General features: G+C 71.8%; 211 protein-coding genes and 1 riboswitch (2 of these 212 only partly in view). Of the genes, 126 read left to right on the top strand and 85 right to left on the bottom strand.

All coding sequences use genetic code 11. The features are described from left to right. Both IR212_RS16490 and IR212_RS16485 read left to right on the top strand, forming a co-directional pair. Nucleotides 1-40: the 3' end of a DnaJ C-terminal domain-containing protein gene (locus IR212_RS16490; RefSeq protein WP_194396932.1), read on the top strand. 956 nt of this gene lie to the left of the window's left edge; the window shows 40 of its 996 coding nt (coding positions 957-996); its start codon lies off the left edge, out of view; the stop codon is at nt 38-40. 100 nt (nt 41-140) lie between these two features. Next, nucleotides 141-617, top strand: coding sequence for a heat shock protein transcriptional repressor HspR (locus IR212_RS16485; RefSeq protein WP_194396931.1), 477 nt, complete (start codon nt 141-143; stop codon nt 615-617). 110 nt (nt 618-727) lie between these two features. On the opposite strand, the gene IR212_RS16480 is transcribed toward IR212_RS16485, so the two are convergent. Then, nucleotides 728-2,125 (bottom strand): DUF2252 domain-containing protein, encoded by a 1,398-nt coding sequence (locus IR212_RS16480; RefSeq protein ID WP_194396930.1) that lies wholly within the window; start codon nt 2,123-2,125, stop codon nt 728-730. Nucleotides 2,126-2,239: 114 nt separating this feature from the next. Between IR212_RS16480 and IR212_RS16475 the strand changes: the two genes are divergently transcribed. Then, on the top strand, nt 2,240-3,337 hold the full coding sequence (locus IR212_RS16475; protein WP_194396929.1) for an AI-2E family transporter: 1,098 nt from the start codon (nt 2,240-2,242) through the stop codon (nt 3,335-3,337). 41 nt (nt 3,338-3,378) lie between these two features. After that, complete coding sequence (locus IR212_RS16470) at nt 3,379-4,476, top strand: DUF998 domain-containing protein (protein WP_194396928.1); 1,098 nt, start codon at nt 3,379-3,381, stop codon at nt 4,474-4,476. On the opposite strand, the gene IR212_RS16465 is transcribed toward IR212_RS16470, so the two are convergent. After that, a complete protein-coding gene (locus tag IR212_RS16465) occupies nt 4,465-5,736 on the bottom strand; it encodes an ion channel protein (protein WP_228479388.1) in 1,272 nt (423 codons plus the stop codon). The genes IR212_RS16470 and IR212_RS16465 overlap by 12 nt on opposite strands. Nucleotides 5,737-6,042: 306 nt before the next feature. On the opposite strand from IR212_RS16465, the gene IR212_RS16460 reads away from it, so the two are divergent. After that, nucleotides 6,043-6,915: a potassium channel family protein gene (locus tag IR212_RS16460; protein WP_194396926.1), complete on the top strand. Its 873-nt coding sequence runs from the start codon at nt 6,043-6,045 to the stop codon at nt 6,913-6,915. Nucleotides 6,916-7,109: 194 nt separating this feature from the next. Here IR212_RS16460 and IR212_RS16455 read toward each other — a convergent pair whose 3' ends face one another. The 3 genes from IR212_RS16455 to IR212_RS16445 are packed head-to-tail and all read right to left on the bottom strand — an operon-like array spanning nt 7,110 to nt 8,307. Continuing rightward, the gene (locus IR212_RS16455) at nt 7,110-7,448 is read right to left on the bottom strand and encodes an SHOCT domain-containing protein (RefSeq protein ID WP_194398741.1); all 339 of its coding nucleotides are present in this window, start codon (nt 7,446-7,448) and stop codon (nt 7,110-7,112) included. A 28-nt stretch (nt 7,449-7,476) separates the two neighbouring features. Then, nucleotides 7,477-7,893, bottom strand: coding sequence for a DUF6325 family protein (locus IR212_RS16450; protein ID WP_194396925.1), 417 nt, complete (start codon nt 7,891-7,893; stop codon nt 7,477-7,479). Nucleotides 7,894-7,917: 24 nt separating this feature from the next. After that, nucleotides 7,918-8,307: an SHOCT domain-containing protein gene (locus IR212_RS16445; protein WP_194396924.1), complete on the bottom strand. Its 390-nt coding sequence runs from the start codon at nt 8,305-8,307 to the stop codon at nt 7,918-7,920. A gap of 155 nt (nt 8,308-8,462) precedes the next feature. Here IR212_RS16445 and IR212_RS16440 point away from each other — a divergent pair, with 155 nt between their 5' ends. After that, complete coding sequence (locus IR212_RS16440; protein WP_194396923.1) at nt 8,463-9,590, top strand: AI-2E family transporter; 1,128 nt, start codon at nt 8,463-8,465, stop codon at nt 9,588-9,590. A gap of 32 nt (nt 9,591-9,622) precedes the next feature. Here IR212_RS16440 and cls read toward each other — a convergent pair whose 3' ends face one another. Next, nucleotides 9,623-11,098: a cardiolipin synthase gene (gene cls / locus IR212_RS16435; RefSeq protein WP_194396922.1), complete on the bottom strand. Its 1,476-nt coding sequence runs from the start codon at nt 11,096-11,098 to the stop codon at nt 9,623-9,625. A 187-nt stretch (nt 11,099-11,285) separates the two neighbouring features. On the opposite strand from cls, the gene IR212_RS16430 reads away from it, so the two are divergent. Further along, nucleotides 11,286-12,749 carry a DUF1254 domain-containing protein gene (locus tag IR212_RS16430; RefSeq protein WP_228479387.1) on the top strand — a complete coding sequence of 488 codons (1,464 nt, stop codon included), beginning with the start codon at nt 11,286-11,288 and terminating at the stop codon, nt 12,747-12,749. Nucleotides 12,750-12,779: 30 nt separating this feature from the next. Here the strand turns inward: IR212_RS16430 and IR212_RS16425 are convergent, their stop codons facing one another. Next, complete coding sequence (locus IR212_RS16425) at nt 12,780-13,616, bottom strand: LLM class F420-dependent oxidoreductase (RefSeq protein WP_194396921.1); 837 nt, start codon at nt 13,614-13,616, stop codon at nt 12,780-12,782. Between the two features lie 31 nt (nt 13,617-13,647). Beyond that, the gene (locus IR212_RS16420) at nt 13,648-14,304 is read right to left on the bottom strand and encodes a hypothetical protein (RefSeq protein ID WP_194396920.1); all 657 of its coding nucleotides are present in this window, start codon (nt 14,302-14,304) and stop codon (nt 13,648-13,650) included. Nucleotides 14,305-14,429: 125 nt separating this feature from the next. Between IR212_RS16420 and IR212_RS16415 the strand changes: the two genes are divergently transcribed. From IR212_RS16415 to IR212_RS16405, 3 genes are all read left to right on the top strand, one after another. Further along, the gene (locus IR212_RS16415) at nt 14,430-15,641 is read left to right on the top strand and encodes a glycosyltransferase (protein WP_194396919.1); all 1,212 of its coding nucleotides are present in this window, start codon (nt 14,430-14,432) and stop codon (nt 15,639-15,641) included. Between the two features lie 5 nt (nt 15,642-15,646). Continuing rightward, nucleotides 15,647-16,924 (top strand): glycosyltransferase family 4 protein, encoded by a 1,278-nt coding sequence (locus tag IR212_RS16410; protein WP_194396918.1) that lies wholly within the window; start codon nt 15,647-15,649, stop codon nt 16,922-16,924. A gap of 317 nt (nt 16,925-17,241) precedes the next feature. Further along, nucleotides 17,242-18,282, top strand: coding sequence for a GlxA family transcriptional regulator (locus IR212_RS16405; protein ID WP_194396917.1), 1,041 nt, complete (start codon nt 17,242-17,244; stop codon nt 18,280-18,282). A gap of 31 nt (nt 18,283-18,313) precedes the next feature. Here IR212_RS16405 and IR212_RS16400 read toward each other — a convergent pair whose 3' ends face one another. Further along, nucleotides 18,314-18,727, bottom strand: coding sequence for a DUF7144 family membrane protein (locus IR212_RS16400; protein ID WP_194396916.1), 414 nt, complete (start codon nt 18,725-18,727; stop codon nt 18,314-18,316). A 197-nt stretch (nt 18,728-18,924) separates the two neighbouring features. On the opposite strand from IR212_RS16400, the gene IR212_RS16395 reads away from it, so the two are divergent. From IR212_RS16395 to IR212_RS16385, 3 genes are all read left to right on the top strand, one after another. After that, the gene (locus IR212_RS16395; RefSeq protein ID WP_194396915.1) at nt 18,925-20,592 is read left to right on the top strand and encodes a SulP family inorganic anion transporter; all 1,668 of its coding nucleotides are present in this window, start codon (nt 18,925-18,927) and stop codon (nt 20,590-20,592) included. Nucleotides 20,593-20,685: 93 nt separating this feature from the next. Further along, entirely contained in the window at nt 20,686-22,902 is a 2,217-nt protein-coding gene (locus IR212_RS16390; RefSeq protein WP_194396914.1) for an ATP-dependent Clp protease ATP-binding subunit, read from the top strand. A gap of 340 nt (nt 22,903-23,242) precedes the next feature. Then, nucleotides 23,243-24,085 carry a UbiA family prenyltransferase gene (locus tag IR212_RS16385; protein WP_194396913.1) on the top strand — a complete coding sequence of 281 codons (843 nt, stop codon included), beginning with the start codon at nt 23,243-23,245 and terminating at the stop codon, nt 24,083-24,085. An 87-nt stretch (nt 24,086-24,172) separates the two neighbouring features. Here IR212_RS16385 and IR212_RS16380 read toward each other — a convergent pair whose 3' ends face one another. The 4 genes from IR212_RS16380 to IR212_RS16365 form a co-directional block, all read right to left on the bottom strand. Continuing rightward, nucleotides 24,173-25,312: an FAD-dependent oxidoreductase gene (locus IR212_RS16380; RefSeq protein ID WP_194396912.1), complete on the bottom strand. Its 1,140-nt coding sequence runs from the start codon at nt 25,310-25,312 to the stop codon at nt 24,173-24,175. Next, nucleotides 25,305-26,009 carry a methyltransferase domain-containing protein gene (locus IR212_RS16375; protein ID WP_194396911.1) on the bottom strand — a complete coding sequence of 235 codons (705 nt, stop codon included), beginning with the start codon at nt 26,007-26,009 and terminating at the stop codon, nt 25,305-25,307. The genes IR212_RS16380 and IR212_RS16375 overlap by 8 nt, the downstream gene beginning before the upstream one ends. 70 nt (nt 26,010-26,079) lie before the next feature. Beyond that, on the bottom strand, nt 26,080-27,240 hold the full coding sequence (locus tag IR212_RS16370; RefSeq protein WP_194396910.1) for a type III polyketide synthase: 1,161 nt from the start codon (nt 27,238-27,240) through the stop codon (nt 26,080-26,082). A gap of 123 nt (nt 27,241-27,363) precedes the next feature. Beyond that, entirely contained in the window at nt 27,364-28,830 is a 1,467-nt protein-coding gene (locus IR212_RS16365; RefSeq protein WP_194396909.1) for an MFS transporter, read from the bottom strand. Between the two features lie 57 nt (nt 28,831-28,887). Between IR212_RS16365 and IR212_RS16360 the strand changes: the two genes are divergently transcribed. The 3 genes from IR212_RS16360 (at nt 28,888) to IR212_RS16350 (ending at nt 30,558) form a co-directional block, all read left to right on the top strand. Further along, nucleotides 28,888-29,424, top strand: coding sequence for a helix-turn-helix domain-containing protein (locus IR212_RS16360; protein WP_194396908.1), 537 nt, complete (start codon nt 28,888-28,890; stop codon nt 29,422-29,424). Between the two features lie 93 nt (nt 29,425-29,517). Beyond that, nucleotides 29,518-29,985, top strand: coding sequence for a ribonuclease E activity regulator RraA (rraA, locus tag IR212_RS16355; RefSeq protein WP_194396907.1), 468 nt, complete (start codon nt 29,518-29,520; stop codon nt 29,983-29,985). An 81-nt stretch (nt 29,986-30,066) separates the two neighbouring features. Then, entirely contained in the window at nt 30,067-30,558 is a 492-nt protein-coding gene (locus IR212_RS16350) for a nucleoside deaminase (RefSeq protein ID WP_194396906.1), read from the top strand. A 432-nt stretch (nt 30,559-30,990) separates the two neighbouring features. Here IR212_RS16350 and xdhC read toward each other — a convergent pair whose 3' ends face one another. From xdhC to IR212_RS16335, 3 genes are read right to left on the bottom strand one after another with little or no spacing between them, the layout of a single operon-like run. Beyond that, the gene (xdhC, locus tag IR212_RS16345; protein WP_194396905.1) at nt 30,991-31,824 is read right to left on the bottom strand and encodes a xanthine dehydrogenase accessory protein XdhC; all 834 of its coding nucleotides are present in this window, start codon (nt 31,822-31,824) and stop codon (nt 30,991-30,993) included. Nucleotides 31,825-31,833: 9 nt separating this feature from the next. After that, nucleotides 31,834-34,356 (bottom strand): xanthine dehydrogenase molybdopterin binding subunit, encoded by a 2,523-nt coding sequence (gene xdhB / locus IR212_RS16340; RefSeq protein ID WP_194396904.1) that lies wholly within the window; start codon nt 34,354-34,356, stop codon nt 31,834-31,836. After that, nucleotides 34,353-35,780, bottom strand: coding sequence for a xanthine dehydrogenase small subunit (locus tag IR212_RS16335; RefSeq protein WP_194396903.1), 1,428 nt, complete (start codon nt 35,778-35,780; stop codon nt 34,353-34,355). The genes xdhB and IR212_RS16335 overlap by 4 nt, the downstream gene beginning before the upstream one ends. 133 nt (nt 35,781-35,913) lie before the next feature. Here IR212_RS16335 and IR212_RS16330 point away from each other — a divergent pair, with 133 nt between their 5' ends. Continuing rightward, nucleotides 35,914-36,330 (top strand): VOC family protein, encoded by a 417-nt coding sequence (locus IR212_RS16330; RefSeq protein ID WP_194396902.1) that lies wholly within the window; start codon nt 35,914-35,916, stop codon nt 36,328-36,330. A gap of 45 nt (nt 36,331-36,375) precedes the next feature. On the opposite strand, the gene IR212_RS16325 is transcribed toward IR212_RS16330, so the two are convergent. Next, nucleotides 36,376-37,743: a glucose-6-phosphate dehydrogenase gene (locus IR212_RS16325; RefSeq protein WP_194396901.1), complete on the bottom strand. Its 1,368-nt coding sequence runs from the start codon at nt 37,741-37,743 to the stop codon at nt 36,376-36,378. A 213-nt stretch (nt 37,744-37,956) separates the two neighbouring features. Between IR212_RS16325 and IR212_RS16320 the strand changes: the two genes are divergently transcribed. Next, entirely contained in the window at nt 37,957-38,823 is an 867-nt protein-coding gene (locus IR212_RS16320) for a hypothetical protein (protein ID WP_194396900.1), read from the top strand. An 11-nt stretch (nt 38,824-38,834) separates the two neighbouring features. On the opposite strand, the gene IR212_RS16315 is transcribed toward IR212_RS16320, so the two are convergent. The 3 genes from IR212_RS16315 to IR212_RS16305 all read right to left on the bottom strand — a co-directional run bounded on the left by IR212_RS16315 (nt 38,835) and on the right by IR212_RS16305 (nt 41,613). Then, nucleotides 38,835-39,545: a lysophospholipid acyltransferase family protein gene (locus IR212_RS16315; protein WP_228479386.1), complete on the bottom strand. Its 711-nt coding sequence runs from the start codon at nt 39,543-39,545 to the stop codon at nt 38,835-38,837. Between the two features lie 77 nt (nt 39,546-39,622). Next, complete coding sequence (locus IR212_RS16310) at nt 39,623-40,732, bottom strand: ABC transporter permease (protein WP_194396899.1); 1,110 nt, start codon at nt 40,730-40,732, stop codon at nt 39,623-39,625. Further along, on the bottom strand, nt 40,729-41,613 hold the full coding sequence (locus IR212_RS16305; RefSeq protein WP_194396898.1) for an ABC transporter ATP-binding protein: 885 nt from the start codon (nt 41,611-41,613) through the stop codon (nt 40,729-40,731). Before IR212_RS16305 ends, IR212_RS16310 begins: the two co-directional genes overlap by 4 nt. A gap of 265 nt (nt 41,614-41,878) precedes the next feature. On the opposite strand from IR212_RS16305, the gene IR212_RS16300 reads away from it, so the two are divergent. Continuing rightward, entirely contained in the window at nt 41,879-42,448 is a 570-nt protein-coding gene (locus tag IR212_RS16300; RefSeq protein WP_194396897.1) for an NADPH-dependent FMN reductase, read from the top strand. 427 nt (nt 42,449-42,875) lie between these two features. Here the strand turns inward: IR212_RS16300 and IR212_RS16295 are convergent, their stop codons facing one another. Both IR212_RS16295 and IR212_RS16290 read right to left on the bottom strand, forming a co-directional pair. Further along, nucleotides 42,876-43,658, bottom strand: coding sequence for a response regulator (locus tag IR212_RS16295; protein ID WP_194396896.1), 783 nt, complete (start codon nt 43,656-43,658; stop codon nt 42,876-42,878). Beyond that, nucleotides 43,655-44,932, bottom strand: coding sequence for a sensor histidine kinase (locus tag IR212_RS16290; protein WP_194396895.1), 1,278 nt, complete (start codon nt 44,930-44,932; stop codon nt 43,655-43,657). The genes IR212_RS16295 and IR212_RS16290 overlap by 4 nt, the downstream gene beginning before the upstream one ends. A gap of 194 nt (nt 44,933-45,126) precedes the next feature. Here IR212_RS16290 and IR212_RS16285 point away from each other — a divergent pair, with 194 nt between their 5' ends. Further along, a complete protein-coding gene (locus IR212_RS16285) occupies nt 45,127-45,744 on the top strand; it encodes a dihydrofolate reductase family protein (RefSeq protein WP_194396894.1) in 618 nt (205 codons plus the stop codon). Between the two features lie 21 nt (nt 45,745-45,765). Here the strand turns inward: IR212_RS16285 and IR212_RS16280 are convergent, their stop codons facing one another. Next, a complete protein-coding gene (locus IR212_RS16280; RefSeq protein ID WP_194396893.1) occupies nt 45,766-46,605 on the bottom strand; it encodes an exodeoxyribonuclease III in 840 nt (279 codons plus the stop codon). Nucleotides 46,606-46,738: 133 nt separating this feature from the next. Between IR212_RS16280 and IR212_RS16275 the strand changes: the two genes are divergently transcribed. From IR212_RS16275 to pyrE, 3 genes are all read left to right on the top strand, one after another. Beyond that, nucleotides 46,739-49,039: a hypothetical protein gene (locus IR212_RS16275; RefSeq protein ID WP_194396892.1), complete on the top strand. Its 2,301-nt coding sequence runs from the start codon at nt 46,739-46,741 to the stop codon at nt 49,037-49,039. A gap of 173 nt (nt 49,040-49,212) precedes the next feature. Beyond that, on the top strand, nt 49,213-49,941 hold the full coding sequence (locus tag IR212_RS16270; RefSeq protein ID WP_194396891.1) for a hypothetical protein: 729 nt from the start codon (nt 49,213-49,215) through the stop codon (nt 49,939-49,941). A 40-nt stretch (nt 49,942-49,981) separates the two neighbouring features. Beyond that, entirely contained in the window at nt 49,982-50,560 is a 579-nt protein-coding gene (gene pyrE / locus IR212_RS16265; protein ID WP_194396890.1) for an orotate phosphoribosyltransferase, read from the top strand. Nucleotides 50,561-50,764: 204 nt separating this feature from the next. Here pyrE and IR212_RS16260 read toward each other — a convergent pair whose 3' ends face one another. Both IR212_RS16260 and IR212_RS16255 read right to left on the bottom strand, forming a co-directional pair. Next, entirely contained in the window at nt 50,765-51,337 is a 573-nt protein-coding gene (locus tag IR212_RS16260; protein WP_194396889.1) for a YdeI/OmpD-associated family protein, read from the bottom strand. Between the two features lie 176 nt (nt 51,338-51,513). Continuing rightward, nucleotides 51,514-52,323, bottom strand: coding sequence for an HAD-IIA family hydrolase (locus IR212_RS16255; protein WP_194396888.1), 810 nt, complete (start codon nt 52,321-52,323; stop codon nt 51,514-51,516). Between the two features lie 39 nt (nt 52,324-52,362). Between IR212_RS16255 and IR212_RS16250 the strand changes: the two genes are divergently transcribed. Continuing rightward, the gene (locus IR212_RS16250; protein ID WP_228479385.1) at nt 52,363-53,322 is read left to right on the top strand and encodes an SDR family NAD(P)-dependent oxidoreductase; all 960 of its coding nucleotides are present in this window, start codon (nt 52,363-52,365) and stop codon (nt 53,320-53,322) included. Nucleotides 53,323-53,612: 290 nt separating this feature from the next. Here IR212_RS16250 and IR212_RS16245 read toward each other — a convergent pair whose 3' ends face one another. The 6 genes from IR212_RS16245 to IR212_RS16220 all read right to left on the bottom strand — a co-directional run bounded on the left by IR212_RS16245 (nt 53,613) and on the right by IR212_RS16220 (nt 59,583). Next, nucleotides 53,613-54,248, bottom strand: coding sequence for a metal-dependent transcriptional regulator (locus IR212_RS16245; RefSeq protein ID WP_194396886.1), 636 nt, complete (start codon nt 54,246-54,248; stop codon nt 53,613-53,615). A 22-nt stretch (nt 54,249-54,270) separates the two neighbouring features. After that, nucleotides 54,271-55,605, bottom strand: a complete 1,335-nt coding sequence (locus IR212_RS16240; RefSeq protein ID WP_475591207.1) for an Nramp family divalent metal transporter — start codon at nt 55,603-55,605, stop codon at nt 54,271-54,273. 72 nt (nt 55,606-55,677) lie between these two features. Beyond that, nucleotides 55,678-56,091: an ATP-binding protein gene (locus tag IR212_RS16235; protein WP_194396885.1), complete on the bottom strand. Its 414-nt coding sequence runs from the start codon at nt 56,089-56,091 to the stop codon at nt 55,678-55,680. Further along, nucleotides 56,081-56,413, bottom strand: coding sequence for an STAS domain-containing protein (locus IR212_RS16230; protein ID WP_194396884.1), 333 nt, complete (start codon nt 56,411-56,413; stop codon nt 56,081-56,083). Before IR212_RS16230 ends, IR212_RS16235 begins: the two co-directional genes overlap by 11 nt. Nucleotides 56,414-56,437: 24 nt before the next feature. After that, the gene (locus IR212_RS16225; RefSeq protein ID WP_194396883.1) at nt 56,438-58,438 is read right to left on the bottom strand and encodes a glycosyltransferase family 2 protein; all 2,001 of its coding nucleotides are present in this window, start codon (nt 58,436-58,438) and stop codon (nt 56,438-56,440) included. Continuing rightward, nucleotides 58,435-59,583: a PP2C family protein-serine/threonine phosphatase gene (locus IR212_RS16220; RefSeq protein WP_228479384.1), complete on the bottom strand. Its 1,149-nt coding sequence runs from the start codon at nt 59,581-59,583 to the stop codon at nt 58,435-58,437. Before IR212_RS16220 ends, IR212_RS16225 begins: the two co-directional genes overlap by 4 nt. Before the next feature lie 129 nt (nt 59,584-59,712). Here IR212_RS16220 and IR212_RS16215 point away from each other — a divergent pair, with 129 nt between their 5' ends. Next, a complete protein-coding gene (locus IR212_RS16215) occupies nt 59,713-60,390 on the top strand; it encodes a TrmH family RNA methyltransferase (RefSeq protein ID WP_194396881.1) in 678 nt (225 codons plus the stop codon). A 40-nt stretch (nt 60,391-60,430) separates the two neighbouring features. Here IR212_RS16215 and IR212_RS16210 read toward each other — a convergent pair whose 3' ends face one another. Continuing rightward, complete coding sequence (locus IR212_RS16210) at nt 60,431-61,756, bottom strand: MATE family efflux transporter (RefSeq protein ID WP_194396880.1); 1,326 nt, start codon at nt 61,754-61,756, stop codon at nt 60,431-60,433. A 104-nt stretch (nt 61,757-61,860) separates the two neighbouring features. On the opposite strand from IR212_RS16210, the gene IR212_RS16205 reads away from it, so the two are divergent. From IR212_RS16205 to IR212_RS16195, 3 genes are all read left to right on the top strand, one after another. Next, nucleotides 61,861-63,843: a M13 family metallopeptidase gene (locus IR212_RS16205; protein WP_194396879.1), complete on the top strand. Its 1,983-nt coding sequence runs from the start codon at nt 61,861-61,863 to the stop codon at nt 63,841-63,843. A gap of 57 nt (nt 63,844-63,900) precedes the next feature. Then, the gene (locus tag IR212_RS16200; protein WP_228479383.1) at nt 63,901-64,818 is read left to right on the top strand and encodes a serine hydrolase; all 918 of its coding nucleotides are present in this window, start codon (nt 63,901-63,903) and stop codon (nt 64,816-64,818) included. Between the two features lie 178 nt (nt 64,819-64,996). Continuing rightward, entirely contained in the window at nt 64,997-66,109 is a 1,113-nt protein-coding gene (locus IR212_RS16195; RefSeq protein WP_194396878.1) for a 5-methyltetrahydropteroyltriglutamate--homocysteine S-methyltransferase, read from the top strand. Nucleotides 66,110-66,256: 147 nt separating this feature from the next. On the opposite strand, the gene IR212_RS16190 is transcribed toward IR212_RS16195, so the two are convergent. The 4 genes from IR212_RS16190 to IR212_RS16175 all read right to left on the bottom strand — a co-directional run bounded on the left by IR212_RS16190 (nt 66,257) and on the right by IR212_RS16175 (nt 69,884). Further along, nucleotides 66,257-67,222, bottom strand: coding sequence for a VOC family protein (locus tag IR212_RS16190; RefSeq protein ID WP_194396877.1), 966 nt, complete (start codon nt 67,220-67,222; stop codon nt 66,257-66,259). A 70-nt stretch (nt 67,223-67,292) separates the two neighbouring features. Continuing rightward, nucleotides 67,293-68,378 carry a 4-oxalomesaconate tautomerase gene (locus tag IR212_RS16185; RefSeq protein ID WP_194396876.1) on the bottom strand — a complete coding sequence of 362 codons (1,086 nt, stop codon included), beginning with the start codon at nt 68,376-68,378 and terminating at the stop codon, nt 67,293-67,295. Next, nucleotides 68,375-69,112 (bottom strand): 4-carboxy-4-hydroxy-2-oxoadipate aldolase/oxaloacetate decarboxylase, encoded by a 738-nt coding sequence (locus IR212_RS16180; RefSeq protein ID WP_194396875.1) that lies wholly within the window; start codon nt 69,110-69,112, stop codon nt 68,375-68,377. Before IR212_RS16180 ends, IR212_RS16185 begins: the two co-directional genes overlap by 4 nt. Nucleotides 69,113-69,128: 16 nt before the next feature. Beyond that, nucleotides 69,129-69,884 carry a PIG-L deacetylase family protein gene (locus tag IR212_RS16175; RefSeq protein ID WP_194396874.1) on the bottom strand — a complete coding sequence of 252 codons (756 nt, stop codon included), beginning with the start codon at nt 69,882-69,884 and terminating at the stop codon, nt 69,129-69,131. 149 nt (nt 69,885-70,033) lie between these two features. Here IR212_RS16175 and ligM (IR212_RS16170) point away from each other — a divergent pair, with 149 nt between their 5' ends. After that, a complete protein-coding gene (gene ligM / locus IR212_RS16170; RefSeq protein ID WP_194396873.1) occupies nt 70,034-71,440 on the top strand; it encodes a vanillate/3-O-methylgallate O-demethylase in 1,407 nt (468 codons plus the stop codon). Between the two features lie 224 nt (nt 71,441-71,664). Here ligM (IR212_RS16170) and IR212_RS16165 read toward each other — a convergent pair whose 3' ends face one another. The 3 genes from IR212_RS16165 to IR212_RS16155 all read right to left on the bottom strand — a co-directional run bounded on the left by IR212_RS16165 (nt 71,665) and on the right by IR212_RS16155 (nt 74,806). After that, nucleotides 71,665-72,441 carry an NAD(P)-dependent oxidoreductase gene (locus tag IR212_RS16165; protein ID WP_194396872.1) on the bottom strand — a complete coding sequence of 259 codons (777 nt, stop codon included), beginning with the start codon at nt 72,439-72,441 and terminating at the stop codon, nt 71,665-71,667. Nucleotides 72,442-72,450: 9 nt separating this feature from the next. Continuing rightward, the gene (locus IR212_RS16160; protein ID WP_194396871.1) at nt 72,451-73,347 is read right to left on the bottom strand and encodes an IclR family transcriptional regulator; all 897 of its coding nucleotides are present in this window, start codon (nt 73,345-73,347) and stop codon (nt 72,451-72,453) included. 91 nt (nt 73,348-73,438) lie between these two features. After that, nucleotides 73,439-74,806 carry an aminomethyl transferase family protein gene (locus tag IR212_RS16155; protein WP_194396870.1) on the bottom strand — a complete coding sequence of 456 codons (1,368 nt, stop codon included), beginning with the start codon at nt 74,804-74,806 and terminating at the stop codon, nt 73,439-73,441. Nucleotides 74,807-75,063: 257 nt separating this feature from the next. On the opposite strand from IR212_RS16155, the gene IR212_RS16150 reads away from it, so the two are divergent. Genes IR212_RS16150 through IR212_RS16130 form a run of 5 tightly spaced genes read left to right on the top strand, consistent with a single transcriptional unit; the run spans nt 75,064 to nt 79,846 of the window. Further along, the gene (locus IR212_RS16150; RefSeq protein WP_194396869.1) at nt 75,064-75,843 is read left to right on the top strand and encodes an ABC transporter ATP-binding protein; all 780 of its coding nucleotides are present in this window, start codon (nt 75,064-75,066) and stop codon (nt 75,841-75,843) included. Continuing rightward, a complete protein-coding gene (locus tag IR212_RS16145) occupies nt 75,830-76,540 on the top strand; it encodes an ABC transporter ATP-binding protein (RefSeq protein ID WP_194396868.1) in 711 nt (236 codons plus the stop codon). The genes IR212_RS16150 and IR212_RS16145 overlap by 14 nt, the downstream gene beginning before the upstream one ends. 1 nt (nt 76,541) lies before the next feature. Beyond that, entirely contained in the window at nt 76,542-77,423 is an 882-nt protein-coding gene (locus tag IR212_RS16140) for a branched-chain amino acid ABC transporter permease (RefSeq protein ID WP_194396867.1), read from the top strand. Beyond that, entirely contained in the window at nt 77,423-78,553 is a 1,131-nt protein-coding gene (locus tag IR212_RS16135; RefSeq protein WP_194396866.1) for a branched-chain amino acid ABC transporter permease, read from the top strand. The genes IR212_RS16140 and IR212_RS16135 overlap by 1 nt, the downstream gene beginning before the upstream one ends. A 21-nt stretch (nt 78,554-78,574) precedes the next feature. Next, nucleotides 78,575-79,846: an ABC transporter substrate-binding protein gene (locus tag IR212_RS16130; protein WP_228479382.1), complete on the top strand. Its 1,272-nt coding sequence runs from the start codon at nt 78,575-78,577 to the stop codon at nt 79,844-79,846. A gap of 82 nt (nt 79,847-79,928) precedes the next feature. Here IR212_RS16130 and IR212_RS16125 read toward each other — a convergent pair whose 3' ends face one another. After that, nucleotides 79,929-80,597 carry a GntR family transcriptional regulator gene (locus tag IR212_RS16125; RefSeq protein WP_228479381.1) on the bottom strand — a complete coding sequence of 223 codons (669 nt, stop codon included), beginning with the start codon at nt 80,595-80,597 and terminating at the stop codon, nt 79,929-79,931. A 221-nt stretch (nt 80,598-80,818) separates the two neighbouring features. Here IR212_RS16125 and IR212_RS16120 point away from each other — a divergent pair, with 221 nt between their 5' ends. Further along, nucleotides 80,819-82,315 (top strand): aldehyde dehydrogenase family protein, encoded by a 1,497-nt coding sequence (locus IR212_RS16120; protein WP_194396865.1) that lies wholly within the window; start codon nt 80,819-80,821, stop codon nt 82,313-82,315. Nucleotides 82,316-82,666: 351 nt separating this feature from the next. Beyond that, a complete protein-coding gene (locus IR212_RS16115; protein ID WP_194396864.1) occupies nt 82,667-82,978 on the top strand; it encodes a hypothetical protein in 312 nt (103 codons plus the stop codon). Nucleotides 82,979-83,092: 114 nt separating this feature from the next. Here the strand turns inward: IR212_RS16115 and IR212_RS16110 are convergent, their stop codons facing one another. From IR212_RS16110 to IR212_RS16095, 4 genes are all read right to left on the bottom strand, one after another. Further along, nucleotides 83,093-83,674 carry a PadR family transcriptional regulator gene (locus IR212_RS16110; protein WP_194396863.1) on the bottom strand — a complete coding sequence of 194 codons (582 nt, stop codon included), beginning with the start codon at nt 83,672-83,674 and terminating at the stop codon, nt 83,093-83,095. Between the two features lie 113 nt (nt 83,675-83,787). Beyond that, complete coding sequence (gene ligM / locus IR212_RS16105) at nt 83,788-85,197, bottom strand: vanillate/3-O-methylgallate O-demethylase (RefSeq protein WP_194396862.1); 1,410 nt, start codon at nt 85,195-85,197, stop codon at nt 83,788-83,790. Between the two features lie 82 nt (nt 85,198-85,279). Beyond that, nucleotides 85,280-86,155, bottom strand: a complete 876-nt coding sequence (gene purU, locus IR212_RS16100; RefSeq protein WP_194396861.1) for a formyltetrahydrofolate deformylase — start codon at nt 86,153-86,155, stop codon at nt 85,280-85,282. After that, nucleotides 86,152-87,036, bottom strand: coding sequence for a methylenetetrahydrofolate reductase (locus IR212_RS16095; protein ID WP_194396860.1), 885 nt, complete (start codon nt 87,034-87,036; stop codon nt 86,152-86,154). The genes purU (IR212_RS16100) and IR212_RS16095 overlap by 4 nt, the downstream gene beginning before the upstream one ends. A 267-nt stretch (nt 87,037-87,303) precedes the next feature. Between IR212_RS16095 and IR212_RS16090 the strand changes: the two genes are divergently transcribed. From IR212_RS16090 to IR212_RS16070, 5 genes are all read left to right on the top strand, one after another. Beyond that, nucleotides 87,304-88,293 (top strand): ABC transporter substrate-binding protein, encoded by a 990-nt coding sequence (locus IR212_RS16090; protein ID WP_194396859.1) that lies wholly within the window; start codon nt 87,304-87,306, stop codon nt 88,291-88,293. A 136-nt stretch (nt 88,294-88,429) separates the two neighbouring features. Continuing rightward, on the top strand, nt 88,430-89,269 hold the full coding sequence (locus IR212_RS16085) for an ABC transporter permease (RefSeq protein WP_194396858.1): 840 nt from the start codon (nt 88,430-88,432) through the stop codon (nt 89,267-89,269). Beyond that, nucleotides 89,266-90,090, top strand: coding sequence for an ABC transporter permease (locus tag IR212_RS16080; protein WP_194396857.1), 825 nt, complete (start codon nt 89,266-89,268; stop codon nt 90,088-90,090). The genes IR212_RS16085 and IR212_RS16080 overlap by 4 nt, the downstream gene beginning before the upstream one ends. Beyond that, entirely contained in the window at nt 90,083-90,886 is an 804-nt protein-coding gene (locus IR212_RS16075; protein WP_194396856.1) for an ABC transporter ATP-binding protein, read from the top strand. Before IR212_RS16080 ends, IR212_RS16075 begins: the two co-directional genes overlap by 8 nt. Then, on the top strand, nt 90,883-91,707 hold the full coding sequence (locus IR212_RS16070; protein WP_194396855.1) for a PaaX family transcriptional regulator: 825 nt from the start codon (nt 90,883-90,885) through the stop codon (nt 91,705-91,707). Before IR212_RS16075 ends, IR212_RS16070 begins: the two co-directional genes overlap by 4 nt. A gap of 42 nt (nt 91,708-91,749) precedes the next feature. On the opposite strand, the gene IR212_RS16065 is transcribed toward IR212_RS16070, so the two are convergent. Genes IR212_RS16065 through IR212_RS16040 form a run of 6 tightly spaced genes read right to left on the bottom strand, consistent with a single transcriptional unit; the run spans nt 91,750 to nt 97,282 of the window. After that, nucleotides 91,750-92,214, bottom strand: a complete 465-nt coding sequence (locus tag IR212_RS16065) for a DUF3237 family protein (RefSeq protein ID WP_194396854.1) — start codon at nt 92,212-92,214, stop codon at nt 91,750-91,752. A 1-nt stretch (nt 92,215) separates the two neighbouring features. Continuing rightward, entirely contained in the window at nt 92,216-93,736 is a 1,521-nt protein-coding gene (locus IR212_RS16060) for an acyl-CoA synthetase (protein ID WP_194396853.1), read from the bottom strand. Between the two features lie 42 nt (nt 93,737-93,778). Beyond that, nucleotides 93,779-94,231 carry a MaoC family dehydratase gene (locus IR212_RS16055; RefSeq protein WP_194396852.1) on the bottom strand — a complete coding sequence of 151 codons (453 nt, stop codon included), beginning with the start codon at nt 94,229-94,231 and terminating at the stop codon, nt 93,779-93,781. 21 nt (nt 94,232-94,252) lie between these two features. Continuing rightward, on the bottom strand, nt 94,253-95,443 hold the full coding sequence (locus IR212_RS16050; protein ID WP_194396851.1) for an acyl-CoA dehydrogenase family protein: 1,191 nt from the start codon (nt 95,441-95,443) through the stop codon (nt 94,253-94,255). A 1-nt stretch (nt 95,444) separates the two neighbouring features. Continuing rightward, nucleotides 95,445-96,332: an amidohydrolase family protein gene (locus IR212_RS16045; protein WP_194396850.1), complete on the bottom strand. Its 888-nt coding sequence runs from the start codon at nt 96,330-96,332 to the stop codon at nt 95,445-95,447. Next, nucleotides 96,329-97,282 carry an SDR family NAD(P)-dependent oxidoreductase gene (locus IR212_RS16040; RefSeq protein ID WP_194396849.1) on the bottom strand — a complete coding sequence of 318 codons (954 nt, stop codon included), beginning with the start codon at nt 97,280-97,282 and terminating at the stop codon, nt 96,329-96,331. Before IR212_RS16040 ends, IR212_RS16045 begins: the two co-directional genes overlap by 4 nt. A 133-nt stretch (nt 97,283-97,415) precedes the next feature. Between IR212_RS16040 and IR212_RS16035 the strand changes: the two genes are divergently transcribed. Further along, nucleotides 97,416-97,880 carry a MarR family winged helix-turn-helix transcriptional regulator gene (locus IR212_RS16035; RefSeq protein WP_194396848.1) on the top strand — a complete coding sequence of 155 codons (465 nt, stop codon included), beginning with the start codon at nt 97,416-97,418 and terminating at the stop codon, nt 97,878-97,880. Nucleotides 97,881-98,510: 630 nt separating this feature from the next. Here IR212_RS16035 and IR212_RS16030 read toward each other — a convergent pair. From IR212_RS16030 to IR212_RS16020, 3 genes are all read right to left on the bottom strand, one after another. Next, nucleotides 98,511-99,737 carry an MFS transporter gene (locus tag IR212_RS16030; protein WP_228479380.1) on the bottom strand — a complete coding sequence of 409 codons (1,227 nt, stop codon included), beginning with the start codon at nt 99,735-99,737 and terminating at the stop codon, nt 98,511-98,513. A 457-nt stretch (nt 99,738-100,194) separates the two neighbouring features. After that, entirely contained in the window at nt 100,195-101,379 is a 1,185-nt protein-coding gene (locus IR212_RS16025) for a 4-hydroxybenzoate 3-monooxygenase (RefSeq protein ID WP_194396847.1), read from the bottom strand. Between the two features lie 300 nt (nt 101,380-101,679). Next, entirely contained in the window at nt 101,680-102,432 is a 753-nt protein-coding gene (locus IR212_RS16020; protein WP_194396846.1) for an IclR family transcriptional regulator, read from the bottom strand. A 256-nt stretch (nt 102,433-102,688) separates the two neighbouring features. On the opposite strand from IR212_RS16020, the gene IR212_RS16015 reads away from it, so the two are divergent. From IR212_RS16015 to IR212_RS15960, 12 genes are all read left to right on the top strand, one after another. After that, nucleotides 102,689-103,447 (top strand): IclR family transcriptional regulator, encoded by a 759-nt coding sequence (locus IR212_RS16015; protein WP_194396845.1) that lies wholly within the window; start codon nt 102,689-102,691, stop codon nt 103,445-103,447. A 241-nt stretch (nt 103,448-103,688) separates the two neighbouring features. Further along, nucleotides 103,689-104,558: a protocatechuate 3,4-dioxygenase subunit beta gene (gene pcaH / locus IR212_RS16010; RefSeq protein ID WP_194396844.1), complete on the top strand. Its 870-nt coding sequence runs from the start codon at nt 103,689-103,691 to the stop codon at nt 104,556-104,558. Continuing rightward, on the top strand, nt 104,558-105,136 hold the full coding sequence (pcaG, locus tag IR212_RS16005; protein ID WP_194396843.1) for a protocatechuate 3,4-dioxygenase subunit alpha: 579 nt from the start codon (nt 104,558-104,560) through the stop codon (nt 105,134-105,136). The genes pcaH and pcaG overlap by 1 nt, the downstream gene beginning before the upstream one ends. Then, nucleotides 105,126-106,535, top strand: coding sequence for a lyase family protein (locus tag IR212_RS16000; protein ID WP_228479379.1), 1,410 nt, complete (start codon nt 105,126-105,128; stop codon nt 106,533-106,535). Before pcaG ends, IR212_RS16000 begins: the two co-directional genes overlap by 11 nt. Then, nucleotides 106,532-107,311, top strand: a complete 780-nt coding sequence (locus IR212_RS15995) for an alpha/beta fold hydrolase (RefSeq protein WP_194396842.1) — start codon at nt 106,532-106,534, stop codon at nt 107,309-107,311. Before IR212_RS16000 ends, IR212_RS15995 begins: the two co-directional genes overlap by 4 nt. Then, entirely contained in the window at nt 107,308-107,709 is a 402-nt protein-coding gene (gene pcaC / locus IR212_RS15990) for a 4-carboxymuconolactone decarboxylase (protein ID WP_194396841.1), read from the top strand. Before IR212_RS15995 ends, pcaC begins: the two co-directional genes overlap by 4 nt. Nucleotides 107,710-107,747: 38 nt before the next feature. Then, entirely contained in the window at nt 107,748-108,194 is a 447-nt protein-coding gene (locus IR212_RS15985) for a MarR family winged helix-turn-helix transcriptional regulator (protein ID WP_194396840.1), read from the top strand. An 85-nt stretch (nt 108,195-108,279) separates the two neighbouring features. Beyond that, nucleotides 108,280-109,653, top strand: coding sequence for an alpha/beta hydrolase family protein (locus IR212_RS15980; protein ID WP_194396839.1), 1,374 nt, complete (start codon nt 108,280-108,282; stop codon nt 109,651-109,653). 390 nt (nt 109,654-110,043) lie between these two features. After that, nucleotides 110,044-110,805 carry a 3-oxoacid CoA-transferase subunit A gene (locus tag IR212_RS15975; RefSeq protein ID WP_194396838.1) on the top strand — a complete coding sequence of 254 codons (762 nt, stop codon included), beginning with the start codon at nt 110,044-110,046 and terminating at the stop codon, nt 110,803-110,805. Continuing rightward, on the top strand, nt 110,802-111,482 hold the full coding sequence (locus tag IR212_RS15970; protein ID WP_194396837.1) for a 3-oxoacid CoA-transferase subunit B: 681 nt from the start codon (nt 110,802-110,804) through the stop codon (nt 111,480-111,482). Before IR212_RS15975 ends, IR212_RS15970 begins: the two co-directional genes overlap by 4 nt. Before the next feature lies 1 nt (nt 111,483). Further along, nucleotides 111,484-112,656 carry a thiolase family protein gene (locus IR212_RS15965; RefSeq protein WP_194396836.1) on the top strand — a complete coding sequence of 391 codons (1,173 nt, stop codon included), beginning with the start codon at nt 111,484-111,486 and terminating at the stop codon, nt 112,654-112,656. A 91-nt stretch (nt 112,657-112,747) separates the two neighbouring features. Beyond that, nucleotides 112,748-113,581, top strand: coding sequence for an IclR family transcriptional regulator domain-containing protein (locus tag IR212_RS15960; protein WP_194396835.1), 834 nt, complete (start codon nt 112,748-112,750; stop codon nt 113,579-113,581). 210 nt (nt 113,582-113,791) lie between these two features. Here the strand turns inward: IR212_RS15960 and purU (IR212_RS15955) are convergent, their stop codons facing one another. Further along, entirely contained in the window at nt 113,792-114,670 is an 879-nt protein-coding gene (gene purU, locus IR212_RS15955; RefSeq protein ID WP_194396834.1) for a formyltetrahydrofolate deformylase, read from the bottom strand. Nucleotides 114,671-114,906: 236 nt separating this feature from the next. Here purU (IR212_RS15955) and IR212_RS15950 point away from each other — a divergent pair, with 236 nt between their 5' ends. Then, a complete protein-coding gene (locus IR212_RS15950; protein ID WP_194396833.1) occupies nt 114,907-115,950 on the top strand; it encodes an acyl-CoA thioesterase in 1,044 nt (347 codons plus the stop codon). On the opposite strand, the gene IR212_RS15945 is transcribed toward IR212_RS15950, so the two are convergent. Further along, nucleotides 115,934-116,908, bottom strand: coding sequence for a LysR family transcriptional regulator (locus IR212_RS15945; protein WP_194396832.1), 975 nt, complete (start codon nt 116,906-116,908; stop codon nt 115,934-115,936). The genes IR212_RS15950 and IR212_RS15945 overlap by 17 nt on opposite strands. A 214-nt stretch (nt 116,909-117,122) precedes the next feature. Between IR212_RS15945 and IR212_RS15940 the strand changes: the two genes are divergently transcribed. The 4 genes from IR212_RS15940 to IR212_RS15925 are packed head-to-tail and all read left to right on the top strand — an operon-like array spanning nt 117,123 to nt 122,323. Then, on the top strand, nt 117,123-118,424 hold the full coding sequence (locus IR212_RS15940; RefSeq protein WP_194396831.1) for a C-glycoside deglycosidase beta subunit domain-containing protein: 1,302 nt from the start codon (nt 117,123-117,125) through the stop codon (nt 118,422-118,424). Between the two features lie 20 nt (nt 118,425-118,444). Continuing rightward, on the top strand, nt 118,445-119,926 hold the full coding sequence (locus IR212_RS15935; protein WP_194396830.1) for a C-glycoside deglycosidase beta subunit domain-containing protein: 1,482 nt from the start codon (nt 118,445-118,447) through the stop codon (nt 119,924-119,926). Further along, nucleotides 119,919-120,830 carry an alpha/beta hydrolase gene (locus tag IR212_RS15930; protein ID WP_194396829.1) on the top strand — a complete coding sequence of 304 codons (912 nt, stop codon included), beginning with the start codon at nt 119,919-119,921 and terminating at the stop codon, nt 120,828-120,830. Before IR212_RS15935 ends, IR212_RS15930 begins: the two co-directional genes overlap by 8 nt. A 20-nt stretch (nt 120,831-120,850) precedes the next feature. Beyond that, nucleotides 120,851-122,323 carry a family 43 glycosylhydrolase gene (locus IR212_RS15925; RefSeq protein ID WP_194396828.1) on the top strand — a complete coding sequence of 491 codons (1,473 nt, stop codon included), beginning with the start codon at nt 120,851-120,853 and terminating at the stop codon, nt 122,321-122,323. A 170-nt stretch (nt 122,324-122,493) separates the two neighbouring features. Here IR212_RS15925 and IR212_RS15920 read toward each other — a convergent pair whose 3' ends face one another. Next, complete coding sequence (locus tag IR212_RS15920; protein ID WP_194396827.1) at nt 122,494-123,795, bottom strand: ABC transporter substrate-binding protein; 1,302 nt, start codon at nt 123,793-123,795, stop codon at nt 122,494-122,496. 149 nt (nt 123,796-123,944) lie between these two features. Continuing rightward, nucleotides 123,945-127,166: a glycosyl hydrolase gene (locus IR212_RS15915; protein ID WP_194396826.1), complete on the bottom strand. Its 3,222-nt coding sequence runs from the start codon at nt 127,164-127,166 to the stop codon at nt 123,945-123,947. A gap of 152 nt (nt 127,167-127,318) precedes the next feature. On the opposite strand from IR212_RS15915, the gene IR212_RS15910 reads away from it, so the two are divergent. From IR212_RS15910 to IR212_RS15850, 13 genes are all read left to right on the top strand, one after another. After that, entirely contained in the window at nt 127,319-128,281 is a 963-nt protein-coding gene (locus IR212_RS15910; RefSeq protein ID WP_194396825.1) for a carbohydrate ABC transporter permease, read from the top strand. A 1-nt stretch (nt 128,282) separates the two neighbouring features. Continuing rightward, nucleotides 128,283-129,119 (top strand): carbohydrate ABC transporter permease, encoded by an 837-nt coding sequence (locus tag IR212_RS15905; protein ID WP_194396824.1) that lies wholly within the window; start codon nt 128,283-128,285, stop codon nt 129,117-129,119. A 93-nt stretch (nt 129,120-129,212) separates the two neighbouring features. Beyond that, nucleotides 129,213-130,007, top strand: a complete 795-nt coding sequence (locus IR212_RS15900) for a TIM barrel protein (RefSeq protein WP_194396823.1) — start codon at nt 129,213-129,215, stop codon at nt 130,005-130,007. Then, nucleotides 130,004-131,518: a GMC oxidoreductase gene (locus IR212_RS15895; RefSeq protein WP_194396822.1), complete on the top strand. Its 1,515-nt coding sequence runs from the start codon at nt 130,004-130,006 to the stop codon at nt 131,516-131,518. The genes IR212_RS15900 and IR212_RS15895 overlap by 4 nt, the downstream gene beginning before the upstream one ends. Before the next feature lie 49 nt (nt 131,519-131,567). Then, nucleotides 131,568-131,972, top strand: coding sequence for a C-glycoside deglycosidase beta subunit domain-containing protein (locus tag IR212_RS15890; protein ID WP_194396821.1), 405 nt, complete (start codon nt 131,568-131,570; stop codon nt 131,970-131,972). Further along, entirely contained in the window at nt 131,969-133,105 is a 1,137-nt protein-coding gene (locus tag IR212_RS15885; RefSeq protein ID WP_194396820.1) for a sugar phosphate isomerase/epimerase family protein, read from the top strand. The genes IR212_RS15890 and IR212_RS15885 overlap by 4 nt, the downstream gene beginning before the upstream one ends. Further along, on the top strand, nt 133,102-134,172 hold the full coding sequence (locus IR212_RS15880) for a sugar phosphate isomerase/epimerase family protein (protein ID WP_194396819.1): 1,071 nt from the start codon (nt 133,102-133,104) through the stop codon (nt 134,170-134,172). The genes IR212_RS15885 and IR212_RS15880 overlap by 4 nt, the downstream gene beginning before the upstream one ends. Next, entirely contained in the window at nt 134,165-134,953 is a 789-nt protein-coding gene (locus tag IR212_RS15875) for a nuclear transport factor 2 family protein (protein WP_194396818.1), read from the top strand. The genes IR212_RS15880 and IR212_RS15875 overlap by 8 nt, the downstream gene beginning before the upstream one ends. Before the next feature lie 9 nt (nt 134,954-134,962). Next, on the top strand, nt 134,963-135,379 hold the full coding sequence (locus IR212_RS15870) for a C-glycoside deglycosidase beta subunit domain-containing protein (RefSeq protein ID WP_194396817.1): 417 nt from the start codon (nt 134,963-134,965) through the stop codon (nt 135,377-135,379). A 50-nt stretch (nt 135,380-135,429) separates the two neighbouring features. Next, nucleotides 135,430-136,602 carry a Gfo/Idh/MocA family protein gene (locus IR212_RS15865; RefSeq protein ID WP_194398732.1) on the top strand — a complete coding sequence of 391 codons (1,173 nt, stop codon included), beginning with the start codon at nt 135,430-135,432 and terminating at the stop codon, nt 136,600-136,602. Between the two features lie 61 nt (nt 136,603-136,663). After that, the gene (locus tag IR212_RS15860; protein ID WP_194396816.1) at nt 136,664-137,671 is read left to right on the top strand and encodes a sugar phosphate isomerase/epimerase family protein; all 1,008 of its coding nucleotides are present in this window, start codon (nt 136,664-136,666) and stop codon (nt 137,669-137,671) included. A 69-nt stretch (nt 137,672-137,740) separates the two neighbouring features. Then, entirely contained in the window at nt 137,741-138,613 is an 873-nt protein-coding gene (locus IR212_RS15855) for a ThuA domain-containing protein (RefSeq protein ID WP_194396815.1), read from the top strand. Nucleotides 138,614-138,616: 3 nt separating this feature from the next. Continuing rightward, on the top strand, nt 138,617-139,609 hold the full coding sequence (locus IR212_RS15850; protein ID WP_194396814.1) for a Gfo/Idh/MocA family protein: 993 nt from the start codon (nt 138,617-138,619) through the stop codon (nt 139,607-139,609). A gap of 123 nt (nt 139,610-139,732) precedes the next feature. On the opposite strand, the gene IR212_RS15845 is transcribed toward IR212_RS15850, so the two are convergent. From IR212_RS15845 to IR212_RS15835, 3 genes are all read right to left on the bottom strand, one after another. Further along, nucleotides 139,733-140,872 carry an ROK family transcriptional regulator gene (locus tag IR212_RS15845; RefSeq protein ID WP_194398731.1) on the bottom strand — a complete coding sequence of 380 codons (1,140 nt, stop codon included), beginning with the start codon at nt 140,870-140,872 and terminating at the stop codon, nt 139,733-139,735. A gap of 125 nt (nt 140,873-140,997) precedes the next feature. After that, nucleotides 140,998-142,059, bottom strand: coding sequence for an ABC transporter permease (locus IR212_RS15840; protein ID WP_194396813.1), 1,062 nt, complete (start codon nt 142,057-142,059; stop codon nt 140,998-141,000). Beyond that, nucleotides 142,056-143,531 carry a sugar ABC transporter ATP-binding protein gene (locus tag IR212_RS15835; RefSeq protein WP_194398730.1) on the bottom strand — a complete coding sequence of 492 codons (1,476 nt, stop codon included), beginning with the start codon at nt 143,529-143,531 and terminating at the stop codon, nt 142,056-142,058. Before IR212_RS15835 ends, IR212_RS15840 begins: the two co-directional genes overlap by 4 nt. Before the next feature lie 301 nt (nt 143,532-143,832). Between IR212_RS15835 and IR212_RS15830 the strand changes: the two genes are divergently transcribed. Both IR212_RS15830 and IR212_RS15825 read left to right on the top strand, forming a co-directional pair. Further along, nucleotides 143,833-144,873 (top strand): substrate-binding domain-containing protein, encoded by a 1,041-nt coding sequence (locus tag IR212_RS15830; RefSeq protein WP_194396812.1) that lies wholly within the window; start codon nt 143,833-143,835, stop codon nt 144,871-144,873. A gap of 111 nt (nt 144,874-144,984) precedes the next feature. Continuing rightward, entirely contained in the window at nt 144,985-146,130 is a 1,146-nt protein-coding gene (locus tag IR212_RS15825; protein ID WP_194398729.1) for a Gfo/Idh/MocA family protein, read from the top strand. A 95-nt stretch (nt 146,131-146,225) separates the two neighbouring features. On the opposite strand, the gene IR212_RS15820 is transcribed toward IR212_RS15825, so the two are convergent. Together IR212_RS15820 and IR212_RS15815 are read right to left on the bottom strand one after the other, a co-directional pair. Beyond that, the gene (locus IR212_RS15820; protein WP_228479377.1) at nt 146,226-147,674 is read right to left on the bottom strand and encodes a DUF6379 domain-containing protein; all 1,449 of its coding nucleotides are present in this window, start codon (nt 147,672-147,674) and stop codon (nt 146,226-146,228) included. A gap of 82 nt (nt 147,675-147,756) precedes the next feature. After that, a complete protein-coding gene (locus tag IR212_RS15815; protein WP_194396811.1) occupies nt 147,757-149,034 on the bottom strand; it encodes an ROK family protein in 1,278 nt (425 codons plus the stop codon). Between the two features lie 105 nt (nt 149,035-149,139). Between IR212_RS15815 and IR212_RS15810 the strand changes: the two genes are divergently transcribed. The 10 genes from IR212_RS15810 (at nt 149,140) to IR212_RS15765 (ending at nt 160,537) form a co-directional block, all read left to right on the top strand. Continuing rightward, on the top strand, nt 149,140-150,171 hold the full coding sequence (locus tag IR212_RS15810) for a Gfo/Idh/MocA family protein (protein WP_194396810.1): 1,032 nt from the start codon (nt 149,140-149,142) through the stop codon (nt 150,169-150,171). Further along, a complete protein-coding gene (locus IR212_RS15805; protein ID WP_194396809.1) occupies nt 150,168-150,944 on the top strand; it encodes a hypothetical protein in 777 nt (258 codons plus the stop codon). Before IR212_RS15810 ends, IR212_RS15805 begins: the two co-directional genes overlap by 4 nt. Before the next feature lie 106 nt (nt 150,945-151,050). Continuing rightward, nucleotides 151,051-152,070, top strand: coding sequence for a VOC family protein (locus IR212_RS15800; protein ID WP_194398727.1), 1,020 nt, complete (start codon nt 151,051-151,053; stop codon nt 152,068-152,070). Nucleotides 152,071-152,147: 77 nt separating this feature from the next. Continuing rightward, a complete protein-coding gene (locus tag IR212_RS15795) occupies nt 152,148-153,131 on the top strand; it encodes a fumarylacetoacetate hydrolase family protein (protein WP_194396808.1) in 984 nt (327 codons plus the stop codon). Then, the gene (locus IR212_RS15790; protein WP_194396807.1) at nt 153,128-154,126 is read left to right on the top strand and encodes a cyclase family protein; all 999 of its coding nucleotides are present in this window, start codon (nt 153,128-153,130) and stop codon (nt 154,124-154,126) included. The genes IR212_RS15795 and IR212_RS15790 overlap by 4 nt, the downstream gene beginning before the upstream one ends. A 40-nt stretch (nt 154,127-154,166) precedes the next feature. Then, on the top strand, nt 154,167-155,303 hold the full coding sequence (locus tag IR212_RS15785; RefSeq protein ID WP_194396806.1) for an FAD-dependent monooxygenase: 1,137 nt from the start codon (nt 154,167-154,169) through the stop codon (nt 155,301-155,303). Beyond that, on the top strand, nt 155,300-156,304 hold the full coding sequence (locus IR212_RS15780; protein ID WP_194396805.1) for an amidohydrolase family protein: 1,005 nt from the start codon (nt 155,300-155,302) through the stop codon (nt 156,302-156,304). Before IR212_RS15785 ends, IR212_RS15780 begins: the two co-directional genes overlap by 4 nt. Continuing rightward, nucleotides 156,301-157,269, top strand: a complete 969-nt coding sequence (locus IR212_RS15775; RefSeq protein ID WP_194396804.1) for a fumarylacetoacetate hydrolase family protein — start codon at nt 156,301-156,303, stop codon at nt 157,267-157,269. Before IR212_RS15780 ends, IR212_RS15775 begins: the two co-directional genes overlap by 4 nt. A 167-nt stretch (nt 157,270-157,436) precedes the next feature. Continuing rightward, on the top strand, nt 157,437-158,924 hold the full coding sequence (locus IR212_RS15770; RefSeq protein WP_228479376.1) for an MFS transporter: 1,488 nt from the start codon (nt 157,437-157,439) through the stop codon (nt 158,922-158,924). Between the two features lie 17 nt (nt 158,925-158,941). Continuing rightward, nucleotides 158,942-160,537, top strand: coding sequence for a GMC oxidoreductase (locus IR212_RS15765; RefSeq protein ID WP_194396802.1), 1,596 nt, complete (start codon nt 158,942-158,944; stop codon nt 160,535-160,537). Between the two features lie 120 nt (nt 160,538-160,657). Here IR212_RS15765 and IR212_RS15760 read toward each other — a convergent pair whose 3' ends face one another. Then, nucleotides 160,658-161,422 (bottom strand): SDR family NAD(P)-dependent oxidoreductase, encoded by a 765-nt coding sequence (locus tag IR212_RS15760; RefSeq protein ID WP_194396801.1) that lies wholly within the window; start codon nt 161,420-161,422, stop codon nt 160,658-160,660. 136 nt (nt 161,423-161,558) lie between these two features. Next, nucleotides 161,559-162,800, bottom strand: coding sequence for a family 1 glycosylhydrolase (locus IR212_RS15755; RefSeq protein ID WP_194396800.1), 1,242 nt, complete (start codon nt 162,798-162,800; stop codon nt 161,559-161,561). Nucleotides 162,801-163,038: 238 nt separating this feature from the next. On the opposite strand from IR212_RS15755, the gene IR212_RS15750 reads away from it, so the two are divergent. The 4 genes from IR212_RS15750 to IR212_RS15735 are packed head-to-tail and all read left to right on the top strand — an operon-like array spanning nt 163,039 to nt 168,457. After that, nucleotides 163,039-164,613, top strand: a complete 1,575-nt coding sequence (locus tag IR212_RS15750; RefSeq protein ID WP_194396799.1) for an ABC transporter substrate-binding protein — start codon at nt 163,039-163,041, stop codon at nt 164,611-164,613. Between the two features lie 54 nt (nt 164,614-164,667). Next, complete coding sequence (locus IR212_RS15745; RefSeq protein WP_194396798.1) at nt 164,668-165,612, top strand: ABC transporter permease; 945 nt, start codon at nt 164,668-164,670, stop codon at nt 165,610-165,612. Then, a complete protein-coding gene (locus IR212_RS15740) occupies nt 165,609-167,600 on the top strand; it encodes a dipeptide/oligopeptide/nickel ABC transporter permease/ATP-binding protein (protein ID WP_194396797.1) in 1,992 nt (663 codons plus the stop codon). The genes IR212_RS15745 and IR212_RS15740 overlap by 4 nt, the downstream gene beginning before the upstream one ends. Next, nucleotides 167,597-168,457, top strand: coding sequence for an ATP-binding cassette domain-containing protein (locus tag IR212_RS15735; RefSeq protein ID WP_194396796.1), 861 nt, complete (start codon nt 167,597-167,599; stop codon nt 168,455-168,457). Before IR212_RS15740 ends, IR212_RS15735 begins: the two co-directional genes overlap by 4 nt. 6 nt (nt 168,458-168,463) lie before the next feature. Here IR212_RS15735 and IR212_RS15730 read toward each other — a convergent pair whose 3' ends face one another. Beyond that, a complete protein-coding gene (locus IR212_RS15730; RefSeq protein WP_194396795.1) occupies nt 168,464-169,375 on the bottom strand; it encodes a LysR family transcriptional regulator in 912 nt (303 codons plus the stop codon). Nucleotides 169,376-169,530: 155 nt separating this feature from the next. Here IR212_RS15730 and IR212_RS15725 point away from each other — a divergent pair, with 155 nt between their 5' ends. From IR212_RS15725 to IR212_RS15715, 3 genes are read left to right on the top strand one after another with little or no spacing between them, the layout of a single operon-like run. Then, nucleotides 169,531-170,076: a quercetin 2,3-dioxygenase gene (locus tag IR212_RS15725; RefSeq protein WP_194396794.1), complete on the top strand. Its 546-nt coding sequence runs from the start codon at nt 169,531-169,533 to the stop codon at nt 170,074-170,076. A gap of 5 nt (nt 170,077-170,081) precedes the next feature. Continuing rightward, nucleotides 170,082-170,873: an alpha/beta hydrolase gene (locus IR212_RS15720; RefSeq protein WP_194396793.1), complete on the top strand. Its 792-nt coding sequence runs from the start codon at nt 170,082-170,084 to the stop codon at nt 170,871-170,873. Continuing rightward, a complete protein-coding gene (locus IR212_RS15715; protein WP_194396792.1) occupies nt 170,870-171,778 on the top strand; it encodes an alpha/beta hydrolase fold domain-containing protein in 909 nt (302 codons plus the stop codon). The genes IR212_RS15720 and IR212_RS15715 overlap by 4 nt, the downstream gene beginning before the upstream one ends. A 73-nt stretch (nt 171,779-171,851) precedes the next feature. On the opposite strand, the gene IR212_RS15710 is transcribed toward IR212_RS15715, so the two are convergent. Continuing rightward, nucleotides 171,852-172,688 (bottom strand): IclR family transcriptional regulator, encoded by an 837-nt coding sequence (locus IR212_RS15710; protein WP_194396791.1) that lies wholly within the window; start codon nt 172,686-172,688, stop codon nt 171,852-171,854. A 39-nt stretch (nt 172,689-172,727) separates the two neighbouring features. Continuing rightward, the gene (locus IR212_RS15705; RefSeq protein ID WP_228479375.1) at nt 172,728-173,309 is read right to left on the bottom strand and encodes a carboxymuconolactone decarboxylase family protein; all 582 of its coding nucleotides are present in this window, start codon (nt 173,307-173,309) and stop codon (nt 172,728-172,730) included. 66 nt (nt 173,310-173,375) lie between these two features. Here IR212_RS15705 and IR212_RS15700 point away from each other — a divergent pair, with 66 nt between their 5' ends. From IR212_RS15700 to IR212_RS15675, 6 genes are all read left to right on the top strand, one after another. Beyond that, entirely contained in the window at nt 173,376-174,164 is a 789-nt protein-coding gene (locus tag IR212_RS15700) for an SDR family NAD(P)-dependent oxidoreductase (RefSeq protein WP_194396790.1), read from the top strand. Between the two features lie 24 nt (nt 174,165-174,188). Next, nucleotides 174,189-174,980, top strand: a complete 792-nt coding sequence (locus IR212_RS15695; protein ID WP_194396789.1) for an SDR family NAD(P)-dependent oxidoreductase — start codon at nt 174,189-174,191, stop codon at nt 174,978-174,980. A 34-nt stretch (nt 174,981-175,014) separates the two neighbouring features. Further along, nucleotides 175,015-175,890 (top strand): fumarylacetoacetate hydrolase family protein, encoded by an 876-nt coding sequence (locus tag IR212_RS15690; RefSeq protein WP_194396788.1) that lies wholly within the window; start codon nt 175,015-175,017, stop codon nt 175,888-175,890. Further along, entirely contained in the window at nt 175,887-176,738 is an 852-nt protein-coding gene (locus tag IR212_RS15685; RefSeq protein WP_194396787.1) for a fumarylacetoacetate hydrolase family protein, read from the top strand. Before IR212_RS15690 ends, IR212_RS15685 begins: the two co-directional genes overlap by 4 nt. 11 nt (nt 176,739-176,749) lie before the next feature. After that, nucleotides 176,750-179,485, top strand: coding sequence for an alpha-L-rhamnosidase (locus IR212_RS15680; protein ID WP_194396786.1), 2,736 nt, complete (start codon nt 176,750-176,752; stop codon nt 179,483-179,485). Between the two features lie 146 nt (nt 179,486-179,631). Further along, nucleotides 179,632-181,059, top strand: a complete 1,428-nt coding sequence (locus IR212_RS15675; RefSeq protein WP_194396785.1) for an HNH endonuclease signature motif containing protein — start codon at nt 179,632-179,634, stop codon at nt 181,057-181,059. A 44-nt stretch (nt 181,060-181,103) separates the two neighbouring features. On the opposite strand, the gene IR212_RS15670 is transcribed toward IR212_RS15675, so the two are convergent. Together IR212_RS15670 and IR212_RS15665 are read right to left on the bottom strand one after the other, a co-directional pair. After that, nucleotides 181,104-182,714: a peptide MFS transporter gene (locus IR212_RS15670; protein ID WP_194396784.1), complete on the bottom strand. Its 1,611-nt coding sequence runs from the start codon at nt 182,712-182,714 to the stop codon at nt 181,104-181,106. Between the two features lie 233 nt (nt 182,715-182,947). Further along, nucleotides 182,948-184,348 (bottom strand): MFS transporter, encoded by a 1,401-nt coding sequence (locus IR212_RS15665; protein ID WP_194396783.1) that lies wholly within the window; start codon nt 184,346-184,348, stop codon nt 182,948-182,950. Nucleotides 184,349-184,445: 97 nt separating this feature from the next. Between IR212_RS15665 and IR212_RS15660 the strand changes: the two genes are divergently transcribed. Beyond that, nucleotides 184,446-185,159 carry a GNAT family N-acetyltransferase gene (locus tag IR212_RS15660; protein ID WP_194396782.1) on the top strand — a complete coding sequence of 238 codons (714 nt, stop codon included), beginning with the start codon at nt 184,446-184,448 and terminating at the stop codon, nt 185,157-185,159. Nucleotides 185,160-185,163: 4 nt separating this feature from the next. Here IR212_RS15660 and IR212_RS15655 read toward each other — a convergent pair whose 3' ends face one another. Next, entirely contained in the window at nt 185,164-185,361 is a 198-nt protein-coding gene (locus IR212_RS15655; protein ID WP_228479374.1) for a hypothetical protein, read from the bottom strand. A gap of 2 nt (nt 185,362-185,363) precedes the next feature. Next, the gene (locus IR212_RS15650; protein ID WP_194396780.1) at nt 185,364-186,170 is read right to left on the bottom strand and encodes an SDR family oxidoreductase; all 807 of its coding nucleotides are present in this window, start codon (nt 186,168-186,170) and stop codon (nt 185,364-185,366) included. Between the two features lie 183 nt (nt 186,171-186,353). On the opposite strand from IR212_RS15650, the gene IR212_RS15645 reads away from it, so the two are divergent. The 10 genes from IR212_RS15645 to IR212_RS15600 all read left to right on the top strand — a co-directional run bounded on the left by IR212_RS15645 (nt 186,354) and on the right by IR212_RS15600 (nt 196,638). Further along, nucleotides 186,354-187,280, top strand: a complete 927-nt coding sequence (locus IR212_RS15645; protein ID WP_194396779.1) for a cyclase family protein — start codon at nt 186,354-186,356, stop codon at nt 187,278-187,280. A gap of 86 nt (nt 187,281-187,366) precedes the next feature. Then, a complete protein-coding gene (locus tag IR212_RS15640; RefSeq protein WP_194396778.1) occupies nt 187,367-187,543 on the top strand; it encodes a hypothetical protein in 177 nt (58 codons plus the stop codon). Nucleotides 187,544-187,606: 63 nt separating this feature from the next. Then, complete coding sequence (gene menC, locus IR212_RS15635; protein WP_194396777.1) at nt 187,607-188,740, top strand: o-succinylbenzoate synthase; 1,134 nt, start codon at nt 187,607-187,609, stop codon at nt 188,738-188,740. Between the two features lie 4 nt (nt 188,741-188,744). Next, nucleotides 188,745-189,623, top strand: a complete 879-nt coding sequence (locus tag IR212_RS15630) for a hypothetical protein (protein WP_194396776.1) — start codon at nt 188,745-188,747, stop codon at nt 189,621-189,623. 59 nt (nt 189,624-189,682) lie between these two features. Further along, nucleotides 189,683-191,029: an alpha-hydroxy-acid oxidizing protein gene (locus IR212_RS15625; protein ID WP_194396775.1), complete on the top strand. Its 1,347-nt coding sequence runs from the start codon at nt 189,683-189,685 to the stop codon at nt 191,027-191,029. 113 nt (nt 191,030-191,142) lie between these two features. Beyond that, complete coding sequence (locus tag IR212_RS15620; RefSeq protein WP_228479373.1) at nt 191,143-191,520, top strand: DUF4870 domain-containing protein; 378 nt, start codon at nt 191,143-191,145, stop codon at nt 191,518-191,520. A gap of 25 nt (nt 191,521-191,545) precedes the next feature. Then, nucleotides 191,546-193,381, top strand: coding sequence for a glycoside hydrolase family 15 protein (locus IR212_RS15615; protein WP_194396774.1), 1,836 nt, complete (start codon nt 191,546-191,548; stop codon nt 193,379-193,381). 107 nt (nt 193,382-193,488) lie between these two features. Continuing rightward, on the top strand, nt 193,489-194,874 hold the full coding sequence (locus IR212_RS15610; RefSeq protein WP_194396772.1) for a glycine--tRNA ligase: 1,386 nt from the start codon (nt 193,489-193,491) through the stop codon (nt 194,872-194,874). A 172-nt stretch (nt 194,875-195,046) separates the two neighbouring features. Continuing rightward, entirely contained in the window at nt 195,047-196,141 is a 1,095-nt protein-coding gene (locus IR212_RS15605) for a DUF222 domain-containing protein (RefSeq protein WP_194396771.1), read from the top strand. An 11-nt stretch (nt 196,142-196,152) separates the two neighbouring features. Beyond that, complete coding sequence (locus IR212_RS15600) at nt 196,153-196,638, top strand: HNH endonuclease signature motif containing protein (protein WP_194396770.1); 486 nt, start codon at nt 196,153-196,155, stop codon at nt 196,636-196,638. Nucleotides 196,639-196,662: 24 nt separating this feature from the next. Here IR212_RS15600 and IR212_RS15595 read toward each other — a convergent pair whose 3' ends face one another. Next, the gene (locus tag IR212_RS15595) at nt 196,663-197,085 is read right to left on the bottom strand and encodes a DUF1801 domain-containing protein (protein ID WP_194396769.1); all 423 of its coding nucleotides are present in this window, start codon (nt 197,083-197,085) and stop codon (nt 196,663-196,665) included. Next, nucleotides 197,085-197,654: an HhH-GPD-type base excision DNA repair protein gene (locus IR212_RS15590; RefSeq protein ID WP_194396767.1), complete on the bottom strand. Its 570-nt coding sequence runs from the start codon at nt 197,652-197,654 to the stop codon at nt 197,085-197,087. Before IR212_RS15590 ends, IR212_RS15595 begins: the two co-directional genes overlap by 1 nt. 62 nt (nt 197,655-197,716) lie before the next feature. On the opposite strand from IR212_RS15590, the gene IR212_RS15585 reads away from it, so the two are divergent. From IR212_RS15585 to IR212_RS15555, 7 genes are all read left to right on the top strand, one after another. Further along, entirely contained in the window at nt 197,717-199,291 is a 1,575-nt protein-coding gene (locus IR212_RS15585) for a protoporphyrinogen/coproporphyrinogen oxidase (protein ID WP_228479372.1), read from the top strand. Nucleotides 199,292-199,389: 98 nt separating this feature from the next. Then, nucleotides 199,390-199,779, top strand: a complete 390-nt coding sequence (locus IR212_RS15580) for a hypothetical protein (RefSeq protein ID WP_194396763.1) — start codon at nt 199,390-199,392, stop codon at nt 199,777-199,779. 4 nt (nt 199,780-199,783) lie between these two features. Then, on the top strand, nt 199,784-200,185 hold the full coding sequence (locus IR212_RS15575; RefSeq protein WP_194396761.1) for a phage holin family protein: 402 nt from the start codon (nt 199,784-199,786) through the stop codon (nt 200,183-200,185). Then, nucleotides 200,175-200,453, top strand: a complete 279-nt coding sequence (locus tag IR212_RS15570; protein WP_194396760.1) for a hypothetical protein — start codon at nt 200,175-200,177, stop codon at nt 200,451-200,453. The genes IR212_RS15575 and IR212_RS15570 overlap by 11 nt, the downstream gene beginning before the upstream one ends. Before the next feature lie 198 nt (nt 200,454-200,651). After that, nucleotides 200,652-201,494, top strand: coding sequence for a uroporphyrinogen-III synthase (locus IR212_RS15565; protein WP_194396758.1), 843 nt, complete (start codon nt 200,652-200,654; stop codon nt 201,492-201,494). A 6-nt stretch (nt 201,495-201,500) separates the two neighbouring features. Then, nucleotides 201,501-202,484 (top strand): 2-phospho-L-lactate transferase, encoded by a 984-nt coding sequence (cofD, locus tag IR212_RS15560; RefSeq protein ID WP_194396756.1) that lies wholly within the window; start codon nt 201,501-201,503, stop codon nt 202,482-202,484. 1 nt (nt 202,485) lies between these two features. Next, complete coding sequence (locus IR212_RS15555) at nt 202,486-203,229, top strand: sulfite exporter TauE/SafE family protein (protein ID WP_228479371.1); 744 nt, start codon at nt 202,486-202,488, stop codon at nt 203,227-203,229. Nucleotides 203,230-203,253: 24 nt separating this feature from the next. Here IR212_RS15555 and cofC read toward each other — a convergent pair whose 3' ends face one another. Genes cofC through cofG form a run of 4 tightly spaced genes read right to left on the bottom strand, consistent with a single transcriptional unit; the run spans nt 203,254 to nt 208,832 of the window. After that, entirely contained in the window at nt 203,254-203,982 is a 729-nt protein-coding gene (cofC, locus tag IR212_RS15550) for a 2-phospho-L-lactate guanylyltransferase (protein WP_194396753.1), read from the bottom strand. Further along, nucleotides 203,979-204,992 carry a glucose-6-phosphate dehydrogenase (coenzyme-F420) gene (fgd, locus tag IR212_RS15545; protein ID WP_194396752.1) on the bottom strand — a complete coding sequence of 338 codons (1,014 nt, stop codon included), beginning with the start codon at nt 204,990-204,992 and terminating at the stop codon, nt 203,979-203,981. Before fgd ends, cofC begins: the two co-directional genes overlap by 4 nt. Nucleotides 204,993-205,002: 10 nt before the next feature. Continuing rightward, a complete protein-coding gene (locus tag IR212_RS15540; protein WP_194396751.1) occupies nt 205,003-206,481 on the bottom strand; it encodes a flavin-containing monooxygenase in 1,479 nt (492 codons plus the stop codon). After that, on the bottom strand, nt 206,478-208,832 hold the full coding sequence (gene cofG / locus IR212_RS15535; RefSeq protein WP_194398724.1) for a 7,8-didemethyl-8-hydroxy-5-deazariboflavin synthase CofG: 2,355 nt from the start codon (nt 208,830-208,832) through the stop codon (nt 206,478-206,480). The genes IR212_RS15540 and cofG overlap by 4 nt, the downstream gene beginning before the upstream one ends. A 173-nt stretch (nt 208,833-209,005) precedes the next feature. Here cofG and IR212_RS15530 point away from each other — a divergent pair, with 173 nt between their 5' ends. Next, the gene (locus tag IR212_RS15530) at nt 209,006-209,470 is read left to right on the top strand and encodes a hypothetical protein (protein WP_194396750.1); all 465 of its coding nucleotides are present in this window, start codon (nt 209,006-209,008) and stop codon (nt 209,468-209,470) included. 12 nt (nt 209,471-209,482) lie between these two features. Here IR212_RS15530 and IR212_RS15525 read toward each other — a convergent pair whose 3' ends face one another. Beyond that, nucleotides 209,483-210,304 (bottom strand): ABC-2 transporter permease, encoded by an 822-nt coding sequence (locus IR212_RS15525; RefSeq protein ID WP_194396749.1) that lies wholly within the window; start codon nt 210,302-210,304, stop codon nt 209,483-209,485. Beyond that, nucleotides 210,301-211,842 (bottom strand): ABC transporter ATP-binding protein, encoded by a 1,542-nt coding sequence (locus IR212_RS15520; protein ID WP_194396748.1) that lies wholly within the window; start codon nt 211,840-211,842, stop codon nt 210,301-210,303. The genes IR212_RS15525 and IR212_RS15520 overlap by 4 nt, the downstream gene beginning before the upstream one ends. Nucleotides 211,843-211,991: 149 nt before the next feature. Here IR212_RS15520 and IR212_RS15515 point away from each other — a divergent pair, with 149 nt between their 5' ends. Genes IR212_RS15515 through IR212_RS15500 form a run of 4 tightly spaced genes read left to right on the top strand, consistent with a single transcriptional unit; the run spans nt 211,992 to nt 215,462 of the window. Then, nucleotides 211,992-213,065, top strand: coding sequence for an enoyl-CoA hydratase/isomerase family protein (locus IR212_RS15515; RefSeq protein WP_194396747.1), 1,074 nt, complete (start codon nt 211,992-211,994; stop codon nt 213,063-213,065). 17 nt (nt 213,066-213,082) lie between these two features. Next, nucleotides 213,083-213,925 carry an LssY C-terminal domain-containing protein gene (locus IR212_RS15510; RefSeq protein ID WP_194396746.1) on the top strand — a complete coding sequence of 281 codons (843 nt, stop codon included), beginning with the start codon at nt 213,083-213,085 and terminating at the stop codon, nt 213,923-213,925. Then, nucleotides 213,922-214,491, top strand: a complete 570-nt coding sequence (locus tag IR212_RS15505; RefSeq protein ID WP_194396744.1) for a hypothetical protein — start codon at nt 213,922-213,924, stop codon at nt 214,489-214,491. Before IR212_RS15510 ends, IR212_RS15505 begins: the two co-directional genes overlap by 4 nt. A gap of 44 nt (nt 214,492-214,535) precedes the next feature. Beyond that, complete coding sequence (locus tag IR212_RS15500; RefSeq protein ID WP_194396743.1) at nt 214,536-215,462, top strand: J domain-containing protein; 927 nt, start codon at nt 214,536-214,538, stop codon at nt 215,460-215,462. Nucleotides 215,463-215,464: 2 nt separating this feature from the next. On the opposite strand, the gene IR212_RS15495 is transcribed toward IR212_RS15500, so the two are convergent. From IR212_RS15495 to IR212_RS15485, 3 genes are all read right to left on the bottom strand, one after another. Beyond that, nucleotides 215,465-216,226, bottom strand: a complete 762-nt coding sequence (locus tag IR212_RS15495; RefSeq protein ID WP_194398723.1) for an SDR family NAD(P)-dependent oxidoreductase — start codon at nt 216,224-216,226, stop codon at nt 215,465-215,467. Then, nucleotides 216,223-217,083, bottom strand: a complete 861-nt coding sequence (locus IR212_RS15490) for a fumarylacetoacetate hydrolase family protein (protein ID WP_194396742.1) — start codon at nt 217,081-217,083, stop codon at nt 216,223-216,225. The genes IR212_RS15495 and IR212_RS15490 overlap by 4 nt, the downstream gene beginning before the upstream one ends. A 61-nt stretch (nt 217,084-217,144) precedes the next feature. Continuing rightward, a complete protein-coding gene (locus IR212_RS15485; protein ID WP_228479369.1) occupies nt 217,145-218,911 on the bottom strand; it encodes a D-alanyl-D-alanine carboxypeptidase family protein in 1,767 nt (588 codons plus the stop codon). 36 nt (nt 218,912-218,947) lie between these two features. After that, nucleotides 218,948-219,059: riboswitch (TPP riboswitch) on the top strand. Between IR212_RS15485 and IR212_RS15480 the strand changes: the two genes are divergently transcribed. The 3 genes from IR212_RS15480 to IR212_RS15470 all read left to right on the top strand — a co-directional run bounded on the left by IR212_RS15480 (nt 219,050) and on the right by IR212_RS15470 (nt 221,975). Further along, nucleotides 219,050-219,694 carry an ECF transporter S component gene (locus tag IR212_RS15480; RefSeq protein WP_228479368.1) on the top strand — a complete coding sequence of 215 codons (645 nt, stop codon included), beginning with the start codon at nt 219,050-219,052 and terminating at the stop codon, nt 219,692-219,694. (Overlaps the previous riboswitch by 10 nt.) Nucleotides 219,695-219,696: 2 nt before the next feature. Then, a complete protein-coding gene (locus IR212_RS15475) occupies nt 219,697-221,172 on the top strand; it encodes an ABC transporter ATP-binding protein (RefSeq protein WP_337907608.1) in 1,476 nt (491 codons plus the stop codon). Further along, nucleotides 221,169-221,975, top strand: a complete 807-nt coding sequence (locus IR212_RS15470) for an energy-coupling factor transporter transmembrane component T family protein (RefSeq protein WP_194396741.1) — start codon at nt 221,169-221,171, stop codon at nt 221,973-221,975. Before IR212_RS15475 ends, IR212_RS15470 begins: the two co-directional genes overlap by 4 nt. Nucleotides 221,976-221,988: 13 nt before the next feature. Here the strand turns inward: IR212_RS15470 and IR212_RS15465 are convergent, their stop codons facing one another. Genes IR212_RS15465 through IR212_RS15455 form a run of 3 tightly spaced genes read right to left on the bottom strand, consistent with a single transcriptional unit; the run spans nt 221,989 to nt 223,572 of the window. Then, complete coding sequence (locus tag IR212_RS15465) at nt 221,989-222,495, bottom strand: SRPBCC domain-containing protein (protein WP_194396740.1); 507 nt, start codon at nt 222,493-222,495, stop codon at nt 221,989-221,991. Further along, nucleotides 222,492-223,217, bottom strand: a complete 726-nt coding sequence (locus IR212_RS15460; protein WP_194396739.1) for an aminoglycoside 3'-phosphotransferase — start codon at nt 223,215-223,217, stop codon at nt 222,492-222,494. The genes IR212_RS15465 and IR212_RS15460 overlap by 4 nt, the downstream gene beginning before the upstream one ends. A 4-nt stretch (nt 223,218-223,221) precedes the next feature. Next, nucleotides 223,222-223,572, bottom strand: coding sequence for a DUF488 domain-containing protein (locus IR212_RS15455; protein ID WP_194396738.1), 351 nt, complete (start codon nt 223,570-223,572; stop codon nt 223,222-223,224). A 56-nt stretch (nt 223,573-223,628) separates the two neighbouring features. On the opposite strand from IR212_RS15455, the gene IR212_RS15450 reads away from it, so the two are divergent. The 3 genes from IR212_RS15450 to IR212_RS15440 form a co-directional block, all read left to right on the top strand. Beyond that, nucleotides 223,629-224,144 carry a hypothetical protein gene (locus IR212_RS15450; RefSeq protein ID WP_194396737.1) on the top strand — a complete coding sequence of 172 codons (516 nt, stop codon included), beginning with the start codon at nt 223,629-223,631 and terminating at the stop codon, nt 224,142-224,144. A 119-nt stretch (nt 224,145-224,263) separates the two neighbouring features. Then, complete coding sequence (locus IR212_RS15445; RefSeq protein ID WP_194396736.1) at nt 224,264-225,025, top strand: SDR family NAD(P)-dependent oxidoreductase; 762 nt, start codon at nt 224,264-224,266, stop codon at nt 225,023-225,025. A gap of 9 nt (nt 225,026-225,034) precedes the next feature. Further along, nucleotides 225,035-225,789, top strand: partial view of an enoyl-CoA hydratase/isomerase family protein gene (locus tag IR212_RS15440; RefSeq protein WP_194396735.1) — the 5' portion only. Its footprint extends 22 nt past the window's final position; the window shows 755 of its 777 coding nt (coding positions 1-755); its start codon is at nt 225,035-225,037; its stop codon lies off the right edge, out of view.

Below are 225,789 nucleotides of genomic sequence, written 5' to 3'. Positions count from 1 at the left end.
GAACCCGCGCGCCGACCTGATGACCAAGGCGCGGGGCTGACATGCTTGCCGGGAACGGGGGATCCGTCGGGCACCGGACGCGGCGCGCCCCGTCCTGCTGCCGCAGCATCTCCTGAGCTCGTGGGACGGAGGTGACGAGAATGGGTGAGAACGAGATCGACGCGGATGCCCCGATCTTCGCGATCGCCGTCGCCGCCGAGCTTTCGGGCATGCACCCGCAGACCCTCCGGCAGTACGACCGGCTGGGCCTCGTGGTGCCCGCCCGCACGCAGGGCGGCTCGCGCCGGTACTCGCTGCGTCACGTCGAGCAGCTGCGCGAGGTCGCCCGCATGTCGTCGGACGGCATCGGCCTGCCGGCGATCATGCGCATCCTGGAGCTCGAGAACCGCGTGCAGGAGCTGCACGGCCGGGTGCGCGACCTCGAGGACCGCATGCGCGCCGAGCTCGAGAAGCGTCCGGGCGCGCGCGTCTTCGCAGCCGGGTCGACGGGGGCGGTGGTGACCCTGCGGCACGGCACCCGCGTCCGCCGGGCGACCGAGGTCGTCGTGTGGCGCCCGCGCACGCCGATCGCTCCGGTCCCCGACGACCGGCGGGAGGGCGAGGCACCAGCGTCCTGAGCGACGTCCGGCGCGGACGCCGGTTCGCAGCAGGCGTTTGCGGCCCATGATGGGGCACATGGCGACTCTCGATGACGTGCGTGCGAGGCTAGCGCTCAGCCGGACGGGGCTTATGCCGTCGCGCCGACGTTGCGGTGCCGGCGGAAGAGTTCCCAGTCCGCGTACGACAGCGCGGCGTACTGGTACGACCACTCGAGGATCGCCTCCCCGACGACGCGGCCGCGGCCGACGTAGCCGGCGACCGTCGAGGCGTCCGGGGACTGGCCGTGCGCGCGGGCGAGAGTCGCCGCGCAGGCGAGCGAGTACCAGCGGAACGACGCGTCGTCGAGCGTGTCCGTGTCGAACCCGCCCTTCTTGTCGTGGAACTGGCGGACGTAGAAGTCGCGGCGAGCCCCGTCGGGCGTGCGGCGCACGTGGCCGAGGAACGGGTCGGACACCGCCTGCAGGATGCGCTGCATCGCGACGACGCGCCCGCCGTCGCCGTGCTCCTCGATGTAGCGTGCGACCGCCGGCGGCTGTTCGATGCCGCCGTGCTGGATGAGCACGCTGCTGCCCGCCTCCTTGCCCTGCAGCAGCAGGACCCCGCCGTCGCCGTCCTGCATCGAGATGAGGAAGCAGCGCGTTCCGACGCTGCCGACGCCGACGACGCGCATCGCCATGTCGGACAGCGCATACTTCTGCAGCAGGGCGCGGATGTCGACGCTGACCGAGTCGCGGAACTCGTCGAACACGCGCAGCACCCGCTCCTGGTACTCGGCGTCGACGTGGGTCATCGTCGGGGGAGACTCGACGAACACGATCCGCCCGTCCTGGTCGGTCGTGGTGAGCTTGCGTGCCGCCCGCTTGCCGGTGCGCTTCTCGGCGTCCTTCACGGCTCCCGCGATGACTTCGCGCGTCTCGGGGTCGGCCGCCTCCTCGGCGGCGAGCGCGTCGAACCGGTCGTAGTACCGCTTCAGCGGGCTGCGCTTGGCGCCGGCGCGCAGCGACCGCGCATACGTGCGCACCGCGCCGAGGGCGGCCTCGCGGATCACGGCGTCGTCGCGCGACGTCGACTGGCCGGCGATGACGATGCTCGTGACCAGGCGCTTGACGTCCCACTCCCACGGCGCCCACGCCGCCTCGTCGAAGTCGTTGAGGTCGAACACGAGGGTGCGCTGCGGCGAGGCGTAGAGGCCGAAGTTGGCGACGTGCGCGTCGCCGCACGACCCCACCAGCAGGTCGGTGCTGGGCGACCGGCCGAGGTCGGCCGCCATGAGCGCGGCCGTGCCGCGGTAGAACGCGAAGGCGCTTGCGGCCATCCGCTGCGTCCGGATGGGGACGAGCTCGGGCACCCGCGTCTCGTCCTGCGCGTCGAGGATGCCCATCGGGTCGCGCTCCCCGGCGGGAAGGACGGCCAGGGACTCGCGGGGAGTGCGCTCGCGCGCCGCGCGCCCGTCCGCGAGGTGCTCTGCAAGCGATCGCGGCGCCGCCCAGCTCTGGGCGATCGGGCTGGTCTCGGTCAGGCTCATGCGGTCAGTGTGGCACCGGCCGCGCCCCGGCCGACAGGTGTCATTCGCGTGAAACGAGCGCGGCGGTGAGCGCGCCGCTCTGTCGCGGTGCCGAGACCTCGGTACCCTGACGCCGTGACCCGCGCCGCGCCCGCCGCCCCGCCGTCCCCCGTGCTGGCACCCGGAACGCGGGTGCTGCTCGCCCTCGCAGCGGCGGTCATCGTGCTCGCGGGGGTGTACTTCGCGCGGGAGCTGGTCGGACCGCTTGCCCTCGGCATCGTGCTCGTGGTCATCTGCGAGCCCGTCCGCCGTCCCCTGGACCGCCGCGGCTGGCCGCGGTGGGCGGGCACCACCGCCGTCATCGTCGTCGCGTACCTGGTGCTGGCGCTCATGGGCCTGCTGCTGTGGGTCGCCGGCGTCCAGTTCGCACAGCTGGTCAGCGACTACCTCGATCAGCTGCGCGGCAGCCTCGACAGCTTCGTCGCCTGGCTCCAGTCGGTGGGGCTGGACCAGGAGGCGACGGATGCCACGGCCGCCGTCCTCGATCCCCAGGCGATCGTCCGGCTCGTCTCGAGCCTCGGGGGCACCGTGATCGCCGTGCTCACGGCGCTCTTCTTCGTCGTCTCCTACATCATCTTCATGGCGGCCGACGCCGCGCGGTACCGCGACGCGGAGCGGGTGTTCGGCGCTGAGCGCCGACCGGTGCTCGGACGCATCCGGCGCCTCAACCGCGGCATCCGTCGCTACTACGTGGTCAATGCGACGTTCGGCGCCATCGTCGCGATCATCGACGGCCTGGCCCTGTGGGCGCTGGGCGTTCCGGCGCCGATCGTCTGGGCGGTGCTCGCGTTCGTGACGAACTTCGTGCCCAACATCGGATTCGTCCTCGGACTCATCCCGCCGGCGGTGCTGGCCTTCGTCGTGGGCGGGTGGCCGCTGCTCCTGGCGGTGATCGCGATCTACTGCGTGGTCAACGTCGTGCTGCAGGTGCTCGTGCAGCCGAAGTTCGTCAGCGACGCCGTGGATCTGAGCCTGACGCTGAGCTTCTTCTCGGTGATCTTCTGGACCTTCGTCATCGGCCCCCTCGGGGCGATCCTGTCGATCCCGCTGACGCTCTTCGTGCGCGCGCTCGTCCTCGAAGGGGATGCCGGCTCGCTCTGGCTGCGCTGGCTCTCGGGCGACCGCACCGCCACTCCCGCTGCCGCGGCGCGGAACGCCGGCCCTGGCTCCTGAACTCCCATGCCACCTCGCCGACCCCTCACCCGGAGGCAGCCATGACCCGCACCTCGCTCGACTCGCGCGCCCCCGAGCCGCCCGCCACGCGGCGCGACCGCACCGCCGCGCGGCTCGTCGACGCCACCAGTGAGCGCTCGCTGGAATCGCTCGGCCTGGGGCTGGGCGCCGTCGCATTCGTCGTGGTCGGACTCGCCGCCCTCGTGGCCTTCGGCTTCCAGCCCGCGCCGATCGCAGGACCCGGGTCGGCGGGCCAGTTCGCCGCGATCGCCTCGGGCATCACCGCCCTCGCCGCGGTCATCGCCGGGCGCTTCGCGGTCCGCGACCCGGGCAGCCGCCGCCGCATGAGCGCGCTGGATTATGTGGACGTCGGCGCCCTCGCCTTCGCACACGGCGTGATCGCGCTCCTCGGCTGGACGCTGCTCGCCGTGATCCTCGAGCAGGCGTTCATCGGCGCGGAGGTGTTCCCCCTCGCGGTCGTGCTGCTGAGCGGCGCGGCGGCGGCGACGAGCGGCTATGTGGCCTTCTACTCGTCGACCCACATGGATCTGCAGCTGCTGGCAGCCGTGCTCGCCGTGTTCCTCGTGTTCGGCGTGCTGGCCAGCATGCTCACGGCCAGTGACCCGGACTGGTGGAAGGACAACCTCAGCGCCCTCGGGATGTCGTCGAACGTCTCGGCGTTCGCCTTCAACATCACGATCATCGTCGCCGGCTTCCTGGTCACCACGCTCGCCCGCTACTCCACAAGAGGCATCCCGTCGGCCAACCCGAAGGGCGTGTCGAGGGTGCGGGTGTGCCTGAGCGTGGTGGGCGTCTTCCTCGGCCTGGTGGGCGTGTTCCCCGTCGATGAGTTCTTCGCGCTGCACACCGCGGTCGCGTCGGGCATGGTCGTCGCGTACGGCGTGCTCGTCATCGGCCTGCCGGCCTGGATCACCGGCATCCCGCGCGCCTTCGTGGCCCTCGGCTGGCTCTTCCTCGCGGTCACCCTCGTGCTGGCGGTGCTGTTCTTCACCGGCTACTACACGCTCACGGCGGTCGAGCTGGTCGCAGGGATCCTCGTGTTCACGTGGATCGTGCTGTTCATCCGCAACGCGGCCGCGCTCGAGCAGGACGCCCGGCCGGCGGTTTCAGCGCGCTGAGCGCGGGCGGTCCCACGGCAGGGCCGCCGGCGGCCGCTCCTTCGCCAGGTCGTCCGTGGTGATGAGCATGGGCCGCGCCCAGGTCACGGCGAGCCACGCCGGCAGCACGACGATGCAGAGCACCGGGAGCACGGTGACGTCGCCGACCATCGCCACCGCCACGAACAGCGCCACCCAGCCGTCCCGGGCGATCGCGATCACCACGCCGAGCACGCCGCACGCCACGGCGAGCGAGGGCGCGAGCCCCGGCAGCAGCGCGCTGCCGAGCAGGCCCGCCGTTACGCCGAGGAAGACGGCGGGGAAGATGCGCCCGCCGCGGAAGCCGGCCGATGCCGCGACCACCAGCGCCGCCAGCTTCACCAGCAGGATGATCACGAGCTGCGCCGGCGGGTAGTCGCCGGGATCGGCGAGCAGCTCCGCGCTCTGGTCGAGGCCCTTGAACAGCGTGATCGGTCCGCCCACGACGCCGAGCAGCCCGAGGACCACCCCGCCCGCGGAGATGTAGAGCAGTGGATGCCGCAGCGCGTGGAAGGCGCGGTGCACCAGCGGGAAGAGGAAGACGGCGATGAGCGCGAACGCCGCGGCCGCGCACGCGATGACCGAGCCCAGCAGCAGGTCGAAGGCCTGCGGCGAGCCGTACGGGGCGAACGGCTCCTCGCTGCCGAAGCCCCCGCCGAGGAGGAAGGTCGTCACCGACCCGGCTCCCGCCGCGACGAGGGGGAGGAACAGCTTGTCCCACAGCGATCCGCCCATCTTGAACTCGCCGACCAGCCCGGTGAAGACGAGTGCCGCTGCCACCGGCGTCCCGAACAGGGCGCCGATCGTCGCCGAGATCGCCAGCGCCCCGATGAGCGGAGCCGGGACGGCACGTGAGATGCGCGCGACGAGGGCGATGGCGAGCGAGACGTTGATCGCGATGATCGGGTTCTCGGGCCCGAGGCTCACGCCTCCCGCCAGGCTGAGGATGAGGACCACCGCGAGGCCCGGCAGCACCGAGAGCGGCAGCGCTGTCGCGGCGAGTTCCGTGGTGGCGGAGTCCGGACCCGCGTGTCCGGGTGCGAGCCACACCACGACGCCGACGGCGATCCCCGTTGCGGTGAGCACGCCGAAGATCCACCAGGGCGCATCGGGGGTGATGCCCAGTGACGCCGGGAGGCTCGTCCACAGCACGCCTTGGAGCTGGTCGGCGATCGCCTCGAGGAGGCGGAGGGTGAGCGCCGAGAGCACGCCGATGAGGATCGCGGGGATCGACAGGAGCACGAGCCGGCGGACGGTGAGGCGCGGCCCGGGAGGCGACGCGGGCTCAGGGGAGACAGTCGATTCGGGCGAGGCTGCCGGTTCGGGAGAGGCTGTGGGTTTCGGGGTGGCTGCCGGATCCGGCGAAGCGGCCGGTTCCGGAGAGGCTGCCGGGTCCGGCGAAGCGGGGGGTTCCGGGGCGGCGGTGGGGCCGGACATGGCCACACGATAGCGGCCGACAGCGCCGCGTCGCGACCGGCGCGGCGGCCGATCGGCGCACGAGGGCGCGCCGGGCGCGGGGCTGCGTCGCACATGCGCCATGATTCGGCTGTGGACGAGCACTCCTGGCACAAGCGCACCGAACCGGCGCTCGTGGTCGCCAGCTTCGCCTACCTCGTCGCGTACTCGTGGCGCGTGATCGCCGACCTGCAAGGTCCGGCGCGTCTCGTGGCGACCGTCGTCGTCCTGGTGACCTGGGCGATGTTCATCCTCGACTACCTCGTGCGGCTCGCGCTCGCCGACGATCGGCGTCGGTGGTTCCGCACCCACCTGCCGGCTCTCGCATTCGCCCTCATCCCGGTGCTCCGGCTGGTGCTGCTGCTGCGCGTGCTCACGCGGATCCCCGGCATGCACACGAGTGCCGGCGGCGCGCTGCGCCTGCGCATCCTCGTCTACGGGGCCGGGGCATCCGTCATCCTCGTCTACATCGCCACACTCGCGGTGCTCGAAGCCGAGCGCTATGCCCCCGACGCCGACATCACCTCGTTCGGCATCGCCCTGTGGTGGGCCTGCGTCACCGTGACGACCACGGGCTACGGCGACTACACGCCGGTGACCGCCGCCGGCCGCTGGGTCGGCGTCGGTCTCATGCTGGGCGGCGTGGCCCTCGCCGGCGTCATCACGGCGACGCTGGCGTCGTGGGTGCTCGAGCGAGCCGCACGCGATCGCGACGACCAGGAACCGGCGACTCGCGCCCAGGTGCGTGCACTCATGGCACGGATCGAGGAGCTGGCCGCGCAGTCGGGCGGGTCCGCTGCCCCGACCGCCGGGGGAGCGCCCGGCGAGCCGCCGCGCCACGCGGGTGGGAGGCATCCGGAATCCCCGGCTCCCGCCGAGGGGTGGGGGCCTGCGGGCGGGGCGGGAGGCGGCCGTCACCACCCCGACGGGATCGGCGACGGCGGCGACGACCGACCGGGCGGCTGAAGCACGCGCCTCCGCGGTGGCCGCGCTCCGTCGGGCGTGGCTGCGCCCCGTCTGGCGTGGCTGCGCCTCGTCTGGCGTGGCTGCGCCCCGTCGGGCGTGGCCGCGCCCCGTCGTCCCTGGCCCGCGCCGAGGGTCGCTGAACGCCAAGAGGGCCGCCTCCCCGGGGAAGCGGCCCTCTGGCTTGCGTGAAAAGGTCAGCTCAGCAGCTTCGCCTTCGCGGCGGCGAACTCCTCGTCCGACAGGATTCCCTGCGCGTGGAGCTGGGCGAGCTGTCCGAGCTTGGCCATCATGTCGTCGCCCGCGGGCGCCGCTGCCGGGGCCTGGGCGGCCTGCGCGGCCTGGGCGTTGGCGACGGCCTGAGCCGCTGCCTGATCCATCGCCGCCTGCTGCTGCTGCGCGGCATAGGCCTCCTGCTGCGACTGCTCGTAGTACTTCTCCTGCTGGCGATGCTGGACGCGGCCGGAGACGGCGGTGGCGGTGCCCGCGACGACCGCAGTGCGGGCGGCCATTCCGATCAGGCCGGGGCGGCCCATTCTTCCCAGTGGCATGGTTTTCTCCTTGTCAGTCCGCGTGCTCGGAGAGGAACGCGTTCACGATGGGGGCGGGGATGCCCTCGCGCGCGATGACGGCTCCGCCGGCGTCGTACAGTGCGGCCGCGAACGACTTGGCCCACAGCAGCTCGACGACGAGGATCGCCGCCGACCGGCCGGGCTCGAGGCTGTCGGCGAGGTAGAGGATGTCGTCCTGTCCGGCGAGTCCCGCGAGGTCCAGCGCGGGCGCGCCGTCGTCGACCGTGTCGGAGAGCTCGAACACTTCGAGCTCACCCTCGGGTGACCGCCGCGCGAAGACGAGGTCGAGGAGGTTGACGGTGCCCGAGGCGACGAGGTCGTCGATCGCCTGCAGCACGGCCGGACCGGGCCGGTCGCCGTCGAACGCGATCGCGTAGAACTCGATGGGCCCGTAGTCGAATGTCGTCATCGGTGTGCTCCGTTTCCGCGCGGGCTACGCCGCCAGCGCCTTCGCCTTGAGGGCGTCGAACTCCGCCTGAGTGATCGCGCCCGAATCCAGAAGTGTCTTGGCCTTGGCGATGTCGTCGGCTGCGCTCCCGCCGGACCCCGCGGTCTGGCGGATGTAGGCGTCCTGAGCGGCGCGAAGCTCCTGCGCCTGGGCGATGGACCGCTTCTGCATCCCGTTCCCGCGGGCGATCAGGTAGATCAGCGCGGTGAGGAAGGGCACGAAGATGAGGAAGATGATCCAGACCGCCTTGAGCCAGCCGTTCAGTGACTCGTCGCGGAAGATGTCGGCGATGATCGAGAACACGACCATCAGATACGCGACGAAGACGAAGATCCAGAAGAACCAGAGGATCAGGTCCCAGATATTGCCACCCATGCAAGACAACCAATCGTCGGGACGGGCGATGCCCGTCGCTGTCGAATCGAGCACCCCTGGAAGGGTGCTCTCGCGCCGACAGTACTCCCGATTCCGCACGAATCACATGACGCGATATAGACGATTTGCGGGCGGCTTGGGGGCATCATGTCCCCATGACCGATGAACCAGTCCTCGCCGACTCGGGTCCTGCCATGATGCCGGTCGAGGATCGCCCGCGACGCTTCGCGGGCATCGTCGCCGCACTGGACCATCCGCTGGCGACAGGGTTCCTTGTGACGATCGGCGTGCTGGGTGCGCTGGTGCTCGGGTCTGCGATCGGGTCGATCTCGACGATCCTGGTGTACATCATCCTGGCGATGTTCCTGGCCGTCGGCCTGGATCCGCTGGTGCGCATGCTGGAGCGCCACCGCGTCAAGCGGAGCCTCGGCATCGCGATCGTCTTCTGCGGCTTCGCGCTCGTGATGATCGCGGTGTTCGTGTTCGTGCTGCCCCCCGTCATCGCCCAGGTGGTGCAGCTCGTGCAGGCGATCCCCGAGCTCGTGGAAGACATCCCCGACTCCGACTGGTTCGCAGCCCTCACCCCCGACGCGCAGGCCGCGGTGCTGGCGGCTCTCGAGCAGATCGCGGACTGGATCTCGGCTCCGTCGACGCTGGCCACCCTCGGGGGAGGTGTGCTCGCCGTCGGCGTCGGCTTCGTCGCGGCGATCTCGGCGAGCTTCGTCGTGATCGCCCTGACGCTGTACTTCCTCGCGTCGCTCACTGCCGCCAAGCGCGCCTTCTACGCCCTGGCGCCGGCGCGCAACCGTCCCCGGCTCGAGGACCTGACAGAGCGCATCACGAGCTCCGTGGGCAGCGCGCTCATCGGGTCGGTCATCCTGTCGTCGCTCAACGCGGCCGCCGTGTTCGTGCTGCACCTGGTGATCGGGCTGCCGTTCCCGGCGCTCATGGCGGCGATCGCCTTCGTGATCACGCTCATCCCGCTGTTCGGCTCGGTGATCTTCTGGATCTTCGCCTCGATCATCGCCCTGTTCACCAGTCCGACGCAGGCGCTCATCTTCTTCATCGCGTACCTCGTCTACATCCAGCTCGAGTCGTACGTCATCAGCCCGCGGGTCATGAACAAGGCGATCGAGATCCCCGCCGCGCTCGTCCTCATCGGTGCGCTCGCCGGCGGCGCGCTGGCGGGCATCGTCGGCGTGCTGGTCGCCCTCCCGGTGATGGCGTCGATCCTGCTGATCATCCGCGAGGTCGTCGTGCCCCGCCAGGACCTCAAGATCTGAGTCCACGGAGAGCGGATGCCGCGGCCCCCGCGCTAGTTCAGGGCGGACGTCAGCCGCATGAGGCCATCGAGGAACGTGGCGCGGGCGGGCTCGCGCCGCCACTCCTCGAGGGTCAGCTCGCGGCCGGCGTCGCGGTAGGCCTGCTCGACCTCGCGCATCCCGGCGACGAACGACGCGCCGCGCACCATGAGCGACACCTCGCTGTTGAGGCTGAACGAGCGGATGTCCATGTTGCTCGACCCGATCACGGCGATGTCGTCGTCGATCGAGAAGTGCTTCGAGTGCAGGATGTACGGCGCGGGGTACAGGAAGATGCGCACGCCCGCCTCGAGCAGCACCTGGTAGTACGAGCGCTGGGCGTGCCACACCATGAACTGGTCGCCCACCTCCGACACGAACAGCTGCACCTCCAGGCCCCGCTGGCAGGCCGTCGTGATGGCGTAGACCATGGCCTCGTCAGGCACGAAGTAGGGACTGGTCAGGATGACCTTCTCGGTCGCCCCGTAGATGAGCGAGAGGAACAGCCGCAGGTTGTTCTCTGTCTCGTAGCCGGGGCCGCTCGGCACCACCTGGCATACCAGGGCGTCCGCCGACGCGGACGCCTCCAGTTCGGCGGCCGGCACGTGAGCCGTCGCCGACAGGTCCTCGCCGGTCTCGATGAGCCAGTCCGACAGGAAGACGGTGTTGACGGATGCCACGATCGGGCCGGTCAGCCGCGTCATGAGCTCCTGCCACTTGAGGCCGCGCTTGATGTTCTTGGGGGACTCGTAATCGCGTGCGATGAGGTTCTGCGAGCCCATGAACCCGACGCGGCCGTCCACGACGACGATCTTGCGGTGGTTGCGCAGGTCGGGGCGCTGGTACTTGCCCTTGAACGGCTCGACCGGGAGCATCCACGCCCACGTCACGCCGATGCGGTCGAGCTCGGCGAGCATCTTCTTGCTGTCGGAGACCTTCTTGGTCGCGACGTAGTCGGCCAGCAGGCGCACCGTCACGCCGCGGGCGACGGCCCGCTCCATCGCGGAGAAGAAGCCGCGGGTCGCGTCATCCCACCCGACGATGAAGAACTCGATGTGCACGAAGTCCGTCGCGGTGTCGATCTCGGCAGCCATCGCGTCGAGCGACTCCTGGTAGTGGGGCAGGAGCGTGGCCTCGTTGCCGGGCGAGGCGGGCAGGGCGGTGAGCGCCTGGTTCTGCTCCACCACGCGCTGGAACCACCGCGGCCAGGAGGCATCCGTCGCCTCGAGGTCACCGGCGGCGACCCGGCTGCGGATGATGCCGTCGATGCGCGCCTGCTCGGCCCGGCGGCGCTCCGGCAGGCGGAAGTTGCCGATGACGAGGTACAGCACGACCCCGACGCCGGGGAGCACCACGATGAGCAGGATCCACGCCATCGCCGCCGTCGGCTTTCGCCCGCGCGGGATGACGATGAGGGCGGTGACGACGATCGCGGCATGCACCAGGGCGGCGAGCGACCACGACAGGTTGGCGAGGAAGGTCGAGTCCACGCGCTCAGTGTGGCATCCGCGTCACCGGCCCCGCGTCGTTCACGCCGCGTGATTCTTCGCGAGTGCGCGGCGCGGAGAGGGACCACGGTTTCACCCCGTCCGGGTGACGACGCCCCGGCGCGGGCCCGGTTCGATGGAGGGGAGCGGATGCCCCCGCGAGGCGACGCCGCAAGCGCGAGGAGAGCCGATGAGCCGTCAACACATCCCGTCGGGCTACAACACCCCGATCCCCACCGAGATCACCACCCCCGACGCGGTGAGCACCCGGGTCGGAGAGCTGCGGTTCGCCGACGGCGTCCCCACGCGGGAGACCGCCGAGCGCCTGTTCGACCACCTCGACTTCCTGCGCGCCGTCGAGGTCTTCCTCGGCTGCGTGCCCGCCGCCTCCCTCGAGGCCATCCGCCGCGCGACCGTCGAGGTGGGCGCCGACGCCTGCCACAAGGGGGTGATCACCGACAGGCTGCTGGACTCCAATCCGCTCCTGCTCACCGGCAACACCGACACGGTGTACGCGATCGCCATGCTCGACATCGAGCGCGACGGACCCACGGTGATCGAGGTGCCCGCCGGCTCCGGCCCCGGGACGGTCGATGACGCCTGGTTCCGCTTCGTGGTCGACCTCGGAGCGCCGGGACCCGACCGCGGTGCCGGCGGCACCTACCTGATCGTCCCGCCCGGTTACGACGGCGAGCGGCCCGACGGATGGTTCGTCGCCGAGACGCCGAGCGCGACCAACCTCGTGATCCTGCGGGGGTTCCTCGTCGACGGGAAGCCGGATGCCGCGGTGGCGCTGTTCGAGCGGGGGGTGCGCGTGTACCCGCTCTCACGCCGGGACGACCCGCCGGCGATGGAGTGGTTCTCGTTGTCGGGCGCAGAGGTCAACACCGTCCACGCGAACGACGCGACCTTCTACGACGAGGTCGCGCACGTGATCGCCAAGGAGCCGATCGACGTGATCGACCCCGAGACGAGGGGCCTGCTCGCCGCCATCGGAATCACGAAGGACGCGCCCTTCGCTCCCGACGAGCGGATGCGCGGGATCCTCGCCGACGCTGCCGCGGTCGCCAACGGCACGGCTCGCGCGCTGGCGTTCCGGGCACGCGAGAGGTCGTTCTACCTCTACGAGGACCGGCGCTGGGTGAACCCGTTCCCCGGCGGCGACCACCGGTTCCTCCGCGACGGCGGGAGGGGCGGTCGGTTCCTGGACGGACGGACCACGTTCTTCTACATGGCCACCGTGAACACGCCGGCGATGGCACTGAAGATGGTGGGCCGCGGCTCGCAGTACGCCCTGGCCACGGTCGACGCGCAGGGCGAGCCGCTGGACGGCGGCAAGACCTACCGGCTGCGGCTTCCCGCCGGCGTCCCGGCGGCCGATTTCTGGTCGGTCGTGGTCTACGACCCGCAGACGCGATCCGAGCTGCAGACCGAGCAGCCTTTCCCGAGCCGGAACAACAGGCGTGACCCGCTCGACCACAACGATGACGGGTCCGTCGACATCGTGTTCGGTCCTGACGCACCTGACGGCTCGGCCGCCAACTGGGTGCAGACGGTCGCGGGCAAGGGCTGGTTCGTCCTGCTGCGGCTCTACGGTCCGCTCGAGGCGTGGTTCGACGGCACGTGGAAGCCCGGCGACATCGAAGCGGTGTGAATCAGCCCGCCGGGCCGCCCCCGAACGGCGTCAGAAGCCGTTGACGAGGTCGCGCCACTCCAGCAGCGGGACGAGCGGCGACAGGTCGTACTCGGGGCCGTCGATGGCGGCGATGATGAGCCGGAACCCGAGCTCGTACAGCCGGGCCGGGGCATCCGTCTCCAGCAGCGGACCGAATCCGCGGACGGTGTAGCCGGTCGACAGCTCGATGTCGGCGGGGTCGCGCTGCTCGCGCGCGCACCAGTCGTGCAGCACCGAGATCTTGCGCGGGAGGTCGTCGAGCTTGGTGAAGGTGTGCCAGATGTCGGCGTGCCGGGCGACCAGGCGCAGGGTCTTGCGCTCGCCCTGGCCGCCGATGAGCACCGGGATCCGGCGGGTCGGCGGCGGATCCAGGCGGTCCCACCGGGAGCGGATGCGGGGGAGGTCCTCGGCGAGCGCGTCCAGGCGCGAGCCCACGGTGCCGAACTCGTAGCCGTACTCGTCGTAGTCGTGCTGCGCCCACCCCGAGCCCGTGCCGAAGATGAGCCGGCCGGTCCCGGTCGCCCGTGCGCTGATGTGGTCGACGGTGCGCGCCATGTCGGCCTGCAGGTCGGGGTTGCGGTACGAGCTGCAGTTCACCAGCGGACCGAACTCGACGCGCTCGGTCTGCTCGGCCATGGCGGCCAGGACCGTCCACGCCTCGAAGTGCTCGGCGTCCAGCGGCGCGGTGAGGGGGAAGAAGTGGTCCCAGTTGAAGATCGCGTCCACGCCCATCTCCTCCGCGCGCAGCACCGCGTCGCGGTAAGCCAGGTACGACCCGTGCTGCGGTGCCAGCTGCACGCCGATGCGGAGCGGACGGTGGGATGACGGATGCCTCGGCTCGGTCACGGGCGCTTCCTCGGTGTCGACGGCGGGCGGGTCAGCTGCGGGGCTCGATGCGCAGCACGTCGGGCGACTCGCCGACGGCAAGGTCCTCGACCACGCGGACCGAGCGGGCGAGGTCGTCGACGCTGCCGATCACGGTGCCGAAGCGCGCCCTGTCGGAGCACACGGCGGTGACGGTGACGAAGTGGCTGCCGGTGTCCCACGTGTAGGTGGCGAACGGGGGTGTGCGCGGATCGGCGGGCAGCGACATCTCCAGCTTCTCGCCGACGCCGAGGTACGGGTTGCGGAACGATTCGGTGTCGTCGTACTCCATCGGCATCATCGCCCGCGCGGCGCGGAGGTCGTTGGTCGCCTGCTGGATCTGCGCCATCACGACCACCAGCTCGGCGTCGGCCTTCCACACCCAGACCAGCACCCGGCCGGCTGCCTTCCGCATGAGGAACGGGGCTGCCTGACTCATCGCCCACGCCGCCATGCCGCTGCCCGGCCGGGTGCCGCTGCCCGGCCGGGTGCCGGTGCCCGCGTCGCCACCCGGGGGAAGGGCGGCACCGGATGCGCCGGCGAAGGCGGTCTGCGCCTGGGTCAGCAGCATGCGGATGGCGGCTTTGCGGTGGCGGCGGCCGCGGAAGCCGAGGGATTCGGTCACGGCCACCCAGAGGCTGGGGTCGGCGTCGGCCTGCAGTCGGGGCATGCCCCCAGCGTACGGCGGCCGTCTGGCGCGTTCCTGGGGAGTCGGCGAGACCCCTCGGGTACAGTGGAGCCCGCGCGTGTCCCGACCCCCCGCGCGCCCCCGCCGCACAGACAGGCCCCCATCACGTGACCGATCCTGCGACGCCCGACGCCTCCGATCCCGCAAGTCCGAGCCCCCTCACGATCCTCATCGGCGCCGACACGTTCCTGCCGCATGTCAACGGCGCCGCGCGGTTCGCCGAGCGTCTGGCGGCAGGCCTGGTCGGGCGCGGCCACGACGTGCACGTGATGGCGCCGAGCAAGACGCACCGCGAGCACGGCACCTTCACCGAGGTGATCGAGGGCCAGCCGATGACGATGCACCGGCTGCCGTCGTGGCGCTGGTACCCGCACGACTGGCTGACGTTCGTCATGCCGTTCCGCGCGAAGCACTACGCCCGGCGGGTGCTCGACACGGTCAAGCCCGACGTCGTGCACATCCAGTCGCACATCGTCATCGGGCGCGGCCTGGCGCGCGAAGCGGCCAAGCGCGGCATCCCGATCGTCGCGACCAACCACGTGATGGCCGAGAACATCCTCGACTTCACGACCCTGCCCGATGTGCTCAACAAGCGGTTCGTCAAGATCGCGTGGGCTGACGCCAAGCGCACGTTCGACCTGACGCGTGCGGTCACCACGCCGACCCGCAAGGCCGCGGACTTCCTCGAGTCGACCATCGACATCACCGGCGTCATCCCGGTCAGCTGCGGCATCGACGCGTCGAACTACACCGCCGACCTCACCCCGCGCGATGCGCACCGCATCGTCTTCGTCGGGCGCCTCACCACCGAGAAGCAGATCGACGTGATCCTGCGCGCGATCGCCGCCCTCGACCCCGCCCTCGACGTGCGGTTCGACATCGTGGGAAGCGGCGACCAGCGACGCAACCTCGAACAGGTCACCGACGAGCTGGGGCTGTCGGAACGCGTGCACTTCCACGGGCACACCAGTGACGAGGAGCTGCGGTCGCTCCTCACGAACGCGAGCCTGTTCGCCATCGCCTCGATCGCCGAGCTGCAGTCCATCGCCACCATGGAGGCGATGGCCTCGGGGCTGCCGATCGTCGCCGCCGACGCCGTCGCGCTTCCGCACCTCGTCCACGACGGCGAGAACGGCTACCTGTTCCGTCCCGGCGACGTGGAGGATCTCGCGGCCAAGCTCACCACCGTGCTCACGCAGTCGCCCGAAGAGCGCCTGCGCATGCAGCAGGCCTCGCTCGAGGGAGTGAAGGTGCACGACATGCGCCGCACGCTCGACACGTTCGAGGCGCTGTACCGCGGCGAGCCGCTTCCGGAGTAGCCGCCGTGCACGTCCTGATGTTCGGCGACCAGCACGTCGAGTCGCTCGGCGGGGCGCAGGTGTCGATGCGGCTGCAGCGCCGCTTCCTCGAGAAGGCGGGGCACACGGTGACGCTCGTCGCGCCGGGCATGCACGGGCGGCGGGCACGGGCGGAGGCATCCGATCCGTCGTATCTCGATCTGCCCTCGATCCCCCTCACGCTCGACCGCGAGTACGCGATGGCGTGGCCGGGCCGGCGCACCGATCGATGGCTGGATGCCGCCCTTCGGCGCCTCTCGGACGAGACCGGGCGTCCGCCGGTGGACGTCGTCCACGTGCAGGCGGACTTCTGGGGCGCGTTCATCGGGCACCGCTTCGCCCAGCGCCATGGCCTGCCGGTGGTGCACACGATGCACAACCGCGTGGACGTGGGGGTCGAGGCGACCGCGCCGCTGCCGAAGACCGTGCTGCGGGTGCTCAACGCGTGGCAGCGGCGCGCCCTGGGCGTCGTCGGCGAGAGGCCCGCCGGGCGGGACGGCTGGGCGTACCTCCGCCGGTTCGCGTCGCGCTCGGATGCCGTCACCGCCCCGTCGTCGCACTTCGCCCGCCGCCTCGACGCGCACGGCGCGGTGCCGCGCAGTCGCCGTGGGAGTGCGCCGGGCCGCGCGGGGGAGAGCCCGGCGGCGGTCGACGTGATCTGGAACGGCATCGACGACGACATCCTCGACGAGGTGCTGGCCGAGCAGCCCGCCGGGCGTCCGTCCGGCCGGCCGCGGTTCGTGTGGCTCGGCCGCATGAGCCCCGAGAAGCGGCTGCTGCCGTTTCTCGAGGCGCTCGCCGCATCGGGCGTCGACGCCGACGTCGAGATCATCGGCGGCGGCGGGCAGCTGCGTGCGGCACGGCGGCTCGTCGACAGGCTGCGGCCCCGCGCCACGGTGACCTTCGCCGGTCGCATGCCCTACCCGCAGACGCTGCGGCGCATCGCCGCCGCGGACGCGGTGGTGCAGACCTCGATCGGCTTCGAGACGCAGGGCATGACGATCTTCGAGGCGGCGTCGCTGGGGACGCCGGCGATCGTCAGCGACCCCGACCTCGGCGCCGAGCTCGAGACCGGCTATTGGCCCGTCGGCGACGGGAGGACGCCGGATGCCTCGACCGCGGCGCTGGCGGAGGCGCTGCGGGCCGCGGCATCCGACATCTCCGCCGGCACCGCGCGCGTGCCGGACCCGACCATGCGCGAGCGCTTCCGTCAGTCGTCGCGGACGGCGGCGATGATCGCCGTCTACGAGCGCGTCACCTCCTGACGTCCGCGCCCGGCGGTTGCCGCCCGCACAGTCGAGGACTCCTCAGGCGAGGAGTCCTCGAGTTCGGAATGGGGGCCGCGGGCCGGACTCAGGGAAGACGGGCGCGGTCGGTGGGAATCCGACGGTAGCCGTCGGAGCGGAGGGCGGCGATCGTGGAAGCGACGGCCACCGCGGACAGTGCTGTGAGAAGAATCACCATGAACATGGCAGAAACGCTACGCTTGCGTTGTGACTGCCACGAGTGGCAGGATGGACACACACCGCAGGAAAACTGCCACGCTGGCAGGAGCCTCAGATAAGCACCGAGAGGACCCGAGATGAAGACGGTCGCCTGCATCGTGACGGACGGATTCGCCCCGTTCGAGTTCGGCGTGGCGTGCGAGGCGTTCGGCCTCGACCGCACGGAGGACGGCATCCCGAACTTCGACTTCCGCGTCGTCACGCCCGAGCCCGGTGCGGTGGAGTCCAAGATGGGCTTCTCGATCAACGTCGCGGCCGACCTGTCGTTCGCGTACGAGGCCGACCTGGTCGTGGTCTCGCCCATCCCGCACCAGTACTGGGGCCGCGTCGACCCGCGCGTGCTCGATGTCATCCGTCACGCCGTCGCGCGCGGCGCGTGGGTGCTGAGCGTCTGCAGCGGCTCGTTCGTGCTGGCGGCCTCGGGCGTGCTCGACGGCCGCCGCGCGACCACCCACTGGATGTTCGCGCAGAAGATGAAGGAGATGTACCCCGCCATCGACGTCGACCCCGACGTGCTCTACGTGCAGGACGGCCGCATCATCACGAGCGCCGGCACCGCGGCGGGCCTCGACGCGTGCCTGCACCTGCTGCGTCAGGAGCTCGGCGCGGAGCTCACCAACAAGATCGCCCGCCGCATGGTGGTGCCGCCGCAGCGTGACGGCGGGCAGGCGCAGTTCATCGCGAACCCGCTGCCGGCGACGACGTCGCTCTCGCTCGCGCCCGTCACCGACTGGATGCTCGACAACCTCCGCCTGGACCTCACCGTCGACCAGCTCGCCGCCAAGGCCCACATGTCGCCGCGCACGTTCGCCCGACGGTTCAAGGCCGACTTCGGCGCCACGCCGGCCGCGTGGCTCGCGCGACAGCGGATCATCCACGCCCAGCGTCTTCTCGAGAAGACCGACCTGGGGCTCGACCGCATCGCCTACGAGTCCGGCTTCGGTTCGGCCGCCGTGCTGCGGCAGAACTTCGCGCGCGTGCTCGGCATCACACCGACCGCCTACCGCGCCCGGTTCGCCTGCAGCCTCGACGAGGTCTGCGACGACGCCGCGATGACGGATGCCCCGGCCTCCGCCGAAGCGGTGGCCGAGGCATCCGTTCTCGAGCCGGTCGCCTGACGCAGACGACGTCAGGCGGCCCGGAGGCGGGTCAGCGCGCGTACTCCTTGAGCTCGCGGCCGTGGACGGTCAGGGCGTAGATCACCAGGATGTCCAGCGCCAGCACCGCCAGCGACAGCCACGGCTGCGCGGCGATGAGGGTCAGCTGCCCGATCGCGTTGAGCGCGACGAGGATGATGGCGACCACGCGCGCCCACGTCGCTCCGGTCAGCAGCGCGATACCGGTGAGGATCAGCAGCAGGCCGATGATCAGGTGCCACCATCCCCACGACTGGATGTCGAGGGAGAACAGCGCCGACTCGCCGAGGAAGAAGGCGGTGTCGGGCCCGATCAGCGCCTGAAGGCCGTGGAAGGCGTCGATGGTGCCGGCGATGATGAGGACCACGGCGGCGAAGACGCCCCAGCCCACCCAGCCCGTGACGGTGGTGTCGTTCTTGTTGCTCATGTGCGGGTCCTTTCGTGGCGGCGAGGTGCCGGACTGACGCCGTCCGAGCGGCGGCCCGACGTCGATCGACAAGCTACCGAGGCTGAGAGAAGCCTGGGAAGGACTTTCGTCACGCAGGTCGCGTGAATTTCGCGCGGCGACGGGCGAATGCGCACGAGTCCCGACCGCGGTCGAGAGGCCTTCGCTACCTTGGGCGCATGCCGCTCGACCCGCGCACGTGGTTCACGCGCGCGACCCTTCGCAAAGACGCCGTCGCGGGGGTCATCCTCGGTGTCGAAGCGGTGCCGGATGGGCTGGCGGCGGGCCTGCTGGCGGGGGTGAACCCCCTCGCCGGTCTCTACGGCTATCTCTTCGGCATGGTGGGCGCGGCCGCGCTCACCAGCAGCGCCTTCATGGCGGTGCAGGCCACCAGCGCGATGGCGCTGGTGGTGTCGGACGCCGAACTCGACCGCCTGCCCGACCCGAGCCGTGGCCTCTTCACGCTGGCCATCCTCACCGGAATCATCATGGCCGTCGCGGGACTGCTCCGCGGCGGACGCCTGATCAGCTTCGTCCCGACCGCGGTGATGACCGGCTTCGTCACCGCGATCGGCGTCAACATCGTGCTCGGGCAGCTGTCCAACTTCACCGGATACCAGGCGGAGGGCGCCAACCGGCTGCTCAAGACGCTGGACGTGCTCGTCCACGTCGGGCAGTGGAGCATCCCCTCGCTCGTCGTCGGCGCGATCTCGGTGCTCGTGATCGTGGTCCTGCTCCCCACGCGGGTGGGAAGCCTGGGGCTCGTCATCGCGGTCGTCGTGGGATCGGTCTGCGCGGTGCTGCTGAACCTCTGGGTGAGGGGCGACGTGGTGCTGCTGCGCGACATCGTCGACGTGCCGCGAGGCCTGCCGGCGCCGGTGCTGCCCAGCCTCGGCGATGTGCCGGCGCTCGTGATCCCCGCCCTGTCGCTGGCGTTCATCGGCCTCGTGCAGGGCGCGGCGGTGTCTGCCGGCATCCCCACGCCCGACGGCCGGCGTGCCGACGCCAACCGCGACTTCCTGGGGCAGGGGCTGGGCAACGTGGTGTCGGGGGTGTTCCAGGGCATGCCGGTGGGCGGGTCGATGTCGGGCTCGTCGCTCATCGTGCAGGCGGGCGCCCGCTCGCGGGCGGCGCTCTTCATCGCGGGCGTCGTCATGGCGCTGGTCATCTTCCTCGCGTCCGACCTCGTCGCCTACGTCGCGATGCCCGCCCTCGCGGGGCTGCTGATCGTCGTCGGCTGGCGCGCGGTCAAGCCCAGCCGGGTCTACTCGGTGATGAAGTCCGGGCCGCTGCCCACCGCCGTGATGGCCGTGACCTTCGGGCTCACCCTGATCATCCCGCTGCAGTTCGCGGTGCTGGTCGGGGTGGGACTCGGGGTGATCCTGTACGTCGCCGAGCAGTCCAACAGCGTGCGCGTGCGCGCGGTGAGCCTGTCTCCCGACGGCCGCATGCGCGAGAGCGACCCGCCGGCCGTCGTGCCGGCGGGCGAGGTGCTCGTGCTGCAGCCCTATGGCAGCCTCTTCTTCGCCAGCGCCCCGGTGTTCGAGCGGCAGCTGCCCGATGTCAGCCGCGAGTCGGCCGGGTCGGTGGTGATCGTGCGCCTGCGGGGGACCGATGAGATCGGGCTGTCGCACGTCGAGGTGCTGCGCCGCTTCGCCGCGCAGCTGCGGGACGCGGGCTCGTCGCTCAAGATCGTGGCGGTCGAGGGCCGGGTGATCTCGCAGCTGGACGCCGGCGGTCTCACGGCCGAGATCGGCGCGCGCAATGTGTACCGCGGCACGGAATGGGTCGGCGAGACGGTGCGTGCCGCCTACCGGGACGCCCGCGACGAGCTGCGAGGGCGCTAAGCGCGGCCGCTGCGGCTTGTGGCGGCATCCGTCGCCTGGTAAAGTTGAGTCTGCGCGGCTCAACTTTGCCGCACCGCAGATTTCAGGAGACAGATGAACGCCACGCAGCAGCCCGGACAGGAGGACGCGCAGAGCGCCCTCGAGCAGTTCGGAATCAACCTCACCGACCGCGCCCGCCAGGGCAAGCTCGACCCGGTCATCGGGCGCGACAGCGAGATCCGCCGCGTCAGCCAGGTGCTGACCCGACGCACCAAGAACAACCCCGTCCTCATCGGCGAGCCCGGCGTCGGCAAGACGGCCGTCGTCGAGGGCCTCGCCCAGCGCATCGTCGCGGGCGACGTCGCCGAGTCGCTCAAGAACAAGGAGCTCGTCACCCTCGACATCTCGGCGCTCGTCGCCGGCGCGATGTACCGCGGCCAGTTCGAGGAGCGGCTCAAGAGCGTGCTCAAGGAGATCACCGAGTCCGACGGCCGCATCATCACGTTCATCGACGAGCTGCACGTGCTGATGGGCGCCGGCGGCGGCGAGGGGTCGGTGGCGGCATCCAACATGCTCAAGCCGATGCTCGCGCGCGGCGAGCTGCGCCTCATCGGCGCCACCACTCTCAACGAGTACCGCGAGTTCATCGAGAAGGATGCCGCGCTCGAGCGCCGCTTCCAGCAGGTCTACGTCGGCGAGCCCTCGGTCGAGGACACCGTCGCGATCCTGCGCGGACTCAAGGGCCGGTACGAGGCCCACCACGGTGTGACCATCAGCGACGGGGCACTCGTGGCGGCGGCATCCCTCTCGCATCGCTACATCCCGTCCCGTCAGCTGCCCGACAAGGCCATCGACCTGATCGACGAGGCGATGAGCCGGCTGAAGATGGAGATCGACTCGAGCCCGCTCGAGATCGACCAGCTGCGCCGTCAGCTCGACCGCATGCGGCTCGAGGAGCTGGCGCTGAAGAAGGAGAAGGATGCCGCGTCGAAGGAGCGGCTGGCCAAGCTCCGCGAGCAGATGGGCGCGGCCGAGACCGAGCTGTCGGAGCTCGAGAAGCGGTGGGAGCGCGAGCGCGCCGGCCTCAACCGGGTCGGCGAGCTGAAGAAGCAGCTCGACCAGGCGATCATCGACCGTGACCGGGCGCTGCGCGAGGCGGACTACACGCGTGCGTCCAAGCTCGAGTACGAGACCATCAAGCGCCTCGAGGTCGAGATCGCGCAGGCGGAGCAGGCCGAGGCCGCGTCGTCGGGTGACCGGATGGTCAACGAGCAGGTCACCGACGAAGACATCGCGGCCGTGATCGCCGCGTGGACCGGCATCCCCGTCGGTCGTCTGCTGCAGGGAGAGAGCGAGAAGCTGCTGCACCTCGAGGCCGAGCTCGGCAAGCGTCTCATCGGCCAGAAGTCGGCGGTCAAGGCGGTCGCCGACGCGGTGCGGCGCAGCCGCGCGGGAATCAGCGACCCGGGGCGTCCCACGGGCTCGTTCCTGTTCCTCGGGCCGACCGGCGTCGGCAAGACCGAGCTCGCCAAGGCGCTGGCCGACTTCCTCTTCGACGACGAGCACGCCATGGTGCGCATCGACATGTCGGAGTACGGCGAGAAGCACTCCGTCTCGCGCCTGGTCGGCGCCCCTCCCGGCTACATCGGCTACGAGCAGGGCGGCCAGCTCACCGAGGCGGTGCGCCGGCGGCCGTACTCGGTGGTGCTGCTCGACGAGGTCGAGAAGGCGCATCCCGAGGTGTTCGACGTGCTCCTGCAGGTGATGGACGACGGGCGCCTCACCGACGGCCAGGGCCGCACGGTCGACTTCGCGAACGTCATCCTCATCCTCACGTCCAACCTCGGCTCCCCGATCCTCATCGACCCGACCCTGTCGGCCGAGCAGAAGCGGGAGTCGGTGATGGCGATCGTGCGGCAGGCGTTCAAGCCGGAGTTCCTCAACAGGCTGGACGACATCGTGATGTTCTCCGCGCTGAGCGAAGACGACCTCGCGCAGATCGTCGAGCTCACCGTGGACGCCCTGCAGCGGCGGCTCAAGGACCGGCGCCTGACCCTCGCCGTGACGCCGGACGCTCGCGCCTGGCTGGCCGAGCGCGGCTACGACCCGGTGTTCGGTGCGCGGCCGCTGCGCCGGCTCATCCAGTCCGAGATCCAGGATCGCCTGGCGATGGCGCTCCTGTCGGGGGGCGTGCGCGACGGCGACGTCGTCCGCGTGGATGTCGCCGCCGACGGCTCGCAGCTCGTGCTGACGAGCGACGGTCCGGCCGTGCCCGCGTCGCCGATGGCCGACGACGAGGACGTGATCGAAGCCGAGCTGCTGGACGACTGAGGCCGCTCGGGCGGCCCTGCGGATGCCGCCGGAGCTCGTGTCGCTCGGCGGTGTGGCGCTCGGTGTCGCGGGTCAGGGTCGCCGGGTCCGTTGCTCGGGCGTGCGTTGCTCGGTGTCGGGGCCGGGTGCATGGTCGGCTTGCTCGGCCGTGCGGCGTTCGGTGGGGCGGCAGGGGCCGGGTGCATGCTCGGCCACGCGACACGCCGGGGGAAGGGGCGGTCTCTCGGCGTGCCGCCGCGATCGGCCATGCACCGCGAACCGGATGCGCACCCCGCCAGTCGCCATGCACCGCGCACCGGATGCGCGGCAGGACCGATGCCGCGGCGTGAGAGCATCGAGGATGCGCACCGTCCGCGCCCTGTGGGGCTCGTCGCACCCCGGGCCGACCCTCGTCGTGACGGCCCTGGCCCTCGCACTGGGCGTCGCGACCGGCCTCGAGCCCTGGCGGCTGGTGCTGCTCACGCTCGCGGTGTTCGCCGGTCAGCTGTCGGTGGGCATCTCCAACGACGCGCTCGATGTTGCCCGCGACCGGCGGGTCGGCCGCACCGACAAGCCGATCGCGCGCGGCGACGTCGGACTCGGCGTGGCGTGGGGCGCGGCGTGGGGGCTGCTCGCAGCGGCCCTCGTGCTGTCGGCGCCACTCGGATGGCGGATGCTGGCGGCCCACGCGGTCACGCTCGGCTCGGCGTGGGCGTACAACGCGGGTCTCAAGTCCACGGCGTGGTCGATCGTGCCGTTCCTGGTGAGCTTCGGGCTCTTCCCCTCGCTGGCCACCCTCGCCGCACCCGAACCCGCCTTCGCCGCCGGCTGGGCGTGGATCGCGGGTGCGGCACTGGGGGCGGCGGTGCATCTCACCAACGTGCTGCCCGACCTCGACGACGACGCGCGCACGGGCGTCCGCGGCCTGCCGCACCGCCTCGGTCCGCGCGCGTCGGCGATCCTGGCGGCGCTCGCCGTGCTCGGTGGCGCCGTGGCCGTGCTGCTCGGTGCGGTCGGCGCAGACCTCTCCGCGGTGCAGCCGGTGTCCTGGGCGTTCTTCGGAGCGGTCGCGCTGCTGGCCGTGGCGACGGCGTGGCTCGCGTCGACGAAGCCGCCCAGCCGTCTGCTTTTCCGGCTGGTGATGCTGGCCGCGCTGCTGCTGGCCGCGCAGCTCGTCGCTTCGGGCGGTGCCCTCGCGGCGTGACCCCCATCCCCGCCGACCCGCAGGGCTCGATGTCGCTCGTGCGGGCCGACCATTACTGCAGGCGGCCCTGGCGCACGCCCGGCGGCGTCACGCGTCGGCGTCGAAGCCCATCGCGTAGGCGCGGGCGAACAGGGCGGCGGCGGGCGGCGCGAGCATCGCCCGCACGCCGGCGCGGCGCAGGGGGTCGGCGGCGCGGAGCGGCCGGCCCAAAGCGGTGTTCATGGCTGCGAGGGTCGCCGCTCGTCGAGCCGACCGCAGCCGCCGGGCCTGCCAGCGCGCGAGCTCGGCGTCGGGTGCGCTGCCGGTGGTGATCCACTGCGCGAGGAGCGGCGCGAGGGTCGCGGCGTCGAGCAGCCCGAGGTTCATGCCCTGCCCGCCGATGGGACTGACCTCATGCGCGGCATCGCCGATGGCGAAGACGCGGCCGTTGCGCAGCTGCGGCGCGAGCACGCGGCGGACGCCGAAGGAGGTCGCCTCCTCCACGCCGCCGGCCGCGTCGCCCTCGCCGCGGCGGGTCAGCGCGTCTCGGAGTCGGACGACCCGGGCCGCGGGGTCGTCTGCGGCGCCGGGGTCGTCCCAGGCCACGAACCGTCGGTAGCCGCCCGGGAGCGGGAAGGACTCGAGCACGCCGTGGCGATCCAGGTGGACCACGGCGACCTCGGGGTCGGCGTTGCCGGAGGCGGGGGCATCCGTCATCAGATAGCGGTCGGCGTACTCGCGGCGCGGGACGGCGTGCGGCCGGTAGACGAGGTCGCGCCCGCCGGCGCCGGCCGCGACGACGACGATGCGCGACTCGAGCTCGACGGGGCGTCCGCCGACGCCGGCTCTCACCACGACGGTGTCGCCCCGCGGAAGCACGGCCCGCACGTGGGCACCGCGCAGCGGCTCGGGCGCGTCGGCGGCGAGCACGGCCTCCGTGGCCGACTGGGGCAGCGTCGCCACGAACGGGAACCTCGTGGAGAGCCGGTCGAACCGGACGCTGCCCAGCACCCGGCCGTCGGTGCGGGCCTCGCCTCGGCGCACGCGGACGGCATGGCCGAGGAGGCGGTCGGTCACTCCAGACGGCTCGAGCGCGGCCAGCACGGGCGCGTGGACCCCGATCGCGCGGGTTCCGCCGCCGGCAGCCGGGCGGCGCTCGAGCACCCGCACGTCGACGCCGCGTCGCTGCAGCTCGCCGGCGAGCAGCATGCCCACCGGCCCGGCGCCGACGATGGTGACGTCAGCCATCGCCTCGCGCCACCGCGACGAGTCGGAAGGGGACGGGCATCCGCACCGTCCACGCGCCCGGCTCGGTCTCGTCGAGGAGCGTCGCCAGCTCACCCGGCGTGTAGCTGCGACGGATGGAGCGCAGCCCGTCGGTGCGCAGGAAGGTGCCCGCCTGGAACGGCGTGATGCCCACGGCGTACAGGCCGTACGCGATGCGGGAGCGGGCGATGTCGCTATGCAGCACGACGCCGCGCGACAGCGCGCGCGACTCGGCGGCGAACGCGGGAAGGCCGGGCCCGAGGTGGTGGAGGACGTGGTTCGACACCACGGCGTCGAACGTGTCGCCCTCCGCGACGAGGGTGGCGGCATCCGCGCACCGGAAGGTCGCACCGGGGATCGGCTCGCGCGCCTCCGCGACCTCGTGCGCTCGCTCGTCCGGGTCGATGCCGACCCACGACACGTCGAGCCCGTCGCGCCGCGCGGCCGCCGCGAGCCGGGCCACCAGATCGCCTCCGCCCGAGCCGATGTCGAGCACGCGAGCGGGGCGCTCGAGCGCGGTGAGGTGCGGTCGCAGCAGGCTCCGGTAGACCGTGCCCCAGCCCGAGACGAGGCGGTTCACGGTCTCGAAGCGGCGCAGCGTCGCGCGCAGCCGCTCCGGGTCGCACGCGGGGTCGTCCATGAGCTCGGCGAGCCGCTCGTCGCGGACCGCCAGGCTCACGCCGCCACCCCCGCGCTCGTCGCCCGGCGCGAGCGCGCCGGCACCCCTGCTCCCATCGCCCAGGAAGAGGTCACGCCGTGGCCGCCATCGCGAGCTCGTCGCGGTGGGCCGCCAGGTCGGCCGGCCGGCGGCGCGTGAGGAGCGCGGACTCCACCGTAAGTCCCGGACCGAACGCGAGTCCCGCGATGGAGGCGCCGTCGGCGAGCGAATCGTCGCGCAGCAGCGCGGCCAGGATGAACAGGATCGTGGCGCTCGACATGTTGCCGAACTCGCGCAGCACCGACCGTGACGCGGCGAGGGCGTCGGGCGGAAGCTCCAGCCCCGCCTCGACCCGGTCGAGCACGCTGCGCCCGCCCGGATGCACCGCCCACACCGCGGGCGGCTCGCCGTCGCCGACGAACCGCACCACCGCGCCGCGGATCTCGCGCCCGATGATGCGGGGCACCTCGGCCGACAGCACCATCTCGAAGCCGTTGTCGCCGATGGTCCACACCATGTCGGTCTCGCCCTCGTCCGTCAGGGCGGTGCCGAAGCGGTCCAGCTCCAGCCCGCCGGGGCGCCCCATGGCGTCGTCGGCCGTGATGACCACGGCGGCGGCGCCGTCGGCGAAGACGGATGCCGCGACGATCTGCTGCGGGTCGGCCGACGCGCGCACGTGCAGCGAGCACAGCTCCACGCACACGACGAGCACGACGGCGTCGGGGCGCGTGGTCGCGAGCGCGGTCGCCACCCGCAGCGCCGGAAGCGCCGCGGCGCACCCGATGAACCCGAGGTGGCAGCGTTCCACGGTGGTGGGCAGGGCGAGGTCCCGGACCAGCCGGTAGTCCGGCCCGGGTGCGAAGAATCCGGTGCACGAGACGGTGACGACGTGGGTGACGGCGGATGCCTCGATCCCGCCGTCCGCGAGCGCGGCGCGCGCGGCCGAGGCCGTGAGACCGGGCGCGAGGCGCGTGTAGAGGTCGTTGCGGGTGCCCGTCGTGGGCGAGAGCAGCAGCCCGTCGGTCCCGAGGAAGGTGCGGGCCGCCGCGCCCTCCGTCACGTCGGGAAGCCCTGCGAGCTCGTCGACCACGGTGTGGCGTCGCTCGATGGCCGACGCGTCGAACACGGCCTGGATCCGGCGCCTCGTGAGCCGGTCCACGTCGGCCTGCGCGGCGAACAGCGCGCGGACGTCGTCCTGGAAGATGCGGGTCGGAGGAACCGCTGTGCCGATCGAGACGATGCGGGCCGTCATGGAGCAACCTAAGCATGCCGGGACGCCGCGTCGCACCGGATTGCCAGATCCCGACACGTGGGATAACGGATGGCGCGACCCGCCCCTGCACGCCGGGCCGCGGCATCCGGACCCCTCCGCCGGTCAGCGCCCCGGCTCGTCAGCGCCCGAGTCTGCGTGCTCGGCGTGGGCGTCGGGCAGTTCGCGCAGGCGCCAGAAAGGGCCGATGACGACGAAGAGGCAGGCGAACAGCTGCCCCGCGGCGGCGAGCCACAGCGTCGGCACGGTGCCGATCCAGGTGCCGAGGGCGCCGGCGAGCAGCGCCGCGATCGGCATGACGCCCCACACCACGAATCGGACCGACGCGTTCATGCGTCCGAGCAGGCGCGGCGGCGTGATGCGCTGCCGGAAGGTCACCTGGGTGATGTTGTACAGCAGGATCGTGAAGCTCATGATGAACCCCTGCACCACCAGGAAGGGGAAGGCGAGGGCGGGCAGAAGGGACGCGATCGGCAGGAAGAAGGGGGCCACGCAGAAGGCGATCGCGCTGAGCGGGATCGCGCGCGCCTCACCCAGGCGGCCGACGATGCGGGGCGTCGCGACGGCGCCGACGAGGCCTCCGATCGCTCCCACCGAGAACACCAGGCCCATCATCTCGGGCGTGAACCCCAGCTCGCGCAGCAGGAAGATCGGCAGCAGGGTCGCCGTGATCGTGCCGAAGAAGTTGCCGCCGGCGGTCGTGCCGACGATCCGCCGCAGCAGCGGGTTGCCGAACACCCACCGGAGCCCCTCGCCGATCTCGTGCACGAGAGGCTTGCGGTCTTCGGGCGGCCGCAGCTGCTCGCGGTCGCGGGTGAGCAGCAGCGCGACGAACGAGAACAGATAGGTGCCGACGGTGGCGAGGATCGCGAGGGGCGCGGTGAGCACGCCGATGAGCCAGCCGCCGATGCCGGGACCGGCGATATTGGCCAGCTCATAGGTCGCCTGGAGCTTGCCGTTGGCCTCCGCGATCTGGTGGGACCTCACCAGCGACGGGATGATGCTCTGGTACGAGACGTCGAAGAAGACCGTGGCCACGCCCATGATGAGCGCGACGAGGATCATGTGCCAGATCTCCAGCACGCCGAGGAGCGCGAGGACCGGCAGCGACGCGAGCGCGACGGCGCGCACCAGGTCGGCCCAGATCATCACGTGCCGCTTGCGCAGGCGATCGATCCACGCCCCGGCGGGAAGCCCGACCACCAGGAAGGCCGCAGCCTGGGCCGCGTTCAGGACGCCGACCTCCCACTCGGTGGCGTTGAGGGCGAGGACGGCGAGGACCGGGATCGCGAGTTCGGTGATCTGCGCGCCGAACTGGCTGAGCGCCTGACCGCTCCACAGCGTCATGAAGTTGCGGTCGCGCCAGAGTGAGCGCCGGCGGGCGGGTGCGGAGGACGGGGACGGTGCGGCTGCGGGTGCGGCAGTCGCGGCCCGCGCGGCGCCCTCCTGGTCGGCCTGCACCGCACCCTCGACGCTGCCCCGGGAGGCGGGGATCGTCGCCTCGGCACGGGCCTCGGCGAGCACGCCGTCGTCGATGTCGCCGGCGAGCGTCGGCTCGTCTGATTGAGACATGTCGATCAGTGTGCGTCACCGATTGAGTACTGTCAATCACTTCGGTACGCTGGCGGCATGGCCGGCACGGGCGAGGAGCGGATCGAGCTGCGCCGCGGCGATCCCGAGGCCGAGGCACGTATGCGCGCGCTGAGCTCGCCCCTGCGACTGCGCGTCCTGCGCCTGTGCGCGTTCGAGTCCCGCACCAACAAGGAGCTCGCCGAGCTGCTCGGGGTGAACCCCGGCACGATGCTGCATCACGTGCGCACCCTCGTGCAGACCGGCTACCTCGCCGCCCAGCCGGAGCGCAGCGGCGCACAGGGAGCCCGAGAGGTGCCGTATCGGGCGACCGGGCTGTCGTGGCGCACGTCGATGCCCGGCGGCTCGCACGTGCTCGTCGAGACCTTCCTGCAGCAGATCCAGGGCATCGATCCCGACGCGCTCGACGCGACGTGGCTGGGGCTCAAGCTCAACGCCGAGCACCGGGAGGAGTTCCAGCACCGCCTGTACGAGCTCGTCAACGAGTTCAAGGAGCGCGCCCCCGACCCCGACGGCGACCCCTACTCCTTCTTCAGCGCCCTGCATCCCGACGTCAACCCGCCGGCACCGAGGTGAGCCGAGCGCCTTCTTGCGACGTGCGGAAGGCTGCGGAAACTTCTGACGATGACGGATGCCGCGGCCCGCGGCATCCGTCATAGCCTGTCTCGCATGACCATCGCGACGGCGGACCTCTTCGACGAGCGCGGGGACGAGCTGGATTCGCTCTCGCTGCCGCTGCTGGACCTCGGCGGGCGGACGGCATTCGACGGGCCGGTCCGCACGGTGCGGTGCCACCGCGACAACGCCCTGGTGAAGGCGCTGCTCGCGACGCCCGGCGACGGAGCCGTGCTCGTGATCGACGGCGCAGGCTCCCTCGAGTCGGCGCTCGTCGGTGACCTCATCGCCGCGTCGGCCGTCGAGAACGGGTGGTCGGGCGTCATCGTCCACGGCGCCGTCCGCGACCGCGTCGCGCTCGCGAGGCTGGACCTCGGCGTCAAGGCGCTCGGCTCGAATCCGCGCAAGAGCGCCAAGGCCGGTGTCGGCGAGGTCGACGTGCCGGTCACGATCGCGGGCGTCGAGTTCGCCCCCGGCAGGCACGTGTGGGCCGATCCCGACGGCGTGCTGGTGGAGCGCTGACCGCAGCGCCTGTCATCGGCGGCCGGCCTTCCCGGCGCGGTGGGGTGCGCCCCGCGCCGCGCGCTCTTAGGGTGAAGCGTGATGTCCGCCATCGACGGGGAGCCCGCCCGTTACCTCGCCCGGGCCATCGAGATCGCGACCGAGAACGTCCGCAACGCGGGCGGGCCGTTCGGGGCCGTCGTCGTGTCGTCCGACGGCCGGGTGTTCGAGGGCGTGAACCGCGTCACGGCCGACCTCGACCCGTCCGCGCACGCCGAGGTCACCGCCATCCGGCGCGCCTGCCAGGGGCTCGGCACGTTCGACCTCAGCGGCACGACGCTCTACGCCAGCTGCGAGCCGTGCCCGATGTGCCTCGGAGCGGCGCTGTGGGCCCGGGTCGACCGCGTGTACTTCGCCGCCGATCGCGACGACGCGGCCGCCGCCGGTTTCGACGACGCCCGGTTCTACCAGTACTTCGACGGTGACCCCGGCCACCGCGAGGCGATGCCGGTGGCGCCCGTCGCGCTTCCGCATGAGCTCCGGGTGGCGCCGTTCACCGAGTGGCACCGGACCGAGTCCCGCACCGAGTACTGAGCGCCCGGCCGCGCCCGCCCGGGCGTCCATGGCACACGCCCCCCCGCACGCGGCCTCGAGTCGCCAGAACACGCCGGGCGGGCGCGCCGGGGTCGGCGTGTCTTGGCGAGTCGCGGTTCCCCCGTGCCCCCGGGGCCCCGGGCCGTGCCGGGCCGGGGGCTGGCCGCGCCACGCCGCGCGCTTCGCACGGCCTCGAGTCGCCAGAACACGCCGGGCGGGCGCCCCGGGATCGGCGTGTCTTGGCGAGTCGCGGTTCCCCCGTGCCCCCGGGGCCCCGGGCCCGGGCCGTGCCGGGCCCGGCCGCACGCGTTCTGCTCACGGCCTCGAGTCGCCAGAACACGCCGGGCGGGCGCGCCGGGATCGGCGTGTCTTGGCGAGTCGCGCGCCACGAGCGGCACGGGGGAGCGGGTCCGGCAGGGAGGAAGCAGGGGGTCAGCGGGGGGCGGCGGCCGCGGTCTCCTCGATCACCTGAAGCAGCCGCGCGGCCACGCTCACGGCGATCACCGCGGGCTGCTTGCCCGCCACCTCGGGCAGGCCGATGGGCGTCACGACCCGGGCCAGCGCCGCGTCGTTGTGTCCGGCATCCGTCAACCGCGTGCGGAAGCGCGCCCACTTCGACCGCGAGCCGATGAGGCCGATCGACCCGAGCCCCTCGACCCGAAGCGCCTGATCGACGATGGCCAGGTCTTCGGCGTGGTCGTGCGTCATGACGAGCACGTGTGTACCGGCGGGCACCTCGCGCAGCACCGACTCGGGCACCGGGGCGTGATGGACGAAGACGTGCGCGACGGCGTCGGCCAGCGGGCCCGGCTCGCCCTCGACCCCGAGCCGAGCGGGCTCGAGCATGGCGTGGCGCGAGTCCACGAGGTGCAGGTCCATGTGCTGGCGGGCGAGGATCCGCGCGAGCTCGAGGCCGACGTGCCCCAGGCCGAACACGGCGATCGACGGGACGACCCGCACCGGCTCCAGCATCATCGTGACTTCGCCTCCGCAGCACTGCACCCCGTAGTCGGCCACCGCCTTGTCGCTCAGGGTGAGCGTCAAGAGGTCCGGCTCGGCCGCGCCCGCCGCCAGCAGTTCCCGCGCCCGCGCCACCGCGGTCGCTTCGAGGTTGCCGCCGCCGACCGTGCCGAACACATCGCCGGGCGACACGACCATCTTTGCCCCGCCGTTGCGCGGCGCGTGCCCGCGCACCATCGCCAGCGTCACGATGACGGCCGGGGTGCGCGCGGCGCGCAGCGCCTGCACCGCGTCGAGCCAGTCCACCGGCCGGCCTCAGCGGCCCGCCGTGAGCAGGCCGCTCTCGTCGCGTCCGGCGTCGTCGGCGGGCCCCGCCGCGCCGGCCCGTCTCGCATCATGTCCGTCTACGGATGCGTCGACCGCGCCGTCTCCGTTGACGGATGCCTCGCCCGCGCGGACTCCCGCCGAATCGCCGCCGCGCGCTCGCTCATCGCCGCCCCGCGCCCGCTCCTCGCCGCCGCGCACCGCCTCGATCGCCCAGAACACCGCTTCGGGCGTCGCCGGCGACGCCAGCTCGACGCTGAGCCCCTCCGGGCCGAAGGCGCCGACGGCCTGCCGGAGCGCCTCACGGGCGCTGAAGGCGAGGAGGAGCGGCGGCTCGCCCACGGCCTTGGAGCCGTAGACGGCTCCGTCCTCGCGGGCGTCTTCGAAGAGCCGCACGTAAAACTCCTCCGGCATCTCCGAGAAGCTCGGCAGCTTGTAGGTGCTCGCGGACGGCGTCAGCAGGCGGCCGCGCGTGGGGCCGTCGCCGGTGTCCCAGCGCAGCTCCTCGAGCGTGAGCCACCCGACGCCCTGCACGAAGCCGCCCTCGACCTGCCCGATGTCGATCCGCGGCGACAGCGAGTCGCCGGCGTCGTGGACGATGTCCACGCGCCGGAGGCGGTAGGCGCCGGTGTAGCCGTCGACCTCGACCTCGGTCGCCGCGCAGCCGTAGGCGAAGTACTTGAAGGGCGACCCCTGCTGGCGGTCGGCGTCCCAGTGCAGGCCCTCGGTGCGGTAGTACCCCGCGGCGAACAGCTGCACCCGCTGCAGGTAGGCGGCGGCGACCACGTCGGCGAACGGGAGGTGCGGCCCCAGGCCCCCGAGTGCGAACACCTCGCCGCCCGAGAAGCGCACGTCGCGGGCGTCGATGCCGAGCATCCGCCCGGCGACCGTCGCCAGCCGCCCGCGGATCTCCTCGCACGCCAGCTTGATCGCGCCGCCGTTGAGGTCGGCGCTCGACGACGCCGCCGTCGCGGAGGTGTTCGGCACCTTGTCGGTGCGGGTGGGTGCGAGCCGCACCCGCTCGAGCTCCACCCCGAGTGCGGTCGCAGCGACCTGCAGCATCTTGGTGTGCAGGCCCTGTCCCATCTCGGTGCCGCCGTGGTTGATCAGCACCGAGCCGTCGCGGTAGACGATCACCAGCGCCCCGGCCTGGTTGAACGACGTGAAGGTGAACGAGATGCCGAACTTCACGGGGGTCATCGCGAGCCCCCGCTTGCGGTCGGGGTGGGCGGCGTTGAAGCGGTCGATCTCGCGTCGCCGCGCATCGAGGTCGCTCTCGTCGCGCAGCTGATTCCAGATCGCCGAGATGCGCCCGGCATCCTTCACCGGCTGACCGTAGTGCGTCGACTGCCCGGGCCGGTAGAAGTTCCGCTCGCGAAGCTCGAGCGGGTCCAGCCCCAGTATCGGGGCAGCACGACCGAGGATGTCTTCGATGAGGAACGACCCCTGCGGCCCGCCGAAGCCGCGGAACGCGGTGTTGGACGGCTTGTTCGTCTTCGCGACGCGCCCGTGCACGCGCACGTTCGGGATCCAGTAGGCGTTGTCGACGTGACACAGCGCCCGGCCCAGCACCGGCTCCGACAGATCCAGGCTCCAGCCGCCGTCCGACGTCAGAGTCGCCTCGAGCGCGAGCAGGTGCCCGTCCGCGTCGAACCCGACGCGCCACGCCATGTGGAACGGGTGGCGCTTGCCGGTCATCGTGATGTCCTGCGCGCGGGTGAGCCGCAGCCGCACGGGGCGCCCGGTCAGTTTCGCCCCGAGCGCCGCGATCGCGGCGAATCCGTGGGGCTGCATCTCCTTGCCGCCGAAGCCTCCGCCCATGCGCAGGCATTGCACGGTCACCTCGCTCGACGCCACGCCGAGCACGTGCGCCACGATCTCCTGCGTCTCCGACGGGTGCTGCGTCGAGGACTCGACGAAGTATCGCCCGTCCGGCTCGCGCACCGCGAAGGCCGCGTGGGTCTCGAGCGAGAAGTGCTCCTGCCCGCCGCATTCGCTCACGCCCTCGAGCACGAGGGCGGACGAGGACAGGGCGGATGCCGCGTCCCCGCGCTCGATCGTGAGCGCCTTGCCCTGGAACGAGCCGGCCTCGATCGCCTCGTGCACGGTGATGAGCGAGGGGAGCGGTTCGTACGAGACGATGACGGATGCCGCGCCCAGCCGCGCCGCCTCGGGGGTCTCGCCGAGCACCCACGCCAGGGCGTGCCCGTGGAACATCGCCTCGCTGGGGAAGAGGGGCTCGTCCTGCTTGACGCCGGCGTCGTTCACGCCGGGCACGTCGGCGGCGGTGAGGACGCGCACGACTCCGGGCACGGCGGCGGCCGGCGTGACGTCGAGCGTGACCCGCGCGTGCGCCGACGTGGAGGGCACCGGCCACGCCGTGAGTACGCCATGAGTGCGCGCGGCCACGTCGTCGGTGTACACGGCCGCGCCGGTGACGTGCAGCGCCGCGCTCTCGTGGACCGCCGGCCGGCCGACGACCGGGTGCTCGGGGCGGTCGGCGAGCCCGCTCATGCCGGCACCTCGGCCGGGTCCGGGATGGCGCCCGCGTACAGTGCGAGAAGCGCCGTGCCGAGCATGCGCGCACGGTAGTCCGCCCCCGCGCGGTGGTCGCTCATCGGGGTGCCCTCGCCCTCGAGCACGGCCGCGGCCGCGCGCACCGTGTCGTGGTCCCACGGCCTGGAGGCGAGCGCCTGCTCGGTCGCGTACGCCCGAAGCGGCGTGGCGGCGACGCCGCCCAGGCCGATGCGCGCGCGGGTGACGATGCCGCCGTCGAGGTCGAGCGCGAACGCGACGGCGACCGACGAGATGTCGTCGAACCGCCGCTTCGTCACCTTGTGGAAGGCCGTGATCGAGTGGTCCCGCAACGGGAGGCGCACCTCGCGGATCAGCTCGTCGGGGCGCCGGACGGTGGTGCGGTAGCCCGTGAAGTACTCCGCGAGGTCGACGACGCGCTCGCCGCCGTCGGCGGACTGCAGCACGAGCTCCGCGCCGAGCGCGAGCAGCGCGGGAGCGGTGTCGCCGATGGGCGAGGCGGTGCCGAGGTTGCCGCCGATCGTCGCGCGGTTGCGGATCAGCCGCGACGCGAACTGGGGGAGCAGCTGCCCGAGCAGGGGCACGCGCGCGCCGAGGTCGCGCTCGAGCTCGCTGAGCGGCACCGCGGCGCCGATCCGCACGATGTCGTCGTCCACCACGAGGCGGCGGAGCTCGGGCAGGCGGTCGATCACCACGATGAGCGGGGCCCGCGCCCCGCGCAGGTTCGCCTCCACGCCCCAGTCGGTGGAGCCGGCAACCGCGACGGCGGACGGCTCGTCGCGCAGCAGTGTCAGCGCCTCGTCCAGCGACGACGGGCGCACGAACTCGGCGCCGGGCGCACCGGCGCGCGTCGGCACGGGGGCCGGCGCCGGCGCGCTCAACCGCTCGCGGAGCGGGTCGGCGGGCTGGGGCATCCCCAGCGCGTACGCGGCGTCGCGGAGGGGACGGTAGCCGGTGCACCGGCACAGGTTGCCCCCGATCGCGTGCAGGTCGAAGCCGTTGGGTCCCTGCTCGGCGGTGGCCTGCTGCGGCACGCGGTCGGTGCGGTAGAACTCGGCGGCCATGCTGCACGCGAAACCCGGCGTGCAGTAGCCGCACTGCGATCCCCCCGCCGCGGCGAGCTGCTGCTGCACCGGGTGCAGGTGGTCGGGCGAGCCGAGGCCCTCGGCGGTCACGACCTCCTGGCCGTCCAGGGCGAGGGCGGGAAGGAGGCAGGCGTTCACCGGCGTCCAGCTGGTGCCGCCGTCGCCGGCGGGCGTCGCCAGCAGCACCGCGCACGCGCCGCATTCCCCCTCGGCACAGCCCTCCTTGGCGCCGGTGAGGCCGAGGCTGCGGAGCCAGTCCAGGGCTGAGGCGTGCGGCGGCGTGCCGGCGAGCGGACGGACCTGCCCGTTGACTGTCACTGCGCTGTCACTGTTGGTACGGATGTCCGGAGTCTACGCCGCGCGCGCGACCGCCGAGGCGGCACGACCACCTCTGGACACGCCCGCGTGGCGGGAGGATCGTGGGCCTGGGGAATCACACTGGGAGGTTGGCATGTTCACACCCGATCGGCCGTTCTCGAGCTTCGCCGTCCCCGACGTCGGCGTGGCCGCGGCCTTCTATCGCGACACGCTGGGGCTCGACGTCACCGTCTACGAGGAGATGGGCGGCGGTTTCACGATCGCGCTCCCGGGCGGCGGCCACGTGTTCGTCTACCCGAAGGAGGATCATGAGCCGGCGGTGTTCACGATCCTGAACTTCTCCGTCGATGACGTCGACGCCGCGGTGGACGACCTCAACGCGCGGGGCGTCGTGACGAAGATCTACACCGACCCCGACTACGGCACCGACGAGAAGGGCATCTCGCGGGGCTTCGAGGGCGGTCCCGACATCGCGTGGTTCCGCGACCCCGCGGGCAATGTCATCGCGGTGGGCGAGATGGCGCCGCAGATGATGGGCGCCACGGGCTGACGGCTGCGGAGAGCGGATGCCTCGGGCCGAGGCATCCGTCGTCCGTCACGGCAGCGCGGGCCACCCGCCGGGGCCGAGCGATCCCGCCGGGTACTCCTGGAGCGGCACCTCGTCGGCGCGCCACGCGGCCAGCACCGGGTCGACGATACGCCAGGACTCCTCGGCGGCGTCGCCGCGCACGGCCAGCGTCGCGTCGGCGTCGAGGATGCCCGAGAGCACCTCGCCGTACGCCTTGAGGGCTCCCTCGCCGAGGTCGGCGCCGATCGTCTCGCGCTCGAGCTCGAACGGATCGTCGCCGCCGTTGACGTTGAGCTCGAGGTCCATGTGGTCCGGGCCGAGCGAGAAGCGCAGCACCGAGCCGGGTGCGGGACCGGTGAGCCCTTCGGGCACGTGGTTCACGCGGCGGAACGTCACCACGACCTCGCCCTTCTTCTCGGGCAGTGCCTTGCCCGAGCGCAGCGTGAACGGGACGCCCCTCCACCGTTCATTGCGCACCTCGCAGACGAGCTCGGCGAGCGTCTCGGTCTGACGCGCGGGCTCGACCCCCGGCTCGTCGACGTACGCGGGCAGGCGCCGGTCGCCGACCGTCCCGGCGGTGTAGCGCGCCCGCCGGGACGCCGTCGCGGGGTCGTCGCCCCAGACGTGGGTCGCGCGCAGCACCGCGGAGGTGGCGTCGCGGAAGTCCCGCTCGTGGAGGGTGGCGGGCGGCTCCATGGCGAGGATCGCCATCACCTGCAGCAGGTGGCTCTGGATCATGTCGGCCAGCGCGCCGGCCTTATCGTAGTACCCCGCCCGGCCCTCGAGCCCAAGGGTCTCGTCGTAGCGGATGACGACCGACTCGATGTCCTGCGCCGACCACACCGGCGCGAACACGCGGTTCGCGAACCGCACGCCGAGCAGATTCAAGGTCGTCGACCGGCCGAGGAAGTGGTCGATGCGGAACACCTGCGCCTCGGGCACGAGGCGTTCGAGCGTGGTGTTGAGCTCGCGCGCGGTCGCCTCGTCGACGCCGAAGGGCTTCTCGAGCGCGAGGACGGTCCCGGCCGGGATGTCGACCTCGGCGAAGGCTTCGCACGCCGCCTTGGCGACTGCGGGCGGCACGGCGAAGTAGAGGGCCAGCCGGCCGTCGTGGTCCGCCAGCAGCCGGGCGAGGTCGGCGGGGGCGGTGATGTCGGCGCGGACGTACTCGGTCGCCGACACCGAGTCGAAGGCCGCCTCGAAGCCGGCCGACGCGAACGCGGCGCGCACGACCTCTCGCCAGCGCGCGTCGTCCCAGTCGTCCATCCCCGCGCCGCGCAGCCGGATGCGCCGGTACGGCTCGATCGTGAGCAGCTGGCCGAGCGCGGGCAGCAGCAGTCTCGAGGTGAGGTCGCCCGAGGCGCCCAGGATCAGCAGCGTCGTCTCTCCGGCCATGGGCTTCACCGTAGCGACGCATCCCGGCACGGGGGAGGGTCTGGCGACCGGGCCGCGGGTGTGCAACCGGGGGCGTCGGCGGCGATCGCTCCGCGGCGATGGAGGGACGGATGCCTCCGGCCGCGGCATCCGGCTCCTCAACCGTCGGCATCCGGGATCGTCACGCATCGGCATCCGGATCCTCTGCAGTCGCCGTGGGTGTACGTTGCAGCTGTGGACGGAGTGCCCTCCGCGCCGGGCCTCGGCCCTCCCGATGCTCGCGCAGGATCCTCGCGGCTGACGGATGCCGGACGCGAGCTCAGGGACCTGCGTGCGCGGGCTTTCGGTCCGGACGCCGACATCGACGCCGATCCGGCTGCGCTCGCCCGGCTGGTCGAGCTCGAGGACGCGCGCCGCGTGGTCGGGACGAACGGAAGCGCCGTCTCCGGCGCGGCGCGCGAGGGGTCCCCCGGGGAGTCCGGGGCGGTGACCGCCGCGGGGCCGGGCGGGGAGTCCGCGGCTGCGATCGCCGTCGCCGGGGAACCGGAGACGCCGCCGGCGGAGGCGGCGGAGACGCCGATCGGGCCGCGGCCGACGGCCGCGAGCACAGGAGCCGTGCGGGGCGTCCGGCAGCGGATGGCCGGGGTCCGGCGGCGCACGTGGTGGTGGGTCGGGGCGGCCGGTGCCGCGGTCGTCGTCGTGCTGGTGTCGGCGATGGCGTGGCTGCGCCCGCCGGGCCCGGACGCGACGCTGCAGGCGACGGGCTTCGATGTCGACAGCGGGATCATCGAGCTGTTCGAAGCCCAGGGCCGCAGCGCCGAGCTCTCGACGTACCGGCAGTTCGAGCCGTATCAGGGCGTCGGGGTGTGGTCGGTGGAGGGCCCGGAGACGAACGTCTGCCTGCTCGTCTGGGATCGCGCCAGCGGCCGCTTCGGCATCAAGTGCAGCCCGGCCGGCAGGGAGGCGACCCTTTCGCTGGGCGTCGGGCCGGAGCACGAGGACGGCTTCGGCGAGTGGCTCGCAGAGCCCAGCATCATCAGCTTCCGCCTCCGCGACGACGTCGTGGACGTCTTTGTCCGGCCCGCACCACCCTCCGACTGAGACGGCGGGCGTCAGTCGCGCGAGGTCGCGTTCACGGTGCCGGAGCGCTCCTGTCCGCTCAGGCCCGCGATGGCTGCCATCATGCGCTCGGTGATCTCGCGGCGAGCCTTGCCGTCCGGCACGCCCTTCAGGTCGGTGAGGTCGAGCGGTTCACCGAAGCGCACTTCGAGCCGCCGCCTGCCGGGCAGCAGGTGGCTCAGCGGTTTCGCGGTGCCGGTTCCGATCAGCCCGACCGGCACGACCGCGGCGCCCGTGTCGCGCGCCATCCACGCCGCGCCGCCGTGACCGGTGTGCAGCTTCCCGTCGCGGGAGCGGGTCCCCTCGGGGAAGACCGCGAACACGCTTCCGGCGCGCAGGATGCCGCTTCCCGCGTCGAGGGCCGCACGGGCGTCGCGGCCGGTCGCGCGGAGCACGGGGACACCCCCGATGGACGTGAAGAACCAGCGCTTGAACCGTCCGAGCACGCCGGGACCCGTGAAGTACGACGACTTGACGAGGAACTGCACGGGGCGCGCCGCCGCCGTCGGGATGATCACGGTGTCGAGCGCGGCGAGGTGGTTGCTCGCCAGCAGCACCGGCCCGCGCTGAGGCACGTTCCCCCGGCCCACGATGCGAGGCCGGTACAGCAGCCAGAACAGCGGCCGCAGCACGGCCCGTCCGACGAAGTAGATCGCGCCCGGTCGTGGCGCGGGGACGGGGCTCGGCGAGGCAGGCGCTGTCACCTCGCCACCCTACCCGTCGCGGATGCCGCGACCGGCGGTCGCGGCATCCGCTCGACTCCTTCCGGAGCCCGGGCAGATCAGCCGGCCAGCGCTTCCGACAGTTTGACGCGCGCGCCCATGCGCAGCAGCGAGTTCTCGTAGATGCGGGCGCCGACGAGGATCGCCGCGACGCACGTCGCCATCAGGATCGCGAGCGAGACGAGCGGCTCCCACCACTGCGCCTGTCCGAGGAAGATGCGCATCGGCATGCCGACGGGCGCCGAGAACGGCACGTACGACATGATCCCCAGCACGAGCGGGTTGTCGTTGAAGAAGATCACCAGGAAGTACGGCGCCATGACCAGCATCGTCAGCGGCGTCGTCGTCGAGCCGATGTCCTCCATGCGCGACACCATCGAGGCGGCCGCCGCGAACAGCGACGCCAGCAGGACGAAGCCGAACAGGAAGAACACCGCGAACCAGGCGATGGGTCCGCCGAGACCCTGCAGCAGCGCCGTCTGATCGGTGACGGTGAGTCCCACGATCGCGATCGCGGCCAGGATCAGGATCTGCCCCATGGCCAGGATCGTGTTGCCGATGACCTTGCCCGCGAGCAGCGCCCGCACCGAGATCGCCGAGATGAGGAGCTCGACGACGCGCGTCTGCTTCTCCTCCACGACGCTCTGCGCGATCGTGCCGCCGAACATCGATGCGGCGAAGAGGAACACGATCCCGAAGCCGATCGCGGCGACGTAGCCGAGCGCCGCGTCGACCTCGGCGGGCGCGAGGAGCTCGACCGGCGGCAGCTGCGAGAGCTGCAGCAGCAGCTGCGTGGGCGCGTCGGACTCCGCCACCACCGCGAAGCCGAGCGGAGAGGACGAGTCCGCCACGACCGCGGCGTCCACCTCTCCGCTCATGACGAGCGCCTCAGCCTCGGCGCGGTCGCTCACGTCGGTGACGTCGAGTCCTTCCACGCCCGCCACGTACTGCGACGCGTCGCTGGTGACCGCGACCGGCGTGCCGGTGCTGTTCGAGGCCTGGAAGCCGGCCCAGATGACCAGCGCGAGCGCGCCGAGGAACAGGATCGCCGTCGAGATGACGAACGCCTTGCTGCGCAGCTTCGAGCCGATCTCACGCTCGGCGACGAGCCAGATCGCCTGCCCGTCGCTCAGGGTTCCGCTGCTGCCGCGGGTGCCGGTGGTGCTCACTGGATGACCTCCTTGAAGATCTGGGCGAGGGACGGATGCTGCGGCGCGAAGCTCGCGACATCCCCGTGGGCGACGGCCCGGCGCAGCACCCGCTGTGCCGTCTCGTCGCTGTCCGCGTCGAAGACGGCGTAGCCGCCGTCGAAGTCGAGCACCTCGACGCCAGGCTCGGCGCGGAGCCACCCGGCGTCGCCGGCCGAGACCAGCTCGAAGCGGCGGGTCGAGTGCTGCGCGCGCAGCGTGTTGCGGGCTCCGGCGGCGCGGATGGTGCCGCCGGCGATGATGACGAGGTCGTCGCACAGGCGCTCGACCACGTCGAGCTGGTGGGACGAGAACAGCACGGCTGCCCCCGCCCGCGCGCGCTCCTGCAGCACGCCCGCGACGACATCGACGGCGAGCGGGTCGAGCCCGGAGAACGGCTCGTCGAGGATCAGCACCTGCGGGTCGTGCACGAGCGCTGCGGCGATCTGCGCGCGCTGCTGGTTGCCCAGTGACAGCGTCTCGACATTGTCGTTCAGGCGCTCGCCGAGCCCCAGCTGCTCGAGGAGCGCGGTCGCGCGGGTCGAGGCATCCGTCTTCGAGAAGCCGTGCAGGCGCGCGAGGTACACGATGTGCTCGAGCACCTTCATCTTGGGATAGAGCCCGCGCTCTTCGGGCATGTAGCCGAACAAGCGGCGATCGGATGCCGTCACCACGGCGCCGTCGAGCGTGACAGTGCCGGCGTCGCCGGCGAGCACGCCGAGCACGATCCGCATCGTCGTCGTCTTGCCGGCGCCGTTGCCGCCGACGAAGCCGGTCAGCCGCCCGGGACGCACGTCGAACGACACGTCGTCGAGCACGCGGCGCCCCCCGTAGCTCTTCTCGATCCCGCGCAGCTGCAGCATCCTGGTCCCCTTTCGTCGCTTGTCTCCACGGTAGGGCGAGCCGCCGCGGACGTCCTCCCCCGCGAGGGGGATCTCCGGGCGTCCGTCGCGGGGCGGAGCGTCGTGCGGGTCGGGTGACGGGCGTGTTTCAGGCGCTGTCGGTGGGGCGTCACACAGCGTCACAATTCATTCGTGGGAATAGATCTCAGGTTGGCGTGCTTGCATCGGGGTGGAACGTCCACGGTGGTCCCCGCCGGGGACCTTTGTCTTCTCAAGGAGTGAATCCATGTCCGATCGGACCATCGGCTACATCGTCGGCAGCATCTCGTCCACCTCGCTCAACCGCCGTCTCGCGAAGGCCCTCGAGCGCCTCGCCCCCGAGGGCACGACGCTCGTCGAGATCCCGATCAAGGACCTCCCCTTCTACTCGCCCGACTACGACGCCGACTTCCCGCAGGTCGCGCGCGACTTCAAGCAGGCGATCGACGACGTCGACGGCGTCATCATCGTGACCCCCGAGTACAGCCGCTCCATCCCGGGCGTCCTCAAGAACGCCCTCGACTGGGCTGCGCGCCCGTGGGGTCAGGGCTCGTTCAACGGCAAGCCCACCGCCGTCATCGGCACGTCGCAGGGCGGCATCGCGACCGCCGCCGCGCAGCAGCACCTCAAGGCGATCCTCAGCCACTACAACGCCCCGACACTTGGCCAGCCCGAGGGATACGTCCAGACGACGCCGGGCCTCTTCGCCGACAACGGCGAGGTGACCAGCGACCAGACCGCCGACTTCCTCGTCGGCTACCTCGAGGCCTTCGGCGCGCTGGTCGACCGCTACGTCGCCGTCCCCGTCGCCGCGTAACCCTCGTCGCGGGTCTTCTCGTCACGGATGCTTCGACCCGGTGCCCCGCGCCGGCGCCGGGTCGAGGCATCCGTCGTCCGGCCCTTCGCGTTCTTCTCTGGGCGTGCCCCTTCCCGCGAGTCGCCAAGACACGCCGGGCGCGGGGTTTCGGTCCGGCGTGTTCTGGCGAGTCGGGGTCCTTCCGGTCCCGCGGCAGCTCCGCGTGCCCGGCCCTTCCCGTGAGTCGCCAAGACACGCCGGGTGCGGGGTTTCGGTCCGGCGTGTCTTGGCGAGTCGGGGTCCTTCCGGTCCCGCGGCAGCTCTAGGTGCCCGGCCCTTCCCGTGAGTCGCCAAGACACGCCGGGCGCGGGGTTTCGGTCCGGCGTGTTCTGGCGAGTCGGGGGGCGGGGCTCGTGGGGGCGGGCTGGCGGGGCTGGCGCGGGCGGGATCAGACCAGGCCGTGACGGTGCGCGTACACGACCGCGGCGACCCGGTCCCGGGCGCCGAGCTTCTGCAGCACGTTCGACACGTGCGTCTTGACGGTCGCCTCGCCGATGAACAGGCGCTGGGCGATCTCGGCGTTGCTCATCGCCTGGGCCACGAGCCGCAGCACCTCGGCCTCGCGCTCGGTGAGGTCGGGAACCGGAGCGGCACCGGCACCGCCACTGGCAGCGGCACCGGCACCGGGCGCGGCGTCAGCGAGGGCGGATCGGCGAAACTCCACGGATGCGCCGCTCGCACCGGGGGACCCGGGCCCGGCGGGGCTCGCCGCGACGAGATCCGTGGAGTTCTGCGGCGGGGCCGCGGCGAACCGGGCGATCACCCGCCGCGTGACCTCGGGCGCGAGCAGCGCATCGCCGGCCGCGGCGACCCGCACGGCCGAGACGAGCTCCTCGGGTCCGGCGTTCTTCAGCAGGAACCCGCTCGCGCCGGCGGCGAGCGCCTCGAACAGGTAGTCGTCGCGGTCGAACGTCGTCACCACGACGACGGCGGCGTCGGAGTCGGTGTCGGCGACGATGCGACGGGTCGCTTCGAGCCCGTCCATGTCGGGCATCTGCACGTCCATGCAGATCACGTCAGGACGCAGATCGGATGCCGCGGCCACCGCCTCCCGGCCGTTCGACGCCTCGCCGACGACGGCGAGGTCGCCGGCCGACTCGAGGATCATGCGGAAACCCGCACGCATCACCGCGTGGTCGTCGACCAGCAGCACGCGGATCGGCGCGCTCACGTGTCGACCCCCACGCGCGCGGGAACGGGCACACGCAGGCGCACCAGGAACCCGCCGCGCGCCCTCGGCGCGGCCTCGAGCTCGCCGCCCGATGCGATCGCCCGCTCGCGCATGCCGACGAGGCCGAGCCCCGGCCGCAACGCCGACGCGACCGCGCGCCCGGTGTTGGCGACCTCGAGTTCCACCGCCTCGTCGGTGTAGCGCAGGCGCACGTCGGCGGCGGCGTCCGGCCCGCCGTGGCGGCGGGCGTTGGTGAGGGCCTCTTGCGCCACGCGGTAGACGTTGACCTGCACGAGCTCGGGCAGCTCGACCGGCTCGCCGATGACCGTCAGCGTCGTGGGCAGGCCGTTGCGGTCCGCATGCGCGACGAGCTCGGCGATCCCCGACAGGTGGACGGTCGAGCCGCCGTCGGCGTCGCCGCCCGACGTGCGCAGCGTCTCGAGCAGCTGTCGCAGCTCGACGAGGGAGGAGCGGGCGGATGCCTCGACCTGCGCGAGCGCGCCGCGCGCGGCATCCGGATCCCGGTCCAGTACGGCGCGCGCCGCACCGGCCTGCACGCCCATCGCCGACACGTGATGCGCGACCACGTCGTGGAGCTCGCGGGCGATCCGCACGCGGTCGAGCGCGACCGCCTGAGCCGCCGTGACCTCGCGCTCGCGCTCCAGCTCACGGGTGCGCTCCTCGAGCGCGGCGCGCGACATCGCCGCCGCGTAGGCGTGATCGCCCATGTAGTACGCGCCGCCGAAGTAGGCGGCGTTCACCAGGAACTGGATGAGCATGTAGGCCGCGAACGGCGAGAACAGCCCGGCCCGCGACAACGTCTCGTCGCTGGGATCGATCGCGGCCTGGAAGGTCGTGATCAGCAGCCACACGAACATGCCGACGATCACCCCGACCCGCACCCACATCGCGCGGCGGCGGTCGTCGACCCATGCGCCGACGGTGTACAGCGCGATGAACATCGAGATGTTGCTGACGTACAGGTCGGGAATGCGGAACGTCACCCCGACGAAGAACACCACGGCGATCGCGACGACCGCGATCTCGGGAAAGCGGCGCCGCACCGACAGCGGAGCGGTGAGCCCGAGGCTGTAGAGCAGCGCCCACTGCAGGCCCTCGGCGGCGTCGCCGCCGTAGACGCCGGCGACCGAACCGAGTGCACTGCTGAGGATCGCCGCGACGAACAGCCCGGCCGCCAGCCAGACGTCGTTGCGCAGCTCGTGCGCCGTCGGCCGCGGCCGGCGCATGGCCGGTGCGGGTGGAAGGTCGGACATCCCTCCACGGTAGGGGGACGCCGGGGGAGGGGCATCCCCCGTCAGACGGAGAACGGATACCGCGACCCGGCGCGATCGGCAAGGGCGGGTCGCCGTCGGGCGGCAGATGCGAGACTGCTCGCACGGTCGGCACGGACGCCGGCCATCGACCCGACCGCGCTCGCCGCGTCAGGGGCCCGCGGAAGGGACACATCATGGCCGGTCGCATCCACATCGACCTGTTCACCACGCTCGACGGCGTCGCCCAGGCGCCGGGCGGTCCCGACGAGGACCGGACGGGCGACTTCCCGTACGGCGGCTGGCAGGCGCCGTTCCGCGACGACGTCATCGGCGCCACGATCTGGGAGGGGATCTCGGAGCTCGACGCACTGCTGCTCGGGCGCCGGACCTACGACATCTTCGCCGGCTACTGGCCGCACCAGTCGGGCGGCATCGCCGACGTCTTCAACCGCGTGCCCAAGTACGTCGCCTCGCGGGGCCTTCCGAACCTCGGATGGGATGGCTCCACGCAGCTCGGCATGGACCTCGCGCGCGAGGTCGAGGCGCTGCGCGCGCGGCACGACAGCATCCACGTCATCGGGAGCGTGAACTTCGCGCAGACGCTGCTCAAGGAGCAGCTCTTCGACGTGCTGACGCTGTGGGTCTACCCGGTGGTGCTGGGGCGTGGGAAGCGGGTGTTCCCCGAGGGCGCCGCGCCCGGCAACTTCACCCTCCTCGAGCCTGCCGTCACCGGGCCGAGCGGCGCCGTGCTGCTGCGGTACGGTCCGGCGGGCGGCGACGTGCAGACGGGCGACATGTCCCCGGAGGGGTGAGTACGCCGGAACCTCCCCGCGTCAGAAGATCATCGGGCGATCGTCGTCGTCGGGACCCTCGAGGTCGAGGTCGACGACCACCGGCACATGGTCGCTGGGCAGCTCGCCCTTGCGCTCGTTGCGGTGGATGGTCGCGCCGGTGACGGCGTCGGCGATCGCGTCCGAGCCGAGGATGAAGTCGATGCGCATGCCCTCGTTGCGGGGGAACTTCAGCCGCTTGTAGTCCCAGTACGTGTAGCCGGTCGGAATGAGCGGTCGCACGACATCGTGGGCGCCGGCCGCTTCGAGGGCGGCGAACGCCTCGCGCTCGGGCGGCGAGACGTGCGTCGAGAAGCCGGGCACCACTGCGGGGTCGCCGTTGTCGGCATCCGTCGGCGCGATGTTGAAGTCGCCGACGAGGGCGAGCGGAAGGTCGGGGTTAGCGGCGAGCGCGTCGGCGGTGTACTGCGCGAGGGCCGACAGCCAGTCGAGCTTGTAGTAGTAGTGCGGGTCGCCGAGCGAGCGCCCATTGGGAACGTAGAGGCTCCACACCTCGACCCCGCCGACGGTCGCGCCCATCGCGCGCGCCTCCTGCGGGGCATCCGGCCCGTTGTGTCCCTTCTCGAACCCGGGCATGCCGGGAAACGCGGTGCGCACATCGGTGAGCGGCTCGCGGCTCGCGATCGCCACGCCGTTCCACTGCGAGAAGCCGTGCGCCTCGACGTGGAAGCCGGCGTCTTCGAACCTGTCGAACGGGAACTGGTCGGCCTTGCACTTGATCTCCTGCATCGCCAGCACATCGATGTGCTCGCGCACGGCGAAGTCGACGATGCGGTCGACACGGGCGCGGATCGAGTTGACGTTCCAGGTGGCCAAACGCATGGCCTCAAGCCTAAGGCGGGCGGCCGACAGGCGAAGGACAGGTCGGATGCCGCGTCCGCGCGTATCAGCGGTCCGTGCCGGACTCTCCTTCCTGCCAGCGGCCGCGTCCGCGGTCGGGAAAGCGAGACCCACCATGGAACAAGACTGCGGCTGCGGCCACGCGGCCCACACGCGCGAGTCCGCGCCCCTGGAGTTCGACGCCGACGGCGAGCTCGTCGTCGGTCCCGTCATCCGTCCGGAGGTGCTCACCCGTCCGTGCCCCATCGGCACGCTCGACGGGTCGTGGCTGCTCGAGCTCGAGCGGCGCACCGTCTTCGGCCCCGAGGTGCGCGGCGCGATGCGCATCGAGGTCGGCGCATCGTCGCTGCGCGTGTCGGGCGACATGTACTCCCGGCGCGTCTTCCCGCCCGTCGTCATCCCCGAGTTCGAGCTGAAGCGCCCGTTCCCCCTTCCCGAGCCGGGGCCCTTCCCCGAGCCCGGGCCGTTCCCGGGCCCACAGCCGTTCGGCGGTGATGCCGACGGAGATGCCGAACCGGATGCGGCGGACGACCCGCCGGTCCTCTCTGAGTTCCCCGCGTTCAGCCTGCGGTGGTACCCGTCCTTCCCGGCGTCGCAGTACACCTGGTACTTCCGGTCCCAGGGCGCCACGTACGCCGGCAGCACGCTCACCGTGCAGATCGTGCGGCACCTGTGGAACCGCACCACTCAGGAGTTCGTCTCCACCGACACGGGCACCCTCACGCTGCGATGCCGACGACCGCTCGTGGTGTCCGCGTCCACCGCCCTCCTGGGGTCGGCGCAGCGCATGAGCGGAACGCTGTCGATCGGCGGCACGGTGACCAATGTCACGGCGACGAAGACCTCGCCGCTGTACCGCGGCTGCCGCATCGAGGTCGACGCGATGGTGAACCGTGCGTTCCCGGCATCCGCCACCATCGGCTCGGGTGCCGCGGCGACGGTCCGCTCGGTGTACGCGACGGCAGGGTGGGACGTGACGGTCGTGACCGACGAGATCGACGTGCCCGAAGACACCGCGTTGACCAACGCCGAGCTCGCGACGCTGATGACCGGGCACCGGCAGGCGGTGGCAGGCGACGGCTGGCGGCTGTGGCTGTTCGTCGGGTCGGCGCAGGGCGGCCTCTTCGGGATCATGTTCGACGACGACACCGTGCCGCGCGAGGGCGCCGCCGGCTTCGCGGACGTGCGGCTCGGCAACGACTCGTTCATCGCGGCGGCTGCGCGCGGGCGTCCGCTGGACGAGGTGCCGGCGGCGTTCCTGCGCACCCTGGTGCACGAGGCGGGCCACGCGTTCAACCTGTGGCACCCGAAGCACGACGTTCACAACCCGGGCATCGGCACCGAGATCATGAACCAGACCGGCGACGTCATGGGCTTCGCCACCGCGGCGAACCCGTATCCCGGCAACGCCTCGTTCGTGTTCTCCGACCACGACCGCACGTCGCTGATCCACTCTCCGGATCCGCAGGTGCGCCCGGGCTGGAAGAACTTCGGCTGGGGTCACGGCGACCTGTCGGCAGGACTGCCGGCTCCGGTGGATGCCGCGGGCCTCGGGGGCGATCAGGGCGACGACGGTCTCGAGCTCACGATCGCCATGCCGGCGCAGGCCTTCGTCGGCGAGTACGTGACGGCCGAGGTCGTGCTGACGAACGTGTCGGACCAGCCGCGCACCGTCACGACGCTGGTCAACCTGTCGGAGGGCGACCTCGTCTTCCTCCACACGCCGCCCGACCATTCGCTGCAGCATCTCGTCGACGTCGCCATCGGGTGCGGTCCGCGGCCGATGACGGTGCTGCAGCCGGGCCAGTCGATCCGCAACCACGTTCAGGTGTTCTTCACCAACCAGGGCGTGACCTTCACCGAGCCGGGGCGCCACACGGTCGCAGCGCAGCTCGAGGTGGATCCCGTGACGACGGTGCGTTCGGCGCCCGTGACGGTCGACGTGCGCGGCCCTGCCTCGGAGGCCGAGGTCGACATCAGCGCCAAGACGCTGACGCCGGGCGTCGGCCGGGCGATCGCGCTGGGGGATTTCGCGACGGATGCCTCGGCCCGGGCGGTGCTGACGGACCTTGCCGAGCAGCACAGCGACACCGACACCGGAGCCGCCGGAGCCCTCGTGCTCGCCAACGCGCTGGCGCGGTCGTTCTCGGACTTCCGGACCCGCGACGTCCGGGAGGCGGCGCCGGATGACGCGGCCCACTTCCTCGAGCTCGCGATGCAGGGCCGTCCAGCCGAACGCGTCGCCGCGCTCGCGGTGACGGTGGCGAGCCCGACCGAGCGGGACGCGCCGGTCGTCGCCGACACCATCGCCGCGCTGAAGTCGCGGGCGAAGGGCGGCGCGCGGTCGGCGGCGGGGAAGGACGTCGCCGCCGCCGAGCGGATCGCCGCGGACTTCACGTCGCCCGAGGGTCGCTGACCCGGCGCCGGTTGCGCGGTGCATGGTCGGTCGTCCGACACGCCGGGGCGGGGCATCCGTGTCCGGCGTGTCGGCGTCGCCGGCCAGGCTTCCGGCCGCCCCGGTCCGATGGCGGCTTCTCAATCCCGACGGGGGATGACACGGGTGGAGGCGAGCGGGAGGATGCAGGGGTGATGTCGGAGATGCAGGGCACCGGCGGGCTGGAGCTGCGGCTGCGGGCGGTGGAGGCATCCGTTCCGCTCGACCGCATCGCGTTCGCCGAGGTCGAGCTCATCGCGGCGGGCGGGCCGTCGGGCCCGGTGAGCGCCCGGCTGAACATCGTCGAGGGCGACCTCGAGATCCTCGTGACGCCGGCCGGCGGGGCGCCGCTGCCCGCGAGATGGCCCTGGCCGGTGGACTCCGCGCCGCGGTCGGTCGAGCTGGCGCAGGGCGAGCGGCTCCTGGCTGCGGTGCCGCTCCTCGCCTCGGGGAGTGCGCCGCTGTTCCCGGTGCCCGGGCGCTACGACCTCGTCGCCCGCTTCGCGGTTCGACCCGGCGTGCTGCTGGAGTCCGGCCGCGTCTCACTGGTGCGAACGGCGCCGGCCGATGCGGCGCTCGGCGCGACGCTCCGCGACCGCGACGTGCTGCAGAGCGTGCTCGGGGCCGGGGTCATCGGCGGCGCGGCGCCGCACCTCGAGCGTCTCGCCGCTTCGGCCGACGCCGCCACCGCGGCCGCCGCGGACCTCGCGCTCGGGCGCACCGCTGCGCTCGCGGAGGCGTCGGACGACCCGGCGGTCGCGCGCGCGGTCGCAGCCCTCCTGCCGCCCGGTGCGACGGGTCCGGACGAGCGCCGCGACGCCGTCGCTCCGCGTGCGTCGGCGCGCGACGCCGCCGCCCTCAGCGGGCGCCCGCTCGCCGGGTGACGCGTGAGGGCCGGGGCGCGGCATCCGTAGACTCGACGGCATGACCGTCGCCTCCACGCCCGAGCTCGAACTCGACCGCCGGCAGCTGATCGCGCTGATCAAGGCGGAGGCGGTGTTCCACGGCGACTTCACCCTCTCGAGCGGCAAGAAGGCGACGTATTACGTCGACATGCGCAAGCTCACGCTCGACCACCGCGCGGCTCCGGCGATCGGGCGCATCATGCTCGACCTCATCCGCGACCTCGACGGGATCGTCGCGGTCGGCGGCCTGACGCTCGGCGCCGACCCCATCGCGAATGCCGTCATGCACGAGTCCGCGCGCACTGAGGCTCCGCTCGACGCCTTCGTCGTGCGCAAGGAGCCGAAGGACCACGGCCGCGGACGCCAGGTGGAGGGGGCGGATGTCGCCGGCAAGCGCGTCGTCGTCGTCGAGGACACCTCCACCACGGGTCAGTCGGCGCTCAAGGCGGTCGAGGCGCTGCGGCGCGAGGGGGCCGAGCCGGTCGCCGTCGCCGTCATCGTAGACCGCAAGACCGGTGCGCAGGCGGCCGTCGAGGCCGAGGGCCTGCAGTGGCTCGCCGCGATCGACCTCGACGACCTGGGGCTCGACCCGCAGTAGGCGCTCCGCGCCGACCCGCGGGAGACGCGCGGCGCCGGTTCCCTCGCGCGGGCGCCGGGTGGGTGGGCCCGGCGACGAGCGGATGCCGCGCTCAGTCGTCGCCCCGACCGCGACGGCGCCGCCACTGCCAGAGGATCACGGTCAGCGTGCCGAGCAGGATGACGGCGCTCGTCAGCAGCAGCAGCGTCTGCTCGGTGTCGGAGATCACGGGCGTTTCCCTTCGGCGGCGTCGGCGACGAGCTTGGCGATGCGGGCGGCGCGTGTCTCGGGGCGCCGCGCGGTGTCGACGGTCGTGATCCCCAGCTTGCGGGTCGAGGGCGGGAAGGCGTCCCACGCCGCGCGGGCCGCGGGCACGGCGTCGAGAGCCGTGGCCAGGTCGTCGGGCTCGCGGAGCGCCTCGGCGTTGTCGAGCACCGTCCACGACCCGTTCTGCTTGGCGAGCTCGATGGCACGGATGCCGGCTTCGGCGAGCAGTCCGCTCGCCTCCAGTTCGGCGACCCGGGCCTTGTTGGTGGCCGCCCAGCCGCTCGACGGCCGTCGCGGCGCGAACCACAGGCCGCCGCGCTGCTCATCGAAGGAGCGGACGGGGCCGTCGATCCAGCCGAAGCAGAGCGCCTGACGGATCGCGTCCTCGTAGCCCACGAACTCGAGCCCCGACCCGGGGCGTGCCCGCACCAGCCACGCCCCCGTCGAGGTGCGATGGTTCTCGGTCAGCCAAGTGCGCCAGGCCGAGGCATCCGTCGCCTCCACCCTCTCGCCGTCGTCGAGCGCTCCCATGCCGCCGACCTTACCGGCGGCCGCCGACGTCACGCCCGGTCGTGCGCTCGCCCCCGCCCGCCTCCGCCGTCGCCGAGTGCACGCGGTGGCCGCGAGTGCACGCCGTGCCGGCGGGAAGACGCCGTGCACTCGCGGCGAACCCGTGCACTCGGTCCACCCTCAGACCGTCGGCGGGCTCAGAGCAGCTCGGGGTCCTCGGACTCGACGGGCTCGGCGTCGAGGAGGTCGGCGACGGATCCGAGCACCTCGTCGGGGCGGAAGGGGTAGCGCTGGATCTCGGCGGCGTCGCTGATGCCGGTGAGCACGAGCACCGTGTGCAGGCCCGCCTCGATGCCGGCGACGACGTCGGTGTCCATGCGGTCGCCGATCATGCCGGTGTTCTCGGAGTGCGCGCCCAGGCGGTTCATCGCCGAGCGGAACATCATCGGGTTGGGCTTGCCGACGACGTAGGGCTCCATGCCGGTCGCCTTGGTGATGAGGGCCGAGATCGCCCCGGTCGCCGGGAGCACGCCCTCGGTCGACGGTCCGGTCGGATCGGGGTTGGTCGCGATGAAGCGCGCGCCCCCGCCGATGAACCGGATCGCCTTCGTGATCGCCTCGAAGGAGTAGTTGCGCGTCTCGCCGACGACGACGTAGTCGGGGTCGGTCTCGGTCATGATGAAGCCGGCCTCGTGGAGGGCGGTCGTCAGCCCCGCCTCGCCGATCACGAACGCCGTGCCGCCCGGCATCTGCGACTTCAGGAAGTCGGCCGTCGCGAGCGCGGATGTCCAGATGGACTCCTCGGGCACGAGCAGGCCCGACGCCCGCAGGCGGGCCGCCAGGTCGCGCGGTGTGAAGATCGAGTTGTTGGTGAGCACCAGGAACGGCACGCCCTGATCGCGCCACTGCTGGAGCAGTTCGGATGCCCCGGGGATCGGCGTGTTCTCATGCACGAGCACGCCGTCCATATCGGTGAGCCAGCATTCGATGTCGGACCGGGTGCGCATGCGTCCAGACTAGGTGCGCTCAGGCGTAGGGTCGAAGCCGTGACGTGGGACCCCCGAAGCCTCCCCGACCTCGCCGGTCGGGTGTACCTCGTGACCGGTTCCAACACGGGCCTCGGCTATTTCGCGTCCGAGCAGCTCGTGCGCGCGGGGGCGCGGGTGATCATGTCGGCGCGGCATCCGAATCGCCTGTCGGGTGCGCGTGCCGCGATCCGCAGGAGGGTTCCGGATGCCGCCACCGACGGCACCGACCCGCTCATCCTCGACACCTCCAACCTCGGATCGGTGCGCTCGGCCGCTGCCAGCATCCGCGGTCGCGGCGGGCTGGACGGCGTGCTGCTGAACGCCGGCATCGTCCACCCGCCGAAGCTGCGGCAGACCACGATCGACGGACACGAGGTCGTGTTCGCGACCAATGCGCTCGGCCATTTCGCGCTCGCGGGGGAGCTGCTGACCGCTCTCGCCGACGCCGCGGGGCGCATGGTGTGGGTGGGCAGCATGTCGACCTCGCTCACCCCGTACGACCCGGTCGACCCGCAGCTCGCGGAAGGGTACTCGGCGTGGCGCGCGTACGTGCAGTCGAAGGTCGCCACCGCGGCGCTGGGCTTCGAGGCCGACCGGCGGCTGCGCGCGGCCGGCGCGGATGTGCGCAGCATCGTGGCGCATCCGGGGTACTCGATCGGCGGGCGCACGCCGGGCATCGTGGGGGTCAACGAGCCGTCGCGGGCGAAGCGGTTCCGCGACAACCTCCAGGCGGGCATCGCGCAGTCGAAGGAACGGGGGGCGTGGTCGCTCGTGCGCGCCTTGACCGACCCCGGGGTGGAGGGCGGCGAATACTGGGGGCCGCGGTCAGGGTCGAGGGGCGAGCCCCGCCGGCAGACGGCCGCGAAGATCACGCGCGACCCCGGGGTGGGCGCACGGCTGTGGGACGTCGCCGAGCGCGCGACCGGTGTGCGCTGGCCGTTCGAGGCCGCCGCGCGGATCGGCGCCGATCGCCGCTGAGCGTCGCTGCGTGGGAGCGCCGACCGCGGCGTTCGGGTGTCACGACTTGCGGTGTCACGCCGGGGGTGACGGCGTGTCGTGCCAGGTGAGTGCTCGGGCGCGGCGTTCGGGTGTCACGACAATGGGGAGCGCGCCTTCGGGTCCCGAGCTCGGGGCCCGGTCTCGCCGCAGCAAGGCCTCTGCCCCCTTGACTCGCCAAGACACGCCGCCTGGCGGCTGCGCGGACGGCGTGTCTTGGCGACTCGCGGTCCCGGGGGGGTAAGGAAGGGGAGGAAGGGACGGGAGAGGGGTCAGGCCGTGAGCCACACGGCGTCGGCGGCGCCAGGGGGAAGCTCGACATCGGCGTCGCCGATGCGGAGGGTCGCGGCATCCGTCACCATCACCGTCGCCCCGACCGCCACGCCCGCCGACTCCACGGAGCGCAGCAGCTCCGCATCGCGGTCGCTCACCCGCAGCACGCGGCCGACGTGGCCGGAGGGCGCCGCGGCGAGCAGCACGAAGGGCTCGCGGTGCACGTCGCCGGCGGCATCCGGGATGGCATCGCCGTGCGGATCGAACCGCGGACGGCCCAGCCGCGCGTCGATGCCCTCGAGCAGCCGGTCGCTGATGGCGTGCTCGAGCACCTCGGCCTCGTCGTGCACCTCGTCCCAGGCGTACCCGAACTCCTGAACGAGCCACGTCTCGATCAGCCGGTGCCGCCGGATGATCGCCGCCGCCCGCCGCCGCCCGTCGGCCGAGAGGGCGATCGGACCGTACGGCCGATGCGTCACGAGCCCCTGGGCAGCGAGCTTCTGCACCATCTCGGTGACGCTCGAGGGCGCGAGCCCGAGCTCGGCGGCCAGCTGCGACGGGGTGATGCGATCGTCCTGCCACTCGGTGTGGTGGTAGATCGTCTTCAGGTAATCGTCGACGGCGGGAGAAGGCACCTGAAAAGGGTAGCGGGGCGCCTCACGCGCCCGTCAGCACGAGCCACAGCAGCAGGCCGTTGAGCGTGATGAGGAAGACGGATGCCGCGACCCCGGCGATCGTCGTCCACACGCGGTTGCGGTACCCGCCGAGCACCTCCCGCTTGGCGGTGAGCGCGACCAGCGGCACGAGCGCGAACGGGATGCCGAACGACAGCACGACCTGGCTCAGCACGAGCGCGACCGTGGGGTCGAAGCCGATCGCGAGGATGATGAGCGCGGGCACGAGCGTCACGAGCCGGCGCGCCAGCAGCGGCACGCGGATGTGCAGCAGGCCGTGCATGATCTCGGCGCCGGCATAGGCGCCCACGGAGGTGCTGGCCAGGCCGCTCGCGAGCAGCCCGACCGCGAACAGGGTCGCCACCAGCGGGCCGAGCCCGGCGTACAGCGCGGCGTAGGCGCCCTCGAGCGAGTCGGTCCCGGGGACCCCGGCGAGGTTCGCCGCGGCCAGCAGCAGGATGCAGAGGTTCACCGTGCCGGCGATGAGCATCGCGATGGTGACGTCCCACTTCGTCGCGCGCAGCAGACGCCGCGTCGAGATGCCGCGGAGCTCCGCCAGCGTCGCGTCGGGGGCGGCGCGGTCGCTCAGCGACCACGTCGCGGCGGGGCGGGGGGCGAAGCGGTCGCGGGCGAGTGCGCTGTGCGCATAGATCGCGTGCGGCATGATCGTCGCACCGAGGATCGACGCGGCCAGGAGCACCGAGTCGGTGCCCTCGAAGCGCGGCACGAGGCCGCCGGCGATCCCGGCCGGATCGGGCGGGGCGACCAGCACGCCGAACGAGAAGCCGATGGCAATCACCACGAGCAGGCCGATCACCACGAACTCGAAGGGGCGCGGTCCCTTGCGCGACTGGATCAGCAGGAGCCCGATCGAGACGGCTCCGGTGATCGCGCCGCCCCAGACCAGCGGGATGCCGAACAGCAGATAGAGCGCCACCGCGCCGCCGATCACCTCGGCGATGTCGGTCGCCATCGCGACGAGCTCGGCCTGAAGCCAGTACGCCCGCCGGCCCCACGGATTGCGGATGCGTCGGCCGAGCGTCTCGGGAAGGCTCTGCCCTGTCACGATCCCGAGCTTGGCGGAGAGGTACTGGATGAGCCACGCCATCACGTTGCCCACGACGACGACCCACACCAGCAGGTAGCCGTAGCGGGCTCCGGCGGTCATGTTGCTCGCCACGTTGCCGGGGTCGAGGTAGGCCACCCCGGCGACCAGCGCCGGCCCGATGAGCCACGCGAGGCGGGGGAGCGTCAGCGCGCGGCGGCGCGCCCGCGCGGGGTCGTCGCGCCTCGCGGTGGGTTCGGCGGTTTTCGGCACACCGAAACCGTACCGGAATTTCGGCACGCCGAAAAGCGGGCGACGGCTGCCTCGAGCGCAGAGCCCGCGGAGTCAGTCGTCGCGGCGCAGGCGACGCAGCCGCCAGACGTTTCCGCGCTCGGTCTCGTGAATGAGCTCGTCGCACGCCGCGAGGGCGATCGCGAGGCCCCGCCCGGACTCGGCGTCGGCGTCGGGCATCGAGACGGCGCTGAGATCCAGGAGCGCGGGGTCGGCGGTGTCGGTGAAGACGGCCGACAGCGCCTCGTCGTCGGCGTCCAGCTCCACGGTCACCCGGATGGGCTCCCGCGCCTGCGCGTGCTCGGCGACGTTGGCCGCGACCTCGCTCACGGCCAGACGGAACAGCATGGAGTCCTCGTCGCCCACCCCCGGCGTGCGGCGGAAGAGCTCGTCGAGCGACTCGTGCACGCGGTCGACGAGCGCGTCGTCGACGGTGCCCTCCCAGCGGAGGTCGGGCTCAGTCGCCATCGAACGCCGACTCCGGGGTGGGGTGGTCGCGCAGCACGCGGTCGAGGTTGGTGAGCTTGAGCACCCGCTTGACCGGCTCGGTGGCCGCCGCGATGCGCAGGTCGCCGCCGGCCAGTCGCGCGGACTTGAGCCCGCCGATGAGGGCGCCGAGCCCCGACGAGTCCACGAACTCGGTGCCGGAGAGGTCGACGACGATGCGCGTGCTGCCGGCGCCGACGAGCTGGTCCACCGCCTGCTTCAGCCGCGGCACCGACGTCGCGGTGAGCCGGCCCTCGGGGCGGACGAGCGCGTAGTCCGTTCCGGGTGTCACTGTCAGATTCACGAAGCCTCCTCGGGCGTCAGGGCATCAGGTCGTCAAGGGGTCGGAGGTCTCGCCCGCGTCGGGCGCCGGGCGGTCGACGGCGTCCGGACCGGCGGTGCGCGCCGGCCCGCGGTACAGGGCCGCCTGGACGATGACGCTGAGCACGGCCAGGTCGTAGATCACCCACACGGTGTTGACGAGGGTGCCCGTGCCGTCCGAGGTGCCCACGGCCAGCCTCGCCAGGCCGATCACGAGGGCCAGGATCAGGACCGCGATGGCGGTCAGCTGCGGCCAGATCTCGCGCCACGGCGGGCCCGACTCGTCGCGGCCGTCCTTCTTCGTCACCGCGAACCCGAGGGGACGCTTCAGCACGACGTTCGAGAACGCCGACGTGCACGCTTTGATCCAGACCGGGAAGAGCGCGAGCGCGTACTGCTGGCCCCGCCAGGTCTTGATGCCCTTCGCCACGACGAGGAACAGGATCTGGTTGACGATGAAGTACGGCAGGAACCGCGCGAAGAAATCCACGCTCCAGGCCGTCACCGGCATCACTCCGAACACGAGGTAGATCACCGGGGCCGCGAGGTAGACGATCGCGGTGAAGCCGGAGAGGTAGCTCCACATCGTGGCGAAGTACATCAGGCGCTGCCCGGCCGAGAGCCCCTTCTTCACCAGCGGGTTGTCGCGGAGCATCACCTGGAGCGTGCCCTGCGCCCAGCGGAGCCGCTGGGTCAGCATCGTGCGCAGGTCCTCGGGCGCGAGACCGCGCGCGAGGATCTCGTGGTGGTAGACGCTGCGCCATCCGAGCGAGTGCAGCTGCATCGCCGTGGCCATGTCCTCGGTGACCGAGATCGTCGCCATCGGCTGGACGGGCTGCGCCTCGTCGGGCCGGTCCACCCGCAGCGCCTCCAGGAGCGCGGACACCGACTCGATCGCGCCCAGCGGGGAGAGCTCGCGGGTGACGAGGGCGTCCAGTCCGGCGTCGTCGATCACGACGGCGTCGAGCTCGGCGTCGCGCTGCACCGGCAGTTCGCCGATCGCCGCGAGATCGGCACGCACGCGGGCCAGGTCGCCGCGCACCAGCTCGCGCGAGGCGGTGTCCACCGCGGACTGCACCCGATAGGTCACCTCGCCGATCGGCTGGCCTTCGTCCAAGCGCACCCGCGCCTGCGCCACCTCGCTGCTGAGCAGCCGCAGCTGGAGCCGCACCGCGGGGTCGGCGGCGCGGTCGCGTGCGGCCTTCGTCAGCAGCGCCTCCGCGGCGCGGAGGGTGCGCGCCGTGGACTGCTCGAGGCTGCGCACGTAGCCGACGATGCCGAGCTGCATCAGCGCGTCGCGCCGCAGCACGGCATTGGAGCCGCAGAAGAACGCGGCGTTCCAGCCGTCCTTTCCCTGCTGGATCGGCCCGTAGAACAGCGGCGCCTGACTGCCCAGCGGGTCGGCGTCGTCGACGTTCACGAACCACTGCGGGGTCTGCACCAGGGCGACCTCGGGGTCGTCGGCGAAGTACCCGAGCGTGCGATGCAGGATCAGGGGGTCGGGCACCTGGTCGGCGTCGAGGATCAGCAGGAACTCGCCCTCGGTGCGGAACAGCGCATTGTTGAGGTTGCCCGCCTTGGCGTGCCGCGGCTTGCCGTCCCAGTCGGAGGAGCGTGTGATGTAGCCCACCCCCGCCTCGCGGGCGGCGGCCTCCATGTCGGGGCGCGCGCCGTCGTCGAGGATCCACGTCTCGTGCGGGTACGCGATGCGCTGCGCCGCCCGCGCGGTGGCGATCACCATCTCTATCGGCTCGTTGTAGGTGGTGATGAGCACGTCGACGGTCCCCTGCGGCGGCGACACCGGCGCCGGCCGCTCGCGCGCCCGCCACATCGTGGCGGAGAAGAGGAAGGTGTCGATGAGGCTGTACGTCTCCGCGATGACGAGGGGCACCGCGATCCACCACGCCGACCAGTTCACCGAGTCCAGCCAGCGCCACACGATGTAGTTGACGCCGAGCAGCACCGACAGGAGCGCGAGGATGCGGATCCACACGAAGCGCGCGGTCACGGCTCCCGCCTCACGACCAGCACGGTCACGTCGTCGGGTGCACCCTGCTGCATCGCGAGGCGCCGCGCCTCGTCGACGGCGCCCTGCGGGCCGAGGTGGCGCAGCGCGTCGTGCACCTGGCCGAACGGATCGCCCTCGTCGAGGATGTCGAGCAGCCCGTCGCTGCACACCATGAACACGTCGCCTGGTCCCAGGAGCGCGCCCGAAGGGGACCTGGACTCGTCGAAGCCCATCCCCAGGGGAAGTCCCGTCGACTGAAGCGGCTCCCATTCGCCGTGCGCGCGCAGGATGAAGGCGAGGCTGTGTCCGGCGTCGATGAACGAGATCCCGCCGGATTCGAGGTCGATGTCGGCGGCCACCGCCGTGACGAAGATGTTCGCGCCACCGAGGTCGGCCTCGAGCATGCGGTCCACCTCCGACACGGTGTCGGCGAGCGAGCGCGAGGGCGCGGTGCGCAGCGACGCCCTCACCGCCGAGGCGACGATCGCGGGACCGGTGCCCTTGCCCATGACGTCGGCGAGGGTCACCCGCAGGCGCCCGTCCACGACCTGCCAGTCGTAGACGTCGCCGAGGAGGTGGCCCGCCGGTGTGGCAGACGCGGCGAGCGTGTACCCCGGCACCTCCGGCGTGCGCGCGGGGAGCATGGCGCGCTGCACCACTGAGGCGTAGTCCAGCTCGTCGGCGTCGGTCAGCTCGGATTGCACCCACTGCGCGAGCTCCTGCAGCAGCGCCCGGCCGCGGTCGTCGAGTGTGCGCGGTTCGGTGTCGATGATGCACAGCGTGCCGACCTGCTCGCCGCCCGGCGCCTTCAGCGGATGGCCGGCGTAGAAGCGCAGATGCGGATCGCCGACCACGAACGGGCTCGCGGCGAACGCGGCGTCGGCGGCGGCATCCTCCACCACCAGCGTCCCCTCCTGGCGGATGGTCACGTCGCAGAACGAGCCCTCCCGCGGCGCCTCGCGCCCGCCGAGGCCGATCTGCGCCTTGCGGAACTGCCGGTCGCGGTCCATCAGGGTGACACTCACCATGGGCACGCCGAACATCTCCCGCGCGAGCCGGGCGACGCGGTCCACCCGTTCATCCGGTGGCGTGTCCAGGACCCCGAGCGCCTCGATGGCGCGCTGACGCTGATCGTCGTCGAACAACTGACCCCCCGGTCGTCCCGATGATGAGTCCAACATAAGCGGCGCGCGCCCCGGCGGTCGAGTCGATCGACGGAATGCGAACACGCGACGTCGCCGATCGGCCCACCGGCAGCGGGATACCCTTTCCCGGTGGGCACGTCTGATCCGACCGCTTCCGGGTCCGCGCGGGAGGTCGCGGCGGCCGTCGAACCGGCGGAGCCGACACTCCCGGTCGGCGTCGGACCGTGGCCGGGCGGACGCGACCGGTGGCCTGACGATCCCCGCTTCGACCCGGAGCTGCTCGCGCACGGCGACGCCCGCAACGTGGTCGACGCGTACCGGTACTGGACGATGGACGCCATCGTCGCCGACCTGGACACGCGCCGCCACGCCTTCCACGTCGCGATCGAGAACTGGCAGCACGACATGAACATCGGCTCCATCGTGCGCAGCGCCAACGCTTTCCTCGCCGCCGAGGTGCACATCATCGGCAAGCGCCGCTGGAACCGCCGCGGCGCGATGGTCACCGACCGCTACCAGCACGTGCGGCACCACGAGACGGTGGCGGACTTCGCCGGGTGGGCGGATGCCGCCTCCCTGCCCGTCATCGCGATCGACAACGTCGAGGGCTCCCGGCCGCTGCCGCAGGCCGACCTGCCCGAGGCCTGCGTGCTGCTCTTCGGCCAGGAGGGACCGGGGCTGTCGCCGGACGCGCTGGCCGCGGCATCCGGCGTCGTCGAGATCCAGCAGTACGGCTCGACCCGGTCGATCAACGCCAGCGCCGCCGCCGCCGTGGTGATGTACGAGTGGTGCCGCCGCTGGGCGTGAGCGCCGGTCGCCCGGCCGCGGCGCCGGACCGCCGGGCCCGTCAGACGCCCACGGTCATCCAGGCGGCCCCTCGGACGCGCCAGCCGAGCGTGATCAGCCGCGCGAGCATGTAGACGCCGAAGAACGCGACCGCGAGCCACGCCAGCCCCGCGGCGCCGGCCGGCTGCAGCGCGGCGACGAGCAGCAGGGCGGGGAGGAACGGCACGAGGTTCAGCACGCCCACGATCGCGAGGTACCTCGCATCGCCGGCGCCGATGAGCACGCCGTCGAGCACGAACACCACGCCGCACACGGGCTGGGCGACGGCCAGCACGAGGAGAGCCGGCTGCACGAGCGCGGCGATCCCGGGATCGCCGGTGAACAGCAGGCCGATGACGCCCGACAGCGCGGCGATCACGGCTCCGACGACGATGCCGAACCACGCCCCCCACGCGACCGTCCGCCCGAGCACGCGGCGGACGAGCCGCGTGTCCTCGGCGCCGAGGCCCTTGCCGATGAGCGCCTGCGCGGCGATCGCGAGCGCGTCCAGCGCGAACGCCGCGGTGGAGAAGATCGTGAAGGCGACCTGCCAGCCGGCGAGCTCGCCGGTGCCGAGTCCTGTCGCGACGGCGACGGTCGCCAGCAGCGCGATCCGCAGCGAGACCGTGCGCAGGAACAGCCAGTCGCCCGAGCGCGCCGAGCCGCGCACGCCCTCGCGCTGCGGACGGACGGATGCCTGGTGCCGCCGTGCCAGCCGTGCCACGACGAGTGCGTACGCGGCGACCATGCCCCACTGCGCGGCGACCGTGCCGAGGGCGGAGCCGGCGATCCCCCACCCGAACCCGTAGATGAACGCCCAGTTCAGCAGCGCGTTCGCGGCGAAGCCCAGACCGGCGATCCACAGCGGTGTCACCGTGTCCTGCATGCCGCGGAGCAGACCCGTCGCGGCGAACACCACCAGCATCGCGGGCAGCCCCCACATCGAGATGCCGAGGTAGATCTCGGCCTGCTCCGAGACGGCGGCCGACGCGCCGAACAGGCCGACGAGGATCGGGGTGCTGAGGGAGCCTGCCAGCGCGAGGACCGCCCCCAGGCCCAGCGCGAGCCACATGCCGTCTATGCCGACGGAGACCGCGCGGGCGGGGTCGCCGGCGCCGAACCGACGGGCGACGGCGGGCGTGGTGGAGTAGGCGAGGAAGACCATCAGCCCGACGATCGTCTGCAGCACCGCCGAGGCGATGCCGAGGCCCGCCAGCGGCTCCACGCCCAGGTGACCGACGAGCGCCGAGTCGACGATGAGGAACAGCGGCTCGGCCACGAGCGCTCCCAGCGCCGGGACGGCGAGCCGCAGGATGTCGCGGTTCAGCGTGTCGGGAGCGGTCGTCACCCTCCGAGCCTACGAGCGGTCGCCGACGCCGGGGCGCGGGATCCGCCCCCTTCGTCCACAGGTTCCGCAGAGCCGTCGGGCCGGGGACGACTAACCTGGGACGCATGACCGACGCCCCCCGTTCCGGTCTCGCGCTCGAGGAGCTCAGCGCTGAGATCCGCCCCCAGGACGATCTGTTCCGCCACGTCAACGGCGCGTGGCTGGAGCGCACCGAGATCCCCGACGACAAGGCGCGGTGGGGGTCGTTCCACCTCATCGCGGAGCAGGCCGAGAAGGACGTCCACGCCATCATCGAGGAGTCGCAGCGGGCCGAGCCCGGCACCGAGGCCCGCAAGATCGGCGACCTGTACACGAGCTTCATGGACACCGCGCGCATCGAGGAGCTCGCCGGTGCACCGCTGGTCGACGTGCTCGCGCGGGTGGACGCGATCGACTCGATCCCCGCGTTCCTGCGCACGGTCGGAGAATTCGAGCGGGAGGGGATCGCCGCGCTGATCCACCTCTACATCGAGCCCGACCCGGGCAACCCCCAGCGCTACGTGCCCTTCTTCATCCAAGGCGGGCTGTCGCTGCCCGACGAGAGCTACTACCGCCTCGACAACTTCCAGGAGACGCGCATCGCGTTCCGCACGCACGTGCAGCGCATCCTCGAGCTCGCGGGGGTCGCCGAGGCCGAGGCATCCGCCGACCTCATCGTCGCGCTCGAGACCGAGCTCGCCTCGCACCACTGGGACAACGTCGCCAGCCGCGACGCGGTGAAGACCTACAACCTGAAGACGTGGGACGAGGTGCAGGAACTCGTCGGCGTCGACCTGTCGCCCTGGCGCGACGGCATGGCGCCCGATCACGCCGACGCGTTCGCCGAGATCAACGTCTATCAGCCGAGCTTCCTCGAGGGTCTCGGCGTCATGCTGAGCGATCAGCATCTCGAGGGCTGGAAGGCGTGGCTGCGCTTCGCGGTCGTGCACTCGGCGGCGCCGTTCCTCTCGGACGAGTTCGTCGCCGAGAACTTCTCGTTCTACGGCACGCAGCTGACCGGCGTGCCGGTGAACCGCGAGCGGTGGAAGCGCGGCGTGAGCCTCACGGAGGCGGCGATGGGTGAGGCGATCGGCCGCGTCTATGTCGAGCGGCACTTCCCGCCGGCGGCGAAGGAGGCGATGGACGAGCTCGTCGCGAATCTCGTCGAGGCCTACCGCCAGTCGATCTCCGAGCTCGAGTGGATGAGCCCCGAGACCCGCGAGCGGGCGCTGGCGAAGCTCGACACCTTCACCCCGAAGATCGGGTACCCGGTCCGGTGGAAGGACTACTCGACCCTCGAGATCGACCCGGAGGACCTCGTCGGCAACGTCCGCCGCGCGCACGTGTGGGAGCACGACCGGCAGCTCGCCAAGGTGGGCCAGCCGATCGACCGCGACGAGTGGTTCATGACCCCGCAGACCGTGAACGCCTACTACAACCCACTGATGAACGAGATCGTGTTCCCGGCGGCCATCCTGCAGCACCCGTTCTTCGACGCCGAGCGCGACGCCGCCGCCAACTACGGCGGCATCGGCGCGGTCATCGGCCACGAGATCGGTCACGGCTTCGACGACCAGGGCAGCCGCTTCGACGGCGACGGGTCGCTGCGGGACTGGTGGACCGACGAGGACCGCGCGGCCTTCGAGGAGCGCACCAAGAGCCTCATCGCGCAGTACGACGCGCTCGTGCCGCAGGGGCTCGCGGACGAGAACCACGTCAACGGCGCCCTCACCATCGGCGAGAACATCGGCGACCTCGGCGGCCTGGGCATCGCCATCAAGGCGTACGCGCTGTCGCTCGGCACCGACGACGAGGGCCGACCGGCCGAGGCGCCCGAGATCGACGGGTTCACCGGCATCCAGCGCCTGCTGCTGAGCTGGGCGCAGATCTGGCAGCAGAAGGGGCGGGATGCCGAGACCATCCGCCTGCTCACGATCGACCCGCACGCGCCCAACGAGTTCCGGTGCAACCAGATCGTCCGCAACATCGACGCGTTCTACGATGCATTCGGTGTGACCGCGTCCGATGCCCTGTGGCTCGACGAGGACCAGCGCGTCACCATCTGGTGACGCGCTGGCCGTTCGCGGCCCGCACGCCCCGCAACAGGATCTAGGGGAGGGAAACCCGTGGGCACCGAGCCCAGAAAGGATGCCGAGTCGCTTCGGGGGGCGCGACGGAGCACCGGCCGGAGGCTGCCGAAGAGGGCGGCCGCCGGCAGACGTTCGTTCACGTCGACGCTGAAGGCGCTCGACGATCTCGCCGCCTCCGGCGCGAAGATCTCGGTGCGCATCACCGACCTCGACCGCGGCACCTCGGTGCTGTCGGGCGACGACTTCGTCACGCTGCCGGTCGCCGGACTCGGCGTGGTGCCGCTGCTGATCGAGGTGGCCGCCGCCTTCGAATCCGGCACGCTGGATCCGCTCGAGATCATCGACCGCTCGCACATGGAGCCGGTGACCGTCGGCGGCGTGTGGCAGCATCTGAAGGCGCCGGCGCTGCCGCTGTCGGACGTCGCCGTGCTGACCGCCTCGACCGGCGACGCCCTCGCCGCCAACGCGCTGCTGCGCCGCGTCGGCCTGCCCGCGGTGCGCACCCGCATCGAGGAGCTGGGGCTCGCGCGCTCGGCGCTGCTGGACCGCTTCCGCGACGAGCGCGGCCCCGACGATGCGCCGCACTTCGCCCTCGGCTCCGCGCGGGAGCTCGCCGAGGTGTTCGCGGCGCTGGTGAACTCGAAGGTCGTCTCGCCCAGCGTGAGCGCCCAGGTCGCGGAGTGGCTGAGTCTCAACCACGACCTGTCGCTCGTGGCATCCGCCACCGGCCTCGACCCGTTCTCGCACGAGAACGACGAGCACGGGCTGCTGTTCATCAACAAGACGGGCAGGGATTCCGGCGTCCGCGTCGAGGCGGGGGTGCTCGCGGGCCCGCGTGCCGGGGTGTCGTATGCGCTCATCGTGTGCTTCGACGACCTCTCGATCTCGCACCGGCTGCGCGCGCATGAGGCGTTCCGCGTGCTCGGCACCGACCTCATGGAGTACGTCTTCTGACCCGTCGCTGCTGCGCGCCGGCGGGTCTCTCTCCGGTGAGACGACAGTCTGAGGACGAGACCGTGGGGAACACCCGGGCCCTCGTCCGCCGACTGTCGTCTCACGGCGCGGGGTGGGGGGATGACGCCGGGTGACGGACGGATGCCTCCGGCCCGAGGCATCCGGTAGCCTCGCGAGGGTGTCCACACCGCCGTACCGCGCCGACATCGTCGGCAGCTTCCTCCGTCCCACCGAGCTCGCCGAGGCACGCCGCCGGTTCGCCGCCGGCCAGATCGACGCCGACGCCCTGCGCGTCGCCGAGGACACCGCGATCGCCGAGCTCGCCGTGCGCGAGGCCGACGCCGGCCTGAAGCTCGCGACCGACGGCGAGTTCCGCCGCTCGTGGTGGCACTTCGACTTCTTCGGCCTGCTCGACGGCGTCGAGATCGTCGAGCTCGACCACGGCATCCAGTTCCAGGGCGTGCAGACCAAGCCGCGCGGCATCGAGATCTCGGGGAAGATCGGCTTCAGCGACACCCACCCGTTCCTCGACCACTTCCGCTCGCTGAAGAGCCTGCTCGAGCGCACGACCGGCGCGACGCCGAAGTTCAGCATCCCGGCCCCGACGGTCCTCGACTTCCGCCTGGAGCCCGGTCACCTCGAGGGGTCGGGGTACGCCGGCCGCGACGACATCGTCGACGACCTGGTGCAGGCGTATCGCGACGCCGTGGCGGCGTTCTACGCCGCCGGCGCCCGCTACCTGCAGTTCGACGACACCGCGTGGGCGTATCTGTGCTCGGACGTCGAGCTCGAGAAGGCGCGGGATCGCGGCATCCGCACCGACGGCATCGCCGAGCGCTACTCGGGAATCCTCAACCGCATCCTCGAGGGGAAGCCCGACGACCTGACGATCACCACGCACGTGTGCCGCGGCAACTTCCGCTCGACGTGGATCTCGTCCGGCGGCTACGAGCCGGTCGCCGAGCAGCTGCTGGGCAACACCGCGTACGACGGCTACTTCCTCGAGTACGACAGCGAGCGCGCCGGCGGCTTCGAGCCGCTGCGGTTCCTGCCGGAGGGCGACAAGACGGTCGTGCTGGGCCTGATCACGTCCAAGACCGGCGAGCTGGAGGACGTGGATGCCGTCAAGAAGCGCATCGACGAGGCATCCGCGTTCGCTCCCCTCGGGCAGCTGGCGCTGAGCCCGCAGTGCGGCTTCGCCTCGACCGAGGAGGGCAACGTCCTCACCGAGGACGAGCAGTGGGCGAAGGTGCGCGAGGTCGTCGACATCGCCGCCGACGTCTGGCGCTGACCCCCCCGGGCCGCGTCCGCTGAGGGGCGGCATCCGGACCCTGACGCGCCCCGTGCATGGCCGGTCACGCCGACACGCCGGTGACGGATGCCTCACCCCGGCGTGTCGCGCGATCGGCCATGCACCGTGCAGGCGGCGGAAGGCGGCTCAGTGGGGGTCGGATGCCTCCACCACGGGCGTGCCGTGGGTGTGGAAGGTCTCGATCGTCTTCATGCCCCAGGCCTGCCCCTTCTTGCGCTCGGTCTCGGTCCACTCCACGACCGGCTGGTCGGGGTCCAGCAGCAGCCGGGCGCCGGCCTGGGCGAACTCGATGCGGTTGCCGCCGGGCTCCCAGACGTACAGGAAGAACGTCTGGTTGATGGCGTGCTTGTGCGGGCCCGACTCGATGTGGATGCCGTTCTCGAGGAAGATGTCGGCGGCCTTGAGGATGTCCTCGCGGGTGTCGGGGGCGAACGCGATGTGGTGCAGGCGGTTGCCGTGCTTCGTCCAGTCGTCGGAGTACACCACGTCATAGGACTTCAGCGAGAAGTGGAACCACCACGCCGCGAACCTCCCGTTGTCGAGCCGGATCCGCTCGGACTCCCGCATGCCGAGCGCGTCGCGCAGGAACTCCCCGTTGGCCTCGACGTCCTTCGCGAGGTAGTTGATGTGGTCGAGGCGGCGGGCGTTCACGCCCCGCCCCGGGAAGCGGGAGGCCTGGTTCTTCAGCGCCGGCTTGTCGTCGGTGGCGACGTACCGCTCGGCCTCGTAGAAGATGCCCATCGCGTGCCCGTCGGGGTCGGTGAACTCGTACGTCGGCCCGCAGCCGAGGTCGCCGTCCACCCAGCCGCGGCCGAGCCCGGTCGCCTCGATGGCGGCGACGCGGCGCTCCAGCGCCTGCGGCGAGGACGCCCGGAACGACGTGCGACCCACGCCCGCGGCATCCGACGCCCGGAGCTTGATCGTGTACAGCTGGTACTCGTCCCACGTCCGCAGGTACACCGCGTCGCCGTCCTCGGCGACCACGCGCATCGCCAGGAGCTCCTCGAAGAACCAGCGGCTCTCGGCGGGCGTGGGGGTCAGCAACTCGACGTGGGCGAGGTGGGCGACGTCGAACGAGGTCTCGGCGGTCATGGGGCGTCCTCTCTGACGGGCATCGGTCGGGTCTCGGCCGGGCGGTCGGCGGCGAGCGTGAAGTCGAGGGTCATCGGCGGGGTCTCGGGAACACGAGGCCGTCGAAGAGCTTGCGGGCGGTGCGCGTGGACGACGACGTCGCCCGCCACACGCCGTCGGCGTGTGTGACGCGCACGTGCGAGACGGTGGTGCCGCTCGGGTGCTCGATCACGGTCTCGTCGCCGCCGAGCGGCCCGGCGAGGTCGGAGCCGACGGCGCCCGGGATCCGCAGCGCCGCGGCGACGGATGCCGCCATCAGAACGCCGATCGAGGTGTGGACGCGCGTCGGGATGAAGGCCCGGGTCGAGACGGCCCCGCCGTCGCGCGCCGGCGAGAGCAGGATCATCTTGGGCACCGTCTGTGCCGCCACGTCGCCCAGCCCCATGAGCGGGCCCGCGGCGAGCCGGAGGCGCTCGACGCGGGCCGCGACCCCGGCGTCGGCCTCGAGCGCGTCGGGGGTCTCGGTGCCGTCGAGGCCGAACTCGTCCGCACGCAGGAGCGCGACGGGCATGCCGTTGTCGATGAGGGTCACGGTGTGGCCGTCGATCTCGTCGACGGCGCGACCGGTCGGAAGCAGCGGCTTGTCGGGACCGGCGCCGACCTCGAGTTCGACGCCCGCCGCGGTGCCGGGCACGCCGTCGATCGTCGTGTCGCCGTCGTACTGCGGCCGGCCGTCGGCCGTCGGGAAGACGGCGGTCGCGGCATCCCCCGTATTGAGCAGCCGGATCCGCACGCTCGTGCGCTCCCCGGTCGCCGGCACGAGACCCCGCTCGACCGCGAACGGGCCGATGCCCGCGAGGAGGTTGCCGCAGGTCTGGGCGTCGGCGACGGTCGCCGTCTCGACGCCGACCTGCAGGAACAGGTAGTCCACGTCTATGTCGTCGGCCGTCGAGGGCGAGACGATCGCGACCTTGCTCGTGAGCGGATGCGCGCCGCCGAGGCCGTCGATCTGGCGCGGGTCGGGCGAGCCCATGATGCGCAGCAGCAGGTCGTCGCGGGCAGCCGGATCGGCGGGGAGGTCCGACGCCAGGAAGTACGCGCCCTTCGACGTGCCCCCGCGCATGAGCATGCACCGGATGCCGTCGCGCACGGCCGCCGCCGCATCCGGCGTCGTCATCGCTCCGTACCTCGTCCCGCGTCGAGTCCCGCGTTCCGCGCCTCGTGCTGCGCCTGCGTCAGGTACTCCACGCCGAGGTCGGCCAGGAGCGGACGCAGGCCCTTGCGGTCGAGGCTGAGCTCCGCGCCCGACGCGTACGCCGCGCGGTCGGCCTCCTCCTTGGCGACGCGGGCGTCGGCGGCCGCCAGCACCTCGGCCGCGCGTTCGCGCGGGACCACCACGACGCCGTCGTCGTCGGCGACCACGACGTCGCCCGGCCGCACGGTCGCGCCGGCCACCACGACCGGGACATTGACCGAGCCCGGTGTCGCTTTCACGGTGCCCTGCGCGTGCACGGCGCTCGACCACACCGGGAACCCCATCGCGCGGAGGTCCGCGACATCGCGCACGCCGGTGGCGGTGACGAGTCCGCGCACTCCGCGGGCCTGCAGCGCAGTGGCGAACAGGTCGCCGAACGCGCCGTCGCTCGACGGCGAGGTGGTCGCCACGACGAGCAGATCGCCCTCGCGGCACTGCTCGATCGCCGCGTGGATCATGAGGTTGTCGCCCGGCCAGCTCAGCACCGTGACGGCGGTGCCGGCGACGCGCACGCCGTCCTGGATGGGGCGGATGCCGGGACCGACCAGGCCGGTGCGGCCCATGGCCTCGTGCACGGTGGCGACACCGTGGACGCCGAGCGCGCCGGTGGTCGCGGCATCCGCTCTGGCGATGTCGGTGACGACGACGGGGTTCATCGGGAGGCGCCCTTCCTCACGACAGGACAGCGGTCACCTGCGGGAAGTGCCGCATGTAGGCCTCGCCCATCGTCTCGTGGTGAAGGCCGAGGTTGGGGCCGGCGTTGCGCTTGAGCTGCACGCCGCGCCGCACCGCGAGGTCGGTGTAGTACGACCACATGTGCTTCTGCGCGGGCAGGCACTCCATCGCGGCGCGCTTGCGGTCGAACGCCTCGGTGATGTCGAGGAGCACGTCCGGGGTGAAGTCGCACTGCTCGGGCTGGTGCGGCTCGAAGAAGAACACCGGCGGGGCGCCGATGATGTCGTCCTTCGTGGGGTAGCTGCCGTCGGAGTTCGCGACGCCGATCGCCTGGGCCAGCACGCGGGCCTCGAGCGCCATGCGCGCCGCCGCCGGGTGGTCGCCGTTGTAGGGGTCTCGCAGGGTGTGCGTCAGCACGACGGTCGGCTGCACGCGCCGGTACAGGTCGACCAGGCGCGCGACCGCCTCGCGCGACTCGACGAGCGGGTAGTCGCCGAGGTCGAGGAACTCGATCTCGGCGCCCAGAGCGGATGCCGCGGCCTCGGCCTCGGCGCGACGAACGGCCTTGATCTCATCGAGGGTCTTGCCCTCGAGCCACTGGCTGGCCGACTCGCCGCGCTCGCCGTAGGACAGGCACGCGACGACGGCGCGCTCGCCGCGGAGCGCTGCGGCGGCGATCGCGCCCCCGGCCCGCCAGACGAAGTCGCCGGCGTGCGCGCTGACGACGAGGAGCGTGTCGGCCGTCTCTGTCATGGGGCCAGCGAACCATACCCATGGCGAAATGGTCAACAAATTGTCTACAATCGTGGCGACCATGTACCTCTGATCGTAGGTATAGCGGATACGCAGCATCGCGCTCAGGTCACCGGCAGCATCAACTGGACGAGGAAGTCGAGGAACGCATGGCGAGCAATCTGCAGGAGCTCATGGACGAGCGGGGGAGCGTCGTGGAGATGCTGCGCAACTCGCAGCTCGGCACGTACATCTACCCGGTGGTCCCCGCCGAGTTCACCAACTGGCGTCGCGAGCAGAAGGCGTGGCGCGAGACCGCCGTGCTCTACGACCAGACGCACCACATGGTGAACTTCTTCATGACGGGCCCCGACGCGCTGAAGCTCCTCTCCCACACGGGCATCAACTCCTTCGCGAACTTCCCGGTGAACACCGCCAAGCAGTTCGTGCCGACATCATCGAGCGGGGGAGTCATCGGCGACGGCATCCTGTTCCACCTGTCCGAGGACGAGTACGTCTACGTCGGGCGGGCTCCCGGCGCGAACTGGTTGCAGTTCCACGCCGAGACCGGCGGCTACGACGTCGAGACCCGCTACGACGACCGCTCGCCCTCGCGCCCCTACGGGGCCGCCGTGACCCGCGAGTTCTACCGGTTCCAGATCCAGGGACCGAACGCCTGGCGGATCATCGAGAAGCTCGCAGGCCACGAGGTCGAGCAGGTGCGGTTCTTCCACATGGGCGAGCTCGAGATCGCGGGACAGCACGTGCGCACACTGCGCCACGGCATGGCCGGCGCCCCGGGTCTGGAGATCTGGGGTCCGTACGAGCAGCACGGCCGCATCCGCGATGCGGTGCTCGAGGCCGGTCGCGAGTTCGGGATCGAGCCGTGCGGCTCGCGCGCCTACTCGTCCAACACGCTCGAGTCGGGGTGGATCCCGTCGCCGCTGCCGGCCGTGTACACCGGCGGCGACATCGAGCGGCGCTACCGGGAGTGGCTTCCCGCGAACAGCTACGAGGCGATCAACGCGCTCGCGGGATCGTTCGTGTCGGACGACATCGAGGACTACTACCTCAACCCCTGGGACCTCGGCTACGGCTCGTTCGTGAAGTTCGACCACGACTTCATCGGCCGCGAGGCGCTCGAGCAGGTGGACCCCGAGACGCAGCGCAAGAAGGTGACGCTCGCCTGGAACGACGAGGACCTCGCGAAGATCCTCACGAGCGTGATCGACCGCGAGGGGCCCGGCTATCAGTTCTTCGACCTGCCGAACGCCAACTACGGCTCGTCGAACTACGACGCCGTGATCGACGCGGACGGCAGCACGGTGGGCCTCTCGCTCTTCACCGGCGTCACGGCCAACGAGAAGCGCGGCCTGTCGCTGGCCACCGTCGACCGCGATGTGCCGATCGGCGCCGAGGTGCGCGTGGTGTGGGGCGAGCCCGACGGCGGCTCGGGCAAGACCACGGTCGAGCCCCACGAGCAGATCGAGGTGCGGGCCGTGGTGAGCCCGGTGCCGTACGCCGTGACAGCCCGCCAGGAGTACCACGGCGGCTGGCGCACCGCGGGCGTCGCCTGAGCTTCGGCGCCTCCAGATCTTCGGCGCCTCCAGATCTTCGGCGCCTCCCGCGCGTCGGCGCCTCCCGCGAGAATGTGGCAGTTGTGGCCGCTACCTCCCGGCGGTAGCGGCCACAAAGGCCACATCCGCGGCGGCGAGGCGAGGCGACCGTGCATGGATGCGGCAGTTGTGGCCGCTACATCGGACGTGTAGCGGCCACAAGCGCCACATCCGCGGCGGCAGGCTCAGCGATCGTGCTCGGCGACGAGGCGCTCGAACCACGCGAGCGTGGCGCGGATCATGTCGGCGGGCTGCCCCGACGACTCCAGCGCCGCGAGGGCTGCCCGCACCTCCTGCTCGCGACGCACGGCATGGGTCGCGCTGCCCTCGACGAGCCGGTCGACCAGCGCGGCGCCGTCGGGTCCGAGCTCCGCCGCGATCTGGGCGCGCAGCCATTCCTCGGCGCCCACCGCGCGCGCTGCGCCGAGGCCCTCCAGCACGAGCGCCGCGAGGCCCTTCATGAACACGCTGCGCAGCAGCCGCAGGCGCGCGGCATCCCCCGCGGGTCCCTCGACCACCTCGACGGGCACCTCGAACGGCTCCACCCGCGCGGCGAACGCGCGCGCGCCCGGACCACTCGCCAGCAGCGGCGTGTGATGCCCCGCGCGGACGACGGGCGCGAGGACCGCGACATCCGCCATCGTCACCCCCCGGTCGGCGGCGAGCCGCGCGATGTCCTGCTTGACCTGCGGGGCGGCGGTGTTGAGATCCGCGTACACCGCGCCGGGGGCCACGTGCGGCAGGGCGTCACGGGCGACGGATGCCGCGGCCTGGCCGGTCACGAGGCTCAGGGCGACGTCGGCTCCGGCGAGAGCCCCGGCGAGCGTGGCGAACTGCGGCACCGCCGGGTCGCCCAGGTCGTGCGCCGGATCGAACCCGCGCACCCGAGCCCCTGCCGCGGCGAGGCCGCGCGCGTACCGCCGGCCCGCCTCGCCGAGCCCCAGGACTGCGATCGTGGTCATGGCCGAACCCTAGAGCACGGCCGCGCGCGCGCCGCCGTGGGGCGCGGTCGCGTCGTGGAGGTCGGCGTCGAGGCTCTCGAGGTACTCCAGGGATCTCCGGGAGCCGCTCACCAGCGGGCGGATGCCGTGCGTGCGCTCGTCGACGTCGGGCCGGTACGCCACGGCGAGGTCGTGCGCGATGCCGGCGGCGGCGCGGCGCAGCAGCTCGACATAGGGATGCGGCGAGACGCCGTCGTTCGGCACCACCACTCCGATGGCGGCGTAGACCGTGCCGCCCGGTCCGGTGATGGGCACCGCGATGCCGCGGGACTCGGGGTGGATGTGCCCCTCGGTGACCGCGTACCCGTCCTCGCGCACCCGGCGCAGCTGCGCCCGGAGGTCGGTCCCGGTGCGGATGGTGCGGTCGGTGTATGCGCGCATCCCCGCCTGGACGACGTCCTCGGCGAGCGACTCGTCGGCGTGGGCGAGCAGCACCAGACCGCTCGACGACGCGTGGAGCGGGATACGGCCGCCGATGAGCGTCGCGTTGACCACGGCGTCGCGCGTGGACATGCGGTCGATGAACAGCACGTCCCGCCCGCTCAGCACGCCCAGCTGCGTGTGCTGTCGCACGCGCTCGTGGACGGCGCCCAGCCACGGCCGGGCGATCTCCCGCAGTCCGACCGCGCCCGGCGTGCGGCTGGCGAACTCCCACAGCCGCACGCCCAGGCGGTACGTCCGGTCCGGCAGGCGCTCGAGCAGACCTTCGCGCTCCAGCTCGCCGATGAGACGGTGGGCGGAGGAGCGGGGGATGCCGGCGGCATCCGCGATCTCGCTGAGCGTGAGGAACGGATGCCACGCATCGAAGCTCTCCAGCACCCGCAGGTGCCGGTGCAGCACCGACTCCCCGGCCGACCCTCGTGCCACGGCATCCTCCTCGACGACGCCATGCTAACCCCGCTCGTCGCCCGGAGTTTCGTTCAGCGGAACGCGCCGGCGCCCCCGGACGCGGACGGGCTCAGGCGTTCTGCCGATACACCGTCCGGGCGTAGTCGTGATACGGCGCCGGCGCCACCGTGGCACGGATGCGCACCTGACGGTGGTCGGCGTCGACGGAGTCCTTGCGCGAGATCGGATCCTCGCCCCACACCACCTCGACCTCGGCGCCGTCGCCGATGCCGACGTCCAGCGTCGCCAGCGACATGTAGAGCTGGTCGTACGCCACGTAGCCGGCATCCGTCGAGATCCCTACGCGGTCACCGTCCTTCAGGATCTCGTCCATCTGGTAGAGCCCGTAGCGCGCCTTCGGGAAGTCGAGGTACTTAGCGGGCGTGCCGGGCTCGAGCTGCGAGCGCACCACCGCGGCGACGTCCTCGGCGTTCCAGATCAGCGTGACCTTGCGCCGGCGCTGGTTCTCGGCGTGCTTCTGAAGCGCCTCCCGGCCGTGGAAGTCGTGGTCGAACCGCACCGAGCGGCCGAGGCCGATGTCGAAGGGCGTCATGTAGTAGTCGTGCACATCGGTGGAGTACAGCGATCCGCCCACCGAGCCGATGCGCGCGGCCGGCAGCCACTCGCGGTACTCGGCGAAGTCGTCGTCGAACACGGCGGGGAAGGGGGTCGGCACCCAGCCCGACTCGAGCGGCGACGACGAGTACGCCTTCGCACCGACGCGGCGGATGCCGTGCTCGGCGCCCGCCGCCATGAGCGCGTTCAGCACGACCTCGTTGTCCTCCCAGGGCCCGTAGAACTCGAACCCCGGCTGCCCGGCCATGCCGTGACGCAGGGCCTTGACCGGCCGCCCCGCGATCTCGACGTCGCCGATGTGGAAGAACTTGATCTCGGGCGCCGGCCCGCCGAACACCTTCTCCATCACCGCATCCGCTTTCGGCCCCTGCAGCTCGTAACGGTAGAAGGTGGGCGGCCCCTGCCGCATGTGCGAGTTCGCCTCGAGCCGGTAGCGGACGTCCTTGCCCGCCGACTGCGCCTTCTCGACGTTGAAGCGCACCCAGTCGATGAGGATGTGGTGCCCGATGAGCACGATTCCCTCGGGGCCTTCGGCGTTGTAGAACAGGATGCCGTCGCCGATGAGGTAGCCGTCCTGGTTCACCGAGATGAGCTGCTTGGCCACCCCCGGACGGAAGGTCGCGAACGTGTTCGGCGACAGGGAGCTGAGCAGTCCGATCAGGTCGTCGCCGTCCAGGAAGAGCTGCGTCATGTGGTGCGACTGGTCCATGAGCGCCACCGTCGTGTTCCAGGCCCGCTGCTCGTCGCGCCAGTTGGTGAACTCCGGCGCCACCGGGAAGGTGAAGGCGGGCCAGTTCTGGTTGCGCAGCAGCTCGACGGGGCTCCCCGCGCGTTCGATCGCCTGCGCGAGCGTTTCGGTCATCGTCGACCCTCTCTCTGGTTGCGGTCAGCTGGGGTCAGCGTAGGAGCGCGGTCGGGCCGGGCCCGGGACTGATTCCGTTGAACGGAAACGGATGCCTCCCACCGCCGCCGACCGCGCCACGATCGGTGCGAGAGGTCACGGTTGCAAATCTTCACACCAAAATCGTTGACAATCTTTCCGTGAATCCGTAGTTTTCCGCACAGGGGAAGGACTCGAGTCCCCTATCGACCAGACGCGACGACGCGAAAGGCGGGGCCATGGGCGCTCGGCTCGCAGTGCGAGACGTCAGCCTTCATTTCGGCGGCGTCAGCGTGCTCGAGGATGTCACCTTCACGGTCGAGCCCGGACAGATCTTCGGGCTGGTCGGTCCGAACGGCGCAGGCAAGACGTCGCTGTTCAACTGCGTCAGCGGTCACTACCGGCCGAGCTCCGGGTCCATCACGATCGACGGCGCGGAGGTGCTGGGGTCGTCTCCGGCCACCCTCGCGCGGCAGGGGCTTGCGAGGACGTTCCAGCATCCGGCGCTCCAGCTGCGCGAGACCGTCTTGGAGAACGTGCTGCTGGGAGCCCACACGCGTCTGCCCGGGGGACCGGTGGAGTGGTCGCTGCGCATCGCGCGCACCGCTCGCGCGGAGCGGGAGCTGCGGCAGGAAGCCCTCGCGCTGCTCGAGCGCAACGGGCTCGGCTGGGCGGCCGGGATGCGCGCCGACGAGCTCTCGCACGGCCTGCACAAGGGCATCGAGCTGTGCCGGGCGCTGCTGATGAAGCCCGGGCTGCTGCTTCTGGACGAGCCCGCCGCAGGTCTGCCCCACTCGGAGGTCGAGCAGCTCATCGAGACGGTGCGCCGCGTGCGCGACGACGACATCACCGTGGTGATCGTCGAGCACAACATGGGGCTGATCTCGGCGCTCACCGACCGGGTGGTCGTGCTCGACCACGGCCGCAAGCTGATGGAGGGGTCGGCCGCGCAGGCGCAGTCCGACCCGCGCGTCATCGAGGCCTACCTGGGGAAGGATGCCGCCGATGACGCTGCTTGAGCTGGCGGACGTGCGCGCGTTCTACGGGCGCGTGCAGGTGCTCGAGGGCGTGTCGCTGACGGTGCCGGACGGCGGGGCGGTCGGCATCCTGGGGGCCAACGGCGCCGGGAAGACGACCACGCTGCGCGCGATCTGCGGGACGGTGCGCTCCGCCGGCACGATCCGCTTCGACGGGAAGGAGCTGCGCGGTCTCCGCCCCGACCAGGTCGCCGCGCGCGGGATCGCGCACGTCCCCGAGGGCCGAGGCACGCTGTCCGACCTCACCGTCCGCGAGAACCTCAAGGTCGGCGCCTATCGCCGCCGCGACGCCAAAGCCGTCCGCGCCGACATGGACTACTGCCTCGACCTGTTCCCGCAGCTGCAGAACCGCATCCGCTCGAACGGCTCCGCCCTGTCCGGCGGCGAGCAGCAGATGCTCGCCATCGCGCGCGCCATCATGTCGAAGCCCCGGCTGCTTCTGCTGGACGAGGCATCCCTCGGGCTCGCCCCCAGCACCGCGAAGTCCGTGTACCAGGCGATCGGGCGGCTGCGCAGCGAGTCCGGCATCGCGATGCTCGTCGTCGAGCAGAACGCGAACCTGGCCTTCACCCTCGTCGACAGCGCGACCGTGCTCGAGACGGGGCGCAACGTCCTCACCGGTTCCTCGGCGGAGCTGCGGGGCATGGACGAGATCCGCCGCGCGTACCTGGGAGGCTGACGTGGGCACCTTCATCCAGCTCGTCATCGACGGCCTCTCGACCGGGTCGATCTACGCCGCGCTGGCGCTCGCGATCGTGCTGGTGAACCAGGCGACCGGCCTCATCAACTTCGCGCAGGGCGGCATGGCGGTGCTGTCGGCGTATATCGCGTGGGTGCTCAACGGGTTCGGCATCCCTCTCCTGCTCGCGATCCTGGCCGCCGTCGTGATCTCGTTCTTCCTGGGCGCCGTCATCGAGCGCTTCCTCATCCGGCGCTTCGAGGGGGGCGACCCCGACACCGCGGTCGTCGCCACGATCGGCCTCCTGACGCTCATCACCGGACTGTGCGCCTGGATCTGGACGTACAACAACCGGCTGTTCCCGTCGCTGTTCCCGCTCGAGACCGTGCAGATCGCCGGTGCCGTCATCAGCGTGCGCTCGCTCGGCACGATCGTGGTGATCGTCGCGATCATGCTGCTGCTGCAGGCGCTGTTCCTCGGCACCAAGCTCGGCCTCGCCCTTCGCGCGGTGGCGATCAACCCCGCCTCGGCGGCGTTCTCCGGGGTGAACGTCGGCCGCAACCTCATGGTGGGCTGGGGACTGGCGGCCGTGCTCGGCGCCGTCGCCGGCGTCCTCGTGGCTCCGCAGCTGACCCTCACCCCCGGCATGATGGACTCCGCGCTGGTCTACGCCCTCGCCGCCTGCATCCTGGGCGGACTGTCGAGCCCGATCGGCGTCGTCGTGGCCGCGTGGCTCATCGGCGTGCTGGAGAACCTCGCCGCGGTGTACGTGCCCTTCATCGGGCACGACCTCAAGATCGCGGTGCCGTTCATCCTCATCTTCGTCGTGCTGATCGTGAGGCCCCAGGGCCTCTTCGGGCGGAAAGCGGTGGTGCGCGTCTGATGGCTGCCAACACGGACCTCTCGACCCGAACCCGGGTGCTCGGCCGCCCCTGGGTGCCGTGGGCCGCGGCCGGCCTCGTCATCGTGCTCATGATCGTGTTGCCGCTGATCCTCCCCGAGTTCGCCAATCAGACCATCGCCCGCATCGGCGTCTTCGCCGTCGCCGTGCTCGGGCTGAACGTGGTGATGGGGTACACCGGGCAGGTGTCGCTCGGGCAGATCTTCTTCGTCGGCGTCGGTGCCTACGTGACGGCGTTCGGCGTGAACGCCGACTGGAACATCGTGCTCATCTTCGTCCTGGCCTGCCTCGTCCCCGCGGTCATCGGGCTGCTCATCGCGCTCGCCGCGGCCCGGCTCGGGGGCCTCGCCATCGCCATGGTGACCATCGCGCTGCCCATCGTGGGGGTGCCGCTGGCCAAGCGGCTGTCGGACTTCACCGGCGGCTCGCAGGGCACCTCGGCGCGCTTCTCCAGCGCGCCCGAGTGGACGGGCCTCTACGACGACCAGTGGCAGCTGTACATCGTCTTCCTCATCGGCGGCATCACGTTCCTGCTCACCCGCAACCTCGTGCGCGGCAAGTACGGGCGGGCCTTCGCGATCGTCAAGAACAATGAGGCTGTCGCCGGCTCCATGGGGATCTCCCCGTACCGCTACAAGGTGCTCGCCTTCACGATCGCCTCGCTCATCGGCGGCGTGAGCGGGTTCCTGTACATGGTCGTGATCCAGTACACCTCGCCCGAGACGCTGAACTTCGGTCACTCGATCGAGCTGCTCGCGGCCATGGTCATCGGCGGCGCCGGCAGCATCATCGGCTCGCTGCTCGGCGGCGTCTGGTACGTCATCGTGCCGTACGTCACCGGCATCATCGATCCGAACATCACCGCTCTGCTGCAGGGCGCGATCCTCCTGATCGTGCTGTTCATCCTGCCCGGCGGGCTGGTGTCGCTGCCGCGACTGTGGCGTCGCCGGGGACGCGACGCCGGCCGTGGCGGCGGAGTGCTCGGCGATGACGGGCAGCCCGATGCCGCGGCATCCGTCACCGGCACTCCCACGGTGGGCGACGCGCTCGGCGCGCCGTCGGCCGGCGGTCCCTCGAAGCCCTCACCACCACCCCCTACGACGCAGTCGTAATCACACAGAGAGGCAGGATCCATGAGCACCAATCGCAGAAGGATGCGCGTCGCCTCGGTCGTCGCGGGGATCGGCATCGTCGCCGTCCTCGCCGCCGGCTGCGCGCGCGGCGGCGGCTCGCCCGACAGCACGGACGAGGGCGGCGGCGCCGCCGCGAGCCCCGGCATCACCGACGAATCGATCACGCTGGGCATCACCACCCCGCTGTCGGGCCCGACAGCCGGACCGGGCACGTGCACCGTCGCCGGCATCACGGCGTATTTCGGCGCGAGGAACGCCGAGGGCGGTGTGGAGTTCGGCGACGGCAACACCCGCACCGTCGAGATCGAGGCGCTGGACGATGAGTACGACCCGCAGAAGGCCAAGGCCAACTACGACCAGCTCAAGAGCAGCGTGTTCGCGATGACGGCGGGCCTCGGCACGCCGACGAACCGCGCGTGGCTGGATGCGGCGATCGCCGACGAGGTGCCGCAGGTGCTGATCATGACCGGCGACCCGATCTTCAGCAACCAGGAGGAGAGCCCGTGGCAGCTCGGGTTCGTCCCGATCTACCAGAACGAGGGCGAGGCGTTCGGCGAGCTGCTGGCCGGCTCGGCCGAAGAGCACAAGGTCGCGATCCTGTCGCAGAACGACGACTACGGCGAGGGGTACGTCGAGGGCTTCAAGACCGCCATCGAGGGTGCCGACAACATCGAGATCGTGAAGGAGCTCACGTACGAGGCCACCGACACCTCGGTCGACGCGCAGCTGACCGAGCTGGCCGGATCGGGCGCCGACGTCTTCTTCAACGCGATGTCGATCACCCCGCTGGTGATCTCGTCGCTGCAGAAGGCGCAGGAGCTCGGATGGCTCCCGTCGTGGTTCCTGCCGTCGAACACCTCGAGCCCGACGGCGATCCTCGAGCCCGGCGGCGCCGCGGCGTTCCCCGGCGTCTACACGGTGGCCTTCGCCCAGTCGGCGGCCGCCCCGACGTTCGCCGAGAGCGAGGAGGGTGCGGCCTTCCTCGAGCAGCTGAACGAGTACGCCGACTATCCGGACGTCCCGGCGTTCCCGCACTGCGTCTGGTCCTACCAGATCGGCGCGACGCTCGAGGAGGTGTTCGGCAACATGACCGAGCCGACCCGCGAGAACTTCATGGCGGCGCTGCGGGACGTGTCGGGCTTCACGGCACCGCTGATGCTCGAAGGCTCCACGGTCGACACCACCGAGGACGGCCAGCCCGCCGTCTCCACCGTGCAGGTGCAGAAGTACAACGGCAGGGGCTACGCCCCGGCCGAGAGCTGGGACGAGTGACCTGAGGGCACGAGAGAGGGCGGCCGGAGGCATCCGGTCGCCCTCTCGTCGCGCTCGAGCACCGCGGCTGCGTCCGGGCGGATCACTCCATGCCGTGCAGCACCTCGACGATGCCCGACAGGTGGGCGCGGGTGGCGGCCTCGGCGCCGTCGGGATCCTTCGCGAGGATCGCGTCGATGATGGCGATGTGCTCGGGGGCGGAGGTCGCCGCGCGGCCGGGGTGGAAAGCCAGGCGGAACTGGTGGCGTGCGGACTGCGCCCGCAGCCGCTCGAGCAGCTGGGTGGCGGTGCCGTGGCGGCTGAGGTCGCGGATGCGGCGGTCGAGCTCCTGGTTCAGCCGGGAGTACGACATGAGGTCCCCCGCGGCGATCGCGCGCTCGATCTCGGCGCGCAGGTCGCGCAGCGCGGCGGCGTCCGCCGGCGTGAGGTTCTCGGCGGCCTTGCGCGCGCACAGCGTCTCGAGCCCGATGCGCACCTCGACGATCTCGATCGCCTCGTCCACCGAGATGGCGCGCACACGCGCGCCGCGGTTGGGGAGGCGCTCGACGAGGCCCTCGCCGGCGAGGTTCAGCAGCGCCGTGCGCACCGACGCCCGCGAGGCGCCGTAGCGCTCGCTGAGGTCGGCTTCGATGAGCCGCTGATGGGGCGCGAACTGCGCGTCGAGGATCGCGTCGCGGATCTGCTGCGTGAGGTCGGGGCGGTCGGTCGTCTCGGTCTCGCCGAGCACCGCGGCATCCGTCATCTGCGTCATCCCCTCTCGATGCCGTTGTGCGTGCACTGACACTATCTCGCGACTTCGGCGGCCTTGCGAAGCATTTCATACGAAATCTGCGCGAAAATCGTCGACAATCTTGATCCGCCGGTCGCCGAGGGGCAGGCTGGAAGCGACGTCGAACCGCGCAGACCCGGCGCGGCCCAGCGCGGCGCGGGCAGGACCCGCGGCGGAGAACCAGCACAGAGAGGTGGGCGTTCATGAGCGAGACGGCGACCGGCACGACGGTCCGGACCGGCCTGTACATCGGGGGTGAGGAGCGCTTCACCGAGGACGTGCTCACGATCCCCGACCCCGCCAGACCGGGGGCGGTCGTAGGCGAGGCGGCTGCGGCATCCGCCTCGGATGTGACGGATGCCGTCGCCGCGGCGAAGCGGGCGTACCCGGCGTGGGCCGCGCTCACGCCGCAGGAGCGCGCCGCCAAGATGGCCGAGGCCATCGCCGGCATCGCGGACGACCGCGACACCGACGCGGCGATCCTGTCGCAGGAGAACGGCAAGATCCGCCTGGAGGGGTGGATCGACGCACTCGTGTTCGAGCTCCGCTGGAACCTCGCGCTGATGCTCGCCGACGAGGTGGACGCCTCCAAGACGCTGCCGCCGGTGCCGGGCGCGATCCCGGTGTCCACCGACGTGTCGTATCAGCCGCTCGGCGTGGTGACGGTGATCGTGCCGTTCAACTGGCCCATCGCGATCCTGGGCGCATCGCTGCCGCACGCGCTGCTGGCGGGCAACACCGCGATCGTCAAGCCGCCGCCCTCGGCGCCGCTGGCGACGACGCGCGTCGTGCAGCGGGTGGCCGCGAAGCTGCCCCCCGGCGTGCTCAACGTCGTGACCGGCCGCGACCAGGACATGGCGGGGCTCATCCAGAACCCCGACGTCGCCAAGGTCTGCTTCACCGGCAGCGTGAACGGCGGCAAGCGGATCATGGAGATGGCGTCCAAGACGCTGACCCGCGTGACGCTGGAGCTCGGCGGCAACGACGCGGCGGTGTTCCTCGAGGACGCGATCCTCGACGACGCGCACCTCGACCGGCTGTTCGCGGCGATCTACGACACGACCGGCCAGATCTGCATGAACGCGAAGCGGGTGTTCGTGCACCGCTCGCGCATGGACGAGCTCGTCGCCGGGCTCACCGCGCGGCTCGAGCAGGTCAAGCTCGGGCGCGGCCTCGACGAGGGCACGACGATGGGTCCGCTGCACCAGCCCGCGCAGAAGGCGTTCGTCGATGAGATCATCCAGGAGGCGAAGGATGCCGGCGCCGACGTCCGCGAGTTCGGCGAGCTTCCCGGCGGCGAGCTCGAGGGCGGCAACTTCGTGCGGCCGGCAATCGTCGTCGACCCCGACCCGCAGCTGCGCGTCGTGACGCAGGAGCAGTTCGGGCCCGTCATCCCGGTGATCCCGTTCGATGACGAGGCGGAGGCCGTGCGCCTTGCCAACGATACGTGGGGCGGCCTGTGCGGCTCGGTGTGGACCGGGTCGCCCGAGGCGGCGCAGCGCGTCGGGTCCCAGCTGGTGTGCGGCTACGTGTGGGTCAACGACCACGGGGCGACGCGCCTGGACCTGCGGGCGCCGTTCGGCGGCATGAAGCAGTCCGGCTTCGGTCGCGAGCAGGGCATCGAAGGTGTGCGCGCGTTCCAGGACACCCGCTCGATCGCGACCATCGACCCGGAGGCGCTGGCGTCGATGGCCCACTGACGGGGGCGTCCGGGGCGTTCGGTTGGCGCGGATGGCCGCTTCCCCTCGTGGGAGGCGACCATTCGCGTCGTCCGAAGGCGCGCCCCTCGGGTTGAGGTGGCACGAGTGGTCGAATCGCCTTGGACGAGGCATCCGTTCGCGTCACTTGAAGGACGTGCCTGCGCGTTGAGGTGGCGCGAGTGGCCGCATCGCCTTGGACGAGGCGACCATTTCCTCCGGAGACCTCGGAGCGCACATCAGGCGCCTGCAGACCGCGTTGGTCAGGCCTGCGGGTGACGCCGGTACGTCCTGAGCGAGCGGATGCCGCGCGCTGACCCGGGCAGCGTGCTCGCGGCGGTCTACATTCGAACGATGAGGGTGCCCGTGGGAGCTGTCGTCATCGCGATCATCTCCGGGGTGCTGCTGCTCGGCGGCGCGATCGTCCTGTTCGCGTCGAGTGCGGCGGAAGCGGCATCCTTCGGCTGGTTCGCCTATCAGCCGCTCGCGGGTGCCGTCTTCTTCCCGGGTTCGCTCATCGTGATGACACCGCTGATGACGACGGCCGCCGCTGTCGGCATCATCGGCCTCGTGGGGTTGGGCGCGACCGCAGGGTACGTGCTGGGCCGGCGACGTGCGCCCCGGGCCGCCCGAGACGGATCCTCCAAGTCGCCGCCCGCCCCTTGAGGTGGCGCGAATGGCGGCCTCCGCACGCGGGATGCGGCGATTCGCGTCAGCTGAGGCGGGGCACACCCGCGGCGAGACCTCGCGCACGCCAAGACCCGGACGGCTGGGACGGGGTCAGCGCTCGAGGCGCTCCACCAAGGCCAGCCCGCGGCGGGCCCACGCGATCTCGCCCTGCGCGCGCTCCACGAGGCCCTCGTACGCGAAGCGCTTGTAGGCGATGGTGCGCTCGCGGTCGGCATCCGCCGTCACGGCCAGGCGTCGTACGAGCATCGGGTTCGCGACCGCGTCGATGCGCTCCAGCTCGCCCTCCCACTGGGCCAGCTCGCCCTCCCACTGTGCGATGTGCCGCTCGAGGAACGCGCGCGCCGCGTCGGGCGGCGCCGCCTCCAGGTACGCGGCGCGGAGATGGGCAGGGTCGCGCACCCGCTGGTAGTCCAGGGGTGCGGCCATCCAGTCCAGGAACGCCCGGTTTCCGGCATCCGTCACGTGATAGATGCGACGCGTGCCGCGCTCGCCGCGGGCCTGCTCCTCGCCCTCGATGAGGCCGGCTTCCTCCATCTTGCGCAGCTCGGGGTAGATCTGCGAGTCGGGCGCATGCCACACGTGACCCACCGACTGGTGGAACTGCTTCTGCAGGTCGTAGCCCGACAGCGGCCCCACCCGCAGGATGGCCAGCAGCGCGTAGCGCAGACTCATGCGACTCCTCTCCTTCCCGAGACTATCGATGAGCGGATGCCTCGCCCCGCCGTCACCGGAATGCTGCGAGGGGGCCCGCCCGGCGCGGGCGGACCCCCTCGGGTCGGATGCGGTCAGGCGGATTCCTGATATCCGGTGCGCCAGCCGCCGTGGTACGTCTGGCGGGCCACCGTCGAATACGGCACCGGCGAGACCACCGCGCGCACCTCCAGCTGCCGGTGCGGCTCGACCGACGCCTTCTTGGTGCCGCCGTCGGGCTCGCCCCAGACGACCGTGACCTCGGCGCCCTCGGGCACGTCGGGGTTGACCGTCGCGAGCGACAGCGCGCGCTTCTCGTTCGCGCTGTAGCCGGTGAACATCGAGAATCCGACCACCTCGCCGCCGGCATCCGTCACCGCGTCGTAGTTGGCCGACCCGTAGTTGGCCAGCGGGAGGTCGAAGAACTTGTAGCTCTCCTGCTCGGTGTCGAAGAGCGACGCGAAGATCTTCGTGACGTCCTCGGCGTTCCACGCGAGGGTGACCTTGCGGCGCTGCGTGGCCGGGTCGATCTTCTCCAGCGCATCGCGGCCGATGAAGTCGTGGTCGAACTTCACGAACGAGCCGTAGCCGAGCTCCCACGGCGTCAGGTAGTAGTCCTCGATGTTCTGCGACACGAAGGAGCCGGCGAGCGTGCCGGTCGCCTCGTAGCTGTCGACGCCGAGCCACTCGCGGTAGCCGCGCTCCTCCTCGCCGGAGTAGATCGCCGGCAGCGGCGACGGGATCCAGCCGGACTCGAGCGTGTTCGACGGGTAGGCGCGCGAGCCGACGGGTACGAGCCCGAACTCCTGGCCGGCCTCGACGATGATGTCGCGCACGCGGTGGTGGTCCTCGTACGGTCCCCAGATCTCCAGACCCGGCGCGCCGGCCATGCCGTGGCGCAGGGTGCGGACGTTCGCGCCGCCCACCTGCATCTCGGACATCGCGAAGAACTTCAGCTGCTCGAGGGGCCCGCCGTTGAGCTTCTCGATGACCTGCCAGGCCGCAGGGCCCTGGATCTGGAACCGGTAGTAGCGCCGGCTCACCGCGTCGCCGTAGGGGCGCGAGGGCGAGCGGCGGTCGACGGTGACGTCGAGGTTCGCGTAGCCGCCCGTCTCACCGTGGTACAGCAGCCAGTTCGAGGCGGGCGCGCGGCCCACGTAGACGTACTCGTCCTCGGCCTCGTGGAACAGGATGCCATCGCCGATGACGTGCCCCGACGCGGTCGTCGGCACGTACTGCTTGGCGCGGTTCACGGGGAAGGTCGCGACGGAGTTGATCGCCGTGTCGGAGATCAGCCTGATCGCGTCCGAGCCCTTGAGGAACACGTTGTCCATGTGGTGCGACTGGTCGTAGAGCACGGCGGTGTCCCGCCACGCCTTCTGCTCCTTGATCCAGTTCTGGAAGTCCGCGGGGACCACCGGGTAGATGTACGAGCCGATCTGCGAGTTGCGCAGCATCTCGACGGGGTTCTGCCCGTCGATGAGCTCCTGCAGATTCTTCGCCATGATGAACCTCTCTGTTCTGGGGATGTGGGTTTCGGTGACGGATGCCGCGGCCGCGCGCTTCGGCGGGCGCGGCGACCCGGGGCTAGGTGAAGACGATCGTGTGGTTGCCGTGCCGGATCACGCGGTCCTCGGCGTGCCACTGGACGGCGCGGGAGAGCACCGCGCGCTCGACGTAGGCCCCGCGTGCCTGCAGATCCGCGGCGGTCATCGCGTGCGTGACGCGGGCGACGTCCTGCTCGATGATCGGGCCCTCGTCCAGGTCCTCGGTGACGTAGTGGCTGGTCGCGCCGATCAGCTTCACGCCGCGCTCCTTCGCCTTGCGGTACGGAGCTGCCCCGATGAAGGCGGGAAGGAACGAGTGGTGGATGTTGATGACCGGCACGCCGACCGCGTCGAGGAACGAGTCGGAGAGGATCTGCATGTAGCGGGCCAGCACGACGAAGTCGACGTTGCCCTTCAGCAGCTCGACGATCTTGGCCTCGGCGGCCGACTTGTCGGGACCCTGCGACGGCACGTGGAAGAAGGGGATGCCGAACGAGCGGACGTCCTCCGCGGTGTTGGTGTGGTTCGAGATCACCATCGGGATCGTCACCGGCAGCTCGCCGCGGCGATGCCGCCACAAGAGCTCGAGGAGGCAGTGGTCGCTCGTCGAGACCAGGATCGCCATGCGCTTGGGGATGGACTGGTCGGTCACGCGCCATTCCATCCCGAGCGCGCCGAGCGTGTTGTCGAGGTCGGCCTCGAGCTCGGGCAGCGCCGCCTGCAGGTCGGGTCGGTGGAAGACCACCCGCTGGAAGAACTCGCCGCCCTCGGGGTTGTCGGAGTACTGGTCGAGGGTCACGATGTTGCCGCGGTTGCGCGCGATGAGCGCCGTGACGGCCGCGACGAGACCGGGCTTGTCGGGTCCGTGGACGGTCAGGCAGGCGTGGTCGCGGTGCGTCTCGAGGTGCGCCGTCATCGGCGAGCCCCCGAGGACTGCGCGGCGACGAACTCCCGCGCCCACTGCGACGTCGCCAGGAGTCCGCCGAAGGTGTAGAAGTGCAGCTTCACGTCGCCGGTCTTCGGGTCGGACGAGAGCAGCTCCGCCATGTCGGAGACGAAGCGGTCGGGTCCTGCCGTTCCCATGAGGTTCGTCAGCGAGAATCCGTACTTCTTCACGATCATCGCGTTCGCGCCGATCCCGAAGCGCCGGGCGAAGCCGAGGAGGCGCTTGATGCCGGCGGGGCCGGGCGTGCCGATCCGGATCTGCGCCTCGATGCCGCGCTCGCGCACCTCGCTGATCCACGCCGTGACGGGCTCGGTGTCGAAGGCGAACTGCGTGAGGACGACGGCATCCAGCCCCTGCTGAGCCAGCGCGAGCGCCTTCTCGTCGAGGTGGCGCCACAGCACGTCGCTGGAGATGTCGGGGTGACCCTCGGGATACCCCGCGATCGACACCTCCGTGGCGCCGTACTTCTGCAGCAGGCCCGAGCGGATGAGTGTGAGGGAGTCCGGGTAGGGACCGGCGGGCTCGGCCGGGTCGCCGCCCACCGCGAAGACGTGCTCGGTGGCGCCGACCTCCTGCAGGCGGCCGAGGAACTCCTCGAGCTGGTCCTGCGACTCCAGGCGCCGGGCCGAGATGTGGGGGACCGGCACGAAGCCCATGTCCTTGACCGCCTTCGCGGCCGCGACCCGCATCTCGAGGTCCTCGTTGCCGAGGAAGGTCACGTTGATCTTCGTGCCCTGCGGGATGGTCTCGCGGGCCTCCTGGAGCCCGGGGATGTCCTTGCCGGTCATCTCGAGCGAGAAGCCCTCGACCAGGGCGGCCGCCTGGGGGGAAGCGGGGGTCGCGTGCGTCATGCGTGAGGTCCTTTCCTCTGCGGGGCGTCGCTGCCCCGGTGTCACCAGAATACCTATGGTCATAGGTATTGGCAATAGGGACGTTGTCTTGCGCGGCCCGGTGGGTGATAGTTCAACAAAACGGTGACGGGCGTCACGAAACCATTGACAATGGCTCGCCGGTGGCGGACGATGAAGTCAGTCCGGCACGCCGCGGTGGGGACTCCGACTCCGGTCGGGCAGGCCGCGGCGACCGGTGAACCCGCACCGTTCACGAGAGGCCCGTCAATGAAGAAGAGTCTTGCCACCATCGGCGTGCTCGCCGCCGCCGCGATCGCGCTGGCCGGCTGCACCGATTCCGCCGCCGAGCCGGAGTCCACCGCCACCTCCACCGGCGATGCGGGCTCGGGCGAGCTGACGACCGTCCGCGTCGCCGCCCTTCCCATCGCCGAGACCGGCGCCCTCTGGGCCGCCATGGAAGAGGGCATCTTCGAGGAGCACGGTCTCGAGATCGAGGTCGTCCCGTCGCAGGGCGGCGCCAACGCGATCCCGGCCCTGCTGAGCGGCGACATCCAGTTCGCCATCGGCCAGCCGTTCGGCCCCATCCGCGCAGACCTCCAGGACCTCGGCGTCGTGATCGTCGGCAACTACGCCAACAGCAACGCCGAGGGCGACGACGTCAACGCCGTCGTGGCGCTCGGCGACGCCGGCATCACGCGGCCCGCGGACCTCGCGGGCAAGAAGGTGTCTGTCAACACGATCGGCGCGGCCGGCGACCTCACCATCCGCAAGGCCGTGCAGGACGACGGCGGCGACCCCTCGACGATCGAGTTCGTCGAGGTCGCCTTCCCCGATGTGCCGGCGCAGCTCGAGGCCGGCACGATGGACGCGGCGTGGGCGCCCGACCCGTTCCGCGGCATCATCGTCGGCGGGGGCGGCGTCTCGGTGGTCCAGCCCTACCAGGCGACGATCCCCGGCCTGACCGTGCTCACCAACATCACGACGCAGGCCATGCTGGATGAGGACCCCGAGCTCGTCACGGCGTACTCCGAGGCGATGGCCGAGGCCCTCGACTGGGCGGCCGAGAACGAGGAGGCCGTCCGCGCGGCGATCGCCACGAACCTCGAGATCCCCGAGGAGGCCGCCGCGGGCATCGTCCTTCCGACCTTCACGTGGGACCTCGCCGACGCCGGCATCGAGGACCTCGGCGCGCTCGCGGTCGAGTTCGCCTACATCGACGCCGAGCCCGACTACGACCGTCTGCTGCAGCAGCAGTAGTTGCACGACGAGAGGGTGACGGATGCCGCGGCGCGCGGCATCCGTTCCCCCTCCGCGTGCCCTCCCGACGTCTTCCGGCGTCATCCTTCCCGGCGTCGTCACCCCGACGTCGCCCTCCCAACGATCGGAGCCGCCGATGGCCGTCGCCGACGCCCCCATGATCGTCGCCACGCCGCCCCGCAGGCGCAGCCCGCGGCGCATGCGCACCGTCCGAAAGGTCGTGCTCGGGTTCGCCGGTGTCGTCGGGTTCCTCGTGACCTGGCAGCTGCTGCCCACGCTGGGCCTGGTCGATCCGCGGTACTTCCCCAGCGCCACGACCACCCTCGCCGCCCTCGGGCAGGAGCTGCGCGACCTCGAGTTCTGGCGCAACGTCGGGCGGACGATGACCGCCTGGGGCATCGGGCTGGTCATCGCGACCGTGCTCGCGACCGTGCTGGGCACGATCATCGGCCTCGTGCCGTTCCTGCGCCGGGCGACCCATACGACGGTGGAGTTCCTCCGTCCGATCCCGTCGGTCGCGCTCATCCCGCTCGCGATCCTGATGTTCGGGCTTCGGATCGAGGCGGCGCTCGTGATCATCGTGTACGCCAGCTTCTGGCAGGTCTTCATCCAGGTGCTGTACGGCGTGGCCGACGTGGACACCGTCGCCCGCGACACGGCGCGCAGCTTCGGACTGTCTCGCGGCTCGCGCGTCGTGAACCTCGTCTTCCCCACCGCCCTTCCGTACCTCATGACGGGTCTGCGCCTGGCCGCCGCCGTCGCGCTGATCCTCGCGATCACGGCCGAGATGTTCATCGGCAACCCCGGACTCGGCCGTGAGATCGTGTTCGCGCAGTCCGCCGGCAACTGGCCGACCGTGTACGCCCTGGTGATCGTCACCGGCATCCTGGGCCTCCTCATCAACCTGGTGTTCCGGGCGATCGAGCGCCGCTCGCTCGCGTGGCATCAGTCGGTGCGAGGGGAGGAAGTGCTGTGACCCTCTACACGAGCACGGTCGTGACCCCCCGCAAGCGGCCGCGGGTGTGGGCCAAGATCGGCGAGAACACCCTCTACGCGATCGGGCTGCCGATCCTGCTCCTGGTCATCTGGGGCATCTGGGCCAGCTTCACCACGGCGCGCTTCTTCCCGCCGCCGCTCGAGATCCTCGAGGCGTTCGTCGACACCTGGATCGGGCCGGCGTTCATCACCGACGTGCTGCCCAGCCTCGGCCGGCTCGCGATCGGCATCACGATCTCCATCGTCGTCGGCATCGTCGCCGGCACGCTGATCGGATTGAACCGGTGGCTGCGCGAACTGCTCGAGCCGATGCTCGAGTTCTTCCGCGCCGTCCCCCCGCCCGTGCTGCTTCCCATCGTCGTGGTGCTGATGGGGCCCACCGACGCGATGAAGATCGTGGTGATCGTCGTCGGCTCGGTGTGGCCGATCCTGCTCAACACCATCGAGGGCGTGCGGGCCACGGACTCGGTCATGACCGAGACGGCCCGCTCGTTCGCCGTCACCCAGACCGAGCGCCTGCGCTATCTGGTGCTCCCCGCAGCGAGCCCGCGCATCATGGCCGGCGTGCGGCAGTCGCTGTCGATCGCGCTGATCCTCATGGTGATCTCGGAGCTGGCCTACTCGTCGTCGGGCCTCGGCTACCAGATCGTGTTCTTCCAGCGGAACTATCTCATCGCCGAGATGTGGAGCGGCATCCTGCTTCTCGGTCTCATCGGTATCCTGCTCGCGGCCATCTTCGGTCTCGTCGAGCGGCGCGTGCTGCGCTGGTACCACGGAATCAAGGAGGTGGAGCGTGCGTGAGACGCTTCTGAACGTCGAGCACCTGCGCAAGGTGTACGAATCGACGACGGGCGACGTCGAGGCGATCGGCGACATCAGCTTCCGGATGGATGCCGGCGAGCTGGTGTGCATCGTCGGCCCGAGCGGGTGCGGCAAGACGACGCTGCTGAAGTGCATCGCCGGCCTGCTGAAGCCCACCGAGGGCGTGGTCGAGCTCGACGGCAAGCGCGTGACGTCGCCGCCGCCGAACATGGCGCTCGTCTTCCAGGAGTACGGCCGCAGCCTGTACCCGTGGCTCACGGTGCGGGGGAACGTCGAGCTTCCGCTCAAGCACAAGAAGCTGTCGCGCGCAGACCGCGACCGTCTCATCGACGATGCCCTCACCGCGGTGGGCCTGGACCACGCCTCGAAGAGCTACCCGTGGCAGCTGTCGGGCGGCATGCAGCAGCGCGTCGCGATCGCCCGCGCCGTCGCGTACCAGCCCGAGGTGCTCATCATGGACGAGCCGTTCGCCGCCGTCGACGCACAGACCCGGGCCGATCTGGAGGACCTGGTGCGCAAGCTCCACCGCGAGCGCGGGATGTCGATCCTCTTCGTGACGCACGACATCGACGAGTCGGTGTACCTCGGCGAGCGGGTCGTCGTGCTGTCGAAGTCGCCGACCTGGGTGCAGGAGGACCTCGCGATCGACCTCGCGCCCGAGCGCGACCAGATCACGACGCGCGCGCTGCCGCGCTTCACCGAGCTGCGCACGCACGTGTACGAGCAGATCCAGCGCGCGAAGCGCGGCGAGGCCGTGCGCCCGGAGCCCGCGTGAGCGTTCTCCCCCTCGAAGGCTCGGTCCTCACGCGCAAGCCGCGGCAGCTGCTGCTGGCGTTCTTCGGCGAGTTCGTGTGCGACCGCTACTTCGCTCCGCTGCGGGCGAGCGTGCTGATCGGCGCGCTCGAGAGCGCGGGCGTGGCGGCCTCCGCCGTGCGCACGAACCTCGACCGCATGGTGGCCAGCGGCCTCCTCGAGCGCCGGCGCCTGGGCCGCGAGATCGGGTTCGAGCTGACCGCGCACGGCAGCGAGGTGCTGCGCGAGGCATCCGGCCGCGTGAACGGCCCGGCGCCCTTCGAGCCGCAGGGCGAGGGCTGGACGCTGGTGACCTTCAGCGTGCCGGAGCACCTGCGTGACCTGCGGCACCGCCTGCGGGCGGCCCTGACCTGGTCGGGGTTCGCGGTGCTGCGCGACGGGCTGTGGATCGCGCCGGGCGCGCGGGATCTCGCCGCCGCGCTGGATGCCATCATCCCCGACCTGCCGCCGGGCTCCATCACGGCGTTCTCGGCGTCGGAGCTCGACGGGTTCCCGATGGCCGATGCGGTGCGCGTCGCGTGGGACATCGAGCGCATCCGCGACGCGCATCTGGAGTTCATCGCGCACTGGGAACGGGAGGATGCGGCATCCGACCTCCCGCCCGTCACCGCGCGCACGCTGCTCGTGGCCGACTGGCTCGCGCTGCTGCGCGCGGATCCCCGGCTGCCGCGTCAGTACATGGACGACGACTGGCCCGCCGACCGCTCCGCCGAGCTGTTCACGCGCCGGCACCGCGAGTTCGCCTTCCCCGCCGTGCGGGACTTCGCCGGTCTCGTCGACTGACCAGAGCGCTCCCCGCCGGCCCGTCGCTGTCGGGGGCTGGCCTCAGGTCACGCGGTAGGCGACGTAGCGCACGCGGCTCGCCTCGCGGATGTAGGACGCGAGGTAGACCGCCCGCTCGAACTCCGGCCGCGTGGCGCTCTCCAGCGTCAGGGCGGCGCGGAAGTAGTACGCCGCCGGGTCGACGTCGTCCCCGCGCAGCAGCGCCTCCAGCACGGCGGGGTCGCCGCTGCGCACGCCCTGCGCGCGGATGTACAGCAGCGACCCGTCGTCGCCGCGCGCGCTGTAGCGGCCGTCGATCTCGATCGAGCCGTCGGCGCGGACGGTCTGCCAATCGGCGCCGCCCGGCAGGATCGTTCCGCGGAAGTCGCCGGCGATGGTCCCGCCCACCACGGGGATGATGCGGCGATGCCCGGCGCGGGTCGTCCCGTGGTCCTCGAGCGGACCGAGGTCGGCCACGACCTCGAACGACCGCTCGAGCCCGGGGACGGGCGGCTCGTGCGCCGTCATGTCAGCTGCCGCCGAATCTCGCGCGCAGGTCGGCCTTGCGGACCTTTCCGGATGCCGTGCGCGGCAGGTCGTCGACCACCACGACGTTCTTCGGCAGCTTGTAGCGGGCGAGCAGCCCGTCGAGGTGGCGGCGCACCGTCTCGGTGTCGACCTCGGCGCCCTCGCGGAGCGTGACGACCGCCCACGGCACCTCGCCCCAGCGCTCGTCGGGGACGCCGACCACCGCGACGCCCGAGATGCCCTCGATGTCGGCGATGAGGTTCTCGACCTCGGCGGGGTAGATGTTCTCGCCGCCCGAGATGATCATGTCCTTGAGGCGATCGGAGATGTAGAGGTAGCCCTCCGGGTCGAGGTAGCCGAGGTCGCCGGAGCGGTACCAGCCGTCGTCGGTGAACACGGCGGCCGTCTCGGCGGGCAGCCCGTGGTAGCCGAGGAACACGTTGGGTCCCGCGACCTCGATCTCGCCGACGGTTCCCCGCGGAACGACGTCGCCGCGCTCGTCGGTGATCCGCACGTCGGTGAAGAAGTGCGGGAGCCCGACGCTGCCCTGCTTCTCGCGCGTCTTGGTGGGCGACAGCGAGGTGGCGCCCGGGGAGGTCTCGGTCATGCCGTAGCCCTGCGAGAACGACAGGCCGCGCTCCTCGTACGCGTTGAGGATGCGCGTCGGCACCGCCGATCCGCCGCACGTCAGCTTCTGCAGTGAGGAGAGGTCCGTGGACGCCCACGCGGAATGGTCGGCCATCATCTGATACGTCGTCGGCACGCCGCTGAGCATGGTGATGCCGTGCCGCTCGATGAGCGACAGCGCGCGTCCCGGCTCGAAGCCCTTCTCGAGCACGAGCGTGGCCCCCTTGAGGATCACCGGGAGCGCCCCCATGCCGAGCGAGGCGACGTGGAACAGCGGCGAGATCATGAGCGACCTGTCGGTCGACACGACGTCGTAGTCGACGATGCAGTTCACCGCGACCCACGTGAGGTTGCCGTGGCTGAGCACGGCGCCCTTCGGGCGGCCGGTGGTGCCCGACGTGTAGACGATGGCCGCCGGGTCTGCGAGCTCCACGTCGGCGACGGTGTGACCGCCGGGCGCCTCGGCGAGCAGGCGGTTCAGCCCGGGATGCTCGGGCACTCCCGCGCCGGTGACGATCACGTGGGCGATCCGCCCCGCCTCGACGCCCGGCATCGCGCGGTCGAGGAACTCGGCGTCGAGCACGACGGCGCGCGCGCCCGAGTCGACGAGCACGTGCGTCACCTCGGGGGCGGCGAGCCGCGTGTTCACCGGTACGAAGACGGCGCCGAGCTGGGCTGCGCCGAACATCACCTCCAGGAACTGCGGGCTGTTCTCGCCGATGTAGGCGACGGCGTCACCCTTGCGGATGCCGCGATGCCACAGCACGGCGGCGACGTGGTCGGCGGCATCCGCCAGGTCGCGGTACGTCAGCACGTCGTCGCCGAAGACGACGGCCTGCTTGGCGGGGTCCTTGAGCCGCCGCTTGGCGAGCCAGAACCCGATCCCCTTGTGCATCGTTTGCGGTCCTCTCCTTCGAGGAGGCGGTCGTCGCCGCGGTCAGGCGTAGAAGCGGTACAGGCCGCGGGCCACGACGGCGGGCTTCTCGGCGCCCTCGATCTCGATGGTCTGGTCGACGGCGAACTGGTAGCCGCCGCGCACCTCGGTGACCTCGTCGATCACGGCGTTCATGCGCACGCGCGCGCCGACCTTGACCGGCGAGACGAAGCGCACCTTGTCCAGCCCGTAGTTCACGCGCGTCGTGACCCCGGTCGCGTCGAACAGCTCCGACCAGAACTTCACGGTGAGCGAGAGCGACAGGAAGCCGTGCGCGATCGGGCCGCCGAACGGACCCTCGGCCGCGCGCTCGGGGTCGACGTGGATCCACTGGTGGTCATCGGTGGCGTCGGCGAAGAGGTTCACGCGGTCCTGCGTGACCTCGAGCCACTCGGTCCAGCCGAGGTCGGTGCCGGCGAGGCCGGGGATGTCGTCGTAGGCGACGGTGGTGGTCATGGGTCCTCCTTGATGGGTGGTTCAGGTGAAGGCCGACGCGCCGGTGAGCGCGCGGCCGACGATGAGGGCGTTGATCTCGTGCGTGCCCTCGTACGAGTACACGGCCTCGGCGTCGGCGAAGAACCGGGCGACGTCGTGTTCGAGCAGGATGCCGTTGCCGCCGAGCACCTCGCGGCCGAGGGCTACGGTCTCGCGGGCCAGGCGCGCGGTCTGCAGCTTCGCCAGCGCCGAGTTCTCGTCGGCGAACTCGCCCCGGTCCTGGTGCGCCGAGAGCTGCGTCACCATCGCCAGGGAGGCGACGGTGTTGCCGAGCATGCGGGCGAGCTTCTCCTGCACGAGCTGGAAGCCGCCGATGGGCCGCTCGAACTGGTGCCGCTCGCGCACGTAGCGCACGGCCGCGTCCAGCGCTCCGGCCTGCAGCCCCGCGGCGATCCACGCCACGTCGGAGCGCATGGCGCGCAGGATGCCGGCGACGTCGCGCCAGCCGTTCACGTTCGCAAGGCGCGTCGCCTCGCCGACGCGCACGCCGTCGAGCGTGATGAGCGCGTTCTGCATGGGCCGCAGCGCGACCTTGCCGGCGATCGCCTCGAGCCGCACCCCGGCGGCACCGGTCGGCACGAGGAATGCCTTCACCGCGTGATCGTCGACGTCGCGCGCGAACACCACCAGGACGTCGGATGCCGCGGCCCCGCCGATCCACTTCTTGCGGCCGTCGATCACCCACTCGCCGCCGTCGCGCCGTGCCGTCGTCGCCAGCCCGCCGGCGATGTCGGACCCGTGCTCGGGCTCGGTGAGCGCGAACACTCCCTTGAGGTCGAAGCTGCGCACCCGCGGGTCGAGCTCCGCCGCTTGTGCGGGCGATCCGCCGAGCGCGACAGCCGTGCGGAACAGCCCCGATTGCGCGTTGTACAGCGTCGCCACCGAGACGTCGGTGCGTGCCAGCACGTAGTTGCGGAACCCTGCGAACATGCTCGAACCCGCCTCGGCGGCATCCACCGCCTCCGGCTGCATCAGGTCGAGCGGGATCAGTGCCTCGAGCACGCCGTCCGGCATGGTCGCCGTCTCCCACGCCTCGGCGAGGAGGGGACGGATGCTGCCGTCCAGCGTCTCCTGCAGCCGCCCCAGTGCGGCGCGCGCGGCCGGGCTCAGGTGCGCGGCCGCGATGGCGTACGGGTCGAACCCGAACGTCGCATCGGCCTCGAGGGAGGGCATGTCAGCCGCCGAGTCCGAACAGGCGCGCGGCGTTGTCCTTCAGGATGCCGGGCAGGACCTCCGGCTTGAAGGAGCCCACCGTCTCGGCATCCCTCATCCAGCGGTCGGGCGTGAGCAGCGGGAAGTCCGAGCCGAACAGGATGCGCTTCTTGAGGTACGAGTTGGCGGCGCGCACGAGTGACTCGGGGAAGTACTTTGGGCTCCACCCCGACAGGTCGATCCACGTGTTGTGCTTGTGCGTCGCGACCGAGAGCGCCTCGTCCTGCCACGGCACCGAAGGGTGGGCCATGATGATCTGCAGCGCGGGGAAGCGCGCGGCGACCGGGTCGAGCAGGATCGGGTTGGACAGGCCGAGCAGGAGGCCGCGTCCGCCGGGGAGCCCGGCGCCGATTCCGGTCTGGCCGGTGTGGAACAGCGCGACGACGCCTTCTTCCTGCAGCAGTTCGTAGAGCGGGAAGTGGGCCTCGTCCGACGGGTCGAAGCCCTGCACGGTCGGGTGGAACTTGAAGCCGCGCACGCCGTGCTCGTCGAGGAGGCGTCGCGCGCGGTCGAGCGCGTCGGTCCGGCGCGGATCGACCGAGCCGAACGGGATGAGCACGTCGTTGTTGCGGGCGGCGCCCTCGGCGATGTCTTCGCTGGAGAGCGGAGCGTGTCCGAGCTGCGTCTCGGCGTCGACGGTGAAGACGACGGCCGCCATGCGGCGCTCGCGGTAGTACGCGGCGATGGAGTCGAGGTCGGGGTTCGGGCCGTCGGTTGAGAAGTACCGCGCGGCGGCGGCGGCGAGGTCGTCCGGCAGCGACGCGTGCCCGTGCCCATCGACCTCGATGTGCACATGCACGTCGATGGCCGTGATCGCGTCGAGGTCGATCGCCGGCTCGTAGCGGGTCATGACCGCTGGAGGTCTTCGGGAAGCGGCGGGAACTTCTCACCGACCGTCTGCAGGTCGCCGATCGCGTCGCCGAAGCCCGAGGCCAGGTCGTCGTACGACCAGCCGCCGTCGTGGTACGCGGTCGCGACAGCCTCGGGGTGCGACCACAGCTGCAGCCTGTCGCCGCCGATGCCGATGGCCTGACCGGTGACGCCGGCTGCGGCATCCGACGCCAGGAACGCGATGAGCCCCGCGACGTCCTCCGACGTGCCGAATCCGAGGTCGTGGCGGAAGAATGCGGGCATCGGCTCGCCCGCGGCCTCGGCCTCGACCGCGGCGGCGAAGTAGGGGACGGTCGCGGTCATCGCGGTCGCAGCCACCGGGATGACGGCGTTGGCAGTGATGCCCGCGCGCTTGAGCTCGAGGGCCCAGGTGCGCACCATGCCGACGATGCCGGCCTTCGCGGCGGCGTAGTTTGTCTGGCCGAAGTTGCCGCGCTGGCCGGTCGGCGACCCGATGGCGATGATGCGGCCGGCGACCTCGTTCTCGCGCATCCAGGTGGCGGCCTCGCGCACGCACGTGAAGGTGCCGCGCAGGTGCACGTTGATGACGGTGTCGAAGTCGTCGTCGCTCATCTTCCACAGCACGGTGTCGCGCAGCACGCCGGCGTTGGTGACGAGGATGTCGAGCCGGCCGAAGGTGTCGACGGCGGTCCGCACCAGCTGCTTCGCAGTCTCGGTGGGGCCGACGGGGGCGACCACTGCGGCGGCGCGTCCGCCCTCGGCCTCGATGCTGGCGACCGCCTCGGCCGCGGTGGCCTCGTCGACGTCGTTGACGACGACCGCCGCGCCGCGCCGGGCGAGCTCCTGCGCGTAGGCGAGGCCGAGGCCCCGGCCCGAGCCGGTGACGATCGCGACCTTGCCGTCGAGGGGGCGGGCGGTGTCGCCGCTCGTGGTGCCGTCGAGTGCCATGCGTGAGACTCCTTCGTGTCGCAGTCCGCTCGCGGCGCGGGGCGCCGGACGGGGGTCCGGCACCCATTGAACCGGCAACCGTTGAAAAAGTCAATCATTCCGTTCGTCCACGAACTGGGCTACGCTCATGCCCATGCCGAAATCCGCCGACGCCGTCGCCCCGCCGGGCCTGCGCGCCTCGGCGCTCGCAGACGACGTGAGCTTCCTGCTCGCCCGCGCGAACGCGATCGCGCTCGCCGCCGGCAACGCGGCGCTCGCGGCGCACGGACTGAAGGCGCGGTCGTATTCGGTGCTCGTTCTGGCCTCGGGCGATGCCCGGCCGTCGCAGCGGGACCTCGCCGAGTTCCTCCGCCTCGACCCCAGTCAGGTGGTCAGCCTCGTCGACGAGCTGCAGTCGCGGCACCTCGTCGAGCGGCAGCCCGACCCGTCGGACCGGCGTGCGAACGTGGTCGTCGCGACCGACGCCGGGCGCGAGCTCGTCGCCGCCGCGCGCGAGGCGGCGCGCCTGGCCGAGGAGCGCGTGCACGCGGAGCTCTCGGCGGACGAGCGCGAGGTTCTCACCGACCTCCTGCGCCGCCTGGCCTTCCCCGAGGACTGAGGCTGCTCGCCGCCGTCGGCGTGCGCGGGGTGGCGCCCGCGGCGTTCGCCTGTCACGACACGCCGTGTTGGCGCCGGGGATGGCGCCTTTCATGCCATGCGAGCGCTCGGGCGAGGGGTTGACGTGTCGCGACACGCCGTGTGCGCGCCGGGGAGGGGCCTTTCGTGCCATGCGAGCGCTCGGGCGAGGGGTTGACGTGTCGCGACGCGCGGTGTGCGCCGGGGATGTGGCCTTTCGTGCCATGTGAGCGCTCGGGCGAGGGGTTGACGTGTCGCGACGCGCGGTGTGCGCCGGGGATGTGGCCGTTCGTGCCATGCGAGCGCTGGGGCGCGCCGTTCGCCTGTCGCGACACGCCGTGTGCGCGCGGGGATGGGGCCTTTCGTGCCATGCGAGCGCTGGGGCGAGGGGTTGACGTGTCGCGACGCGCGGTGTGCGCCGGGGATGTGGCCTTTCGTGCCATGCGAGCGCTCGGGCGAGGGGTTGACGTGTCGCGACGCGCGGTGTGCGCGCAGGGGATTAGGCCTTTCGTGCCACCCGAGCGCGGGGGCGCGCCGTTCGCCTGTCGCGACACGCGGGTGGCGTGACGGCGGGGACGGATGCTGCGCCGGGGCGTGGCATCCGTGATCCGCGTCAGCGACGCTCGAGCACGAACCGGTCGCGACCGGCGAACACCCCGACAACGGTGAGCCCCACCAGGACCACAAGGACCAGTGCCAGGGACGCGACCCAGTCGCCGGTGAGACTGTGGAGGCCGCCGAAGGCGACGGGGCCGAGGGCGGCGATGACGTATCCGACCGATTGGGACATGCCCGACAGGGCGGCGGAGGTGTCGTGGTCGCGGGCACGCTGGGCCATCAACGTGAGCGACATCGCGAGCGTGGCGCCTCCGGTGAGCCCGATCAGCGAGCCCCACACCAGCACGGCGCCGGGTGCCACCATGAGTCCCGCGACACCGATGATCGCGAGCGAGGGGATCAGCGCCGGCGCCCACCGCTCGAGGCCGCCCCGCAGGATGAGCGGCAGCAGCAGGCAGCCCGCCAGCGAGAACAGCTGGTAGACCATGACGTCGATGCCCGCGACGACCTCGGACCGGCCCGTCGACATCGACAGCGGCGCGAGCCAGGTGACGAACATGTAGAACATGGATGCCTGCAGCCCCATGTAGACGGCGACGAGCCAGGCGATGGGGTCCGACCAGATGCCGGTGCGCCCGCGCGGCGACTTCGTGTGATCGTGAATGCTTCGCGATCCGCGGTGCGCCCACCACCACGCTGCGACGGCGAACGGCAGCAGCGCCGCCCCGGTCACGAGGAGCGCGAACCGCCACCCCGCCGCGACGCCGCCGATCTCGAGGTGCGAGATCGGCACGACGACACCGGACGACACCGCGCCCATGCCGGCGAGCAGCGCGGTGTACGTAGCGGTCACAGCCGGCACGTGCCCGGGGAACTCCCGCTTGACGACCGCCGGCATGAGGACGTTGATGATCGCGATGCCGATTCCGATCACCGCCGTGCCGATCCACAGGCTCACGACGGGTCCGGGGATCGACCGCATCAGTGTGCCCGCCAGCAGCACGAGCAGCGACCACAGCAGCACGCGGGGCTGGCCGAACCGGCGGCTCAGCTCGTGCGCGAGCGGGGAGAACAGTGCCCACGCGACGAGCGGCACCGCCGCGAGGACGCCGAGCGCGGTGAGCGACATCCCGGTGTCGGCGCCGATCTGGTCCAGCAGCGGCCCGAGCCCGGTGATGGCCGGACGCATGTTCGCCGCGACCAGGCACACGGCCGCGACGAGCATCGCGAGCGAGGCGGCCCGCGACGGCGGGCGCGCGGCGGTGCGCGGCGGTGTGGCCATAGGGCTGGGACTATAGCCGACGCGGGGGGCGAGGCATCCGTTCACTCCCGTTCAGCGGCAGTGGGCCGGCGCTGTCGCCGGTCGAGGTCGGGCGGGGCCGCCGCGGCGGGCGAGGCATCCGTTCACTCCCGTTCAGCGGCGTGGTGTCGGTGCAGTGCTGGCCGCGAGCATGGTCGGCGACGGCGACACGCCGGTGACGGATGCCGCGACCCGGCGTGCCGGGCGATCGGCCATGCACGGGGCTCAGCGCGGCCGGCGATCGGCAATACAGGGAGCCTCACGCAGGCTGCCACGACGGTCGGCCATGCACCGGACAGACCTCGCCCGGCGGAAGGGCCAGACCGCCCGCGGCCTCAGATCGCCCGCGGCGGCGGCCGCCGCCGCCAGACAGCACCGCCCCGGCAGCCGCCCCGCCGTCGCCGACCGCACGGCCGAGCCGAGCGGAGCCGAAGGAGGGTCAGGCCAGGCCCTCCAGCGGCCAGCCGGTGTACGCCTCGGCGAGGAAGCGCCGACCGGCCTCGGACTCGACGACGGACTGCAGCTCGCCGAGCTGGCGCAGGCGGTCGAAGTCCGACGCCTCGGGGGCGACGTGGAGCATGTTGGTCATCCACCACGAGAAGTGCTGGGCCTTCCAGATGCGGTGCAGGGCCTTCTGCGGGAATGCCTGGATGAGCCGGTCGTCGTTCTCGAGCAGCAGCGCGCGCAGGGCACGCTCGAGCACGACGACGTCCGCGACGGCGAGGTTCATGCCCTTCGCGCCCGTCGGCGGCACCGTGTGGGCGGCGTCGCCGATGAGGGCGACCCGGCCGCGCAGCAGCTCGTGCGCCACGAAGCTGCGGAAGCGCAGCACATCGCGCTGGAAGATCGGACCCTCCTGGAGGGTCGTGCCGGGCACACGCTTCTGCAGCTCCTCCCACAGCTGCTCCTCGCTGAGGGCGTTGGGGTCGGCATCCGGGTCGCACTGGAAGTACATGCGCTGCACGGTCGCGCTGCGCTGGCTGATGAGCGCGAAGCCGTCGGGGGAGTTGCTGTAGATCAGCTCCTCGGCGCTCGGCGGCGCCTCGCAGAGGATGCCGAACCACGCGAACGGGTACTCGCGGAAGTACCCGCCCGTCGACGAGCCGGTCACCGCCTCGCGCACGACGCTGCGCGACCCGTCGGAGCCGACGACGAAGTCCGCCTCGATCTCGAGCGGTGCGCCGTCGGCGTCGGTCGCGATGAGGCGAGGGCGATCGGATGCCGCATCCTCGACGCGCACCGCCGTCACCCCGAAGCGGAGGTCCTGGCCCTTGTCGAGGCGCGCGGCGATCAGGTCCTTGAGGACCTCGTGCTGCGGGTAGAGCCAGACGCCGCGGCCGACGAGGTCGGCGAAGTCGATGCGGTGCCCGGCGCCCGAGAAGCGCAGCTCGATGCCGTCGTGACGGTTGCCGACGGATCGGACGCGGCTCGACGCGCCGGAGGCGTCGAGGATCTCGACCGTCCCCTGCTCGAGGATGCCGGCGCGGATGGTGGTCTCGATCTCCTCCCGCGAGCGCTGGTCGATGACGATCGACTCGATGCCGGCGATGCCGAGCAGGTGCGACAGGAGGAGCCCGGCGGGTCCGGCGCCGACGATCGCGACGCGGGTGCTGATGGTGGTCATGACGTCTCCTTCGACGACGTGGGGGTGTGGACGGATGCCTCGACCCAGTGTGAACCCGAACCGGGCTGGGCGGCGGGAGACTCCCGTTGATCGGGAAGCCAAGAGGTCGCGGCCTCTGGACGAGATCAGCCCGGCGTCAGCGGACCCTGGGCGAATCTCGTAGGGCGGCGGGCGGGCGGGACGGATGCCTGGCCGAGCCGGGTGGCCGCCCGGATAGGTCAGCGCGCTCGGCGGGGAGGTCGGCCAGATGGCGACCGCGGCGCGCAGCAGCTCACCCAGGGATCGGCGGCCCACCCACGTTCAGCGGCGGTCGGCGCGAAGGTCGGCCTCGATGCCGGCGGCCGCGGCGCGGAGCGCCGCGATCGCGGGATCCGGCGGGGTCTCGCGTGGGAGGACGACAGACAGCGCCGCCACGACCTCGCCCGCGTCGCGGATCGGCACCGCGACGCCGGTCGACACGGCCTCGATCGATCCGGGTGCCACCACCACGCCGGTGCGGCGCACCTCGGTGAGGAGGCGGCGCAGGCGCGCGGCATCCGTCACCGTCTCGGGGGCAAGGGCGCGCAGCGGGCCGGCGAGCACTCGCTCGCGCAGGGCGGCCGGCGCGTGTGCGAGCAGCACCAAGCCGGACGACGAGGCGTGGAGGGGGAGGCGTCCGGCGATGCGGGTGATGTTGGCGCCGGCGTCGGGGTGCGAGAGGCGCTCGAGGAAGAGGGCTTCGTCCTGCTCGAGCACGGCGAGCTGGGTGTGCTCGCGGATCTCTGCCTGCACGTGCTCCATATGGGGCAGAGCGGCCTGGCGGAGGCGGAGCGCCGTGGAGCCGCGGAGGGCCAGTTCCCACAGCCGCATGCCGAGGTGCACGCGGCGGTCCTCGTCGCGCTCGAGGAGGCCTGCCGCGACGAGCTCGTCGACGATGCGGTGCGCCGTGGAGGAGGGCAGCCCGGCGCGCCGCCCGATCTCGGCGGCCGACTGCATGGAACGCTCGGCCGTGAAGGTCTCGAGCACGCGCACGATGCGGTCGGTCATCGAGTCGCCGGAGGGCGAGTTCGCCATGCGCCCACTGTTCCACACCGGCCGGCGGCAGAACTCCACGGATCCGGGCGGCGCGGGGCCGACACGCCGGGCCGCCGCCGCCGGGTGGGGCGGATGAGCGGAGTTGTGCAGCGGCCAGGGGCGGGAGGCGCCGACCGGAGGGCAGCGGCACCGGCAGAGGCGGGAGCCCCGACCAGCAGGCAGCGCCAGCCCCAGACCCACGCAGGCAAGGCCCGGCCTCACAGCCGGGCGGGTAACGTCGCTCGAGGGAGGACGCATGGGCGACGGCGAAGGGGTGCTCGAGCGCACGCTGCGGGTGCTCGGCTGCTTCTCGGACGACGAGCCGGCGCTCACGGCGGTGGAGCTGGGCGCGCGCACCGGCCTCGCCTCATCGACCCTCCACCGGCTGCTGGCGGCGCTCGTCGCCCAGGGGCTCCTCGCCCGCGGCCCCGGCCACACGTACGCCGTCGGGTCGCGGCTGTGGGAGCTCGGCGAGCTCTCACCGCTGTCGCTGCGGCTGCGCGAGACGGCGCTGCCGCACATGGTGCGGCTGTACGAGGCGACGGGCGAGAACGTGCACCTCGCCGTGCTCGACGGCGCCACCCCCGAGACGACCAGCGCGCTGTACGTCGGGCGACTCACCGGCCGCCAGTCCATCCCGACCCTCAGCCGCATGGGCGGGCGGGGTCCCCTGCACGTCACCGGTGTCGGCAAGGCGCTGCTGTCCACTCGCGACGAGGCGTGGCTGGAGCGGTACTTCCGGGCGCCGCTCGAGCGCGAGACGGTGCACTCCATCACCACCGAGGCCGGGCTCCGCGCCGACATCGCCCGCGCGAGAGCCCTCGGATACGCGACGACCCGCGAGGAGATGACCCTCGGCAACGTCTCGGTCGCCGCCGCGCTGCCGCGCGTGGAGGGGCTTCCTCCGATCGCGCTCGGCCTCGTCGTGCACCTCGAGCGCGCCGACGAGCGTCGCCTCGGGCCCCTGGTCGTGCAGTCGGCGAAGGAGCTCCACCACGACCTCCGCGCGACCTGAGGTGCGCCCCGGCCCCGCCGAGGGCACGGCTTGACGTCGAACGCACGGGGTGCCGCGGCATCCGGGGCGTGCGCTCGACAGGAGGCCGTGCGCTCGCCGGCGCGGTCGACCCCAGGCCGGACCACGAGAAGCGGATGCCTCGACCCGCGGCATCCGCAATCCCACTGGATGGGAATCCACCACCGGCGCAGAGGTTCCGGGTGCGACCCTGGGACGACCCGAGTCGTCGAAGGAGACCTTGATGAGTGCGACGCAGCCCGATCCCCGGGGCGAGGAGGCGTTCTCGTCGTCGGTGGTGCTCGAGCAGACGGCGGCAGCGCCCGAGTCGCTGCTGGCCTCGCCCGACCAGCTGACGCAGAACGAGATCACGCAGGAGATCGTCGACTACCACGCCGCCGCCGCGCGGCGCGAGGCGGCGGGCGAGAAGCTGAACATCAGCCTCCACGACTTCCCGCCGTACCGGTCGAGCCTGCTGCGGCATCCGACCAAGAACCCGAAGCTCGTCGACCCCGAGACCATCGAGCTGTGGTCGCCCGCCTTCGGGCAGCGCGACGTCGCCGCGATCGAATCCGACCTGACGCTGCAGCACATCGGCGAGCCGCAGGGCGAGCGCATGACCGTCGAGGGGCGCCTCCTGGACTCGTGGGGCAGGCCCGTCGCGAACCAGCTCGTCGAGATCTGGCAGGCCAACGCCGCCGGCCGCTACATCCACCAGCGCGATCAGCACCCCGCGCCACTCGACCCGAACTTCACCGGGGCGGGCCGCACCGTCACCGACGACGACGGCTACTACAAGTTCACGACGATCAAGCCCGGCGCCTATCCGTGGAAGAACCACGTCAACGCGTGGCGCCCGGCCCACATCCACTTCTCGATCTTCGGCTCGGGCTTCACGCAGCGCCTGGTGACGCAGATGTACTTCCCGGGCGACCCGCTGTTCCCGCTCGACCCGATCTACAACACGATCTGGCGTCAGAAGGACCGCGATCGCCTGATCGGCCAGTACGACCACGACCTGTCGGTGCCCGAGTTCTCGATGGGCTACCGCTTCGACATCGTTGTCGACGGCCCGGATGCGACCTGGTTTGAGCCCGAAGAAGGAGAGCACTGATGGCCGCCCGCACCAAGCGCGACCTGGGACCAGCGACCCACGAGCCCACCGGCGGCCAGACCGTCGGCCCGTTCTTCGCGTTCGGCCTGGACTACCCCAAGAAGCACGAGGTCGTCTTCCCGCACAGCCCCGGGGCGATCGTGCTCGGCGGCACGGTGTTCGACGGAGCCGGAAACCCGATCCCCGACGCGGTCGTCGAGATCTGGAGCGCCGACGAGAACGGCCGGATTCCGCGGGCGCACGGAGCCTTCCGTCGCGACGACCACTCCTTCACCGGCTTCGGCCGGGCAGCGACCACGGACGTCGGCAGGTACGAGTTCTGGACGCGCAACCCCGGTTCCGTCGACGGCGGCGCGCCGTTCTACTCGGTGATCGTCTTCGCGCGCGGCCTTCCCGACAAGCTCGTCACGCGGATCTACCTGCCCGAGCACGACGACCTCCTCGCCGCCGATCCGCTGCTGTCCTCGCTCGACGAGGACGAGCGCGCTACGCTCGTCGCGACGCGCCTGCCGGACGGCAACCTGCACCACGACATCCACCTGCAGGGCGAGAAGGAGACCGTGTTCCTTGCCTTCTGACCGTGACCGGCCCCCGCTCGACACGACATTCGTCGAGGGGGGCCTGCTCTCGCCGGTGACCGTCGGTCACGACGGGACGGTGACGGATGCCGCGTTCCTTGACGCGCTCGTGACGGCCGAGGTGGCGCTCGCCCGCGCGTGGGCCGAGGCGGGCGTGGCCCCGGCCGAGGCCGTGGACGAGATCGAGACCGAGTTCGGCTGGCAGGGCGGGCTCCGCGGATGCCGCGACCACGGCGTCGACGGCGCGGCGCTGGCCGCGGCCGCGGTCGCCGGCGGCAACCCGGTGATCCCGCTCGTCGGCGCGCTGCGGGAACGCGTCGGCGCGGACGCGCGGGCGTGGGTCCACCGCGGCGCGACCAGCCAGGACATCCTCGACACAGCGCTGATGCTCGTCGCCCGGACAGCCACCAGCAGGATCATCGCCTCCCTCGCGCACGCCGAGGTCTCGCTGCGATCGCTGGCCCGCTCGCGCCGCGACGAGGTGGCCGCGGCGCGCACGCTCACCCAGCACGCCGTGCCGACCACGGTCGGGCTGCGCGCGGCCGGCTGGCTGCGAGGCGTCGCCCGAGCGAAGGAGCGCCTCGAAGAGGCCCAGCACGGCCTGCCCGCGCAGCTCGGCGGGGCGGCCGGCACGCTCGCCTCGTTCGTCGAGATCGGCGGAGCGGATGCCGCCGCCGCCCTGCCGTCCGCCTATGCCCGCGAGCTCGGGCTCGCCGCTCCCGAGGCGCCCTGGCACACCGCGCGGTGGCCCGTGACAGAGCTCGGCGACGCCCTCGTTCAGGCGATCGACGCGGTGGGGAAGATCGCCGGCGACGTCGCGACCCTCAGCCGCAGCGAGATCGGCGAGCTCGCCGAGGGCGCGGGCGGCGGATCGTCGGCGATGCCGCAGAAGCGCAACCCCGCGGCATCCGTCCTCATCCGCTCCGCCGCGCTGCGCGCGCCGCAGCTCGGCGCGACCCTGCACGTGGCGTCGGCGCTCGCCGTCGACGAGCGCCCGGACGGTGCCTGGCACGCGGAATGGCCGACCCTCCGCGAGCTGCTCGGCCTCGCCCTCGGGGCGACCGCGCACGCGGCGACCCTCGCGGCCGGCCTGCACGTCGACACCGACGCCGTGGCCCGCAACCTGGCCGCGGGCGGCGGGCTCATCCTCGCGGAGCGGCTCTCGCTCGTGCTCGGACCCGAGCTCGGCCCGCGCGAGGTCTCGCGGCTCGTCGTCGACGCCGCCGCCGGCGGCGACCTCGCCGCGGCGCTCGCGGCGCTCCCCGGAGTCGGCGCGCTCGCCGCCGACCGCGGCCGGAGCATCGAGGCCTTCGTCGCCGACCTGCTCGACCCCGCCCGGTACACCGGCCTCGCCGCCCGCCTCGTCGACGAGGCCGTCACCCCCCAGGAGGCACAGTGACCGTCCCCGCCATCGCGCTCGCCTCGCCCGTCGGTCCCGACGACGCCCCGACGCTGGTCCTCGGCCCCTCGCTGGGCACCTCGGCGCTGCTGTGGGACCGCGTGCTCCCGGCTCTGGCCGAGCGCTACCGCGTCATCGCGTGGGACCTGCCCGGTCACGGGGCCGCACCGCCCGCCGCGGCGCCGTTCACGATCGCCGACCTCGCCGACGCCGTGGCCGATGCGGTCGAGGGCGAGTTCCGCTACGCCGGGGTGTCGCTCGGCGGATGCGTCGGGCTCGAGCTGCTGCTCCGTCACCCCGACCGGGTGCGCGCGGCCGCGATCGTCTGCTCGGGCGCCGCGATCGGCGAGGCCTCCGCCTGGCACGAGCGCGCCGCGCAGGTCCGCGCGCAGAGCACGTCGAGCCTCATCATCGGCTCGGCGCAGCGCTGGTTCGCGCCCGGCTCCGTCGAGCGCGATCCCGACATCACCGGGCGCCTGCTCCACGCGCTCCAGGACGCCGACGACGAGAGCTACGCGCTGTGCTGCGAGGCGCTCGCCGGCTTCGACGTGCGTGACCGGCTCGGTGAGATCGCCACGCCGGTGCTGGCGGTGTGGGGCGATCACGACGGCGTCACGCCCGAGGCATCCGCTCGCGAGATCGCCGACGGCGTGCAGCGCGGCCGGGCGACCGGGATCGCGGATGCCTCGCACCTGCCGCCCGCGGACGCCCCGGCCGCGACGGCCGACGCCCTGCTCGGGTTCTTCGACGCCGTCTCCGCGGAGCAGGGCGCATGAGCCGCCCCGACGGTGCGGGGCTCAGCGACGAGCAGCGCTACGACCAGGGGATGGTCGTGCGCCGCGAGGTGCTCTCGGACGCGCACGTCGACCGGGCGATCGCCGGCACCGACCCGCTGACGGCGGACTTCCAGGACTTCATCACGCGCGTCGCGTGGGGCGACATCTGGTCGCGCCCCGGGCTGGACCGCCGGTCGCGATCGGTCGCGGTGCTGACGGCCCTCATCGCCCTGGGCCACGAGGAGGAGCTTGCGATGCACCTGCGCGCCGCGCGACGCAATGGGCTGACCGTCGACGAGATCAAGGAAGTGATCCTGCAGGCCGGTCTCTACTGCGGCGTCCCGGCCGCGAACACCGCCTTCCGCATCGCGAAGGGCGTGTTCGCCGACGAGTCCTGACGGCCGTATGCTCATCGCATGACGGGCTGGGGGACGCCATGACGGCCGCGCACGCACCCCGGCTCCTCTACCAGGTGAAGCAGGTGGAGCTCGCCGTCCGCGGCCGGCTCGACGACGTCGTGCGGCCGCGCGGGATCACGGTCACGCAGTACACGGCGCTGACGGTGCTGGAGCAGCATCCGGGAATGAGCTCAGCGCAGCTGGCGCGACACGCGTTCGTGTCGGCGCAGGCGATGGAGGGCGTCGTGCGGGCGCTCCTGGACGCCGGCCTCATCGAGCGCGTGCGCGACCCGGAGAACCGCCGGCGCATGGCGATCTCTCTCACTCCCGAAGGCATCGCGCTGCTCGAGGCCTGCCGCGACGACGTCGACCGCATCGAGGCCGAGGCCTTCGCGGGACTGTCGGGGGTCGAGCGTACGGCTCTCGGTCGCTGGCTGCAGGAGGCCCGCAGAGCGCTGGAGCATCCCGCACCGCCTGTTGACTGACAATCAGGAAACTTGATAATGGTCCTACCCCGTCATCGACGACGGGGACGCTGTCGACGCCGACACACGGAAGGACCACCCCCATATGTCCCACGTCCGCACACGCACACTCTCGCTCGCGGCGGTCGCCGCGACCGCCGCTCTCTCGGTCGGTCTCCTCGCGCCGCCCGCCTTCGCCGACACCGGCGGGGACTACTCCGGCTCGCTGTCGAACGGCACCACCTGGCTGGCGTCCGTCCCGGCCGACTGGAACGGCACCGTCCTGCTGTACAGCCACGGCTACCGCCCCTCGTTCGTCCCCGGCAACCCGGCCGCCGTCGCCCCAGACGACGCCACCAAGGCGCTGCTGCTCGAGCGCGGCTACGCGCTGGTCGGGTCCTCGTACGCGTCCAGCGGCTGGGCGGTGCCGACCGCCGTCGACGACCAGCTGCAGTCGCTCGACGCGATGCTCGATGAGACCGGGCTCGACCCGGAGTACGTCCTCGCGTACGGCACCTCGATGGGCGGACTCGTCACCGGTCGCCTCGCCGAACTCGCCGGCGACGTGATCGACGGCGCGATGCCGACGTGCGGACTCATGGAGGGTGCGGTCGACCTGAACAACTACCAGCTCGACGGCGCACACGCGATCGACCAGCTGCTCGCCGTCAACCAGGACATCGACATCGAGGGCTACGACACGCTGGGCGAGGCCTTCGCCGCGTCGGCCGCGCTGACCGCCGCCGTGCAGGCCGGCCAGCAGACGCCCGAGGGTCGCGCGCGCGTCGCACTGGCGGCGGCGCTCTTCCACCTCTCCGACGGCGCTCCGGCAGCCGAGGCGCCGACCGATCCGGCGGTGCTCCAGCAGTCGCTGTTCAGCCAGCTCGTCAGCACGATCGGGTTCGTCACGCCCGGCCGCTTCGACATCGAGTCGACCGCGGGCGGGAACGCCACCTGGAATGCGGGTGTGGACTACCAGAAGCTGTTCGCGCAGTCCGCCGATCGCCGGCTCGTGCAGGAGCTCTACCGGCAGGCCGGCCTCGACCTCAAGGCCGATCTTGCGACGCTGACCGCGACCGCCGATGTCGTGGCCGACCCCGGGTCGGTCGAGACGCTGCGCGCGTCGTCCGGTCTGATGGGCGACCTGCAGGTGCCGGTGATCTCGCTGCATACCCTGGACGACGTGCTGGCACCCGTCCAGGTCGAGCAGGAGTACGCCGAGGACGTCCGCACGGCCGGCGACCGCAACCTGCTGCGGCAGTTCCAGGTCGACCGCGTGGGGCACTGCAGCTTCACGCCGGCCGAGATCGCCGCCGGGATCGAGGCGCTGCAGGACCGCGTGGAGTCGGGCAACTGGGGCCTGGCCGGCCAGTCCGCACAGCGCATGAACCAGCTCGCGGCGTCGGTCGACGACAGCGGGTCGGCCTTCGTGTCGACGCAGCCCGGCGAGTTCCTCGGCGACCGGGAGGGTCGACGCTGAGGCGCCCTCGAAGACGCTGAGGGGCGGCATCCGCGATTGGATGTCGCCCCTCGGCGCGTGGGGTTCGGTGTCCCGGTGCGCTTCGGGTGCCACGACACGCGGTATGGGGTTCGGGGATGCCGCGTGTCGTGCCACGTGAGCGCGGCGGGGGTGCTCGCCCGGCGCTTCGGGTGTCACGACACGCGGTGAGGCGCGGGGGGATGCCGCGTCTCGTGCCAGCTGAGCGGGACGCCCCGACCCCCGGGACACCCGTGAGCGGATGCCGCTCGCGAGCGTCGCCTCGGATGCCACCGTGTCCGCGGCCGCTGGTGGCCTCACTGCCTGCCCCGCGCTACACTGGTCGGAAAGCGTACAGGCGTTCGCACAGCGAACATACCGACCGGAGGCCGCATGATCGACAAGACCGTGGGCTCCGTCGAGGAGGCCGTCTCCGGCATCCGTGACGGAGCCACCATCATGATCGGCGGCTTCGGCCGGGCCGGTCAGCCTGTCGAGCTGATCGACGCGCTGATCGACCAGGGCGCCGGCGACCTCACGATCATCAACAACAACGCCGGCAACGGCGATGTGGGTCTCGCGGCGCTCCTCGCCAAGAAGCGGGTGCGCAAGATCCTGTGCTCCTTCCCCCGGCAGCACGACTCGTGGGTGTTCGACGGGCTCTATCGCTCCGGCGAGATCGAGCTCGAGCTCGTGCCGCAGGGCAACCTCGCCGAGCGCATCCGTGCGGCGGGCGCCGGCATCGGCGCGTTCTTCTCGCCGACAGGCGTCGGAACGCAGCTCGCCGAGGGCAAGGAGACCCGAGAGATCGACGGCCGCCTGTACGCGCTGGAGTACCCCATCAAGGCCGACTATGCGCTGATCAGTGCGTACCGCGCCGACCGCTGGGGCAACCTCGTCTATCGCGAGACGGCCCGCAACTTCGGGCCCATCATGGCGGCAGCGGCGACGACGACGATCGTGCAGGTCGACGAGATCGTCCCGCTCGGCTCCCTCGACCCGGAGGGCGTCATCACGCCCGGCATCTTCGTCGACCGCGTGGTCGCCGTGGGGGAGCGCCGGTGGCTGCGCGAGGGTGCGTTCGTCGGCGGGGTCGACATCGAGGGCCGGCCGCTCGATGGCGCGACCGCATCCACAACGGAGGTTGACCAGTGACCGACACGACCGCCACGCGCATCACCCGTGAGCAGCTCGCCGCGCGCATCGCGCAGGACATCCCCGAGGGCTCGTACGTCAACCTCGGCATCGGGGCTCCGACCCTCGTCGCCGACTACCTGCCCGCCGACCAGGAGATCATCCTCCACACCGAGAACGGCATGCTCGGCATGGGACCGTCGCCGCAGCGCGGCCAGATCGACCCCGACCTCATCAACGCCGGCAAGCAGCCGGTCACGGCGCTCGCCGGGGCTGCGTACTTCCATCACGCCGACTCGTTCGGGATGATGCGCGGCGGTCACCTCGACGTCTGCGTGCTGGGCGCGTTCCAGGTGTCGCAGACGGGCGACCTCGCGAACTGGTCGACCGGCGCGCCGGGCGCCATCCCGGCCGTCGGCGGCGCGATGGACCTCGCGATCGGCGCGAAGAACGTCTACGTGATGACCGACCTGCTCACCAAGACCGGCGAGTCGAAGCTCGTCGAGGCGTGCACGTATCCCCTCACCGGCGTCGGCTGCGTCACGCGGGTCTACACCGATCACGCCGTCTTCGACGTCACGCCCGAGGGCTTCGCCGTGCGCGAGGCGTTCGGCGACAACACCGTCGAGCTCCTCGCCGAGCTCACCGGCCTGGAATTGACGGATGCCGCACGCCGCGGCATCCGGGAAGGTGAATGACATGGCGACCTACGTCTATGACGCCGTCCGCACGCCCTTCGGCCGCGCCGGCGGGGCCCTCTCGGGGGTCAGGCCCGACGACCTCGCCGCGGTCGTGATGAAGGCGACCATCGAGCGGACGGGACTCGACCCCGCCCGCATCGACGACGTGATCTTCGGCGACGCGAACCAGGCGGGGGAGGACAACCGCAACGTCGCGCGCATGGGCGCGCTGCTGGCCGGCTTCCCGACGACCGTCACCGGAGTCACCGTCAACCGCCTGTGCGCGTCATCGGTCGAGGCGGTCATCCAGGGCTCGCGCGCGATCGAGGCCGGCGACGCCGACATCGTGCTGGCCGGCGGTGTCGAGTCGATGAGCCGCGCGCCGTTCGTCGTCGAGAAGTCGGCCCGGCCGTGGCCGAGCGTCGGCAACCAGACGCTGTGGAACACCTCGATCGGCTGGCGCATGACCAACCCGAGGCTGCCGACGCACTGGACCATCTCGAACGGGGAGTCCGCGGAGAAGATCGCGCGTGAGCAGGGCATCTCGCGCGAGGCGCAGGACGCCTTCGCCGTGCGCTCGCACCGCCTGGCCGCCGAGGCGTGGGCGGCGGGCGTCTACGACGGCGAGGTCGTGCAGGTGCCGGGCGCGGAGCTCGCGCGCGACGAGGGCATCCGCGACGACACCTCCGTCGAGAAGCTCGCCGGCCTCAAGGCCCTGTTCGCCGCGGACGGCGAGGGCAGCGTCACCGCGGGCAACTCGTCGCCGATCAACGACGGGGCCTCCGCGGTGCTGCTGGGCCGCGAGGGCGCGCTCGACGGCGAGCCGCTCGCCCGCATCACCGCCCGCGCCGCGCACGGCGTCGATCCCGACCAGTTCCCGCTGGCGCCGATCGAGGCGGCGAACAAGGCGCTCGCCCGCGCCGGCCGCACCTGGGCCGATGTCGACGTCGTCGAGCTGAACGAGGCGTTCGCGTCGCAGTCGCTGGCCGACATCCGTGGGTGGGAGGGCCTCGATCCCGAACGCGTCAACATCCACGGCGGCGCGCTGGCCATCGGCCACCCCCTGGGGGCCTCGGGCGGGCGCATCATCGGCCACGCGGCGCACGAGCTGGCCCGCCGCGGCGGGGGCGTCGCCGTCGCCGCGATCTGCATCGGCGTGGGGCAGGGCCTCGCCGTCGTGCTGGAGCGCTGACCCGCATGCGAGACCGCACGGACGCACCCCCGGCCCGCCGGTGGGCGTGCGCTCGTGCGGTCCGGTCGACCTTGCGTGAGAGGCTGGGGACGTGACGGATGCCTCGGCCGATGCCCTCGTCGCGGGTGCGGGAGTCGACGCCGCCGATCGCAGCAACGACACCGTCCAGTCGCTGGCGAGGGGACTCGCCGTCATCCGCGCGTTCGATGCCGAGCACCCCGAGCTGACGCTCAGCGAGGTGGCGCGCCGCGCCGGCATCACCCGCGCCGCGGCAGGCCGGTTCCTGCGCACCCTCGAGCACCTCGGATACGTCCGCGGATCCGCAGCGTCCGGCGCCGTCGGCCGCGGGTTCGCCCTGACGCCGCGGGTGCTCGAGCTGGGGTTCAGCTACCTGTCGGCCCTCTCGATCCCCGAGGTGGTCCAGCCGCACCTCGAGCGGCTGTCGCGGGAGGTCGACGAAAGCGTCTCGGCCGCCGTCCTCGACGGCGCCGACATCGTCTACATCGCGCGCGTGCCGACGCGCCGCATCATGAGTGTGCGCATCACGATCGGCACCCGGTTCCCCGCGTTCGCGACGTCGATGGGCCGCGTGCTGCTGGCGGGGATGACGGATGCCGCGCGCGACGCTGTGCTCGAGGCATCCGCTCTCCCCTCCTTCACCGAGCGCACGCTCACCCGTGCCGACGCCCTGCGTGCGGAGCTCGATCGCGTGCGGGCGCAAGGGTGGGCGCTCGTGGACGGCGAGCTCGAGCCCGGCCTGCGCTCGGTCGCCGTGCCGCTGCACGACCGCCGGGGAGACGTCGTCGCCGCGGTGAACGTGTCGACGAGCGCCACCCGCGACACCGTCGAGCACGTGGTGGCGGAGTACCTGCCTCCGCTGCGGCGCACTGCGGCGGCGATCGACGCGGAGCTGCGCCTGGTCTGAGCAAGCCGCGCCCCGCAGGGTCGGTCTCTTCGCGTGCTCGTTCGGGTGGCGCAACACGCGGCATGTGTGTCGGGCATGCGGCGGGTCGTGCCAGCCGAAGGCCGGGCGCGCTGGTTCGGGTGGCGCAACACGCGGCGTGCGTGCGAGGGATGCGGCGTGTCGTGTCACCTGAAGGCCGGGGCACGGATGCCTCGACCCGGCCGCACCGCGTCAGAACACGATCGTGTGGTTGCCGTGGCGGATGACGCGGTCCTGCGCGTGCCACAGCACCGCGCGTGAGAGCACCTGGCGCTCGACGTCGGCGCCCCGCCGCGTCAGCTCGGCCGCGGAGTCGGCGTGCGTCACGCGCACGGTGTCCTGCTCGATGATCGGACCCTCGTCGAGGTCGTCGGTGACGTAGTGCGAGGTTGCGCCGATGAGCTTGACGCCGCGCTCCTTCGCCTTCTTGTACGGCTCGGCGCCGATGAACGCCGGCAGGAACGAGTGGTGGATGTTGATCACCGGCACGCCGACCTGGGCGAGGAAGTCGCCCGACAGGATCTGCATGTAGCGGGCGAGCACGACGAAGTCGACGTTGCCCTTCAGCAGCTCGACGATCTTCGCCTCGGAGGCGGACTTGTCGGGGCCGGGCACCGAGGGCACGTGGAAGAAGGGCACGCCGAACGAGCGCACGTCCTCGGCGGACGTGGTGTGGTTCGAGATCACCATGGGGATCGTCACGGGCAGGTCGCCACGGCGGTGGCGCCACAGCAGGTCGAGCAGGCAGTGGTCCTGCTTCGAGGCGAGGATCGCCATGCGCTTGGGGACGGACTGGTCGGTGAGCGACCACTCCAGGTCGAACCCTGTGAGCGTCTCGGCGATCTCCCCCTCGATCACGGCCCGGTCGGCGGCGAAGCCCGGGCGGTGGAAGACGACCCGCTGGAAGTACGCCCCTCCGGTGGGGTCGTCCGAATACTGATCGAAAGCGACGATGTTGCCGCCGATGCGCGTGATCATCGCCGACACCGCCGCGACGATCCCCGGCTGGTCGCTGCCGTGCACGATGAGGCAGGCGTGATCGGGGTTCAGGTGCGGCGTGGGCGAGGTCATCCTTCGATTCTGCCGTGCCCGGTCGGCTACGCTTCCCAGCACCGGAGGTGAGCATGGCCGGAGGGGCGCTACCAGATCGGCGGCGCTGAGCCGCTGCATCCGCTCTTCCGTCCGCCGACCGCACGGCCTCCTGGCGAGTGCACGGCCTGCAGCCGTCGCCACACCGTGCACTCGCCGCAAGCCAGTGCGCTCGACGCAGATCGGCGGTGCCAGGACGCCGCCGATACTCTGACGGAATGAGCGCCGTACCGCACCCCCGCGCAGCGGGTCGCGACGACCGCATCATCCTCCGCTTCATGGCGATCCCCGCCGACACCGCGGCCGGCGGACGCTCGGTGGCCGCGGGCAGCGTCATGGAGTGGATCGACAAGGCCGGCTACGCCTGCGCGGTCGGCTGGGCCGGGGCATACTGCGTGACCGCGTATGTGGGCAACGTCCGCCATCGACGGCCGATCGCACCGGGCAGCCTCATCGAGGTGCAGGCGCGGATCGTCTACACGGGGCGCACCAGCATGCATGTGGTGGTCACGGTCTCGTCCGCCGAGGTGAGCGAGCGGTCCTACACGCCGGCGACGACCTGCATGCTCATCTTCGTCGCGAAGGGCGCAGACGGGCGGCCGGCGGAGGTGCCGTCGTGGGAGCCGGTCAGCCGATCCGACCACAAGTTGGCCGAGGCCGCGCGGGAGCGCATCGAGTCACGCGGCGAGATCAAGCGCCTCATGCTGGCGGAGGAGTACACGGATGCCTCCGCCGCCCCGCGCACCACGCTCCGGTTCCTCGCGCCGCCGGGGGTGGTGAACTTCGGCGGCAAGGCGCACGGCGGCACCGTGATGCGCTGGATCGACGAGGCGGGGTACGCGTGCGCCGCGGCGTGGGCGAAGGACGGGCTCGAAACGGATCGCGCGTCGCCACCCGAGTCGGCGGGTGACGGTGCCAGCGCCGCCGTCGGCGTCTATTCCGGCGGCATCCACTTCCTTGCCCCGGTCGTGATCGGGCACCTCGTCGAGGTCGACGCCCGCATCGTCTACACGAGCCGGCACAGCATGCACGTGAGCACGCGGGTCTGGACGGCGGATCCCCGCACACCGGCCGACCGCACCCTGACCACCCAGTGCCTCAGCGTCTTCGTCGTCCCCGGCCCCGACGGCGTGGCGCAGCCGGTGCCGCAGTGGACCCCGCGGACTCCCGAGGATGAGCGGCTGCAGGAGCACGTGCGCGACATCATGGCGCTGCGCGAACGGATCGTGCCGATCGCCGCGTCTCTCACGCTCGAGCCGTGACCTCCGCGCTGGCGACCGCTTCCGACGGCGACCGACGTGCCGACACGTTGGCCGCGGCCTGCTCGAAGATGCCGCGCATCCACGCGTGCTCGGGATCACGGCCGTGGACGGGATGCCACCACAGCGCGTTGACCACGGGTGTGGCGTCGAAGGGCGCCGGCAGCGTGCGGACGCCGGCGACCGACTCGGCGACGTGTGCGAGGCCGGCCTGGATGAGGCCGAGACGGTCCGTGCCGGCGATGAAGTGGGGCAGGGCGAGGAAGCTCTCCACGACCGCCTCGACGCGCGGCTCGATGCCGAGCTGCTGCAGCTGCCGCGCCGCCGAGGTGAACGCCGTGCGCGACTGGTAGGTGAACACCCAGGGCAGCGCGCCGAGCACGTCCATGCTGAGCTCGTCGCCGACCAGGTCGTTGCTCGCCGACGCGACGACCACCCAGTCGTCGCGCCAGAGGTCGGCGTAGGGGAGGTCGGTGAGGTGGCCGTGCGGGATCACCATGCCGTCGGCGGCCCGCAGGCGGTTGAGGGCGTCGTCGACGATCGACGGGTTGTGCAGCATGAACCGGAAGCGGACCCCCGGCGCGGACTCGGCGGCCAGGCGCGACACCTCGCTGCCGATGGTGGCGAACCCGTAGTCGGATCCGTAGACGGAGAACTCGCGCGTGGAGTCGCGCGGGCTCCAGGTCGCCTGGCTCTCGAAGACGCGGCGAGCGGCCTCGAGCGCGGTCGTGGTGTGCTCCGTCAGCCGGAGCGCGAGCGGGGTGAGCTCGTAGGTGTTGCCGCGCCGCGCGAGGATCGGGTCGTTGAAGTGCGTGCGGAGGCGTGCGAGCGAGGCGCTCAGCGCGGGTTGGCTGAGGTGCAGCCGCTCGGCGGCGCGGGTGACGCTGCGCTCGGTCAGGAGGGCGTCCAGGGCGACGAGCAGGTTGAGATCCAGCCGGGAGAGGAGCGGTTGGTCCGACACGTCGATGTGCTCCTCCGGGTTCGGGATGCCTCCCCCCAGTGTATCCGCGCTGTCTATGTGGTCGGTAGGTGGCATCGCCCGCGGCGATGGGCTGACGGTGTCTCGGTTATGCCCGCATCCAACCCACTTATGTCGCTTTCACGCCTAACACTGGTATGCTCGAACTGCTCCCGGCCTGCCATCCGCGCGGTCACGACCCAGAGAGTGAGCATCGATGCTTCTCGAACGAGACCTCATCCAGTCCGTCGGCTTCCGCAACGTCCGCGACGGGGGTGAGGTGACCGGCTTCCAGTTCCGCCTGCGCATGCCGTCGTACCGCGGGATGGCGGCATCCCTCATCGACGGCGTCTCGGTGCGCGTCGGCGACCTCGTCGACGTTCCCGCCGATGTGCCGCGGTGGACGTTCGGCGACCGGACGTACTCGCTGCAGGAACTGTGGGACTCCGACGGCGTGCGCTGGCCGCTGGAGGAGGCGGCGATCGTCACGGTGCCCCACCCGGGCGGGCTGCCGGAGGGGACGCACGAGGTCTCGATCCAGCTGCGCCTGCGCATGTCGTACATCCCCAAGGAGCATCAGCCCTCGACGTACGACGTCTCGCGCCACATCACCCTCACGTCGGCGGAGGACGGCGGCCCTTTCCAGTACGGCGTGAGCCTCTACAGCTTCATGACCGACTACGGCACGGTGATGGACCTCGAGACCGCCTTCGCCGCGGTCTCCGACGTCGGCGCGACGGGGATCGAGATCCTCGGCGAGGGGCACATCGAGCGGTACCCCGAACCCACCACCGCCTGGATCGACCGCTGGTTCGCCCTGCTCGAGACCTACTCGCTGGAGCCGACGAACTACGGGTCGTGGATCGACACGCGGCTGCACTCCAGCGGCGCGAACGCGCGCGACCTCACGGCGACGGAGGGCGCCGCGATGCTGCAGCGCGACCTCCGGCTCGCGAAGCAGCTGGGCTTCCGCTTCGTGCGGCCGAAGATCGGCGTCGTCTCGAGCGACCTGATCCCACACCCGATCTGGACCGAGTCGGTCGAGCGGTCGCTCGACCTCGCCGCCGAGCTCGACGTCGTCATCTGCCCCGAGATCCACTCGCCGACGCCCATCAGGCACGAGGTGGTCGACGACTACATCGGGCTCATCGAGCGCACCGGCACGAAGCACTTCGGGCTGCTGCTGGACACCGGCATCTTCCAGGACCGTCCGATTCCGCTGAAGCCCGGTGAGCTGCCCGGCCGTCGCCCCGCCTTCATGGACGGGATCGCGGTGGACCCCGCCGACATCGCCGACATCGCGAAGTACGTCGTCTTCATCCAGGCGAAGTTCCACGAGATCGACGAGAACCTCGAGGATCAGCAGATCCCCTGGGAGCCGGTGCTGCGTGCCCTCAAGGACGCCGGCTACACCGGCTACCTCTCCAGCGAGTACGAGGGGGAGCGCACCCCGTGGCGCTCCATCGAGCAGGTGCGCCGCCAGCACTCGCTCATCCGCTCGATCGCCTCCCGTCTCTGACGCACCCACCGGAGAAGACCATGCCCAACGGACTCATCGCCGAAGACAGCCTCCGCCCGCACCCCGAGGGGCTCGCGCTCAAGCTCACGATCCCCTGGTACCGCAGCTTGTGGCTCTCGTCCGTCTCAACCCTGCGCGTCACGGTCGACGGCACCGAGATCCCTGCAGGCGACCTCGCCTTCGAGCTCGCCGGGCGCCGGTACGCGGTCGCCGAGCTGCCGCAGCAGAGCGAGACGCTGTGGTTCCTGCAGCAGCATCCGCTCCTCGTCGTCCGCCTCGACCAGCCCGCCGCCCTCGGCGAGGCGCACGCCATCGAGATCTTCGGCGAGCTGCGCCTGCCGTACATGCAGATCGCGCCGGGCGAGGACGGCGGGCCCGGCCTCTACGTGCCCAACATCGTCCGGCAGTCGCTCACGCTGACCGTGACGGAGACGGATGCCGCACCTCTCGCGACCACGTCGGATGTGGCGCCCCCGCCCCCTGCCGCCGCGGACGACCCCTTCCAGCTCGGCCTCACCCTGTACTCGGCGAGCGCGGAGTTCCGCGCCGGCTGGTACGACTTCGACGGGCTGCTGGACCGTGTGGCCGAGCTCGGCATCGGACCGGGGATCGAGATCGTGGCCTCCCAGGTGCTGCCGACGTACCCCGTGGTCTCGGACGAGTTCGTCGTGCAGTGGCGCGCCGCGTTCGACCGCCACGGCTTCGATGCGAGCTCGTTCGGCGCGAACCTCGACATGGGTCGCCGCCGTGACCGCGACATGACGCCCGACGAGGAGTTTGCGTTCAGTGAGCGGCTGTTCCAGGGCGCGAAGAAGCTGGGCTTCCCGCTCGTGCGCATCCAGAGCGCCAAACCCGAGCTGCTGCGACGCCTGCTGCCGGTCGCCGAGACCCTCGAGCTCAAGCTCGCGTATGAGATCCACGCCCCGATGGGCCCGAACTCACCCGAGATCATGAAGGTGCGCGACGTCTACGCCGACCTCGACTCACCGCTGCTCGGCTTCGTCGCCGACTTCTCCTCGACCATGCACGCGATGTCGCCCACGCTGCTGCGCGCCGTCCGCCGCGCCGGTCTCGACGATGAGGCGGTCGAGCGGCTGCAGCAGATCTGGGCGACGGACGCCTCGATGCGCGAACGGCAGCAGGAGTTCATCGGCTACCTCCAGGGCCGGGACTTCGATCCCGGGCGTCTCGGCGCGTTCGCGCACCTCGCGTTCAACATGCACGGGCACGTCGACCCTCGCGAGTGGGCCGACATCATGCCGCAGATCCTGCACGTGCACGCGAAGTTCTACGACATCGACGAGGACGGCCAGGAGCCGGCGATCGACTACCCCGAGCTCGTTCGCGTCTTCGTCGAGGGCGGCTACCGAGGCTACTGGTCGAGCGAGTGGGAGGGGCACGCGTTCGCCGAGCTGGGCGAGGTCGACCCGCTGCTCCTCGTGCGCAGGCAGCACGACCTCATCCGGCGCTCGATGCGCGCGGTGGCCGGCGCCCGTGTCTGACACCGAGGTCGACTTCCGCACGCTGCCGCTCTCCGAGGTGCTGCGGCTGTTCCGCGAGCACGGCGAGCCGGCCGACCCGCGCACCGACATCGACACGGCCTCGCTGAAGAGGCGCTTCCCGCGCCTCGCGGATGTCGAGACGACCGACCTCCGCATCGACGGGCCGCGTGGGCGGCTCGTGCCGGGTCGGTTGTACCGGGATGCCTCGGCCGAGGCATCCGGTCGCGCTCTGGTGTGGGTGCACGGCGGCGCCTTCATCGGGGGGCACCTCGACATGCCGGAATCGCACTGGGTGGCCATGGAGCTCGCGGCCCGCGGCGTCCCGGTGCTCGCCGTGGACTACGTGAAGTGCCTCGGCGAGGTGCACTTCCCGGAGCCCTCGGACGACGTGCTCGCCGCCTGGCGTCACGCGATCGCGAACGCCGAGGAGCTGTTCGGCGTGCCGGCGTCGGCCGTCGCGCTGGGCGGTGCGAGCGCCGGCGGCAACCTCACCGCCGGTGCCACGGCGCGGCTGCGGGATGCCGCCGAGCCGGGCCCGGCCGGGCTCGTCCTCGTCTACCCCGTCGTGCACCCGAACGGTCCCGACGCGTCGAGCGAGGTCGACCCGGACTCCCCGCACGGCTCCCTCGCATCCAACTTCGCGGGCTCGCCGGCCGTGCTGGCCGATCCGCATGCGTTCGCCGCCCTCGGGCCGTCCGAGGGGTTCCCCCCGACGCTGGTCGTCGTGTGCGAGCACGACGGCCTGCGCCCGTCGGGTGAGGCGTTCGCCCGCCAGCTCGAGGAGGCCGGTGTCGCGATCGAACTGCGGCTGGAGCCGGGCGCCGACCACGGGCACATCAACGAGCCCGCCGACCCCACCGCGCTGCCGACGGTCGAGGCGATCGCCGAGTGGATCGCCCGATGAGAGTCGCGGAGAGGTGACAGATGGCTGACCGGACCACGTTCCGCAATCCCGTCCTGGGTGGGGACCGGCCCGACCCGGCCGTCATCAAGGTGGGCGGCGAGTACTGGATGACGTACTCGTCGTTCGAGGCCGCGCCGGGACTGCTGCTCTACCGCTCGCGCGACCTCGTGAACTGGACCTACGAGTGCGCGGCGCTTCCCGAGCCGCTGGGCAGCACGTTCGCGGTCGACATCGCCGAGCACGACGGCCGCTTCTTCATCTACATCCCGTTCATCCCCGCACCGTGGTCGCCGCTGACCGCCCCGTCGATCTTCGTGATCCACGCCGACTCGATGGCGGGTCCGTGGTCAGAGCCCATCGACCTGGGGATCCGGTGGGCGATCGACCCCGGCCACGTGGTCGGGGAGGACGGCAGACGCTACCTCTTCGTCAACGGCATCCGTCGCATCGCGCTCACCGACGACGGTCTGGCAACCGACGGCGAGCTCGAGCAGGTGTACGACGGCTGGCGCTACCCCGACGACTGGATCACCGAGGCGTACGCGCTCGAGGGGCCCAAGCTGTTCCGGCGCGGCGACTGGTTCTACCTCGTCAGCGCCGTGGGCGGCACGGGTGGTCCGCCCACGGGGCACATGGTCATCGTCGCGCGGTCGCGATCGATCCATGGGCCGTGGGAGAACAGCCCGCACAATCCCGTCGCGAGGACGACGGATGCCTCGCAGACCTGGTGGTCGCGAGGACACGCGACGATGCTGCCCGGGCCGGCCGGTGACTGGTGGATGATCTCGCACGGCTATGAGAACGGGTACCGCACCCTGGGACGGCAGATTCTCCTCGAGCCGATCGCGTGGTCGGACGACGGCTGGCCCCTCGGGGTGCGCGGCGACATCGGGGCCGATGTGGAGGCTCCCGCGGGCGCTGCGGCGCAAAGGCCGCCCGCGGCGTACCACGACGACTTCTCGACCCTGCGACTCGGTGAGCGGTGGGCGTTCCACGCACCGCAGCCCGGTGAGACGGCGCGCCTCGCGCTCGACGACGGCCTCGTGCTCAGCGGAAAGGGCACGGGTCCCGGCGACACCTCACCGCTCGCCGTCCTCACCGGCGACCACTCCTACGAGGTGGAGGTCGATCTCGAACTCGTCGGCGACGACGCCGAGGGGGGCCTTCTCCTCTTCTTCAACGACCGGCTCTTCTGCGGCATGGGCATCGACGCCGAGCGGATGCGCAGCTACGCCGGCGGGCACGTCACGCACTGGCGGGAGCCGGCGCCCGCCGTTCGTCGCCTGCAGCTGCGCCTGCGCAACGACGAGCACATCGTCACCGGCTGGTACCGGGAGCCCGGCGGCCAGTGGACCCGCCACGCGATCCGGTACGAGGTGTCGGGATATCACGCCAACACGATGGCCGACCTCTTGAGCCTTCGTCCCGCGCTGTACGCCGCCGGGAAAGGCGCGGTCCGCTTCCGCGACTTCCGGTACCGCCCGCTCGGCTGACGCCGAGGCCGCCGGCGGCGAATCGGAGGAGATTCGGCGGAGAAGAGGAGCGGATGCCGGCATCCGTCCTCGTTTCTGGCCATCTCCTCGGATCTGTCCGAGTGTGAGGAAAGGGAATGCCGCCCGGGGCCGAGGCCCCGGGCGGCATTCCGCGGTTCAGCGGTGCGGACTCAGCTGTCCCAGGCCGCGTCCATCTCCTCGAGCACCTGGTCGACCGTCTTCTGGCCGGTCAGGAGGCCCTGCACGCCGGTGCCGAGCGCGTCGTACACGGCGGGGTTGGGCCAGGTCGCGTTGGGCAGGCCCGCGTAGTCGCCGTTCTCCAGCAGGTCGCCGATCGGCTCGTAAATGGGCAGCAGGTTGTCGGCCGTGGCGCCCGTGATCGGCACGAAGCCCGACAGGTCGGCGAACGCCTGCGACTCCTCCGGAGTTGCGAGCCAGTCGAGGAACTCCTGCGCCGACGCCTTCACGTCGTCGTCCGACGACGCGTTCACGGCCCAAGCGTAGTTCGCCGACGCGAGCGTGTACGGGTCGCCGCCGTCTGCCGGCGGGAACGCCTGCACGTTCAGATCCAGGCCGGTGCCGGCCGCGATCGAGGATGCCGCGGAGCCCGGGACGGCGGCGGTGAGCGACGTCTGGCCGCCGATGCCCTGCGTGATGCTGTCGAACGTGCCGCCCGCGACACCGTCCTGGAAGCACCCGCCGTCGTTCATCTCGATGACGTCCTCGAGAACGTCACGCCAGCCGCTGTCGGCGAAGGTGACGTCGCCGGCAGCGCGCTGCTCGTTCCAGTCGGGCGTCTCGGCGTAGACGCGCGTCGCCGAGACGAGCATCGAGAACAGGCCGGTGTTGAAGGGCACGCCGCCGGCGAGCACCGTGAAGGTCTTCCCGCCGTCGCGTGCCGTGGTGCAGGCCTCGAGGAGATCCTCGTAGGTGGTCGGGTACTCGTCGATGCCGACCTCTTCGCCGCCGGGGGCGTTGTAGATGAAGCCGACCGGCACGAGAGCCGCCGGCTGCGCGAAGATGTCACCGTCGAAGGAGTACTCGGCCTCTGTTCCGGCGGGGATCGTGGCGGCGGACGTCTCGTTCAGCGGCTCGAGGAAGCCCGCCTCGGCGAGGTTCACCACAGAGATGGGCTGGCCGGTTCCGGGGGCGAGAATCATCATGTCGGCCGCGTTGCCGGCCTGAAGCTGCGTCGTGACCTGCGTGTTGTACGCGTCGGACGGATAGGGGATGACCTCGATCTCGACACCGGTCTGCTCCGTGTATTTGGCAGCGGTCTCGCCCCAGTAGTCGTCCTGGTCGTTGGCCTGCGCGACCATGAGCGAGAAGCCGGCCGCGGTGTCGCCCCCGCCGTCGTTGCTGTCGCCTCCGTCGTCGTCGCCGCCGCCCGCGCAACCGGCAAGGATGAGGACTCCCGCAAGCGGTGCCGCCAAGAGCGACCACCGGAGCCGGGAAGCTGTGTGCTGTGGCATTTCGACCCTTTCATGACTTCGTTGTCGCCAGCATCGGGATTGCTGGCTCGGCACCTGGCCGCGAACTCACTCTGACACACATTGGCTCGTTTCTGACATTAGTATTGTTTATGCGGTGCAATAGTCCCACTGATCCGCAATCGGGCTGATCAGCCGCCATTCTCAAGACGGACGGTGACCGGTCCTGCGAGCCCCGCGGGCAGCGGCTCGGCCGACGGCTCGAACACCTCCGTCATCGGCGGGAAGATCTCGCCCGATGGATGCCCGGCCTCGGCGACCAGCCGGTTGCGCCAGGGGGTCGCCACCGCCACCTCGATCACGTTGGCGCCGACCCGCAGCGCCGCGGTGACCTCCACCCGGAAAGGCGCCGTCCAGGCGACGCCGCAGTCGACGCCGTTGACGACGACCCGCGCGATGTCGTGGAGGCGGCCGAGATCGATCCAGGCACGTCCGTCCTCGACCGTCTCGCTCACGTCGAACTCCGCCCGATAGATCCCGGTCCCCGAAAATCCGCTCCCATCGGCGCCGAGCTCCGTCCACAGCCCCGGGCCGACCGCCAGCGCGATTTCGCGCCGGCCAGGTAGGGCGAGAGTCCACCCGCGGCCGCCGAGCGGGCGCACGGATGCCGCGTGAACCTGCGTCGCCGCAGGCGCCGTCGGTGCCGCACCCGCCGCGTCGGGGACGACGAACAGCGACCCGAACGCGGGGAGCGTGACGTCGACTGCGAGGCGCGCGCCGTCGGCGCGGACGGCGGGGAGCGCCACGGCACGCAGCTCGACAGGGTCCCAGGCGCTCAGGGCGCCGACGCGCTCGGGAACGAGGATCCGCACGCGAACGTCGTGGCCGGCCGGATTGGCCAGGAACGTCACCCGATGTCCGTCCACGAGGCGTGCGATGGTGCGCACCGGGGCGCCGGTGATCTCGAACTCCGGCCGCAGGTCGAGGAGCGCCAGCGCGGCGGCCAGGTCCGAGGTGGCGATGACGCGGCCGGCCTCGCGCCCCGCGGCCCAGACCTCCTGGCGAAGCCGCCGGAACTCGCCGTCGTCGTCGCCGAGCGACGGTGAGCTGTCCGGTGCCGGGCCCACGATCGTCGCACCCGCGTCGAGGAGCCGCTTCACGTGACGCAGTGTCGCCACCGTGAGTCTGCGGCTGGATCCCCCGAGGAACAGCAGCCGGTATCGCGCGCCCGGCGACCTCAGGGCGCCGTCGTCCCCGACGCGCAGCAGTGCGAGCGCGTCGGATCCCACGTAGTCGAAGTCGAACCCGTCGGGCACGGCGGTGTCGTAGGCGTCGCCGAACAGCGCGGTGACCGGCGCCTCCTCGCCGATGAACACGGCGATCTCGACGGCGGGCTCGCCGGCGGAGAGCAGCGCGCACGAGCGCGCGAGGTAGTCGATCCACGGTCCCGCCATGTCGGCCCAGGTCTCGTTGACCGTGAACGCCTGACCCAGGAACGGCGCGAGTGCCACCCCGGGCGGCGGAGCGCCGAGCGGCTGATGGGGCGAGGTGTGGATGCAGAACCGGGTGACGCCCAGCGCGAGCTGCAGGTCGGCGACGTGCTTGAGGCTGCGGGGCGACGATGACCACGGCCGGTCGAAGCTCGTGAACGCCTCCGCTCCGGTCCACCTGCTGCCGTGGAGATGGGCAACGGATGCCGCACCCTTGATGTCGGCGACATACGTCGGCTTCGGGCCGGAAGCGGGGTCGAACGTCCACATCGCGCCCATCGGCACGTCGGCGTGCGCCCGCATCGCGAGGTCGTCGCCGAGCTGGGGGCGTCTGTCTTCGAGCGCCTCGGCGTAGTAGATCATGCCGCGGCGCTGCGCCTCCGACGCGAGCGTGCCGTAGTACTCGGTCGCGAGGAGCTCGGCGAGCGTGCGGCGATAGTCGTAGAGAAAGCGGTCGGATGCCTCTGCCCCGCCCACCAGGTACCCCGCGAGCGTCGGGAGCCACGGCGTCAGGTCGTAGCCCCGCAGCTCGAGGAATCTCTCGGCGACGTCCTCGGTCCAGTTCTGGCTGCCGGACTCGATGCTGTCGCTCAGCAGGGCGTCGAACGACTCCGCGCCGAACTCGGCGAGGTGGCGCCGCAGGAACGCCGCGACCCGGGCGCCGTCGAGCTTGTCGACTTCGAGCCCGGTCGCATCGGGGAGGGCGGGGCCGTTCGTCTGACCCGTGAGCGACGCGCCGAGCCGGAGGATGCGCCACCGTCCGGGAGGAGCATCCCACTCCAGCCTTCCGCCCTGAACAAGGTCGGTGAGGTCGTGCACGTCCGCAGGGGCCACGGACGCGGCATCCGCTGCCCGGTCGGTGTCGACGGCGTAGTAGTCGGCGACGACCCCGAACCCGGCCTTCGCCTCGGCATGGTGGATGCGGCCGCCGGCGCGCAGCGCGAACTCGGAGACGAGGAACGCGTCGCTGCGGCGCAGCACCGGCGGCGTGCGCACGCCGTCCGCGGCGGGCGGGAGCGCCTCAGCCGCGCTCGCCCCGGAGAGGACGAGGCGGAATCTGCGGGCGGTGACGGGTGGGAAGGTCGCCGTGCGAGCGGGCACGGTGGTCGCCTCGAGCGTCGCGACCGGTCGGAGGTCCTCGCCGTCCCCCGCCTCGAGCACGGCGTCCGGCGGGGGCGCCGCACCGAATCCGCGCGGGCCGGGGAGTCCCACGGTGACCGCACCGACCGTCACGGGCTCCTCGAACTCGACCTCCAGCCAGGCGGACGACCAGCCGTCGGGATCACGCGGCAGGGCCAGCGCGCGCTCGAACGACCCGTCGGTCAGGCAGGCGTCATCGCCCACCGGAGCCGACGCGTGAACCCGGTCGGGCACGAGCACCGCGTGCGCGTCGTCCGCGGGGAGCGCGACCACTCGCCAGTCGGTCGCCCATGGCTCGCGCGTGGCGGCTCCCCACCGGGCGGCGTCCTGGAAGAGCCCCGCGGCGCCGGGCAGCGGCGGCAGCTCGACGGCACGCCTGCCGCCCCCGTGGACGACCGCCTCGGACCACACCACCTTCTTCATCGCGTCGCGGGGCTCGACCCACGGCCCGCCGGTGGCGCTCCATCCCGCGGAGGTCGCGACCGCGAGCTCGAGTCCGAGGTCGGCCGCCGTGCGCTGCGCGATCCCGATCGCCTCCCGCCAGGCCGTTGTCCCCGGACGGACACGCTCGGGCACGATCTGCGGAACGCCCATGCCCCCTTCGAAGAGCTGGACGCCGCGCACCCCGACGGAATGCAGCCACGTCAGATCGCGCACGATGCCGGCCGGGTCGACGTTCCCGTCCATCCAGTGCCACCACGCCCGCGGGCGAGCGTCGTCCGGCGGATCGACGAAGCGCGCCCACAGACCGGACGAGGGCGCCGAGGGCGGTGTCGTTGACATTCCCTCATCCTCTCCGCGGACCGCATCGCCTGGCGGCCAGCGCCACTTATATCCGATATCGCTAAAACTAATGTGTGCTTTCGACGCAAGTGTGTGAAAGTTGCTTCAGCGCCGCCGAAGCCGGCGCGCGTGACGACGAGGTCAGAGAGCAGATGACAGTGACGATTGAGCGCGATGCCACTCGCACCCTCACGGTGCCTCCCGATGCACGCCGCACTCCCCGCCCGCGCGGCCGCCGGCCGCTGATCAGCTACGGGCACTGGTGGTGGGCGCTGCCGGCGATCATCCTGGTGATCGCGGTGCATTACGTCGCCACCCTCACCGGCGGCTTCTTCGCCTTCACCAACTGGACGGGCCTGGGCGACTGGGAGTTCATCGGCCTCGACAACTTCGTGCGGATCTTCAACGACCCGCTCATGGTCGGCGCCGTGCTCAACACGCTGTTCCTCGCGTTCGGCTCGGTGATCCTGACCAACATCCTCGGCCTCGGATTCGCGCTCGCGATCAACCGCACCCTCAAGACGCGGTACATCCTGCGCACCCTCCTGTTCCTCCCGGTGGTGCTCAGCCCGCTGGCCGTCGCCTACATCTGGAAGTTCATCTTCCAGTTCAACGGCCCGCTCAACGGCTTCCTCGGAGCGATCGGGCTGGAGTCCTGGCAGAAGGTGTGGCTGGCCGACCCGACCTGGTCCATCTGGGCGATCCTGCTGACCGTCGTCTGGCAGCAGACCGGCTTCGTGATGGTCATCTATCTCGCCGGCCTCGCATCGGTGCCGGTCGAGATCGAAGAGGCGGCCGCTCTGGACGGCGCCAACATCTGGCAGCGGTTCTGGCACGTCACGGTCCCGGCGATCCGCCCGTCCATCGCGATCGCCACGACCCTCGGCATCATCCAGGGCCTGCGCATCTTCGACCAGATCTTCGCCCTCACCGGCGGGGGTCCGGCGGGCGCCACCGAGACGCTCGCGACGCAGGTCTACAAGCAGGCCTTCTCGCTGGGCCAGTTCGGCTTCGGCTCGGCGCTCGCGCTCGTGCTGACGCTCATCATCCTCGTCTTCGCCATCCTCCAGCAGTACGCCACCCGCGACCGCGACGCCGTCGGAAGGGCCGCCTGACATGTTCCGCTACACCAAGCTCACCGCGGTCCGCGAGGTCGCCATCTGGGTCGTCACCCTGCTGGGCCTGCTGCCCTTCTACTTCCTGATCGCCACCGCGTTCAAGACCGACCAGGAGGCGCTCACCACGAGCGCGATGGCCCCGCCGTCGTCGCTGGACGTCAGCGCGTTCGTCGAGGTGCTCACCACCGGCGGCCGCAACAGCATCCCGATGAGCATCCTCAACAGCGTCATCATCACCGGTGGCGCCATCGCCGGCCTGGTGCTGTTCGGCTCGGTCGCCGCCTACGTCATCACGCGCCGGACCCGGGCCTGGACGAACTTCACCTTCTACCTCGTGCTCATCGCGATCATCCTGCCCGCGCAGCTGGGCACGGTGCCGCTGTACATCGGAGCCCGCTCGGTCGGGCTCACGGGCAACGCGATCGGCATGATCCTGCTGTGGATCGGCATCCTGCTGCCGCTGTCGGTGTTCCTCTACGCGAGCTTCTTCCGCGGGCTCACCACCGAGTACGAAGAAGCCGCCGTCATCGACGGGGCGTCGCCGACGCAGGCCTTCTTCCGCGTCGTGCTGCCGCTTATGGCACCGGCCACGGGCACCGTCGCGATCCTCGCGGGACTCATCGTCTGGAACGACTTCTTCAACTCGCTGATCTTCCTCGGCGGGTCGACCACGCAGACGCTGCCGGTCGCGATGTACACGTACGTCGGCGGACTCGTGTCGGCGTGGAACAAGATCTTCGCCGTCGTGCTCATCTCGATGATCCCGATCCTGCTGTTCTACATGTTCGCGCAGAAGAAGTTCATCCAGGGCTTCGGCGGAGGCCTGAAGGGCTGACGCCCACACCGATTCGGGGGCGGCCGGATCGTCGAGCGGATGCCGCGGCATCCGCACGTCGCCCACTCATCCGACACACCGACCGGAGACGTCATGTACCAACTCGCACCGAACATCGAGCTGCTCTTCACCGAGGCCGGCGACTACCACGACCGCGTGCGCGCCGCCGCGGCGGTGGGATTCACCGCCGTCGAGATGTGGGGGCCCACGGGAGTCGACGCGCCCTCCCAGCCCAAGGACCTCCCCGCGTTGAAGGCCGCCCTCGAGGAGACCGGCACGAAGCTCACCGCGCAGCTGTCGGAACCGCGCACCCAGTTCATGATCCCGCCGTGGGACCACTCGGAGTTCTATCGCAAGCTCGACGAGGGCGTCGCCATCGCGCAGGACCTGGACTGCCCGCGCATCGTCGTCGGCAGCGGCACCGGGTTCGGCGGCTGGAAGCGCCAGGTCCAGCTCGACAAGCTCATCGAGATCTACCAGAAGGCCATCGCCCAGATCGACGGATCGGGCATCACGCTCGTGCTCGAGCCGGTCAACGTGCGCGTGGACCACCCGGGCTCCCTCCTGGACCGCACAGCGGAGGGCGTCTACATCGCCCGCGGCGTGGACTCGCCCTTCTTCGGCGTGCTCTACGACATCTACCACTCTGCCGTCGAGGGCGAGGACATGGCCGCCGAGCTCGAGAACGCGGGCGACCTCGTGAAGTACGTGCAGCTGGCCGACGCCCCGGGTCGAGGTGAGCCCGGCAGCGGGTCGCTGGATTGGGCGGAGCGCCTCGGCATCCTGCGCGCGTCGGGCTACGACGGGCCGATCGGCCTGGAGTACTACCCGACCCAGGAGTCCGAGGCATCCGTCGCCCTCATCCGCGAGCTGGCGGCTTCAGCATGACGCGGTACCCCCAGTCCGTCGACGTCGCCATCGTCGGGTCGGGTCCCACCGGCGCCGCGTACGCGCGCATCCTCAGCGAGCGGGCGCCCGGGACGACCATCGCGATGTTCGAGGTGGGCCCGACCATCTCGGATCCGCCCGGTGCGCACGTGAAGAACATCGCCGACCCCGACGCTCGCGCTCGCGCGCAGGCCGCGTCGGAGGGGCCGGGGGAGCGCGGCGCAAAGGTCGCCAATCCGGGAGCCGTCAAGGCCGGCGTGCGGGCCGCGCGCCCCGGCACGTTCCTCCTCGAGGACGGCTACCAGTTCCCGGGCGAGGACGGGCTGCCGGTCGTCGCGATGTCGAGCAACGTCGGCGGGATGTCGGCGCATTGGACCGGCGCCTGTCCGCGCCCGGGCGGCAGCGAGCGCATCGGCTTCCTCCCCGACTTCGACGAGCTGCTCGCCGAGGGCGACCGGCTCCTCGGCGTCACCACGAACGCGTTCGACGCGGCACCGTTCGGTGAGATCGTCCGCGAGCGCCTCGCGAAGGCGGTCGACGAGGGGCGGACAGCCGAGACCAAGGTGCAGCGGATGCCGCTCGCCGCCCACCGCCGCGACGACGGACGGCTCGTATGGTCCGGCTCAGACGTCGTGCTGGGAGACGTCACGCGCGACAACCCCGCCTTCACGCTCTTCGACGAGTCGCTCGTCACCTCCGTGCTGGTGCGCGACGGGCGTGCGGCCGGCGTTCGGGTGCGCGATCTCCGCTCCGATGAGTCGCACGAGGTGGCGGCCCGGTTCGTGGTCGTCGCCGCCGACGCGCTGCGCACGCCCCAGCTGTTGTGGGCGTCCGGCATCCGTCCGGCCGCCCTCGGGCGGTACCTCAACGACCAGGCGCAGGTCGTGTTCGCCTCGCGCCTGCGCGGGGTCGAGACTCTCGGTGCGGATGCTCCCACGACCGGTCTCGCGGAGTACAGCGGCGTCAGCTGGGTGCCGTTCACCGACGACGTCCCCTTCCATGGGCAGGTGATGCAGCTGGATGCCTCGCCCATCCCGCTCGCCGAGGACGACCCTGTCGTCCCCGGCTCGATCGTCGGGCTCGGGCTCTTCTGCGCGAAGGACCTGCAGGCCGACGACCGGGTCGAGTTCGACGACGCCGAGCAGGACGCCTACGGGCTGCCCGCTCCCCGCATCCACTACACCCTCACCGAGCGCGACCACGAGGTCATCGATCGGGCGCGTGCCGAGATCGTGCGTCTCGGCGAGGCGATCGGCGACCCGCTCGACTCGCGGCCCTTCACGCTTCCCCTCGGGTCCTCGCTGCACTACCAGGGGACGACCCGCATGGGTGAGACGGATGACGGCACCAGCGTGTGCGACCTCGACAGCCAGGTGTGGGGTGTGCAGGGTCTGTTCGTCGCCGGAAACGGCGTCATCCCGACCGCAACGGCGTGCAACCCGACCCTCACGTCGGTCGCGCTCGCCGTGGGCGGCGCGCGCCGCATCGCTCGCGATCTTGCTTCCGTCTGATTCAGACATTAGAGTGTAGAAACATAGACAAAGTAGTCAGGAGAACCTCGTGATCCCCGACCGAATCATCGAGCAGGGCACGCTCACGACCGACGGCACACGGGCCGCGGTCGAGGTGCGGCTGCCGTGGTACCGCGCCCTCCCCGCCTCGTGCATCGCCGGTGCGAAGCTCACCGTCGACGGCGTCGAGGCGCCGGCCGAGTCGCTGCGCTGGGAGATGAACGGCAGAGCCTTCACCTTCCCCGAGCTCGTCCCGAACACCGATGAGTGGTGGTTCCCCACCGATTCCGCGGTCCTCTCCGGCGACATCGCTGTGGGCGAGGCCGACGAGCACACCGTCGCCGTCGAGCTCGTGCTCTACATCCCCTACATCGTGATCGGCGCCGACGAGGTGCTGCACATCGAGGAGAAGGACACCAAGACGATGCCGGCACGCAAGGCGGTGGCAGCATGACCCCTCGACAGGCTCAGGACGGCGCCGCGCTGACCAAAGGCACCCCCATCCAGGGTGTGACGCTCTACAGCTTCACCCGCGCGTTCCACGGACGCGAGTACGATCTCGAAGGCCTCATCCGCAAGGCCGCGGCCGAGAACTTCGGGCCGGGCCTGGAGATCATCGGATTCTCCAGCTTCCGCGGCTTCCCCGAGATCGACGATCACTACGCCGGCTGGTTCAAGGACCTGATCGCCGAGACCGGGCTCGTGACGACCTCGCTCGCCGTGAACGCCGACATCGGCATCCACCGCGATCGCCTGCTCACCCAGGACGAGCTGCTGGAGTACATGCGCCGGCAGATCGCGGCCGCGGCGAAGCTCGGGTTCCCCATCGCCCGCGTGCAGATCTCGATCACGCCCGACTCCATGGAGGCGCTGGCTCCCATCGCTGAGGAGTACGGCGTCACGCTCGCCCTCGAGGTGCACGCCGACCAGTACGCCTCCCACCCGCGCATCCTGGCGCTACGCGACCGCTACGACAAGGTCGGCTCGCCGTTCCTGGGATTCACGATGGACTGGGGCGCCACCGTGTCGGGCTTCGCGCCCTCGCTCATCGAGGCCTACCGCCGCCGCGGCGCCTCGGAGGAGCTGCTCACGGCCGTCACCGGGCTGTGGGACGAGTTCTACCGGCAGGGCCCGCCGGCCGACCAGGCCGACCACGGCCAGCGCTTCGGCCGCTTCATCGGGCTGGCAGCCCAGCACGGTCGCCCCGATCTCGGCATCGACATTGGCATCAACGCGACCGGCCTGTTCGGACCGGCGCGCGTGGACGACTGGCTCGAGATCTTCCCGTGGATCAAGCACGTGCACGGCAAGTTCTTCGGCATCGACGAGTCGGGCGAAGAGCCCTCGGTGCCGGTCCGCGACCTCGTGACGCTGCTCATCGAGAACGGCTACAACGGTGCCATCTCGAGCGAGTACGAGGGCTGGCATTGGAACTACTGGCAGTCCCCCTTCGAGATCATCGCGGGGGAGCAGGCCGTGCAGCGGTCGGCGGCCGAGGCGGCCGGCTCGCGCATGACCACCGACCTCGCCGAGGCGCGGGCACAGCTCGCGGCCTGGCTTCCCACCACGCAAGGAGCGTCCGCATGACCGTTCGACAGGCGCAGGGCGGCGCGGACGGCATCGCCGGCACCGGCATCAAGCTCGGGACCACCCTTTACTCGATGACGAGCGAGTTCGCAGCGGGCCTCTACACGCCCGAGACGCTCATCGCCGCCGTGGCGGAGGAGGGGATTGGCCCGGGCGTCGAGTTCAACATCGCGCAGCTGCTGCGCACCTACCCCGACGTCGACCAGGAGTTCGTGAAGCTCTGGTTCGACTCGCTGGAGAAGTACGGACTCGAGGCGAGCGCGGTCGGCACCAACCTCGACATGGGTCGCCGCAAGGACCGCGACATGACGCCTGACGAGGAGCACGACTTCCTCGCCCGGCAGCTGAAGACGGCTCACACGCTCGGCTTCAAGCGCGTCGTCATCCGGTCGCACGGCAAGGAGCTGCTGCGCGGGCTCCTCCCGCTCGCCGAGAAGTACGACCAGTACCTCGGCTACGAGATCCACGCGCCGTCCGGGCCGAACAACCCTCAGGTGCTGCAGATGCGCGAGATGTACGACGAGCTGCAGTCCGAGCGGCTGGGCTTCACCGCCGACTTCTCCTCGACGATGCACAGCCTCTCCCCGACGCTGCTCGCGCAGCTGGGGAAGATGGGCATGGACGAGAAGCACTTCCCCGTCATGGAGGAGATCTGGCACGAGCCGACTCCCATGCACGTGCGCAACCAGAAGTTCGAAGACTACCTCGTGAGCGAGGGCGTCGACCCTCTCACGTTCGGCCCGTTCACGCGCCTCGCCTTCAACATGCACGGCCTGGTCCCTCCGGAGGAGTGGCTGGACATCATGCCGCAGATGTTCCACGTGCACGCGAAGTTCTACGACATCGACGAGAACGGCCACGAGCCGGCGATGGACATCCCGCGGATCGTCAGGCAGTTCGTGGTGGGCGGGTATCAGGGGTACCTCTCCAGCGAGTGGGAGGGTCACGCCTTCCAGGACCTCGGCGAGGCCGACCCGATCGAGCTCGTGAAGAAGCAGCACGCGCTGATGCGCAAGGCCATCGAAGACACCGTCGCCGAGCAGTCGAAGGAGACCGCGAATGTCTGATACGACCACGACCGCCGACGTCTCGGTCGCGGAGCTGCGGGCCGAGCTGGCCGCGCTCCGCGAGGAGGTCGTCGCCGCCCGCGCCCTCGCGCAGCGCGCCGAGGACCGCGGCCAGGTCGAGAACCTGTTCAACCGCTACATGTACCTCCACAACGCCTTCGAGGACGAGCAGATCATCCCGCTGTGGGTCAAGGAGGGCACCGAGGGCATCCGCGCCCGGTACACCAACGCCGGTCAGTACACGACGTGGAAGAGCGTGACCGACTACCACCGCGGTCGTCCGCACCCCGAGGGCAAGCTGATCCTGCACGCCACCACGACACCGGTCATCGAGGTCGCCGCAGACGGCAAGACCGCCAAGGGCGTCTGGATGATGGCCGGCACCGAGTCGGGTCTCACCGACCCTAAGGTCGCCGAGGCGTTCCCCGACATGTACTCGCCCCAGGAAGTGCTCGGAAAGAAGGTCTGGGCTCACTGGGTGTGGTGCAAGTACGCGATCGACTTCCTCAAGCAGGACGGCGAGTGGAAGTTCTGGAAGTTCCGCTGCTACGAGCTGGCCCGCGCTCCCTTCGAGGAGAACTGGGTGAGCTTCGGCCTGAAGAACCAGGGCGCGTTCGACCTCGACCTGATGTACTTCGGCGACGACGGCAAGCCCGTCTTCATGCCGCCGGCCGACGAGCCGGTGCCCTCGACCAACCATCCGTACAGCCCCGAGACGGTGCAGAAGCTCGAGCCGGCGCCGCCGGTGCCGCACGAGACCTTCACCGACACCTACGCCTGAGGAACCATCATGGCAACGCACGATTCCCTCTTCGCCGACAAGGACGTCAAGCGCACCGAGAGCGGCGTCTCCGTCGCGCTGCAGCTGCCCTGGTACCGCAGCCTCTGGCTCTCGGCGGTCGACGATGTCGCGGCATCCGTCAACGGCGTCGAGATCCCGAAGGACTCGCTGCGCTTCGAGCTGCAGGGCAAGAGCTACCGCATCGAGGAGCTGCCTGAGCAGTCCGAGACGCTCTGGTTCGTCGCCGACAAGCCCGAGGTCGTGATCGACCTGGGTCGCGCGCCCGAGGCCGGCGAGAAGCTGACCGTCGAGGTCGTCCTCACGATGCGCCTGCTCTACATGCAGATCGCCCCCGGTGTCGACGGCGGCCCCGGCCGCTACGTCACCAACCGCGTGCCGGTCGAGCGCGAGGTCGTGCTCGCATGACCCTCGGACAGGCTCAGAGCGGCGCCGAGGGGAGGCCGCTGCGCGTCGCCATGATCGGCTACGGGTTCATGGGAGCCGCGCACTCGGTCGGCTGGCGCCAGGCGCCGCGCGTGTTCTCGCTGCCGCAGGCGGTCGAGATGGCCGTCGTCGTCGGACGCCACGCCGAGGCGGTGACGGATGCCGCGGCCCAGTGGGGCTGGCAGGAGTCGGCGACCGACTGGCGCGAGGTCATCGCGCGCGACGACATCGACATCGTCGACATCGTGACGCCTGGCGACTCGCACGCCGAGATCGCGATCGCGGCGCTCGACGCGGGCAAGCACGTGCTGTGCGAGAAGCCGCTGGCCAACACCGTGGCCGAGGCCGAGGCGATGGCCGAGGCTGCCGAGCGGGCGGCGGCCCGCGGCATCCGCTCGATGGTCGGCTTCACGTACCGCCGGGTGCCGGCAGTCACCTTCCTGCGAGACCTCATCGCCCAGGGCGCCGTGGGCCGGATCTCGCAGGTGCGGGCCGCGTACCGCCAGGACTGGCTCGTCGACCCCGAGATGCCGCTCGCCTGGCGCCTGCAGAAGGAGCACGCAGGATCCGGCGCGCTCGGCGACATCGGGGCTCACATCATCGACATGACGCAGTTCGTGACCGGCTTGGGCGTGACCGCCGTCTCGGGTGTGCTCGACACGATCGTGAAGCAGCGGCCCCTTCAGGGCTCGGGCACCGGGTTGTCGGGCACCGCCGCGGAGGGCCACGGCGACGTGACCGTCGACGACGTCGCCGTCTTCACCGGCCGGCTGTCCACCGGCGCCCTGGTCTCATTCGAGGCCACGCGCTTCGCCACCGGACGCAAGAACGACCTGTCGATCGAGGTGTCGGGCGACAAGGGCGCTCTCCGCTTCGACCTCGAAGACCTCAACACCCTCTGGTTCTACGACCGCACCGCGCCGGAGGCCACCCAGGGATTCACGCGGATCCTCGTCACCGAGGCGCAGCATCCCTATGTCGCGGCGTGGTGGCCCGCGGGCCATATGCTCGGCTACGAGCACGGCTTCAGCCACCAGGTCGTCGACCTCGTGACGGCGATCGCCGAGGGCACCGACCCGCATCCGTCCTTCGCGGAAGGACTCTCGGTGCAGCGCGTGCTGGCCGCCGTCGAGGAGAGCTCGGCGAGCGGTTCGGGGTGGGTCCAGGTCGAGGCGCCGGTCGCCGCGGACGCGACCTCGGGTTGACCCGTTGCCTCAGGGCGGTCTGCGGATAGGTTTGTAGAAACAACAAAGCAAAGGAGCTTGGATGCCTCGTCCGATCACTCTCTTCACGGGCCAGTGGGCCGATCTGCCGTTCGAAGAGGTCGCGCGACTCGCCGGCGAGTGGGGCTTCGACGGCCTCGAGATCGCCTGCTGGGGCGACCACATCGACGTGTCCCGGTGGGACGACGCGGAGTACGTCCAGTCCCGCAAAGACATCCTCGAGCGCAACGGCCTGAAGGTCTGGGCGATCTCGAACCACCTCACCGGCCAGGCGGTGTGCGACGACCCCATCGACGTGCGGCACAAGGACATCCTGCCCGCGCGGGTCTGGGGCGACGGCGAGCCCGAGGGCGTGCGCCAGCGCGCCGCGGAGGACATGAAGAACACGGCCCGGTTCGCCGCCAAGCTGGGCGTGAAGACGGTGAACGGCTTCACGGGCTCGGCGATCTGGAAGGCTGTCGCGATGTTCCCGCCGGCCTCCGACGAGTGGATCGCCGCCGGGTACCAGGACTTCGCCGACCGGTGGAACCCGATCCTGGACGTGTTCGAGGAGGTCGGTGTGCGCTTCGGCCTCGAAGTCCACCCTTCCGAGATCGCCTACGACTACTGGACCGCCAAGGCGACCCTCGAGGCCATCGGGCACCGCGAGAGCTTCGGCCTCAACTTCGACCCGTCGCACTTCATGTGGCAGCAGCTGGACCCGGTGGCGTTCGTGCTGGACTTCGCCGACCACATCTTCCACGTGCACGTCAAGGAGTCCATCACCAACCTCGACGGCCGCAACGGCGTACTGGGGTCGCACCTGCCGTGGGCGAACCCGCGCCGCGGCTGGACGTTCGTCTCGACCGGCCACGGCGCCGTGCCGTGGGAGCCGCTGTTCCGCGCGCTCAACGCGATCGGCTACGACGGCCCCACCTCGATCGAGTGGGAGGACGCCGGCATGGACCGCCTGCACGGCGCCCCCGAGGCGATCGAGTTCGTGCGCAAGCTCAACGCGATCACGCCGCCCGCTGCCGCGTTCGACGCGGCGTTCTCGACCAAGACCGACTGACGCGGGACCGCTGAACACCGGCCGACACGGCCGGTGTTCGGCGTGCCCGGATGCGAGAGGAACCCGACCATGACGGATGTGCTGAACGTGCTGATCCTGTCCGGGCACATGACCCGGGAGCACGACAACGAGCACCGCAGCTTCCGCCTGCACAACCAGTGGATCACGACGCTGCTCGAAGACACCGGGCGCTTCAAGGTGCGGGTCGTCGAGGACCCGCGCGGCCTCGGCGCCGACATCATCCACAAGTACGACGTGCTCATCGTCGTGTTCGAGGGTCGCGACGGCTTCTTCGACAAGGCGGTCGGGTTCGGAGCCGAGACGGATGCCGCGATCCTCAAGTTCGTGCACGACGACGGCAAGGGCATCGTGTGGTTCCACGGCTCCGCCGCGCAGGAGGATCGCTGGGGCTACCCCGAGGAATACAACATCATGCGCGGGGCGAAGCTGAGCGCGTACGAGACCGGGCTTCGCCCCCGCCCGTGGGGCGAGGCGCAGCTGGACACCGCCGAGCCGCGGCATCCCATCACCGAGGGCATCAGTGCCCGCTGGACGGTGACCGGCGACGACATCCTCACGGGGGTCGACCTCTACGAGGGGGCGCAGGTGCTGCTCACCACCTTCGATGACCTCGAGGCCTACGAGAAGGCGCCCGTGTGGCCGATGTCGCACTACCCGGTCGAGATCCCCGAGGGCGGGATCTCCCAGCTCAACGGCATGAACACCGACCAGCCCATCGCGTGGATCAACGAGTACGGCGCGGGCCGCTCGTTCACCATCACGATCGGCCATGACATCGACACCTTCCGCCGCATCGAGTTCATCCGCATGTTCCCGCGCGGCGTCGAGTGGGCCGCCACCGGCGAGGTGACCCTTCAGGGCCCCGACCGCCGCGGCGAGCGGCGGTTCCTGCCCTGGCCGTACTACAACCGCGAGGGCTGAGGGATGACGCCGGAGCTGCGGATCGGGATCCTGGGTGCCGGTGGCATCGCGGAGCGGGCGATGGTGGAGCCCGCCCGCGACGCCGCAGGCGTCCGCGTCGTCGCGATCGGGGCGCGGGACCCGGAGCGCGCCCGCGCCTTCGCCGAGCGGCTGAAGCTGCCCACGCACGGCGACTACGAGGCGATCCTCTCCGACCCGGGGATCGATCTCGTCTACCTCGCACTCCCGCCGATCACGCACGCCGAGTGGGGGATCCGCGCGCTGCAGGCGGGGAAGCACGTGCTGTGCGAGAAGCCGCTGTCGGCCAACGGCACGACCGCGTCCGCCATCGCCGAGGCCGCCGCAGCAGCGGACCGGCGGGCGTTCGTCGGCTTCCACTACCGGCTGCACGGCTTCACGCGGCGTCTGCTCGAGATGATCGCGTCGGGCGTGCTCGGCGAGGTCGAGCGCGTGGACGTCGATTTCAGCATCCCCCACTTCGTCGTGAAGCCGGGAAACATCCGCCTCGACGGCGACCTGGCCGGCGGGGCCGTCATGGACGTCGGATGCTACGCGGTCGACCTCATCCGCGCCGCTTGGGGCGAGCCCGTCGTCGAGTCGGCCGAGTCGGTGCTCTACGAGGACGACCCGCGGATCGACCTGCAGACCGACGCTGTGCTGCGGCTGCCGTCGGGCGCTCCGGCGCGCGTGCGCTCGTCGTTCATCGGCGACGACAAGGGCGCCATGTCGCTCGTGGTGGAGGGGTCGGACGCCCGTCTGGAAGCCACGAGCGTCATCGTGCCGCAGTGGGGCGCGACGCTGCACGTGACCGCGGGGGACGACGTCCTCGTGGTGGAGAAGGCCGCCGAGGGTGAGAACAGCTACGCGCGACAGCTGGAGCACCTCGTCGCCGTGCTCGCGGACGGCTCTGCGAGCATCCTCGACGCCGAGCGCGGCGTCGGCACGATGCGCGTCGTGGACGACATCTACCGCGCCGCGGGCCTCGAGCCCCGCTGAGGCCCGCCCTCCGCCTCCGCCACGATGTCGGAGATCTCCACGAAGTCGGAGCCGAAGGGCCGCGACCGCCCGGCGAAGCGGTGATCTCCGTCGTTGTGGCGCGTCGCCGCTCGGGACGAGCGCTCAGCCGGCGAGCGAGTGGAACGCCTCGGGCGACAGGGCGTGCTCGATGGCCAGCATCCCCGCCCCCATCACCGCCGCGTCCTCGGCCGCGGTGGACGGCACGATGGCGAGGTGCTCGGTCGCCAGCGGCATCGACCGCGTGTAGACCACCTCCCGCACGCCCGCGATGAGGTGCTCCCCGACACGCGACATCGAGCCGCCGATGGCGATGACGGACGGGTTGATGAGGCTGACGCACGCCGTCAGCACCTCGCCGATGTCGCGTCCGGCCTGTCGCACCGCCTGGATCGCGTCGAGGTTGCCACGCTGCACCAGCGCCACCACGTCGTCGCCGCTGTCGGCGGCGACCCCCTGGGACCTCAGCGCGCGGGCGATGGCGGGTCCGGATGCGATCGCCTCGAGGCACCCCTGGTTGCCGCAGTGGCACGGGACCGACGAGCCGCGCGCGACGCGGACGTGGCCGATGTCGCCGGCGACGCCCTGCGCTCCGCGCTGCAGCTCGCCGCCCGCGATGACGCCCGCGCCGATGCCGGTGGCGACCTTGACGAACATCAGATGCTCGGTGGCCGGCCACGCCGCGGCGCGCTCGCCGAGCGCCATGATGTTGACGTCGTTGTCGACGAGCACCGGCACCTGCAGGTGCTGCTGCACCCAGCCGGGAACGTCGAACCGGTTCCAGCCGGGCATGATCGGCGGGTTCACCGGCTGCCCCGTCGAGTGCTCGACCGGGCCGGGCACGCCGATCCCGATCGCGACGAGGGAGCGGATGTCGCGCCCCGCCTCCGGGAGCACGTCGCGGGCCGCCTCCACCACCCAGGACAGGACGGTCTCGGGGCCCTCGGCGACCGCGAGGGGTTCCGTGCGGGAGGCGAGGATCGCCCCCGTCAGGTCCATCACCGCGACGGTGGCGTGCGACGCCCCGACGTCGACGGCCAGCACGACCCGCGCACTCGGGTTGAGCGCGAACTGCGAGGGAGGCCGGCCGCCGGTGGAGGCGGCATCCGCCACCGGCATGATGAGGCCCATCTTCATCAGCTCGTCGACCCGCGCCGCGATGGTCGACCGGGCCAGCCCCGTCGACTTCGCCAGCTGAGCGCGCGTGCGGGGCACGCCGTCGCGCAGCAGCTGGAACAGCTCCATCGCGCCGGTGCCGGCGGTCGCCGGTTCAGGGGAGACAGTGACCACGACTCAGTCCATCGGTTGCAGGGATCGAGCGGCCGCGTGCCCGGTCGACGGATGCCCCGCCGCGGCCACGGCCGCAGTGCTCACGTGGCGCGACCCGTCGGCCTGGCGAAGCGCTGCTGCAGCAGCACCGCGATCACGATGATGACGCCCTTGACGACGGCCTGGATCGAGGAGTTCAGGTTGTTCTGCACGAACACGTTCGTCAGCGTCGTGAAGATGAGGACGCCGAACACGGTGCCCGTGATGGTCCCGCGGCCGCCGACGAGGAGGGTGCCGCCGACGACGACCGCCGCGATCGCGTCGAGCTCGAGGAGAGTGCCGTGCGTCGAGGTGCCGGCCGTCGTGCGCCCGAGGTACATGATCGCGGCGATGCCGGCGCACAGCCCCGAGATCGCGTAGAGCCACATGGTGTGCCGCTTGACGTCGATGCCGGCCAGGCGAGCGGCCTCGCGGTTGCCGCCGATCGCGACGGTGCGGCGGCCGAAGGTGGTGCGGTTGAGCACGACCCAGCCGATGGCGGCGACGATGGCGAAGATCCAGATGAGGATGTCGACGCCGATGATGTCGAGGTTCAGGAACTGGATGAAGTCGCGGTCCCGCACCTGGAGCGTGCGACGCTCGGCCAGCACCTCGGCGAGTCCGCGCGCCGCGATCAGCATGGCGAGCGTCGCCATGAAGGCGACGACCTTGCCGTACGCGATCACGATGCCGTTGATCAGCCCCGCCGCGACGCCGACGAGCAGCGCGATCACGATCATCAGCACCCAGTGGATCTGGTCGGCGAGGTCCTGGATGGCCGCCAGTGTCGCGACGACCGACGCGAGGCCCAGCACCGAGCCGACCGACAGGTCGATGCCGCCCGCCGTGATGACGAGGGTCATGCCGATGGCGACGACCCCGAGGATCGAGGCCTGGCGGAGGATCGTGAGCGTGTTGCTCACGCTCAGGAAGGTGTCGGGTGCCGTGACCGCTCCGACGATGACGAGGAGCAGCAGGGCGACGACGAGGCCGAGGTTGCGTCCGACCGAGCCCGAGAGCACGCCGCGGACACCGGATCGGCGACTGGTTTCCGGATCGCCCGCGGGCGGCGGCGCCTCGCTGGCGGTGGGGACTCCTGCGGTCCCGGTGGTCTGCTCGCTCACGCGGCGGTTCCTTTCATGACGAGGTCGAGCACACCGTGCTCGTCGATCTGGGAGGCGGGGCGGGTTTCGAGGATGCGGCCGTCGGCGATGACGAGGACGGTGTCGGCGAGGCCGAGCACCTCCTCGATCTCGCTCGAGACCACGACGATGGCGTTCCCTGCAGCGGCGAGCTCGCGGATGAGCGCATAGATCTCGGCGCGCGCGCCGACGTCGACGCCGCGAGTCGGCTCGTCCAGCAGCAGCACCTTGGTGCCGTGCACGAGCCAGCGCGCGAGAAGGATCTTCTGCTGGTTGCCGCCGGACAGCGTGATCGTCGCGCGGTCGGGGTCGGCGGGACGCAGCTCGAGAGATTCGATCTGGGCTCGGGCGGCCGCCCGTGCGCCGCGCTCGTCGAGGAATCCGGCCCGCGCGAACCGGGACACCGATGCGAGCGTGACGTTGAAGTAGATCGGCTCGTCGAGGACGAGCCCCTGGCTCTTGCGCTCCTCCGGCGAGAGGCCGATCCCGGCATTCACCGCCGCGACCACCGACCCGCGGCGCAGCTCGTCGCCGGCGACCTTCACCGTTCCGTGCGTCGAGCGACGCGCTCCGTAGATGGTCTCGAGGATCTCCGAGCGTCCCGATCCGACCAGCCCCGCCAGCCCCACGATCTCTCCGGCACGCACCGAGAAAGACACGTCTTCGAAGACGCCGGCCAGCGCCAGGTCCTGCACCTCCAGCACGACGGGGGCGTCGGCCGGCACCGGGACGGGGGCAGGGAAGACGTTCGCGACCTCCCGCCCGGTCATCAGCTTGATGAGCTCTGCGGTCGGCGTGCCCGAGACGGGGATGCCGCTGGCCATCGAGCGGCCGTCCTTGAGCACCGTGATGCGATCGCCGATCTGGCGGATCTCCTCCAGGCGATGCGTGATGTAGACGACGGCGATGCCCGAGGCGGTCAGCTCCCGGACGACGTGGAAGAGGTTCTTCACCTCTTCGGTGTCCAGGACGGCCGAGGGCTCGTCCATGATGATGAGCTTGATGTCGTGCGACAGCGCGCGCGCCATGCTCACGATCTGCTTGTTGGCCGCGCTCAGCGAGCCGACCTCGGTGTGCGGCGAGAGGTTGGCGTGTCCGAGTCGCCGCAGCAGCTCGCGCGTCTGCCTGGCCGCTTCGGATCGCTTCGTGAACCCGCCGCGCGAGAGCTCGTGGCCGAGGAAGATGTTCTCGGCGATCGTGAGTCCGTCGACGACGTCGAGCTCTTGGTACATCGTGGCGATGCCCAGCTCGATCGCCGACTCCGGGTTGGGGATCACGACCCGCTCGCCGAGCCACGAGATCGTGCCCTCGTCCGGGGCGTGGACCCCTGCGAGTGTCTTGATGAGCGTCGACTTGCCGGCGCCGTTCTGGCCCAGGACGCAGTGCACCTCGCCCGCGCGCACGTCGAGGTCGACGCCGCGCAGCGCCTTGACGCCCGCGAAGGACTTCGTCACGCCTTCGACGACGAGTAACGCCGATCCATGGTCGTCTTTGATCACGGCATGAACATAACATGAGCGCCCGCGGGCGTCGACGGCAGTGTCGGGCCGCGATGAGCGGGTGAACGCTCGCGTTTTCGCGCAACCACAGCGGAAGTTTCGCAAATTGCTTATGCCGCAACTAATGCAAAAGGTGTCGCCGAAGCGCGGCGCCTGCTACCGTGATGCCGTCAGCGTGGACGGGTGGGGATCGTGCACCGTTGCTCCCGAGCTCGCCGTGCGCTGCCGCACTGCATCACATTTCAAGGAGGAAAGAATGCGCTCACACCTGAAGGCGCGCACACGGCTGCTGCTGACGGGAACCGCCGTCGTGGCGGCGATCGGGCTCTTGGCCGGCTGCACCGGCACCGGCGCCGACGAGGACGACGTCACCGACCAGGGGACGACGTCGGAGGAGAACGCCGAGACCGGCGACACGGTCGTCATCGGCTTCTCGGGCCCCGCCGCCGACCACGGCTGGCTGGGCGCCATCAACTCCGGTGCGCAGGCGGCCGCCGACAGCTTCGACGACGTCGAGCTCCGCGTCGCCGAGGGCACCAACGACCCGATCGCCCAGATCGCCGCCGTCGAGACCTTCGTCAACGACGGCGTCGACGCCATCGTGCTGCTGCCGACCGACGGTGCGGCCCTCACCGAGGCCGCGATCGCGGCGATGGAGGCAGGCGTCCCGGTCATCAACGTCGACCGCGAGTTCTCGAGCCCGTTCGCCGCGCGCACCACCATCCTCGGCGACAACTACGGCATGGGAGTCAGTGCCGGCACGTACATCTGCGAGCAGCTCGGTGGCGAGGGCTTCGTCGCCGAGATCGCCGGCATCGACTCGCTGCCGCTCACCCAGGACCGCTCGCAGGGCTTCGCCGACGCGCTGGAGGACTGCGGTCTCGAGGTGAACGCCCGCGTGGCCGCCGACTTCACCGTCGCCGGCGGCGAGGCCGCGGCCTCTCAGCTCCTCGCGGCGAACCCGCAGATCGACGCCATCTGGAACCACGACGACGACCAGGGCATCGGCGTGCTCGCGGCCATCGACTCGGCAGGCCGCGACGAGTTCTTCATGATGGGCGGCGCGGGCAGCCGCAGCGCGATGGAGGCCATCGAGGCCGACGACACGGTGCTTAAGGCGACGGTCATCTACCCGTCGACCCAGGCCGCCGACGGCGTCGCGCTCGCCCGTCTCATCGCGCAGAGCAAGACCATGGGCGACCTCATCACGCCGAGCATCCCCAACCGGGTGGTCCTCGACGCGCCCGTCGTCACGAAGGACAACGTCGACCAGTACATCGACCTGTCGTTCGAGTAAGTCCGCCACCGTGGGCGCCCGCCGAAGCGGCGGGCGCCCACGACCGACTCCCGAGGGGGAAGCGCCTTGACCACCGACCACACCGCGAATGCCCGTCAGCTGCGCGTCGCCATGATCGGCTACGGCTTCATGGGGGCCGCGCACTCGCAGGGATGGCGCGTCGCCCCGCGATTCTTCGATCTGCCCCTGTCGCCGTCCATGGACGTCGTCGTCGGCCGCGATCAGGCGGGGGTGGCCGCCGCCGCGGACAAGTGGGGGTGGCGCGAGAGCGCGACCGACTGGCGCGAGGTGATCGGCCGCGACGACATCGATCTGGTCGACATCGTCACGCCGGGCGACACGCACGCCGAGATCGCGATCGCCGCCCTCGAGGCCGGCAAGCACGTCCTGTGCGAGAAGCCGCTGGCCAACACCGTGGCCGAGGCCGAGGCGATGACCGAGGCTGCCGAGCGGGCGTCGGCCCGCGGCATCCGCTCGATGGTGGGCTTCACCTACCGTCGCGTGCCGGCGGCGACGTTCGCCCGCGACCTCGTCGCCGCCGGCCGGATCGGCGAGGTCCGCCAGGTGCGCGCGGAATACCTGCAGGACTGGCTGATGGACGCCGAGGCGCCGCTGACGTGGCGCCTGCAGAAGGAGCGCGCGGGATCCGGATCACTGGGCGACATCGGCGCGCACGCGATCGATCTGACCGAGTACATCACGGGGCAGCGCGTCGAGACGGTCTCGGGCATCCTCGAGACGATCGTGAGCGAGCGGCCGCTGCTCGGCGAGGGGGTCGGGCTGTCGGGCACGGCGCGGCAGGAGCGCGGCGCGGTCACCGTGGACGACCTGGCGCTGTTCACCGGCCGCCTTTCGTCCGGCGCGCTGGCGTCGTTCGAGGCCACGCGTTTCCGCACCGGCCGCAAGAACGCGCTGCGCGTCGAGGTGGCCGGGTCGCTCGGCGCCGTCTCGTTCGACCTCGAGAACATGAACGAGCTCGGCTTCTACGACGCGACCCTTCCCGACACCGAGCAGGGGTTCCGCCGGATCCTCGTGACGGAGCACGATCATCCCTACCTGGCGCCGTGGTGGCCGACCGGGCACATGCTGGGCTACGAGCACGGCTTCAGCCACCAGGTCGCCGACCTCGTCCAGGCGATCGCCGCCGGCACGCAGCCCGAGCCGTCGTTCGCGGACGGCCTGCACATCCAGCGCGTCCTCGAGGCGGTCGAGCGCAGCTCCGGCAACGGCAGCGCCTGGACGCCCACCGGCAGCTGACCCGCGGCCCGCCACAACGTCGGAGATCGCCGCCCCGTCGGAGCGGAACGGTCCGGTCGGCCCGACCGGAGGGCGATGACCGACGTTGTGGCGGTCTATACGGCGGGGACGGATGCCTCGGTCAGTGCGCGCCGGGCGAGCTCGAGGTGTGCGCGGGTCGTCGTGGCAGGGTCGGCGTCGAGCCACTCGTGCCCGCCCCACTCGCTCGTAAGGGTGCCCGTGAACCCGACGCGGCGCAGCGCCGAGCCGATGTCGGCGATGGGGCGGGAGACCCGCCCGTCGGTGTCGTCCAGGTCCCAGAACTTCAGATGAACCCCCGAGGTGAGCGGGAGGAGCGGCTCGAGGTCGGTGACGTCGGAGCGGCCGAACCGCACGAGCAGGTTCATGTAGAGCGTGTGCACGGCGGGAGGCACTCGCCCTCCGCGCAGCGCGGCGACGACGGCCTCGTGCGTCTCGGGCGCGCGCCACTGACGTTCCAGCCGGCGGACGAGCTCTTCGTCGAGTCCGCCGCGGCGGAGCTCCTCGAGGTAGGTGGGCGGCAGCGACGGCATGAGCATGCTGATGTCGATCAGCACGCGGATGCGCGGGTCGTCGAGCGTCTCGAGGAGGGCGAGGTTGTCCGCGACGGCGGGGGAGTCGAGGGTCTGCTGCCCCTGGATCTCTTCGAAGAGGACGACTCCCAGCTCCTCGAGCACCGGCTGCGCGAGGCGCAGGAGCTCCGGTCCTGCCTGGCCGAACGGCACGCGCACCCCGATCGCGCCCAGGCGCGCGGCCGCCCGCAGCTGCGGCTCGAGGAACCCGAGTCGCTCGGTCTCGGTGCGCCGGCGGGCCGGCAGCGCCCAGTCGTCCAGGCTGGCCCCGACGATCGTCACGGCGCCGCCGGCGGCCGTCAGCCGCTCGCGCAGACGATCGACCTCATCGTCCGACGGCTCGGGGAAGCCGCGCCACACCTGGCCGGCCTCGATCTCCAGCGTGCGGCTGATGCCTTCGGCGGCAACGGCGACCGCGATGTCCTCGGCCGTGCGCTCGGCCCGGATGACCTGGGGAGTCCAGTTGAAGGCGCTGGCCGACAGCGGCCACGCGGAAGGCAGCGCCGCCGCCGCTCTCGCCGGCTCGGCGGCATCCGTCGTCCTCGCCGGCATGGTCGCGGCCGCGCCGCCGACGGCTGTCGCCTCGCCCGCGACGAGCGCGCGCTCCATGCGGAAGGGGAGAGTGAGCGGCCCCGCCGGCCCCGCCTGCAGGTACGGGACGACGAGCGCGAACGAGAGAGCGACGTCGTGCGCGCCGGGCGACACCTCGGCATCGCCGCGGAGCTCGACGCGGTCCTGGATGAACCACCACGACGTCTCCGCCGCCAGCTCCGCGGGAGGCACCTCGCGCCCGTCGACCACCGCGTGCACGGCAGCCTGCTCGCCGTCGATCGACACGGACACGTCGGTCACCGCGGCGAGCGGCATCGAGCGGATCCACGGCAGGCTCACCCGGAGGGCGAATCCCGCAGGCGTCGTGATCAGGGCGTCGTCCAGCAGCATCGGCAGCGTCATCGGGGCCTGCTTCCTCTCTCGGCCGGCGCTCCGGCTTCAGAGAGGAAGCTACACGCTTTTGTCTGTTTTCGAAAGAAGTGTGTCAGGCGACCTCGTCGAGCGCCCCGTGGGTCGCCGCGATCGTCGGCCTCCCCACGCCGAACCACCGCGGGAAGCTCACGTCGAACAGCTGCTCGCGCACCATCTCGGCGCCTCCACGCAGCGGTTCCCGCCGGTCGTTCACGGAGGTGGCGATCGTGAGGTCGCGCGTGGCGAGGGGGATGGAGAGTTCGTACACCCGCTGGCGGACCTCGGCGAGCAGCAGCTCGCCCGCCCCGGCCATCGCTCCGCCGATGACTATCACGGACGGGTTGAACATGTTGACCAGCGCCGCGATCGACTCGCCGACGACGCGCGCCGAGCGCTGCACGAGGCGGATGGCCAGCGCGTCGCCGTCCTCCGCGGCGGAGGAGATGCGCTCCGGCGTGAGCTCCTCACCGGCGGTCACCGCCGCGGCGAGCATCCCCGCGGCACCGGCCTCGATCTCGGCCTGCGCGTCGCGGATCAATGCCCACCCGCCGGCGACAGCCTCGAGGCATCCGACCTTGCCGCACCGGCAGGGTACGTCGGAGTCGCGCACGCGCACGTGGCCGATGTCTCCGGCGGCGCCGTTGACGCCGCGGTGGATGTGGCCGTGCGACAGCAGCCCGGCGCCGATGCCCGAGCCGATCTTGCAGTAGATCAGATCGAGGGTGTCGTCGCCGCGTCGCGCGCGTTCCCCGAAGGTGAGGAGGTTGACGTCGTTGTCGACCCATACCGGCACGTCGTAGCGCTGCTCGAACCGGCGCCGCACGTCGAATCCGTTCCAGCCGGGCATGATCGGCGGTGCGACCGGGCGGCCGCTGTCGAAGTCAACCGGGCCCGGAACCCCGACGCCGATTCCCCACACCGGCACGTCCGGGGTGCGGGCGAGGACGGCGTCGACCATGCTCAGGGCCTTGTCGAGCGTCTCGGCGGGCCCGCGGGAGATGTCCCACGCCTCGTGCGCCTCGTCGAGGACGTCGCCGTCGAGGTGGGTGACGCCGACGTGGATGTGGAGCGCGCCGAGCGCGCACACGACGATGCGCCCGGCCTCGCCGCGGAAGCGCAGGGTGCGCGGAGCCCGGCCGCCCGACGAGGGACCGAATTCGCCGTCGGCGAGGTATCCCATCTCGATCGCGTGGTCGACCCGCTGGGTCACGACTCCACGGCCGAGCCCCGTCACCCGGCCGATCTCGGGGCGGGTGGATGCCTCGCCCGTGCGCACCATGTTGACGATGCGCAGCAGGCTCGTCATCTCGTCTGTCTGGGCGCCGAAACGCAAGGTGGACTCCCTGGCCATGGTCGATTGTTGCATAACTGCGTGCGTCTGCGACCGATTTTGGCGCATCTATAGTCAAAGCGTTCCCCACTTAGGTACAGTTCAAGCGAAAGTGGGAGGACGACGATGACCCATCGTGTCGGCGTGATCGGGGCCGGACCGGGCGTTGCGGCGCTGCATCTGCCGACACTGGCCCGGCTGGGCGATCTGTTCACTGTCACGCACGTGGCCGACGCCGGCAGCGGCCGGGCCGCCGCGCTCGCCGCCCGCAGCGGCGCGCGCCGGTCGACCGGCGTGGACCGGCTCCTCGCCGACCCCGAGGTCGACGTGGTGGCGATCTGCAGCCCGCCCGAGGAGCATGCGGAGCAGATCCTGGCGGCCGTCGCGGCCGGCAAGCGGGCGATCTTCTGCGAGAAGCCCATCGCCACGACCGTCGCCGACGCCGAGAGGGCCGTCGAGGCGTGCCGCGCTGCGGCGATCCCGCTCATCGTCGGCACCAACCACTACTACGACCCCGCCTGGGGACGCGCCCGCCATCACCTCTCGGCCTCCGGCGGACCCGTGGTCTCCCTCTCGGTGACCCTCGCGCTTCCGCCGAACGGCCGGTATCACGACGTGGTCACCGAAGTGGCGGCCCCGTTCGCCGCCCGCCCCGCCCTCGATCTGTCGCGCCCCGAAGTCGCCGCGGGCGTCGTCCGGGCGCTCCTGACGGGCCTCGCGATCCACGATCTGCCGCTGGTGCGCGACCTCGCGCCGCAGTTCGAGCGCGTCGTCTTCGCGCGCGCCCTCGCGCCGATCGGCTTCGCCGTGGGGTTCATCGCAAGCGGCGTGCCCGTCCAGTTCTGCACCGTCATGCTGCCCGGGGGCGCCGACGCGCTCTGGCGCATCACCGTCACGACGGCGCGCGACCGGGTGGATGTGAACTTCCCGCCGGCCTTCGTGCACGCGGGAAGCGCCGGGGTCAGGGTGCTCGCCGCGGACGGCCGCGACACCGCCTACGATCGGCATCCCGACGACGGCTACGTCGCCGAGTGGCGGGCGCTCGCCGAGCTGATCGACAGCGGCATGCCCGTCGAGTACGACGAGCTCCTCGACGACGTGCGGTACACCGTCGCGCTGGCGGACCAGGCCGCCGCCCTCGCGGGGGTGACGGCATGAGCGCCGCGCTGCAGACGGCCCTGCCGTCGTACCGCGTCGCCGCGGCCGAACTGCCGGAGAGCGTTCGGCTCACCGACGACCCCGCCGGTGCCGTCGTCGCGGTCAGCGGTGAGCGGTGGACGGATGCCGCAGCCCGGGCGATCGGCGCCGGGGCGGCCGCCGTCGTGGTCAGCCGCCCGCGGGTGGCAGCCGCCGAGGCGCTCGCCGAGCTGGGGCGGTCGGGGGTTCCGATCGTGCTCGAACGCGCGCTGCTGCGGGCCGACGCGGTGCAGGCTCTCCGACGGGCGCTGGACGGTGCGGAGCCGTTCCCGGGCGCGGTCGTGGAGTGCCACGCTCCGGCAGTGTCCCTGCCCGACGCGATGCGCGACGCCGTCGGGTGGGCGCGCGTCTTCGTCGGCGAGATGGGGGTGCCGTCGCCGGCGTCCGGCGTGTCGGAGGCGGGCCGCGGACTGGCCCTCCTGGAGGGTGCGGGCGGCGTCGCGGTGAGCCTCGTCGCCGCCGCGAGCCCCGGCGCTCCGCCACTCGGCCGTATCCGGGTGACCGGACTCGGACCGACCAGAGTCGAGTACGACGGCGACGAGCACCGGCAGTGCATCGAGGTCCGCGACGGCGCCGGCCACCGCCAAGCTCCGCGGCTGTTCGAATCGCCCGCGCGCGTCGCGCTGCGGCGCGCGGTGGCCGCCGTCGCCGATGGCGCTGCTCCTCGAGACGTCGACGATTTCGCGCGCGACGACGCGCTGTCCTCGGCCGTGGTGGCCCGAGGGCTTTCATAAACGCTGCTGATCCGGGAGATAGCCGATATGGGATTCCCGGATACGCCCGACTCGGACGAAAGTTGATTCGGGATCACCCGCCAACTCTCTTCCGAAAGGGTCGATGATGATCAAGCTCCTCTCCCACCTCTCCTACGTGGAGATCTCGTCGCCGGATGTCGAGGCATCCGTCGACTTCTACGTCAACCAGGTCGGCCTGACGGTCGTCGACCGCGTCGACGGTGCCGTCTACCTGCGCTGCTGGGGCGACTACTACGCCTACAGCGTCGTCGTCGTGCCCGGCGACGAGCCCACGCTGGTCACGGCCGCGTGGCGCACCTCGAGCCCCGAGGCGCTCGAGGAGGCCGCCAAGCGGGTCGAGGCCGCCGGCGTCCAGGGCGAGTGGGTCGACGTGCACAAGATCGGCCGCGCCTACCGTTTCACCGGCCCGTGGGGTCACACCCTGACGCTCCACTGGGACGTCACGCGCCACCACGACACCGAGGGCGACGCCGCGTCGATCTACCCCGACCGCCCCTCGCGTCGCAGCAAGGTCGCCGGCGCCCCGCGCCAGCTCGACCACGTGACGATCGCGACGAGCGACGTCGACGCCTTCGTGAAGTGGTACGTCGACGTGCTCGGCTTCCGCTTCATGGCCCGCACGCAGCTCGACGAGGCTGACATCTCGGTGTTCTCGGTGCTCACGACGAACGAGAAGTCGCACGACCTCGGCGTGGTCCTGGACGGCTCGACGCGCGCCGGCCGCGTCAACCACTACGCCTTCTGGGTCGACACCCGCGAGGAGCTCCTCATCGCGGCCGACGTGCTCATGGAGAACGGCTACCCGATCGAGTACGGGCCGTCGATCCACGGCATCGGCGAGCAGAACTTCCTGTACTACCGCGAGCCGTCGTCGCTGCGCATCGAGCTGAACACGGGCGGCTACCGCAACTACGTGCCCGACTGGGACGCGCAGACCTGGCGGCCGTCGCAGGGCTCGAACAACTTCTACCGCAACAGCGCCATGCCGATGTCGATGACCGAGTCGTTCCCGCCTGCCGACGGCCCGTCGGCGACCGAGGAGGGCGTCCCGGACGAGATCAAGGCAGCGCTCTTCAACCCCTACGCCAAGCACGGCCAGGGCTGACAGGCTCGAGGGTGGGGATGCCGATCCCGGCGTCCCCACCCTCGCACCACGTTGCGAACCACCGACATGGAGAAACGATGACGACGACGTCGACCGCGGGACTGACCGCCCCCTTCGCCCTCGCCCGCTACCGCGACGGCGATTCCGTGCGTCTGGGCCTCGTCGCGGGCGACCGCATCCGGCCGCTGTCGGCCGACGACCTCGGCGCGGCGGACCTCAACTCCTTCCTCTCCCACCCCGACTGGGACCGTCTGGCCGGGCTCGCCCAAGCAGACGGCGACGGATGGATGCCGCTGGCAGACGTCGTCCTCACGGCTCCGGTCGAGCCCCGCCAGGTGCTCCAGGCGGGCGCCAACTACCGCACGCACGTCGTGCAGCTGATCATGGCCGGGCTGACCAAGGGCGGCGAGGCGGGGCAGTCGCCCGACGAGGTGCGCGCCAAGGCCGAGCGGATCATGGACGCGCGTGCCGCGAGCGGGCGGCCGTTCATCTTCCTGGGCCTGCCGCAGTGCGTCGTCGGCGACGACGAGCCGCTCGTGCTGCCGGACTACAGCGAGACGCACGACTGGGAGCTCGAGCTCGCCGTCGTGATCGGCCGGGAGGCGTTCCGCGTCGACGCCGAGCACGCGCTGGACCATGTCGCCGGCTACACGATCGTCAACGACATCACCACGCGCGACCGGGTCTTCCCGCCCGACGTGGGCGACATCGGCGCCGACTGGTTCCGCTCCAAGAACGCGCCGGGATTCCTTCCCACGGGTCCCTTCCTCGTGCCGTCGACCTTCGTCGACGCGAGCGACCTGTCGGTGAAGCTCGAGCTCAACGGTGACGTGATGCAGGATGCCACGACCGCCGAGCTGGTCTTCGATGTGAAGACGCTCGTCGCCGCGGCATCCCAGACCCTCCCGCTCCTGCCGGGCGACCTCCTGCTGACGGGAAGCCCCGCCGGCAACGGCCAGCACTGGAAGCGGTACCTGCGCGACGGCGACGTCATGACCGGCACCGTCGAGGGCCTCGGCACCCAGGTGGTCCGGTGCCTGGCAGAGGGGCCCGCGGTATGACCGGCCCGAGCGAGAACCCCGCGGACCTCGACCGCCAGAATCCCGAGGCCGAGATCGCCGCGCGCGCCGAGGCGTATCGCAACTGGGGCCGCTGGGGCGAGGACGACGTGCTGGGCACCCTCAACTTCATCGACGCGGCCAAGCGCGTGCACGCGGCATCCCTCGTCCGCGAAGGGGTCGTCGTGTCGCTCGCGCAGTCCTTCGACACCGACGGGCCGCAGACGGGATGGCGCCGCCGCACCAATCCCGTCCACACGATGACCGACACCGGCACCGATGCCGAACGCGGCAACCAGGGCTTCCCGCACGGCATCGGCGGCGCGGACGACGTCATCGCGATGCCGCTGCAGTGCTCCACCCAGTGGGACGGGCTCGGCCACATCTTCGACCACGGCATGGCGTGGAACGGCCGCCGCGCCGGCGATGTCGTCACGAGCGACGGCGACCTCGTCACGGGCATCGAGCACACCGCGACCTCCTTCGTGACCCGCGGCGTGCTGCTCGACGTCGCGGCCCACCTCCGCCCCGAGTCGGGCGAGCTCGAGGACGGCTACGCCATCACCGCCGCCGACCTCGACGCGACCATCGCGGCGCAGGGGTCTTCGAGCGCGGTCGGCCGCGGCGACATCGTCGTCGTGCGCACCGGCCGCTACACCCGCGCCCTCCGCGAGGGCTGGAACGGCTACGCCGGCGGATCGGCGGCGGGGCTCTCCCTCACGACCGCGGGCTGGCTGCACCGCACCGAGATCGCCGGCATCGCGACCGACACGTGGGGGTTCGAGGTGCGTCCGAACGAGTTCGACGCGCCCTCGTTCCAGCCGCTGCACCAGGTCGTGATCCCGAACATGGGACTGTCGATCGGCGAGATGTGGAGCCTCGACGAACTGGCCGAGGCGTGCCGCAGACTGGGCCGGTACGACTTCCTCCTCACCGCACCGACCCTCCCCATCACGGGGGCGGTCGGCTCGCCGGTCAACCCGCTCGCCATCCTCTAGCCGCCCGAAACCATCCGAACCAGAACAGGGAGGTTCTGACATGACCGCAGTTCGCAAGGTCGCCATCGCCGGAAGCGGCGTCGCCGGACTCGCCGCCGCCATCCAGCTCGCCAAGGCCGGGGTCGAGGTGGACATCTTCGAGGCCAAGCCCGAGCTCAGCGCGCTCGGCTCCGGCATCTCCCTGCAGGGCAATGCCCTGCGCGTCTTCGACGCCCTCGGCGCGTGGGACGACATCCGCGCCGCGGGGTACGCCTTCGAGGGCCTGAACCTCCGCGCCCCCGGACCAGGCGCCCCGATCGTCGCCGAGCTTCCCGACCTCAAGACGGGCGGCCCCGACTATCCCTCGAGCATGGGGATGCCGCGCCCCGATCTCGCGCGCATCCTGCTGGAGCACGCGCAGAAGGCGGGCGCGAACGTGCGCTTCGGGGCGCAGATCACCGGCCTCGATGCGCGCGCCGACGACGCCGTCGAGGTCAGCGTGAACGGCGAGTCCGTCGGCGAGTACGATCTGCTGATCGGCGCCGACGGGCTGAACTCGAAGGTGCGCGATCTCATCGGGATCGAGACCAAGCCCGAGCCGACGGGCATGGGCATCTGGCGGGCGTTCGTCAGCCGGCCCGCGGACGTGACGAGCACGGAGCTGTACTACGGCGGGCCCATGTACATCGCCGGGTACACGCCGACCGGCGAAGACAGCATGTACGCGTTCCTGGTCGAGAAGGCGCAGGACCGGTTCGGGGTGTCGGACGAGGAGGCCAGCCGCATCATGCTCGAGGAGTCCCGCGCCTACGACGGGCCGTGGAACGCGATCCGCGCCGACCTGGAGGCGGGTGCGCACGCGAACTACACGTGGTTCACCAAGCACCTGGTCGAGGAGCCGTGGAACCGCGGCCGCGTCGTGATCATCGGCGACGCCGCGCATTCCTGCCCTCCGACGATCGCGCAGGGTGCGGCGCAGGGACTCGAGGACGCCCTCGTGCTCACCGAGCTGCTGACCGGTCGTGACGCCGTCGACCAGCAGCTGTGGGACGACTTCCACGCGCGACGCCTGCCGCGCGCGAAGGCCGTGGTGGAGGCATCCGTCCAGCTCGGCCAGTGGCAGCTCGACGGCGTCCGGGATGCGGACACCGGCGGTCTGATCTTCGGCCTCGCGCAGATGACGGCGCAGCCGGCATGACCACCGACGTCCACGCGCACCTGCTCCTGCCCGCCCTGCACGCCGAGGTGGAGCGGCGGGCTCCCGAGCTCGTCGCGGAGGCTGCCGATCTCGAACGCCGCCGCAACGGCGTCGAGAGCCTGCAGGCCTCGGGCGCCATGGTGGGAGCGCGCATCCCGCAGCTCACCGACGTCGGCGCGCGCCTCGCGGCCATGGACGCCCAGGGGATCGACCGGCAGTGGGTGAGCGTGTCGCCGAACCACTTCTACCCGTGGGCACCCGAAGGCCTTGCGGTGTGGGTGGCGATGGAGACCAACCGCCTCATCGCCGCGCATGTCGCCCAGGCGCCCGACCGCCTCACCGGGCTGGGCGTCGTGCCGCTGCAGCACCCCGAGCGGATCGTCGAGTATCTCGACGACGCCGTGCTCGGACGCGGCCTCGCGGGCGTGGAGATCTCGTCGTTCGCCGGCGACGTCGAGCTGTCGGACGAGCGTCTCGAGCCGTTCTGGGCGCGGGCCGCCGAGCTCGGGTGCGTCGTCTTCCTGCACCCGTTCGGCTGCAGCCTCGACGAGCGCCTCGACCGGTTCTACCTCTCCAACACCGTCGGCCAGCCGACCGAGAACGCGGTCGCCCTGTCGCACCTGATCTTCGGCGGCGTGCTGGACCGGCACCCCGACCTCAAGATCGTGGCCGCCCACGGCGGGGGCTACCTGCCCTTCGCGATCGGCCGGTCGGACCGCGCGTGGCACGTGCGGCCCGAGGCGCGTCGCTGCGCGCACGCACCGTCGACCTACCTGAAGAAGCTGTGGTTCGACACCGTCGTGCACGACCCGGTGGCGCTGCGACACCTCGTGGAAGTCGCCGGGGGTTCGCGGGTGCTGCTGGGCAGCGACTTCCCGTTCGACATGGGACTCGACGACCCGGTGTCGTTCGTGCGCGGGGCGGACCTGCCGCCCGAGATCACCGAGCGCATCCTCGCCGGCAACGCCGAGGGACTGCTGCGCACGCGGGTCCACGCATGAGGATCGCGCGCTGGGAGGGCACGGGCGCCGCGCCGGTCGAGGGGTTCGTCGTCGGCGACCGCGTCGTGCCGTTCGCCGCCGGCGACACCGTCGCCGCGATCCTGGCCGGGGGGCTGGATGCCGCTCGCGCGGCGTTCGCCCGCATCGATGAGGCAGGCGGCACCGCGCTGTCGGACGTCCGCCTGCTCGCACCGCTGGCTCCGGCGTCCGTCCGCGACTTCGTGGCCTTCGAGGAGCACGTCGAGGGCGTCAGCGCCGGGGTGGAGGGCAAGAGCCACGTCGCCCCGGAGTGGTACCAGGCGCCGACCTTCTACTTCACCAATCCGCACACGATCCTCGGCCCCGGCGACACGCTGCGTCCGCCGGTCACCGAGCGGCTCGACTTCGAGCTCGAGCTCGCCGTCGTCGTGGGCGGAGAGCCCGGCGTCAACCTCGACGCCGAGGGAGCGGCATCCCGCATCTTCGGCTACACGATCATGAACGACTGGTCGGCACGCGACCTGCAGGGCCGCGAGATGAAGGTGCGGCTGGGCCCCGCGAAGGGCAAGGACTTCGGCACGGCGCTCGGTCCCTGGATCGTCACCGCCGACGAGCTCGAGCAGTACCTCGACGCCGACGGCTTCCTCGCCGTGCGGGCTGAGGTGCGCGTCAACGGCGAACTGATCGGCGAGGACCTCGTCTCGAACATGGGCTGGCCGTTCCCCGAGCTCGTGGCCTACGCCTCGCGCAACTCGCGCGTGGTGGCCGGCGACGTGCTCGGCAGCGGAACGGTCGGCAACGGCGGATGCCTCGGCGAGCTGTGGGGCCGCAACGGCGGGCTCGTCCCGCCGCCGCTCCGCGCGGGCGACGAGGTGCGCATGACGATCGAGGGGATCGGCGAGCTCGTCGGCGTCGTGGGCGACCCGGTGCCCGCTCCGGAGCTGCCGCCCGCGCGCCCGCGGCCGCGCGCCCGCCGGCGGGTGTGAGGACTTCGGCGATGCAAAGGCCACTTATGTTGATTTAGATCTAAAGAAAGGCTAGAATCGACGATGACGTCGGGGCCATTGGAGGCCCGTTCCCTGACGCGAAGGCGGTCGGGGGCACACCCCGTCGCGTCGATCGCCCGGTCGTACGGGTTCACACGCGTATGAGCATGTCACCGTGGAGGCTGCGCCTCCTGATCGTCTCGTTGCTGACGGTCGCAATCCTCGGAGCCCTCGACCACACCATCGTTGCGACCTCGCTCGCGACCGTCGCCGGCGAGCTCGGGGCCCTCGCCCAGATGGGCTGGATCGTCGTCGGCTACACCCTCGCCAGCACCGTGCTGCTGCCGATCCTCGGCAAGCTCGGCGATGCTGTCGGCCCGCGCGGCGTCTTCGTCGTGTCGCTGGTGCTCTTCCTGGTCGCATCGCTCGCGTGCGGCTTCGCGCAGGACATGCCGCAGCTGATCACCGCCCGCGTCGTGCAGGGAATGAGCTCGGCCGGGCTGCACCTGATGTCGCAGACCATCGTCGCCCGCGTCACGACGCCGCGCGAGCGCCCCCGCTACCTCGCGATCATCGGCGCCGCCTTCCCCGTCGCGATCCTGGTCGGCCCGGTCCTCGGCGGCCTCATCACCGACTACTGGGGCTGGCCGTGGGTGTTCTGGATCAACATCCCCTTCGGCGTCGCGGCCCTCCTCCTGGCCCTCGTCGCCGTGCCGCGCCTCCCCGGCTTCGGCCGGCGGCGGTTCGACATCGCGGGCGCAGCGTCGTTCACGGTCGCCATGGTGGCGCTCGTGCTCGCCGTCACGTGGGTCGGCGATCCCGCGCGTGTCGCGGCATCCGTCGTCCTGTTCGTGGTGGCGGGCATGGCCTTCGCGGCGTTCTTCCTCATCGAGCTGCGCGCACCCGAGCCGCTCGTGCCGCTGCGGCTCTTCGCGAACCGCACCATCGCCTCCGGCACGGCGCTGTCGGCGATCATCGGCGTCGGCCTGTTCTCGATCACCGCCTACCTGCCGACCTACTTCCAGATGGCCTACCGCACGAGCGCGACGGTGTCGGGTCTGGTCCCGATCGCGACCGTGTTCGGGATGCTGGTGTCCAACCTCGTGACCGGGTGGCTCGTCAGCCGCACCGGCCACTACCGCGTCTACTGCATCGTCGGCACCTCCCTCGGCGCGGCGGGGCTCTTCGTGATGTCGCTGCTGCCGGTGGGGCTGCCCCTCTGGGTGCCGATGGTCGTCATGGCCGTCGTGGGCATCGGCACCGGCGCGTTCATGAGCCTCGTCATCGCGGTCGTGCAGAGCGCCGCGCCGCGGCGCGACACCGGCAGCATGACCGCCACCGTCAACCTCGTGCGCCAGGTCGGCTCGACCGTCGCGACCGCCATCGTCGGCGGGGTCATCGGCCTCGGTGTCGCGGCGTTGCTGCCGGCGTCGCTGGACGCGGCGACGCTGACGCCGCAGTTCGTCCACGAGGCATCCGTCGCCGTGCAGGCCGAGGTCGCCGCCATCTACAGCAGCGTCTTCGCGCCCGTCTTCGCGGCGCTCGGCGCCACCTACGCGGCCGGCGTCGTCGCCGCCGTGCTCCTTCCCGCCGGGCGGCTCTCGGACGAGTCCGAGCACGCCCCCGCACCCAGCTCCGAACCGCTCACCGCGTGATCAGAAGAGGTACTCCCATGTCGCACACCCCCACCGTCGCCATCGTCGGCTCCGGGCCGATCGGGTCCGCCTACGCGCGGGTGATCCTCGAGGGCTCGCCCGACGCGCGGGTCGTGATGTTCGAGGCCGGTCCGCAGCTGACCTCCGTTCCGGGTGAGAGCGTCCGCAACATCGCCGATCCCGTCGAGAAGGCCCGCGCCCGCGAGATGTCGCAGGGACCGCAGTCCGGCGCGTTCCGCGAGAGCCTCGGCATCCCCGCCGGCGTAGTCGTCGAGGGCATGTTCACCGCGCGCCAGGGGACGCATCTGCTCGACTTCGGCGGGCCGGGCTCGGCGCACGCGCCGACGTTCCCCGCCGCGGCCGCCGCCACCAACGTCGGCGGGCAGGGTGCGCACTGGACGTGCGCCATCCCGCGCCCCGCGTTCAGCGAGAAGGTCGACTTCATCGACGACGGCGAGTGGGACGAGCTGATCACCGCGGCCGAGTCGCTGCTGCACGCGCAGCACGCCGCGTTCTCGGACTCGCCCATCGGCTCCGCCATCCGCACGCTGCTCGACCGGGAGTTCGGCGCCGAGCTGCCCGAGGGCTACGGGGTCGGCACCCTTCCCGTCGCGGGCGACCCGCAGCCGGACGGCTCCATGGTGTGGGCGGGCGCCAACACGGTCCTCGGGCCGCTCATCGAGCAGGGCACGCCCGAGTCGGCGCGCTTCGAGCTGCGCGACCTCACCCTCGTGCGGCGGGTGGAGCACGAGGGCGGCGAGGTCACCGGTGTCACGATCGAGGACCTCCGCACCAGGCAGACCTCATTCTTCCCCGCCGACGTCGTCGTGGTGGCCGCCGACGCGTTCCGGTCTCCGCAGCTGCTGTGGGCCAGCGGCATCCGTCCCCCCGCGCTCGGCCGCTACCTCACCGAGCACCACGTCGTCATCACCACGGTCGCCCTCGACGAGGAGCGCATGAGCGTGCTCGTCTCGGACGAGGACTTCGAGAACGAGCTCGCCCGGCGCGCGGTGAACGCCGCCGACCCGGTCGCGGCGGTCAACCGCATCCCCTTCTCCGAGCCCGATCACCCCGTGTCGCTGCAGGTCATGTATGCCGAGAACCCGCCGTTCCAGCTCGACCCGTCGCACCCGGCGGCGGGCAACCGGTGGGGCTACGTGAACATGGGCTACGGCGTGCGCAAACACCCGCGTGTCGAGGACGGCGTGTCGTTCGACGACACCGAGCTGGACTACCGGGGCTTCCCCAACATGACGATCGAGTACGCGCTGACCGACGCCGAGCAGCCCGAGCTCGACGAGGCGCACGCGCGGGTCCGCCGCGCGGCCGAGGCGCTCGGCACCTTCGTGGCCGAGCCGCGTCTGCTGCCCAACGGCTCGAGCCTGCACTACATGGGCACGCTGCGCATGGGACCGGCCGATGACGGCACCTCGGTCGCCGACCCGTGGTCGCGCGTGTGGGGCTACGAGAACCTCGTCGTCGGCGGGAACGCCCTCATCCCGACCGCGAACACGATGAACCCCACGCTCATGAGCGTCGCCATCGCCGTGCGCGGCGCGCGCCGGGTCGTCGAGCAGCTGTCGGGCACGCGGGTCGAGGAGGTCGCCCGCTGACGCCGATCGTGCTGTCGAGATCGTGCGTTCTCGCCGAGATGACACGACGCGGGCGCCCAGGACGTGTCATCTCGGCGAGATCATGCGATCTCGGCGACGGGGCCGGACGCGGCGGCTCCGTCAGGGCCTGCCGATGCGGTCGGCCATGAACTTGGCGCCGGCCGACGAGGTGGCGCCGCCGTCGACCGGGATCTCGGCGCCGGTGAGGTAGGACGCGGCGTCCGAGAGCAGGAACGCGACGAGCTGGGCGACCTCGTCGGCGTCGCCCAGCCGCTCGAGCGGCGTCAGCGCGAGCTGCGCGTCGCGCATGACCTCGGGGGCGCTCGCCGTCATGGGCGTCTCGATGAAGCCGGGGTGCACGACGTTGACCCGGATGCCCCGTGGGCCGAGCTCGGTGGCAGCCACGTGGGTGAGTCCGCGCAGGCCCCACTTCGATGTCGTGTAGGCGACGGGATAGTGCGCGTTGAGCGCCGCCGACGATCCGATGTTGACGATCGACGACCCGCTGCCCATCAGGGGTGCGAGGGCCTGGATGCCGAGCATCGGCCCCGTCAGGTTGACCGCGAGCACGCGGTCCCAGTCGGCGCGCGCGACAGCGCCCAGCCGGGCGCGATGCGTGATGCCGGCGTTGTTCACCAGACCGCGCAGCGGCTCGCCGCGGAGGCTCTCAGCGAGCTCGGCGGCGAGGCCCGCCCAGCCGGCTTCGTCCGTGACGTCGAGCCGACGGTGCTCGATTCCCGGCGCCTCGGCGGTGGCATCCGTCACGTCCGTCGCGATCACGCGCGCACCCGCGGACGCGAGCAGGCGAGCCTCGGCAGCCCCCTGCCCGCCGCCCGCACCCGTCACGACGACCGTGCGTCCCTCGAGCCCCGGATAGCTGGTCATGGGGCGACCGTAGCCCGTGCCCCGGGCGCGCGGGAACCGGCATCTGCTGATGGCCCGCATCGGAATCCGCGAATCCACCGTGCGGCGCGTTGGTGAGGGCGGCCTGGCGCGGTCACCCGTCGTGTCGAGCCGAGGATCAGAGCCCGCGCGCCGCCCTCACGAGCTCGGCGTAGACGCCCGCGCTCGGCTTGGCGGTCCGCTCGAAGGTCTCGCGGTCGACGGAGTGCAGCCCGAGCTTCGGGCCGTATCCGAAGATCCACTCGAAGTTGTCCATGAGGGTCCAGTGGCAGTAGCCGATCACGGGCACGCCGTCGGCGATCGCCTGCGCGAGGCCATCCAGGGAGGGCTCGATGAAGGCGGCGCGGATGCTGTCATCCTCGGTCCCGATCCCGTGCTCGCTCACGAGCACCGGCACCTGGGCGACCGAGTGCACGTATACGACGGCGCCGCGCAGCGAGTCCGGCTCGACGGCCGTCCCCATCCCGTTCACGGCGACGCCGTCTGCCGGATGCACCTGACCATCCGGGCCGTAGATGATGCGCTCGTAGTTCTGCACTCCGATGAAGTCGTCTTCCCGGGCGAGTGCGAGCCAGTGCTCGTAGACCTCGGCGCGCTTGCGGTCGCGCAGCTCCTCGCCGCCGGGGGCGGCGACATCGTCGACGACCGCGAGTGACAGGCCCACCGGCAGCTCCGGCCGGCGCGCCTTGATCGCGGCCTTCGCCGCCTGGTGGCCGGCGGTCATCCCCGCCCGCATCGCGGCGAAGTCCTCGGGCAGCATGACGTTGCCGGCGCGGTACCGCTCGACGCCCGCCGCCGCCGAGGCGGCCGCCAGCGTGGCGCGCTCGAGGTCGGCGACGAACGACGGCAGATCCGCCCACGTGAGCATCTCGGGCAGGTCGGGCTCGTTGAAGGTGACGGCGAGGCGGATGCGGTCGCCGAAGCGTTCCATCACCCTGCCGCAGTAGCGGGCGAACAGCTCGGGCGCCTCGGGGTCCAGCCACGCTCCGCGCGCCGCGAACCAGTGCGGCGACGTGAAGTGATTGAAGGTGACGATCGGGGCGAGCCCGCGGGCGTGGCATCCGTCGACGACCGCCTCGTAGTGCGCCAGCGCCCCTTCGGAGCACTCGCCCTCGGTGGGCTCGACGCGGGCCCACTCGACCGAGAAGCGATAGGCGTTGAGGTTCATCCCGGCGACGAGGTCCAGGTCGGACTCCCACAGCTCCCAGCCGTTCGTCGCCTTGCCCGACCGGTCCTGGAACACCGATGGCGTGACGTTCTCGAGGAACCACGTGTCGCTGTGGACGTTGTCGCCTTCGTTCTGGTGGCCGGCGGTGGCGACTCCCCAGAGGAAGTCGGCGGGGAAGGATGCTGCGGGCATGAGTGGTCCTCTCTGACTCTCGTCCATCCTCGCACATTCGTTCAGTGTATGAAAACCTGTTTCACTGTAAGCAACGCTCGAGAGGGGCAGCGTTAGGCGTTCGCTAACGCAGCCCAGCCCGGATCCGAATGGCCAAACCGGCCGCACCGGGTCAACCTGTACCGAAGGATCGACTCCCGATCAGCGATCCGCGACCACTGAAGTCCGCACCAGCACACCACGATCACAGGAGATCAGGATGTCTCGAATCACCACAGCGCGCGGCGCCGCCGTCCTTGCGGCCGTCGCCGCCTCAGCCCTGGCGCTCAGCGCCTGCACGGCGCCCGGCGGCTCGGGGGGCACCAGCGGCGAGCCCGCCGACACGTCGGTCCTCGTCATCGGCCTCGACTCCGACCAGGCCGCGCTCGGCTACGACCCGCTGCGCTACGGCAGTGGCCAGCGCATGTTCTTCGAGGGGATCTACGACTCCCTCTTCCTCCTCGACGAAGAAGGGCAGGTCGTCCCCGACCTCGTGACGAACTTCGAGTACAACGAGGACCAGACGCAGCTCACGCTCGACCTCGACACGAGCGCGGAGTTCGCCGACGGCTCCACCGTGACGGCCGATCTCGTGAAGCAGAACCTCGACTTCCGCGGTGACCCCGACCTGTCGGCGTACAGCGGATTCGCGGAGGGCGGCGAGCAGGAGATCTCGGAGGTCACCGTCGTGGACGACGACACCGTCACGCTGACCTTCGCGGCTCCGCAACCCGGGTTCGAGGCCAACCTCGTGCTTCCCGCCGGCGCGATCGTGGGCGCCGCCGGCGTCGCCGACCGCAGCACCCTCGATGCCACGGCCGACGGCTCGGGACCGCTCGAGGTCGACACCGATGCCACGATCAAGGGCAACTCGTACCTGCTGGTCAAGAAGGAGGACCACCCCGACGTCGACGCGTACCCCTACGACTCGTACGAGTTCCGCCCGATCCTCGACCCGCAGGCGCGCGTGAACGCCGCCATCTCGGGCGAGGTCGACCTGGCCTTCATCACCAGCGCCACGCAGGACCAGGTCGAGGCCGCCGGGGTCGGACTCGTCGCCAACGGCGGCGTCGTGCAGAACCTGCTGCCCTTCGACAAGAACGGCAGCCTCGCGCCGCAGTTCGGCGACCCGCGCGTGTGGAAGGCCCTGTCGATCGCGATCGACCGCGAGGCCTACGTCGCCGCGGTGCACCCGGGTGACATCCCGACCGCGAACGCGCTTCCTGCCGAGAGCCCCGGCTACATCCCCGAGCTCGAGGACGACTACGCATACGACCCCGAGGGGGCCAAGGAGCTCCTGGCGGAGGCGGGCTACCCCGACGGCTTCGCGTTCGACTTCACGATCAGCCAGCAGAGCCAGCGCGACCTCGAGGCGCTGCAGCCGTACTGGGCCGAGATCGGCGTGGACGTCTCGCTGAAGAACGCCTCGTCGACGGAGGAGATCTTCGCCGCCGTGCAGACGCAGCCCCTGGGCGGCCCGATCGCGCTGACGTGGACGAACCCTCCCGGCAACGTGTTCGGGGTGCTGTTCGGCTTCGCGAACTTCCACGGCGCCGAGAACGCCGAGATCCAGGCGGCGGCCGGCGCGTACGGCGCGGCGGCGGGCTCCGGTGATGAAGACGCTCAGGCGGCGGCCCTGACCGATCTCAACGCGGCGATCGTCGAGTCCGGCTGGCTGCTCCCGCTCTTCGAGCAGCTGTCTCCCTGGGCCTACAACGAGGCGGTCCTCGAGGAGCCGACCTTCCCCGGGACGGACTCGTTCCCGATCCTCTCGGCGCTCCAGCCGGCGTCCTGACAGGCTCCGGTGCGGCGGCCCTCGCCGCCGCCGCACCGGACACACCAGGGAGTGATGATGCTCACCTTCGTGCTCAAGCGGATCGCGTTCGCGATCCTCACCCTCGTCGTGGCCACGATGCTCGCCTTCGTGCTCGTCCACCTGTCCGGGTCCACGCCCGGCGGGGTGGCGCTCGGCATGGCGGGCACCCCGGAGCAGGTCGAGGCCTACAACATCGAGGTCGGCTGGTACGACCCGTGGATCGTGCAGTACCTCAGCTGGTGGGGACAGGTCCTGCAGGGAGACCTCGGCGTCTCGCTCATCGACGGGCGCCCGATCGGCCCCGACATCGCCAAGCGCCTGCCGGTCACCGCCGCCCTCGCCGTGCTCGGCACGCTCGTCAGCGCCCTCTTCGGGATCACGATGGGCGTCGTGGCCGCCGTGCGCGGAGGAGCGGTGGACCGCGGCATCACCGCGCTCTCCGGCATCCTGCTCTCCCTTCCCGCGTTCTGGGTGGGCGTCCTGCTCGTATACCTCTTCGCCGTTCAGATGCGGCTGCTTCCCGCGACGGGATTCGTGCCGTTCGCCGTGAACCCCGAGGCGTGGGCGAGGTCGCTGGTGCTGCCGGTGCTGACGATCGCGATCACCTCCGCGGCCGGCCTCGCGCGGCAGACCCGGGCCTCCATGGGAGAGGCGCTCACCCAGGAGCACATGCGCACCCTGCGCGCCGTCGGCACGCCCACGTGGCGCATCGTCTACGTCCATGCGCTGCGCAGCGCGAGCCTGCCGATCCTGGCGAGCGTCGCGATCCAGTTCATCATCCTGTTCGGCGGCTCGGTCATCATCGAGGTGCTCTTCGCGCTCCCCGGCATCGGGCAGGCCATGCAGGCGGCGGTCGGCTCGGCCGACCTGCCCTTCGTCCAGGCGCTGGTGCTGGTCGCGACGCTCGTCGTCGTGGTCGTGAACCTCAGCCTCGAACTCCTCAACCGCGTCCTCGACCCGAAGCTGCGTGCATCATGACCATCGACACCACCTCGATCCTGCGCATCCGCAAGCCGCAGCGGCGGCTCGGCGGTCGCGTCCTGCGCTCGCCGGCGGCCGTGCTGTCGATCATCTGGCTGGTGGGACTCGTGCTCGCCTCGCTCACGTCGCCGCTGTGGCTGCGCTACGGTCCGCTCGAGCAGGACCTGTCGGCCGTGCTCCAGGGCCCCTCGTGGGCGCACCTCCTCGGCACGGACGAACTCGGCCGCGACCTGCTCTCCCGCATCGTCACCGCGGCCGCCCCGACGCTGCTGATCGCGGTCATCACCCCGATCGTCGCCGTGCTGGTCACCGTCCCGATCACGCTGTGGGCGGCGCGCTACGCGCGCGCCGAGGGCGTGGTCAACCGGGTCAGCGAGATCGTGCTCTCCCTTCCCGGCACCGTGATCATCCTGGCGTTCATCGCCGCGGTCGGCACCAACATGCCGCTGGTCATGGTCGCCTTCGGGCTGCTGCTGTTCGGCGCGCTCTACCGCGTCTTCTTCGGTCAGGCGAAGTCGCTGCACCAGCAGCTGTACGTCGAGGCTGCCGCCGTCGACGGCGTGAGGCCGATGACGGCGAGCCTGCGCCACGTGCTTCCGAACATGTCGACCACGGTCATCGTCCAGTTCGTGCTGCTGTTCGGCGCGGCGATCGGGCTGCAGGCGGGACTGGCCTTCATCGGCCTCGGCCCCCAGCCGCCCGAGCCCACGTGGGGCGGCATGGTGCAGACCGCGTCGCAGTACATCTTCCAGCAGCCCTGGATGATGATCCCGACAGGCGGCGTGCTCGCGCTCACGATCATCGCCGCGAACTCGCTGGCCGATGTGCTCGCCGGGGGCTCCGCGATGCCGCCTTCCCTCGTCTCACTGAAACGCAGGAAGGCGCCGACGGATGCCCCGGCCGCTGCGGTGGGAACGCCCGCCGCGGCGCCGGTCGCGGCATCCGAATCCCTCGTTCCCGCGGATGCGGACGGCGCGCTGCTCGTCCAGAACCTGGTCATCGGCGTCGACGACGGGCCCGAGCTCGTCTCCGGTGTCTCCCTCCGCGTCGGGGCCGGCCGGGTGCTGGGCCTCGTGGGCGAATCGGGCTGCGGCAAGAGCGTCACGTCGTACGCGATGCTCGGGCTGCTCGCCCCGGGGCTGTCGGTGCGGTCCGGCAGCATCCGGTGGAACGGCGTCGACCTGGCCCGTGCCGACGAGAAGACGCTGCAGCGCACCCGCGGGCACGAGATCGCGTTCATCTCGCAGGAGCCGACCCGTGCGCTCGACCCGATGTTCACGGTCGGCTGGCAGCTCACGGCATCCGTCAAGCGGCTCCGCGGAGTGGGCGGCCGCGAGGCGAAGCGCATCGCGCTGCAGCTGCTGACAGACGTGGGGATCGTCGACCCGCCCCGCGTGCTCAAGAGCTACCCGCACCAGATCTCGGGCGGCATGGCCCAGCGCGTCGCGACCGCTCTGGCGCTGTCGGGCACGCCGAAGCTGCTGATCGCCGACGAGCCGACCACCGCGCTCGACGTCACCGTGCAGGCGGAGATCCTCGCACTGCTGCGCGGGCTGATCGCCGAGCGCGACATGTCGATCATCCTCGTGACGCACGACCTCGGCGTCGTCGCCGACCTGTGCGACGACGTGTCGGTGATGTACGCCGGGCAGATCGTCGAGTCCGGGACCGTGCGCGATGTGCTCGTGCGCCCCGAGCACCCGTACACGATGGCGCTGCTGGCCGCCGACCCGCACGCGATCATCGACTTCGAGGGGACGACCCGCCTCGCGTCCATCCCCGGTCAGGTGCCCCTGCCGGGATCGTGGACGAGCGGATGCCGCTTCGCCGCGAGGTGCCGGTTCGCCCGGGACGAGTGCAAGACAGCGATCCCGCTCCTGCCGCGCGCGGAGGGCGAGGGCGGCGTGCGCTGCATCCGCCGCGACGAGGTCGAGGGCAGACAAGAGGAGTGGCGCCGTCCGGTCGCCGTCGGAGGAGAGCTATGAGCGCGCTACGGCCTGTCGTGATCTCGCCGGACGCCCCGCTGCTGGAGGTGCGCAACCTCTCGATCCGCTACGGGCGGAAGGGGCCGCTCGCCGTCGAGGACGTGTCGTTCACGATCGGCCGCGGCGAGACCCTGGGCCTGATCGGCGAGTCGGGTTCGGGCAAGACCACGATCGGGCGCGCCATCCTCGGGCTGGTGCCGGTCACGAGCGGGCAGATCATCTTCGAGGGACGCGACATCACCCGGCTGAGCGCCGCGGATCGCCGCACCCTGCAGGGCGACCTGCGCGCCGTCTTCCAGGACCCGTTCTCGTCTCTCAACCCCCGCAGGCCCATCGGCGACGCGCTCGGCGAACCGCTGCGCGTCGCGGGCGTGCCGCGCGCGGAGCGCACGTGGAGGGTGCAGGCGGCGCTCGAATCCGTGGGCCTCGCGCCCGGCTCGGAGGATCGCTATCCGCGCCAGTTCTCGGGCGGTCAGCGCCAGCGCATCGCGATCGCGCGAGCGCTCGTCACCGACCCGCGCCTCGTCGTCTGCGACGAGGCGGTCAGCGCGCTCGACCTGTCGACGCAGGCCCAGGTGCTGAACCTGCTCTCGGACCTGCGCGCCGGCGCCGATCTCGGCTACCTGTTCATCGCGCACGACATGGCCGTCGTCGAGTTCCTCGCCCAGCGGGTGGTCGTGCTGAACCGCGGCCGGATCGTCGAGCAGGGCGAGACCGCCGAGGTGATGCGCAACCCGCAGGCCCACTACACCCGCGTCCTCATGGCGGCGTCGCCCGTGCCCGATCCCGACGAGCAGGCCCGCAGACGCGAAGCATGGCAGGCGCTCAGGGCGGCGGCATCCGTCCCCGCCGCCTGAGCGGGGTCAGTGGAACGTCGCGTCGACGATCGGAGACAGGGCCTGGGCGGTCTCGCGGAACGACGTGACCATGGGGTTCGGGCTGTCGCTCAGGCTGCACAGCACGATGGTCGCCGGTTCGATGTCGGAGATCGGGATGAACGCCAGTTCGTCGCGGCGATAGTGCTGACTGGCCGACTGCCCGGCGATGTTCACGCCCGCGCCGGCGGCGACCAGCTCGAGCAGCCCCTCGACGCTGTCGGCGGTGGGTCCGCGCTGGGGTCGCGTGCCGTCGGGGCGAGGGTCGACGAGCCACCAGTTCACGACCTCGGCCGGACCGTTCGCCACCGAGACGAACATCTCGTCGCCGGTCTCGAGGATCGAGATCGACTCGCGTCCGGCGAACGGATGATCGGCCCGCACGACGAGCACGCGCGCCTCCCGCCATAGCGGTTCGGCGCGGACGCGCGGCGGCAGCAGCATGGGCCACGGTGCGAAGACGACGTCGACGCGCCCGCCCTCGAGCTCCTCGGCGACGTCGAAGAAGCCCAGCCGGCGCATCTCGATGCGCGCCTGCGGGATCGCCTGCATCGTCGCCGCGATCGCCGCGGTCGTCAGGCTGCCCGCCCCGGCGGCCACGACCCCGACCCGCAGCATCGGAGCGTTGCGATCGCGTCGGATCGAGCGGCCCCAGCTGAGCAGCTGGTCGTGGTCGTCCTGCACCCGACGGGCGAGGGGCAGCAGCTCGCGCCCGTAGGCGGTCAGCTCCACCTTGCGGGGGCTGCGATCGAACAGCTTGACGTCGAGCTGCTGCTCGAGGCGGCTGATCTGCTGACTCAGCGACGGAGGCGTGATGCTGAGGCGTTCCGCAGCCCGTCCGAAGTGCAGCTCCTCGGCGAGCACACAGAAATAGCGGATCACGTGGATAGGCACATCCATGCTCCGAATCTTAGCTTCCGGCTAACGCCGGGTAGGGAGCTCGAACTTCCGCCTGCCGCGCGCTCTGGCGAGACTTGAGGCACCCGGAGCAGTTGTTCGGAACGACCCGATGCTCCGTCTGCCTAACGGCACCGCGTTCTTACAAGGAGGTAAGCATGACCACTTTCCCCGCTGACGACCCCGACAAGGTCCCCTTCGCAGGCGTCCTACCGGCGTCGCCCAGGCCGTTCGTCCTCGGCGAAGGGCAGGGGGAGAAGTCGCTCGTCTTCGACCAGCTCTTCTCGATCCTGCTGTCGGCCGACGAGACCGACGACCAGTACGGAGCCTTCACCATGGTCGGCCCGAAGGGCGACCGCATCCCGGCCCACAAGCACTTCAAGACGCACGAGATCTTCTATGTCGTGGACGGCGAGATCAGCATCTGGATGGACGACGAGGCCGACTACCACTCCAGGACCACGCTGACGACGGGTGACTTCGCATACATCCCCGCGAACATCGTGCACGCGTTCCAGATCCACAACACGACCAAGGTGTTCGGTGTGGGCACGGCCGGCTTCGAGCGGTTCTTCCACGCGATGGGCCAGAAGACCGATCTCACCGAGCCCCAGGGCGTCTACGTGCCCGACTACCCGACCATGCGTGCTGCGGGCGAGAAGTACTGGACGCAGTTCATGCCCGAGTTCCGGTTCCGCGACTGACTCCGATGCCCTCGATCCTCGAGGTCGACGTCGCCCAGCCGGAGGGATTCCGCCCGCTCTCGCTCGATCTGCGCACACCCGGCGCCGCCGGCGCACCCCTCGTCGTGTTCCTGCACGGCGGGGGGTGGCGACGCGGCAGCCGCAAGGTGTTCACGCCCGGCATCGGCGAAGCCCGGTCGTTCGACCGCATCGTCGCCGCAGGGTTCGCGGTCGCCTCGTGCGAATACCGACTGAGCGCCGAAGCGCGCTTTCCGGCGCAGCTGGACGACGTGGACGCCGCGCTCGCCTGGCTGCAGGCCCACGGCGCCGAACACGGAGCGGATGCCTCGCGCATCGTGCTGTGGGGGGTCTCGGCCGGTGCGACGCTCGCCGCCCTGGCGGGACTCCGCCGAGACGACATCCGCGGCGTCGTGGATTGGTTCGGACCGGCCGACCTGTTCGCGATGGCCGAACACACCACCGGCGAAGCGCCCGAGGACACCCGGGAGGCGCGGTGGCTGGGTGGCCCTGCAGCAGATCGCCCGGAGGTCGCACGTCTGGCTTCGCCGGCACTGCAGGCGCACGCCGGGGCGCCCCCGTTCCACATCGCGCACGGCACGGCCGACGAGCACGTCCCCTTCGCGCAGAGCGAGGCGCTGGCCGCGGCCCTGCGTGCGGTCGGCGTCGGCGTCGAGCTCCGCCCCGTTCCCGGCGGCAGACACTTCTGGGAGGGGCTCGGCGACACCGACGTGGTGTTCGATTGGGCCATCGACTTCGTCGCCCGCGTCACCGGGCACAACCGAGAGGATCACCGATGACCCGAACGCATGACGTCGCACTGGAGGGTGGCGGCTACGACTTCCGGGTGCGGGTCTACCCGGCCCGCGAGCCGAACGGCGCACTGCTGGTGTGGCTGCACGGCGGCGCGTTCATGTTCGGCACGCTCGAGATGCCCGAAGCGGACCAGGTCGGCCGGCGCCTCAGCGCGGGCGGTGTCACGGTGGTGTCGGTCGACTACACGCTGGCGCCGCTGGACGCCCTCGAGGTGCTCGGTCCGCCCGACCCCGACGCCGACACCCCGTCTCCCGAGCAGATCCGCGCCGAGATGGAGGCCGCCGGTCCCCGGGCGCGATTCCCCGTCGCCGGCTTGCAGATCGTCGCCGCCTTCGACTGGGCCGTCGCGAACGCCCGCACGTACGGCGCGGACCCCGAGCGGGTGTCGCTCGGCGGCGCGAGCGCCGGCGCGAACCTGTCCGCCGGCGCCGCGATGCGGCTGCGCGACCGCGGCACGACGGCGCCACGCGTGCTCGCCCTCGTCTACCCGTCGCTGCACGACGGCATCCTCGAGCCGAACGACGAGACCGCCGAGCTGTTGAAGGACGTCCCTGCGGCGCATCTGTTCACGCCCGAGAGCCGGGACGCGATCAACCGCAACTATCTGCCCGACGGCCACGACCCCGACGGCTACGCGTTCGCGGGCGGCCACGACCTGGCGGGCCTCCCCGAGGTGCTGATCGTCAACGCGGAGCTCGACAGCCTGCGGCCGTCGGGCGAGGCCTTCGCGGCCGAGCTGGCCGCAGCGAGCGTCGACGTCCGCGTCGTGCGCGAGCGCGGCGCGATGCACGGCTACCTCAACGAGATCGGGCATCCCGCCGCGGAGCACACTCTCGCTCTGCTCGCCGAGACCCTTTCTCCGCCGAGTGACCGCGTCCTCGCCGAATGACCACGGTGTCGGCGCCGACACCGTGGTCTCTCGACGAGATCGGGGTTACTCGACGAAGCGTGGGGCGCCGGACTCAGGTCGAGCGCAGCAGGCGCGAGATGTCGTCGGCGGTCGCCTGCAGGCGCGTGAGCAGCGTGCCGCGCAGAGCGGCGACGTCATGACGCGACGACGCGACCGCGATGTTGATCGCCGCGGCGGGCTTGGAGGCATCCCGGCCGAAGACCGGCACCGAGACCGAGCGCAGGCCGGCGGCGACCTCCTGATCCTGCAGCGAGTAGCCCTGCTCGCGGATCTCGGTGAGCCGCGCGCGCAGCTCGTCGAGCGACCGGGCGGCGTTGGGGCCGGCATCCGCCCCGAAATCGTGGTTCGAAAGCGCGGCGGCCAGCTCGGCGTCGCTGAGATACGCGAGCAGGAGCTTGCCCATGGAGGTGTACGCCGCGGGCAGCGTCGAGCCCACCTGGATGTTCGCGGTGACGAGGTCGGAGTTGCGCAGGCGCGCGAGGTAGAGCACCTGGTCACCGACCAGCACGCCGAGGTTCACGGTCTCGCCGGTCTCCTCGGCGAGGTGGCGGAGGGGCTGCTCGCTGAGCTGGACGAGGCTCGACCCGCGCAGCGCCGCCGACCCGAGGAGGAGCACCGCCACTCCCGGCCGGATGCTGCCGTCGGGCAGCCGCTCGAGATAGCCGCCCTCCTCGAGCGTCGCGACGACGCGGAACGCCGTCGGCATCGGGATCCCGGTGCGGTCGGAGACCTCGCGCAGCTTCAGCGACGTCACGGACTCGTCGAAGAGCCGAAGGACGTCGAGGCCTTTCGCGAGCGCCTCGATGCGGTAGCGGCTGGCGGTCTTGCCGGGTGTGTCGGCCGCGGAGTCGGCGTCGTCTCGGGCGGGCGACTCATCCGGAGTTTTCATCGTGTGAAACCGTATCTGCTGGTCTGGATGCCGGCAATGTCAGGGCCGCACGCGGAAGACGCGCAGCTGCAGGGCGAGCGTGGCGTAATAGCCCACGAGCACGGTGAGCTCGAACACGCCTTCGGCGCCGAGAGCCGCGGATGCCTCGTCCCAGGCCTCGTCGCTGAGATCACCGTCGAGCAGCCGCATGGTGGCGACCGCGACGACCGCGTCGACACCCGTGAACGACGTGATGTCGCCGTCGCGCAGCGCGCTGAGCTCGGGCGGGGTGAGGCCCGCCGCCGATCCCACGGCTTCGTGCGCCTCCCGCTCGAACTCGCTGTCCCAGCGGGCGGCCACCAGGAGGATGGCGATCTCGCGGGCACGGCCTGTCAGGGTGCCGCGGTAGCGGAGGGCGGCTCCCACGCTCTGCAGGGCGGCGCCCAGCTCGGGGGCGAGCAGGAAGGCGTTGAACGGCCCGCGCAGCGAGCCGTCGGCGCGCGTGAGCGCGAAGTGCTGGGGTCCCTGCGCACGCGGTCCGCTCGCGATGGCGTCGTAGAGCTCCCGCTGCGCGCCGGTCAGCGCCTCCGGGGGGAACGGTGGCACGCGCTCGGTCATCGGCTCGTCCGTTTGACGGATCATGGCGATCAGTATACGTTCATTCAACGAAACCAACTTTCATTTAGTGAACTGAGCGAGAGAAGTGTCATGGCGGACACCATTCCCCAGCGGGGCGTCGATCCCGACTGGCTGGGCCTGAGAGGCTCGCGCGTCCTCGTCGCCGGAGCCGGCGGCATCGGCGGCGCGTGCGCTCTGGCGTACGCCGGGGTCGGGGCATCCGTCGCCGTCGTCGACCGCGATCAGCGTGCCCTCGATGCGCTCGGCACGCACCTGTCGGAGATGAGTGCCCGCCACGAGCTGATCCAGGCGGACCTCACCGAGCACGGCGCGGGGGAGCGGGTCGTCGCGGACGTCGTCGAGCGGCTCGGCGGCCTGGACGTGCTGCTGCACGCCGTCGGCATCAACGACCGGCGCCCGATCCTCGATTTCACCGAGGACGAGTGGGACCGCATCCTGCGCGTCAACCTCTCGTCGCTGTTCGGGCTCGCGCAGGCCGCGGGTCGGCACATGGTCGCGCACGGGCATGGGCGCGTCCTGGCGCTGTCGAGCGTGTCGGGGCTGCTGGCGCACCACTCGCACGGCCCGTATGCGGCCTCGAAGGGCGGCATCAACCAGCTGCTGCGCGTCATGGCACGCGAGTGGGCCTCGGCGGGCGTCACCGTCAACGCGCTGGCTCCCGGCTACATCGAGACGCCCCTGACCGCCGGCCACCTGTCCAAGCCGGGCAAGCGCGAAGAGCTCGAGAGCCTCGTGCCGGCGGGCCGGCTGGGCACCCCGGACGAGCTCACCGGTCCCGCGCTCTTCCTGTCCTCACGTCATGCCGGATTCGTCACCGGCCATGTCATGTACATCGACGGCGGTCGCACGCTCGTCTGAGCGCGCTCGACGATTGGAGAACCCATGACCGACCCCACGTCCCAGATCTACCCCCGCTTCGCCGGCAAGACGGTGCTCGTCACAGGAGCCGGCACCGGCTTCGGCGCCGAGATCGCCGTGCGCGCCGCGCAGGAGGGCGCCAAGGTCGCCGTGCACTACCGCTCGTCGAGGGCGGGCGCCGAGGCGACGCTCGAGCGCATCCGCGAGGCGGGCAGCGACGGCATCCTGGTGCAGGCCGACATCGGCTCGTGGGACCAGATCAAGCGCATGGCCGACGAGGTGTTCGAGGCCTTCGGGGTGCTCGACGTGCTCGTCAACAACGTCGGCGACGTCTCGAGCGAGCAGATGTCATGGCGCGACCTCACGCAGGAGGCCCTCGACGCGGTCGTCGACGTCGACGTGAAGGGCACGCTCCTCATGACGCACGAGTTCGGCGAGCGGATGCTCGAGCAGGGCCACGGCAACATCATCAACGTCGGCTCGACCGTCATCGTGCGCGGGTCGCCTCGCGCGCCGCAGTACGCGGCGGCGAAGTACGCGATCCTCGGCATCACCAAGTCCTACGCAAAGGTGCTGGCGCCCGCGGTGCGGGTCAACACCTTCGCTCCGGGCTTCATGGAGACCGAGCGTCTGCTCCAGCGCGAGGACTGGAAGAGCGGCCGGCGCGAGGTGCTGATCTCGCAGACGCCGATGGGCGTCATCCCGCCGCCGGAGTTCGTCGCCGGCACCTGCCTGTGGCTGGCGACGGATGAGTCCGCACACCTCACCGGCGGCTACCTGCTCGCCGACGGCGGCTTCAACATGGTCGGCGCCTGAGCGCCGCCGGACGACATCAAGGAGAGAACGAACGATGAAGCTCATCACCTTCGACGGCGGCCGGGTCGGCCGTCTGGAACTCGAGGAAGGCGTCGTCATCGAGCTCGACGTGCCCTCCACCCGCGAGTACTTCGAGCGCGGCGGCCAGGTCACCGAGACCGGCGAGCGCCTCGCCTACGCCGACGTGACGCTCGAGGCGCCCATCCGCCCCAAGAAGTTCTTCCACACCGCGGGCAACTTCGCCGACCATCACAACGAGCTCGAAGCCGTCAACTGGTCGCACCCCGTGCACAAGGGCATCGTCTTCTTCCAGAACGTGGACGCGATCATCGGTCCGGACGACGACATCGTCTACCCCGATCACCTCACGAAGGAGATGGACTACGAGCTCGAGCTCGCGATCGTCATCGGCAAGTCGGGCAAGTTCTTCGGCCCCGACGAGGCCGACGACTACATCGCCGGCTTCACCGTGTTCAACGACATCTCGGCGCGCGACATACAGCGCAAGGAGATGGAGTCGGGCGTCTTCTCGTTCTCGAAGGCGATCGACACGTTCTGCCCGATCGGCCCGTGGATCGTCACGCGCGACGAGGTGCCCGACATGCACGAGCTGCCCATGCAGCTGCGCGTCAACGGCGAGGTGCGCCAGCAGGGCAACACCAACCAGACCCGCATCAGATTCCCGCACCTCGTGGCGTACCACTCGCCGCAGATCTACAGCGCGGGCGACATCATCACGACCGGCACCATCTCAGGCGTCGCGGCGATCCAGGACAACCCGTTCGACTTCTACCTCAAGCCGGGCGACCAGATCGAAGCCGAGATCACCGGCATCGGGACGCTTCGCAACCGGGTCATCTCGTGGGAGGACCGCTACGGCGAGCCCGCTCCGCAGCGGGTCGACTGGTGAAGCTGGCCAACCTCGGCGGGCGCGCCGTCCTCGTGACAGAGGACCGCGCGTTCGACGTGCACCGGGCTTCGGCGGGCCGGTTCGGTCCCGACCCGCAGTCGCTGTTCGACGACTGGGCGTCGTTCGCGCAGTGGGCCTCGACGGCGACGGATGCCACGGCCGAGGCATCCGTCACGCTCGACGTCGCGGCCCTCGGCGCCCCGGTGCCTTGCCCGCGGCAGGTGTTCGCGATCGGCCTGAACTATGCCGAGCACGCGGCGGAGGCGGGATACCCGCCGGATTCGATGCCGGTGACGTTCACGAAGTTCCCGTCGTCGATCGTGGGGCAGGATGCCGTGGTCGAGCTGCCCGAGGGCCACGTCGACTGGGAGGTCGAGCTCGTCGTGGTGATCGGGCGCGAGGCGCACCGGCTCGAGCGCGAGCAGGCCTGGGATCATGTCGCCGGCCTGACGATCGGGCAGGACCTGTCGGAGCGCATCACGCAGCTGCAGGGCACGGCGCCGCAGTTCAGCCTGGGCAAGTCGTTCCCCGGTTTCGGTCCGACGGGCCCATGGCTCGTCACACCGGACGAGTTCGCCGACCGCGACGACCTCGCGATCTCGTGCCGCCTCTCGGGTGAGAGCATGCAGTCCTCGCGGACGTCGATGATGCTCTACGACGTGCCCGAGCTGCTCGTGCGGCTCTCGGCGGTGTGCCGGCTGCTGCCCGGCGACATCATCTTCTCGGGCACGCCGGCGGGCATCGGCAACCGCCGCACGCCGCCGCGCTTCATCGGCCCGGACGACGTGCTCGTGAGCGAGATCGAGGGCATCGGCACGCTCACCACGCGCTTCACCGCCGGCGACTGACCCCTGGACCCATGACCCCCTACGACCTGCGCGTCGAATACCTGCACGTGCCGATCGGCGTCGGCGCCCGCGAGCCCCGCTTCTCGTGGCTCGCCGACCACGTCCAGGACGCCTTCGAGCTGGAGGTGTCGACCGGTGGTCGGGTCGTCTGGGCGAGCGGCCCGGTGGACGGCCCGAACGGGGGACTCGTCGCCTACGCGGGGGAGCCGCTCGCCGCGAACAGCGCCTACCGGTGGCGGGTGCGCAGCCGGTCGCCCGAAGGCGGTTGGTCGGAGTGGGCGGCGTCGACGTTCGAGACGTCGCTCCTGGACCCCGCGGACTGGTCGGCGGCATGGGTCGAACCCGCGCAGCAGGAGGCCGTCGTCGAACGGTGGAGCATCGTGGACTGGGTGCGCGGGCTCGGCCCCCACACATCGCCCGAAGAGCGGCTGCGACCGCCGCAGCTGCTCCGCCAGCGCTTCGACGTCGGCCCCGGCGTGACCAAAGCGCGACTGTTCGCCGCCGCGCGCGGGGTCTACTCGCCCTTCGTCAACGGCGCCCGCGCGGACGACCAGGTGCTCGCCCCGGGATACGACAGCTACGAGCACCGCATCTCGTTCCAGGCCTACGACGTCACCGCCGCGCTCACCGAGGGCGAGAACGTCCTCGGCGTCGCGCTGGCCGACGGCTGGTGGGCCGGCCGAATAGGTCTCACCGGCTCAAGTGCGCAGTTCGGCCGCCGCACCTCGGCGATCTGGCAACTGCACATCGACTATGCCGACAGCACGACGCAGGTCGTGGCATCCGGCTCCGACGTGCGCAGCGCGACAGGGCCTTGGGCGTACGCCGACCTGTTCGTGGGCGAGCGGTTCGACCGGCGTGCCGAGCCTGTCGGGTGGGATCGTCCCGGTTTCGACGACGGCGAATGGATGCCGGTTGCAGAGGTCGGCGCCGACCACCACGTGCTCGTGCCGTTCCGCGGCGAACCGATCCGCCGCGTGCGCGAGATGCCGGCGGTCTCGCTCGTCGACACCGATCAGGGCACCGTCGTCGACTTCGGGCAGGTGCTCGTCGGCCGCGTGCGGCTGAGTCTGCGGGAGTCGACGAACGGACAGCGGATCGAGCTCGAGCACACCGAGACGCTCGCCGCCGACGGCTCGTGGTTCGCGAACATCGTCGGCATCAACAAGGAGCAGACGGACGTCTTCGTCGCCGCCGGGGGACCCGACGAGTGGGAACCCGCGTTCACTTTCCACGGCTTCCGGTTCGCGAGGATCAGCGGGCTGACCGCGCCGCTCGAGCCCGAAGACGTGATGGCTGTCGTGCTCGCCAGCGATCTGGAGCAGACGGGCTCGTTCGTGTCTTCCGATCCCCGTCTGAACCGCCTGCACGAGAACGTGGTGTGGAGTCAGCGCGGCAATTTCCTGTCGGTGCCCACGGACTGCCCGCAGCGGGAGCGCGCCGGGTGGACCGGCGACATCCAGGCGTTCGTCGGCGCCGCGACGAACAACGCCCTGGTGCTGCCCTTCCTCTCGCGCTGGCTCGACAATCTGCGTGCCGACCAGCTGCCCGACGGGCGGATCCCGATCTTCTCGCCGCGCTCGCCGTTCGACGCCGAGGCGGCGGACGCCGCGCAGGGCATCGGCTCGATCGTCGCGGCGGCCGGCTGGAGCGACGCCGTCGCGATCGTGCCGTGGACCCTCTACGAGCGCACCGGCGATCGCCGCGTGCTCGACGACAACTACGAAGCGATGCTGCGGTGGGTCGAGTACCAGCGCGCGACCGCCGCGGCGCAGTTGCCCGAGGCGCTCGCCGGCGCCGGGCTGTCGGATGAGCGCCGGCGTGGGCAGGCGCTGCTCTACAACACCGGCCTGCACTTCGGCGACTGGCTGACCCCGAGCACGATGGAGGGCCGCCCGACGCACGAGGCGATCGGCGTCGCCCCGGCGCTCACGAGCGAGTACCTCGCGCCGATGTTCCAGGCGCAGACGCTGACGATCGCCGCACAGGCGGCGGCGGCTCTCGGACGACCGGCGGATGCCGCGGCCTTCGCCGCACGGGCGGCCGAGGTGCGCGCCGCCTTCGCCTTCGAGTACATCGACGCCGACGGCGACCTCCCCGTGCGGCTGCAGGGCGTCTACGTCGTCGCGCTCGCCTTCGACATGGTCCCGCCCGAGCTGCGTGCACGCACGGCGGCGCGGCTCGTGGAGCTCATCCGGGAGCGGGGGAACCGGCTCGACACCGGGTTCCTCTCCACGCCGTACCTGCTCGACGTGCTATGCGACCACGGCTACGCCGACGTCGCGCGCACGCTGCTGTGGCAGTCCGATGCGCCGTCGTGGCTCTACGAGGTCGACCGCGGCGCGACGACGATCTGGGAGACGTGGGATGCGATCTCGCCGGACGGCGCCATCCGGCCCATGTCGTTCAATCACTATGCGCCGGGCTGCGTCGACGACTGGCTGTACCGCCGGGTCGCCGGCATCCGCTCCACCTCGCCCGGCTTCCGTACCGCGGTGATCGAGCCCGACTTCGATGCCGGGGTCGAGTGGGTGCGCGCGCACATCGGCACGCCGTTCGGCCGGCTCGCGGTCGAGTGGACGCGCGCGGCGGGCGCGGTAGGCGCGGGGACGACACGCGGAGGGGTCGTGGGCGCCGTCACCGTCGACGTGCCGTTCGGCGTCACGGCGCACCTCGTCGCGGGTGGGGTCGACGTCGCGCTCACGCCGGGGCGCAGCACCCACGTGATCGAGCTCGGGGGACGGTGACACAGCCGGCGGATGTCGCCCCGTAGGTGCCGCGCCTCCTCCACAGGGCGGTCCTGCACCCTCTGGATCGGTGGTCGTCCACAGGGGTGAGGAAAAGACTTCTGATCTGGGCTTCGAATGTCGGTGGCCCTCATCAGAATGGGGGCATGACGAACCTCGCCGCCGCCCTCATGGCGCTCGGCGACGCGCTCGCAGAGCGTGTCGCGGCGGGATTCGGCGACGACGGACTGCGGCTGGCAGACGATGACGAGCTGCTGGCGACGCTCGCTGCGGCAGGGCGACTCCGCAGGGGTGCCGAGGCCCTGCTGGCGGAGGCGGTCGCCCAACTCATCGAGCGGGATGAGGAGCGCGCACAGCCTGACCGGCTGACCGCGCGGAACGGATGCCGGAACGCCGGCGAGCTCATCCAGCGGGCGACGCGGGTGTCATCGCGCACCGCTGCCGAGGTGCTCGCGGCGGCGAAGGCGGTGCGACGGCCCACGTCGCTGTCGACCGGCGAGGCGTTGCCGGCCGAGTTCCCGCACCTGCGTCTCGCGCTCGCGGCGGGTGCCGTGGGCATCGACGGCATGGCCACCGTCGTCAGCGCATTCCGCGGGTGCGGTGCGGGTCGTGCCGAGCTGCTGGCGGCAGACGAGGAACTCGCTGCCGCGGCCTGCGGTGAGGGAGCGGATGCGGCGCCGCCGGCCACAGCGGACGACCTTCGCGCGTTCGCGCTCGTGTGGGCGGCCTATCTCGATCAGGACGGCGCCGAGCCGGCCGAGTCGCGCGCCATGCGAAAGCGGGGACTCACGATCGGGCGGCGAGGAGAAGACGGGCTCGTTCCGGTTCGGGGTGGTCTCCTCCCCGAGGTCGCAGCGCAGCTGCAGCTCGGGTTCGACAGTGTGCTGAACCCGAAGGTGGACGACGTGCAGGGGCCGTGCTTCTCAGAGAGCGAGCCGAGCGATTGCGACGACTCGGTAGGGGGCGCGGCGGACCGCCGAACGCCTGCCCAGAAGCGGCACGATGTGCTGGCCGTGCTGCTGACGGCAGCGGTGGCATCCGGTGAACTGCCCATGCTCGGCGGCGCCGCACCGACACTGGTCGTGTCGGTGCGCGAACAAGACCTCGCGTCGGGGCGCGGGTATGCGCACCTCCCCGGTGACGACGAGCCGGTCTCGATCGCCGCGGCCCGGCACATCGCCTGCGCGGGCGCGGTGCAGCGGGTCGTGCTCGGCGCGGCCGGCCGGATCGTGTCGATGCGGACGCTCGATCGAGTCTTCAACCATCACCAGCGCCGGGCCATCACCCTGCGTGACGGCGGATGCCTCATCCCCGGGTGTCAGGTGCCGCCGCAGTGGTGCGAAGTGCATCACGTCGAGGAGCATTCGCGGGGTGGGTCGACGCACACCGACAACGGGGTGCTGCTGTGCTGGTTCCACCATCGCACCATCGACTCCGGCGGGTGGCAGGTGGCGATGGTCGAGGGGGTGCCGTACGTGAGAGGGCCGGCGTGGTGGGACGCCCAGCGGACGTGGCGGCCGGTGACGAGGTCGCCGATCCGACGGCGCGAGCGGATGGCAGTGCGGCAGACGTGACCGCGTCGCGCCCTCGTACCGCGCCGCCTCAGCGCACGCCCGCCTCAGCGCACGCCCCGCATGAGCCGAAGCACGGGCTTCACTGCGGCGAGCAGTGCGAGGCCCAGCACGATGGCGATGCCGCCGAGGATCGTGAAGTAGGGCACCTCGTCCTCGGGGTTGTAGAACTGGGCGAGCCAGCCGGCGATCGCGGTGCCCAGGGCGATGGACAGGAAGTACAGCGCGACCATCTGGGTGTGGAACAGCTCGGGTGCGAGCTTCGTCGTCACCGAGAGCCCGGGCGGCGAGATGAACAGCTCGGCGATGGTGAACACGAACAGGATCAGCACGATCGCCAGCAGCGGCGTCGAGTTCGGCGCGCCGTTCGCCCACGGCAGGAACAGCAGGAACGCCACGCCCATGATCATGGCGCCGAGCGAGAACTTCACCGGCGCCGACGGCGCGTGGTCGCCGAGCTTCGTCCAGATCGCCGCGAACACGCCGGAGAGGATGATGACGAACACCGGGTTGATCGAGTTCACCCACGACACCGGCATCTCCCAGCCGAAGATCGTGCGATCGAGCTGCTTGTCGGAGTAGATCGTCAGCACCGTGAACTGCTGCTGATACAGCGACCAGAACCCGACGTTCACGATGAACAGGGGGATGAACCCGATCACCCGTGACCGATCGTCGCCGGTGATCGCGCGCGAGGTGATGATGACCGAGAAGTACGCCACGGCGGCGACGAGGGTCACGAGGATCACGATGCCCGCGAGGTTGTCGGCCCGGATCACTCCGGTGAGCACGAGCACGACGATGAGCAGCAGCCCCGCGAGGGCGATGCCGATCATCATGCCGCGGCGGTTCGCCGGCAGCGGGTTCGCGACGACGCGCGACGACGCCGGCAGTTGCTTGCGGCCGAACGAGTACTGCGTGAGGCCGATCGCCATGCCGACGGCCGCGGCGCCGAAGCCCCAGTGGAAGCCGACGTTGCTCTGCAGCAGGCCCGTGACGATCGGACCCAGGAACGCGCCCAGGTTGATGCCGAGGTAGAACAGCGAGAAGCCGGCGTCGCGCCGCGGATCCTTCGCGGAGTACAGCGTGCCGACGACTGCGGTCGCGTTGGCCTTGAGGCCGCCCGAGCCCACGGCGACGAGGATCAGCCCGACGCCCAGTCCCCACACACTCGGCAGCAGTGCGAGCGCGATGTGGCCCGCCATGATGACCCACGCGCTGTAGAACAGCACGCGCTCCGACCCGAGCAGCCGGTCCGCGACCCAGGCGCCGAGGATCGTCGAGAGGTACACGGTGCCGCCGTACGCGCCGACGATGCCCGTCGCGGTCGCCTCCGGGATCCCCAGTCCGCCGTCCGCGACGGAGTAGTACATGTAGATGAGCAGGATGCCCTGCATGCCGTAGAAGCTGAACCGCTCCCACATCTCCACGCCGAAGATGTGCGCGAGAGCCCAGGGCTGGCCGAAGAACCGGGTGTCGTGGTCGGCGCCGTCGTCGGCCGTCGTCGCCGTCGCCGCCGAGGCATCCGTCCCGCTCCGCTCTGCCGCCCGCCGCGACGCGGCCGGAGTGTCGCCCGCTGCGGCGGTCGCCCCGTCGGGCGGTCCGACGGGCACCTGCTCCGGTTCGTCTCGGCGGTCACCCGGGCTCTGTCGGTCCATGCGCGCACCCCCGTCACTTCGACAGTGGTCAGGCTAGCGACGGGGTCCGCGTCGCGACAGGGCCCCCGCGGTCGCGGCGTCGCTCCGCCCCGGCTCCGGGCCATGCGTGGTGCATGGTCGATCATTGCGACACGCCGTGAGCGGGGCGATGTCCTCGGCGTGTCGCGCGGCCGGCCCTGCACGGCGCGAGTTGCCGCCGCCCCGATCACCGGACGGACAACCGCGGCGCCTCATCACTCGCGGAGGGACGGATGCCTCTCCTGCGGCGCGTGATGCCGCGGGATGAACAGCGCCACGACGAGGGCGACCACCGCCGCCGCCCCGCCGAGCAGGAAGGAGATCTGGAACGCGACGGGCTGGGGGACCGCAACGCCGTCGACGTCGATCGCGAAGGAGGCCAGCACCGCGCCGATGACGGCCGCGGCGGTGCTGGTGCCGAGCGAGCGGAACAGCGCGTTGAGCCCGTTCGAGGCCCCCGTCTCGGACTGCGGCACGGAGCGCATGATGAGCATCGGCATCGCGGCGTAGCCGAAGCCGATGCCCAGCCCGATGCCGATGTTGGCCACGAGGATCTGCCACACCTCGGTGGCGAACAGCAGCGTGAAGCCGTAGGTGACGACGAGCGCGACGGCTCCGGCCACGAGGAGCAGCTTCGGTCCGACGGTGCGCGCGAGCTGCCCCGAGAACGGCGAGAGCACCATCATCACCAGGCCCGCCGGCATCACGATGAGGCTCGCGGCCACGAGCGACAGGCCGAAGCCCCCGACCGCCGTGGGCAGCTCCAGCATCTGCGGATAGATCACGTTCGACGCGAACAGCGAGAACCCGAACGCGATCGAGGCGAGGTTGGTGAGCAGCACGGGGCGCCGCGCTGCGACGCGGAGGTCGAGCAGCGGCTCGGCGATGCGCAGCTCGTACCAGCCCCACGCGAGCAGCACCACGAACCCGCCGATCCCGAGCGCCAGCACGGCGGGCGACGTCCACCCCCACTCGTTGCCGCGCGAGACCGCCAGCAGCACCCCGAGCAGCCCGACGGCGAGGCCCGCGGTGCCGACGAAGTCGAACCGGCCGCCGGTGCGCAGCGCGCTGACCGGCACGATCCACAGCACGAGGCCGAACACGATCGCGCCGAGCGCCGCCGAGACCCAGAACAGCACGTGCCAGTCGCTGCGCTCGGTGATCAGCGCGCTGATCGGGAGCCCCAGTGCGCCGCCGACGCCGAGCGTCGCGCTGATGAGCGCGATCGCCGAGTCGACGCGGCTCTGGTGCAGCACGTCACGCAGGATCGAGATGCCGAGCGGGACGACGCCGGTGACGGCCCCCTGCAGCGTGCGTCCGATGATCACGCCGATGATGCCGGTGGATGCCGCAGCGATGACCGAGCCCACCACCAGCAGGGCCAGCAGCACGAGCACGATGCGCCGCTTGCCGTACATGTCGCCGAGGCGCCCGGCGATCGGCGTCATCACCGCGGCGGCCAGGAGCGTCGAGGTCACGACCCACGCCGTGTCCTCGCGGCTGGCGTCCAGCAGCTCGGGCAGCTTGGACTGGATCGGCACCACCAGCGTGAACATGAACGACGACGCCAGCCCCGCGATCGCCAGGACCGCGACGATGGCGCCCTGGCGAGGCATCCGGGTGAGTCTTCTTCTGGCGTCCTCGTCACCCGCATGCATCACTTCAGGCTATCGGCGCTCCAACCCCGGGGCTCCGCGGGTGCAGACTGAGGGCATGGCTCCCACCGTGCCGCCGCCGGGCATCGACATCATCCCGCTCGACACCGTCGAGAAGGTGCACCTCGCCGCGCGGGTGCTCGCCGAGGTGTGGGGCGGAGATCCGGGCGGCATGCCGGCCAACCTCCTCCGCGCCCTGGCGCACTCCGGCAACTACGCGGTCGGCGTGTACGACGGGGAGGAGATGGTGGGGGCATCCGTCGCCTTCTTCGGCGATCCGTCGTCGCGCTCGATGCACAGCCACATCACCGGTGTGCTCCCGGGCCGGCAGGCTCGCGGCGTCGGCCGCGTTATCAAGCAGCATCAGCGGGACTGGGCGCTCTCGCGGGGCGTGGGCCACATCACCTGGACCTTCGACCCGCTGGTCGCCCGCAACGCCCACTTCAACCTGCGGGTGCTCGGCACGCGCGCGACCGAGTACCTGGTGAACCACTACGGGCCCATGGACGACGGCGTCAACCGCGGCGACGAGACCGACCGGATCATGGTCTCGTGGGCCCTCGCGGCGCCGCCGGTGCCGACTCCCGGCGACGAGCGGGTGGTCGCGTCGGTCGAGATCCCGCGCGACATCGAGGCGATGCGGCGCGAGGCGCCGACGGATGCCGCCACCTGGCGCCTGCGCGTACGCGAGCAGCTCACCGGGCACCTGGCCGACGGGCTCGTCATCGGCGGCTTCGACGACGCGCGCGGGTATCTGCTCGTCCGCCGCTGAATCCCTACTCGCCTGGATCCTTGGTCGGGTCGCCCGGTCGCACGTCGGCGTCGTCGCGGATGTCGATGCGCGTGACGCCGTCGCGGTGGGTCACGTCGATGCGGGGATCCGCGTCGGACGCGACCGCGTTCGGCGCCGACGTCAGCTGATCGCGCCGCTTCTCCTCGTCGTTCATGCCGGTGCCGTCGATGTCGTCGCGCATGCTCATCCCTTCCGCCACTCGTCGCTGGTGAGGTGCGAGCCGGCCTGCGGCCCCATCTGCAGCATCCCGCCGTCGACGGTCCAGCTCGCGCCGGTGACGTAGCTCGCCGCGGGCGACGCGAGGAACGCGACGACCGCCGCGATCTCGTCGGGCTTCCCCGGGCGCCCGAGCGGGATGCCGGGACGGTGCGTGCGCTCGGCATCCTCGGGGTCCTGGTCGGTGAGCGGCGTCGCGATCTCGCCCGGTGCGACGGCGTTCGCGGTGATCGCGTGCTCGGCGAGCTCCTGCGCCATGGTCTTGATGAGTCCGCCCAGGCCGTGCTTGGCCGCGACGTAGGCCGCCGAGCCGACGCGCGGCTGGGTCTCGTGCACGCTGGTGATCGCGATGAGGCGTCCGCCCTGCCCCGCCCGCACCATGTGCCGGGCGGCCGCCTGCAGCGCGGCGAACGCGCCGTCGAGGTTGAGGGCGACGACCTGGCGCCAGTCATCGACCGACACCTCGAGGAACGGCCCGCCCGCGCCGCCGCCGGCATTGTTGACGAACACGTCGAGCCCGCCCAGACGGTCGACGAGGCCGTCGATCGTCACGCCGACGGCGTCGAGGTCGGTGGCGTCGAACTGCACCGACTCGGCGTTCCGGCCGCGCTCGCGGACGGCGGCGGCCGTGAGCTGCGCGCCCTCCTCGTCGCTGTGCCAGGTGATGCCGACGTCGCAGCCGGCCTCGGCGAGGGCGATGGCGGTCGCCTGCCCGATCCCCGAGTCCGAGGCGGTGACGATCGCACGGCGTGGGGTGAAGTCGAAGGTCTGCATGGGCTCGACCGTACGAGCGGGTCCGCCGGCGGTGCACGGGGTTGCGCTCCCGCGGCGGTCCTCGGAGAATGCGAGCGGCGCAGCTCAGGGCATCTGCGGACGAGCGGAGATCGGCAGGAATCATCCTCTGATGCGCAGATCCCCTCTGCTCCGCCGCCGGCCCGCGCCCTTAGGTTGGCCCGCATGCCCGCCACCTCCCCGCAGTACCGCGCGCACTTCGACTTTGACATCCGCTTCGCCAACGGGGGTGGTCTGTCCGGCACCGGCTTCCGCCTCGATCTGCCGTCGGCGGATGCCGCGTCCGACGAGATCGCCCGCCTGCTGGTCACCCACCTCGGCCTCGCGCTCGTCGACGAGGTCGAGCTGCGGGGGCTGCGGATCGTCGAGGAGCCCCATCGCGGCAGCCGCGGCGTCGACGTGCCCGAGGCCCCCCGCGCTGCGCGCGTCGTCGACCTCAGCCACCCGATCCGCGCGGGTCTCGTGACCTATCCGGGGCTGCCGGCGCCGACCATCACGCCGCACCTGACGCGCGAGGACTCCCGCGCACGGTATGCGCCGGGAACCGAGTTCGCGATGGACGTCATCACGATGATCGGCAACACCGGCACGTACCTCGACTCGCCGTTCCACCGCTACGCCGAGGGTGCCGATCTCGCCGGCCTCGACCTGTCGACGCTGGTGGGCCTGCGGGCCGAGGTGTTCCACCTGGAGGACGCGTGGGATGCCTCGCGCCGAGGCATCCGCTCCACCACCCTCGCCGATCGCGACGTGCGCGGCGCGGCGGTGCTGCTGCACACGGGCTGGGACCGCTGGTTCGGCCGCCCGGAGTACGGCCGCGGCGCCCCGTTCCTCTCGGGCGAAGCCGCGCAGTGGCTCATCGACGCGGGCGCGGCGCTGGTGGGCATCGACTCGGTGAACATCGACGACACCGAGTCCGGCGGTGAGCGGCCGGCGCACTCGCTGCTGCTGGGCGCCGGGGTGCACGTCGTCGAGCACCTGACCAACCTCGGCTCGCTGCCGCCGCAAGGCGCGCGCTTCACCGCGGCGCCGCCGGCCGTCGAGGGGTTCGGCACCTTCCCGGTGCGCGCCTTCGCCGAGCTGCCGGGCTGAGCGCAGAACCGCGGAGTCGCCTCTCACCCCGCGTGTATCACCGCGACCGCACGCCACTCCTCCCCTTCGAACGAGGAGAGGAAGCCATGCGCGAGCACATCGAGACGCTGATCGTCGCCCTGACGGGCACCATGCACCGCGAGGCGCAGTCACCCACGGCGGCCCGCGCGCCGCGCATGCCGCGCCGCCGTCGCCCGCGCGTCGCGCGCTCGACGTACGTGCCGGTGCAGCGCGACACCGCCGCCCACCGCTTCGCGCACTGACCACGAGCGCCGCCCGCGGCCCTCCGACGCGGCCCCCGCATCGCCCGGGCGTACGCTGAGCGCATGCCCATCGCCACGCCCGCGGCGCCCGTCGCCCTGGAAGGCCTCGAGCTGCGCGTGCTGCGCGTGCCGCTGGTCGCTCCGTTCACGACGTCGTTCGGCACCGAGACGGTGCGCGAGGTCATCGTCGTCCGCGCGCTGACCTCCGACGGCGAGGGCTGGGGCGAGATCGTCACGCAGTCCGACCCGCTGTACTCCAGCGAGTACACGCACGGCGCGTGGGACGTGTCGCTGCGCTTCCTGGTGCCGGCCCTGCTCGACCGGCACCGCCTGGCACCGCACGAGGTCGCCGGCATCCTCGAGCCCTTCAAGGGCCACCGCATGGCCAAGGCCGGACTCGAACTCGCCGTCGTCGACGCCGCGCTGCGCGCCGAGGGCCGCAGCTTCGCCGAGTACGTCGGCGCGACGCGGGACCGGGTGCCGAGCGGGGTGTCGGTCGGCATCCAGCGCGACCCCGCCGCGCTCGTCGAGACGGTGCGGGGCTACCTCGACGAGGGGTACGTCCGCATCAAGATCAAGATCAAGCCCGGCCGCGACGTGGGCGACACGGCCGCGGTGCGCGATGCGTTCGGCGGCATCCCCCTGCAGGTCGACGCCAACTCGGCCTACACGATGGCGGATGCCGCGACCCTCGCCGAGCTCGACCGCTTCGACCTGCTCCTGATCGAGCAGCCGCTGCAGGAGGACGACCTCGTCGACCACGCCGAGCTCGCTCGGCGCCTGCGCACGCCGGTGTGCCTGGACGAGTCGATCGTCTCGGACAAGGCCGCCGCCGACGCGCTCGCGCTCGGCTCGGCAGCCGTGATCAACATCAAGGCCGGCCGTGTCGGCGGCTATCTCGAGGCCGTGCGCATCCACGACCGGTGCGTCGCGGCGGGCATCCCGGTGTGGTGCGGGGGCATGCTGGAGACCGGCATCGGCCGGGCCGCCAACGCCGCGCTCGCCGCGCTCCCCGGCTTCACCCTCCCCGGCGATGTGTCCGGGTCCGACCGGTTCTACCGGCGCGACATCGTGACCGAGCCGGCGGTGCTCGAGGACGGGCACGTGCGGGTGCCCACCGGCCACGGACTCGGGGTCGCGATCGACCCGGTCGCCCTCGACGACTTCACCGTCGCGCGCGAGACGCTGACCCGGTGACGCGATGCGATCCGCCCGTCGCGTCCGCCGTGTCGGCGTCGTCACGGCTTCGGCGGTCGCTCTCGCGCTGAGCGGCTGCGCGGCCGCTCTGGAACCGTCCGGCCCGGCTCCGACAGCGGAGGTCGCCGTCGAGCTGCACCAGCTGCGCTCGGACGTCGCGCTGCGCCAGGCGCAGGTGCGGGTGCGCAACACCTCCGCGGAGGCGATCACCCTGGGCGCCGTGCGCGTCGAGGATCCGAGGTTCACCGGGGCCGGCACCCGCGTCGTCGAGGGCCGCACCAGCGCCCTCCCGGCGGGCGGCGTCGCCGACATCCGCGTGCAGCTCCCTCCCGTCGAGTGCTCGGTGCCCGCAGACGGCGAGGCCGAGGCCGTGCTCGAGATCCTCGCCGACGACGGCAGCACCGAGGCGACGGCATCCGCTCCCGATCCGCTCGGGTTCGTGGCCGCGCTGCACGCGCGCGAGTGCCTGCTGGAGCGGGTGACGGATGCCGCGTCCCTCGCGTTCACCGGATTCTCGCCGTCGCCGCCCGGTGAGCCCGCCGCCCTCGAGCTCGCCGTCACCCCCACCGGTGGCGCCGCGGCGACCCTGGTCGGCGTGGAGCGCACGAACCTGCTGACCTTCGCCGGACTGCCTCCGGGCGCCGACCTGTATCCGCTTGATCTCGAGGTCCCAGCGACCGCCGCCGCGTCCCGGCTCCTCACCCTGCCCCTGGTGCCCACCCGCTGCGACCCGCACGCCGTGCTGGAAGACAAGCGCGGCACGATCTTCGGCGTGCGCGTCGAGGTCGACGGCGAACCCGGTGAGGTCGAGCTCTTCGTGGGGGACGACCTGCGCGGCCGGATCCTGTCGTGGGTCGCCGCCTGGTGCGGCTTCGCGGGCTGAACCGGCGACGTGAGCGGTCGCCGGGGCACACCGCATCGGCGCCTGAATAGGCTGTCGGCATGGCTCAGAGCAGTGCCGCTCCCGTCGACGACCCGGCCGCCTTCGCGCGGGGGATCTCGCGCCGGACGCAATCCGACATCTACCGGGCCGGCATCAGCGGCACACGGCCGCGGGTGCCCGTCGACGCGGGCGCCCTCGAAGCCGCGGCACGCCGCGCCCTCAGCGCCGAGGCGTTCGCGTACATCGCCGGGGGAGCCGGTGCCGAGCGCACCGTGGCCGCCAACCGCGCCGCGTTCGGCCGCTGGCAGGTGTGGCCCCGGCCGCTGCGCGACGTGTCGTCACGAGATCTGTCGATCGACTTCCTGGGCACGCGCCGCCCCACACCCCTGCTTCTCGCGCCGCTCGGGGTCATGGAGCTCGCGCACGCCGACGCCGACCTCGCGGTGGCGCGGGCGGCGGCCTCCCTCGGCGTGCCGTACACCATCTCGAACCAGGCGTCCGTCCCGATGGAGGAGGTGACGGATGCCGCCCCCGCCGCATCGCGGATGTTCCAGCTCTACTGGTCGGCGTCCGACGAGCTCAACGCCTCGCTGCTGCGCCGGGCGGAGGCATCCGGCTGCGAAGCGATCGTCGTCACGCTCGACACGCACCTGCTGGGCTGGCGCACCCGCGACCTCGACCTCGCCTACCTGCCCTTCACGCGCGCGATGGGCATCGCGCAGTACACCGGCGATCCCGTGTTCCAGCAGCTGGTGCGCGAGCGTGCGCGGGCGGCAGCCGCTGCGCCTGCCGACCCACCGGCGCCGGCCGTGCGCGTGACGCCGAAGGCGGTCGCGGCGGGCGTGCGGATCGCTCGCAGAGGCTCCGCCCTCACCGGCTCCCGGAGCGTGCGCGACAACCTGCGCTCGCCGCTGCCACGTGCCGCCGTCGAGACCTTCCTCGAGGTGTTCTCCACGCCGGCGCTCACGTGGGGCGACCTCGCGAAGGCCCGCGAGTGGACCTCGCTGCCGATCATCCTCAAGGGCATCGTGCACCCCGACGACGCCCTCCGCGCGCTCGATGCCGGCGTCGACGGCATCTGGGTCTCCAACCACGGCGGGCGCCAGATCGATCAGTCCGTGCCGACGCTGGAGGTGCTGCCCGCGATCGCCGAGCGTGTGGCGGGCCGGGTGCCCCTCGTGTTCGACTCCGGTGTGCGCCAGGGCTCCGATGCCTTCATCGCGCTGGCGCTGGGCGCCACCGCCGTCGCGATCGGGCGACCGTACGCGTACGGCCTGGCCGTCGCCGGCGAGGCCGGCGTCCGCGAGGCGGTGCGCAACCTGCTCGCTGAGCTCGACATCACGCTGGGGCTGTCCGGGCACATGTCGATCGCCGAGCTCGGGCCCGACGCGCTGCGGCCGGCCTGACGCGGACGCGCCCGGCGTGGGCGGCCCGATGCGCTTCGTCGGCGGGGTCGCCCCCGTGAAGACGGGGGACAACCCCCTCTCGGCCGCAGCGGCGGCGCCACTAGGCTGGCGCCATGACGACGCCTCCGCCGCAGTACCCGTACGGCGCTGCAGCCCCGCCCCAGCCGATGACCCCCGCCGATGAGAAGCTGTGGGCCACCCTCGTGCACCTCGGTGGCCTGTTCTTCGGCTTCCTTGCGCCGCTCGTGGGCTACCTCGTGCTGAAGGACCGCGGCCCCTTCGTCCGTGCCCACACCGCGACGGCGCTGAACTTCCAGCTCACACTGCTCATCGCGTACGTCGTGGGCACGGTGCTGACATTCCTCATCATCGGCATCTTCATCCTCATCGCCGCGTACATCCTGAACATCGTCCTGTGCATCGTCGCGGCGGTGAAGGCGAACCGGGGGGAGTGGTACACGTACCCGCTCACCATCAGGTTCCTGAGCTGACCCAGGTGGGACGGGCGGCGGGCCGATGGGCGATTACCCCGACATCTCGAACCATGGAGTGATCGGCGACCTGCAGACCGCGGCGCTCATCGACACCGAGGGCACGATCGACTGGTTCTGCGCCCCGCGGTTCGACTCGCCGAGCATCTTCGGCTCGCTGCTGGACGCCCAGCGCGGCGGGTTCTGCCGCGTGCGCCCCGACACCGACGACTACGTGACGCGGCAGCTGTACCTGCCCGACACCGCGATCCTCCTCACGCGCTACATGACCGAGGCGGGGGTCGGCGAGGTCATCGACTTCATGCCGATCGCCGGCCATGAGCCCACCGACCGACACCGGATCGCGCGGCTGATCCGCGTCGTCCGCGGCTCGATGGCGTTCGTCGGCGACATCCGGCCGGCGTTCGAGTACGGCACCGCCGAACACACCGGGATCGAGCCGGCGCCCGGCGACGGCGTCGTCTTCACCGGCGGCGGGCAGTCCCTGACCGTGCACCGGGTCGGCGACATCGTGCGCCGCGGCGATGGGCAGGCCGGGACCATCGAGCTCGTCGAGGGCGGCCTGCGGGTGCGCGGCATGCTCCACGCCGGTGAGCGCACCGGCGTGCTGCTCGAGACGGGAGGCGCGGCGCCCACCCGCGTCCCGGTCGAAGAGCTCGAGGCGATGCTGCTGGACACCCAGCGGTACTGGCGCGACTGGGTGGCCCGGTCGACGTACCGCGGGCGCTGGCGCGAGATGGTGCACCGTTCCGCCATCACACTGAAGCTCCTCACCTACGCGCCCACCGGAGCCCTGGTCGCGGCGCCGACGGCGGGCCTGCCGGAACAGGTCGGCGGCGAGCGCAACTGGGACTACCGCTACACCTGGATCCGCGACGCCTCCTTCTCGGTGCACGCCCTGCTCGGGCTCGGCTACGCCGAAGAGGCCGAGGCGTTCGGGCAGTGGCTCCTCGCCCGCGTGCAGGAGAGCGCCGGCGACGAGTCGGGGCCGCTGAAGATCATGTACCGCGTCGACGGATCGTCCGACCTCGCCGAGACGACGCTGCCCTCCTGGAGCGGCTATCGCGACTCCTCGCCGGTCCGCATCGGAAACGGCGCCGCCGACCAGCTGCAGCTGGACATCTACGGCGAGGCGATGGACTCGATCCAGCGCGCCGTCGACCAGGGCTTCCAGCTCAGCCACGTGGGCTGGACGGAGGTGAGCCGCATGCTCGACTGGGTCTGCGACCACTGGGACACCCCCGAGGAGGGGGTGTGGGAGACGCGGGGCGGCCGCCAGAAGTTCACGTTCGGCCGCTTCATGTGCTGGACGGCCCTGGACCGCGGCATCCGTCTCGCCGAATCCGGCGGCCGGCCGGCCGACGTCGCCCGCTGGCGGCACGAGCGCGACGAGATCTACCGCCGGCTGATGACGACGTCGTGGGATGCCGAGCGCGGCGCGTTCGTACAGCACGACGGCAGCACCGTGCTCGACGCCGCGAACCTCGTGATGCCCGCCATGGGCGTCATCTCGCCGCGCGATCCGATGTGGCTCTCGACGCTGCGGGCGATGGAGCAGGAGCTGGTGTCGGACAGCCTGGTCTACCGCTACAACCCGGCCGCGTCGCCCGACGGGCTGCGCGGCTCGGAGGGCACCTTCACCCTCTGCTCGTTCTGGTACGTCGACGCGCTCGCGCGCACCGGCCGCACGGAAGAGGCGCAGCTCACCTTCGAGAAGATGCTGACCTACGCCAACCACCTCGGGCTCTACGCGGAGGAGATCGGGCTGACCGGCGAGCAGCTCGGCAATTTCCCCCAGGCCTTCAGCCACCTCTCTCTCATCAACGCGGCCGTGAACCTGGATCGTCTGCTCGATCACTAGAATCGTCGGATGGCCGTCGAACGCGGCCGCCGGATCGAGTGCTCGCTCTGCGAGCGTATCGAGATCATCCGCGCCCTCGCGCATCCCACCCGACCATTGGAGCCACCATGGCCGAGCAGTCTCGCCTCGACAAAGTCATCAGCCTCGCCCGCCATCGCGGGTTCGTGTTCCAGGCAGGTGAGATCTACGGCGGATCCCGCTCGGCGTGGGACTACGGCCCCCTCGGCACGGAGCTGAAGGAGAACATCCGCCGCCAGTGGTGGCAGACCTTCGTGCGCGGCCGCGGCGACATGGTGGGCCTGGACTCGTCGATCATCCTGCCCAAGCGCGTGTGGGAGGCATCCGGTCACGTCGCCACCTTCACCGACCCGCTCGTGGAGTGCCTGCAGTGCCACAAGCGCTTCCGTGCCGACAACCTCCTCGAGGACTTCGAGGCGCGCAAGGGCCGCAAGGCCGAGAACGGCCTCGCCGACGTGCCGTGCCCGAACTGCGGCACCAAAGGCCAGTACACCGAGCCGAAGGCGTTCTCGGGCCTGGTGAAGACGTACCTCGGCGTGGTGGACGACGAGTCGGGCCTGCACTACCTGCGCCCCGAGACCGCGCAGGGCATCTTCGTGAACTTCTCGAACGTGCTCACCGCGAGCCGCAAGAAGCCGCCCTTCGGCATCGGCCAGGTCGGCAAGGCGTTCCGCAACGAGATCACGCCCGGCAACTTCATCTTCCGCACCCGCGAGTTCGAGCAGATGGAGATCGAGTACTTCGTGCCGCCGGCGGACGCGCAGGAGTGGTTCGAGCACTGGGTGGACGAGTGCTGGGACTGGTTCACAGACCTCGGCATCGATCCGGCCAACATGCGCCGCTTCGACGTTCCCGAGGACGAGCGCGCGCACTACTCCGACGGCACGATCGACCTCGAGTACCGCTTCGGCTTCCCGGGCAAGGAGTGGGGCGAGCTGATGGGTGTGGCCAACCGCACCGACTACGACCTCGGCTCGCACTCCGAGGCCTCGGGCCAGTCGCTCACGTACTTCGACCAGGCGTCGGGGGAGAAGTACATCCCCTACGTGATCGAGCCGTCGTTCGGCCTCACCCGCAGCATGATGGCGTTCCTCGTCGACGCGTATCACGAGGAGGAGGCGCCGAACGCCAAGGGCGGCACCGACACCCGCACCGTGCTCAAGCTCGACCCGCGCCTGGCGCCGGTGAAGGTCGCGGTCCTGCCGCTGTCGCGCAACGAGCAGCTCTCGCCGATCGCACGCGAGGTCGCCGAGACGCTACGCGGCCAGTGGAACATCGACTTCGACGACGCCGGCGCCATCGGCCGGCGCTACCGTCGCCAGGACGAGATCGGCACGCCGTTCTGCGTCACGGTCGACTTCGACTCCCTCGACGACCGCGCCGTCACGGTGCGCGACCGCGACACGATGGGGCAGGAGCGCGTTCCGCTGGAGGGCCTGCACGCATACCTCGCGGAGCGTCTCAAGGGCGCCTGAAACCGCCCGACTCGCGCCCGAGGGCGGCCGGGCGAACGCCGTGACCGCGGCCGGCCCGGCTCCTCCCGCCGGCGTGGGCGCTCGAGCTGAGAGGCCCGCGCTGAGCTGACATCGCTCGGCGCAACGCCGCGATACCACGGCCGGCCGTGAGCAAGTCAGCCTTCCGCGATGCTTGCCACATTCGAACAAATGTACTAATATCGAGGTCAGAGATCGGACGCTGCACTCCCCATCGGTCTCGCGCCGCACCGCTGCGGCCCCCCTTTTGAACGGGAGACTGTTGAGCCGCACCATCGATACCGGCGACGCGATCTGGGGCGCTCTCGAGCGCGTCGTGGCTGACGTGAAGGCGACCAGAGCACGGATCGCACGCCTCCAGGCGCACGAGGCGGCACTGCTGGACGACGCCACCGAGATCGTGCGGGCGCGCGAAGAAGAGCGGCGGGCGGGTGGGCGTCGCAGTCCGCACGACCTGCCCCTGCGCGAGGTCACCGCCGAACTGGGTGCCGCGATGCGGCTGAGCGACCGAACGGTCCAGGCCCGGATGTCTGCGGCCAGCGCACTCGTCTCCTCGTTCTCCGAGACGTTCCGGGCGCTCCGCAAGGGCCGCATCGACCTCGCTCACGCGTCCGCCATCACCGACTCCGGTGCGGGGATCGACGACCCGGCGAGCCGGGCCGAGTATGAGCGCATCCTGCTGGAGGCCGCCCGCTTCGAGACCCCGGCCCGTCTGCGCGCGATCGCCCGTGTCGTCGCGGCACGCATCGATCCCGAGATGGCCGCAGAGCTCCAGCGACGTGCGCACGGCACTCGTCGGGTCCGGGTGATCGACCTCGACGACGGCATGGCCCGTTTGCTCGCCGACCTGCCGGCGGTCCTGGCGCACGCCATCCACGACCGCCTGACCGAGATGGCCGAGACCGAGCGCGATGCCGAGAGTGCGCGGTTCTCCGAGTCCGAGAGCTCAGGGGAGGCCGGGCTCTCAGGCCGGACAGCGCGTGGCGTCCAGATCGACAGCTCACCCGGGACCAAAGCCGCTCCGGCCGCAGAGCGACTGGTCGACGGTGCCGAGGAAGCCGATTCTGCAGTGGCGGCGGAGGGGCTGGGCGATCCGCGGCTGTGCACCGGTCCCGGCGCTGAACAGCGGACACTCGACGAGCTCCGAGCAGACATCTTCGCCGACCTCGTCCTGGCGGGCGCGCCGAGCGCGCACGGTGAGGGAGACACGCTCGCCGCGATCCGAGCACAGGTGCAGATCCGGTCCTGACCCTCGCGGGAGTGAGCCAGGAGCCCGCACTCCTCGTCGGCTACGGGCCGATCGACGCCGACACCGCCCGCCGACTGGCAGCCGAGGCGCCCGGGTGGGATCGCGTCATGTACCACCCGCACAGCGGTCTTCCGATGGCGGTCGACCGCTACCGACCGAGCGCAGAACTTCGCCGATTCCTCCGAGCCCGCGACGAACGCTGCCGCTTCCCGGGCTGCATCCGGGCACTCCGACGCCAGGATGTCGACCACACCGTCGACAGAGCCAAGGGCGGTCCGACGTGCGACGGCAATCTCGCGCACTTCTGCCGCCGGCATCACACGCTCAAACACGCGTCGGCGTGGCGGGTCCGGCAGGTCGGCGGCGGCGTCCTCGAGTGGTTCAGTCCCACCGGTCGCCGGTACGCCGATAAACCGCCCTCAGTCGTCCAGTTCGTCCCATCTCGAGGCCTCGCCAGGGCGTCCGCCGCTCCGTACGAGGGTGGCGCGCCGTTCTGACGCGCCCGCCCTCGCGACCGGCGGTCAGTCGAGCACCGTCAACGTCGCGTACTCGACCTCGCCGGCCATGACCCGCCGGTAGTCCTCGGCGACGATGTCACGCAGCACCGCGGCATCCACCGTCTCGAGGTCCTTGATGTAGAGGCACCCGACGCCGGTCTCGTGCGGCCCGAGCTTCGCCAGCCGGTCCGCGTGCGCCGCCGTGCTCAGCAGGTACACGGTCGTGGCCTGGCGCCGCGGTGCGAACCCGGCGATGGGCGAGTCGCCCTCGGTGCCCGTCGGGTAGGTGTAGTGGCAGGCGCCGAAGCCCACGATCGTGCCCCACATCTCGGGCTCGCGGCCGGTCACCTCGCGCATCAGCTCGACCATCGAAGCGGCATCCCGCTGCCGCTTCGCGGGCGTGACGGCGGCGATGAACTCGTCGACGTCGCCTCCGGTCTTCTTCATCAGACTCCTCCTCCGCCGCTCTTCATCGCACGCTTGTGCTCACGCACCTCGGCCAGGGACTCCGGCGAGACGATGTCCGCGACGCTGCGGTGCGACCCCTGCTCGCCGTAGGGCGCGGATGCCTCGCGCCACCCGTCGCCCGAATAGCCGTACTGCTTGCCCAGCAGCGCCAGGAAGATCTTCGCCTTCTGCTCCCCGAAGCCCGGCAGCTTCTTCAGCCGCTTCAGCACGGTCGGGCCGTCGGGGTCATCCCGCCGCCAGATCGCGGCGGCGTCGCCGCCCCACTCCTGCTCGACCGCGGCGCAGAGAGCCTGCACGCGTGCGGCCATCGATCCCGGGAACCGGTGGACGGCCGGAGTCGCCTTGAACAGCTCGGCGAACGCGTCGGGGTCGAAGCTCGCGATGGCGGCGGCGTCGAGGGTGCCCGCACGCTCCGAGATCTTCAGCGGGCCGGCGAACGCGGTCTCCATCGCAACCTGCTGGTCCAGCAGCATGCCGATGAGAAGGGCGAGCGGGTCGTCGGTGAGCAGACGGTCGGCAGCCTCGTCGCCCGTGATGTGGAGCGTCATGGCCCCAGTCTCCCACCGCGGCGCCTGCGGTCGCACGCGCGGCGGATGGGAGGATGGATGGCGTGACCGCCTCCCTGCCCCCTTCCGACGGCGGCGACTCGTCCGGAGCCGCCGGGCGCCTGGGCCCGACCGCGGAGCCGCTCGCGGACCTCGTCGCCCAGGCCAGCGACACGCGGGTCGTCGTGATCGGGGCAGGCATCGCAGGGCTCGTCGCCGCGTGGGAGTGCGCGAAGGTCGGCATGGCGGTGACGGTGGTGGAGGCATCCGCTCGCCTCGGCGGCACGATCGCGACCACCCGGATCGCCGGCCTCGACCTCGACACCGGCGTCACGTGCTTCTCCACCCGTGGCGGCGCGGTGCGGGCGCTGATCGGCGACGTGCTTCCCGACGTGACGATCGCGCGCCCTCGCGACGACAGCGCGTGGATCGCAGGACTGCCGCGGGGTGCCGCCGCGCCGCTGCCGGTGGAGCAGGTGCTCGGCATCCCCGCCAACCCGTGGGACGAGAGCGTCCGCCGCATCATCGGGTGGGGCGGCACGTGGCGCGCATACCTGGACCGCCTCCGCCCGCCCCTCACCATCGGCAAGCAGCGCAGCCTCGGCAGGCTCGTGGGCGGACGCATGGGCGACAAGGTGCGTGACCGTCTCGTCGCGCCGCTCAGCCTCGACCGGTTCGGCGTCGCGCCCGACGACGTCGACGTCGAAGTCGCCGCGCCCGGACTCGGCGCGGCGCTCACCCGCACCGGCTCGCTGGGCGGCGCGGTCGCCGATCTGCGCCTCGACACGTCGCGCGGCGGCGGCGTCGAGACCCTGCAGGGAGGGATGCCGCAGCTCGTGGCCGCCCTCGCCGCGCGGCTCCACGAGCGCGGCGTCGTCATCCGTCCCGCCGCGCCCGCCACCGCACTGGCGCGGCACGACGGCGCGTGGACCGTGTCGCTCGACCACGCCGGGCCGGCCGGGGCGGACCCGGGCGCACCGGCACCTCCTCCGGAAGAGGCGACGCCGCGCGAGCTCACGGCCGACGCGGTGGTCGTCGCGACCGACGAGGCCACGGCCCGCGCACTCCTGGGGCCGGTGCTGGGCGACGGCGCGTTCGCCGAGGTCGTCCCGGCCGGCATCGCCCGGGAGGTCGTCACACTCGTGCTCGACGCGCCCGCCCTCGACGCGGCTCCGCGCGGCGCGCACGTGCACGCGGTGCCCGGGTCGGGCCGGGCCAGCGGTCTCGTCCACGAGACCGCCCGGTGGGAGTGGCTGGCGTGGGAGGCGGGCCCGGGCCGGCACGTGGTGCGGGTGGCGTTCGGCGGGCCGGATGCCGCCCCCGCCACGGCCGGACTGAGCGACGCCGAGGCCGCCGAGCTGGCTCGGGGCGAGGCATCCGCTCTGCTCGGGGTCCCGCTCGACGCGCACGTCGTCGCGGGATTCCACCGCGGTGCCTACCAATTGGCGCCGCCGGTGTCGGCGATGGGTCAGCGGGAGCGCGCCGCCAGGGTGCGCGCCGACCTCTCCCGGGTGCCCGACCTCGCCGTGGTGGGCGCCTGGCTTGCCGGGAGCGGGCTCGCGCGGGTCGTCGCCGACGCCCAGGAGCAGGCCGATGCACTGCGTCGCCGCGTGCTGTGGGGGATCGGACCGCAGAAGTGAACACCGCGTGACGAGCGGTGTCAAGGGTGGATGCCGGAATCGGCATACAGGGCTACCCTGAGAGGGTCGTCAGGTCACACCGAGCGTGAGGAGACCCCATGAAGGGCAAGGCAGGACTCGTCGTCGGGATCGCCATCGGGTACGTGCTCGGGAGCCGAGCCGGTCGCGAGCGCTACGAGCAGATCAAGGAGCAGTGGCTCAAGGTCTGGAACATGGACCCGGTGCAGGAGCAGGTCGGCAAGGTGAAGGACTTCGCCAAGTCGCAGGCGATGGCGCTGCCGTCCACCCTGTGGGACTCGGCGGTCAAGGTCACGAAGGCGGCCGGCTCGAAGGGCACCCCCGGACAGCGCCTGGATGCCGCGATCAACGTCGGCGATGAGTCCCTCGACGACGTCGAGCGCGCTGCGCAGACCTCCGCGCAGGCCGTGACGGACGCCGTGGACGACGCCGTCGAGGACGCGTCCCAGAACGGACGCGGCGGAGCCTGACGTGATGACGACACCGCGTGGCTTCCGCGACCGCGCGGACGACAGCCTGCTCACCCTCATCGGGGAGATCCCGGAGCTGGTCCGCAACCTCGTCATCGCCGAGATCGACGCCGCCAAGACGTGGCTCGCCCGCACGGCGAAGGACGGCGGGTGGGGCGCCGTCTGGGTGTTCCTCGCCCTGTTCGTGCTGTTCTGGTCGGTGCCGGTGCTCGGAACGATCATCATCGCGGTGCTCGCGATCTGGATGCCGATCTGGGCGGCGGCCCTCATCGTGTTCGTCGTCATGGTCCTGCTCGCGGCGGTGTTCGCCTTCATCGGCTACCGCCGCTTCCAGAAGATCGGCGAACGCCAGAACCCCGTGGAATCGATCGCCCTCGACGTGAAGGAGGTCCGCGATGAGCTCTGACGCCCTCGTGCCGGTCCCGCGCACCGCCGTCCCGCTCGGGATCGCCGACCCGGTGGTGCAGGCGCGCACCGAGCTGAAGGCCGCGCTCGCGGCCATCGAAGAGAAGGCGAACGTCCCCCGGCGCGCCGGACGCGCGCTGGACGCGGGCATCGATCGGGCACGCGCGTTCCAGCGGAGCAACCCTGCCCTCGCCGCCGTCGCGGTGATCGCGTCGGCGGCCGCGGTCGGCGCCGCCGTGTGGGGCTTCGTCCGCCTCTACACCCGCTGAGGCCCACGCCGCCTCCCCGCCCGCCCGTGCGCCAGCCTGCGCGCGGTCCCCTCGTCGCGCGGTGAGGGGTATGCTCGTGAGGCAAGGCAGTGCAATGGTGCGTATGCTGCCGATCGCGCGAGCCCGATTCGAATCGCGCAATCGGCTGCTCGAACGTCGTGGGCGGCCGACTTGAGCACCACCGAGAGTCGACCCCTTATGAACACCGCCGCAGCACAGCACCAGCCCGCCAAGCCGCTCACCGGCTGGCGCGTCCTCGTGCCCCGCGGCGGCCCCTGGGGCGACGGCGTCGCCGCCACACTGCGCCGCCAAGGGGCGACCCCCGTCATCGCGCCGCTCATCAACTTCGCGCCCACGAACGACCAGGCCACCCTCGAGCAGGCGATCGCCGACCTCGCCGCCGGCGCGTTCGACTGGCTCACGGTGACGAGCGCCACGACCGTGGACGTGCTCTACGCCTACCGAGCCGTCGTGCCGCCGACGACCAAGGTCGCCGCCGTGGGCGAGACGACCGCGGCCGCGCTGCTGGCCGTCGGGTACCGCGTCGACCTGGTGCCCGAGCGCGACAACTCCGCCGCGGGCATGGCCGAGCAGCTCATCGCCCTCGAGCCCGAGGCGCGCGACATCCTCACGCTGCGCAGCGAGATCGCCAAGCCCGTGCTCACCCGCATGCTCACCGAGGCCGGCCACCGCGTCCGCAGCGTCGTGGCCTACCGCACGGTGGGCGTCCCGGTCACCGATCGCATCGCCGGGGACGTGCGGTCGGGTCGCATCAACGCCATCCTCGTCACCAGCGGGTCGGTCGCCGAGCAGGTCCACGACCAGTTCCCCGTCATCCCCCGCACCACGCTCATCGCGGCCATCGGACCCCGCACCGCCCGCGACGCCCGCCGCGCGGGACTCGACGTCGACGTCGTCGCCGACGCGCAGACGGTGGACGCCCTCATCGACGCCGTCGCCAAGTTCGACCTGCCGCACGCCGCCGACGAGTTCGCCCCGAAGACGGGCGTGCTGCCGCAGCTGCGCGCCGACCGGAGCTGACGGTCGGTGACGGGCGCACCGCGCGTCGTCGTGCTCGCGGGCGGCGTCGGCGGATCGAAGTTCGTCCTCGGCGTGCGCTCGGCCCTTCGGGCGCGCGGTCTCGACGATCCCACCGCGCACCTGACCGTCGTGGTCAACACCGGTGACGACCTGTGGCTCTCGGGCGTGCGCCTGCAGCCCGACGTCGACTCGATCACGTACGCCCTGGCAGGCGTCAACGACGCCGAGCGCGGGTGGGGCCGGGCGGGCGACACCGAGCGGGTCAACGGCGAGCTGGGGGAGTGGGGCGCCGGCTGGCCCTGGTTCACGCTCGGCGACCTGGACCTCGGCACGCACCTCGCCCGCACCGGCTGGCTGCGCGAGGGCCTCACGCCGACGCAGGTGCTGGAGCGGATGTCGCACCGCTGGCGCCTCGGAGCACGTCTGCTGCCCATGACCGACGCCGAGGTCGACACCGTCGTGGTGCTGCGCGACGGAACGCGCCTGCATTTCCAGGAGTGGTGGACGCGCCACCGCGCCACCCTCGCTCCCGCGCGGTTCGAGAACCCCGGCATCGGTGACGCCCTGCCCGCTCCCGGGGTGACCGAGGCCATCGCCGCCGCCGACGCTGTGCTCATCGCGCCCTCGAACCCGGTCGTGTCGATCGGACCGATCCTCGCGGTGCCCGGCGTGCGCGAGGCGCTGCGCAGCGCGTCCGCGCCCGTCGTCGGCGTCTCGCCCATCATCGGCGGGAAGGTCGTCCGAGGCATGGCCGACGTCTGCCTCACCGCGATCGGTGTCGAGACGTCGGCGGCCGCCGTCGCCTCGCTCTACGGCGCGCGCGCCGCCGGCGGCGTCCTCGATGCCTGGCTGATCGCCGAGGAGGATGCGCCCGCCGCCGCCGAGGTGGCCGGGCTCGGCATCCGTCCCCTCGTCCGCCCGCTGTGGATGACGGATGCCTCCCGCCGGACCGCGCTCGGCGAGGCGGCGCTCGCCGCGGCCGGGGTCTGACGTGCCGGAGCTCGCCTGGTGGGCGTGGGCGCTGCTCGGCCTCGCGGCGGTGACCGTCGGCCTGTCGAAGACCGCTGTTCCCGGAGCGGGGACGATCGCCGTCGCGATCTTCGCCGCCGTGCTGCCGGCGCGGCAGTCGACCGGCGTGCTGCTCCTGCTGCTGATCGTCGCCGACGTGTTCGCGGTCACGATGTACCGCCGCCACGCCGACTGGCGCACCCTGCTGCGCCTGGCCCCCGCGGTCGTCGTCGGGGTGCTCGCCGGCGTCGTCTTCCTGTGGTTCGCCGACGACCTCTGGGTCAAGCGCACGATCGGCGTCATCCTGCTCGCGGTCATCGCGATCACGCTGCTGCGGCGGCGTTTCGTCTCGCAGGTCGACACCGCAGGCCCGCACCGGGTGGCGGCGGCCACCTACGGAACACTCGGGGGCTTCACCACGATGGTCGCGAATGCGGCCGGCCCGGTGATGTCGATGTACTTCCTCGCCGCCCGCTTCGAGGTGAAGGCCTTCCTCGGCACGGCGGCGTGGTTCTTCGCGATCGTGAACCTGTTCAAGGTGCCGTTCTCGATCGGCATCGGGATCATCACCGTCCCGGGGCTGCTCATCGACCTGGTGCTCGTGCCGCTCGTCGTGGCATCCGCGTTCCTCGGCCGCTGGCTCGCCGACCGCCTGTCGCAGACGGTGTTCGAGAGGCTCGTCATCGTCTTCACGATCGTGGGCGCGGTCTACCTGCTCGTCGCATGAGCGTGCCTCGGCGGGTCCGGGCGGTCAGCCGGCGAGCAGTGCCGCCGTGCGCGGCCCGAGACCGAGCGCCGCGGCCGCCGCGAGCTGCTCGGCGGTGTCGACGTCGCGACGCAGGGTGGAGGCATCCGCGATCGGAAGAGCGTGGAAACCGAGCGCCGTATGCCGCGCGAGCGACCCCTCGCCGAACGACGACGCCCACTCCACGCCGACGCCGGCGGTGACCAATGTCGAGCCGGTGCCCTCCGCGTCGGCGACGACGGCGCGGTCGACGGATGACGCGGCCCGCAGCGCGTCGGCGAGATCGCCGGACCGGAGGGCCGGAAGGTCTCCGAGAAGGGCGGCCCGAGGCATCCGTCCTCCCGGATCCACGGCCGCGACGCCCGTGGCGACCGCCGCGTCGAGCCCGCGCGGCTCGCCCTCGGGGACGAACCGCAGCGCCGGGATCGTCGCCGCCTCGCGCGCGAGCGCCGCGTCGTCCGACACCACCACGACCTGGGCGACGAGCTCGCACGCGGCGGCCGACGCAAGGGTGTCCAGGGCGATGGCCCGGGCGAGGTCGGCGCGGCCGACGCCCTCGACGTCCAGGCGCGACTTGCCGCGCGCCGACGGCTTGACCGGCACGACGACCACCCACCGCGGCCGGCGGAACTCCACAGATTCGCCGGCCGACGCGGCCCCCGGGGCGGAAACCGGCGCGCCGGCCGCCCACTCGGTGGAGTTCTGCCGCGGCCGCCGCCCGAAGAGCGGGGTCACGCGCCGTACTTCGCCCGCAGTCGCGGCAGGATCTCGTCGCCGTACATCCGCAGGAAGGTGCCCTGGTCATGGCCGGGGTCGTGGAACACGAGGTGGCGGAAGCCGAGCTCGACGTACCACGAGATGCGCTCGACGTGCTCGTCGGGGTCGTCCGACACGATGAACCGCGACGCCGCGCGCTCGATCGGCAGCGCCTCGCCGAGCCGCTGCATCTCGATGGGGTCGTCGACGCCCATCTTCTCGTCGGGCGTGAGCGCGAGCGGCGCCCAGAACCGGGTCTTCTCACGCGCGGCCTCGAGCGACTCGTCGAGCGACACCTTCACCTCGATGAGCGTGTCGATGGCATCGGGTGCCCGACCGGCCTTCTCGAGCCCTTCGTGCAGCGCCGGCAGCAGGGTGTCGGTGTAGAGCTCCCGCTTCTTCCCGCTCGTCGTGATGAAGCCGTCGGCGATGCGGCCCGCCAGGCGCGTGGCCGCGGGCCCGGCGGCTCCGATGTAGATCGGCACGGGCTCCGGCAGCTTGTCGTAGATCGTGATGTTGCGGGCGTGGTAGTAGGTCCCGTCGAAGGTGACGCGATCCTCCGACCAGAGCCGGCGGATGAGGCCGATCGCCTCCTTCAGCCGCTGGAAGCGCTCCGGCGGCTCGGGCCACGCGATCCCCAGGTTCGCCTCGTTCAACGCCTCGCCGGTGCCGACGCCCAGGATCACGCGCCCCGGGTACATCACGCCGAGCGTCGCGAAGTCCTGCGCGACGACCGTCGGGTTGTAGCGGAACGTCGGCGTCAGCACCGACGTGCCGATCAGCACGCGCGAGGTCTTCGCGCCGAGCGCGCCGAGCCAGGGGACGGATGCCGGGGCGTGGCCGCCCTCGTGCAGCCACGGCTGCAGATGGTCCGAGATGAACACCGAGTCGAAGCCGGCCTCCTCCGCCTGGATCGCGTAGTCCAGCAGCTCGGCGGGGCCGAACTGCTCGGCGGAGGCCTTGTAGCCGAAGCGCATGGGAACGGGCATGGGTGTCCTCTCAGCGGGAAGCGGGGGCGGGTTCGGGCAGGAACTCCGAGCCGTCGGCGCGGGCGAGCCGCGCGCGGAAGGCGTCGACGGTGCCCGGCCACAGCAGGGTGAGCCGGCCGGAGCGGTCGTCGACGTACCAGTTGCGGCATCCGCCGGTCATCCAGCGGGTGGATGCCGCGGCCTTCGCGATCTCGTCGGTGTAGGCGCGCTCGGCTTCCGGGTCGACCCGCAGCACCCGTCCGCCCCGGCCGTAGAGCACGCGCGTGACGTACGCGGCCTGCTCCTCGATCATCAGCACCGACGACGAGTGGCCGAGCGACGCGTTCGGCCCGTTCAGCACGAAGAGGTTGGGGAAGCCGGCGACGACCGTCGAGGCGAACGCGGTCATGCCGCCCGACCAGTGCGCGGCGAGCGCCGTGCCGCCCTCGCCGAGGACGAGGTCGGCGTAGGGCTGGCGTGTCGAGGCGAACCCCGTTGCGAGCACGAGCGCGTCGGCGTGATGGCGCGAGCCGTCGGAGGCGACGAGCGTCGACCCCTCGACGGCGGTGAGCGCGCCGCGCACGAGCGAGACCGCGTCGGACGCGACGGCCGGATAGAAGTCGTCCGACAGCAGCACCCGCTTGCAGCCGAACGCGTAGTCCGGCGTCAGCGCGGCGCGCAGGGCCGGGTCGGCGATCTGCCGCTCCAGGTGGGCGCGGGCGACCGCCTCCGCCTCGGCGGCGGCCTCGGAGTCGCCGGAGCGCGACGCGAACCGCTCCTCGCCCTCGGCGTAGAGGTCGGCGCGCAGCTCCTCGAGCGCCTGCGGGGTGGTGCCGAACCGAGCGCGGTCCGCGTCGGAGTAGGCATCGCCGCCGCGCGGCACGATCCACGCCGGCGTCCGCTGGAACAGGGTGACGTGCCCCGCCGTCCGAGCGAGCTCGGGCACGATCTGGATCGCGCTCGCGCCGGTCCCGACGACGGCGACCCGCGCGCCGGCGAGCGGGGCGGAGTGGTCCCACCGCGCGGAGTGGAAGAGCGGCCCGGGGAAGGTCTCGAGCCCGGGGACGCGGGGGATCGACGGCTCGGTGAGCCGCCCGCACGCCAGCACGAGCACGTCGGCGATCACCTCGTCCGCCGGCGAGCCGGCGCGACCGGTGCGCAGCCGCCAGAGGCCGAGCGCGGCATCCCACGTCGCCCTCTGCATCGCGGTGCGCAGCCGCAGGCGGTCCCGCAGTCCCTCCGCGTCGACGACGCGTTCGAGGTACGCGTGGATCTCGTCACCCCTCGCGTACGTGCCGGACCAGGAGGGGTTGGGGTGGGCCGCGAAGCCGTAGAGGTGCGAGGGGACGTCGCACGCGATGCCGGGGTAGGTGTTGTCGCGCCACGTGCCGCCGACGGATGCCGCGCGCTCGAGCACGACGAAGTCCTCGCGGCCCGCACGGCGCAGCGCCGACGCCATGCCGATGCCCGCGAACCCCGCGCCGACGATCGCGACCTCGACGCGGGTCATCGGTCGACCTGGCCGTACGTGGTGGTGCGCAGGCGGAACGGCCGGAACATGCGGGCGACCAAGGCGGCGGCATCCGTCACCGGCAGTTCGAGACCGTGCTCGACGCCCGCCGCGGGCTTCACGCGCCCGTCGAGCAGCGTGCCGCCGAGGTCGTCGCCGCCGGACTGCAGGAGGATGACGGATGCCTCGCGCCCGACGCGCGTCCACGGGATCTGCACATGCGGGATGCTGCCCGACAGCAGCAGGCGCGACACGGCCACCATCGCGCGGTGCTCGTCGATCGCGGCGCGACCCGTCACCAGCGGCACGCCTCCCGCCGGGCCGGGCAGGGGGATGGGGACGAACTCGGTGAAGCCGCCTCCCGTTCCCGCGCTCGCCGCAGCGTCCTGGAGCTCGCGCAGCCGCCGCAGGTGCGCGATGCGCTCGGCGGCGGTCTCGACGTGGCCGTAGAAGAGCACGCTCGTGGAGCGGAAGCCCGCGCGGTGGGCGGCCGTGATGCCCTCGACCCACCGGTCGATGTCGAGGTCCCCGGGCGCGACCAGCGCGCGGACGCGCTCGCCGAGCACCTTCACGCCGGTGCCCGGCACGGTGTCGACGCCGGCCTCGCGGAGGGCCGCGAGGGCGCCCGCGAGGCCGAGCCCGCCGCGATCGGCCAGGTCCCACACGTCCTGGGGGCGGTAGGCGTGCAGGTGCATGCCGGGCGCCGCCGTCTTGGCGGCGCGGGCGATGTCGAGGTAGCCCGCCGGGTCTTCGCCGGCGGGCAGGAGGCCCTGCACGCAGAGCTCGGTGGCGCCGAGATCCCACGCGTCGGCGGCGATGGCGCCGACGTCGTCGAGTGTGAACGTCGTCGGGTCGTCCGTGGGCGCGGCGCGCAGCCCGGAGGAGGTGAGGTTGCGGTTCACGACGAGCGTGACCGCCTCGCCGACGGTGTAGCGGCGCACGTCGTCGGCGGTCGCGGCGAGCACCTCGAGGTCGGCGCCGGTCGCCTGGAGCAGCCGTATCCACTCCGCGGGGTCGAGGGCGAGCGGGTCGGCCGCCGCCGTCTCGGTGAGGCGTCGCACCCCCCTGTCGGCCGCGGGGTGGGAAAGAAGCGGGCTGGACTGCCCGGAATCGGCGCCGGAGGGCCCCGGGGAGCCGATTCTGCCCGGAGCCGTCACACCGGCGGCGGCAAGGCCCGTCTCCGGATCCGCGAGCGCGGCGACCGCCGGCTGCAACCCGGGGTCGATCCACGTGTCGGCGTCGAGCACGAACTCCGGCTGGGCCGTCAGGCGCTCGCGCAGCTCGAAGCCCAGCTCGGCGGTCATGCGCGCGAGGTCGTCGAGGTGCGGCCACGGGCGCTCGGGGTTCACGTGGTCGGCGGTGAGCGGCGAGACACCTCCCCAGTCGTCGGCGCCCGCGCGGACGAGCAGGCCGAACTCGCCGGGGTCGGACAGGTTCGGGGGCACCTGGATGCGCATCCGCGGGCCCATCACGAGCCGCGCCACGGCGACGGCGGCGACGTACTCGCGCAGGTCGGCGTCGGCGGCGCCCTGCATCGCGGTGCGGGGCTTCGCGCGGAAGTTCTGCACGATCACCTCCTGCACGTGCCCCTGCCCGCCCACCCGGTGCCGCTCGTGCACCTCGCGGATCGCGACGAGGGACTCGGCCCGGTCGCGCACGCTCTCGCCGATGCCGACGAGGATGCCCGTCGTGAACGGCACCCGCTCGCGTCCCGCCGCGTCGAGGACCTCGAGGCGCACCGCCGGGTCCTTGTCGGGCGAGCCGAAGTGCACCTGACCGGGCTCCTCGAAGAGCCGCCGCGACGTGGTCTCGAGCATCATGCCCATCGAGGGCGCGGTGGGGCGCAGCGCCCGCAGCTCGTCCGCGGTCATGACGCCGGGGTTGGCGTGGGCGAGCAGGCCGGTCTCGGCGGTGACAAGCCGTGCGATGTGGGCGACGTACGCGATGGTCGATGCGAACCCGTGCGCATCGAGCCACGCCCGTGCTTCGGGCCACCGCTCCTCGGGGCGGTCGCCGAGCGTCAGCAGCACCTCCTTGCAGCCCAGGGCCTGTCCCTGCCGCACGACGGCGAGCACCTGCTCGGGCGTCATGTAGGCGGGTTTGTGCTTCGTCCGCAGCTGTCCGGGGGTGTCGACGAAGACGCAGTAGTGGCAGCGGTCGCGGCACAGCGTCGTCAGGGGCACGAACACCTTGCGCGAGTAGGTGATCACGCCCGAGCGAGCGGATGCCGCGAGCCCCCCGTCCCGCACCGCCGCGGCGAGGTCCAGCAGGCGCTCGAAACGGTCGTCCGTCGCGGTCAGCAGCGCCTCGGCGTCGTCGACCTCGAGCCGCTGGCCCGCTCCCGCGCGCATCAGCGCCGCGTCGACGGCGGCTGCGGACAACGGCGCCGGGACGGTGACGGGGCGGGACACGACGGTCACCGACCCAGTCTTGCACCGGACGCGCACGAAGAGGACCGCCGATCGTTGCCCTCCCGTAAGCAAATGAGCCCGGATCTGCCCGGAGCCGCTGGCACACTAGAGACATGGTGACGCTGCTGCTCGACTCGACGCAGCTCGAGGTCGTGCTCTCGCTCTCGGAGCGCGCCCTGTCATTCCGCAAGGGGAATGTGGTGATCGAGCGCTCCGCCATCACCCGCGTGCAGCTGACCGACGACGCGTGGACGTGGCTGCGCGGCTACCCGAGCCCCGGCTCCTATGTGCGCGGTGTCATCGCGATGGGCACCTGGCGCTCCGCGGGCGGCGACGACTTCGCCCTGATCCGCCGCCGCCGGCCGAGCGTCGTGATCGACCTCGAGGGGCACCCCGAGTACCAGCGCATCATCCTGACGACGCGTCACGGCCTCGCGCTGGTGCAGGCGCTGCGGGTCGAGGTCGACGAGCAGCCGGCCGATGTCGCCGAGATCGCAGCCGAGACCGGCACGACCCCGGTGATCCCCGAGAAGAAGCCGCGCGCCCGCAAGCCGCCCGCGGCCGCCCCGGTCGTCTGACGCGCCGGCGGGTCAGCTGACGTCGCGCCGCCAGCTCACCAGGTGCCCGAGCACGACGAACACCACGGCGTAGCCGAGCAGCACCAGCCCGCCGACCCACCAGTCCAGTTCGGAACCTGCGCCGGTCTGCGGCATCCCGACGCTGTACACGCTCGCGCCCACGAGCGCGTCGCTGGCCGCGCCGGGCAGGAACCGCGTCGCGTCCGAGAGCCCCTCGACGAACGCGGCGGCGGTGCGGCCGATCGGCTCGATGAACTGGGTGAACACGAGCACCCCGACGATCGCCCCGACCTGGTTGCGCACGAGGGCGCCGATGCCGACGCCGATGAGAGTCCACAGGACGGAGGCCAGCAGCATTCGTCCCAGCATCGCCCAGGTGTCGGGCTCGGTCAGCGTCGTGTCGAGCCCGAAGCCCGCGAGCAGCGCAGCCGAGGTGCCGACCGCCGCGAGGACCCCGATCACCCCCAGGACGACGCCGATGAGTGCCGCGACGGCGAGCTTGGCGACGAGCACGCGCCCGCGTCGCGGGGTCGCGAGGAACGTGGGCGTCAGCGTCTTGTGGCGGAACTCCGCGGTCACCATGAGCGTGCCCACCAGCAGCGGGAAGACGTACCCGATCGTGGTCGCGGTGCTGTACAGCGTCGCGGCGAGGCCCTCTTCCGGGAGGGGCGGCGCGTCTCCGGGGAGCGACCCGGTCGCGGCCGCCGCGTAGATGAAGGCGAGCGCCGCCGCCGTGACGGCGACGTAGGCGAAGAGGACGAGCGCCAGGATCCACCAGATGCTCGTCGAGAACAGCTTGGTCGTCTCCGCGCGCGTCGCGGCGGTGAGGCTCATCGTGCGCCCCCTTCGTCGTGACGGGATGCATCGTCGGGGGTGTCAGGGGAGGGGACGGATGCCTCGTCCCGCCCGTCCTCCGCCCTCTCGGCGCTCCCGTCGGCGCCGTCACCGGCATCGAAGGCCGCGAAGAACGCGTCGGCCTCCCGGTCGGACTCGGTCTTGACGTAGTGCTCCCAGGGCCGGTCGTCGACGTCCGGCGGCTCGGCCTCGAGCTCGTCGTCGACGGCGGCGACGGCCGCCACGTCGGGGTCGGCGTCCTCGGGCGCCCACGGGTCGTCCTCGGCCGCGGTGACAGGGGCGGCGGGCACGATGTCGATGACGCCGGTGCTCGCGACCGCGTAGGACGCGGCCGACGCCGGCCCCGCCGGTCCGGACGGCTCATCGGCCGGCTGCTCGCCGTCGGCGCGTTCGGCAGCCCACGCGGCGCCGGCCGCGGCGGCGAGCGCGGATGCCGCCCCCGGAGCGCCGGTCGCCTCGGCGTCGAGCTCTGCCGACGCGAGCGCCGACTCACCCGCCTCGTCCCGCTCCGCCGCGGCGTCGGCAGGTGCGACCTCGGCGGCGGCCGGCGCGGGCGCGACCTCGGCGGCGGCGGGCGCGGGGGCCGCATCGGCCGCGGCCCCACCCGGCGCGCCGGCGTACACGCGCGTGCCGTTGACGAGATCCAGGAAGACCTCCTCGAGCGCCGGACCCCGGCGGTGCAGCGACGACAGCGCGACACCCGCTCCGGCGGCGATCGCGCCGACCGCCGCGGTGTCGCGGCCGCGCACCGTCAGCCCCGAGCGCAGCACCTCGAACGGCACGTCCGCCGACCGCAGGGCGGCCACCAGCGCCTCCCGGTCGGGCGCGTCGACGACGGTCGCGTGCTCGGCGGTGTCGGCGAGCTCGTCGAACGAGCCCTGGAAGACGAGCCGCCCCCGCGAGATGATCAGCAGCGCGTCGACGGTCTGCTGCACCTCCGCCAGCAGATGCGACGAGACCAGCACGGTCCGCCCCTCGGCGGCCAGCTCCCGGAGGAAGCCGCGCATCCAGCGGATCCCCTCCGGGTCCAGGCCGTTCGCCGGCTCGTCGAGCACGAGCACGCCGGGGTCGCCGAGCAGCGCGTAGGCGAGGCCGAGGCGCTGGCGCATGCCGAGCGAGAATCCGCCGACCTTGCGGCCTGCGGCATCCGTCAATCCGACCAGCCCCAGCACCTCATCGACGCGCGATCGTGGGATGCCCGCGGCCTGCGCGTAGATCGTGAGGTGCGCGGCGGCGCTGCGGCCGGGGTGGAAGCTGGATGCCTCGAGCACGGCGCCGACGGTCTGCAGCGGCCGCTCGAGGTCGGCGTAGCGCCGTCCGCCGATCGTGGCGGTTCCGGCGGTCGCCCGGACGAGGCCCAGCAGGATGCGAAGGGTCGTCGTCTTGCCGGCGCCGTTGGGTCCGAGGAAGCCCGTCACCCTCCCCGGTTCGACCTGCGCGGTGAGGCCTGCCACCGCCGTGACCGCGCCGAAGCGCTTGGTGACATCTGCGAACTCCAGCAGCTGGCCATCGGGCATGCCTCACCCTCTCGTGGTCGTGACGAGCGATCCCGTGGGGCTACGGACGGGGCCGCTCCTTTGCGGACTGGAAGCAGAACTCCGTCCCATCCTGGCGGAAATCCGGTGCCGGCGTGGAACGAGTTCTCCTGCCCGGTAACGTTGCGACCGTGACCGACCCCGTCGACGCCGCCTCGGAGCCTGCCGTCCTCGCGAGCACGAGCGGCGGTCTGGGCCGGCTCACGCTCAACCGGCCGCGCGCGATCAACGCCCTGAACCTCGACATGGTCCGCCGCCTCCACGAGACGCTGGACGCGTGGGAGCACGACAGCGACGTGGATGCCGTGCTGCTCGACGGGGCCGGCGACCGGGGCCTGTGCGCCGGCGGCGACGTCCGCGGGCTCGCCGAGCAGGTGACGAGCGGCCGCCCCGAGGACGCGGCGCTGTTCTTCCGCGAGGAGTACGCGCTCAACGCGCGCATCGCCGAGTACCCGAAGCCGTTCGTCGCCTTCGCCGACGGCATCACCATGGGCGGCGGGATCGGGGTGGCGGGGCACGCGCGCATCCGCATCGTCACCGAGCGCTCGAAGCTGGCGATGCCCGAGACCCGCATCGGCTTCACCCCCGACGTCGGCGGCTCGTGGCTGCTCGCGCACGCCCCCGGGCGCCTGGGGGAGTACCTCGGGCTGACCGGCGCGGTGATGGATGCCTCCGACGCGATCTACGCGGGATTCGCCGACCACCTCGTGCCGCACGAGAACCTCGACGCCCTGCGCGATGCCCTCGAGACCCGGGCGGACCCGTCCACCGCGACCGAGCTGGTCCTGCTCTTCGACGAGACCGCCCCGCCGTCCCCCCTCGAGGCGGCGCGCGCGTGGATCGACGACGCGTTCGCCGCCGACACCGTCGCCGAGATCGTCGAGCGGCTCCGGGCGCGGCCCGAGCCCGAGGCATCCGCCACCGCCGCACTGCTGGGCGAGCTCTCGCCCACCGGGCTCGCCGTCACGCTCGCGGCGGTCCGCAGCGCCCGCACGCTGCCCGGTCTGCGCGACGCGCTCGCCCAGGAGTACGGTCTGGTCATGTGGTTCGCCGCCACGCAGCCCGACCTCGCCGAGGGCATCCGCGCGCAGGTCATCGACAAGGACCGCTCGCCGCGCTGGCAGCCGGCGACGATCGCCGACCTGCCCCCGGACCTGGCCGCGTCGGCCCTCGCCCACCGCCCCGACGTCCCGCTCTGGGGCTGACGGGCGCCGGGGAGACCATGAGCAGCCGGCGGCGCGCCTACTCCCTCGGGGTCGCGATCGACTGGTTCTTCTTCGTCTTCGCCGGTGCGGCCGCGCTGTGGCTGGCCTACCTCAGCTTCACCGAGACCTTCCGGGTGGGGTGGTGGGGCGTTCCCTTCTTCATCGCCTTCTGGGTCTTGCTGGCCTACCTCGTGCTGCCGAGGCTGCACCGCATCCTCACCACCGTCTACGTGCCGGACTACTTCATCGGCCGCACCCGCACCAGCGACGGCCTCCTCGGTGATCCGGTCAACCTCGCGTTCCTCGGCACCGGCGAGCAGATCCAGGCGGCGATGCGGGCGGCCGGCTGGACCCCGGCCGACCCGGTCACGCTCGGCTCGTCCTGGCGGATCATCACGTCGACGCTCACCCGCCGCAGCTACGACGAGGCCCCCGTGAGCCCGCTGTTCCTCTTCGGCCGTCAGCAGGACTTCGCCTACCAGCAGGAAGTCGACGGCAACCCCGCCCAGCGGCACCACGTGCGATTCTGGCGGTGCCCCGACGGGTGGCTGCTGCCCGGCGGGCGGCGCGTGGACTGGCTGGCGGCCGGCACGTTCGACACCAGCGTCGGGCTCTCGCTGTTCACGCTCCAGGTCACCCACCGCATCGACGCCGACACCGATGTCGAGCGCGACCACATCGTCAAGACGGTGACGGATGCCGACCCCCGCGTCGCCGTGGACGTCATCGCCGATTTCGCCACGGGCTATCACGCGCGCAACGGCGGCGGCGACAGCATCCGCACCGACGGCGACCTGCCGATCGTGGACGTGCGGGCGCTCCCCGCTCCCCCCGCCGACCCGGAGGACGTGACGGCATGAGCGTCGCACCCCCGCCCCCCGATCCACCGCCGGTGCCCCAGAAGCGGCCCGCGTTCGAGCCGCCGGGACGACTGCTGAAGCCGACCGGGTACGACCCCGACATGCGCCGGCCGCCCACGATCGTCGCCGGCACGGCCCTCGTCCTGCTGCGGGTGCTGGCGGGCATCGTGGTGCTCGGCGGTCTCGCCCTCGGCTGGGACGACCTCATCGACGACCCCGGGGCGATGCTCGACGGGTTCGACCCGTCCCCCGAGGGCGCACAGGCCGCGCTGTGGCTCGTGCTGGCGGCCGGCGGCACGGTGCTGCTCATCGACATGCTGCTGGCGATCCTGGTCTACCGCGGGCGCAACTGGGCGCGCGTGATCGTCATGGTCATCGCGGCGGGCTCGATCAGCACGTCCTTCTTCGCGTGGTGGGCGCAGGGGCAGGAGATCACGCTGGACAGCACGTTCGTGTCGCTGAGCCTGGACATCCTGGTCCTCCTCGCCCTCTCGAGCCGCAGCGCGGCCGCGTACGCGCGGCGCAACGAGCGCCGCGACGAGCCCGTCCCGGGCACGGTGCCGTAACCTGAGTCCGGCCGCGGCGCGCGGCAGACCCGCGGGAGGATCCGGTGTTCGACAGTCCGCTCTCGGCGTCGGCGTACGAGGTGCTCGCCGTCGACCCCGACGTCGATGACGAGACGCTCCGCAAGGCGTATCGCCTGCGCCTGCGGCAGACCCATCCCGACACCGGCGGCGACGCGGCCGTGTTCATCCAGGTGCAGCGGGCGTGGGAGCTCGTCGGAACGCCCGAGGCGCGCGCGGCGTATGACCGCGGGCACGGGTTCGGCGATGCGGCGCCGCCCGAGTGGTCGGGCTGGCGGCCGCCCGCGGCGCGCACCGACACACGCCCTCGCGCCCGCTCCTACGGCCATCCCGGCGGGTGGCGGCGAGAGCGCTACCTCACGCTGATCCGCGAGTGGGCGGGCCGGGGCGTGACGGTCGACGACCCCTACGACCCCGCGCTGGTGCGCTCCGCGCCGGTGGGTCTGCGACGCCTCCTCGCCGATGCGCTCGCCGAGGAGGCCACGGCGCGCATCGTGGCGGACCTCGGCATGGGCTACACCGTCTGGCACGACGTCGCCGCCGCCGGGCGGGGCGGCGACCCCGACGCGAAGATCGACCACATCGTGCTCGGGCCGAGCGGTCTCTACGGCGTGCTGTCGGAGGACTTCGGAGGACCGGTGCGGATCCGCCGCGGCGAGTTCGTGGGCGACGGGGTGCCCGGCACGCCCATCGCCGAGCTGCTCGGGCGCATGCGCGTGATCGCCCGCGCGGCAGGCGTCCGCTTCAGCGGTGCCGTGGTGGTGCTGCCCGACGAGGACGTGCTCGAGCCCATCGAGGAGCTCGGCAAGGTCCGCGGCGTACGCGTGGCCGTGGCATCCCGCAGTGCCCTCAGCACCGTGCTGCGGCGCGGCATCACGGGAGCGCGCGACATCGGCGGGAACGAGGTCTTCGACTACCGCACCCGCCTGCAGCAGACCGTGAGCTTCGCCTGACCTCAGCCGCGGGCGGGGCGGAGCCGGAGACCCGACATGCCGCCGTCGACCTCGAGGAACGTGCCGGTGGTCGACCCCGACAGCGGGCTCACCAGATAGAGCACGGCGCCGGCGACCTCGTCGGCCGACACGAGGCGCCCGTGCGGCTGACGCTCCTCGAGCGCTGCCCGCTCGGCGACCGGGTCGGGTGCCTGCTCCAGCAGCCGGGCCACCCACGGCGTGTCGGCGGTGCCGGGGTTCACCGCGTTGACGCGGATGCCCTCGCGCAGGTGGTCGGCGGCCATCGCCCGGGTCAGCGCCAGCACAGCCCCCTTCGACGCGCTGTACAGTGCGCGCTGCGGCAGGCCCGCTGTGGCGGCGATCGACGACGTGTTGCAGACCGCTGCGGCCGGCGACCGGCGCAGCCACGGCAGAGCCGCAGCGGTCACCCGCGCGATGCCGGTGACGTTGACCGACAGCACCCGTGCCCACTCCTCGTCGTCGTTGGCGGCCACGTCGCCCTGCGCGCCGATGCCCGCGTTGTTGACCACGATGTCGATGCGGCCGAACCGCTCGGCGACCTGGGCGACCGCCCGCTCGACAGCGGCGCGATCCGACACATCCGCGGCGAAGGCGGCGAACCGCGGGTCGACGCCCGCGGTGTCGCGGTCGAGGACCGCGACCTCGGCGCCCTCGGCGGCGAGCCGGGCGGCGATCGCCGCGCCGATGCCCGACGCCCCGCCGGTCACGACGGCGACGAGGCCCTCCAGCTGCGGACCGCTCATCGCGTCGCCCGCCACGCGATGAACTCCTGCCGCTGTGCGCCGAGGCCCTCGATCTCGATCTCCACGACGTCGCCCGCGGCGAGATAGGGGAACCTCCCCGACAGGGCCACGCCCTCGGGAGTGCCGGTGAGGATCAGGTCGCCGGGTTCGAGGGTCAGGAACTGCGACAGATGCCACACGATGTGGTCGACGGGGAAGATCATGTCGGCGGTGGAGGAGTCCTGCCGCGGCTCGCCGTTGACGCGGCTGTGCAGGCGCAGCGCCTGCGGATCGACCTCGTCGGGGGTGACCAGCCAGGGCCCGGTCGGGTTGAAGCCCGGCGCGCACTTGCCCTTCGACCACTGCCCGCCCGAGACCTCCAGCTGGAACGTGCGCTCCGAGACGTCGTTGGCCGCCACGAAGCCCGCGATGTGCGCCGCGGCGTCCGCGGCAGAGTCGAGATACGCGGCGCGCCGGCCGATGACGACTCCGAGCTCCACCTCCCAGTCGGTCTTCTCGCTCCCGCGCGGGATCGTGACCGGGTCGAAGGGGCCCACGACCGTGTTGGGCGTCTTGAGGAACATCACCGGCACGCTGGGTGGCGCCGAGCCGGACTCGGCGGCGTGCGCGGCGTAGTTCATGCCGATGCACACCACGGCGCTCGGTCGCGCGATCGGGGCGCCGACGCGCAGTCCCGCTGCGCCGTCCAGCTCCGGGAGCCGCCCGTCGGCGATCGCCGCGGACGTGCGGCCGACCGGGTCGTCGGCGAGGAAGGTGCCGTCGATATCGGAGGTGAGCGGTCGCAGATCGAGGTGGCGGCCCGCGTCGAGGACGACGGGGATCTCGCCTGCGGGCGGGCCGAGTCGCGCGAACTTCATTGCTCTCCTGGAGTCTCGGCGCGGGCCCGAGACGATGCCCCGGTGGCCCGCGGGGCCTGGCTCAGTCGTTGAGCCCGAACAGATCGAGCGGGTGCGTGAGGCGCCACCACGGCGAGGGATCGGGCACGTCGCCGTCCAGTCGCAGCTCGACGGTGGCGTCGTCGAGCGGCCCGCGCACGGTCAGCGAACCGACGACGTCGCCGTCCTCGCGGCCGTCGCCGAGGTCGTACGTCGTCGTGACGGCGCCCGTGCCGCCGTTCCACAGGATCACCGCCGCGTCGCCGGTCGTGACGACGTCCACCTCGTCGCCCCATCTGGTCTCGACGACACCCGCGACGGTGCCGGCGGTGACGGAGGGGCGCAGCTGAAGCTCCTGCTCGAGCTGGGAGTAGATCGCCCGGGAGGCGGCGAGCCGAGCGTCGTCGTCGGGCTGCCCGAGCACCGATGCGTAGAGGCGGACGGTCGTGTCGCCGACCGTGACGTCCTTGGCCGACAGCAGGTTCCACTCGTCGAGGGTGCCGGTCTTGATGCCGACGACGCCCGGATCGGCCAGCAGCTCGTTCGTGTTCTCGACGAGGCCCGCTCCGGGCAGCTCGGTCGTCGGCTTGGCGACGATCTCGGCGATGACCGGATGTGCCAGAGCCTTCTGCGCCAGGGTGATGAGCGCCTCGGGCGAGGCCGCGTTGCGCGCATCCATCCCCGTGGGCTCGACGACCTGCACGCCAGGCACGCCGTGCGTGCGGAGCCACTCGTTCGCCGCCGACGCGTAGACCGCGTCGGAGGGCCACAGGTTCTCCGCGAGACGGTCGGCGTAGTTGTTCGCCGACCCGATCAGCATGCCCTCGAGCATCTGATACTCGGTGAGCGTGCCGCCCACCGGCACGTCGAGTGCCGACTCGCCGCGTGCGCGGTACTGCCAGTACTCGGAGTTGTCCGCCCCGGTGAAGCGGAACTCGGGGCCCGCTTCGCCGAGCGCGAGGGGCATCTCATCGAGGACGACGAGGGCCGTCACGACCTTGGTGATGCTCGCGATGGCCGCCGGATCGGGCGACGACGAGAGCGTCCCGGGGATGCCGGCCACCGCTTGGGCCGCGCTGCCCTCGGCGGGCCACACCGGGACGGCGGTCGGCGCGGCCTGCGGCTGCACCTCGATGGCGGTGACCGCCGGCGCCACGGCGTGCAGCGGCCAGAGCAGGGTCGTCGCGGAGTAGGCGCCCACCAGCCCCGCGATCACGAGTGCCGGCACCACCACCCCGGGGCGCAGCGGCGAGTCGCGCGGGGGATCGGCGAGCAGGCTGGGCTCGACGGCGACGTATGGCACCGATGCCGCCACGAGGTCCGGGGGCGTCGAGGCGGCGGCGAGGGCGGTGTCGTCGACCCACGCGAGGGCCTGCGTGCCGTAGGACGCCGACGGCGCTTCGCCGCCAGCCGGGCCGGCGAGGGTCGCGACCGGGTCCGGGGCGGCGGGCTCGACCGGCTCGCCCTCCGGCGGCGACGCGGTGCTGTCGAGCTGTTCGACGGGCGTGAACTCCGTGGTGACGCGTCCCGGGGGAGGCGCGAGCGTGGTCTCCGGCGGGTCGAACGCGGGTACGGCCGGGGCTGCGGTCGCGACGGTGCCGCCGAGCGGCACCGTCGCGATCGTCGGGGGAGCGAGCGTGACCTCCTCCGGCGCCGTGTGCGTTCCCGGGTGCGACGTGTCGGCGGCGCCGCCGGTCGGCATGGTGAGGGTCCCGCTCTCGACCGGATCCTCGGGCGCTCCGCCCGGCACGACCCGCGACCGCGCGCGCAGCGCGCGGCGCGTGGGCGCGGACGCGTCGTCGAGGGTCACGCACCCAAAGTACCCGTCAACCGGGCGGTATACTCACCTCACGACCACGGGAGTCCGGTGAGCCGGGCTGAGAGGAAGCGACCCACGCTTCGACCGTCGAACCTGATCCGGATCATGCCGGCGCAGGGAGGAGTTCACATGCACGCATCCACGTCCGCGTCCACCCCCGTCGGGGCCCCCTCGTCAACGACTCGCACGCTGCGGTGGCGTGTCGTCGACATCGTCGTCGCCGCCGTCCTCGGCGTTGCCATCGGCCTCGTCTTCTGGGCCTGGAACACGGTCGGCTACGCCTGGTTCACCGCGATGGACGCACTGACGCCCGGCCTGGGCGGTCTCGCTGTCGGGATCTGGCTCATCGGCGGCGTCATCGGCGGACTCGTCATCCGCAAGCCGGGAGCGGCGCTGCTCGTCGAGGTGATCGCGGCGATCGTCTCGATGCTCATCGGCAACGTGTGGGGCGTCTCCACGCTGCTGTCCGGGATCGTCCAGGGTCTCGGAGCCGAGCTCGTCTTCGCGCTCTTCCTCTACCGGCGCTTCACGCTGCCCGTCGCGATGCTGGCCGGCGTCGGCGCGGCAGCGGGGGCATGGGTGTTCGAGCTGTTCTACGGCAGCTCGCCGAACATCCTCAAGACGCTCGAGTTCAACACCATCTACCTGGTGTCGCTCGTCGTCTCGGGCGCGCTGCTGGCCGGTGTCGTCGGCTGGCTGGCGGTGCGCGCTCTCGCCGCGACCGGCGCGCTCAGCCGATTCGCGGCCGGACGCGAAGCGCGACGCGAGGTCTGACGGTGGCGGGCACCCGCCCCGCCCGCATCACGGCGGCCGGCTGGGGGTGGCGCTACGCCGGGCGGCGGGCGCCCGCGGTCCGCGACGTCTCCTTCACGATCGAGCCCGGCCAGCGCGTGCTGCTCCTCGGCGCCTCGGGCGCGGGCAAGTCGACGCTCCTGGCGGGGATGGCCGGGCTCCTCGGCGGCGCCGACGAGGGCGATGAGACCGGCGCGCTGCTCATCGACGGCGAGCGTGCCGAAGCGCACCGCGGTCGCGTGGGCCTGGTGATCCAGGACCCGGACTCCGGCGTCGTGCTCTCGAAGGTCGGTGACGATGTGGCCTTCGGGCCCGAGAACCTCGGGGTGCCTGTCGGCGAGATCCCGGCGCGGGTGACCGAGGCCCTCGACGCGGTCGGCCTGCGCGTGCCGCTGGACCGTCACACCAAGGCGCTGTCGGGCGGTCAGAAGCAGCGCCTCGCACTCGCGGGGGTGCTCGCGATGCGCCCGGGGGTGCTGCTGCTGGACGAGCCGACGGCGAACCTCGATCCCGACGGGGTGCGCGAGGTGCGCGCGAGCGTGGAGCGCGTGGTGGCCGAGACCGGCGCCACGCTCGTCGTCATCGAGCACCGCACGGCGGTGTGGGCCGACCTCATGGACCGGGTCATGGTGGTCGGCGCCGACGGCGGCCTCCTCGCCGACGGGGCCCCCGCCGAGGTGTTCGCCCGTCACGGCGCCGCGCTCGCGGCGGCGGGCGTCTGGGTGCCGGGGCTGCCCGTCGGCCTCCCGGTGCTGCCCGGCGCCCGCGCCGAGGCGCCCGCGGCGGTGGCGGCATCCGCTCTCTCGATCTCGCGGGACGGGCGCGCGATCGTGCGCGCCGGACTCGACCTCGAGGTGACCCGTGGCGCGGCGACCGCCATCACGGGGCCCAACGGTGCCGGCAAGTCGACCCTGGCGCTGACGCTCGCGGGGCTGCTGCCCGAGGCGTCAGGGGAGGTCCTCGCGGCCCCCGAGCTCGCCGGGCGCTCCGGTCGCCGCCCGTCGCGGTGGACGTCGCGGGAGCTGCTCACCCGTATCGGCACGGTGTTCCAGGAGCCTGAGCACCAGTTCCTCGCCGCGACCGTGCGCGACGAACTGGCCATCGGACCGCGCTCGCGCGGCGTCGAGGCGGCGGCCGTGGGCATGATCGTCGACGAGCTGCTCGAGCGGCTCCACCTCGCGCCCCTCGCCGCGGCGAACCCGTTCACCCTCTCCGGCGGGCAGAAGCGCCGACTGTCGGTGGCCACCGTGCTCGCCGACGCGCCGCCGGTCATCGTGCTGGACGAGCCCACGTTCGGGCAGGACCGCCGCGGGTGGATCGAGCTCGTGCAGCTGCTGCAGTCCGAGATCGCGGCGGGCACGACGGTCGTCGCCGTCACGCACGACGAGGACGTGCGGCACCACCTCGGCGCCCACCGCATCGACCTGGGCGCGGCCGTCTCGACGGGGGTGGGGTCGTGACCGCCGTCACGGCCCGCGACGGGCGCACCGGCGACGCCGCCGCGGCGGGCGCATGGCTGGACGGCGTCAATCCGGTCACCAAGATCGCGCTCGCACTGCTGCTGTCGGTGCCGCTGCTGGCCTCCATCGACGTCACGAGCTCGCTGGTCGCCATCGCCCTCCAGCTCGCGTGCCTGCCCCTCACCGGACTCGCCGCCGTGACGGTGCTGAAGCGGATGCTGCCGGTCCTCGTCTTCGCGCCGGTCGCGGGGATCAGCATGCTGCTGTACGCCGAGCCCGGCGGCACCGTCCACTGGTCGTTCTGGTACGCGACGGTCAGCGACGACTCGATCGCGCTGGCGGTGGCGGTGTGCCTGCGGGTGCTGGCGCTGGCGCTGCCCACCATCCTGCTCTTCGGACGCACCGACCCCACCGAGCTCGCCGACGCGCTCGCCCAGGTCGCGAAGCTGCCGAGCCGGCTCGTGCTCGGGGTGCTCGCCGGCACGCGCACGCTCGGGCTGTTCCTCGACGACTGGCGCAGCATGCAGCTCGCGCGCCGCGCGCGCGGCGTCGGCGACACCGGAGCCGTCCGGCGCTTGTACTCCATGGCGTTCGTGCTGCTCGTGTTCGCCGTCCGCCGCGGCACCAAGCTCGCGATGGCCATGGAGTCCCGCGGCTTCGGCGCCGGCATCCCCCGCACCTGGTCGCGGCCGTCGCGCCTGCACGCGCGCGACGCCGTCGCGCTGGCCGGCGGCCTTGCCATCATGGCCGCCGCGATCGGCGCCGCGGTCGCGGTGGGCACCTTCCGCTTCGTGTGGTCGTGAGCGAGCGCGGACGTCAGTCGGCGGCGACCAGCCGCTCGTAGGCGGGCTGCAGGGCCGGGAAGTAGTCGTCCCACTTCACCTCGTCCGCGTCCAGCCCGGCATGGGCGGCGACGAGCCGGTCGAGGTAGTACTCCCAGCCGGGGCCGATCGAGCCGACGTCCTCGCTCGGGTTCAGGCGCTGCCCGAACGTCAGGACCGTGTCGCCGGGGGAGTCCTCCGCGAGCTCGAACCACAGGTGCCACGAGCCGCTGCCCTGCGACGTGTCGCCGGCGAACCGGCGTGGCCGGTCGCACTCGAGGATGGTGTACTCCTCGGGCTCGGCATCCTGTCCCTCCGCTGTCATGAAGAAGGTGACGTGTCCCGAGGCGGGGTGGCCCTCCCAGCGGCCGATCCAGGCCTGCAGCAGGGCGGACTCGGTCAGGTGGCGCCAGACCTCGTCGGCCCCGGCGCGGAAGCGCCGCAGGATGACGAGGTTGGGCGCACCGTCGATCTTGGCCACGGTGCCGGTGATCTCGGTCATGTCGCGTTCCACAGCTCCCGGTAGTAGGTCAGACGCTCGCGATCCGGTGCGATCCCATACGCCTCGATGAGCGCGTCCTCCCATCCCTCGCCATAGTTCCATGCCGTCGACATCGACGCCACGGCGATGTCGGCCCAGCGGTCGGCGGCGCCCAGGGCGCCGAGGTCGACGTGCCCGCTCCAGCGGCCGTCGTCGCCGATCAGCGTGTTGGGGCAGCAGGCGTCGCCGTGGCACACGACGAGCCGGTCGATCGGCGGCGGCTCGCGGAGTCTGTCAGGAAGACGGATGCCGCGCGCCGCGGCGTTCGCGATGCGCGCGGGCACGCCCCAGTCAAAGGGGCAGCCCCGCACCGGGAGCGCCTCGTGCAGCGCGCGCAGACCCTCCCCGATGGCGCGGACGGCGGTCGCGGGGTCCTCGACCCATCGCGGGTCCACCGCCGACGAGCCGCGAAGCGCCGCGGTCACGAGCCACTCGTGCGTATCATCGCCGCCGACCTCGAGCACCTGGGGCACCGCCGTGTGCGCGCCCGCCCAGCGGAGGCGCTCGGCCTCGCCCGCGAACGACGTCTCGGCGTTGCGCGGCCCGTGCTTGATGAACCGGCCGTCGTCGGTGCGGAATGTCACGCCGCCGAGCTCATTGAGCCACACCGGTGCAAGACCTGCGCCGCGTGCGAGCGCGCGCACCCGCACCGGGGCGTCGACGTCTGCGAGGGGGATCGACACCGCGTCAGGCCTCGAGGACGTCGCGGAGGATCAGGGCGTGGTTGTGAGTGTCGTCGTGAATGGCGTGCAGCAGGGTGACGACGGCGTGCGGCGCGAGCTCGGCGCGCAGCGAGGCGACGGCCGTGCGCGCCGGGCCATCGAGTTCAGCCCGGTAGGCCGTCTCGAAGCCCGGCCACGACATGTCGTCGTGATGGAAGGCCTTGCGCAGCTCGGTCGAGGGGGCGACGTCCTTCGCCCACAGGTCGAGTGCGGCCCGCTCCTTCGAGAGCCCGCGGGGCCACAGCCGGTCGACGAGTACGCGGAAGCCGTCCTCAGGGGCCGGGTCGTCGTAGACGCGCTTGAGCCGGATCTCCATGCCCCCATCCAACCCGCCCCCACCGCGGTGCGCCACCGACGTGGTGGGATGGGGGCATGCCCACCACGCGCGCCACCCGCCGGCGAGGACCCCTCACGGCGCTCGAGGGCGCCGAACCTTTCCTCGCGATCGGCGACACCGCCGCGCGGCACGTCCGGCTCTCGCCGGAAGGGCTCTCCCGTCACATCGGCGAGCCTCGGTCGCAGTTCGTGCCGTGGACCCAGGTACACGCCGTCGCAGTGGAGCCGCCGGGGTCCTGGTGGCCCTACCCCGCGATCTCCGACATGGCGGCGGCCCTGCTCGGCGGCGTGGCCGGCGGCCTCGAGACCGGCGACGCGGCCGAGACGCCCACCTTCCTCGTCGTGATCACGACACTCGAGGGGGAGCGGCTGGAGTGGCGCGCCACGCAGCACTACCTGTCCGGCTACCGGCGCCGCGATGCGCAGGCGACGACGCGGCTGGTGGAGTACCTGGCCGCCCGCAGCGAGGCGCGCATGCTGCTGGCACGGCCCGCCGAGCTGATCGACCGCGTCTCGGCCCTCACGCGAATCGGCCCGCAGGTGGGGCCGTGACGGCCCGGAGCAGTGGCCGCGGCCCGGTCCCGTCGTGCCGCCTGCAGGCTGGGCGATGGGACTGAGTGCCGCGTATGCTGATACGCGGTTCCGCGAATCCGGACTTCGAAGGAGAATCCATGGACCTCACCGGCACCGCCGCCCTCGTCACCGGCGGCGCGAGCGGGCTCGGCCTGGCCACCGCACGGCGGCTTGCCGCGGCGGGCGCCGCCGTCACGATCGTCGACCTCCCCACCTCTGCGGGCGCGGACGTCGCCGCCGAGCTGGGCGGATCGTTCGCCCCGGCTGACGTCACGGACGCGGACCAGGTGGCTGCCGCGGTCGCGACGGCTGCGGCATCCGCTCCCCTCCGCGTCGTGGTCAACTGCGCCGGGATCGCCCCGCCGGCCAAAGTGCTCGACCGCGACGGCGATCCCACGCCGCTGGCCGCCTTCGAGCGGATCGTGCGGGTCAACCTCATCGGCACCTACAACGTCATCGCGCAGGCGTCGGCGGTTATGGCGAAGGCGGAGCCCACCGCGGAGGGCGATCGCGGCGTCATCGTCAGCACGGCGAGCGTCGCCGCGTTCGACGGCCAGATCGGCCAGCCGGCGTACGCGGCGTCCAAGGGCGGCGTACACGCGATGACCCTGCCGATCGCGCGCGAGCTGGCGCGCCACAACATCCGCGTGGTCACGATCGCCCCGGGCATCATGGAGACCCCGATGCTCGCGTCGCTGCCGCAGGCCGCGCAGGACTCGCTCGGTCAGCAGGTGCCGTACCCGCAGCGCCTCGGCAAGCCCGACGAGTACGCCCGCCTGGTGATGTCGATCGTCGACAACGGCTACCTCAACGGCGAGACCATCCGCCTGGACGGCGCCATCCGCATGGCGCCGAAGTAAGGAGACCGCATGAGCGACTCGATCCTCGTCACCCGCGACGGCGCCCTCGCGCGCGTCACGTTCAACCGGCCCGCCTTCCTCAACGCGATGGGCTTCGAGATGGGCGGCCGCTGGCGCGATGTGGCGCACGAGCTGACCTCCGACGACTCGGTCGGGGCGATCATCCTGGATGCCGCAGGCCCGGCGTTCTGCGCCGGCGGCGACGTGCTCGAGATGGCGACGTCGGGCGCGTCCGGTGCCGACGTCACCGCCGCGGCCCGCACCATCCACGACGGCATCCGCGCGTTCGTCGAGTCGGACAAGCCGATCGTCGCGGCCGTGCAGGGCGCGGTCGCGGGTGGAGGCCTCGGACTGATGCTCGCGGCGGACTACATCGTGGCCTCGGATCAGGCGAAGTTCGTCAGCAAGTACGCCAACATCGGCCTCACCCCCGACCTCGGCGTCTCGACGCTGCTGCCCGCGGCCGTCGGGCAGCGCCGCGCCCTGCAGCTGCTGCTGCAGGACCTCACCATCGACGCTGCGACGGCGCTGGACTGGGGCCTGGTGAGCGAGGTCGTGCCCGCGGCCGACGTGGCGTCACGCGCCGAGGCTGTCGCGCGGTTCTGGCTCGCGGGCGCCACCGCGGCCTTCGGCCAGGCCAAGCGCCTGGTGCGCTCCGGCGCGGGGCGCTCCTTCGCCGAGAACCTCGACCAGGAGGCCGCCTCGATCGGGGCGCGCTTCGACACCGACGAGTCGCGCGCTCGGGTGGCCGCCTTCGCCGCCGC

Origin of the sequence: Microbacterium atlanticum (assembly GCF_015277815.1) — a bacterium.
GTDB lineage: Bacteria > Actinomycetota > Actinomycetes > Actinomycetales > Microbacteriaceae > Microbacterium > Microbacterium atlanticum.
This window is presented reverse-complemented; position numbering and strand designations above follow the sequence as displayed.

Excerpts from the sequence above, each read along its gene's own strand:
- IR212_RS16485 (WP_194396931.1), top strand. The coding sequence starts at position 141 with ATGGGTGAGAACGAGATCGACGCGGATGCCCCGATCTTCGCGATCGCC.
- IR212_RS16480 (WP_194396930.1), bottom strand. The coding sequence starts at position 2,125 with ATGAGCCTGACCGAGACCAGCCCGATCGCCCAGAGCTGGGCGGCGCCG.
- IR212_RS16470 (WP_194396928.1), top strand. The coding sequence starts at position 3,379 with ATGACCCGCACCTCGCTCGACTCGCGCGCCCCCGAGCCGCCCGCCACG.
- IR212_RS16455 (WP_194398741.1), bottom strand. The coding sequence starts at position 7,448 with ATGGGCCGCCCCGGCCTGATCGGAATGGCCGCCCGCACTGCGGTCGTC.
- IR212_RS16450 (WP_194396925.1), bottom strand. The coding sequence starts at position 7,893 with ATGACGACATTCGACTACGGGCCCATCGAGTTCTACGCGATCGCGTTC.
- IR212_RS16445 (WP_194396924.1), bottom strand. The coding sequence starts at position 8,307 with ATGGGTGGCAATATCTGGGACCTGATCCTCTGGTTCTTCTGGATCTTC.
- IR212_RS16440 (WP_194396923.1), top strand. The coding sequence starts at position 8,463 with ATGACCGATGAACCAGTCCTCGCCGACTCGGGTCCTGCCATGATGCCG.
- IR212_RS16430 (WP_228479387.1), top strand. The coding sequence starts at position 11,286 with ATGAGCCGTCAACACATCCCGTCGGGCTACAACACCCCGATCCCCACC.
- IR212_RS16420 (WP_194396920.1), bottom strand. The coding sequence starts at position 14,304 with ATGCCCCGACTGCAGGCCGACGCCGACCCCAGCCTCTGGGTGGCCGTG.
- IR212_RS16405 (WP_194396917.1), top strand. The coding sequence starts at position 17,242 with ATGAAGACGGTCGCCTGCATCGTGACGGACGGATTCGCCCCGTTCGAG.
- IR212_RS16400 (WP_194396916.1), bottom strand. The coding sequence starts at position 18,727 with ATGAGCAACAAGAACGACACCACCGTCACGGGCTGGGTGGGCTGGGGC.
- IR212_RS16395 (WP_194396915.1), top strand. The coding sequence starts at position 18,925 with ATGCCGCTCGACCCGCGCACGTGGTTCACGCGCGCGACCCTTCGCAAA.
- IR212_RS16390 (WP_194396914.1), top strand. The coding sequence starts at position 20,686 with ATGAACGCCACGCAGCAGCCCGGACAGGAGGACGCGCAGAGCGCCCTC.
- IR212_RS16385 (WP_194396913.1), top strand. The coding sequence starts at position 23,243 with ATGCGCACCGTCCGCGCCCTGTGGGGCTCGTCGCACCCCGGGCCGACC.
- IR212_RS16380 (WP_194396912.1), bottom strand. The coding sequence starts at position 25,312 with ATGGCTGACGTCACCATCGTCGGCGCCGGGCCGGTGGGCATGCTGCTC.
- IR212_RS16370 (WP_194396910.1), bottom strand. The coding sequence starts at position 27,240 with ATGACGGCCCGCATCGTCTCGATCGGCACAGCGGTTCCTCCGACCCGC.
- IR212_RS16365 (WP_194396909.1), bottom strand. The coding sequence starts at position 28,830 with ATGTCTCAATCAGACGAGCCGACGCTCGCCGGCGACATCGACGACGGC.
- IR212_RS16360 (WP_194396908.1), top strand. The coding sequence starts at position 28,888 with ATGGCCGGCACGGGCGAGGAGCGGATCGAGCTGCGCCGCGGCGATCCC.
- rraA (WP_194396907.1), top strand. The coding sequence starts at position 29,518 with ATGACCATCGCGACGGCGGACCTCTTCGACGAGCGCGGGGACGAGCTG.
- IR212_RS16350 (WP_194396906.1), top strand. The coding sequence starts at position 30,067 with ATGTCCGCCATCGACGGGGAGCCCGCCCGTTACCTCGCCCGGGCCATC.
- xdhB (WP_194396904.1), bottom strand. The coding sequence starts at position 34,356 with ATGAGCGGGCTCGCCGACCGCCCCGAGCACCCGGTCGTCGGCCGGCCG.
- IR212_RS16330 (WP_194396902.1), top strand. The coding sequence starts at position 35,914 with ATGTTCACACCCGATCGGCCGTTCTCGAGCTTCGCCGTCCCCGACGTC.
- IR212_RS16325 (WP_194396901.1), bottom strand. The coding sequence starts at position 37,743 with ATGGCCGGAGAGACGACGCTGCTGATCCTGGGCGCCTCGGGCGACCTC.
- IR212_RS16305 (WP_194396898.1), bottom strand. The coding sequence starts at position 41,613 with ATGCTGCAGCTGCGCGGGATCGAGAAGAGCTACGGGGGGCGCCGCGTG.
- IR212_RS16300 (WP_194396897.1), top strand. The coding sequence starts at position 41,879 with ATGTCCGATCGGACCATCGGCTACATCGTCGGCAGCATCTCGTCCACC.
- IR212_RS16290 (WP_194396895.1), bottom strand. The coding sequence starts at position 44,932 with ATGTCCGACCTTCCACCCGCACCGGCCATGCGCCGGCCGCGGCCGACG.
- IR212_RS16285 (WP_194396894.1), top strand. The coding sequence starts at position 45,127 with ATGGCCGGTCGCATCCACATCGACCTGTTCACCACGCTCGACGGCGTC.
- IR212_RS16280 (WP_194396893.1), bottom strand. The coding sequence starts at position 46,605 with ATGCGTTTGGCCACCTGGAACGTCAACTCGATCCGCGCCCGTGTCGAC.
- IR212_RS16275 (WP_194396892.1), top strand. The coding sequence starts at position 46,739 with ATGGAACAAGACTGCGGCTGCGGCCACGCGGCCCACACGCGCGAGTCC.
- IR212_RS16270 (WP_194396891.1), top strand. The coding sequence starts at position 49,213 with ATGTCGGAGATGCAGGGCACCGGCGGGCTGGAGCTGCGGCTGCGGGCG.
- pyrE (WP_194396890.1), top strand. The coding sequence starts at position 49,982 with ATGACCGTCGCCTCCACGCCCGAGCTCGAACTCGACCGCCGGCAGCTG.
- IR212_RS16260 (WP_194396889.1), bottom strand. The coding sequence starts at position 51,337 with ATGGGAGCGCTCGACGACGGCGAGAGGGTGGAGGCGACGGATGCCTCG.
- IR212_RS16255 (WP_194396888.1), bottom strand. The coding sequence starts at position 52,323 with ATGCGCACCCGGTCCGACATCGAATGCTGGCTCACCGATATGGACGGC.
- IR212_RS16235 (WP_194396885.1), bottom strand. The coding sequence starts at position 56,091 with ATGGCGACTGAGCCCGACCTCCGCTGGGAGGGCACCGTCGACGACGCG.
- IR212_RS16205 (WP_194396879.1), top strand. The coding sequence starts at position 61,861 with ATGACCGACGCCCCCCGTTCCGGTCTCGCGCTCGAGGAGCTCAGCGCT.
- IR212_RS16190 (WP_194396877.1), bottom strand. The coding sequence starts at position 67,222 with ATGACCGCCGAGACCTCGTTCGACGTCGCCCACCTCGCCCACGTCGAG.
- IR212_RS16185 (WP_194396876.1), bottom strand. The coding sequence starts at position 68,378 with ATGACGACGCCGGATGCGGCGGCGGCCGTGCGCGACGGCATCCGGTGC.
- IR212_RS16180 (WP_194396875.1), bottom strand. The coding sequence starts at position 69,112 with ATGAACCCCGTCGTCGTCACCGACATCGCCAGAGCGGATGCCGCGACC.
- IR212_RS16175 (WP_194396874.1), bottom strand. The coding sequence starts at position 69,884 with ATGACAGAGACGGCCGACACGCTCCTCGTCGTCAGCGCGCACGCCGGC.
- ligM (WP_194396873.1), top strand. The coding sequence starts at position 70,034 with ATGGCGAGCAATCTGCAGGAGCTCATGGACGAGCGGGGGAGCGTCGTG.
- IR212_RS16165 (WP_194396872.1), bottom strand. The coding sequence starts at position 72,441 with ATGACCACGATCGCAGTCCTGGGGCTCGGCGAGGCGGGCCGGCGGTAC.
- IR212_RS16155 (WP_194396870.1), bottom strand. The coding sequence starts at position 74,806 with ATGACCGAAACGCTCGCGCAGGCGATCGAACGCGCGGGGAGCCCCGTC.
- IR212_RS16150 (WP_194396869.1), top strand. The coding sequence starts at position 75,064 with ATGGGCGCTCGGCTCGCAGTGCGAGACGTCAGCCTTCATTTCGGCGGC.
- IR212_RS16145 (WP_194396868.1), top strand. The coding sequence starts at position 75,830 with ATGACGCTGCTTGAGCTGGCGGACGTGCGCGCGTTCTACGGGCGCGTG.
- IR212_RS16135 (WP_194396866.1), top strand. The coding sequence starts at position 77,423 with ATGGCTGCCAACACGGACCTCTCGACCCGAACCCGGGTGCTCGGCCGC.
- IR212_RS16130 (WP_228479382.1), top strand. The coding sequence starts at position 78,575 with ATGAGCACCAATCGCAGAAGGATGCGCGTCGCCTCGGTCGTCGCGGGG.
- IR212_RS16125 (WP_228479381.1), bottom strand. The coding sequence starts at position 80,597 with ATGACGCAGATGACGGATGCCGCGGTGCTCGGCGAGACCGAGACGACC.
- IR212_RS16120 (WP_194396865.1), top strand. The coding sequence starts at position 80,819 with ATGAGCGAGACGGCGACCGGCACGACGGTCCGGACCGGCCTGTACATC.
- IR212_RS16115 (WP_194396864.1), top strand. The coding sequence starts at position 82,667 with ATGAGGGTGCCCGTGGGAGCTGTCGTCATCGCGATCATCTCCGGGGTG.
- IR212_RS16110 (WP_194396863.1), bottom strand. The coding sequence starts at position 83,674 with ATGAGTCTGCGCTACGCGCTGCTGGCCATCCTGCGGGTGGGGCCGCTG.
- ligM (WP_194396862.1), bottom strand. The coding sequence starts at position 85,197 with ATGGCGAAGAATCTGCAGGAGCTCATCGACGGGCAGAACCCCGTCGAG.
- purU (WP_194396861.1), bottom strand. The coding sequence starts at position 86,155 with ATGACGGCGCACCTCGAGACGCACCGCGACCACGCCTGCCTGACCGTC.
- IR212_RS16095 (WP_194396860.1), bottom strand. The coding sequence starts at position 87,036 with ATGACGCACGCGACCCCCGCTTCCCCCCAGGCGGCCGCCCTGGTCGAG.
- IR212_RS16090 (WP_194396859.1), top strand. The coding sequence starts at position 87,304 with ATGAAGAAGAGTCTTGCCACCATCGGCGTGCTCGCCGCCGCCGCGATC.
- IR212_RS16085 (WP_194396858.1), top strand. The coding sequence starts at position 88,430 with ATGGCCGTCGCCGACGCCCCCATGATCGTCGCCACGCCGCCCCGCAGG.
- IR212_RS16065 (WP_194396854.1), bottom strand. The coding sequence starts at position 92,214 with ATGACGGCGCACGAGCCGCCCGTCCCCGGGCTCGAGCGGTCGTTCGAG.
- IR212_RS16060 (WP_194396853.1), bottom strand. The coding sequence starts at position 93,736 with ATGCACAAGGGGATCGGGTTCTGGCTCGCCAAGCGGCGGCTCAAGGAC.
- IR212_RS16055 (WP_194396852.1), bottom strand. The coding sequence starts at position 94,231 with ATGACCACCACCGTCGCCTACGACGACATCCCCGGCCTCGCCGGCACC.
- IR212_RS16050 (WP_194396851.1), bottom strand. The coding sequence starts at position 95,443 with ATGCCCTCCCTCGAGGCCGATGCGACGTTCGGGTTCGACCCGTACGCC.
- IR212_RS16045 (WP_194396850.1), bottom strand. The coding sequence starts at position 96,332 with ATGACCCGCTACGAGCCGGCGATCGACCTCGACGCGATCACGGCCATC.
- IR212_RS16040 (WP_194396849.1), bottom strand. The coding sequence starts at position 97,282 with ATGGCACTCGACGGCACCACGAGCGGCGACACCGCCCGCCCCCTCGAC.
- IR212_RS16035 (WP_194396848.1), top strand. The coding sequence starts at position 97,416 with ATGCCGAAATCCGCCGACGCCGTCGCCCCGCCGGGCCTGCGCGCCTCG.
- IR212_RS16030 (WP_228479380.1), bottom strand. The coding sequence starts at position 99,737 with ATGGCCACACCGCCGCGCACCGCCGCGCGCCCGCCGTCGCGGGCCGCC.
- IR212_RS16025 (WP_194396847.1), bottom strand. The coding sequence starts at position 101,379 with ATGACCACCATCAGCACCCGCGTCGCGATCGTCGGCGCCGGACCCGCC.
- IR212_RS16020 (WP_194396846.1), bottom strand. The coding sequence starts at position 102,432 with ATGGCGAACTCGCCCTCCGGCGACTCGATGACCGACCGCATCGTGCGC.
- IR212_RS16015 (WP_194396845.1), top strand. The coding sequence starts at position 102,689 with ATGGGCGACGGCGAAGGGGTGCTCGAGCGCACGCTGCGGGTGCTCGGC.
- pcaH (WP_194396844.1), top strand. The coding sequence starts at position 103,689 with ATGAGTGCGACGCAGCCCGATCCCCGGGGCGAGGAGGCGTTCTCGTCG.
- pcaG (WP_194396843.1), top strand. The coding sequence starts at position 104,558 with ATGGCCGCCCGCACCAAGCGCGACCTGGGACCAGCGACCCACGAGCCC.
- pcaC (WP_194396841.1), top strand. The coding sequence starts at position 107,308 with ATGAGCCGCCCCGACGGTGCGGGGCTCAGCGACGAGCAGCGCTACGAC.
- IR212_RS15985 (WP_194396840.1), top strand. The coding sequence starts at position 107,748 with ATGACGGCCGCGCACGCACCCCGGCTCCTCTACCAGGTGAAGCAGGTG.
- IR212_RS15980 (WP_194396839.1), top strand. The coding sequence starts at position 108,280 with ATGTCCCACGTCCGCACACGCACACTCTCGCTCGCGGCGGTCGCCGCG.
- IR212_RS15975 (WP_194396838.1), top strand. The coding sequence starts at position 110,044 with ATGATCGACAAGACCGTGGGCTCCGTCGAGGAGGCCGTCTCCGGCATC.
- IR212_RS15965 (WP_194396836.1), top strand. The coding sequence starts at position 111,484 with ATGGCGACCTACGTCTATGACGCCGTCCGCACGCCCTTCGGCCGCGCC.
- purU (WP_194396834.1), bottom strand. The coding sequence starts at position 114,670 with ATGACCTCGCCCACGCCGCACCTGAACCCCGATCACGCCTGCCTCATC.
- IR212_RS15950 (WP_194396833.1), top strand. The coding sequence starts at position 114,907 with ATGAGCGCCGTACCGCACCCCCGCGCAGCGGGTCGCGACGACCGCATC.
- IR212_RS15940 (WP_194396831.1), top strand. The coding sequence starts at position 117,123 with ATGCTTCTCGAACGAGACCTCATCCAGTCCGTCGGCTTCCGCAACGTC.
- IR212_RS15935 (WP_194396830.1), top strand. The coding sequence starts at position 118,445 with ATGCCCAACGGACTCATCGCCGAAGACAGCCTCCGCCCGCACCCCGAG.
- IR212_RS15925 (WP_194396828.1), top strand. The coding sequence starts at position 120,851 with ATGGCTGACCGGACCACGTTCCGCAATCCCGTCCTGGGTGGGGACCGG.
- IR212_RS15920 (WP_194396827.1), bottom strand. The coding sequence starts at position 123,795 with ATGCCACAGCACACAGCTTCCCGGCTCCGGTGGTCGCTCTTGGCGGCA.
- IR212_RS15915 (WP_194396826.1), bottom strand. The coding sequence starts at position 127,166 with ATGTCAACGACACCGCCCTCGGCGCCCTCGTCCGGTCTGTGGGCGCGC.
- IR212_RS15910 (WP_194396825.1), top strand. The coding sequence starts at position 127,319 with ATGACAGTGACGATTGAGCGCGATGCCACTCGCACCCTCACGGTGCCT.
- IR212_RS15905 (WP_194396824.1), top strand. The coding sequence starts at position 128,283 with ATGTTCCGCTACACCAAGCTCACCGCGGTCCGCGAGGTCGCCATCTGG.
- IR212_RS15900 (WP_194396823.1), top strand. The coding sequence starts at position 129,213 with ATGTACCAACTCGCACCGAACATCGAGCTGCTCTTCACCGAGGCCGGC.
- IR212_RS15895 (WP_194396822.1), top strand. The coding sequence starts at position 130,004 with ATGACGCGGTACCCCCAGTCCGTCGACGTCGCCATCGTCGGGTCGGGT.
- IR212_RS15885 (WP_194396820.1), top strand. The coding sequence starts at position 131,969 with ATGACCCCTCGACAGGCTCAGGACGGCGCCGCGCTGACCAAAGGCACC.
- IR212_RS15880 (WP_194396819.1), top strand. The coding sequence starts at position 133,102 with ATGACCGTTCGACAGGCGCAGGGCGGCGCGGACGGCATCGCCGGCACC.
- IR212_RS15875 (WP_194396818.1), top strand. The coding sequence starts at position 134,165 with ATGTCTGATACGACCACGACCGCCGACGTCTCGGTCGCGGAGCTGCGG.
- IR212_RS15870 (WP_194396817.1), top strand. The coding sequence starts at position 134,963 with ATGGCAACGCACGATTCCCTCTTCGCCGACAAGGACGTCAAGCGCACC.
- IR212_RS15865 (WP_194398732.1), top strand. The coding sequence starts at position 135,430 with ATGATCGGCTACGGGTTCATGGGAGCCGCGCACTCGGTCGGCTGGCGC.
- IR212_RS15860 (WP_194396816.1), top strand. The coding sequence starts at position 136,664 with ATGCCTCGTCCGATCACTCTCTTCACGGGCCAGTGGGCCGATCTGCCG.
- IR212_RS15855 (WP_194396815.1), top strand. The coding sequence starts at position 137,741 with ATGACGGATGTGCTGAACGTGCTGATCCTGTCCGGGCACATGACCCGG.
- IR212_RS15850 (WP_194396814.1), top strand. The coding sequence starts at position 138,617 with ATGACGCCGGAGCTGCGGATCGGGATCCTGGGTGCCGGTGGCATCGCG.
- IR212_RS15845 (WP_194398731.1), bottom strand. The coding sequence starts at position 140,872 with ATGGAGCTGTTCCAGCTGCTGCGCGACGGCGTGCCCCGCACGCGCGCT.
- IR212_RS15830 (WP_194396812.1), top strand. The coding sequence starts at position 143,833 with ATGCGCTCACACCTGAAGGCGCGCACACGGCTGCTGCTGACGGGAACC.
- IR212_RS15825 (WP_194398729.1), top strand. The coding sequence starts at position 144,985 with ATGATCGGCTACGGCTTCATGGGGGCCGCGCACTCGCAGGGATGGCGC.
- IR212_RS15820 (WP_228479377.1), bottom strand. The coding sequence starts at position 147,674 with ATGACGCTGCCGATGCTGCTGGACGACGCCCTGATCACGACGCCTGCG.
- IR212_RS15815 (WP_194396811.1), bottom strand. The coding sequence starts at position 149,034 with ATGGCCAGGGAGTCCACCTTGCGTTTCGGCGCCCAGACAGACGAGATG.
- IR212_RS15810 (WP_194396810.1), top strand. The coding sequence starts at position 149,140 with ATGACCCATCGTGTCGGCGTGATCGGGGCCGGACCGGGCGTTGCGGCG.
- IR212_RS15805 (WP_194396809.1), top strand. The coding sequence starts at position 150,168 with ATGAGCGCCGCGCTGCAGACGGCCCTGCCGTCGTACCGCGTCGCCGCG.
- IR212_RS15800 (WP_194398727.1), top strand. The coding sequence starts at position 151,051 with ATGATCAAGCTCCTCTCCCACCTCTCCTACGTGGAGATCTCGTCGCCG.
- IR212_RS15795 (WP_194396808.1), top strand. The coding sequence starts at position 152,148 with ATGACGACGACGTCGACCGCGGGACTGACCGCCCCCTTCGCCCTCGCC.
- IR212_RS15790 (WP_194396807.1), top strand. The coding sequence starts at position 153,128 with ATGACCGGCCCGAGCGAGAACCCCGCGGACCTCGACCGCCAGAATCCC.
- IR212_RS15785 (WP_194396806.1), top strand. The coding sequence starts at position 154,167 with ATGACCGCAGTTCGCAAGGTCGCCATCGCCGGAAGCGGCGTCGCCGGA.
- IR212_RS15780 (WP_194396805.1), top strand. The coding sequence starts at position 155,300 with ATGACCACCGACGTCCACGCGCACCTGCTCCTGCCCGCCCTGCACGCC.
- IR212_RS15775 (WP_194396804.1), top strand. The coding sequence starts at position 156,301 with ATGAGGATCGCGCGCTGGGAGGGCACGGGCGCCGCGCCGGTCGAGGGG.
- IR212_RS15770 (WP_228479376.1), top strand. The coding sequence starts at position 157,437 with ATGTCACCGTGGAGGCTGCGCCTCCTGATCGTCTCGTTGCTGACGGTC.
- IR212_RS15765 (WP_194396802.1), top strand. The coding sequence starts at position 158,942 with ATGTCGCACACCCCCACCGTCGCCATCGTCGGCTCCGGGCCGATCGGG.
- IR212_RS15760 (WP_194396801.1), bottom strand. The coding sequence starts at position 161,422 with ATGACCAGCTATCCGGGGCTCGAGGGACGCACGGTCGTCGTGACGGGT.
- IR212_RS15755 (WP_194396800.1), bottom strand. The coding sequence starts at position 162,800 with ATGCCCGCAGCATCCTTCCCCGCCGACTTCCTCTGGGGAGTCGCCACC.
- IR212_RS15750 (WP_194396799.1), top strand. The coding sequence starts at position 163,039 with ATGTCTCGAATCACCACAGCGCGCGGCGCCGCCGTCCTTGCGGCCGTC.
- IR212_RS15745 (WP_194396798.1), top strand. The coding sequence starts at position 164,668 with ATGATGCTCACCTTCGTGCTCAAGCGGATCGCGTTCGCGATCCTCACC.
- IR212_RS15740 (WP_194396797.1), top strand. The coding sequence starts at position 165,609 with ATGACCATCGACACCACCTCGATCCTGCGCATCCGCAAGCCGCAGCGG.
- IR212_RS15735 (WP_194396796.1), top strand. The coding sequence starts at position 167,597 with ATGAGCGCGCTACGGCCTGTCGTGATCTCGCCGGACGCCCCGCTGCTG.
- IR212_RS15730 (WP_194396795.1), bottom strand. The coding sequence starts at position 169,375 with ATGGATGTGCCTATCCACGTGATCCGCTATTTCTGTGTGCTCGCCGAG.
- IR212_RS15725 (WP_194396794.1), top strand. The coding sequence starts at position 169,531 with ATGACCACTTTCCCCGCTGACGACCCCGACAAGGTCCCCTTCGCAGGC.
- IR212_RS15720 (WP_194396793.1), top strand. The coding sequence starts at position 170,082 with ATGCCCTCGATCCTCGAGGTCGACGTCGCCCAGCCGGAGGGATTCCGC.
- IR212_RS15715 (WP_194396792.1), top strand. The coding sequence starts at position 170,870 with ATGACCCGAACGCATGACGTCGCACTGGAGGGTGGCGGCTACGACTTC.
- IR212_RS15710 (WP_194396791.1), bottom strand. The coding sequence starts at position 172,688 with ATGAAAACTCCGGATGAGTCGCCCGCCCGAGACGACGCCGACTCCGCG.
- IR212_RS15705 (WP_228479375.1), bottom strand. The coding sequence starts at position 173,309 with ATGATCCGTCAAACGGACGAGCCGATGACCGAGCGCGTGCCACCGTTC.
- IR212_RS15700 (WP_194396790.1), top strand. The coding sequence starts at position 173,376 with ATGGCGGACACCATTCCCCAGCGGGGCGTCGATCCCGACTGGCTGGGC.
- IR212_RS15695 (WP_194396789.1), top strand. The coding sequence starts at position 174,189 with ATGACCGACCCCACGTCCCAGATCTACCCCCGCTTCGCCGGCAAGACG.
- IR212_RS15690 (WP_194396788.1), top strand. The coding sequence starts at position 175,015 with ATGAAGCTCATCACCTTCGACGGCGGCCGGGTCGGCCGTCTGGAACTC.
- IR212_RS15680 (WP_194396786.1), top strand. The coding sequence starts at position 176,750 with ATGACCCCCTACGACCTGCGCGTCGAATACCTGCACGTGCCGATCGGC.
- IR212_RS15675 (WP_194396785.1), top strand. The coding sequence starts at position 179,632 with ATGACGAACCTCGCCGCCGCCCTCATGGCGCTCGGCGACGCGCTCGCA.
- IR212_RS15670 (WP_194396784.1), bottom strand. The coding sequence starts at position 182,714 with ATGGACCGACAGAGCCCGGGTGACCGCCGAGACGAACCGGAGCAGGTG.
- IR212_RS15665 (WP_194396783.1), bottom strand. The coding sequence starts at position 184,348 with ATGCCTCGCCAGGGCGCCATCGTCGCGGTCCTGGCGATCGCGGGGCTG.
- IR212_RS15660 (WP_194396782.1), top strand. The coding sequence starts at position 184,446 with ATGGCTCCCACCGTGCCGCCGCCGGGCATCGACATCATCCCGCTCGAC.
- IR212_RS15655 (WP_228479374.1), bottom strand. The coding sequence starts at position 185,361 with ATGCGCGACGACATCGACGGCACCGGCATGAACGACGAGGAGAAGCGG.
- IR212_RS15650 (WP_194396780.1), bottom strand. The coding sequence starts at position 186,170 with ATGCAGACCTTCGACTTCACCCCACGCCGTGCGATCGTCACCGCCTCG.
- IR212_RS15645 (WP_194396779.1), top strand. The coding sequence starts at position 186,354 with ATGCCCGCCACCTCCCCGCAGTACCGCGCGCACTTCGACTTTGACATC.
- IR212_RS15640 (WP_194396778.1), top strand. The coding sequence starts at position 187,367 with ATGCGCGAGCACATCGAGACGCTGATCGTCGCCCTGACGGGCACCATG.
- menC (WP_194396777.1), top strand. The coding sequence starts at position 187,607 with ATGCCCATCGCCACGCCCGCGGCGCCCGTCGCCCTGGAAGGCCTCGAG.
- IR212_RS15630 (WP_194396776.1), top strand. The coding sequence starts at position 188,745 with ATGCGATCCGCCCGTCGCGTCCGCCGTGTCGGCGTCGTCACGGCTTCG.
- IR212_RS15625 (WP_194396775.1), top strand. The coding sequence starts at position 189,683 with ATGGCTCAGAGCAGTGCCGCTCCCGTCGACGACCCGGCCGCCTTCGCG.
- IR212_RS15620 (WP_228479373.1), top strand. The coding sequence starts at position 191,143 with ATGACGACGCCTCCGCCGCAGTACCCGTACGGCGCTGCAGCCCCGCCC.
- IR212_RS15615 (WP_194396774.1), top strand. The coding sequence starts at position 191,546 with ATGGGCGATTACCCCGACATCTCGAACCATGGAGTGATCGGCGACCTG.
- IR212_RS15610 (WP_194396772.1), top strand. The coding sequence starts at position 193,489 with ATGGCCGAGCAGTCTCGCCTCGACAAAGTCATCAGCCTCGCCCGCCAT.
- IR212_RS15595 (WP_194396769.1), bottom strand. The coding sequence starts at position 197,085 with ATGAAGAAGACCGGAGGCGACGTCGACGAGTTCATCGCCGCCGTCACG.
- IR212_RS15590 (WP_194396767.1), bottom strand. The coding sequence starts at position 197,654 with ATGACGCTCCACATCACGGGCGACGAGGCTGCCGACCGTCTGCTCACC.
- IR212_RS15580 (WP_194396763.1), top strand. The coding sequence starts at position 199,390 with ATGAAGGGCAAGGCAGGACTCGTCGTCGGGATCGCCATCGGGTACGTG.
- IR212_RS15575 (WP_194396761.1), top strand. The coding sequence starts at position 199,784 with ATGACGACACCGCGTGGCTTCCGCGACCGCGCGGACGACAGCCTGCTC.
- IR212_RS15570 (WP_194396760.1), top strand. The coding sequence starts at position 200,175 with ATGAGCTCTGACGCCCTCGTGCCGGTCCCGCGCACCGCCGTCCCGCTC.
- IR212_RS15565 (WP_194396758.1), top strand. The coding sequence starts at position 200,652 with ATGAACACCGCCGCAGCACAGCACCAGCCCGCCAAGCCGCTCACCGGC.
- fgd (WP_194396752.1), bottom strand. The coding sequence starts at position 204,992 with ATGCCCGTTCCCATGCGCTTCGGCTACAAGGCCTCCGCCGAGCAGTTC.
- IR212_RS15540 (WP_194396751.1), bottom strand. The coding sequence starts at position 206,481 with ATGACCCGCGTCGAGGTCGCGATCGTCGGCGCGGGGTTCGCGGGCATC.
- cofG (WP_194398724.1), bottom strand. The coding sequence starts at position 208,832 with ATGCGCGCGGGAGCGGGCCAGCGGCTCGAGGTCGACGACGCCGAGGCG.
- IR212_RS15530 (WP_194396750.1), top strand. The coding sequence starts at position 209,006 with ATGGTGACGCTGCTGCTCGACTCGACGCAGCTCGAGGTCGTGCTCTCG.
- IR212_RS15525 (WP_194396749.1), bottom strand. The coding sequence starts at position 210,304 with ATGAGCCTCACCGCCGCGACGCGCGCGGAGACGACCAAGCTGTTCTCG.
- IR212_RS15520 (WP_194396748.1), bottom strand. The coding sequence starts at position 211,842 with ATGCCCGATGGCCAGCTGCTGGAGTTCGCAGATGTCACCAAGCGCTTC.
- IR212_RS15510 (WP_194396746.1), top strand. The coding sequence starts at position 213,083 with ATGAGCAGCCGGCGGCGCGCCTACTCCCTCGGGGTCGCGATCGACTGG.
- IR212_RS15505 (WP_194396744.1), top strand. The coding sequence starts at position 213,922 with ATGAGCGTCGCACCCCCGCCCCCCGATCCACCGCCGGTGCCCCAGAAG.
- IR212_RS15495 (WP_194398723.1), bottom strand. The coding sequence starts at position 216,226 with ATGAGCGGTCCGCAGCTGGAGGGCCTCGTCGCCGTCGTGACCGGCGGG.
- IR212_RS15490 (WP_194396742.1), bottom strand. The coding sequence starts at position 217,083 with ATGAAGTTCGCGCGACTCGGCCCGCCCGCAGGCGAGATCCCCGTCGTC.
- IR212_RS15480 (WP_228479368.1), top strand. The coding sequence starts at position 219,050 with ATGCACGCATCCACGTCCGCGTCCACCCCCGTCGGGGCCCCCTCGTCA.
- IR212_RS15465 (WP_194396740.1), bottom strand. The coding sequence starts at position 222,495 with ATGACCGAGATCACCGGCACCGTGGCCAAGATCGACGGTGCGCCCAAC.
- IR212_RS15455 (WP_194396738.1), bottom strand. The coding sequence starts at position 223,572 with ATGGAGATCCGGCTCAAGCGCGTCTACGACGACCCGGCCCCTGAGGAC.
- IR212_RS15450 (WP_194396737.1), top strand. The coding sequence starts at position 223,629 with ATGCCCACCACGCGCGCCACCCGCCGGCGAGGACCCCTCACGGCGCTC.
- IR212_RS15445 (WP_194396736.1), top strand. The coding sequence starts at position 224,264 with ATGGACCTCACCGGCACCGCCGCCCTCGTCACCGGCGGCGCGAGCGGG.